Origin of the sequence: Flavobacterium xylosi (genome assembly GCF_042787345.1) — a bacterium.
In the GTDB taxonomy this organism is placed as follows: Bacteria; Bacteroidota; Bacteroidia; order Flavobacteriales; family Flavobacteriaceae; genus Flavobacterium; species Flavobacterium xylosi.
Genome location: NZ_JBHZPZ010000004.1, coordinates 1 through 230686, shown reverse-complemented (window position 1 = coordinate 230686; position 230686 = coordinate 1). Strand labels below are relative to the sequence as shown.

The 230686-nt window shown below is 34.7% G+C and carries 210 protein-coding genes, 2 tRNA genes, 5 pseudogenes and 1 riboswitch (1 of these 218 cut by a window edge); of the genes and pseudogenes, 114 read left to right on the top strand and 103 right to left on the bottom strand.

Going from position 1 to position 230686, the window contains the following annotated elements:
• The 4 genes from ACFX5E_RS05145 to ACFX5E_RS05130 all read right to left on the bottom strand — a co-directional run.
• On the bottom strand, window positions 1-651 hold the 5' end (the start) of the coding sequence (locus ACFX5E_RS05145) for a TonB-dependent receptor family protein (RefSeq protein WP_379854106.1). 1443 nt of this gene lie to the left of the window's left edge; 651 of the gene's 2094 nt are visible here — the first part of the coding sequence; the start codon lies at window positions 649-651; the stop codon falls past the left edge of the window.
• Window positions 652-1109: 458 nt separating this feature from the next.
• Window positions 1110-3212 (bottom strand): ferrous iron transport protein B, encoded by a 2103-nt coding sequence (feoB, locus tag ACFX5E_RS05140; protein ID WP_379854105.1) that lies wholly within the window; start codon window positions 3210-3212, stop codon window positions 1110-1112.
• On the bottom strand, window positions 3206-3451 hold the full coding sequence (locus tag ACFX5E_RS05135; protein ID WP_073211342.1) for a FeoA family protein: 246 nt from the start codon (window positions 3449-3451) through the stop codon (window positions 3206-3208). The genes feoB and ACFX5E_RS05135 overlap by 7 nt, the downstream gene beginning before the upstream one ends.
• Before the next feature lie 163 nt (window positions 3452-3614).
• On the bottom strand, window positions 3615-4280 hold the full coding sequence (locus ACFX5E_RS05130; protein ID WP_379854104.1) for an SCO family protein: 666 nt from the start codon (window positions 4278-4280) through the stop codon (window positions 3615-3617).
• A 138-nt stretch (window positions 4281-4418) separates the two neighbouring features.
• On the opposite strand from ACFX5E_RS05130, the gene ACFX5E_RS05125 reads away from it, so the two are divergent.
• Entirely contained in the window at window positions 4419-6470 is a 2052-nt protein-coding gene (locus ACFX5E_RS05125; RefSeq protein ID WP_379854103.1) for a M13 family metallopeptidase, read from the top strand.
• Window positions 6471-6670: 200 nt separating this feature from the next.
• Window positions 6671-8734: a M13 family metallopeptidase gene (locus ACFX5E_RS05120; RefSeq protein WP_379854102.1), complete on the top strand. Its 2064-nt coding sequence runs from the start codon at window positions 6671-6673 to the stop codon at window positions 8732-8734.
• Window positions 8735-8795: 61 nt separating this feature from the next.
• On the opposite strand, the gene ACFX5E_RS05115 is transcribed toward ACFX5E_RS05120, so the two are convergent.
• From ACFX5E_RS05115 to ACFX5E_RS05090, 6 genes are all read right to left on the bottom strand, one after another.
• Entirely contained in the window at window positions 8796-10742 is a 1947-nt protein-coding gene (locus tag ACFX5E_RS05115) for a S9 family peptidase (protein WP_379854101.1), read from the bottom strand.
• A 30-nt stretch (window positions 10743-10772) separates the two neighbouring features.
• Window positions 10773-11693, bottom strand: coding sequence for a DMT family transporter (locus ACFX5E_RS05110; RefSeq protein ID WP_379854100.1), 921 nt, complete (start codon window positions 11691-11693; stop codon window positions 10773-10775).
• A 1-nt stretch (window position 11694) separates the two neighbouring features.
• Complete coding sequence (locus ACFX5E_RS05105) at window positions 11695-12498, bottom strand: SDR family oxidoreductase (RefSeq protein WP_379854099.1); 804 nt, start codon at window positions 12496-12498, stop codon at window positions 11695-11697.
• A gap of 74 nt (window positions 12499-12572) precedes the next feature.
• Complete coding sequence (locus ACFX5E_RS05100) at window positions 12573-14975, bottom strand: M28 family peptidase (RefSeq protein ID WP_379854098.1); 2403 nt, start codon at window positions 14973-14975, stop codon at window positions 12573-12575.
• Window positions 14976-15007: 32 nt separating this feature from the next.
• The gene (locus tag ACFX5E_RS05095; RefSeq protein ID WP_379854097.1) at window positions 15008-15358 is read right to left on the bottom strand and encodes a hypothetical protein; all 351 of its coding nucleotides are present in this window, start codon (window positions 15356-15358) and stop codon (window positions 15008-15010) included.
• Window positions 15355-16884, bottom strand: coding sequence for a GNAT family N-acetyltransferase (locus ACFX5E_RS05090; protein ID WP_379854096.1), 1530 nt, complete (start codon window positions 16882-16884; stop codon window positions 15355-15357). The genes ACFX5E_RS05095 and ACFX5E_RS05090 overlap by 4 nt, the downstream gene beginning before the upstream one ends.
• A gap of 186 nt (window positions 16885-17070) precedes the next feature.
• Here ACFX5E_RS05090 and ACFX5E_RS05085 point away from each other — a divergent pair, with 186 nt between their 5' ends.
• Window positions 17071-17403 (top strand): single-stranded DNA-binding protein, encoded by a 333-nt coding sequence (locus tag ACFX5E_RS05085; RefSeq protein WP_379854095.1) that lies wholly within the window; start codon window positions 17071-17073, stop codon window positions 17401-17403.
• A 224-nt stretch (window positions 17404-17627) separates the two neighbouring features.
• Here ACFX5E_RS05085 and ACFX5E_RS05080 read toward each other — a convergent pair whose 3' ends face one another.
• From ACFX5E_RS05080 to ACFX5E_RS05040, 9 genes are all read right to left on the bottom strand, one after another.
• Window positions 17628-17798, bottom strand: coding sequence for a hypothetical protein (locus tag ACFX5E_RS05080; RefSeq protein WP_379854093.1), 171 nt, complete (start codon window positions 17796-17798; stop codon window positions 17628-17630).
• 54 nt (window positions 17799-17852) lie between these two features.
• Entirely contained in the window at window positions 17853-18368 is a 516-nt protein-coding gene (locus ACFX5E_RS05075) for a ferritin (RefSeq protein WP_379854092.1), read from the bottom strand.
• A 39-nt stretch (window positions 18369-18407) separates the two neighbouring features.
• Window positions 18408-19037, bottom strand: coding sequence for a CatA-like O-acetyltransferase (locus ACFX5E_RS05070; RefSeq protein ID WP_379854091.1), 630 nt, complete (start codon window positions 19035-19037; stop codon window positions 18408-18410).
• 183 nt (window positions 19038-19220) lie between these two features.
• The gene (locus ACFX5E_RS05065; protein WP_379854090.1) at window positions 19221-20504 is read right to left on the bottom strand and encodes an OmpA family protein; all 1284 of its coding nucleotides are present in this window, start codon (window positions 20502-20504) and stop codon (window positions 19221-19223) included.
• A 323-nt stretch (window positions 20505-20827) separates the two neighbouring features.
• A complete protein-coding gene (locus ACFX5E_RS05060) occupies window positions 20828-21514 on the bottom strand; it encodes an HAD family hydrolase (protein WP_379854089.1) in 687 nt (228 codons plus the stop codon).
• Window positions 21515-21551: 37 nt separating this feature from the next.
• On the bottom strand, window positions 21552-22448 hold the full coding sequence (locus ACFX5E_RS05055; RefSeq protein ID WP_379854088.1) for a DMT family transporter: 897 nt from the start codon (window positions 22446-22448) through the stop codon (window positions 21552-21554).
• A gap of 12 nt (window positions 22449-22460) precedes the next feature.
• A complete protein-coding gene (gene metG / locus ACFX5E_RS05050) occupies window positions 22461-24521 on the bottom strand; it encodes a methionine--tRNA ligase (RefSeq protein ID WP_379854087.1) in 2061 nt (686 codons plus the stop codon).
• 187 nt (window positions 24522-24708) lie between these two features.
• Window positions 24709-25197, bottom strand: coding sequence for a type II toxin-antitoxin system death-on-curing family toxin (locus ACFX5E_RS05045; protein ID WP_379854086.1), 489 nt, complete (start codon window positions 25195-25197; stop codon window positions 24709-24711).
• Between the two features lie 2 nt (window positions 25198-25199).
• Complete coding sequence (locus ACFX5E_RS05040; RefSeq protein WP_379854085.1) at window positions 25200-26285, bottom strand: DNA-binding protein; 1086 nt, start codon at window positions 26283-26285, stop codon at window positions 25200-25202.
• A gap of 154 nt (window positions 26286-26439) precedes the next feature.
• Between ACFX5E_RS05040 and ACFX5E_RS05035 the strand changes: the two genes are divergently transcribed.
• The 8 genes from ACFX5E_RS05035 to proC all read left to right on the top strand — a co-directional run bounded on the left by ACFX5E_RS05035 (window position 26440) and on the right by proC (window position 34201).
• A complete protein-coding gene (locus ACFX5E_RS05035) occupies window positions 26440-26610 on the top strand; it encodes a hypothetical protein (RefSeq protein ID WP_379854084.1) in 171 nt (56 codons plus the stop codon).
• A gap of 68 nt (window positions 26611-26678) precedes the next feature.
• A complete protein-coding gene (locus tag ACFX5E_RS05030) occupies window positions 26679-27218 on the top strand; it encodes a DMP19 family protein (RefSeq protein WP_379854083.1) in 540 nt (179 codons plus the stop codon).
• A 235-nt stretch (window positions 27219-27453) separates the two neighbouring features.
• On the top strand, window positions 27454-28725 hold the full coding sequence (serS, locus tag ACFX5E_RS05025; RefSeq protein ID WP_379854082.1) for a serine--tRNA ligase: 1272 nt from the start codon (window positions 27454-27456) through the stop codon (window positions 28723-28725).
• A 120-nt stretch (window positions 28726-28845) separates the two neighbouring features.
• Window positions 28846-30627: a tetratricopeptide repeat protein gene (locus ACFX5E_RS05020; RefSeq protein ID WP_379854081.1), complete on the top strand. Its 1782-nt coding sequence runs from the start codon at window positions 28846-28848 to the stop codon at window positions 30625-30627.
• 120 nt (window positions 30628-30747) lie between these two features.
• On the top strand, window positions 30748-31059 hold the full coding sequence (locus tag ACFX5E_RS05015; protein ID WP_379854080.1) for a DUF4286 family protein: 312 nt from the start codon (window positions 30748-30750) through the stop codon (window positions 31057-31059).
• Window positions 31060-31199: 140 nt separating this feature from the next.
• A complete protein-coding gene (gene rsmA, locus ACFX5E_RS05010; RefSeq protein WP_379854079.1) occupies window positions 31200-31979 on the top strand; it encodes a 16S rRNA (adenine(1518)-N(6)/adenine(1519)-N(6))-dimethyltransferase RsmA in 780 nt (259 codons plus the stop codon).
• Window positions 31969-33318: a magnesium transporter gene (gene mgtE / locus ACFX5E_RS05005; RefSeq protein ID WP_379854078.1), complete on the top strand. Its 1350-nt coding sequence runs from the start codon at window positions 31969-31971 to the stop codon at window positions 33316-33318. The genes rsmA and mgtE overlap by 11 nt, the downstream gene beginning before the upstream one ends.
• 106 nt (window positions 33319-33424) lie before the next feature.
• Window positions 33425-34201 (top strand): pyrroline-5-carboxylate reductase, encoded by a 777-nt coding sequence (proC, locus tag ACFX5E_RS05000; RefSeq protein WP_379854077.1) that lies wholly within the window; start codon window positions 33425-33427, stop codon window positions 34199-34201.
• A gap of 60 nt (window positions 34202-34261) precedes the next feature.
• Here proC and nhaA read toward each other — a convergent pair whose 3' ends face one another.
• Window positions 34262-35434, bottom strand: coding sequence for a Na+/H+ antiporter NhaA (gene nhaA, locus ACFX5E_RS04995; RefSeq protein ID WP_379854076.1), 1173 nt, complete (start codon window positions 35432-35434; stop codon window positions 34262-34264).
• Between the two features lie 123 nt (window positions 35435-35557).
• Between nhaA and ACFX5E_RS04990 the strand changes: the two are divergent.
• A pseudogene (locus ACFX5E_RS04990) lies at window positions 35558-36496 on the top strand (2-hydroxyacid dehydrogenase); the annotation flags it as partial.
• Window positions 36497-36956: 460 nt separating this feature from the next.
• The gene (locus ACFX5E_RS04985) at window positions 36957-37238 is read left to right on the top strand and encodes a TM2 domain-containing protein (RefSeq protein ID WP_379854075.1); all 282 of its coding nucleotides are present in this window, start codon (window positions 36957-36959) and stop codon (window positions 37236-37238) included.
• 68 nt (window positions 37239-37306) lie between these two features.
• On the opposite strand, the gene ACFX5E_RS04980 is transcribed toward ACFX5E_RS04985, so the two are convergent.
• Window positions 37307-39109, bottom strand: a complete 1803-nt coding sequence (locus tag ACFX5E_RS04980; RefSeq protein WP_379854073.1) for a GNAT family N-acyltransferase — start codon at window positions 39107-39109, stop codon at window positions 37307-37309.
• Between the two features lie 203 nt (window positions 39110-39312).
• On the opposite strand from ACFX5E_RS04980, the gene ACFX5E_RS04975 reads away from it, so the two are divergent.
• From ACFX5E_RS04975 to ACFX5E_RS04960, 4 genes are all read left to right on the top strand, one after another.
• Window positions 39313-40074, top strand: a complete 762-nt coding sequence (locus ACFX5E_RS04975) for an exodeoxyribonuclease III (protein ID WP_379854072.1) — start codon at window positions 39313-39315, stop codon at window positions 40072-40074.
• 94 nt (window positions 40075-40168) lie between these two features.
• A complete protein-coding gene (locus ACFX5E_RS04970; protein ID WP_379854071.1) occupies window positions 40169-41311 on the top strand; it encodes a hypothetical protein in 1143 nt (380 codons plus the stop codon).
• Complete coding sequence (locus ACFX5E_RS04965) at window positions 41308-42249, top strand: OmpA family protein (protein ID WP_379854070.1); 942 nt, start codon at window positions 41308-41310, stop codon at window positions 42247-42249. Before ACFX5E_RS04970 ends, ACFX5E_RS04965 begins: the two co-directional genes overlap by 4 nt.
• Window positions 42250-42542: 293 nt before the next feature.
• Complete coding sequence (locus ACFX5E_RS04960; RefSeq protein ID WP_379854069.1) at window positions 42543-43580, top strand: aldo/keto reductase; 1038 nt, start codon at window positions 42543-42545, stop codon at window positions 43578-43580.
• Between the two features lie 94 nt (window positions 43581-43674).
• Here ACFX5E_RS04960 and ACFX5E_RS04955 read toward each other — a convergent pair whose 3' ends face one another.
• The 9 genes and pseudogenes from ACFX5E_RS04955 to panC all read right to left on the bottom strand — a co-directional run bounded on the left by ACFX5E_RS04955 (window position 43675) and on the right by panC (window position 52874).
• Entirely contained in the window at window positions 43675-45642 is a 1968-nt protein-coding gene (locus ACFX5E_RS04955; RefSeq protein ID WP_379854067.1) for a transglycosylase domain-containing protein, read from the bottom strand.
• 230 nt (window positions 45643-45872) lie between these two features.
• Entirely contained in the window at window positions 45873-46283 is a 411-nt protein-coding gene (locus ACFX5E_RS04950; RefSeq protein ID WP_379854065.1) for a hypothetical protein, read from the bottom strand.
• Between the two features lie 331 nt (window positions 46284-46614).
• Window positions 46615-46761 carry a hypothetical protein gene (locus ACFX5E_RS04945; RefSeq protein WP_379854064.1) on the bottom strand — a complete coding sequence of 49 codons (147 nt, stop codon included), beginning with the start codon at window positions 46759-46761 and terminating at the stop codon, window positions 46615-46617.
• 360 nt (window positions 46762-47121) lie between these two features.
• A pseudogene (locus ACFX5E_RS04940) lies at window positions 47122-47280 on the bottom strand (DNA repair protein RadA); the annotation flags it as partial.
• 100 nt (window positions 47281-47380) lie between these two features.
• Window positions 47381-48592, bottom strand: coding sequence for a GAF domain-containing sensor histidine kinase (locus ACFX5E_RS04935; protein ID WP_379854063.1), 1212 nt, complete (start codon window positions 48590-48592; stop codon window positions 47381-47383).
• Between the two features lie 356 nt (window positions 48593-48948).
• On the bottom strand, window positions 48949-50310 hold the full coding sequence (gene radA, locus ACFX5E_RS04930; protein WP_379854062.1) for a DNA repair protein RadA: 1362 nt from the start codon (window positions 50308-50310) through the stop codon (window positions 48949-48951).
• Window positions 50310-51458, bottom strand: coding sequence for an alpha/beta hydrolase (locus ACFX5E_RS04925; RefSeq protein ID WP_379854061.1), 1149 nt, complete (start codon window positions 51456-51458; stop codon window positions 50310-50312). The genes radA and ACFX5E_RS04925 overlap by 1 nt, the downstream gene beginning before the upstream one ends.
• 203 nt (window positions 51459-51661) lie before the next feature.
• Window positions 51662-52012 (bottom strand): aspartate 1-decarboxylase, encoded by a 351-nt coding sequence (gene panD / locus ACFX5E_RS04920; RefSeq protein WP_379854060.1) that lies wholly within the window; start codon window positions 52010-52012, stop codon window positions 51662-51664.
• A gap of 13 nt (window positions 52013-52025) precedes the next feature.
• Window positions 52026-52874, bottom strand: coding sequence for a pantoate--beta-alanine ligase (gene panC, locus ACFX5E_RS04915; RefSeq protein WP_379854059.1), 849 nt, complete (start codon window positions 52872-52874; stop codon window positions 52026-52028).
• Between the two features lie 108 nt (window positions 52875-52982).
• Here panC and ACFX5E_RS04910 point away from each other — a divergent pair, with 108 nt between their 5' ends.
• The 7 genes from ACFX5E_RS04910 to ACFX5E_RS04880 all read left to right on the top strand — a co-directional run bounded on the left by ACFX5E_RS04910 (window position 52983) and on the right by ACFX5E_RS04880 (window position 64026).
• The gene (locus ACFX5E_RS04910) at window positions 52983-53789 is read left to right on the top strand and encodes a glycogen/starch synthase (RefSeq protein ID WP_379854058.1); all 807 of its coding nucleotides are present in this window, start codon (window positions 52983-52985) and stop codon (window positions 53787-53789) included.
• 48 nt (window positions 53790-53837) lie between these two features.
• Window positions 53838-55415 (top strand): DUF4270 domain-containing protein, encoded by a 1578-nt coding sequence (locus ACFX5E_RS04905; protein WP_379854057.1) that lies wholly within the window; start codon window positions 53838-53840, stop codon window positions 55413-55415.
• A 9-nt stretch (window positions 55416-55424) separates the two neighbouring features.
• The gene (gene glmS, locus ACFX5E_RS04900) at window positions 55425-57272 is read left to right on the top strand and encodes a glutamine--fructose-6-phosphate transaminase (isomerizing) (protein ID WP_379854056.1); all 1848 of its coding nucleotides are present in this window, start codon (window positions 55425-55427) and stop codon (window positions 57270-57272) included.
• 368 nt (window positions 57273-57640) lie between these two features.
• A complete protein-coding gene (locus tag ACFX5E_RS04895; RefSeq protein WP_379854055.1) occupies window positions 57641-60403 on the top strand; it encodes a TonB-dependent receptor domain-containing protein in 2763 nt (920 codons plus the stop codon).
• A 29-nt stretch (window positions 60404-60432) separates the two neighbouring features.
• Entirely contained in the window at window positions 60433-61911 is a 1479-nt protein-coding gene (locus ACFX5E_RS04890; protein WP_379854054.1) for an SGNH/GDSL hydrolase family protein, read from the top strand.
• Between the two features lie 251 nt (window positions 61912-62162).
• Window positions 62163-63674, top strand: coding sequence for a F0F1 ATP synthase subunit beta (gene atpD / locus ACFX5E_RS04885; protein ID WP_073204939.1), 1512 nt, complete (start codon window positions 62163-62165; stop codon window positions 63672-63674).
• A 70-nt stretch (window positions 63675-63744) separates the two neighbouring features.
• On the top strand, window positions 63745-64026 hold the full coding sequence (locus tag ACFX5E_RS04880; RefSeq protein WP_379854053.1) for a FoF1 ATP synthase subunit delta/epsilon: 282 nt from the start codon (window positions 63745-63747) through the stop codon (window positions 64024-64026).
• Window positions 64027-64190: 164 nt separating this feature from the next.
• On the opposite strand, the gene ACFX5E_RS04875 is transcribed toward ACFX5E_RS04880, so the two are convergent.
• Window positions 64191-64400 (bottom strand): helix-turn-helix domain-containing protein, encoded by a 210-nt coding sequence (locus ACFX5E_RS04875; protein WP_379854052.1) that lies wholly within the window; start codon window positions 64398-64400, stop codon window positions 64191-64193.
• A 3-nt stretch (window positions 64401-64403) separates the two neighbouring features.
• Window positions 64404-65237, bottom strand: a complete 834-nt coding sequence (locus tag ACFX5E_RS04870) for a DUF2975 domain-containing protein (RefSeq protein WP_379854051.1) — start codon at window positions 65235-65237, stop codon at window positions 64404-64406.
• Between the two features lie 229 nt (window positions 65238-65466).
• Between ACFX5E_RS04870 and ACFX5E_RS04865 the strand changes: the two genes are divergently transcribed.
• The 8 genes and pseudogenes from ACFX5E_RS04865 (at window position 65467) to ACFX5E_RS04830 (ending at window position 72243) form a co-directional block, all read left to right on the top strand.
• Window positions 65467-66600, top strand: coding sequence for an aminotransferase class I/II-fold pyridoxal phosphate-dependent enzyme (locus ACFX5E_RS04865; RefSeq protein ID WP_379854050.1), 1134 nt, complete (start codon window positions 65467-65469; stop codon window positions 66598-66600).
• A gap of 74 nt (window positions 66601-66674) precedes the next feature.
• Window positions 66675-66875, top strand: a complete 201-nt coding sequence (locus tag ACFX5E_RS04860; protein ID WP_379854049.1) for a hypothetical protein — start codon at window positions 66675-66677, stop codon at window positions 66873-66875.
• Window positions 66876-66921: 46 nt separating this feature from the next.
• Window positions 66922-67797: pseudogene (locus tag ACFX5E_RS04855) on the top strand (TraB/GumN family protein).
• A 7-nt stretch (window positions 67798-67804) separates the two neighbouring features.
• Window positions 67805-68308, top strand: coding sequence for an RNA polymerase sigma factor (locus tag ACFX5E_RS04850; RefSeq protein ID WP_379854048.1), 504 nt, complete (start codon window positions 67805-67807; stop codon window positions 68306-68308).
• The gene (locus ACFX5E_RS04845) at window positions 68298-68918 is read left to right on the top strand and encodes a hypothetical protein (protein WP_379854047.1); all 621 of its coding nucleotides are present in this window, start codon (window positions 68298-68300) and stop codon (window positions 68916-68918) included. The genes ACFX5E_RS04850 and ACFX5E_RS04845 overlap by 11 nt, the downstream gene beginning before the upstream one ends.
• A 55-nt stretch (window positions 68919-68973) precedes the next feature.
• Window positions 68974-69600: a dethiobiotin synthase gene (gene bioD / locus ACFX5E_RS04840; protein ID WP_379854046.1), complete on the top strand. Its 627-nt coding sequence runs from the start codon at window positions 68974-68976 to the stop codon at window positions 69598-69600.
• A gap of 78 nt (window positions 69601-69678) precedes the next feature.
• The gene (gene bioA, locus ACFX5E_RS04835) at window positions 69679-70950 is read left to right on the top strand and encodes an adenosylmethionine--8-amino-7-oxononanoate transaminase (RefSeq protein WP_379854045.1); all 1272 of its coding nucleotides are present in this window, start codon (window positions 69679-69681) and stop codon (window positions 70948-70950) included.
• A 138-nt stretch (window positions 70951-71088) separates the two neighbouring features.
• The gene (locus tag ACFX5E_RS04830) at window positions 71089-72243 is read left to right on the top strand and encodes a beta-ketoacyl synthase N-terminal-like domain-containing protein (RefSeq protein ID WP_379854044.1); all 1155 of its coding nucleotides are present in this window, start codon (window positions 71089-71091) and stop codon (window positions 72241-72243) included.
• 67 nt (window positions 72244-72310) lie between these two features.
• Here ACFX5E_RS04830 and ACFX5E_RS04825 read toward each other — a convergent pair whose 3' ends face one another.
• Both ACFX5E_RS04825 and ACFX5E_RS04820 read right to left on the bottom strand, forming a co-directional pair.
• Entirely contained in the window at window positions 72311-72799 is a 489-nt protein-coding gene (locus tag ACFX5E_RS04825) for a regulatory protein RecX (protein WP_379854043.1), read from the bottom strand.
• A gap of 482 nt (window positions 72800-73281) precedes the next feature.
• A complete protein-coding gene (locus tag ACFX5E_RS04820) occupies window positions 73282-73488 on the bottom strand; it encodes a hypothetical protein (RefSeq protein WP_379854042.1) in 207 nt (68 codons plus the stop codon).
• A gap of 1 nt (window position 73489) precedes the next feature.
• On the opposite strand from ACFX5E_RS04820, the gene ACFX5E_RS04815 reads away from it, so the two are divergent.
• The 5 genes from ACFX5E_RS04815 (at window position 73490) to ACFX5E_RS04795 (ending at window position 84948) form a co-directional block, all read left to right on the top strand.
• Entirely contained in the window at window positions 73490-75910 is a 2421-nt protein-coding gene (locus ACFX5E_RS04815) for a T9SS sorting signal type C domain-containing protein (RefSeq protein ID WP_379854041.1), read from the top strand.
• 156 nt (window positions 75911-76066) lie between these two features.
• Window positions 76067-76201 (top strand): hypothetical protein, encoded by a 135-nt coding sequence (locus ACFX5E_RS04810; RefSeq protein WP_379854040.1) that lies wholly within the window; start codon window positions 76067-76069, stop codon window positions 76199-76201.
• Window positions 76202-76207: 6 nt separating this feature from the next.
• Window positions 76208-76693: a T9SS sorting signal type C domain-containing protein gene (locus tag ACFX5E_RS04805; protein WP_379854039.1), complete on the top strand. Its 486-nt coding sequence runs from the start codon at window positions 76208-76210 to the stop codon at window positions 76691-76693.
• 225 nt (window positions 76694-76918) lie between these two features.
• Window positions 76919-80881, top strand: coding sequence for a T9SS sorting signal type C domain-containing protein (locus tag ACFX5E_RS04800; protein WP_379854038.1), 3963 nt, complete (start codon window positions 76919-76921; stop codon window positions 80879-80881).
• A gap of 599 nt (window positions 80882-81480) precedes the next feature.
• The gene (locus ACFX5E_RS04795; RefSeq protein ID WP_379854037.1) at window positions 81481-84948 is read left to right on the top strand and encodes a T9SS sorting signal type C domain-containing protein; all 3468 of its coding nucleotides are present in this window, start codon (window positions 81481-81483) and stop codon (window positions 84946-84948) included.
• A 99-nt stretch (window positions 84949-85047) separates the two neighbouring features.
• Here ACFX5E_RS04795 and ACFX5E_RS04790 read toward each other — a convergent pair whose 3' ends face one another.
• The 5 genes from ACFX5E_RS04790 to ACFX5E_RS04770 form a co-directional block, all read right to left on the bottom strand.
• Window positions 85048-85911: a cupin-like domain-containing protein gene (locus tag ACFX5E_RS04790; protein ID WP_379854035.1), complete on the bottom strand. Its 864-nt coding sequence runs from the start codon at window positions 85909-85911 to the stop codon at window positions 85048-85050.
• Window positions 85912-86007: 96 nt separating this feature from the next.
• Window positions 86008-87093, bottom strand: a complete 1086-nt coding sequence (gene bioB / locus ACFX5E_RS04785) for a biotin synthase BioB (RefSeq protein WP_379854034.1) — start codon at window positions 87091-87093, stop codon at window positions 86008-86010.
• 100 nt (window positions 87094-87193) lie between these two features.
• On the bottom strand, window positions 87194-87631 hold the full coding sequence (locus ACFX5E_RS04780; RefSeq protein ID WP_379854033.1) for a hypothetical protein: 438 nt from the start codon (window positions 87629-87631) through the stop codon (window positions 87194-87196).
• Between the two features lie 94 nt (window positions 87632-87725).
• The gene (locus ACFX5E_RS04775) at window positions 87726-88169 is read right to left on the bottom strand and encodes a hypothetical protein (protein WP_379854032.1); all 444 of its coding nucleotides are present in this window, start codon (window positions 88167-88169) and stop codon (window positions 87726-87728) included.
• A gap of 119 nt (window positions 88170-88288) precedes the next feature.
• A complete protein-coding gene (locus tag ACFX5E_RS04770) occupies window positions 88289-89218 on the bottom strand; it encodes a bifunctional riboflavin kinase/FAD synthetase (RefSeq protein ID WP_379854030.1) in 930 nt (309 codons plus the stop codon).
• Between the two features lie 216 nt (window positions 89219-89434).
• On the opposite strand from ACFX5E_RS04770, the gene ACFX5E_RS04765 reads away from it, so the two are divergent.
• Complete coding sequence (locus ACFX5E_RS04765) at window positions 89435-92167, top strand: zinc-dependent metalloprotease (RefSeq protein WP_379854028.1); 2733 nt, start codon at window positions 89435-89437, stop codon at window positions 92165-92167.
• A gap of 55 nt (window positions 92168-92222) precedes the next feature.
• On the opposite strand, the gene pth is transcribed toward ACFX5E_RS04765, so the two are convergent.
• The 3 genes from pth to ACFX5E_RS04750 form a co-directional block, all read right to left on the bottom strand.
• A complete protein-coding gene (pth, locus tag ACFX5E_RS04760; RefSeq protein ID WP_379854027.1) occupies window positions 92223-92897 on the bottom strand; it encodes an aminoacyl-tRNA hydrolase in 675 nt (224 codons plus the stop codon).
• A gap of 404 nt (window positions 92898-93301) precedes the next feature.
• Complete coding sequence (locus tag ACFX5E_RS04755) at window positions 93302-93913, bottom strand: 50S ribosomal protein L25/general stress protein Ctc (protein ID WP_073205004.1); 612 nt, start codon at window positions 93911-93913, stop codon at window positions 93302-93304.
• Between the two features lie 43 nt (window positions 93914-93956).
• Window positions 93957-94898, bottom strand: a complete 942-nt coding sequence (locus tag ACFX5E_RS04750) for a ribose-phosphate pyrophosphokinase (RefSeq protein WP_379854026.1) — start codon at window positions 94896-94898, stop codon at window positions 93957-93959.
• Between the two features lie 291 nt (window positions 94899-95189).
• Between ACFX5E_RS04750 and ACFX5E_RS04745 the strand changes: the two genes are divergently transcribed.
• Window positions 95190-95269, top strand: a tRNA-Leu gene (locus ACFX5E_RS04745).
• On the opposite strand, the gene ACFX5E_RS04740 is transcribed toward ACFX5E_RS04745, so the two are convergent.
• The 3 genes from ACFX5E_RS04740 to ACFX5E_RS04730 form a co-directional block, all read right to left on the bottom strand.
• Window positions 95223-96824: a recombinase family protein gene (locus tag ACFX5E_RS04740; protein ID WP_379854124.1), complete on the bottom strand. Its 1602-nt coding sequence runs from the start codon at window positions 96822-96824 to the stop codon at window positions 95223-95225. The two genes, ACFX5E_RS04745 and ACFX5E_RS04740, sit on opposite strands and share 47 nt — an antisense overlap.
• A 542-nt stretch (window positions 96825-97366) precedes the next feature.
• Window positions 97367-98044, bottom strand: coding sequence for a recombinase family protein (locus ACFX5E_RS04735; protein ID WP_379854025.1), 678 nt, complete (start codon window positions 98042-98044; stop codon window positions 97367-97369).
• A gap of 306 nt (window positions 98045-98350) precedes the next feature.
• The gene (locus ACFX5E_RS04730) at window positions 98351-98998 is read right to left on the bottom strand and encodes a hypothetical protein (RefSeq protein ID WP_379854024.1); all 648 of its coding nucleotides are present in this window, start codon (window positions 98996-98998) and stop codon (window positions 98351-98353) included.
• A 603-nt stretch (window positions 98999-99601) separates the two neighbouring features.
• Between ACFX5E_RS04730 and ACFX5E_RS04725 the strand changes: the two genes are divergently transcribed.
• Together ACFX5E_RS04725 and ACFX5E_RS04720 are read left to right on the top strand one after the other, a co-directional pair.
• The gene (locus ACFX5E_RS04725) at window positions 99602-100054 is read left to right on the top strand and encodes a hypothetical protein (protein WP_379854023.1); all 453 of its coding nucleotides are present in this window, start codon (window positions 99602-99604) and stop codon (window positions 100052-100054) included.
• Window positions 100044-100625, top strand: a complete 582-nt coding sequence (locus tag ACFX5E_RS04720; RefSeq protein ID WP_379854021.1) for a hypothetical protein — start codon at window positions 100044-100046, stop codon at window positions 100623-100625. Before ACFX5E_RS04725 ends, ACFX5E_RS04720 begins: the two co-directional genes overlap by 11 nt.
• Window positions 100626-101091: 466 nt before the next feature.
• Here ACFX5E_RS04720 and ACFX5E_RS04715 read toward each other — a convergent pair whose 3' ends face one another.
• From ACFX5E_RS04715 to ACFX5E_RS04695, 5 genes are all read right to left on the bottom strand, one after another.
• On the bottom strand, window positions 101092-101703 hold the full coding sequence (locus ACFX5E_RS04715) for a hypothetical protein (protein ID WP_379854020.1): 612 nt from the start codon (window positions 101701-101703) through the stop codon (window positions 101092-101094).
• Window positions 101704-101867: 164 nt separating this feature from the next.
• Window positions 101868-102191, bottom strand: a complete 324-nt coding sequence (locus tag ACFX5E_RS04710; protein WP_379854019.1) for a type II toxin-antitoxin system PemK/MazF family toxin — start codon at window positions 102189-102191, stop codon at window positions 101868-101870.
• Window positions 102191-102439 (bottom strand): AbrB/MazE/SpoVT family DNA-binding domain-containing protein, encoded by a 249-nt coding sequence (locus tag ACFX5E_RS04705; protein WP_379854018.1) that lies wholly within the window; start codon window positions 102437-102439, stop codon window positions 102191-102193. Before ACFX5E_RS04705 ends, ACFX5E_RS04710 begins: the two co-directional genes overlap by 1 nt.
• Before the next feature lie 237 nt (window positions 102440-102676).
• Complete coding sequence (locus ACFX5E_RS04700) at window positions 102677-103042, bottom strand: toxin-antitoxin system YwqK family antitoxin (RefSeq protein WP_379854017.1); 366 nt, start codon at window positions 103040-103042, stop codon at window positions 102677-102679.
• Window positions 103043-103219: 177 nt separating this feature from the next.
• Window positions 103220-104233, bottom strand: coding sequence for a TlpA family protein disulfide reductase (locus ACFX5E_RS04695; protein WP_379854015.1), 1014 nt, complete (start codon window positions 104231-104233; stop codon window positions 103220-103222).
• Window positions 104234-104394: 161 nt separating this feature from the next.
• Between ACFX5E_RS04695 and aspS the strand changes: the two genes are divergently transcribed.
• The 17 genes from aspS (at window position 104395) to ACFX5E_RS04610 (ending at window position 120860) form a co-directional block, all read left to right on the top strand.
• Window positions 104395-106146 (top strand): aspartate--tRNA ligase, encoded by a 1752-nt coding sequence (gene aspS / locus ACFX5E_RS04690; RefSeq protein WP_379854014.1) that lies wholly within the window; start codon window positions 104395-104397, stop codon window positions 106144-106146.
• 125 nt (window positions 106147-106271) lie between these two features.
• Window positions 106272-106466 (top strand): cold-shock protein, encoded by a 195-nt coding sequence (locus ACFX5E_RS04685; RefSeq protein WP_007137066.1) that lies wholly within the window; start codon window positions 106272-106274, stop codon window positions 106464-106466.
• 241 nt (window positions 106467-106707) lie between these two features.
• Window positions 106708-107073 carry an NADH-quinone oxidoreductase subunit A gene (locus tag ACFX5E_RS04680; RefSeq protein ID WP_379854013.1) on the top strand — a complete coding sequence of 122 codons (366 nt, stop codon included), beginning with the start codon at window positions 106708-106710 and terminating at the stop codon, window positions 107071-107073.
• A 119-nt stretch (window positions 107074-107192) separates the two neighbouring features.
• Window positions 107193-107741, top strand: coding sequence for an NADH-quinone oxidoreductase subunit B (locus ACFX5E_RS04675; protein WP_073205026.1), 549 nt, complete (start codon window positions 107193-107195; stop codon window positions 107739-107741).
• A gap of 3 nt (window positions 107742-107744) precedes the next feature.
• Entirely contained in the window at window positions 107745-108266 is a 522-nt protein-coding gene (locus ACFX5E_RS04670; protein WP_379854012.1) for an NADH-quinone oxidoreductase subunit C, read from the top strand.
• Window positions 108267-108299: 33 nt separating this feature from the next.
• On the top strand, window positions 108300-109538 hold the full coding sequence (locus ACFX5E_RS04665; protein ID WP_379854011.1) for an NADH-quinone oxidoreductase subunit D: 1239 nt from the start codon (window positions 108300-108302) through the stop codon (window positions 109536-109538).
• Between the two features lie 75 nt (window positions 109539-109613).
• On the top strand, window positions 109614-110144 hold the full coding sequence (locus ACFX5E_RS04660) for an NADH-quinone oxidoreductase subunit NuoE family protein (protein ID WP_379854010.1): 531 nt from the start codon (window positions 109614-109616) through the stop codon (window positions 110142-110144).
• Between the two features lies 1 nt (window position 110145).
• On the top strand, window positions 110146-111513 hold the full coding sequence (gene nuoF, locus ACFX5E_RS04655; RefSeq protein WP_379854009.1) for an NADH-quinone oxidoreductase subunit NuoF: 1368 nt from the start codon (window positions 110146-110148) through the stop codon (window positions 111511-111513).
• Window positions 111514-111531: 18 nt separating this feature from the next.
• A complete protein-coding gene (locus ACFX5E_RS04650; RefSeq protein ID WP_379854008.1) occupies window positions 111532-112581 on the top strand; it encodes an NADH-quinone oxidoreductase subunit G in 1050 nt (349 codons plus the stop codon).
• Window positions 112574-113626, top strand: coding sequence for an NADH-quinone oxidoreductase subunit NuoH (nuoH, locus tag ACFX5E_RS04645; RefSeq protein ID WP_379854007.1), 1053 nt, complete (start codon window positions 112574-112576; stop codon window positions 113624-113626). Before ACFX5E_RS04650 ends, nuoH begins: the two co-directional genes overlap by 8 nt.
• A gap of 115 nt (window positions 113627-113741) precedes the next feature.
• Window positions 113742-114287 carry a NuoI/complex I 23 kDa subunit family protein gene (locus tag ACFX5E_RS04640; RefSeq protein ID WP_379854006.1) on the top strand — a complete coding sequence of 182 codons (546 nt, stop codon included), beginning with the start codon at window positions 113742-113744 and terminating at the stop codon, window positions 114285-114287.
• Window positions 114287-114799, top strand: a complete 513-nt coding sequence (locus tag ACFX5E_RS04635; RefSeq protein WP_379854005.1) for an NADH-quinone oxidoreductase subunit J family protein — start codon at window positions 114287-114289, stop codon at window positions 114797-114799. Before ACFX5E_RS04640 ends, ACFX5E_RS04635 begins: the two co-directional genes overlap by 1 nt.
• Before the next feature lies 1 nt (window position 114800).
• Entirely contained in the window at window positions 114801-115121 is a 321-nt protein-coding gene (gene nuoK / locus ACFX5E_RS04630; protein WP_379854004.1) for an NADH-quinone oxidoreductase subunit NuoK, read from the top strand.
• 6 nt (window positions 115122-115127) lie between these two features.
• Entirely contained in the window at window positions 115128-117011 is a 1884-nt protein-coding gene (gene nuoL, locus ACFX5E_RS04625) for an NADH-quinone oxidoreductase subunit L (RefSeq protein ID WP_379854002.1), read from the top strand.
• A 106-nt stretch (window positions 117012-117117) separates the two neighbouring features.
• The gene (locus ACFX5E_RS04620; RefSeq protein ID WP_379854001.1) at window positions 117118-118560 is read left to right on the top strand and encodes a complex I subunit 4 family protein; all 1443 of its coding nucleotides are present in this window, start codon (window positions 117118-117120) and stop codon (window positions 118558-118560) included.
• 12 nt (window positions 118561-118572) lie between these two features.
• Window positions 118573-119943, top strand: a complete 1371-nt coding sequence (locus ACFX5E_RS04615) for an NADH-quinone oxidoreductase subunit N (RefSeq protein ID WP_379854000.1) — start codon at window positions 118573-118575, stop codon at window positions 119941-119943.
• Window positions 119944-120143: 200 nt separating this feature from the next.
• The gene (locus ACFX5E_RS04610) at window positions 120144-120860 is read left to right on the top strand and encodes a DsbA family oxidoreductase (protein WP_379853999.1); all 717 of its coding nucleotides are present in this window, start codon (window positions 120144-120146) and stop codon (window positions 120858-120860) included.
• 86 nt (window positions 120861-120946) lie between these two features.
• Here ACFX5E_RS04610 and ACFX5E_RS04605 read toward each other — a convergent pair whose 3' ends face one another.
• The gene (locus tag ACFX5E_RS04605) at window positions 120947-121657 is read right to left on the bottom strand and encodes a hypothetical protein (RefSeq protein WP_379853998.1); all 711 of its coding nucleotides are present in this window, start codon (window positions 121655-121657) and stop codon (window positions 120947-120949) included.
• Window positions 121658-122093: 436 nt separating this feature from the next.
• Between ACFX5E_RS04605 and ACFX5E_RS04600 the strand changes: the two genes are divergently transcribed.
• On the top strand, window positions 122094-122363 hold the full coding sequence (locus ACFX5E_RS04600) for a Y-family DNA polymerase (protein ID WP_379854123.1): 270 nt from the start codon (window positions 122094-122096) through the stop codon (window positions 122361-122363).
• Window positions 122364-122512: 149 nt separating this feature from the next.
• On the opposite strand, the gene ACFX5E_RS04595 is transcribed toward ACFX5E_RS04600, so the two are convergent.
• Window positions 122513-122589 (bottom strand) — tRNA-Ala (locus ACFX5E_RS04595).
• Window positions 122590-122716: 127 nt separating this feature from the next.
• Here ACFX5E_RS04595 and ACFX5E_RS04590 point away from each other — a divergent pair.
• The 5 genes from ACFX5E_RS04590 (at window position 122717) to ACFX5E_RS04570 (ending at window position 125904) form a co-directional block, all read left to right on the top strand.
• Window positions 122717-123484 carry an enoyl-CoA hydratase/isomerase family protein gene (locus ACFX5E_RS04590; protein ID WP_379853997.1) on the top strand — a complete coding sequence of 256 codons (768 nt, stop codon included), beginning with the start codon at window positions 122717-122719 and terminating at the stop codon, window positions 123482-123484.
• A 6-nt stretch (window positions 123485-123490) separates the two neighbouring features.
• On the top strand, window positions 123491-123664 hold the full coding sequence (locus ACFX5E_RS04585; protein WP_379853996.1) for a hypothetical protein: 174 nt from the start codon (window positions 123491-123493) through the stop codon (window positions 123662-123664).
• A gap of 34 nt (window positions 123665-123698) precedes the next feature.
• Window positions 123699-124163: a 6-pyruvoyl trahydropterin synthase family protein gene (locus ACFX5E_RS04580; protein ID WP_379853995.1), complete on the top strand. Its 465-nt coding sequence runs from the start codon at window positions 123699-123701 to the stop codon at window positions 124161-124163.
• A 3-nt stretch (window positions 124164-124166) separates the two neighbouring features.
• Window positions 124167-124919, top strand: a complete 753-nt coding sequence (locus ACFX5E_RS04575; RefSeq protein ID WP_379853994.1) for a UDP-2,3-diacylglucosamine diphosphatase — start codon at window positions 124167-124169, stop codon at window positions 124917-124919.
• A gap of 172 nt (window positions 124920-125091) precedes the next feature.
• The gene (locus ACFX5E_RS04570) at window positions 125092-125904 is read left to right on the top strand and encodes an alpha/beta fold hydrolase (protein WP_379853993.1); all 813 of its coding nucleotides are present in this window, start codon (window positions 125092-125094) and stop codon (window positions 125902-125904) included.
• A gap of 125 nt (window positions 125905-126029) precedes the next feature.
• On the opposite strand, the gene ACFX5E_RS04565 is transcribed toward ACFX5E_RS04570, so the two are convergent.
• From ACFX5E_RS04565 to ACFX5E_RS04530, 8 genes are all read right to left on the bottom strand, one after another.
• Window positions 126030-126386 carry a hypothetical protein gene (locus tag ACFX5E_RS04565; protein WP_379853992.1) on the bottom strand — a complete coding sequence of 119 codons (357 nt, stop codon included), beginning with the start codon at window positions 126384-126386 and terminating at the stop codon, window positions 126030-126032.
• 149 nt (window positions 126387-126535) lie between these two features.
• Window positions 126536-127807, bottom strand: coding sequence for an MFS transporter (locus ACFX5E_RS04560; RefSeq protein ID WP_379853991.1), 1272 nt, complete (start codon window positions 127805-127807; stop codon window positions 126536-126538).
• Window positions 127808-127821: 14 nt separating this feature from the next.
• Complete coding sequence (gene recJ / locus ACFX5E_RS04555; RefSeq protein ID WP_379853990.1) at window positions 127822-129510, bottom strand: single-stranded-DNA-specific exonuclease RecJ; 1689 nt, start codon at window positions 129508-129510, stop codon at window positions 127822-127824.
• Between the two features lie 111 nt (window positions 129511-129621).
• The gene (locus ACFX5E_RS04550) at window positions 129622-130812 is read right to left on the bottom strand and encodes an ATP-binding protein (protein ID WP_379853988.1); all 1191 of its coding nucleotides are present in this window, start codon (window positions 130810-130812) and stop codon (window positions 129622-129624) included.
• A 91-nt stretch (window positions 130813-130903) separates the two neighbouring features.
• On the bottom strand, window positions 130904-131248 hold the full coding sequence (locus tag ACFX5E_RS04545; protein ID WP_379853987.1) for a HopJ type III effector protein: 345 nt from the start codon (window positions 131246-131248) through the stop codon (window positions 130904-130906).
• Between the two features lie 15 nt (window positions 131249-131263).
• Window positions 131264-132316: a flavin monoamine oxidase family protein gene (locus ACFX5E_RS04540; protein ID WP_379853986.1), complete on the bottom strand. Its 1053-nt coding sequence runs from the start codon at window positions 132314-132316 to the stop codon at window positions 131264-131266.
• Window positions 132317-132318: 2 nt separating this feature from the next.
• The gene (gene rsmI, locus ACFX5E_RS04535; protein ID WP_379853985.1) at window positions 132319-133032 is read right to left on the bottom strand and encodes a 16S rRNA (cytidine(1402)-2'-O)-methyltransferase; all 714 of its coding nucleotides are present in this window, start codon (window positions 133030-133032) and stop codon (window positions 132319-132321) included.
• A 59-nt stretch (window positions 133033-133091) separates the two neighbouring features.
• Complete coding sequence (locus tag ACFX5E_RS04530; protein ID WP_379853984.1) at window positions 133092-134087, bottom strand: hypothetical protein; 996 nt, start codon at window positions 134085-134087, stop codon at window positions 133092-133094.
• A 245-nt stretch (window positions 134088-134332) separates the two neighbouring features.
• Here ACFX5E_RS04530 and ACFX5E_RS04525 point away from each other — a divergent pair, with 245 nt between their 5' ends.
• Window positions 134333-134923, top strand: coding sequence for a thymidine kinase (locus ACFX5E_RS04525; protein WP_379853983.1), 591 nt, complete (start codon window positions 134333-134335; stop codon window positions 134921-134923).
• 247 nt (window positions 134924-135170) lie between these two features.
• Here the strand turns inward: ACFX5E_RS04525 and rpoN are convergent, their stop codons facing one another.
• The 4 genes and pseudogenes from rpoN to ACFX5E_RS04505 all read right to left on the bottom strand — a co-directional run bounded on the left by rpoN (window position 135171) and on the right by ACFX5E_RS04505 (window position 141758).
• Window positions 135171-136637, bottom strand: a complete 1467-nt coding sequence (rpoN, locus tag ACFX5E_RS04520) for an RNA polymerase factor sigma-54 (RefSeq protein WP_379853982.1) — start codon at window positions 136635-136637, stop codon at window positions 135171-135173.
• A 90-nt stretch (window positions 136638-136727) separates the two neighbouring features.
• Window positions 136728-137123 (bottom strand): annotated as a pseudogene (locus tag ACFX5E_RS04515) (GxxExxY protein).
• Between the two features lie 382 nt (window positions 137124-137505).
• Window positions 137506-138942, bottom strand: coding sequence for an asparagine--tRNA ligase (gene asnS / locus ACFX5E_RS04510; RefSeq protein ID WP_379853981.1), 1437 nt, complete (start codon window positions 138940-138942; stop codon window positions 137506-137508).
• A 449-nt stretch (window positions 138943-139391) separates the two neighbouring features.
• The gene (locus ACFX5E_RS04505) at window positions 139392-141758 is read right to left on the bottom strand and encodes an efflux RND transporter permease subunit (RefSeq protein WP_379853980.1); all 2367 of its coding nucleotides are present in this window, start codon (window positions 141756-141758) and stop codon (window positions 139392-139394) included.
• 197 nt (window positions 141759-141955) lie between these two features.
• Here ACFX5E_RS04505 and ACFX5E_RS04500 point away from each other — a divergent pair, with 197 nt between their 5' ends.
• From ACFX5E_RS04500 to ACFX5E_RS04480, 5 genes are all read left to right on the top strand, one after another.
• Window positions 141956-144226 carry a cation:proton antiporter gene (locus ACFX5E_RS04500; protein WP_379853979.1) on the top strand — a complete coding sequence of 757 codons (2271 nt, stop codon included), beginning with the start codon at window positions 141956-141958 and terminating at the stop codon, window positions 144224-144226.
• A gap of 2 nt (window positions 144227-144228) precedes the next feature.
• Window positions 144229-144558 (top strand): DMT family transporter, encoded by a 330-nt coding sequence (locus tag ACFX5E_RS04495; protein ID WP_379853978.1) that lies wholly within the window; start codon window positions 144229-144231, stop codon window positions 144556-144558.
• A 46-nt stretch (window positions 144559-144604) separates the two neighbouring features.
• A complete protein-coding gene (locus tag ACFX5E_RS04490) occupies window positions 144605-145375 on the top strand; it encodes a sensor histidine kinase (RefSeq protein ID WP_379853977.1) in 771 nt (256 codons plus the stop codon).
• A complete protein-coding gene (locus ACFX5E_RS04485) occupies window positions 145338-146057 on the top strand; it encodes a LytR/AlgR family response regulator transcription factor (protein WP_379853976.1) in 720 nt (239 codons plus the stop codon). Before ACFX5E_RS04490 ends, ACFX5E_RS04485 begins: the two co-directional genes overlap by 38 nt.
• Before the next feature lie 124 nt (window positions 146058-146181).
• On the top strand, window positions 146182-148452 hold the full coding sequence (locus tag ACFX5E_RS04480; protein ID WP_379853975.1) for a cation:proton antiporter: 2271 nt from the start codon (window positions 146182-146184) through the stop codon (window positions 148450-148452).
• A 110-nt stretch (window positions 148453-148562) separates the two neighbouring features.
• Here ACFX5E_RS04480 and frr read toward each other — a convergent pair whose 3' ends face one another.
• The 3 genes from frr to ACFX5E_RS04465 all read right to left on the bottom strand — a co-directional run bounded on the left by frr (window position 148563) and on the right by ACFX5E_RS04465 (window position 150757).
• Window positions 148563-149126, bottom strand: coding sequence for a ribosome recycling factor (gene frr, locus ACFX5E_RS04475; RefSeq protein WP_103999065.1), 564 nt, complete (start codon window positions 149124-149126; stop codon window positions 148563-148565).
• Between the two features lie 75 nt (window positions 149127-149201).
• Entirely contained in the window at window positions 149202-149909 is a 708-nt protein-coding gene (gene pyrH / locus ACFX5E_RS04470; protein WP_379853974.1) for a UMP kinase, read from the bottom strand.
• Window positions 149910-149977: 68 nt separating this feature from the next.
• Entirely contained in the window at window positions 149978-150757 is a 780-nt protein-coding gene (locus ACFX5E_RS04465; protein ID WP_379853973.1) for a patatin-like phospholipase family protein, read from the bottom strand.
• 105 nt (window positions 150758-150862) lie between these two features.
• On the opposite strand from ACFX5E_RS04465, the gene ACFX5E_RS04460 reads away from it, so the two are divergent.
• Entirely contained in the window at window positions 150863-151462 is a 600-nt protein-coding gene (locus tag ACFX5E_RS04460; protein WP_379853972.1) for a thioredoxin family protein, read from the top strand.
• A gap of 414 nt (window positions 151463-151876) precedes the next feature.
• On the opposite strand, the gene ACFX5E_RS04455 is transcribed toward ACFX5E_RS04460, so the two are convergent.
• The 6 genes from ACFX5E_RS04455 to ACFX5E_RS04430 all read right to left on the bottom strand — a co-directional run bounded on the left by ACFX5E_RS04455 (window position 151877) and on the right by ACFX5E_RS04430 (window position 155122).
• A complete protein-coding gene (locus ACFX5E_RS04455; protein WP_379853971.1) occupies window positions 151877-152107 on the bottom strand; it encodes a hypothetical protein in 231 nt (76 codons plus the stop codon).
• A 150-nt stretch (window positions 152108-152257) separates the two neighbouring features.
• Entirely contained in the window at window positions 152258-152407 is a 150-nt protein-coding gene (locus tag ACFX5E_RS04450) for a hypothetical protein (protein ID WP_379853970.1), read from the bottom strand.
• A 4-nt stretch (window positions 152408-152411) separates the two neighbouring features.
• Window positions 152412-153113, bottom strand: coding sequence for a tRNA pseudouridine(55) synthase TruB (gene truB, locus ACFX5E_RS04445; RefSeq protein WP_379853969.1), 702 nt, complete (start codon window positions 153111-153113; stop codon window positions 152412-152414).
• A gap of 6 nt (window positions 153114-153119) precedes the next feature.
• Window positions 153120-153941 (bottom strand): undecaprenyl-diphosphate phosphatase, encoded by an 822-nt coding sequence (locus ACFX5E_RS04440; RefSeq protein ID WP_379853968.1) that lies wholly within the window; start codon window positions 153939-153941, stop codon window positions 153120-153122.
• A complete protein-coding gene (locus ACFX5E_RS04435; RefSeq protein ID WP_379853967.1) occupies window positions 153942-154184 on the bottom strand; it encodes a DUF3098 domain-containing protein in 243 nt (80 codons plus the stop codon).
• Window positions 154185-154246: 62 nt separating this feature from the next.
• Entirely contained in the window at window positions 154247-155122 is an 876-nt protein-coding gene (locus tag ACFX5E_RS04430; protein ID WP_379853966.1) for a cell division protein FtsX, read from the bottom strand.
• 225 nt (window positions 155123-155347) lie between these two features.
• On the opposite strand from ACFX5E_RS04430, the gene ACFX5E_RS04425 reads away from it, so the two are divergent.
• Both ACFX5E_RS04425 and ACFX5E_RS04420 read left to right on the top strand, forming a co-directional pair.
• On the top strand, window positions 155348-158491 hold the full coding sequence (locus ACFX5E_RS04425; protein ID WP_379853965.1) for a leucine--tRNA ligase: 3144 nt from the start codon (window positions 155348-155350) through the stop codon (window positions 158489-158491).
• 217 nt (window positions 158492-158708) lie between these two features.
• The gene (locus ACFX5E_RS04420) at window positions 158709-159398 is read left to right on the top strand and encodes a zinc metallopeptidase (RefSeq protein ID WP_379853964.1); all 690 of its coding nucleotides are present in this window, start codon (window positions 158709-158711) and stop codon (window positions 159396-159398) included.
• A gap of 185 nt (window positions 159399-159583) precedes the next feature.
• Here ACFX5E_RS04420 and ACFX5E_RS04415 read toward each other — a convergent pair whose 3' ends face one another.
• The 3 genes from ACFX5E_RS04415 to ACFX5E_RS04405 all read right to left on the bottom strand — a co-directional run bounded on the left by ACFX5E_RS04415 (window position 159584) and on the right by ACFX5E_RS04405 (window position 161653).
• A complete protein-coding gene (locus ACFX5E_RS04415) occupies window positions 159584-160054 on the bottom strand; it encodes an Lrp/AsnC family transcriptional regulator (RefSeq protein ID WP_073208966.1) in 471 nt (156 codons plus the stop codon).
• A gap of 163 nt (window positions 160055-160217) precedes the next feature.
• On the bottom strand, window positions 160218-160967 hold the full coding sequence (locus ACFX5E_RS04410) for a uroporphyrinogen-III synthase (protein ID WP_073208964.1): 750 nt from the start codon (window positions 160965-160967) through the stop codon (window positions 160218-160220).
• A 14-nt stretch (window positions 160968-160981) separates the two neighbouring features.
• A complete protein-coding gene (locus tag ACFX5E_RS04405) occupies window positions 160982-161653 on the bottom strand; it encodes a DUF4271 domain-containing protein (protein ID WP_379853963.1) in 672 nt (223 codons plus the stop codon).
• A 104-nt stretch (window positions 161654-161757) separates the two neighbouring features.
• Here ACFX5E_RS04405 and ACFX5E_RS04400 point away from each other — a divergent pair, with 104 nt between their 5' ends.
• Genes ACFX5E_RS04400 through ACFX5E_RS04390 form a run of 3 tightly spaced genes read left to right on the top strand, consistent with a single transcriptional unit; the run spans window position 161758 to window position 164268 of the window.
• Window positions 161758-162483, top strand: coding sequence for a polyprenol monophosphomannose synthase (locus ACFX5E_RS04400; RefSeq protein ID WP_379853962.1), 726 nt, complete (start codon window positions 161758-161760; stop codon window positions 162481-162483).
• 12 nt (window positions 162484-162495) lie between these two features.
• On the top strand, window positions 162496-163836 hold the full coding sequence (locus ACFX5E_RS04395) for a dihydroorotase (protein WP_379853961.1): 1341 nt from the start codon (window positions 162496-162498) through the stop codon (window positions 163834-163836).
• Window positions 163837-163845: 9 nt separating this feature from the next.
• Complete coding sequence (locus ACFX5E_RS04390) at window positions 163846-164268, top strand: DUF4296 domain-containing protein (RefSeq protein WP_379853960.1); 423 nt, start codon at window positions 163846-163848, stop codon at window positions 164266-164268.
• Window positions 164269-164283: 15 nt separating this feature from the next.
• Here ACFX5E_RS04390 and ACFX5E_RS04385 read toward each other — a convergent pair whose 3' ends face one another.
• On the bottom strand, window positions 164284-165285 hold the full coding sequence (locus ACFX5E_RS04385) for an NAD-dependent epimerase/dehydratase family protein (RefSeq protein ID WP_379853958.1): 1002 nt from the start codon (window positions 165283-165285) through the stop codon (window positions 164284-164286).
• Window positions 165286-165378: 93 nt separating this feature from the next.
• On the opposite strand from ACFX5E_RS04385, the gene tyrS reads away from it, so the two are divergent.
• The 3 genes from tyrS to ACFX5E_RS04370 are packed head-to-tail and all read left to right on the top strand — an operon-like array spanning window position 165379 to window position 167173.
• Complete coding sequence (gene tyrS, locus ACFX5E_RS04380) at window positions 165379-166677, top strand: tyrosine--tRNA ligase (protein ID WP_379853957.1); 1299 nt, start codon at window positions 165379-165381, stop codon at window positions 166675-166677.
• A gap of 35 nt (window positions 166678-166712) precedes the next feature.
• Window positions 166713-166919, top strand: coding sequence for a hypothetical protein (locus tag ACFX5E_RS04375; RefSeq protein WP_379853956.1), 207 nt, complete (start codon window positions 166713-166715; stop codon window positions 166917-166919).
• Complete coding sequence (locus ACFX5E_RS04370) at window positions 166919-167173, top strand: type II toxin-antitoxin system RelE family toxin (RefSeq protein ID WP_379853955.1); 255 nt, start codon at window positions 166919-166921, stop codon at window positions 167171-167173. The genes ACFX5E_RS04375 and ACFX5E_RS04370 overlap by 1 nt, the downstream gene beginning before the upstream one ends.
• Before the next feature lie 51 nt (window positions 167174-167224).
• Here the strand turns inward: ACFX5E_RS04370 and ACFX5E_RS04365 are convergent, their stop codons facing one another.
• From ACFX5E_RS04365 to ACFX5E_RS04350, 4 genes are all read right to left on the bottom strand, one after another.
• Window positions 167225-168205 (bottom strand): LuxE/PaaK family acyltransferase, encoded by a 981-nt coding sequence (locus ACFX5E_RS04365; RefSeq protein ID WP_379853954.1) that lies wholly within the window; start codon window positions 168203-168205, stop codon window positions 167225-167227.
• Between the two features lie 124 nt (window positions 168206-168329).
• Entirely contained in the window at window positions 168330-168668 is a 339-nt protein-coding gene (locus tag ACFX5E_RS04360) for a T9SS type A sorting domain-containing protein (protein WP_379853952.1), read from the bottom strand.
• Between the two features lie 129 nt (window positions 168669-168797).
• Window positions 168798-169970 (bottom strand): hypothetical protein, encoded by a 1173-nt coding sequence (locus tag ACFX5E_RS04355; RefSeq protein ID WP_379853951.1) that lies wholly within the window; start codon window positions 169968-169970, stop codon window positions 168798-168800.
• A 182-nt stretch (window positions 169971-170152) separates the two neighbouring features.
• Window positions 170153-172933 carry a TonB-dependent receptor gene (locus ACFX5E_RS04350; protein WP_379853950.1) on the bottom strand — a complete coding sequence of 927 codons (2781 nt, stop codon included), beginning with the start codon at window positions 172931-172933 and terminating at the stop codon, window positions 170153-170155.
• A 225-nt stretch (window positions 172934-173158) separates the two neighbouring features.
• On the opposite strand from ACFX5E_RS04350, the gene ACFX5E_RS04345 reads away from it, so the two are divergent.
• From ACFX5E_RS04345 to phoU, 9 genes are all read left to right on the top strand, one after another.
• Window positions 173159-173842 carry a response regulator transcription factor gene (locus ACFX5E_RS04345; protein WP_379853949.1) on the top strand — a complete coding sequence of 228 codons (684 nt, stop codon included), beginning with the start codon at window positions 173159-173161 and terminating at the stop codon, window positions 173840-173842.
• A gap of 71 nt (window positions 173843-173913) precedes the next feature.
• Complete coding sequence (locus tag ACFX5E_RS04340; protein WP_379853948.1) at window positions 173914-175038, top strand: sensor histidine kinase; 1125 nt, start codon at window positions 173914-173916, stop codon at window positions 175036-175038.
• A gap of 144 nt (window positions 175039-175182) precedes the next feature.
• A complete protein-coding gene (locus ACFX5E_RS04335; protein ID WP_379853947.1) occupies window positions 175183-176475 on the top strand; it encodes a porin in 1293 nt (430 codons plus the stop codon).
• A 36-nt stretch (window positions 176476-176511) separates the two neighbouring features.
• Window positions 176512-177345: a PstS family phosphate ABC transporter substrate-binding protein gene (locus ACFX5E_RS04330; protein WP_379853945.1), complete on the top strand. Its 834-nt coding sequence runs from the start codon at window positions 176512-176514 to the stop codon at window positions 177343-177345.
• 97 nt (window positions 177346-177442) lie between these two features.
• Entirely contained in the window at window positions 177443-178276 is an 834-nt protein-coding gene (locus tag ACFX5E_RS04325) for a phosphate ABC transporter substrate-binding protein (protein ID WP_379853944.1), read from the top strand.
• Between the two features lie 78 nt (window positions 178277-178354).
• The gene (gene pstC / locus ACFX5E_RS04320) at window positions 178355-179572 is read left to right on the top strand and encodes a phosphate ABC transporter permease subunit PstC (RefSeq protein ID WP_379853943.1); all 1218 of its coding nucleotides are present in this window, start codon (window positions 178355-178357) and stop codon (window positions 179570-179572) included.
• Between the two features lie 3 nt (window positions 179573-179575).
• Window positions 179576-180520, top strand: coding sequence for a phosphate ABC transporter permease PstA (gene pstA, locus ACFX5E_RS04315; protein ID WP_379853942.1), 945 nt, complete (start codon window positions 179576-179578; stop codon window positions 180518-180520).
• Between the two features lie 48 nt (window positions 180521-180568).
• Window positions 180569-181327 carry a phosphate ABC transporter ATP-binding protein PstB gene (pstB, locus tag ACFX5E_RS04310; RefSeq protein ID WP_379853941.1) on the top strand — a complete coding sequence of 253 codons (759 nt, stop codon included), beginning with the start codon at window positions 180569-180571 and terminating at the stop codon, window positions 181325-181327.
• A 113-nt stretch (window positions 181328-181440) separates the two neighbouring features.
• Window positions 181441-182118: a phosphate signaling complex protein PhoU gene (phoU, locus tag ACFX5E_RS04305; protein ID WP_379853940.1), complete on the top strand. Its 678-nt coding sequence runs from the start codon at window positions 181441-181443 to the stop codon at window positions 182116-182118.
• 122 nt (window positions 182119-182240) lie between these two features.
• Here phoU and ACFX5E_RS04300 read toward each other — a convergent pair whose 3' ends face one another.
• The 5 genes from ACFX5E_RS04300 to ACFX5E_RS04280 form a co-directional block, all read right to left on the bottom strand.
• Complete coding sequence (locus ACFX5E_RS04300) at window positions 182241-183311, bottom strand: glycosyltransferase (RefSeq protein ID WP_379853939.1); 1071 nt, start codon at window positions 183309-183311, stop codon at window positions 182241-182243.
• A 176-nt stretch (window positions 183312-183487) separates the two neighbouring features.
• Window positions 183488-184147 carry a hypothetical protein gene (locus ACFX5E_RS04295; RefSeq protein ID WP_379853938.1) on the bottom strand — a complete coding sequence of 220 codons (660 nt, stop codon included), beginning with the start codon at window positions 184145-184147 and terminating at the stop codon, window positions 183488-183490.
• An 83-nt stretch (window positions 184148-184230) separates the two neighbouring features.
• Window positions 184231-187671, bottom strand: coding sequence for a hypothetical protein (locus tag ACFX5E_RS04290; protein WP_379853937.1), 3441 nt, complete (start codon window positions 187669-187671; stop codon window positions 184231-184233).
• Between the two features lie 165 nt (window positions 187672-187836).
• The gene (locus ACFX5E_RS04285; protein WP_379853936.1) at window positions 187837-189090 is read right to left on the bottom strand and encodes an aspartate kinase; all 1254 of its coding nucleotides are present in this window, start codon (window positions 189088-189090) and stop codon (window positions 187837-187839) included.
• Window positions 189091-189118: 28 nt separating this feature from the next.
• Entirely contained in the window at window positions 189119-189625 is a 507-nt protein-coding gene (locus ACFX5E_RS04280; protein ID WP_379853935.1) for a GNAT family N-acetyltransferase, read from the bottom strand.
• A gap of 255 nt (window positions 189626-189880) precedes the next feature.
• Between ACFX5E_RS04280 and fbp the strand changes: the two genes are divergently transcribed.
• On the top strand, window positions 189881-190900 hold the full coding sequence (fbp, locus tag ACFX5E_RS04275) for a class 1 fructose-bisphosphatase (protein ID WP_379853934.1): 1020 nt from the start codon (window positions 189881-189883) through the stop codon (window positions 190898-190900).
• A gap of 48 nt (window positions 190901-190948) precedes the next feature.
• On the opposite strand, the gene ACFX5E_RS04270 is transcribed toward fbp, so the two are convergent.
• Window positions 190949-191377 (bottom strand): TerB family tellurite resistance protein, encoded by a 429-nt coding sequence (locus ACFX5E_RS04270; RefSeq protein WP_379853933.1) that lies wholly within the window; start codon window positions 191375-191377, stop codon window positions 190949-190951.
• Between the two features lie 178 nt (window positions 191378-191555).
• On the opposite strand from ACFX5E_RS04270, the gene ACFX5E_RS04265 reads away from it, so the two are divergent.
• The 3 genes from ACFX5E_RS04265 (at window position 191556) to ACFX5E_RS04255 (ending at window position 194406) form a co-directional block, all read left to right on the top strand.
• Window positions 191556-192149, top strand: a complete 594-nt coding sequence (locus tag ACFX5E_RS04265; protein ID WP_379853932.1) for a HupE/UreJ family protein — start codon at window positions 191556-191558, stop codon at window positions 192147-192149.
• A 4-nt stretch (window positions 192150-192153) separates the two neighbouring features.
• Window positions 192154-192585 carry a deoxycytidylate deaminase gene (locus ACFX5E_RS04260; protein ID WP_379853931.1) on the top strand — a complete coding sequence of 144 codons (432 nt, stop codon included), beginning with the start codon at window positions 192154-192156 and terminating at the stop codon, window positions 192583-192585.
• A gap of 243 nt (window positions 192586-192828) precedes the next feature.
• The gene (locus ACFX5E_RS04255; protein WP_379853930.1) at window positions 192829-194406 is read left to right on the top strand and encodes a S41 family peptidase; all 1578 of its coding nucleotides are present in this window, start codon (window positions 192829-192831) and stop codon (window positions 194404-194406) included.
• Between the two features lie 51 nt (window positions 194407-194457).
• On the opposite strand, the gene ACFX5E_RS04250 is transcribed toward ACFX5E_RS04255, so the two are convergent.
• The 4 genes from ACFX5E_RS04250 to ACFX5E_RS04235 form a co-directional block, all read right to left on the bottom strand.
• Window positions 194458-195207: a lysophospholipid acyltransferase family protein gene (locus ACFX5E_RS04250; RefSeq protein WP_379853928.1), complete on the bottom strand. Its 750-nt coding sequence runs from the start codon at window positions 195205-195207 to the stop codon at window positions 194458-194460.
• Window positions 195208-195268: 61 nt separating this feature from the next.
• Window positions 195269-195874 carry an FAD-dependent oxidoreductase gene (locus tag ACFX5E_RS04245; protein WP_379854122.1) on the bottom strand — a complete coding sequence of 202 codons (606 nt, stop codon included), beginning with the start codon at window positions 195872-195874 and terminating at the stop codon, window positions 195269-195271.
• A gap of 1 nt (window position 195875) precedes the next feature.
• Window positions 195876-196079: a hypothetical protein gene (locus tag ACFX5E_RS04240; RefSeq protein WP_103999027.1), complete on the bottom strand. Its 204-nt coding sequence runs from the start codon at window positions 196077-196079 to the stop codon at window positions 195876-195878.
• 119 nt (window positions 196080-196198) lie between these two features.
• Window positions 196199-196777, bottom strand: coding sequence for a MarC family protein (locus ACFX5E_RS04235; RefSeq protein ID WP_379854121.1), 579 nt, complete (start codon window positions 196775-196777; stop codon window positions 196199-196201).
• A 253-nt stretch (window positions 196778-197030) separates the two neighbouring features.
• On the opposite strand from ACFX5E_RS04235, the gene ACFX5E_RS04230 reads away from it, so the two are divergent.
• The 5 genes from ACFX5E_RS04230 (at window position 197031) to dgt (ending at window position 203754) form a co-directional block, all read left to right on the top strand.
• A complete protein-coding gene (locus ACFX5E_RS04230; RefSeq protein ID WP_379853927.1) occupies window positions 197031-197597 on the top strand; it encodes a DUF3109 family protein in 567 nt (188 codons plus the stop codon).
• Between the two features lie 262 nt (window positions 197598-197859).
• Window positions 197860-198837 (top strand): ribonucleotide-diphosphate reductase subunit beta, encoded by a 978-nt coding sequence (locus tag ACFX5E_RS04225; RefSeq protein ID WP_379853926.1) that lies wholly within the window; start codon window positions 197860-197862, stop codon window positions 198835-198837.
• A 276-nt stretch (window positions 198838-199113) separates the two neighbouring features.
• A complete protein-coding gene (locus ACFX5E_RS04220; protein ID WP_379853925.1) occupies window positions 199114-201522 on the top strand; it encodes a ribonucleoside-diphosphate reductase subunit alpha in 2409 nt (802 codons plus the stop codon).
• Between the two features lie 304 nt (window positions 201523-201826).
• Window positions 201827-202306, top strand: a complete 480-nt coding sequence (locus ACFX5E_RS04215) for an RDD family protein (protein WP_379853924.1) — start codon at window positions 201827-201829, stop codon at window positions 202304-202306.
• A gap of 104 nt (window positions 202307-202410) precedes the next feature.
• Window positions 202411-203754 carry a dGTP triphosphohydrolase gene (gene dgt, locus ACFX5E_RS04210; protein ID WP_379853923.1) on the top strand — a complete coding sequence of 448 codons (1344 nt, stop codon included), beginning with the start codon at window positions 202411-202413 and terminating at the stop codon, window positions 203752-203754.
• A gap of 324 nt (window positions 203755-204078) precedes the next feature.
• Here the strand turns inward: dgt and ACFX5E_RS04205 are convergent, their stop codons facing one another.
• Window positions 204079-205104, bottom strand: coding sequence for a LacI family DNA-binding transcriptional regulator (locus ACFX5E_RS04205; protein WP_379853922.1), 1026 nt, complete (start codon window positions 205102-205104; stop codon window positions 204079-204081).
• Window positions 205105-205447: 343 nt separating this feature from the next.
• Between ACFX5E_RS04205 and rplM the strand changes: the two genes are divergently transcribed.
• The 15 genes from rplM to ACFX5E_RS04130 all read left to right on the top strand — a co-directional run bounded on the left by rplM (window position 205448) and on the right by ACFX5E_RS04130 (window position 218738).
• Window positions 205448-205903, top strand: a complete 456-nt coding sequence (gene rplM, locus ACFX5E_RS04200) for a 50S ribosomal protein L13 (RefSeq protein ID WP_073204674.1) — start codon at window positions 205448-205450, stop codon at window positions 205901-205903.
• Entirely contained in the window at window positions 205903-206289 is a 387-nt protein-coding gene (gene rpsI / locus ACFX5E_RS04195) for a 30S ribosomal protein S9 (RefSeq protein ID WP_073204671.1), read from the top strand. Before rplM ends, rpsI begins: the two co-directional genes overlap by 1 nt.
• 175 nt (window positions 206290-206464) lie before the next feature.
• Window positions 206465-207271, top strand: coding sequence for a 30S ribosomal protein S2 (gene rpsB, locus ACFX5E_RS04190; RefSeq protein WP_379853921.1), 807 nt, complete (start codon window positions 206465-206467; stop codon window positions 207269-207271).
• 132 nt (window positions 207272-207403) lie between these two features.
• Window positions 207404-208228, top strand: coding sequence for a translation elongation factor Ts (gene tsf / locus ACFX5E_RS04185; RefSeq protein WP_379853920.1), 825 nt, complete (start codon window positions 207404-207406; stop codon window positions 208226-208228).
• A gap of 344 nt (window positions 208229-208572) precedes the next feature.
• Window positions 208573-209946 (top strand): S8 family peptidase, encoded by a 1374-nt coding sequence (locus tag ACFX5E_RS04180; protein ID WP_379853919.1) that lies wholly within the window; start codon window positions 208573-208575, stop codon window positions 209944-209946.
• Between the two features lie 335 nt (window positions 209947-210281).
• Window positions 210282-210935 carry a queuosine precursor transporter gene (locus ACFX5E_RS04175; RefSeq protein ID WP_379853918.1) on the top strand — a complete coding sequence of 218 codons (654 nt, stop codon included), beginning with the start codon at window positions 210282-210284 and terminating at the stop codon, window positions 210933-210935.
• Between the two features lie 3 nt (window positions 210936-210938).
• Window positions 210939-211499 (top strand): DNA-3-methyladenine glycosylase I, encoded by a 561-nt coding sequence (locus ACFX5E_RS04170; protein ID WP_379853917.1) that lies wholly within the window; start codon window positions 210939-210941, stop codon window positions 211497-211499.
• A 91-nt stretch (window positions 211500-211590) separates the two neighbouring features.
• A riboswitch (TPP riboswitch) is annotated at window positions 211591-211687 on the top strand.
• 63 nt (window positions 211688-211750) lie between these two features.
• Window positions 211751-211957, top strand: coding sequence for a sulfur carrier protein ThiS (gene thiS, locus ACFX5E_RS04165; protein ID WP_379853916.1), 207 nt, complete (start codon window positions 211751-211753; stop codon window positions 211955-211957).
• 186 nt (window positions 211958-212143) lie between these two features.
• Complete coding sequence (thiC, locus tag ACFX5E_RS04160; protein WP_379853915.1) at window positions 212144-213988, top strand: phosphomethylpyrimidine synthase ThiC; 1845 nt, start codon at window positions 212144-212146, stop codon at window positions 213986-213988.
• A 38-nt stretch (window positions 213989-214026) separates the two neighbouring features.
• Window positions 214027-214626 (top strand): thiamine phosphate synthase, encoded by a 600-nt coding sequence (locus ACFX5E_RS04155; RefSeq protein WP_379853914.1) that lies wholly within the window; start codon window positions 214027-214029, stop codon window positions 214624-214626.
• Window positions 214599-215354: a hydroxymethylpyrimidine/phosphomethylpyrimidine kinase gene (locus tag ACFX5E_RS04150; RefSeq protein ID WP_379853913.1), complete on the top strand. Its 756-nt coding sequence runs from the start codon at window positions 214599-214601 to the stop codon at window positions 215352-215354. The genes ACFX5E_RS04155 and ACFX5E_RS04150 overlap by 28 nt, the downstream gene beginning before the upstream one ends.
• On the top strand, window positions 215347-215979 hold the full coding sequence (locus ACFX5E_RS04145) for a thiamine phosphate synthase (RefSeq protein WP_379853912.1): 633 nt from the start codon (window positions 215347-215349) through the stop codon (window positions 215977-215979). Before ACFX5E_RS04150 ends, ACFX5E_RS04145 begins: the two co-directional genes overlap by 8 nt.
• Window positions 215966-216736, top strand: coding sequence for a thiazole synthase (locus ACFX5E_RS04140; protein ID WP_379853911.1), 771 nt, complete (start codon window positions 215966-215968; stop codon window positions 216734-216736). Before ACFX5E_RS04145 ends, ACFX5E_RS04140 begins: the two co-directional genes overlap by 14 nt.
• Before the next feature lie 94 nt (window positions 216737-216830).
• On the top strand, window positions 216831-217973 hold the full coding sequence (gene thiH / locus ACFX5E_RS04135; RefSeq protein WP_379853910.1) for a 2-iminoacetate synthase ThiH: 1143 nt from the start codon (window positions 216831-216833) through the stop codon (window positions 217971-217973).
• A gap of 54 nt (window positions 217974-218027) precedes the next feature.
• Complete coding sequence (locus ACFX5E_RS04130) at window positions 218028-218738, top strand: HesA/MoeB/ThiF family protein (RefSeq protein WP_379853909.1); 711 nt, start codon at window positions 218028-218030, stop codon at window positions 218736-218738.
• 3 nt (window positions 218739-218741) lie between these two features.
• On the opposite strand, the gene aat is transcribed toward ACFX5E_RS04130, so the two are convergent.
• From aat to ACFX5E_RS04115, 3 genes are all read right to left on the bottom strand, one after another.
• Window positions 218742-219380: a leucyl/phenylalanyl-tRNA--protein transferase gene (gene aat / locus ACFX5E_RS04125; RefSeq protein WP_379853908.1), complete on the bottom strand. Its 639-nt coding sequence runs from the start codon at window positions 219378-219380 to the stop codon at window positions 218742-218744.
• Between the two features lie 79 nt (window positions 219381-219459).
• Window positions 219460-219837: a DUF3127 domain-containing protein gene (locus tag ACFX5E_RS04120; protein WP_379853907.1), complete on the bottom strand. Its 378-nt coding sequence runs from the start codon at window positions 219835-219837 to the stop codon at window positions 219460-219462.
• A 23-nt stretch (window positions 219838-219860) separates the two neighbouring features.
• Window positions 219861-220742, bottom strand: coding sequence for a flavin reductase family protein (locus ACFX5E_RS04115; RefSeq protein WP_379853906.1), 882 nt, complete (start codon window positions 220740-220742; stop codon window positions 219861-219863).
• Window positions 220743-220929: 187 nt separating this feature from the next.
• On the opposite strand from ACFX5E_RS04115, the gene ACFX5E_RS04110 reads away from it, so the two are divergent.
• On the top strand, window positions 220930-222078 hold the full coding sequence (locus tag ACFX5E_RS04110; RefSeq protein ID WP_379853905.1) for a sensor histidine kinase: 1149 nt from the start codon (window positions 220930-220932) through the stop codon (window positions 222076-222078).
• A gap of 14 nt (window positions 222079-222092) precedes the next feature.
• On the opposite strand, the gene ACFX5E_RS04105 is transcribed toward ACFX5E_RS04110, so the two are convergent.
• From ACFX5E_RS04105 to greA, 3 genes are all read right to left on the bottom strand, one after another.
• The gene (locus ACFX5E_RS04105) at window positions 222093-223250 is read right to left on the bottom strand and encodes a transglutaminase domain-containing protein (RefSeq protein WP_379853904.1); all 1158 of its coding nucleotides are present in this window, start codon (window positions 223248-223250) and stop codon (window positions 222093-222095) included.
• A 95-nt stretch (window positions 223251-223345) separates the two neighbouring features.
• The gene (locus ACFX5E_RS04100; RefSeq protein WP_379853903.1) at window positions 223346-223735 is read right to left on the bottom strand and encodes an HIT family protein; all 390 of its coding nucleotides are present in this window, start codon (window positions 223733-223735) and stop codon (window positions 223346-223348) included.
• A 93-nt stretch (window positions 223736-223828) separates the two neighbouring features.
• A complete protein-coding gene (greA, locus tag ACFX5E_RS04095) occupies window positions 223829-224305 on the bottom strand; it encodes a transcription elongation factor GreA (RefSeq protein ID WP_379853902.1) in 477 nt (158 codons plus the stop codon).
• A gap of 163 nt (window positions 224306-224468) precedes the next feature.
• On the opposite strand from greA, the gene ACFX5E_RS04090 reads away from it, so the two are divergent.
• The gene (locus ACFX5E_RS04090) at window positions 224469-224888 is read left to right on the top strand and encodes a Rieske (2Fe-2S) protein (RefSeq protein WP_379853901.1); all 420 of its coding nucleotides are present in this window, start codon (window positions 224469-224471) and stop codon (window positions 224886-224888) included.
• Between the two features lie 53 nt (window positions 224889-224941).
• Here the strand turns inward: ACFX5E_RS04090 and ACFX5E_RS04085 are convergent, their stop codons facing one another.
• The 5 genes and pseudogenes from ACFX5E_RS04085 to ACFX5E_RS16245 form a co-directional block, all read right to left on the bottom strand.
• Window positions 224942-227206, bottom strand: coding sequence for a TonB-dependent receptor (locus ACFX5E_RS04085; protein ID WP_379853900.1), 2265 nt, complete (start codon window positions 227204-227206; stop codon window positions 224942-224944).
• A 242-nt stretch (window positions 227207-227448) separates the two neighbouring features.
• On the bottom strand, window positions 227449-227853 hold the full coding sequence (gene arfB / locus ACFX5E_RS04080; RefSeq protein WP_379853899.1) for an alternative ribosome rescue aminoacyl-tRNA hydrolase ArfB: 405 nt from the start codon (window positions 227851-227853) through the stop codon (window positions 227449-227451).
• A 2-nt stretch (window positions 227854-227855) separates the two neighbouring features.
• A complete protein-coding gene (locus tag ACFX5E_RS04075; RefSeq protein ID WP_379853898.1) occupies window positions 227856-229979 on the bottom strand; it encodes a DUF4301 family protein in 2124 nt (707 codons plus the stop codon).
• Entirely contained in the window at window positions 229934-230563 is a 630-nt protein-coding gene (gene pnuC / locus ACFX5E_RS04070) for a nicotinamide riboside transporter PnuC (RefSeq protein ID WP_379853897.1), read from the bottom strand. Before pnuC ends, ACFX5E_RS04075 begins: the two co-directional genes overlap by 46 nt.
• Before the next feature lie 14 nt (window positions 230564-230577).
• Window positions 230578-230686, bottom strand: a pseudogene (locus ACFX5E_RS16245) (IS30 family transposase); the annotation flags it as partial.

Sequence of the window (230686 nt, the reverse complement as noted above, 5' to 3'; positions counted from 1 at the left end):
AGCATCGGTCAACCCTCCAGATTGTTTCATTTGGTAATCCATATTGGTATACTCAGCAGAAATTTTAGTGTTTGGAGTAAAACGGTATTCTAAGAACGCATGGGTATTTCGTACGGTATATTCTCCGTTTTGTCTCCATCCATCAGCGCTTCTTGAATGGTTATATAAGTAATACGAAAAGTTTTTTAGGGTACCACCAATAGCGTTGTAAGAGCTCATTAAGCCATAACTACCGATGCTATTTTGGGTTTCAAAAGTAAATTTTTTCTTTGTTTCTCTTTTTAGAACATAATTTATCATTCCCCCAAATTGAGGTCCAAATTGTAGTGAAGCTCCTCCGCGTATCAATTCGATTGTTTCTACTGCCTCAAGTGGCGGGTTGTAGTACGCTTCTGGATACCCAAAAACATCCGATGAAATGTCATATCCGTTTTGTCTAGTGTTTAATTCCCAACTTCTGTTAGGACTTAAGCCTCTTACACCTACATTGATTTGTATACCCGATCCTTCGTTTTCCCAAATGTTTACACCAGGTACTCTAGAAAAAGTTTCTCTCGCATTATTAGTTGTAAAGTTTCCATTAATGTTAGAAAGTTTTAACACTTCATTTTTTTTCCCGGAATAAAGTACATTTTCTTTAACATCTGGCATACGCTCAGGACTTTGAATTTTTAGAGCTACCAAGACTGGTAGCAAATTTTTTATTGTGTCGTTTTGTTGACGCTCAATTTCTTGTGCGTAAAACGCTGTTATTAGTAAACACATACATAGTGAAAACGTGTATTTCATGTTCTTGATATTTATATTAGTTCTTTCGGGCAAATTTAGAACGTTAATCTTATTTAGACAAATTAAAAATAATAATTTTTCATTTTTAACATTTGTTCAATAAATCGTCCACGTTCTGGCAGAATTTCCAGGTTGAGTAAATTGATATAATCGTCAACTTAAAGATTATACGTATGTTGGAATTTGAATTTTGCTGGGAAATACGCAAAACTTATTAAAAAATTTGTGTGATTTCTATGTTTTGCGATACTGTTAATTTGGAAATTAAAATAATTTTTATTTAGGGTACATAAATTTTGGAAAAGGAAAACGGTAGTCTTTTATTTCAGGATTTGATAAGCAATCAAAGCTACAACATAAGCAAAGCCGCTCATAAAAATAAGTTGTCCTAAAGGCCATTTCCAGCTGTTGGTCTCTTTTTTGGTAATAGCAAGTGTACTGGCACATTGCATGGCAAAAGCATAGAATAACAATAAAGATATCCCTGAGGCAAAATTGAATATCTTTTCTCCAGTTTCCGGATTGATTTCAGCAGCCATTTTGTTTTTTATAGTGACTTCGTTTTCGCTACCACCTACGCTGTAGATTGTGGCTAATGTGCCAACAAATACCTCTCTGGCAGCAAATGAACTGATAACGGCAATTCCTATTTTCCAATCATAACCTAAAGGAGAAATAGCAGGTTCAATGGTTTTTCCCATTAAACCAATATAAGAATTTTCTAGTTTTTGTGACGCTACTGCATTTTCAAATTCTGTTTTTGATAACGCTTTGTCTTTCGTTTTTTCCAATACGATCTTTTCTGCTTTATTGAAATTTGCCCCCGGACCGTAGGAAGCTAAAAACCATAGGACGATTGAAATAGCCAAAATGATTTTACCCGCTCCAAAAACAAAAGCCTTGGTTTTCTCAATAACATTGATTCCAACGTTTTTGAAAAGCGGTAATTTATAGTTAGGCATTTCAACAACGAAATAGGTTTTGCCTTTTATTTTCAGAATTTTATTTAAAACATAAGCCGAGAAAATAGCCATTCCAAAACCTAGGAGATACAACAGCATCAAGGTCATTCCTTGCATATTCAAAATCCCAAAAATGCGAGTGTCAGGGATTACTAAGCCAATAATGATGGCATAAACCGGTAATCTTGCTGAGCAGGTTGTAAAAGGGGTTACTAAAATGGTAATCAGTCTTTCTTTCCAGTTTTCTATATTTCGAGTTGCCATAATTGCTGGAATTGCACAGGCTGTTCCGGAGATAAGCGGTACAACACTTTTACCGGACAATCCAAATTTCCGCATGATTTTATCCATCAGGAAAACGACTCTGCTCATATAGCCACTTTCTTCAAGTATGGAAATAAACATGAACAAGAAGGCAATCTGTGGGATAAATATCAAAATCCCACCAATGCCGGGAATGATTCCCTGTGAAATTAAATTGGTTAAAACTCCCGCAGGCAATTTTTCGGCAGCAAGAGTGCTTAACGAAGCAAAAGTGCTGTCGATAAAATCCATTGGGATTTTTGACCATTCAAAAATGGATTGAAAAATCACGAATAAGATTAAAAAGAAAATCACGTAACCCCAAACTTTATGCGTGAGCACACGATCCAGTTTGCTTCGGAAATCTTTAGCGACAGTTTCATCTATTTTCATTCCTACTTTCAGCACATCATTGATAAACTGATAGCGTTTTATGGTTTCTTTTTGTTGCAAACGTTTCAAATCAGAATGTGATTTAGTAAACGAACTTCGGATTTCATTACGATCTAAATTCAGGAAATTTACATCCTGTGTAATGACTAACCACAGTTTATATAACAATTGATTCGGGAATGTTTTGCGTAGTGTATTGAAATATTCAGCATCAATACTAGACGCATTCAAACAAGGTTCGGTGGAGATTGTTTTGTAAGTGACAATCAAATTTTTTAAGGCATCAATTCCAAAACCTTTTCGGGAACTGATCAGTGCAATCTTAGTTTTCAGGTGTTCTTCAAGGTAAGGAATGTCCAGTGTTATTCCTTTATACGCCATCCTATCGGCCATGTTTATGACCAGAATAGTTGGGATTTCTAAATCTTTTATTTGGGTGAAAAGCAATAAATTACGTTTCAAATTTTCTACATCGGTAACCACAAGAGCTACGTCTGGATATAATTTGTCGTTTTTATTCAGTAATAATTCGATAACTACATTCTCGTCAATGGAACTCGCATTCAAACTATATGTTCCTGGTAAATCCAGAATATTGGCTTTGACATTATTGGGTAATTTGCAAAATCCCATCTTTTTTTCAACGGTGATTCCGGGATAATTCCCCACTTGTTGGTTTAAACCCGTTAACTGATTAAAAACCGAAGTTTTCCCTACGTTAGGATTTCCAATTAAAGCGACATTAATGTTTCGATTGCTTACCATAGGTTGGTTTTGATTATTTCAACTTCGATTTCTCTGGCTGTTTCCACGCGAATAGCAACATGGGAACCATTATTGATATTCAAATATAGAGGATCTCCGAATGGAGCGATTTGAAGTAATTCCACCATGTTTCCAGGTAAACATCCCATTTCTAATAGCTTCAAGGGAACGGTGTCAATGTCAAAATCTTTGATAATGGCTTTTTCGCCTTTTTTGAGAGAATGTATCGTAGTTCGCAAATCTTATTTAGATTGAATTAAGATTGCAAAAGTACATATTATAATACCAAAACAAATGATAATTATCATTTTTGTACCTTTTTTAGGCAAATTAAAGATGCTATTTTGCGGCTGTTAATTAGATTGATAATGAAAAGGTTGGAATCCAAATTTATAATTGTTTTTATTCCGTGCATAAAAAACCAATATCTTCTATCAAACGTTTCATGTCTTCTTTTTTAGTTCCGTCGTAAAAACCGCGAACCCTTCTTTTGGTGTCAACCAAGACAAAATTTTCGGTATGAACCATGTCATACAATTGTTCTGGTTTTCCTAATTTAACCGCCAAATAGGATTTTCTGGCCATCGTATAAATGGCTTTTTTGTCGCCGGTGACCAAGTTCCATTTGCTGTCAACAACTCCATTTTTGATCGCATACGCTTTCAAAATAGGAACGCTGTCCGTTTCTGGAAAAACGGTGTGTGACAATAACATTACCTTAGGGTTATTAAGGATTGCTTTTTGAACTTCGGCTAAATTAGTGGTCATCTTTGGACAAATAGAACCGCAGGTGGTAAAGAAAAAATCAGCGACATATACTTTACCTTCATAATCCCTCTGGGTGATAGTTTTTCCGTTTTGGTTTACAAAAGAAAAATCAACGATAGTGTGGTACTTGCTTATATATTGAACGGTACTGTCTACCAATTCGGGGTTCACATCTGCAGGATTATATATTGGCAATGATTTGCTTGGTTTAAGCGCCACGTAAAATAAGTAAATCGTTATGATAGAGAAGACTAATAAAACACCAAGGAATTTTCGGTATTTATATAAAATAGATTTCATAAAAGTAATTTGCCACAAAAATACAAAAAGGAGTTGTTAATTGGGGGTATTTAACAAAATGTAGTTTTAGTCAGATATTTAACAAAATTTAAAAATTTTATTGATAAGTTTGTGTATATGTCTAAACCATTATATAAAATGAAAAAACAGTTTCTTTTTGTGATTCCGGCAATCTTTGGACTCACAGTTAGCCATGCACAAAGTGTCCCAGTAAACGTGCAACCGGGTATCAATATTTCTAATATGGATAAAAAAATCAGGTCAAATGATGATTTTTTCCGATTTGTAAATGGAGCTTGGTTGGACAAAACGGAAATTCCAAGTGATAGAACTTCGTGGGGAAGTTTCAACGAATTGCTTAAAAAAACGGATAAGGATGCATTGGATATATTGAAGGAAGCTTCAAAAAACCCGATGTACAAGTCGAATACGGATCAAGGGAAAGCGGTTAATCTTTTCAAGTCTGTTTTGGATACCGTAGCAAGAGATAAAAAAGGAATTGAACCATTAAAAAAGTATTTGGCCAAAATTGATGCGGTTAAAAACATTCAGGATTTACAAAAATTATTGGTTGAAATGGAACCGATTGGAGGAATAGGCTTTTTTGGAGTTGGAGTTGGTGCCGATGAAAAAAACAGTAATAAAAATTCCGTGAGTCTTGGGGTAGGCAGATTAGGTTTGCCGGACAAAGATTATTATTCTTCTGAGGATAAAGATTCTAAAGAAAAAAGAGATAAATACGTACTTCACGTTGAGAGAATGCTACAGTTAATTGGTGAAAGCCCTGCAAAAGCTAAGCAAAGTGCGATTAAAATTTTAGCTTTAGAAACAGCATTGTCTAACCCAAGATTGGATAGAGTAGAACGCAGAGATGACAGATTGCAATACAATCCGACGTCTATCGCTGATTTACAGAAAATGACGCCGGCAATCAACTGGCAAAATTATTTTGCAGGTATTGGTTTTACAAAATTAGATACGGTAAACGTCAACCAACCAAGATATATGAAAGCGCTGGAAACTGTTTTTAAAGAAAACAAAGTAGCGGACTGGAAAGAATATTTAAAATGGTCTTTGCTTAATAAATCAAGTGGTCAATTGTCTACTAAAATAGAAGTTGCTAACTTTGATTTTTATGGTAAAACGTTGACGGGCGCAATCAAACAAAGACCTCGTGAAGATCGAGCTTTGCAAACCGTTAATAACACCATTGGAGAGGCCTTGGGGAAATTATACGTTGAGAAAATGTTTCCTGCCGAAGCAAAAGCAAAAGCAGAGAAAATGATTAAAAATGTGGTTTTGGCGTACCAAAACCGAATCAACAATTTAACTTGGATGTCTGAGGCAACTAAAGTTAAAGCCGTTGAAAAATTAAATAAGATTACGATCAAAATTGGGTATCCAGACAAATGGAAAGACTATTCTGCTTTGAAAATTGCAAGTACACAAGAGGGAGGAAGTTTCTTTGAAAATGTGCAGAATCTTTCTCGTTGGAATTTTCAAGAATCGTTAGATAAACTTCAAAAACCGGTTGATAAAACAGAATGGGGGATGTCTCCGCAAACCGTAAATGCATATTACAATCCTTCATATAATGAGATTGTGTTTCCCGCAGCTATTTTACAACCGCCTTTTTACAATTATCAAGCGGATGAGGCTGTAAATTATGGTGGAATTGGAGCGGTAATCGGACACGAAATTTCTCATGGATTTGATGATAGTGGTGCGAGATACAATGCAGATGGAAATCTGGTGGACTGGTGGACAGCCGAAGATTTAAAACAATTCACTGCTCTTGGGACGGCATTGGCTGATCAATACAGCGCTTTGGAGCCATTGCCTGGAATTCATGTGGACGGTAAATTTACTTTGGGTGAAAACATAGGTGATTTGGGTGGAGTAAATGCTGCTTTTGATGGATTACAGATGTATTTAAAAGAAAATGGAAATCCGGGATTAATCGACGGTTTCACTCCTGAACAACGTTTCTTTATTTCGTGGACAACTGTTTGGCGCACAAAAATGCGTGATGAATCTTTAAAAAGCCAAGTAAAAACAGACCCGCATTCGCCGGGAATGTACCGTGCTTATGTGCCGATTCAAAATCTGGATGAATTTTATAAAGCTTTTGGAATTCAAAAAGGCGACGGAATGTATGTTGAACCAAGTAACCGCGTGAAAATTTGGTAATCGATATTAATTTAAAAAAGATCCCATTCACGCAACTGAATGGGATTTTTTTATACGAAAATAACAAAATATAGGAATAAAGTTAGAAAAATTTAAAAGTCAGAAATAATCTATATAATAAGCTCTAATTCCAGTTTAATTTAACAAAGTTTAAAAGTTTTATTGATAGCTTTGTAATAATAACTAATTAACTATAAAAAATGAAAAAAAATACGAATAAGCATTTACTTTTTGTAATTCCCGCAATTTTAGGTTTTACAATTAGTCAGGCTCAGAGTGCTTCGGTAACTAAAGAACCTGGAATTAATGTCAATTACATGGATAAAAGTGTAAAACCAAACAATGATTTCTTTCGCTATGTCAATGGAACTTGGTTGAATAATACGGAGATTCCAAGTGACAGGACCCGATGGGGAAGTTTTGATGAACTGCGTCAAAAGACCGATAATGATGCTTTAGCAATTTTAAAAGAGGCAGCAACAAACCCTGCTTATAAATCAAATACGGATCAAGGTAAAGCGATTAATTTATACAAATCGATATTAGATACAGTTGGAAGAAATAAATTAGGGATAAATCCTCTAAAACCGTATTTAAAAAAGATAAATGCAGTAAAAAACACTAAAGACTTAGAAGTATTACTAATCGAAATGGAACCTATCGGTGGCATTGGGTTTATGGGTGCCGGTGTTGGAACGGATGCAAAGAACAGTAATAGAAACGTGATTAATGTAGGTCCGGGAGGCGTTGGTTTGCCAGACAGAGATTACTACGTTTCTGAAGATGCTGATTCAAAAGAAAAGCGTGCAAAATATGTTTTACACGTTGCTAAAATGTTGCAATACCTTGGTGATAAACCAGCAGTGGCTAAAATGAATGCCGAAAAAATCTTGGCACTTGAAATCGCAATGTCTAAACCAAGACTTGATAGAGTGGAAAGAAGAGACCGTCGTAAGTCCTATAATCCAATGACTGTTACGGAACTTCAAAAGTTAACTCCGTCTATCAACTGGAATAATTATTTTGCAAAAATTGGTTTGGCCAAAGCAGATACTGTGATCGTTTCTCAACCGAAATATATGGTCGCTTTAGAAACTATTTTCAAAGAGAATAAAGTTGAAGATTGGAAAGCATATATGCGTTGGAGTTTGCTGAATAGAGCTTCTAGCCAATTATCGACAACTATCGAAAATGCGAATTGGGAGTTTTACGGTAAAACTTTGACGGGTGCGAAAAGCCAAAGACCACGTGACGAAAGAGCGCTTCAAACCATTAACGGAAGCGTGGGAGAAGCTTTAGGAAAATTATATGTAGAGAAAAAATTTCCGGCTGAAGCCAAAGTCAAAGCGGAGAAGATGATTAAGAACATATTTCGTGCTTTCGAAAACCGTATCAATAATTTATCTTGGATGTCAGCAGAAACCAAGGTTAGTGCGCTTGCCAAACTGAATAAATCCAGAATTAAAATTGGATATCCTGATAAATGGAAAGATTATTCAGCCTTGACAGTTAAAAGCCCTTCAGAAGGAGGTACTTACTTTGACAATGCGAAAAACATGGCAAAGTGGCGTTTTGATGAAAACATAGCCGAATTGAACAAGCCAGTTGATAAAGAAAAATGGGGAATGTCACCGCAAACGGTGAATGCGTATTACAATCCATCTAATAACGAAATTGTCTTTCCAGCCGCTATTTTGCAACCGCCTTTTTACAATTACCAAGCAGATGAAGCCGTAAATTATGGTGGAATTGGAGGCGTTATAGGTCATGAAATTTCACATGGGTTTGATGATTCCGGAGCGAGATACAATGCTGACGGAAATCTGGTAGACTGGTGGACAGCAGAGGATTTAAAACAATTCTCAGCTTTAACTGGCGCTCTTGCCGCTCAATATAGTGCTTTGGAACCTATCCCGGGAACCTTCGTAGATGGAAAATTTACTCTCGGAGAAAATATTGGAGATTTAGGTGGAGTAAACGCAGCTTATGATGGTTTGCAATTGTATCTGAAAGAAAATGGAAATCCAGGATTAATTGACGGATATACACCGGAGCAACGTTTCTTTATTTCTTGGTCTACAATCTGGAGATCTAAACAACGTGATGAAGCATTGAAAAACCAAGTGAAAACAGACCCACATTCACCGGGAATGTATCGTGCTTATGTTCCTTTGCAAAATGTAGATACGTTCTATCAGGCTTTCAATATTCAAGCTAATGACGGAATGTACATTGCTCCGGAAAAGCGTGTGAGAATTTGGTAAAAATCATTTATACTATTAAAAAGTCCCATTTGCCTTAGCAAATGGGACTTTTTTGTTCTAATTACTTTACTAAATATTCCTGCATAAATCGAATTACAGCCAAGCGTTGAAAATCGATATTGGGTTTCTTTTTAAATCCATGTCCTTCATCTTTTGCTTCAAGATACCAAACCGTGTTGCCCTGAGCTTTTAGTTTATCCCGCATCTGAGTTGCTTCGGTCACAGGAACTCTGGGGTCATTAGTTCCTTGAATAATAAACAATGGTTTTTTAATCTTATCAATATTGTTTAGAGGAGCCATTTTTTCAAAAAACGCAGCCATTTTTGCCTCTCTTTCGTCACCATATTCGACTCTTCTTAAATCTCTCCTGTATTCTTCGGTGTTTTTCAAAAAGGTATTGAAATTTGAAATACCTACAATATCAACGGAACATTTTATCTTATCCGCATAATGAAACGCTGTCGCTAAGGTCATATATCCGCCATAACTTCCTCCCATAATCATAACTCTGTCTTTATCTAATTCAGGTTGTTGCGCAATCCAATCCAATAAAGCGCCAATATCCTTTACAGAATCCTCTCTCAGAAAGCCGTTATCTTTAGCCAAAAAAGTTTTCCCAAAACCAGAAGAACCCCTTACGTTGGGAAACAGTAAAGAAACGCCCATTTCACTGGTGTAAAAATTATTAGAACCTAAGAATGAAGCTAAAGATTGTGCTTCAGGACCGCCATGAATCATAATTATGACTGGTCTTTTTCCTTTGAATTTTGGAGAAGCGGGATAGTAAAAACCAGAAATTTTCAAATCATCGAAACTTTTCCATTCAATGAATTTAGGAACTGACATGTCCGATTGTTGCATTTCACCAAGTTCACTTTCTGTCCAACGTTCTATTTTGCCCGTTTTTAAATTCAATTTATAAACATCAGCTGCAGATTGCGCAGTAGATTGTGTGAAGAAAATATTTTGATTGTCCTTTGTGAAACTAGCGCCGCCAATTAATCCTATAGGAAGATTTTTTACCTCTTTGTACACTTTAGTACTGGCATTCATCAGATACATTTTGTTTAATCCTGCTTCATTACTAACAAATACAATTATTTTTTTATCTTCGGATAAAGTATAATTCTCTATATTCCAAGGGATATTAGAGGTGTAATAAGTCACTTTTTTGCTGTCTAAATTCATTGTGGTCAGTCGCTGAAATTCGTTATCCTTATCGGTTATGAACCAAATCTCATTATTGATATTTGAAAAAACAGCGTCAGTTTGTGCTACACTTTTTATATTTCGATCTGTAACTTCGGTTAATTTACCGGTTTCAATATCTAATAACCAGATATACGATTCGTTTATAGAAATATATTCGCCAAGCAAAAGTTTTTTATTATCGGATGAAATATCCTGTATTCCCCATCCGCCGCCTTTTACCTGAAGAATTAATTTTTCAGACTTAGGATTATTAGGATCCATATAGTAAATATCTCTGTCTCCGCCATTTCTCTTGGTCGAGGAAAAATAGAATCCTTTTCCGTCTTTTCTCCAAGTTACTCCTCCATTTTGGGAACGTCCGCCGTCCGTTAAAAGCATAGATTGGAGCGTTTTTAAATCGAGTTTAAATAATTGACTAAATTCATTTCCTCCAATGTCTTTAGAATAAATTAAGTATTCCCCTTTTGTGGGTTCGTAAGTGGCACCGCTCACAGGTTCATCAAAAAAAGTAATTTGAGTTCTTGCTCCCATAGGTTGGGTTACCCGGTGTAATTGTGAAGTTGAACCAAAACGGGTATTAATAATAATATCATTTCTTGTGGGATGAATTTCGGACAAAGAAGCACTTCTTGATTCTGAATATTTTTTAACTTCATTGGCTAATTCTTTTGGTATTTCGGCAATATTTTCTGTGATCAAATTTTCATTTGGAACTACAATACCTTTCTTTTGTTGCCCGTGAACGGCAAATTGAGCAAGAACGGTTGTCATTAAAAAAATAATTTTCAGCTTCATAGTTTTTAATTTAATTAGGTTAATAGTATATCATTTGCCTTTTCTCAACGAATAATTCACCATATACAATCCAAATAAGGTAACTCCCCCACCAATAGCGATTGCAGCATTAAGTGTTTCTCCAAAAATTACGGCACCTAAAATTACGGCAATAATTGGATTTATGTATGCATAAACACTACTTATTTGTGCAGGCAAATGTTGCAGCGCATAAATAAAGGCAATGAAAGTAAGAACAGAGCCAAAAACAACTAAATAGGCAATTGACCACCAAGAAATGGCTGGAATAGAACTTAACGATACGGACGTGCCGGAGGCTCCTGTATAAGCAAAAAGCAAAATACTGGAGAGAAACATTTGTAATCCTAAACTAAAATATGGATTAAAACTAGCCGCTTTTTTCTTAGTATACAAGGATCCAAAAGCCCAGGTTAAAGTTGAAATTATCGAAATAAAAATTCCAAATCTAAAATCAGGAATCAGGAAATCGCTTAGATGATCGTAAAAAATTACACATACGCCGCCAAAACTTACGATTAAACCAATTATAGCTAACCTTGCCAGTCGTTCTCCTCTAAAAAAACTAATTATCACAATCCATAATGGAACAATAGCTCCAATGATTGCTCCTAAACCGCTGCTGATGTATTTCACGCCCCAAGTGCTTAATCCATTACTCAAAACAAAATTAAGGATGCTTAGAATTAGGATTGTATTCCATTGTTTTCCTTTTGGCCAAGGAGTTTTTTTGTATAAGAAAAACGAAATATATAAAAATCCTCCAATGAATTGTCTTATGGCAGCGAGTTGTAAAGCCGGCATGTGTTTCACTCCTTCTTTTGAAGCAATCCAAGTCGTGCCCCAAAAAAAACTGACCCAGCATAAAGCTAGTATGGGTAATCCAATGGAGTTAACTTTAGAAGAAACCGCATTTTTAATTTTAGTTTTCACGTTATAAATTTGGTTTAGTAAAAGTATAGTTTAAAATAGTCTGGATTTTATCACTCAAAATTGTTTTTCCGATAGAAGCATTTTCATGATTAAATTTTGGTAAAGACAAATTGAAATCGGCAGCTTTTTGGGTGTAATAATCGGAACGGGAAGGATGAGAAGGAGCGACTGCATTGAAAGTTTCATCCCAGCAGTCGTTTTCAATGATTTTTAGAATTATGCCAATGCAATCTTCCTGATGAATTAAATTTATAGGAGCATGCGGATTATCCAGATTCTCCCGGCCAGCCAGAAATTTCACGGGATGTCGGTCTTCGCCAATTAATCCTCCAAAACGAAGCACGGTAGTTTTAAAATCAGTGTTGCTTTGCAAAAGCTGTTCAGCTTCGACTAATTGTTTGCCGCTTTCCGTATCTGGATTCAGTGGAGATTCTTCGGTTATGATATGATTTTCTTCTCCATAAACAGAAGTGGAACTGACAAAAAGAACATTTTTAACAGACGATTTTTCAATAAATGGAATCAATACTTTTATTTTTTCAACAAAATTTTCTTTGTTGATTCCTCGCAGCTTTGGTGGAATATCGATAATTATTGTACTGCTTTCCTGCAAAAAAGTTTCAATAGCTACCGAAACACTTTTGCTGTCAAGCAAAATTAAATAAGGACGGATTTCTGCATTTTCCAATACTGAAATTTTTTCAGTGGATGTCGTCGATCCATTTACCGAAAATCCTTTTTGTATCAAGGCTTTCGCCAAAGGCAAACCCAACCATCCGCAACCTAGAATACTAATTTTTGTCATTTTATTTTTTGTAACCTATTTTGTTTACTTCTGCGCCGTTACTATGCGGACTTCTTTTATTGTTACAAATTTGATTAAATTTTTGGAACTTTAAGGCTATCCGTTGGTATTATTAGTGGTTCTTTTTTAATGTAATTTTTTGTAGGAATGACGATAGGTTTTTCAATCACAACTACTGCACTGGGTTTTATTTTTTCTTTGATTACCACCGCATCATTCAAAACAAATGCCGTTGGCATCATCCAGTCTTCTCTTTTTACGATATTGAATAATGGATTTTGTAATAAATCAAAAGAACTTTCCAATAATTCCATTTCCAATGGCGTTTTGGAATCAAAACTGAATTGCATTTCCAAAGGTAAATTATCCACCACGTAATAACTCAAAATCTTCTTTCCGTTTCGTTGATATTTTGACCCTTTTTGACCTAAAGTGCTTGCGCCATTTGCTTTAAAATTATGAATAACCATTTTTTCATTGGCAAAAATGTCATAGCGATTTACTTTTCGGTTGGGTGAAATCCGTATCTTCAAATACCTTTGACTGCCTACAATTCTATCTTGAAGAAGTTCAATAGTTGGTTTTTCAAGATTTTTTATTGGAGCTTCGGCCTGATAAGTAAACTTGGAATTGTATTTACTGAACAATGGCGTGTCTTCCATTGCTGTTGCTTCTTTCGGGTTTTCGCCTAAATAAACTTTGGTCCAGGTGTCAAGATTGGTATCGTAAGTCACCCAGTTTGCTTTTTTGGTATCGGCATTATAGATGTATAGTAAACTGTTAGATTTTGCTTTTCCAAATTCGTATCCAGATTCAGAATGTGCTTTCGCAAAAAAGCCAATGGCGAGTGCAAAAAACAATAAGGACCACATTCCTTTTTTGGCGAAAGCCCCAAAAACAGGTAACAGTAATGCAAAAGTTAAAACGGTAAGTATCGCACTTCCAAACAGCACTTTTAGTCCTAAACCTATTGGGAACATTTGTATAAAAGGCGCTATGATTAGTAAGGCTGGAATGCAGCAAATTAGATTTAATGTTTTATTGAATTTCTGGGTAATGATAAAAGTACCAAAAGAAAACAATCCAAAGTAAACCGGAATAATCAAAAATCCTGCTCCTTGTAAACCAAAAGCAAGACCTCCGTTGATGATAATCCATAAAAATAATGGAGCGACATAATGATTCATCGTCACTTTTTTGGCCGAGAAACGCTGGTAAAATGCGAAACTAATTGCTATTGCCAAAAGAACAAAAGCAGCAATGTAAGCGTGACCATTATAGGTAAATCCGTTGAGTAAATCATTGTATTGCGGATACACTTTTAGCAATGCTTTCCATCCGAAAAACGTGATTAATCCGGTGATGATTGCGGAACCCAAAAACGGAATAAATCCTCGGCTAATTTCGCGAAATGATAAAATGCGTTTGGCCTTTCCTAGAAATAATAGAAATATAAAGAACACCAAAGCGATAATTACCATAGGTAAAACCCAACCAAACGGATAACTTATGAAAGTATAAGGAATAGTGAAATAAACATAATCTTCTGTGGATTTTGTGGTGTTCAAATCAGCATTCGAAAAATAATTCAGCAACGGCATCAAGTACGTACCTTGATGTGCTAATGTATTTGAATTTAAATGTTTGATGTCATCCTGAGCGGTATGATAATTAAAATGATCATCAATAAACGCAAAATTATAACCCTGAATATTTCCTTGTTCTCTAAAAAAGGTCAAATCGGTATCGTTGGGTAACATTTTATAAATGCTATACATCAAGGAATTAGAAACCGGAAAAGTAGCTTTTGCGGAAGCGAATTCTTTCACCAGTCCGGCATTTCCTTTATTGGTTTCCATCAGCATATAACTGGGTCCGGAAGAACCGCGAGCTTCAAAATTTAAAACCAAACCTACGTTTTTTGCCCACGGATGTTGGGTTACAAAAAGTGCGGCACCATTTAAACCTAATTCCTCTGCATCCGAAAACAGAATTATAATATCATTTTTATGCTGTTTTTTAGTATACAAAAATGCGCGAACACTTTCCAAGATTGTTGCTACGCCTGATCCGGCATCACTTGCACCATGCGAGTAGGAATGGGGCGCGCTGTCATAATGCGATAGCAAAAGCAAGGCTTTGGAACTGGAAGTGCCTTTTATTCGGGCTAAGATGTTTTTAGACTTTACCAGGTTGCCCCAATCGCTTAGCATATATCCTTCCTGTACGGAAGTTTCTAATCCAAGCTTATTTAATTCTTTTACAAGATAATCAGCCACTACTTGATGATTCTCTGAACCTACATAATGGGGCTGTTTTGAAATAGCTTCCACTTGGGTCAAAGCTCTTTTGGTTGAAAAATCGGAAAGGGATTCTGTTTCGTTAGAAGTCCAATGCGGCATCATTGTAAAGTAAATTAATCCTAGAATCCCTAGAATAAATAAACTGGCAAAAATTGAGGAATAATCTTTTTTCATTATTGGTTAGATAGTTTTTGGGGGTTGTGGTATTAAATGTCTTTTTTAACTAACATATAAAAATCATTATCCAAGGGTAGGTAGCCTTGGTCATAAAGGAAATAGTAGGTATTTCCTGTTTTGGTGTGTAGATTATTGGTGAAAAATTCGAAATCAAAACCTTTGCTTAAGAGTTTTGTTCGAGTGGTTTTTGATTTTCCTTCAATATTGAGTTCGGATAGAATGCGGTAATTCTTGCGCAACTTATTGTTGATATTGCGCATAAAGTTCGTGCTGTCTTTGTTTATTTTATTATTGTAAGCATTACGACAACCGTCGCTGCAAAACTTTTTGTCTTCGCGGCCTACAATCTTTTCTCCACATTCTAAGCAGGTTTTATTCATGAATTGATTTTTCTAATTTCATACAAATCGGTTCGACGGTCTTTTAGGATTCGGGCGCTTCCATGTTCGTGCAGCTCTTTCAGCAAATTCAAATCTACATCCACAATCAAAGTCATTTCAGTATTAGGTGTTGTTTCTGCTTTTATTCCGGTGCTGGGAAAGGCAAAATCCGAAGGTGTAAAGACGGCGGATTGTGCATATTGAATATCCATATTGTTCACTTTCGGGAGATTTCCAACGCATCCGGCGATCGCGACATAACATTCGTTTTCTATGGCTCTGGCCTGCGCGCAGTGTTTTACTCTTATATAGCCACTTTGGTTATCTGTTAAAAAGGGTACAAATAAAATATTCATTCCTTCATCGGCCATTATTCTTGATTGTTCCGGGAATTCAACATCATAACAAATCATAATCCCTATTTTTCCGCAGTCGGTGTCAAAAGTTTTAATTTGGGAACCGCCTTTCATTCCCCAATGTAGAACTTCATTTGGAGTGATGTGGATCTTATAATACATTTCAGAAGTCCCATCTCTTTTACAAAGAAACCCGACATTGTACAAAGTGCCATTTTCTAAATAAGGCATGCTTCCTGAAATGATATTTATATTATAAGATATGGCAAGTTCCTGAAATTTTTTGCGAATGGGGTCTGCATATTTTGCAAGCTCTCTAATGGCATCAGGTTCTGATAAATGATTGTAATCTGCCATAAGTGGGGCAATAAATAATTCCGGAAAAAGAGCAAAATCACTTTTGTAACCGGATATGGCATCAATAAAAAATTCAGCCTGTTCGAATAATGCATCCAGATTTATCAACGGACGCATTTGCCATTGAATCAATCCAATTCGGATTATGCTTTTTTGAGTATTTATTAATTGGGGACTTTCGTCATAATAGATATTGTTCCATTCTAATAATACAGCAAATTCTTTGGAATCGCTGTCTCCTGGGAGATAATTTTTCATAATTCTCATCACGTGAAAATCATTGCTCAATTGAAACGAGAGCACAGGGTCATGCAATTCTTTTCGTTTTACCTTTTCGATATACTTTTTAGGAGTCAGTTCTTCAGCGTGTTTGTTGTAATTTGGAATCCTTCCTGCAAAAACGATAGCTTTTAAGTTTAACTTTTCACACAGTTCTTTTCGGGCATCATACAATCTTCGGCCAAGGCGCAAACCTCTATAATCCGGATGAATGAATACATCAATTCCATACAAGATTTCCCCTTTTGGATTGTGTGTCGAGAAAGTAAAATTTCCTGTTATTTTAGCGTAATCAGGATTTTTATCCACTAAAACTTCATCTACTATTAATGAAAAGGCGGCACCTACCACTTTTTTGTCTGCCAAAATTACCAGTTGGCCGTCAGGAAACATGGAAAGTATTTTCTCAATATCTTCCTCTTTCCAGTACGAGTCTTCTAGCTCCGGATAGGATTTTATCATTGACTTTTTTAACTCCTTGTAGTCTTCAATCTGTAAGTTCCGTAATTCTACTTTTTTTATTTTGGCTTGCATAAGAAGTTGATTTCCACCAAATATAAACAAAATATTCCATTTACAAACGTTTACAAACAGTTACAACCGAAAGTAAGTAGTTATCTACCGAATAAATTTTTGAACCTGTCGCATCTTTGCAATGTTGATTCGAAAGAACGTTTCAATAAATATCGTATATACACTAACATTTAAATTTTACACGCCATGAATGCATTAAGAAACAAAGTACAGTTAATTGGACACGTTGGGAATGATCCGGAAATCAAAACTTTTGACGGAGGAAAAAAAATAGCCAATTTTACAATAGCTACAAACGAAAGCTACAAAAACGACAAAGGAGAAAAAGTAGAAGAAACCCAATGGCACAAACTAGTTGCCTGGGGGAAAACGGCTGAAATCATAGAAAAATATGTTGCCAAAGGAAAAGAAATAGCCATCGAAGGTAAATTGACCCATAGAAGCTATGATGATAAAAATGGAGAAAAACGCTATATCACGGAGGTAGTAGTCAATGATGTGCTTCTTTTAGGGAAGTAATCCAGTGACCAGTCCCAGTTTTCGGTCTCAGTTTACAAATTATTATTTCGACACCAATTGGTTATTGCTCCAGAAACTTCGGGAGAAGTAGAAATCGTTACTCAGTTTGCTGTTATTGTGATATTGCAAACTGTGATTGGAAACTAAACAAAAAAACCATCGACAGACATCGGTGGTTTTTAAATTATGTATGACTGACGCTGAAAACTGCTACTGAAAACTTTTTATTCTTCTTTTTTAACCAAATCAAATCCAGGACACCTTTTGCAGCGTTTGTCTTCCCCTTTTTTATATTTTTCGCAACATTTTGACTTGAGTTTACCCTTAGTGCCGTCCTTTTCAGGATGCCCTTTTTTATCCTTTTTCTTGTCTTTGTTTTTCTTCTTTTTACTCAATTTTCAAAGCATTAAAATGAAGTTAGATTATTTTAGATTCTAAAAAAAGTTTGACTATTTGGAGGCTTTGGATGCGGAATTTAAAGTGAGTTGATGCATATCCCTGTCAAATAAATACAAACCACCTTTATCATCACCTATTAGGTTTATTTTGTCTAAAATAAGTTTAGCCTGAGCTTCTTCTTCAATTTGTTCCGCTACATACCATTGCAAAAAGTTGTGTGTGGCATAATCCTTTTCAGAAAAGGAAATGTGAACCAGTTCATTAATGGAATCAGAAACAAAAATTTCATGTTTATAAAGTTCTTCAAACATTTCCTTGAATGTTTCATAGCTAATTTTCGGAGCTGTTAGTTCACTTACTTTGGCATGGCCGCCACGTTCGTTTACATATTTCACCAATTTAAGCATGTGAAGCCGTTCTTCGTCAGATTGGACATACATAAATCTTGAAATCCCTTCCAGACCATGGGTTTCGGCCCATGATGCCATAGAAAGATACGTTTGGGAAGATTCAGCCTCGATTCGAACCTGAATGTTCAATGCTTGTTCAATGTTTTTTGATAACATGGCAGTAAGTTTTAAGTAAAGTTACAAAAAATACTTAGTTTACTGATTCATAATCTCTTGAAAATAATCTACATATTGCCCCAGATGCAAACCATCTATTAATCCGTGATGAACATGAACCGACATTGGCATGGTTCTTTTGCCATTTTCGGCAACCATCATTTTCCCAAAAGAAATTTTCGGGCAACTATCCGGAAAACTATAACTCCGAGCGTGTGAAAGTGAAGTAAAATTAAGCCAAGGAATTGCTGAAAAGTGAATTACATTATCCTCTTTGAAAGTTCTGGTAAAAAGACCGGTAGTGCTTTGAATGCGTTCAATTTCGGTCAAGGCACTTTTTTGAAAAACAGTAAAATTAGCATTATATTCAATCAAAGAAAAACCAAAAGTGCCGTTTTCCCGACCAATTGTCGCCGAGGCGTTGATTGTGTCATGAACAAAGATTTTATCCTCCGAAATCCTATAACGAAACGATTTATTTGTATTGACTGCAACTAATGTTTTGTGTAAATAATAAATAAAAAAGGAAGTATTCAGGGCTTTTGTAGCCTCATAAGCTTTGGTGCAATCTATTTCGACAGTTGCACCAAAAAAAGGTTCTTCCATTTGTTTAAAAAATAGAAAGTGTTCTTTTCTATTCCAATTTTCTATATCTAAAAGTGTTTTCAAGATGGTGTAACTTTATTTGTTCTCAAAAGTACAGCTATTCTTTTAATCCTTAAATTGATTTTTTAGGAACTTTAATTGTAAACCGTTATTCAAATGGATGTTTTGTATTTCTTAAAACGGAAGTTTTTACACATAAAAAAAGCCCTAAATTTTTTAGGGCTTTAATATTCTTAAGAAAGCACCTTATTTTACTCTGAAAGTAACTCTTCTAACTAGTCTTCTTGCAATATCTGAATCTTTATCAACGGATGTATCTTCACCAGCCGGGATAACATTTAATCTTGATGGATCAATTTTAGCTTTTACTAATGTGTTTTTTACACTGTTAGCTCTTGCATCAGATAACTTGTTATTGTATGCAGATTTTCCAATTTCATCTGCATGACCAATGATATCAACTGTAGCTGATGGATTGTTCTTTAAATAGGTTAAGATGAAATCAATTCCTCCAGTAGAAACATTGGTTGGAGCAGATTTGCCGAAATCAAAATAAGTAGCAATATAACCATTGTTGATTAAATTTTTAATGGATTCGTTGCTGGTTTTAAGAGAAGAAGTTGTAGGGTCGCCATATTTTTTAACCATATAACTTTCCAACTCATCCGGAATTCCATTGTTGTTATTGTCAATAGATCTTCCTTTAGTATCAACCATAACACCACCAATTGAATTTGGTTCAACGTCTAAATAATCAACAACACCGTCTCTATCTGTATCATTTGATAAAGTTTCAAGATCAGCGATCCTTCTTTCTAATTCTTTTAATTTGTCTTCAGTTTCTTTATTACCATTAATCCAATCCCAGTCAGCATGTTTTGCATTTTTACCTAAGTAAACTGTTATACCTACAGTACCATTAAAAAGGACACCGCTGAAACCACTAATCTTTGTAGAACTAGCACCATCAAAAGCAAGATCTTGTTTTGCATTAAGGATAGTTGTGAAATCTCCTGTTAAAGCAATTCTGTCAGATAATTTGATCTGACCAGTTAAACCAGCCATGAAGTTACCCATTCTGTCTTTTTTATAAGAAGGGTATTTTCTTTCCAAAAAGGACAAACCTACACCTGCATGACCTAATAAACCAATAGATTTTGTCCAAGTTTCAAAACTCATTATTCTTCCTAAGTTAGCAACACCTTGTAAGTCTACTCTATAGTACTTAGTGTCAAAACTTTTTGAAACGGCTTCATTAGTGAAACTATTGTAACCAAAATCAGCTTTCAAACCGAATTTGTTGTTAAGCATGTAACGAACTCCTAAGTCAACAACATATGGACTTATTAGTGAAGTTGAATAACCTGAGGTTTCAGATCCTTGGTATTTGTTAAAACCACCGGCTAATTCTACGGACCATTTGTTGAAATTAGTTTCAACTAGAGTGTCTGTACTTTTTAAAGTTTCCGTTTGAGCACTCATCGTGGTCATAACAGAAGCAAATACTAACGAAAGTACGATTTTTTTCATAATTGTTTCAATTTTAATTTATGCAAAAATACATCACAATATTACATAAAAAAACTAAACAGTTAATTATATAAAGTTTATAAATAATTCTAAAAAAACTGAAAAAAGATTTTGTTAAAAATGCCTGTTAATCAATAATTTACATACAAAGTGTAAAAGAAAATTTTTTTAAAATCAAATAAAGAGTGTTTTGTGTGTATTATTTATCATGTTAATTAAGCAATTATATAAAAATTCATGTTTAAAACTGCCGAAAATCGATAGTTAGTTACTGATTTTAATCGGCAATTCTTAAATTACAATAGCGTTCCCAAATGACCGTATTATTCTAATTTTTTCAAAACTTCTGTTATTTTTTCGAAAGCACTGAAGTTGTCATGTTCCACTTTATGGTCAATTTTTTCGTGTGCCCAAGTCGTATGAAACGGAATATGAACAGCATGTCCGCCAATGGCCAAAACCGGCAATATATCTGATTTTAATGAATTTCCAATCATAAAAAATTCCGAAGGTTGAATTTCCAATCTTTTGATCAAATCAGAATAATCAATTTCCTGTTTGTCTGACATCACCTCTATATGATGAAAATAATTACCCAAACCTGAATTGTGCAATTTCCGGCGTTGATCCAATAAATCGCCTTTTGTGGCAACCACCAATTTATATTTTCCGTGTAAAGCGTCTAAAGTTTCTTGCACGCCATCCAATAAAACAATCGGTTTTTCGAGTAATTCTTTTCCGTACTGAATGATTTTTTCGATGATTTCAATCGGAATGGTATTGTTTGAAATATTCATGGCCGCTTCAATCATCGAAAGAATATAGCCTTTGATTCCGTAGCCGTATAGTTTCAGATTGTCAATTTCGACCTTGAATAACTCTTTAGAAATCCCTTGATGCGACAAATAATCTTCCATTAAACCACAGAATTTCTTCTCGGTTTCATCAAAATACGTTTCGTTGATCCATAAGGTATCATCGGCGTCGAAAGCAATTACTTTTAGGTCCATTTTTATTTTATTTTGATAACAAATTGAGGTTTTTATTTTAATTTTTTACTATTTTGGAAAAGACTTTCTTCATTGAAATTGTTTTCGAATAAAAGGTAATTCGGATTCCCAAAAGTAAAATAATTCCTCCGATAATCATTTGCAGTGTGATTATTTCATCTAAAAACAACCAAGCTAAAATAGCAGTCAAAACGGCTTGACCGAGCAAACTCAAAGAAACTCTTGTGGCGCGCATATGTTGTGTGGCATAACTGAGCGATAACCATGCTAAAAGTTGGCAAACTATTGCCTGGATCAACAAGACCAGCCAACCAGCATCAGAAAATCCGGAAAAAGGCTCTCCTAGCATTAAACAGAGAATCCCTAAATAGATACTTGAAGAGGTTACGCTTATGGTCATAAACGAAAGCACATCCACTTCAGAAAGTACTTTTTTACTGATTAATAAGTAAATAGCATATAAAATACCCGATAATACGGCTAACAGGAAAGCGGTGTCAAAATTCAGTTCGATGAAAAACTGGAAACCAACCAGCATAATCATTCCGAATAATGAGACTAGAGTTCCAATCCAAAAATTGGTGGCGGGTTTTGTTTTTAAAAATAAAAACGAACCAATGCCCACCCAAAGCGGCGATAAATTAGTAAGCAGTGAAGCCTGAGTAGCGCTGGATTCTTGGATAGCAATATTCCAAACGGCAACATCTGAGGCAAATAAAATTCCGCAGATTATAGCAGGAATTAATACATTGAATGTTGGAAGCTTGAATTTTTTTGTAATAATAACATAAGGCAATAGCAAAGTCGCTGCAATTGCCATTCTATAAAAAGCCGAAATTAGTCCGGGAGTTAACCGAAGTTTTATTAATATTGGAAAAATCGAAATGCAGAGTATCCCAACAATTAAAGCTAATTGCGGCTTTTTCATTTTCATTTTGTAATTTTATTAATTGATCGTCTCTCCATTAGCAACGCCATCCGTATCCGGGTTTACAAAAACCAGTTTTCCTTCGGCATTGGTAGTCATCAAAATCATTCCTTGACTTTCCACGCCACGAAGGTTTCTTGGAGCCAAATTCACTAGAACAGTAACTCTTTTCCCTACGATATCTTCTGGTTTGAAGCTTTCTGCAATTCCTGAAACGATGGTGCGAACGTCAATTCCGGTATCTACTTTCAAAATCAAAAGTTTATTCGCTTTCGGCATTTTTTCCGCTTCCAAAATCGTTCCTACACGAATATCCATTTTGGCAAAATCCTCAAATTGAATTGCTTCTTTCTCTGGTTCTGCTTTTTTGTTTTCGGCAGTATTAGCAGTTTTGGTCGCTTCTAGTTTGTCTATTTGTTTTTGGATTTCTTCGTCTTCAATTTTTGTAAAAAGCAATTCAGCTTCACCAATCTGTTGTCCAGCCGGAATCAAATCTGAAGTTTCCGAAATCGTGCTCCAGTTCAACGGACTTTCTATTTTTAGAATTCTTGATAATTTTTTAGCGGTAAATGGTAGGAACGGTTCGCATAGTGAACTCAATGCGGCAGCAATTTGCAACGCCACATACATTTGGGTTTGTACACGACCTAGATCGGTTTTTACCATTTTCCAAGGCTCTTCGTCGGCAAGATATTTATTTCCCAATCGGGCAACATTCATCAATTCACTCAAAGCTTCACGGAATCTGTAACGTTCAATCGAACTCGAAATCACTGCCGGGTATGCTTTCAATTCGTTCAAAGTAGCTTCGTCCACTCCCGAAAATGTGTTCGGACTTGGAACGATTCCTTCGTAATATTTATTGGTCAAAACCACAACACGATTAATGAAATTTCCAAAAATCGCCACCAATTCATTATTGTTTCTCGCCTGAAAATCTTTCCAGGTAAAATCATTATCCTTGGTTTCAGGAGCGTTTGATGTCAAAGCATAACGCAAAACATCTTGTTGATTCGGAAATTCTTCCAAGTATTCGTGCAGCCAAACCGCCCAGTTTTTGGACGTAGATAATTTGTTTCCTTCCAAGTTCAAGAACTCATTTGCAGGCACATTATCCGGCAAAATATAACTTCCCTCGGCTTTCAACATGGCGGGGAAAATGATGCAATGGAAAACGATATTGTCTTTCCCAATAAAGTGAACCAGTTTTGTTTCCGGATCTTTCCAGTACGGTTCCCAATCTTTTCCTTCGCGCAACGCCCATTCTTTAGTAGAAGAAATATAGCCAATCGGCGCATCAAACCACACGTATAATTTTTTCCCTTCGGCACCATCAACAGGAACGTCAATTCCCCAATCCAAGTCACGAGTTACCGCGCGAGGCTCTAAACCACCGTCAATCCAAGATTTTACTTGTCCGTAAACATTCGGTTTCCAGTCATTTTTATGTCCAACGAGAATCCATTCTTTCAAGAAATCTTCGTAACGGTCCAAAGGCAAAAACCAGTGTTTCGTTGATTTCATGATTGGAGTTTCTCCGGTAATTGTCGATTTTGGATTAATCAAATCAGTAGCATTCAGTGTAGAACCACATTTTTCGCATTGGTCACCGTAAGCTTCTTCGTTGCCGCATTTTGGGCAAGTTCCCACCACAAAACGATCTGCAAGGAATTGATCTGCTTTTGCATCATACAATTGCTCGGTCACTTCTTCAATAAAATCACCTTGTTCGTACAGTTTTCTAAAAAATTCCGAAGCCGTATCATGGTGAATTTTAGCCGAAGTTCTGGAATAATTATCAAACGAAATTCCAAAATCCGAGAACGATTTACGAATAATTCCATCATATTTATCGATTACTTCCTGTGGCGTGATGCCTTCTTTTTTGGCTTTCATCGAAATTGCCACACCATGCTCGTCACTTCCGCAAACAAACAAAACGTCTCTTCCCTGCAATCTTAAATATCTGGAATATATGTCCGAAGGCATGTAAACACCCGCCAAATGGCCAATGTGAATCGGTCCGTTCGTATACGGCAATGCCGCTGTAATCGTATATCTTTTTGGATTCTGTATCATAAATTTATTTTTAGATTCTGAAATTAATTCAGAACGAGCTGCAAAAATAAGCAATAGAATTTTTATTTGAAGCTATTTCCCGTCTCGTTTTAAAGTCGAGATTGCAATCTTATTGTTTTTAAAGGAAAAAACAATAAGGATTTCCACTTTTATCGGGGCTAGGGGATATGGGCTTTTTACAACCTTTTTAGAAAATATCCTTGTAAAAATCGATGCCTAAATTTATTTTTTCGGCATCATCTCGTACCAGACTAAGAGCATTTATGATTTTTAATTTCAACTCTTCACTGTAATCAACTTCGTTAATTATTGCTGTTATTATTTCCTGTAGGAGGCCTTTTTCTATTAAATTATCAGCAACTGTTACAGCGATGTTTTCCATTTCAATGATAAATTTGTTGGTAAATACATCTAAACCATTTACTTCTAAAAAGAAAGCTCCTATTGCAATTGAAGTACGTTTGTTACCATCATTAAAAGCGTGAAATTTATTAAAGGAGAAAATCAAATGACTAAGTTTTTCTTCATATGTTCGATAGTAGTCATCGTTTTGAATATGATGAAGAGGGCTATCGATATTTCCAAAATTTTTAATTCCAGGATGCCCGCCAGAAATTTCGATTATTTTGTCATGAATCTTTATTGCGTATTGTGAAGAAAAATAAATTAATTTCATTTTTAACGTTCTTTTAGTCTTTTAAATACTTCCTTGTTTTCTTCTAATCTTTTTTCAAGCTCCATACTTTTATTGCCTAAAAACTTATCAAAATCTTCTGTACTGACTTCGTTTATATAGTCTTTTAATTTTTCATGTAAAGCATCTCTAAAAACCAAATCACGACTAGCCATTAAGCTTCTTGCTTTTTCTTGTAAAGGGTTGACAAATGCCTCCATTATTTGTTCAAATTCAGAAAAAATCAGGTGTGTTTCAGATAAAGAGAGCTTTTTGTTTAAAGTTTGAGATTTGTTTTTTAAATAGTTAGCAAATCCATTTTCATAAGCTGAAACTAAATCTAGAACTTCTGAATACATTGTGCCTCTGACACTTTCTTTTGAATTTAGGTTTAGTATCTTTCTATACTCTTTGGCGTTTTCCTTAAAAATACTTTTGTAAATTTTGTCTGTAAGTTGGCTATATTTAAATTTATTTTCAACAATATAAAAATCCAGTGAATTCGTAAATTCTTTACGGTAATTATGTTCTCTGATCGCACTAGGTAAAAACTCTTCTTCTCTTTGGTTTATGTATTTTGTTTTCCCTCCTAATTTTTTATTTAAAACATCAATTACAATGTCTAATATTGAACTTCTTAATTTTTGAGCTTTATCCGAACCAGTTAGAAGCATTCCAATATTTAAAAAAGTTTTGTATGTGAATATCGATAATTGGGGTGATTTTGATAAACTATCTAGTTCACTTTCATTTAATTGAAGGATGTTCACGACATGGATGTCGTGAACATCCTTTTTGTCTTTGGCATTTTTCACAAAATTAAATACTTGTTCTTTGTAAGCTTTGAGTTTAGAGCCTGTATATAATTCGTAACCGCTAATTTCTAATTCTGTTTTATTATTCTCCAAGATTCGATCAATAGTCCGTATATCTACATCAAAATATTGAGCAATTTGTTGTTTAGTAAAGCGATATTTACCATCAAACTTAATTCCGTAAAAACCCAGTTCTTCGTATATACCTTGGATAGCAATATTATTATTTAATATGTTTTTTCTATCGAGACTTGAATTAGTTAAATCTTTACTCATTGTTTTTTGTGTTTACTCACAAAGATACTTTGTTTTATTAGATTCTTCTACCAGAAGTTAATGTGAAATGCATTAATTAGTTCATTCTATGAAAGCTGCATTTTTAATGTGGCTTTTTTTATATTTGTAAACGAAATTAACGAGCAAACAAAGCATGCCAAAAGGACCCGAGAAAAACACGAAAAATAAGGCGTTGCATACCAAATTGCTCAATCGAAAAAAGGCTAAGCTTCAAGAAGAAAAAAAAGAAAAAGCGTTGCGTTTGAAAGCTTTGGTTACCAAAATGAATCAGAAAAAGAATAGTAACGAATCTGATAGCATATAAATCGCATTGTATTTCATTTCTGTTTTTATTTACCCGAAATTTGCAACACATATTCAAACATAAAACAAATGGAATTCGGCAGAATAATTATTTCAGAAACAGCAATGAACAGTGAAAATCTCCAAGATGTCATTCACTCCAATATTTCGGTAATCAACTTAATGCGCGAGGAAGGCGTGAACGATGATTTGATTCACGAAGATGCCATAATGAGTTATTATTTAGATTATTATACATCACAATATACCGAAGGAAATTTTGCTCAATTTGTATATAATTCTGGTTGGGATAAAGAACTAAACGAATTGATTGAAGAAGGTTTGGCTTTGATTGGTGCTGAAAAGCATTTGGAATTGTTCCAACAACAATCCAAAAAAGTAAAATTAATGAGCAGTGTAAAGTTGAATAAATTCTTGAAAGGGAAATTAGAAGGCGTAAATCCTATCCGAGATTTGCTCAACAACGACACTTTTTTCGAAATTGAAGAGAACCTCGTTACTTTGAATGCTACTTTTTTAAAAACTCACCCAGATTTTATAGTCCTTTCTGTAGATGACATGTTTGCAACCTTAGAAGAATTTGTGGGTCATGAGATTAAGAGAGCCTAAACTAAGTTAAAAGTCGTAAGTCAAAAGCCTTAAAGTTGTTTTCTATTCTACTCCATTGGCTTTTCTACATGATATCATATTTAAATTAAGGGTGACTAAATAAGGTTATTTCCTAGAGCTTGACTTTGTGACTTTATGACTTTGGACTTTGGACTAATTTTTTCTCCCATTTCTATCAAACATTTCCTTAAATTTGCTTCCATTATTATATAAGTTAGCGTTTAAAAAATCAACTATGTTACAAATTGCATTTATTAGAGAGAATCAAGAAAAAGTAATCAAGGCTTTAGCAAAGAGAAACATCGATGCTAAAAGTGTTGTTGAAGAAGTGGTACAACTGGATGAAAAACGTCGCGCTACACAAGTTGAGCTAGACGGAATTTTATCCGAATCTAATAAATTATCCAAAGATATTGGCGAATTGATGAAAGCTGGAGAGAAATCGAAAGCTGCAATTCTAAAAGAAAAAACCGTTTTAAACAAAGAGAAAAGCAAAGCTTTAGCGGAAACTGCTGATGCACTTGCCGCTGAACTTTTAGAGAAATTGTATACATTACCCAATCTTCCTGCTGACATCGTTCCTGTTGGAAAAACGCCAGAGGAAAACCTGAATGTTTTTGAAGAAGGGGATATTCCAGTCTTGCACGAAGGAGCGCAACCGCATTGGGAATTGGTAAAAAAATACGACATCATTGATTTTGAACTTGGGGTAAAAATCACTGGAGCAGGATTCCCGGTGTATAAAGGAAAAGGAGCGAAGTTACAACGTGCTTTGATTAATTATTTCTTGGATAAAAATACCGCTGCCGGTTACAATGAAGTTCAGGTTCCGCATATGGTGAACGAAGCATCGGCTTATGGAACGGGACAATTACCAGACAAAGAAGGGCAAATGTACCATGATAAAACGGATGATTTATACTTGATTCCAACGGCTGAAGTTCCGGTGACGAATTTATTTAGAGATGTAATCTTAAACGAAAATGAATTACCTGTTTTAACTACGGCTTATACGCCATGTTTCCGTCGTGAGGCAGGTTCTTATGGCGCGCATGTTCGTGGATTGAACCGTTTGCATCAGTTTGACAAGGTAGAAATCGTTCGTGTAGAACATCCGGATAAATCATACGAAGCTTTGGACGGAATGGTAGAACACGTTAAAAATATATTGCAGGAATTAAAATTACCATACAGAATATTGCGTCTTTGTGGCGGCGATATGGGATTCACAGCAGCGTTGACGTATGATTTCGAAGTGTTTTCTACCGCGCAGGATCGCTGGTTAGAAATCAGTTCGGTTTCTAATTTTGAGACTTTTCAATCGAATCGTTTGAAATTGCGTTTCAAAGATAAAGACGGAAAAAACCAATTGGCACACACTTTAAATGGAAGTTCATTGGCTTTGCCAAGAGTTTTGGCCGGAATTTTAGAAAATTACCAAACTCCTGAAGGAATCGTAATACCAGAAGTGTTACGTCCGTATTGCGGATTTGATATTATAAACTAAAAATTTTAACATATAAGTCATATAAGTTTTTGCAAAATTATAAAATGAAGGTGATGCATGTCTTATATGACTTATATGTTTAAAAAAATTGATGTTTGAAAAAACAAATTACATCTAACAATGAAAAAACTCTTTCTACATATTACTTTGTTTTTTTCATTAGTCTGTTTTGCTCAAAACGAACAATTAGCGCAATATTATTATGACAAAGGCGATTTTGAAAAAGCCAAAATCAGTTATGAGGAGTTATTGGAAAACATACCTCAAAACACACAATATTTTCTAAGAACAATCGATTGTTACCAGCAGTTAAAGCAGTTCGATTTTGCAGAGAAAGCAATACAAACTCGACTAAATAAATACAATCAAGGCAATCTTCTTGTTGAATTAGGTTATAATTTTCAGTTGCAAAAAAACGATGCAAAAGCCAAAAATTTCTACGATCAGGCCTTAGACCGAATCAAGAAAAACCCAAATGAAGTTTATGGCATTACTAATTCTTTTGAGAAAAAAGTATTGTTAGATTACGCCTTAAAATCCTACCAAACCGCTACGGAATTAGAAGCTAATTTCAATTTCAACTATCAAATAGCACTGCTTTACGGGCAATTGGGTAATGCCGAAATGATGATTTCGACCTTCCTGAATGAAGCCTACGCGAATCCTCAAAATTCGATAATGATTCAAAATCAATTGGCTCGTTTTATGGTCGACGAGGGAGATTCCAGTTTTAATGAAACCTTGCGCAAGGCATTAATTATAAGAACTCAAAAAAATCAGGACATTTTTTGGAATCGTTATTTGAGTTGGTATTATGTGCAGCAAAAAGAATTTGAAAAAGCATTTATACAAGAAAAAGCTATTTATAAACGCGATCCGGAATCACTTTCTAATATTGTGAATTTAGGTCAGCTTGCCATTGAGGAAGACAATCAGGAAGCGGCAAAGGAGATTCTTGGTTTTGTTTTGGAAAATACTAAAGATTTAGAGTTGTTGGTTCAGGCCAATTCCTATTTAATGAAAATGAAAATAGGGAAGGCTACCGAAAAAGATTTTGCTGCCATCAACACAGAATTGCAGGGTTTACTGAAACAATATGAAATAAGTCCTTTTACCTTATCTTTGCAGCTGATTCAGGCGCATTTCGTTGCTTTTAATTTGAAAAAACCGGAGGAAGGGAAATCAATAGTTAAGAAAGCATTGGAGTTGCAGTTGAATGATTATGATGCGGCTCAGGCCAAAATGGAATTAGCAGATATTTTGCTTTATGAAGAAAAATTCAATCAAGCGTTGATTTATTATTCCCAAATTGAATTGGATTTAAAAAATGATGTCATCGCGCATGAAGCCAGTTTAAAATCAGCTAAAACGAGTTATTTCAAGACTGATTTTGTCTGGGCATTGAAGCAATTCAAGGAACTGAAATCGGCCAATACACAACTGATTGCGAACGATGCTTTGGAATATTTTCTTTTGATTAATGATAATACCGTTGCTGATTCTACACAAACAGCGTTGAAACAATTTGCAAAAGGAGATTATCTTTTATATCAAAACAGGAATCAGGAGGCGGAAGCTCAATTTCAGATGATATTAAAAAACTACAAAGGGCAGGAAATAGAGGCGGTAACGTTATTGCGATTAGGAACAATTTACGAAAAACTAAGTGATTTTACTTTGGCTTTAAGCCAATATCAAAATATTATAGACCAGCATAGTGACGGAATTTATGTAGACGAAGCTTTGTTTTTTTCGGCAGAAATTTATAACAAACAATTAAAATTGCCCGAAAAGGCAAAACCATTATACGAGAAAATAATTTTCAATCATCAGGACAGTATTTATTTTGTAGATGCCAGAAAGACATTCAGGCAACTGCGAGGCGATATAATAGCCCCCTAGCCCCCAAAGAGGGTGTTTTAAAAACATCAATCGTGAGTTGGTATTTATAATAAATAAATTTAATATTTTAACCCTACTTACCCCTAGTAGGATTCCCCCTTCGGGGGTTAGGGGGCTGATATGATAATATACAACGTAACCACAAACATACATGAAAGCGTTCACGATCAATGGATGATTTGGATGCAGCACAAACACATTCCTGAAATTCTGGCTACAGGGAAATTCTCATCGGCAAGAATGGTGCGGGTTTTAATTGAAGAAGAAATGGGTGGAGTAACCTATTCGGTTCAATACACGACAGACAGTAAAGAAACCCTGGAGAAATATTATCAGGAAGACGCACCTGGTTTTCGTGAAGAAGGAGCGAAGTTATTTGGAGACAAAATGCTCGCTTTTAGAACGGAACTGGAGTTGATTGCAGATTATTAAAGTCATTACGAGGAAAGAAGCATTCATATGGGGGTTGTCGTTTTGAACCACAATCTTGAAGTCGCAATTTGCGACCTCCAATTTTTAAAAAATATATAAAACACTTTGCGCCTTTGTGCCTTCGTGGCAAAACAAAAAACATGGAAAAAGTAAAAGCAAAAAAACACCTCGGACAACATTTCTTGAAAGACGAAAGTATCGCAAAAGACATTGCTGATACGTTGAACTTAGAAGGATATGATGATGTGTTAGAAATAGGACCAGGAATGGGTGTTTTGACTAAATATTTATTGGACAAACCAATCAATACCTATGTTATAGAAATCGATACGGAATCAGTTACGTATTTAGATGAAAATTACCCAAAATTAAAAGATAAAATCATTTCTAAAGATTTCCTGAGATACAACATCAACGAAGTTTTTGAAGGAAAGCAGTTCGCAATCATTGGGAATTTCCCATATAATATTTCGACACAAATTGTTTTTAAAACATTAGAATATCGCCACCAAATTCCAGAATTTGCCGGGATGTTCCAAAAAGAAGTGGCACAGCGCATCTGTGAAAAAAAGGGAACAAAAGCCTATGGAATTCTGTCGGTTTTAGTTCAGGCATTTTATGATGCCGAATATTTATTTACTGTAGACGAAAATGTTTTTATTCCGCCACCGAAAGTAAAATCAGGAGTTTTGCGTTTGCGCAGAAAAGAAGATTATAGTTTGCCTTGCGGCGAAAAATTATTTTTCACAGTGGTAAAAACTGGTTTTCAACAACGCAGAAAGACTTTGCGCAACAGTTTAAAAACCTTAAATTTGTCAGATAAATTGAGAGAAGACCCTGTTTTTGACCTTCGACCAGAACAACTAAGTGTAGAACAGTTCATAGAACTTACCCAAAAAATAGAAGCCGATGGAGTTTAAAATCAGCAAAGAACTTATTCAGGAATTAGAGCAACTTATTCAAAACAAAAACGACCAGCAACTGGAAGTTTTATTGAATGATATGCACCATGCGGATATTGCCGAAATTCTTGACGAGCTCGATTTTGATGAAGCAACTTATATTTTTAAAGTATTAGACAGTGATAAAACAGCAGAAATACTTCTTGAATTAGAAGATGATTTGCGTGAGAATATTTTAGGCAGACTTTCGGCAAAAGAAATTGCTGAAGAGCTGGATGAATTAGAAACGAATGATGCCGCTGATATTATTGCGGAGCTTTCCAAAGATTTAAAAGCAGAGGTGATATCTGAGCTTCAGGATGTTGAACATGCGAAGGATATTGTTGATTTACTTCGTTATAAAGAAGATACTGCCGGTGGAATCATGCACAAGGAAATGGTTAAGGTCAATGAAAATTGGAATGTCCTTACTTGTGTAAAAGAAATGCGTATTCAGGCCGAAAATATCTCCAGAGTACATTCTATTTATGTGGTTGATGACGAAAATAGATTAAAAGGACGTTTGTCGCTCAAAGATTTATTGACCACTTCAACAAAAACTCCTATTAATGATATTTATATTCGAAAGCTAAACTCGGTAAACGTAGATACTGAAGATATAGAGGTGGCTCGAATCATGCAGAAATACGATTTAGAAGCGATCCCGGTTATTGACGAATTGGGACGTCTTGTAGGCCGAATCACCATTGATGATATTATCGATGTAATTAAGGATGAAGCCGATAAAGATTACCAATTAGCGGCAGGTATTACCCAGGATGTTGAAACGAATGACAGTATTTATGAGCACACCAAAGCGCGTTTGCCTTGGCTGTTGATGGGGATGCTCATTGAACTTATAGCTTCTTATGTGATTAAAGGCAATGAAGCCACTTCTCAAAAATTTTACACACTTATTATTTTTATGCCTTTGCTATCGGCAACAGCAGGAAATATTGGGGTTCAGGCATCAGCAATCATTGTTCAAGGTTTGGCAAATGGTACGCTGAAAGAATTTAGTCGTAGTTATTTTAGTAAGGAAATAGCCGTTGCCATGATATCTGGGACTATAATCGCAATGCTGGTCTTAGGGTATCATACGTTTATGTATGGGCAATTTCAAGTGGGAATGGCAATATCAATATCGATTGTAGTGGTCATTTTATTTGCAGCAATTTTAGGAACTCTAGTGCCTCTTTTTCTGCATAAAAACAACATTGATCCCGCTATTGCAACAGGACCGTTTATTACAACAACAAACGATGTATTTGGAATTATGATTTACTTCGGAATTGCAAATTTGATTTTAGGATTTTAATAATAACTATACAACCAACCAAAAAACTGAAAATTACAATTAACACTTTTTCTATCGGCTCCCTCTCCTTTAGAGCGGGTCGGGGAGAGGAAAAACCACAACCAGCATGAAAATTCACATAATAGGCGGAGGAAACTTAGGGGTCGCTATTGCAAAAGGATTGTCAAAATTTTCGCAAGGAAATCAAATCACGATAACCAGAAGAAATACAAGTAGTATTCTTTATTTAGAGGAACTGGGCGTAACTGTTTCTGCAGATAATAAACATGTAATTCAATATGCAGATATTATCATTCTTACAATAAAACCGTATCAGGTAGATACTGTTTTGGCAGAAATCCTCCCGGTAATTTCCAATAAAGTAATCGCTTCGGCGGTCAGTGGATTGTCTATTGAAAATTTACAAAATAAGATAGGTGCTGGAAATAGTGCTATACGAATCATGCCTAATATCGCTTCGCAATTTGGTGCATCGGCAACCTGTATTGCTTTCCATGAAAAAGACAAAGAGAAAGCACAAAACGTGGTCGCTCTTTTCCAGGATTTAGGAACAGCTCCAATAATTGACGAAAAATTGATGGACGCAGCTACGGTTCTTGCGGCCAGCGGAACAGCTTTCGCCTTGCGTTATATCCGTGCTTCGATGCAAGCTGGAATCGAAATAGGATTTGACTGGCAAACTGCACTGGCTATTTCAGCACAAACCGTAAAAGGAGCTGCCGAAATGATCATGGAAGAACAAATACACCCGGAACAGTTAATTGACCGTGTAACCACACCACAAGGCTGCACCATTGCGGGATTAAACGAAATGGAAATGCACGGATTCAGTTCCTCATTGATAAGAGGAATCAAAACGTCTTTGAAACAAATCAAGGGATAGTTTTTCAATATTAAACTATAAAAAAGCGCGTTTGATTGTAAAAAATCAAACGCGCTTTTCTTATATGATTTCGATCTTCTTTATCTTTTTGACAGGTTTCTTTAAAGTGTATTTCAACCAAAGAAAACCAGCTGTTCCTGCGATAAAAGAAGCAATCAGAATCGCAATTTTAGAATAGGTAATTACTTCTTCACCGTCATTTTTAAACGCAAGCAGTGTTATAAATATAGACATGGTGAAGCCAATTCCGCCTAGCATTCCTGCGCCAATAAGAGTTTTCCATTTTAAGTCTTTGGGCAAAACACAAATGCCCAGCGTAACGCCTAAAAACGAGAAAAGCCAAATTCCAAGCGGTTTTCCTATCACAAGTCCCAATATGATTCCTATTGTGTTAGGATGATTAAGTTCTTCATGCCAGTTAGAATTTATCGCGATACAGGTATTGGCTACAGCAAATAATGGCAGAATAAAAAACGCGACTGGTTTGTGTAAAAAATGCTGAATTTTATATGATGATGTTTTTTTGCTTCCATCTCCAAACGGAATTACAAAAGCCAATAAAACCCCCGTTATAGTAGCATGCACTCCTGAATTAAGCATGAAATACCACATGGCAACACCTCCAATTAAGTATGGCAATAAACTGTGAACCTTCATGCGATTCAGAATAAACAAACCCCCAAGAATCCCTAAGGCTATAAATAAATTCACAAAAGCAATTGTTGAGGTGTAGAATATAGCTATGACAATTATGGCGCCTAAATCGTCAATTACGGCAAGGGCAGTCAAGAATATTTTTAATGATGTAGGAACTCGATTCCCTAATAAAGATAAAATACCAATTGCAAAAGCAATGTCAGTAGCCATAGGAATTCCGGCTCCGTTTTGGGTCAAGGTTCCAAAATTTAACGCTAAAAAGATTCCGGCAGGTACAAGCATTCCTCCTAAAGCACCAAAAATAGGTAACGCAGCATTCTTGATACTGGATAATTCACCTTTGTAAATTTCGCGTTCCAGTTCTAAACCGATTAATAGAAAAAAGATAGTCATCAGTCCGTCATTGATCCAGTGTGTGATAGAATGGTGACCCAATTGAGTTTCCCAAAATGCAATATATTGGGTTTGAATGGGTGAATTGGCAATACAAAGCGAGAGAATAGTTACAAAAAGTAACAATAGTCCCCCTGCTTTTTCGCTTTCAAAAAAGGCCTTGAATGTTTTTGTTAATCTCATTTTTTGAGTTTTATTCCTATTGAATTCAGCAGACGTGTCTCCAGAATAGAAAGAATGCTAATTTACACATTTGGGAGCTATTTTTTTGTTAATTTGGGGTATTAAAACTTAGAAACATTTTTTATGGATATCAAAATCCTTCATATCGATAGCAATCATCCTTTACTTTGGGATCAATTGCAAAATGCCGGTTTTATAAATCACAGCGATTTTACTTCCTCAAAAGAAGAAATCGGGGCCAAAATTCAAGAGTATCAGGGAATTGTAATTCGAAGCCGATTCAAGATAGACAAAGCATTCTTGGACAAAGCCACTAATTTGCAATTCATAGCACGAGTAGGAGCAGGATTAGAAAGTATTGATTGTGAATATGCAGAATCTAAAAACATTACTCTTATTGGAGCTCCGGAAGGAAACAGGAATGCAGTTGCCGAACATACTTTGGGAATGATATTATCTCTTTTTAATAAACTAAATGAAGCCGACAGAGAGATACGATCCGGACATTGGATCAGGGAAAGTAACCGTGGTAATGAATTGGATGGAAAGACGGTGGGGATTATCGGTTACGGAAATATGGGGAAATCATTTGCAAAAAAACTCCGTGGTTTTGATGTCGAAGTGTTGTGTTATGACATCCAGAAAAATGTGGGAGACGCCAATGCGAATCAGGTTTCATTTGCAGAATTCCAGCAAAAAGTTGATGTGGTGAGTCTTCATATTCCGTGGACTACCGAAACCGATAAAATGGTGGATGCTGATTTTATAAATGGGTTTGCCAAACCTTTTTGGATGATAAATACCTCTCGTGGCAAAAATATTGTCACTGCTGATTTGGTTGCTGCGATGGAATCCAGTAAAATTCTCGGAGCTGGTTTAGATGTTTTGGAATACGAGAAATTGTCTTTTGAAACCCTTTTTCACGATAAAAATACACCTGAGGCTTTCCAATATTTGTTGAAAGCCAAGAATGTGATTCTTAGCCCTCACATTGCCGGATGGACATTCGAAAGTCATGAGCGACTGGCGCAAGTAATTGTAGATAAGATTAAAGCAAAGTATTTTGGTCAAGCCAAAATTGCAGAACCGGAGAAAAGAGTTACCGGAATTGGTGGTTTCTTTTTTAAATCAAAAAATCCAAAGGAACTAGTCGCTTGGTACGGAAAACATCTGGGCTTAAAAACCGATGATTATGGTTCTACTTTTTGGTGGAAGGACAAAGAGGGGAATGATTGTTCTACACAATGGTCGCCGTTTGCAGATGATACTACTTATTTTGCGCCAAGCGAAAAACAATTCATGCAAAACTTCAGAGTAGATAATTTAGAAATTTTATTACAAAAATTATCGGATGAAGGTGTAACAATTGTGGGTGATATGGAGACTTATGAGTACGGAAAATTTGGCTGGGTTCTGGATAACGAAGGAAATAAGATAGAACTTTGGGAACCAATCGACAAAGCATTTCAATAATTTTTTAATAGTAACTAACTTAAATTTAACCTTATAAATCAACCAATTTATGGAAAACTCAAAAATTGAAGAATGGAATAATCCGCGACCAGTTCGACAAGATAATAAAAAACTGCCTGCTGGAATTTTGGCTATACTTTTAGGCCCTTTTGCAATACATAAATTTCTTTTGGGATATACTACGGAAGGAATTATTTGGTTAGTGATTAGTCTTTTTACCTGTGGAACGGTCACGTACATATTAGGGATTATCGAAGGTATTATTTATTTAACAAAATCAGATGAAGAGTTTTATCAGACCTATCAAGTAGGTAAAAAAGCTTGGTTCTAAAACATAAAAAATCCCGTCTCGTCTTTTTAGGACGAGACGGGATTTTTTTATAAACAGGCATTTTGTATTCAATCTTCTTTTTCGCTTAGTTTTTTTTCCAGTTCTGCCTGAAATTCTTCCATTACAGGTTTCATGGTGCTTTCCGGGATATCAGCAATCCGGATGTACATTAGTCCGTCAACCGCATTGTTAAACAGCGGATCGACATTAAAAGCAACCACTTTTGCATTTTGTTTGATGTATTTTTTAATCAAAACCGGTAAACGCAAATTTCCTGGCTCCAATTCGTCAATAATTTTATCAAACTTATTTAAATCGGATTCCGCTTCGTCAAATATGAAATCCTTATCAGCATCTTTTAGTTTTACCTTATATGCTTTCTTTGGGTGGATGTATTGCGCAATATACGGGTCGTAATAATTCGATTTCATGAATTCAATCATCAGTGATTTTGAAAAATCAGAAAACTGATTACTGATACTTACGCCACCAAGTAAATATTTATGTTCTGGGTAACGCAGTGTAGTATGCATAATTCCTTTCCAAAGTAAGAAAAGAGGCATTGGTTTTTGTTGGTATTCTTTGATGATAAAAGCTCTACCCATTTCGATCGATTTGTGCATCATGTCATGTAATTCGGGTTCAAATCGAAAAAGGTCATTCAAATAGAAACCATTTATCCCGTATTTTGGATAAATTTCAGAACCGAGCCCCATTCGATACGCACCAGCAATTTTATTGGCATCACTATCCCATAAAAAAAGATGGTGGTAATATTGGTCGTGTTTGTCTAAATCAATGGATTCGTTTGTTCCTTCACCCACTTCTCTGAATGTAATTTCTCGAAGGCGGCCTATTTCGTGAAGAATATTGGGTATCTTTTTTGCTTCTGCAAGAAAGACTTCGTAATTTTTGCTTTGTAAAAGTCGGCAATCAGTACTTCGTAACGCATCTACTTCCTTTATCATTTTGTCCTGACTAGCAGCAGTAACAATTTTCTTCGGACTTTTAGGGAGTTTTAAAGTTGGTGTTGGCAAAAAAGGACTTTCTTTTTCAAAAGGATTCGCCAGCATGTACGTTTTCTTCCTCAAAAATTCTGAATATTCCTCAAGCGTTGAGAACTCATTTTGTTCACTTACGGAAATAGGTTTGCCAATACGCACTTTTATCACACGGTGTTTTTGGCTAAACACTTCCGAAGGTAGTTTTGCAGTTCTAAGAGTGCTGCTTATTTTAGACAGAAGATAAAATAATCGGCTATTTTTTGCGTGAAAATAAATAGGTACAACTGGAACTTGGGCTTTCCTAATTACTTTGATAGCACCTTCTTCCCAAGGTTTGTCAACCATTAATTTACCGTCTTTATAAGTAGAAACTTCCCCGGCAGGAAACATTCCCAAGGGCTTTCCGTCGCTTAAATGACGTAACGTTTCTTTTATTCCTACCACACTTGATTTAGCATCCTTATGGTTTTCAAAAGGATTAACCGGCATGATGTATTTCTTAAGTGGTTCAATTCGATGCAAAAGAAAATTGGCGATAATTTTGAAATTAGGTTCTCTTTCAAGCATTAACTTCAATAATAAAACACCGTCAATTCCTCCCAAAGGATGATTTGAAATCGTGATATAAGCCCCGTCTTTCGGTAAACGTTTTAAATCCTCTTCCGGGATTTCGAATTTTATTTGTAAATCATCTAATATTCCATTCAGGAAATCAACATCAGTTAAATGTTTATTTCTGTCGTATACTTTGTTTAAGGTAGAAATTTTTAGCACCTTCATAAGCATCCAGCCTGAAAAAGTTCCCAGAACTCCGTACTTATCTGCATTTATCGCTTTTGCGACTTCTTTGGTGGTTACTAAACCCATGTATCTTTAATTTTTTTTGAGCAAGAAACAAAGATAGCAAAAAACTCCATTTTCTCCCTTTTTATGAGTCAAACTTATCCTTTTTTGTTACATTTGAAACCCACATACAAACAATATAATTTTTTCCGAGAAAATAAAAAAGTGGGTTCCTGACAACCGCAGGCAAAAAATACTTTTTCGGAAGAAATTCAAAAAATACTGTAATGAGAATTATTTCATACAACGTCAACGGAATTAGAGCCGCCATTTCAAAAGGATTTATTGACTGGTTGCAACACGCAAATCCGGATATTATTTGTCTTCAGGAAATTAAAGCAACCGAAGAGCAAATTCCGGTAGATGATATTACAAAAGCGGGTTATCCGTATCAGTATTATTATTCAGCAACCAAAAAAGGCTACAGCGGAGTGGCCATTCTTTCTAAAATCAAACCCAATAATGTAGTTCATGGAACCGGAATTCACCATATGGACTTCGAAGGAAGAAATCTTCGTGCTGATTTTGATTACTTTTCTGTGATGAGTTTGTACCTGCCTTCGGGGACAAATATCGAGCGATTGGACCATAAATTTACGTTTATGGATGATTTTCAGAACTATATCAACGATCTCAAAAAAGAAACGCCAAATCTCATTATCTGCGGGGATTATAATATTTGCCACGAAGCAATTGATATCCATGACCCTATTCGGAACAAAAATGTTTCGGGATTTTTACCCCAAGAAAGAGCCTGGCTTGATGGATTCATGAAGTCCGGATTTGTGGATAGCTTCCGCCATTTCAACAGTGAACCGCACCAATATTCATGGTGGAGTTACCGCGCCGGAGCCAGAGGAAACAATAAGGGTTGGCGCATCGATTACAATTTAGTGAGCGACACCCTAAAACATAAACTCAAAAGAGCCGTTATTCTTCCAGACGCAGTGCATTCAGATCATTGCCCTGTTTTAGTGGAAATAGAATAGAAAAAGAATTTTTTCCAGCACTATGGATCCATAACCTGAGGCATTTTTATTCCCATTCAAATTTAACAATAACCATTATATCTCTTAAACCAGAATGAAAAAATTATTATTTATTTTATTTACATTACAATTTTGGTTACAATCTTATGCTCAAGTTAAATTTGAAAAAGCCTATTTTATTGACAATAATAATGTCAGAACCGAATGTTTTATAAAAAATAAAGATTCGTATTATAGTCCGAAATCATTTGAATACAAACTTAATGAAGAAGAATCTACAATTAGTATTGGAGAAATAAAAAACATAAAGGAATTTGGATTCGATAATAGTATTAAATTTGAGAGATATCTTTTAAATGTAGATATGTCAAGCAGTATCGTAGATAAATTAAGTGATAAAAGCGAACCGGAGTGGGAAGAAAAAACAATCTTTATTAAAGTATTAATTGAAGGCGATGCTACTTTGTACGAATATGTTGAGCCAAATCTTAAAAGATATTTTTATAAAGTAATGAATTCCCCTATTAGGCAACTCGTTTATAAAAAATATTTTGTTAAAAATTCTGACCATTCCGAATTAGCTGTAAATAAACAATATCAAAGCCAATTATGGTCTGGTTTAAATTGTGAAAATGTAACAATGGCCGAAATTCTTAAAATGGAATACAAAAGGAAAGAGTTGCTGAATTATTTTGTTAAATATAACAAATCTAAAAACAATGCTGCTGTAAATTACGGACAGAAAATGACTAAAGGGAGCTTTAATTTGAAACTAAAGGGGGGAGTAAACGTGTCGCCTAATGAAAATTATGTTTATGGGGGGGATCGAAAGGTTGAATATTTTGGAGATAAATTATTTCCTAATTATGGTGCAGAATTTGAGTATTGTCTCCCTTTTAACAGAAACAAATGGTCTATTTATATGGATGTAAACTATCAAAACTATAAATACGAGACTGTTTTTATAGATCAATACTCGACGGTGTTCGAAAAAACATATAAAACAACCAATTCTATTAATAAGGTTGTACCTAATATGGGTTTTAGATACTCTATGTACTTGAATGATAATTCCAAAATTTTTATTAATATAGGTTTAATTCGCACATATGGTCTTGGATACAGCTATAATCATAAATATAATGTTGAATTTCGAAGAAGTGGAGGTGGTTTTACAGAGTATTCTTTAGTTTTAGGATATACATTATTTAATAACAAAAAACAAAAAACAAAATGATTAAAAGAGTTTCCGTCGGATTGTTGCTATTGGCACTTTCAAGTTCATGCGTGTCCAAGAAAATATACAATGATTTAGAAAGCAAGTTTACTGATTTAAAAAAGGAGAACAGAACTTTAGAAGATGAAAATACCGATTTGTTAAAAGATAAAAACCAATTAGAGCTAGACCGCGATGCTTTAAAAACAGATTTGAGTAAATCTAAATCTGAGCTCAGTAAATTGAAAGCGGATTACGCAGCAGCTCAAAATAAATTTAAAGTCCTGCAGGATTCCTACGCAGCTTTAGAAAAAAACAGCGGTGATGCTTTACAAAGCAACATGAAGAAAAATCGTGATTTGCTGGAGCAATTAGATGAAAAAGGTAAAGCATTAGCATTAGAACAAGAGCGTTTAAACAAAAGCGCACAACGTTTAGATGAGTTGGAATCTTTGATTGCCGCCAAAGAAGCCAGTATGAAAAAACTAAAAGAAACCTTATCAAAAGCCTTGAACAGTTTTGAAGGAAAAGGGTTGACAGTAGAACAAAAAAACGGGAAAGTATATGTTTCTATGGAGAACAAACTACTTTTCAATTCGGGAAGTTGGGCGGTAGGTTCCGAAGGGAAAAAAGCAGTAATTGAAGTTGGTAAAGTTTTGGGTGATAACCCGGATATATCAGTACTTATTGAAGGTCATACGGATGATGATTCTTTTGCGGCTTCAGGACCAATTGCGGACAACTGGGATTTATCCACCAAAAGAGCCACGGCAATTGTAGCCATTTTGAGCGAAAACAAGAAAATCAACAAACAAAATCTTACGGCTGCAGGAAGAGGAGAATTTTCACCTTTAGCAAGTAATTCAACTGCCGAAGGAAAAGCAAAAAATCGTAGAATCGAAATTATTCTTACACCAAGATTAGATGAAATTTCTAAGATGTTGAATGAGATAAATTAAGGTTAAAATACCCAGTAATTATAAGTTTCACCATTAAGAAATTAAGAAAATTAAGCATTGATAAATCTTGATTCTTAATGAAACTTAATTTCTTAAAGGTTTGAAAAGAACCTTTTTTTAACCGCTAATTCGCTAATTTTATCTTTCAATTGAGGGGTTTTTAATTCGCGAATTAGCGGTTATATTTTTTTCTAACATGCTGTAAACTTTTCTCAATTTTCTGTTAACAGTAAGTCTAAACAACAAACTAATTTTATCTTTGTTTTCGAAAATAAAATACAATTTCCTTAAAAATGAAATACACTACTTTACCCAATACTGATATAAAAGTCAGCAAAATTTGCCTTGGAACCATGACTTTTGGTCAACAAAACACGGAAACTGATGGTCACGCCCAAATGGATTATGCCTTAGAAAACGGAGTCAATTTCTTTGATACCGCTGAGATGTATTCGATTCCATCGCGTCAGGAAACCTATGGAAGTACAGAGAAAATTCTTGGAACCTGGTTCAAAAAAACTGGAAAGAGAGAAGAAATAGTTTTGGCATCCAAAATTGCCGGACCCAATCCAAATTTTGGTTACATGAGAGAGAAATTAGATTTCTCACCAGCCAGTATCAAGTTTGCATTGGATCAAAGTTTGCAACGCTTACAAACGGATTATATTGATGTGTACCAATTGCATTGGCCGGAACGCAAAACCAATTATTTTGGTCAACGCGGTTTCAAAGTGCAAGACGATGCTTGGGAAGATAATATTCACAGTGTGTTAGAAACGTTGGATGGTTTTGTCAAAGAAGTGAAAATTAAATATATCGGACTTTCTAATGAAAATCCTTGGGGAATCATGCGTTTTCTGGAAGAAAGCAAGTACAACAATCTACCAAGAATAAAAACGATTCAAAATCCATATTCTTTATTAAACCGACTTTTTGAAAACGGTTCAGCCGAAATTTGCCTGAGAGAAAATGTAGGTTTATTGGCGTATTCGCCTATGGCTTTTGGAGTTTTGTCCGGTAAATTCCTAACAGGAGAGGATCATCCAAACGCCAGAATCAAGTTATTTCCGCAGTATTCCAGATACAACAGCGCTCAATGTACCGAAGCCATCAGATTGTATCAGGAAATCGCCAAGAAAAATGGATTAACCTTGACTGAATTGTCTTTGGCATTCATCAACCAACAGCCGTTTTTAACCAGCACAATTATTGGCGCTACCACATTGGAACAATTAAAAGAAAATATCGATACTATTCAAGTGTCACTTTCGGATGAAATCTTAAAAGCAATTGATGAAGTTCAGGCTATAATTCCTGATCCGGCTCCCTAAATTAAGAAACCATTTTTTTGCCATTCCGACGAAGGAGCAATCCCATTGCGTGAGATTCCTCCTTCGTCGGAATGACAATTTCTAGTTACAATTATTAAAGATCAAATTCCTCATCAACGGATAATGAATCGATTTTAATTTGAGTCGTATCTCGGGTTTTTATTCTTAGAAAAGACCTTGCAGGCCCAGAGATGATGATGCGTTGTGATTTATAAATAGTATCTTCAGGACTTAACAATCCTCTCCTGAACATGATATTGGTTAGGAAAGATTCTTGTCTTGTGGCAAAATTTTTTAGCATTCCTTGATCATTAAACTGATAAATGAATTTCTTTGGACTTGGAATAATTCGGGCAAGATACAAGCATTCATTCAAATTTAATTCGGATGGACTTTTCTGGAAATAAAACCGACTTGCTTCTCCAATTCCATATACATTTGGTCCCCATTCAATAATATTAAAATACACTTCCAGCATGCGTTCCTTGCTTGCAATTCTGTTATTTTCAAGGATAAAAACCAGCAAGATTTCTTCGAGTTTGCGGGAGACTGTTTTTTCACGGGTAAGAAAAACATTTTTTACCAATTGCATGCTAATGGTACTGGCGCCTCTGGAGAATTTTTTGGTTTTAATATTTTTTATGATGGATTGCTTGAATGCTTCATTGATAAAACCGTGGTGCGAAAAGAAAGAAGGATCTTCCGTAGTCAGAACACATTTTCTTAAGTAAGGGGATATTTGGTTTAAAGGCGTATAATTTGCATTGGCAGAGCCAACCAAAATTGGGCGTTGTAAGACGTTTTTTATAAGTGCCCGATATATAAATTCTCCATTTAGTTTGTTGAGATTGGCTTCGCCATATTTTGTAATTTTTAGATTTTCCTTCTTTATATTGCTGTCAAAAACCAGTTGATCGGGTTTGTTTTTATTGAAAGAAAAATTTAAGTTATAATCAAAATTTCCTTCCGCTTCCATTCCCTGAAAATGCGTAAACAAACCATCAGGTAGCGAAGTGATAAAGTCCTGCGCTTTCATCTTTGGGATCTTCACTTTGAGTCTGTAAATGGTATCCTTTTCAGTTTCATAAGCCAGATAAGGATGAAGCTTTATTTTATTGAACTGAACCGTTGAAGAACTGTCTATTGAAACGAAATCAGAACCCAACAAGAACCTGAAGTCAAAACGCGCATTTTTAATGACTACATCTTTACTGGCAATTTTAGAATGATTTATTTTTAAATTTTTAATAGAAGTGAAGCCGTCAATATGCAATTCATCACCATCCTTATCTATATTTATAATATTCAGTCGAATGGAGTCAAAACTCGATTTCAGGTTAAAACGCTCGTCAAAATAAGGAACTTTGATAGCGCCGGTATCTATATTAAAAAAACGAATGTCGGCTTTTTTATTTCTTGGATCGGCAAATCCTTTTATTTTCCAACGCTGGGTAAAAGTATTGGTTTGAACTTTAATTGAAGTTTCCAGTTGCTTGTTGACTAATCGCAGTTGCTGGAAATTTATGGTTGCTTTTCTTCCGTTGTCGTCTAACCGAAACGAAAGATTGTCTAAAACCATATCGGTTGGAACTAAATTCAGTGCTTTCGAGATAATTCTGTAGACAAATTGGGCATAATCTCTTTTTTCGTTGCTTATTTCCGTTTGCTTGTCTTTTTTTATAAAAGCATCAAAATTTCTTATTTTTCCCTTCTTGACTAACTGTATATATCCATTCTTGATTTCTAAAGTTCCAAGTTGCACATCACCAACTAACAAATGCAAGAAACTGATGCTTGTTTTCATTTTCTGTATTTTAAAAAGAGTGTCGGCATTTTTGGGAACCAATACTACATCGGAAAGATTTACACCGGAGATTCCATCAAAAGAGGCTTTTTTTACCGAAAAAGTACTGTTGTAATCGATTTCCATTGTATTAGAAACCTTGGCAATGGTTTGCTTTAAAACGGCATCACGGAATAGATAAAAAGCAATAATCAGAGCTACAAATAATACACAAAGTATTTTTGTGGCTAGAATTATTTTTTGTTTTCCGGTTTTCATAAACAGTTTGTCAATTAATAGAAATCGCTATGTAGTTTTATCAGTAAAGAAAAGAAAAAAACTACTATAGGGGTGTTTTTCTCTTATTATTTAGCACTTTTTTGTGTCTTTCAATTTTTAAAAACATAAAAAAGCTACAACATTTTTAATGCTGTAGCTTCCTGTATTATTTCTTAGTTAAATCCGTACAAATAGAGAGTTGTTTTGAACTATTCAATTTGTATGTAGGTTTATGAATTATAAAATTTCTTAACCTTAGCCACAACCTCATTTAAGGTCATTTTGTCTGCTGTTTCAACTGCTTTTAGTTTATTGGCAAATAACTTTTCGTCCTGAATTTTTTGTTCCAGTCTGATCTTTGTTTCGGCCGGACCAAAGACAAAGAGCTCATCAGCTCCTTTGACATAAGACAGTACTTCTTTTACGAAGAAATCAATTTGTTCTTTTTTTCGGTTTTCAAATTTTGACTCGCTGTTGCCATGATGTCCTCCGGAAAAGGTGCCTTTGTTCCCTTCCTTATCGTGGTAAACACTGTTTTCAACATCAGAGTCTATTTCAGAAATTTTTTCGTCTTTACCACCTTCAAGAGTGACAATTATCGCCTTTGAGGTGTCTATCCAGATTCCAGTTTGTCTTTTCATGTTTTTGATTTTTTAAATTAAAGTAGATTGTTTTAAAACAGCTTATTTTTGATTAAAAATTTATTGAATTTTACGAAAAAAGTATAGCATTTAGTTCACTTATTAAAACGTGTTCTGATTTGTTTTTTCCTAAAAAGGAAGCTGCAATTGCTTTGTCGGTTTGTTAGAATTAATGCGTTAACGGCGGGTGTAAATAAATTTTGATGTTCTTTTTCTGAAAATTTAAAAATCAGAATGGACAAGAGCAAAATCCCATTTATTAGCCACTAGCCAATCAAAAAAAATTTCAATTTCATAGGCTGTGTCGTCTCCAAATTCATTGAGCATATTTTCAAGTGGAAGCCATTCGTTGCTTTACAATTTCCTTAAGTTGCGCAATCTCTTCTCCACGGACGCTTTTATCTATGGCCGCAATAGTATAAAACACTTTTCCCAAGAGTCCATAAAGATGCGTTGTCGTTTGGTGTGATGGTTTCATTTTTAAATCTTTAGATAAAAAAAGAGTATATAAATTTACAACAAAATAGTGAATCTTATTGTTGAATTATTTGTTTTTTTCATCAGAAGTAAAATGCGTTTGAATTAAGGTAATTAATGGAAGATCAGTCGTAAAATTAAATTGAAAAGAGTAAAAGAAGATGCTTATTTGTGAATTTTAGGACTAGTCAATAAAGGAGTAGAATTGTTACGGTTAACCTTTCTATTTTATTCTAGTAATGCGAGTAAATAATCTACTTCAAGTTTTTGTGCTGCATAGTTTAATTTAAGTTCTGAATCTTCGCTCATTTTATTGTAAGATTCTAACGTTTTTTTTTTTTTGGATGTTTGAAAACAAATTTCACCCAAACAATTCACTGGCCACATCTTCAATTTTGGTTACCAATCGGAATTTGATTCCGGTATTTTTCAACGCAATTTTATTGTATTTGGATACAAAAATGGTCGAGAAACCTAATTTTTCGGCTTCCTGAATGCGCTGGTCCACGCGGTTTACGGGTTACAAATCCTCGCTAACCGTTGCGTTGACATATCTGAGCGGTTGGGTTTCAGGAGAATATCCCCTTCATTATTCGGAACTAATAATATAGGTATGCTATTTATAATTTGTTTTGTTTTATTGTAAAGTAGACTGTAGTTCCTTTATTTAATTCTGATGTTGCCCAGATTTCTCCATTAAGTTTTTCAACTATCTTTTTGCAGGAGGCTAGACCTAAGCCGCTTCCGTCAAATTCTTCTTGATTATGTAGACGTTTGAATGGCTCGAAAATAGTTTCGAGATATTCGGTTTTGATGCCTATTCCATTATCTTGTACCGAAAAAGTCCAAAACGATTTTGATTTTTCCAATTTAACATTCAAGTGGGTACGTATTCCTTTCTTTTGATATTTTAATGCATTACTCATTATATTTTTTAATAGTACGGTCAACGCCGTGCGAGAACTTTTTATAAGCGGCATTGCAGCTATGTTAATTTCGGGTTTCTCGCCATCGTTATTTTCAGTTAGTTCTTCAAAAATAGATGTAATCAATAAGTTAACATCGATGGACTCATACTCTTTGGTAATAAAACCTCCTTTTGCATAATCCAGTAAATCATTTATCAAAAGGTTCATTCTCCTAGTGGTGTTGTTAATTAATTTAAAGTATGTTTGGTCGGTATCGTCCCATAAATCCTCGTGTTTCACCTTCATAATTTTTAGCGCTGCTTGAACAGAACCCAGCGGTTGCTTCAAATCATGTGCTGCCATTGCCGCAAAAGCTTCCATGTTTGAAGAGTATTCCTGTAATTTTTGCTGATAAGAGACCAAGAGTTTATTTTTCTTTCTAAGATCTAATAAAAACATTACCTGGTTTGATAAACTTTGCAGTGCTTCAGATTGTGCTTCAGACAATTTACCGGGCTTATGGTCTATAACGCACAATGAACCTAAAGCAAAACCTTCTGTAGTAACGAGAGGAATACCATAATAAAAAACGATATTAGGGTCGCCCGTTACTAACGGATTCGATGCAAATATAGGATTATCTCGTGCGTCTGTAACTTCGAAATGTGCCTGAGGACTCGCAATTGCGTGCGCACAAAAAGAATATTCCAGTGGTGCGGGTGGACCAGACGTAAGTCCCAAACTAGATTTAAAATACTGACGTTCCTGATCAATAAAATTGATTATGGAAATTGGAGTATTACAAATTGAGGAAGCTATTTTTGTTATATCATCAAAAATTTTTTCCGGAAGAGTGTCCATAATGTCGAACTCCATCAGCGCTTTTACGCGCTCTATTTCATAATCGTTTTTTAATGTCTTCATATTTTTATGTATTACTTTGTCTATTACTAATTTCAGTATGATTATTTTTCTTTAGTTTAGTGCTCCCTTATTTAGGAACAATATTTATTCCTTACATTTTTCTAGTAACAGTGTAATTTGCCTTTAATTTTTTTTTCTCTAAATCATTTATCACCAATACCAGCGAATAATAAGGATTAAATTTTTAAAAAGTAAAATAAAAAAAGATACTTATTAAGGATAGCGCGGATTTGCAATCCGTACGCTCAACATATAGGGAACAAATCCAATACTACAGCTTATACTTTATCCACCAAGCAAACGTAATTTCTGGCAATACTAAAGGTATAAAAAGGACTTTAGATTTATAACAAATTTTACCCAAACAACTCACTCGCCACATCTTCAATTTTGGCTACCAATCGAATTTTAATTCCTATATTTTTCAACGCAATTTTATTGTATTTGGATACAAAAATGGTCGAAAATCCTAATTTTTCTGCTTCCTGAATGCGTTGGTCTACGCGGTTTACAGGACGTATTTCACCCGAAAGGCCAACTTCGCCAGCAAAACAAAAATCTTTATTTACCGGAATATCTTCATTCGATGATAAAATGGCGGCAACAACTGCTAAATCTATCGCCGGATCATCTACTGAAATTCCTCCCGTTATGTTTAGGAAAACGTCTTTGGCTCCCAAGCGAAAACCCGCTCTTTTTTCTAAAACGGCCAAAATCATATTGAGTCGTTTTGCATTATAGCCCGTTGTGCTGCGTTGCGGTGTGCCATAAACGGCGGTGCTTACCAGTGCTTGGATTTCAATCATCAAAGGACGCATGCCTTCTAAAGTGGAAGCAATTGCAGTTCCGGATAATTCCTCGTCTTTATGCGAGATCAGAATTTCCGAAGGATTCGAAACTTCGCGCAATCCGCTTCCTAACATTTCATAAATGCCAATTTCAGCAGTGGAACCAAAACGGTTTTTCAACGAACGTAAAATGCGGTACACGTGGTTTCTGTCGCCTTCAAATTGTAGAACGGTGTCTACCATGTGTTCCAGGATTTTTGGTCCGGCAATATTTCCGTCTTTGGTGATATGACCAATAAGAATCACCGGAATATTGGTTTCTTTGGCGAATTTTATCAATTCGGCAGTGGTTTCCCGGATTTGCGAAATACTTCCGGGTGTCGATTCAATATAATCCGTATGAAGAGTTTGAATGGAATCGATAATCACGATTTCGGGCTGAATGGCTTCAATTTGTTTGAAGATGTTTTGGGTTTTGGTTTCCGTAAGAATATAACAATTGTCTCCACTGGGAGTAATTCTTTCGGCACGCATTTTTATTTGTTTCTGACTTTCTTCTCCTGAAACATACAAGGTTTTATACGGTAATTTTAGAGAGATTTGAAGTAAAAGCGTGCTTTTTCCAATGCCGGGTTCGCCACCCAAAAGGATTAGTGAGCCAGGAACGATTCCGCCGCCTAGAACACGATTCAATTCCCCATCCGTAGTGTCCATTCGGATTTCCTGTGCAGAATCAATTTCGTTTATTCGTAATGGTTTCGACGCTTTATTACTAGAAACAGACTCGTTTTTCCAAGCGACTTTTTCTTGTTTCTGAATGATTTCTTCGGCTATAGTATTCCATTCTTTGCAAGAATTGCATTGTCCTTGCCATTTAGAATATTGAGCTCCACAGTTCTGACAAAAAAAAGTAGTTTTTACTTTTGACATTATTTTTTTGGTGTTAGACTTTGCATGTCATCAAATTTTTGAAACATCATGTCTTTGGTTAAATCTCCAATTCCGTCTAATTGAGAGGCTTTTTGATAATGTTTTGCCGCTTTTTTCGCGTCGCCTGTTTTCTCATACATCAACCCCAATTCATAGTCGCTCAACATCGATTTTGGATAGTTTTTTCGGGCAATTACAGCTAAGTTTTCTAATTCGGGATACGCTTTGTTTTTTAAAATAGCGGCTTCAATTGCTTTGAAATCATTTATTCGAATAGGGATATTTAACCCCAATTTTTTAGATAAAAGATCATATTTGGCAGTCAGGTAATCTACATGTCCAGATGGAAGTTTGGCAATTTTATCGGTGTATTCCGTTGATGAAATTGGTTTGTAGGATTCAAAAATCTGATATAATGCATTAGGGATTGAGTACAACACTAAGGAGTAATGGGAAGCGTCCTTGAAGTAGTCAAATTTATAATTGAGTAAAGGGTTGGTCACCAGTTTTATGCTTTCATCCAGCTTTTTTATTGGCTCTTGCAATTTTTTTACGTCGCCATCAGCTGCAGATTGGTAATAAAAAACGGGTTGTTTGAGGTTAGTAAGTTTTTCGGGAATGCGATTTTCCATTTCCGGAGCAAGTTCTGGACTTAACGAAATGTAGGCGTTAAATAGTGGTGCGTCTTTGTAAAGGAAAAAGTTTAAATAACCAGCCGTGGTACCATGTCCGGCGATAATTCGAAAAGGTGCCACGCGGTATTTTTTTTCTAAATAAGGCAGTAGTTCTCCTCCAATAAATGTAAAAAACTGAGCGCCTGTTCCAGATGGTGTGCCTTCAACTTCACCATAATTACTGTCGTCTGATCTTTCATCGTTTTTGTTTTGATTGATGCCAACGATTATGGTTTCCGGTAAATCATCCCAATAAGCGCCATAATTCAATGCGCCATAAAAAGGATCGAAAAGGTAATCTCCATCAAGTAAAATCAGAATTGGATATTTTTTATTTGGATTCTTGTCATAGGATGCGGGTAATCCAATTGTGATTTCTCGGTTTTCAGCTAGTTTTTGAGATTCGAAAGGTTGTATGCTTTTTTGGGAAAATACTGAAATTGAAAAGAATAACAAGAGTAGAATCTGTTTCATAATTTTAGCTGTTTTAGAAATTAAATTAATTCTAAATGGAGTACCAATATAATACTTTATTTACTTTTATTAAAAACAGGGCCAACAAAAACACCTATTATAAAATTTAAGCTAAAAAGGCTAGATTTTATAAAGAAATTTGTTGAAATTCTTTTGAAAAAATTTGTAATGGGATTCTTAATCTGGAATTTTTTTCTTGAAAATCACGTCAAAGAATTGTCGTTTTCATTAGGGAAAACAATCCATGGTTTGAAGGTTTTTGCTTCTTCAAATTCTAATGTGGCATACGAAATGATGATTATAATGTCATCCTTTTGTACTTTTCTCGCAGCAGGTCCATTGAGAGTTATTACCCCAGAATTTTTTTCGCCTTTGATGGCATAAGTGTCAAAACGTTCTCCATTGTTGATGTTTACAATAGACACTTTTTCTCCTTCGATTATATTAGAAGCTTCTAATAAAGTTTCATCAATGGTAATGCTTCCGATATAATTTAAATCAGCTCCGGTTACTTTTACTCGATGAATTTTTGATTTTACGACTTGAATTTGCATGCTACAAAAGTAATTAATTTAATGAAATAGTGTCAATCAAACGAATATTATTGACAACGACGGCTATAAAAGCGCGGTATTTTTTATTTTTATTTTTTCTCAAGCAGGGAAGTAGTGCAGCCTCATCTGCAATTACGAAATACTCTAAAGTAAACATCGGATTTTTTTCGAATGATTTTTGTACCCATTCACTTACCCAAGCGGCACTTTTACTACTGAATTTTTCTTTTGCAATATTTAATGTCTTAAAGATAATGGCGGCTTCTTCTCTTTCTTGGGCGGATAATCGCTCGTTTCTGGAGCTCATGGCCAAATTATTGGGTTCTCTATAAATGGGACAACCAACAACATTGACTTTTAAGTTATTTTTTACGACCATTTTTTTTACAATTTGCAATTGTTGAAAATCTTTTTCGCCAAAATAAGCTTTGTTAGGTTCGACAATTTCAAAAAGACGTTTTACTATGGTGCCAACGCCATTAAAATGACCCGGTCTGAATTTTCCTTCCATTTGATTTTCCAATCCATCAAAATCAAAAGGTTGAGAAACAGGTTGTCCGTCATAGATATCTTCAACAGTTGGAGCATATAAAATAATTTCCGGACTTAAAGCTGTAAGTTTTTTTACATCTTCTTCTAATGTCCTAGGATATTTTGCTAAATCTTCCGGATTGTTAAATTGGGTTGGATTTACAAAAATACTGACAACGGTATTTTCATTTTCCGACAGTGATTTTTGCATTAATGCCAGATGACCCTGATGCAGAGCGCCCATAGTTGGTACAAACCCAATAGAGGAATGAGTAGTTTTAATAGATTTCAAAAAGTCTATCAAAGCTGCTTTTCCATAGAATATATGCATGATGGTATTGTTAAAATTAAATGCAAACTTACTATTTTAGTTAATAACTGCATAAATTTTTGTAATTTTGCGTGGTTTTTATTACCAATAAACTAAGTAAATTACAATATGAAAGATAAGAGGATATTATATGTATCATCTGAAGTGGTGCCTTACCTTGCTGAAAATGAGGTTTCTTTAATGTCTTATGACGTTCCTAAAATGGTCAATGATCAAGGAGGACAGATAAGAATTTTCATGCCGAGATATGGAAATATTAATGAAAGAAGACACCAATTACACGAAGTGATTAGACTTTCAGGGATGAATTTGGTAGTCAATGACTTGGATATGCCTTTGATTATTAAAGTGGCTTCCATACCAAAAGAAAGAATTCAAGTTTATTTTATCGATAATGACGAATATTTTAAGCGTAAAGCAACCTTTACCGATGAAGAAGGGGTTATGTATCCAGATAATGACGAAAGAGCTATTTTCTTTGCAAAAGGAGTTGTTGAAACGGTTAAGAAACTGAATTGGGTTCCTGATATTATTCATGTTCACGGATGGATGGCTGCTATGTTGCCTATTTATTTAAAACATTATTATAAAAATGAAGCCTTATTTTCTGAAACAAAAATTGTTACTTCTGTTTACAGTCAGTCTTTTGAAGGGGTTTTGGATGTTGAAATGATTAATAAAGTGAAATTTGACGGTGTCCCTGATGAAGCAATTGTTGATTTAGAGACGCCTGATTACGAACACATTATGAAAGCAACTATAATGCATTCCGATGCTGTGATTATTGCGTCAGAAAACCTGTCTCCAAGTTTAACAAAATTTATAGAATCTTCAGGGAAACCTTTTTTACCTTTCGCCCCGAAAGATAAATTCGCGGAAGCGTATACTAATTTCTATAAAAACGAGGTTCTTTAAATTCAACTTTTATTAATAAATATGTACAATACTTCTTTTTTTAAGAAAATGCTAGTTTTAGCAAGCATTATCCTTTTGTATTCGTGTGATAAAGATTACAATGCAATTGGTGGAGATTTAATTGGTGACAACCATTTTGATTTTAGCACCTATACTTCAAATGTAATAGCCTACAATCAAAAAGTAGGTCCTGTACAATCCAATGATTTGGCAGTAAATGGGTTGGGAATATATACTAATCCTGCTTTCGGGACAACAACTGCCAATTTTGCCACACAAGTGTCTTTAAGCTCTTTATCGCCTGAAATTGGAATGAATCCAGTTATAGATAGTGTGTATTTAGATGTTCCTTATTTTGTTGATGCTTCAAAAACAAAACCTAATGCTAACGGAGGTAGTATTTATGAGTTGGATTCAATTTATGGGGCTATTGACGCAAAAATTAAACTAAGTGTTTATGAGTCGGGGTATTTCATGAGGGATTTAGATCCCGCAGGTGGATTTCAGTCAGCCCAAAGATATTATACGAATCAAAATGCTGATTTTGATGGAAAAAAAATTGGAAATCGATTGAATGATGGTGCTAATACTGCACAAAATGATGCTTTTTTCTTTGACCCTGCCCAACATGTAGAAATTACTACCGATGCAACAGGTAAAATCACCAAAACCTATGTAGCGCCAAGAATGCGATTGAAATTGAATAAAAGTTTTTTTGACTCTAAAATTATTCATGCACCAGCCGGTAAATTGGCTACTGCGGATGTCTTTAAAGAGTATTTCAGAGGTTTGTATTTCAAGGTGGAGAAATCAGGAAGTAACGCAGGAAATCTAGCTTTGCTAAATTTTAAGTTAGGGAAAATTATTATAAAATACAAAGAAGATTTGTCTACAACAGTTGGTACTGTTGTAACTGTTACCAGAGTAGATAAATCGATAGATCTTAATATGACAGGGAATTCAGTGAGTTTGTTGGAACAAACTAATACAAATGCAGTATATTCCAATGCTACAGCCAGCCCTAATACCGTTGATGGAGATGAAAATTTATTCGTAAAAGGGGGTGAAGGTTCAATGGCGATTCTTGGTCTTTTTAGTACTCCGGGAGAGCTTACAACTTTAAGATCAAACGGTTGGCTAATTAATGAGGCGAATCTGATTTTTCATATTGATTCTGATAAAATGAAGGATGTTGCTGGTGTTAAAGTTTTTGAACCCAATAGAGTTTATTTGTACGACTTGACTAATAATAGACCTGTTGTTGATTATTTTAATGATGCCACGACGGGTACAAATCCCAAAAACGGAAAATTGCTTTATGGAGGTTCGATAAATAAAGAAACTTCTGCAAATGGAAGAGGGTTAACCTATAAAATCAGGATTACAAATCAGATCAGAAATTTGATAAAAAATACTGATTCAACAAATGTCAAGTTAGGTCTTGTAGTTACGGAAGATATAAACACTGTTACTTCAAACTATTTGAAAACACCTAATTCTTTTACTTCCCAAGTGCCGAAAGCTAATGTGATGAATCCGTTAGGAACTATTCTTTACGGAGGGAAATCTACGGTTCCATTGGACAAAAGATTAAAACTTGAAATTTTTTATACAAAACCTAATTAAGTAGAAATTATGTGTGGAATTGTTGGATATATCGGTTATAGAGAGGCTTACCCTATAATTATAAAAGGACTGAAAAGACTGGAATATAGAGGTTATGATAGTGCCGGTGTGATGCTTTATGATGGTGAGAACTTAAAAATTTCTAAAACTAAAGGTAAAGTTGTAGATTTAGAAGAGAGAGCTTCTAAAGAAATTTCTATCAATGGAACTATAGGAATGGGGCATACGCGTTGGGCTACACATGGTGTTCCAAACGATGTTAATTCTCATCCTCATCTTTCGAATTCAGGGAATTTGGCAATAATCCATAATGGAATTATTGAAAACTATGCTCCGTTGAAGGTAGAATTATTGAAAAGAGGATACGTTTTTCATTCTGATACAGATACCGAAGTATTGGTAAATCTTATTGAAGAAGTACAAAAAAAAGAAAACCTTAAATTAGGGAAAGCGGTACAGATTGCATTGAATCAAGTTGTAGGTGCTTATGCTATTGCAGTTTTCGATAAAAATAATCCAGACGAAATTGTGGCTGCCCGTTTAGGGAGTCCATTGGCGATTGGAGTTGGAGAAGGAGAATATTTTATAGCATCCGATGCTTCACCATTTATAGAATATACCTCGAATGCCATCTACTTAGAAGATGGTGAAATGGCAATTATTAGATTGCACAAAGCTATGAAGGTGAGAAAAATTAAAGATGATTCTTTAGTTGATCCTTATATTCAAGAACTTCAAATGAATTTGGAGCAAATTGAAAAAGGGGGTTACGATCACTTTATGCTTAAAGAGATTTATGAACAACCAAGTGTAATAAAAGATACGTATCGCGGAAGACTTCATGCGAATGAAGGAATTATAAAAATGTCAGGTGTCGAAGACAATTTAGAAAAATTCTTAAATGCTGACCGAATTATAATCGTGGCTTGTGGTACATCTTGGCATGCTGGTTTAGTAGCGGAATATATATTTGAGGAATTTGCTCGAATTCCGGTAGAAGTGGAATATGCTTCTGAATTTAGATATAGAAATCCAATTATAAACAGTAAAGACGTTGTTATAGCCATTTCGCAATCTGGTGAAACAGCCGATACTATGGCAGCTATAAAATTAGCCAAGGAAAACGGTGCGTTTGTTTTTGGAGTTTGTAACGTTGTTGGTTCTTCTATTTCAAGAGAAACTCATGCAGGTGCTTATACTCATGCTGGACCAGAAATTGGTGTTGCATCGACGAAAGCATTTACTACTCAAATTACGGTGCTAACAATGATAGCGCTGCGTTTGGCTAAAGCGAAAGGGACTTTGTCAAATACTGATTTCCATAGGTATTTACAAGAATTGGAAATCATTCCCGAGAAAGTTAAAGAAGCTTTAGAAACAAATGAAAGAGCTAAAGAAATTGCTGCTACATTTAAGGATGCTCCTAATTGTTTGTATTTAGGAAGAGGGTATAATTTCCCAGTAGCATTGGAAGGTGCTTTGAAGCTTAAGGAGATATCTTATATTCATGCAGAAGGTTATCCGGCTGCAGAAATGAAACATGGTCCTATTGCTTTGATAGATGAGCATATGCCAGTTGTCGTAATTGCTCCAAAACAGGGTCATTATGATAAAATTGTCAGTAATATTCAAGAAATAAAATCCAGAAGTGGAAGAATAATTGCAATTGTAACCAAAGGAGATACGCAAGTTCGTGAATTAGCGGATTATGTGATTGAAATTCCGGAAACCTCAGATGCCTTGTCTCCGTTGATAACTACGATACCGTTACAGCTTTTGTCGTATCATATTGCAGTTATGCGAGAGTGTAATGTAGATCAACCTCGTAATCTTGCTAAGTCTGTTACTGTAGAATAGTAAAAGAAAAGATTTTTATATATATAAACCTCGAAAGATGTCTCTTTCGAGGTTTTTTGTTTTTTAAACCTTTCTTCTGGAAATTGATAGTATAAATAGGATATGCGATCATTTTTATTTTATTTTATTAACTTTTATTAAATAGCTAAAATTTTATTAAATTTCTAAGATTAATGCATTTATTATATGCATGCATAGTGTAATTATAGTATTTATACTTAATTTTTAACAAAAAACAAAAAATAAAAAATAAAGAATAACTCTAATTGAGGTAAAAGCACTGATAATTATGAAATTTTTAACGCCCTTTTTTATTAATATTAAAAATATTTGTACTTTGGCAACATAAATCAAAAAATATTAACCAAATGAGAATGTATTTACTTTTTTTGTCATTGTTTTTTTGTAGCCTTACTTTTGCTCAAAATTCAATTTCAGGCATTGTTACAGATAGTAACAATCAACCTATTCCTGGAGCCAACATTAAAATTGTTGGAGAAAAAGCCGGTGCGATTACCGACTTCGATGGTTCATTTACTTTGCAATCATCAAATAAACCACCTTATGTGATCAATGTTTCCAGTGTGGGGTATGTAGCACAAAAAGTAACAGTTTCATCGAATACTCAAAAAGTAACAATTAGACTTGTTGACGAAGAAACAAAATTGAATGAGATTGTCGTTTCTGCTTCAAGAACGCCGGAAAGGGTATTAGAATCGCCAGTTACAATTGAAAGAATGGGAATCGTTGAAATTAAGAAAACAGCTTCTCCTTCTTTTTATGATGGATTAGAAAACATGAAAGAAGTACAAATGAATACTTCAAGTATGTCTTTCAAATCGATTAATACGCGTGGATTCGCAACAGTTGCAAATACTCGTTTTATGCAATTAGTTGATGGGATGGATAACTCCTCGCCGTTGTTGAACTTTGTGCTTGGAAATTTAATTGGGGTGTCTGAAATAGATGTTCAAAGTGTTGAATTATTACCAGGAGCTTCTTCAGCGTTATATGGAGCAAATGCTTTCAATGGAATTTTGTTTATGACTAGTAAGAGTCCGTTTACTAGCCAAGGTATAAGAGCTTACGCAAAATTTGGGCAAACTAGTCAAAAGGCTGCAGGTACAAATGATTATGTTGATTATGGAGTTCGTATGGCAAAAGCATTCAATAAGTATTTTGCAGGTAAGGCTAACTTTGCTTACATGAGAGGAACAGAATGGCATGCTGTAAATTATGATGATAAAACGGTAGCAGGTCGAGATAGAACTCATTACGGGTATGACGGTATCAATGTGTATGGCGATGAAGTTGCAACAGTAATTCCTGCACCTACTTTACCTAGTGATAGAGTTTCAAGAACAGGATACAACGAGACTGACTTAACAGATAACAAGGTTTCTAATACAAAAATAGATTTCTCTTTGCATTTACGTCCACTTGGAGACGAAAGATTAGAGGTAATTTGGCAAAGTAAATTTGGTTTTGGAAACACTGTGTACCAAGGAGCCAACCGTTATTATTTGAACAACTTTTTTATGCAGCAACATAAAATTGAATTTAAAGGGAAAAATTTCTTTTTGAGAGGATATACAACTACTGAGGATGGTGGTCAATCTTATGACATGTTATTTACAGGGATCAATATAAATCGTAAATGGAAGTCAGATCAACAATGGTTTAGAGAATACGGAACGACATTTGCTCAATCAACATTAGGTGGTATGTTGCCAGCAGATGCGCACAGAGCGGCTAGAGCAAGAGCAGATCAAGGAAGATTCTTACCAGGAACTCCGGAGTTTAAAAATGCTTTTAACCAAGTTACAAACGAAGCAAGTGTGCTAACAGGTTCTAAATTAGTTGACAATTCGAGAATTTATCATTCAGATGTAAATTATAATTTTAAAGATTTGATTAAATTTGCTGAAATTCAAGTTGGAGGTTCCTACAGACAATATGAGTTAAATTCATTTGGTCGTATTTATACAGATGCTAATGGGCCTATCAAATACGATGAATACGGTGCATACACGCAAGTGATGAAAAAAATGATGGACGATCGTTTAAAATTCACAGGATCTATTCGTTATGATAAAGCGCAAAATTTTGATGGGAATATTTCTCCAAGGGTTTCGCTTGTTTATTCAGGCGGTCAAAATAAGAACCATAATTTTAGAGGCTCTTTCCAAACTGGTTTTAGAAACCCAACTACGCAAGATCAGTACATAGGTTTCAATGTTGGTAGTGCTATACTTTTGGGTTCAGCACCAGATAACTTAACTCGATTTGTAGAAACTTTACCAGTAAATGGAGCAGTAGGTCAGGGGTTTAACAACGGTAATACTACTGTCACTATTGATGGTACAAGAGCTTATGGAAATTCTTACCTAGCTTCTTCGGTTATTGCTTTCGCAGCTGCTGGAAACCCTGCATTATTAAGAAAAACAAATGCTGGTCTTGTTAAACCTGAAGAAGTTAAGGCCATTGAACTAGGGTACAGATCTTTTATTAATAGAACTTCGATTGATGTTAATGGATATTACAACATCTACAATAATTTTATTGGAAATCTTAACGTGATTACTCCTTTATACGGTCAAGCTTTAGATGGTGGTGGATTAACTAATGTTGAAGGTCAAAAAGCATTACAGGCTTTGCAAAGTGGTAATACAAGAACTTTTCAATTGTATACAAACACACCACTTGAAATTGAATCTATCGGTTTTGGTATTGGTTTGTCAAGAAAAGTTTATAAAGAATTTGAAGTAGGAGCTAATTACAATTATGCTGAATTCAGTTTTGATCAATCTAAAGATCCTAGTTTTGAAGCTGGATTCAATACGCCAAAACACCGTATCAAAGCGTCATTTGGTAATGAAAAATTATTGCCAAATTTTGGATTTAACATTAGCGGAAGATGGAATAGTGAATACTTATGGCAATCTTCTTTTGCAGATGGAACAATTGAGGCGGCAACAGTTATAGATGCGCAATTAAATTATAATTTCCCTTCTTTGAAATCAACTTTAAAAATAGGTGCTTCAAATATCGGAGGTAGAGAATATGGTCAAGTATTAGGAGCGGGTCTAATTGGTCAACAATATTTTGCATCTTGGACAATTAATCCGTAACACTTTATTAAAACTAAAATCAAAGAACAATGATAAAAAATTTCAAATGGCTTCTATTTGCTTCATTAGCATTTGTAGCATGTAATAATGATGATGAAGTAACGGTAGATACTACTTCTTCTGATGGGAAACCTTTAACTGTTGGGTCTGCAGTTGTAACAAAATATATAGCATTAGGAGATTCGTATGCTGCGGGTTTCAGTGATAATGCATTATTTATTGAAGGGCAAAAAGGTTCTTATGTTAATATTATAGCACAACAATTTGCATTAGCAGGTGGCGGTGAGTTTAAGACGCCTTTTATGGCTGATAATATTGGTGGATTGTTGTTAGGCGGTAACGTGATACTGGGACAGCGCTTGTTTTTCAATGGTGCTGCACCTACTCCAGTTACAGGTAGACCATCAACAGAAGCTACTACAAAACTAACAGGTCCTTTTAGTAATCTCGGTGTGCCAGGTGCAAAAAGTTATCATTTAGTGGCTCCAGGATACGGGAATGTAGCTGGTATTGCCACCGGTGTCGCAAATCCTTACTTCGCTCGATTTGCTACATCAGCTTCAACAACGGTTGTGGCAGATGCTGTGGCTCAAGACCCTACCTTTTTCTCTTTATGGATAGGTGGTAATGATGTTTTAGGTTATGCTACGTCTGGAGGTTCAGGTAGAAATCAAACAGGAAATATGAATCCCGCTACTTATGCAAGCAATGATATTACCGATCCCGCTGTGTTTGCTGGTGCTTATAATGGCATTGTTAACGCAATGACAGCAAAGGGAGCGAAAGGAATTGTTGCTAATTTGCCTTACGTAACTGCATTACCATTTTTTACAACAGTACCTTATAACCCTGTACCATTGTCTGCTGCTGCTGCAACGCAGTTGAGTGCGGGATATGCTATTTATAATGCTGGTTTGCGAACCATGGTGACTAATAATCTATTAACAGATGCAGAAGCGAACAGAAGAACAATTAAATTTGCCGCTGGAGCCAATGCCGTAGTAATTGTTGATAGTTATTTAACTGATAGAACAGCATTTGGAATTCCTTCGTTAAGACAGGCTACTGCCGAAGATTTAATGGTTTTAACATCTAGAACGTTTATCGGTACTACCGTAAATAATAATCCTGCCGCTGTAAATGGAGTATCAGTGCCTTTAGCAGATCAATGGGTGCTTTCAAAAGACGAAGTGTTAGAAGTTAAAACGGCTACTGATGCTTACAATGCCACAATTAAATCGGTTGCAGATGCGAAAGGATTGGCATTTGTAGAATTAAAGGGGGTTACGGATCAGTTAGCAAACGGAGGTATAATCTACAATAACTACAAAGTTACTTCTGCGTTTGTAACTGGTGGAATGTTTTCTTTAGATGGAGTGCATCCAAGTCCAAGGGGGTATGCTATCATAGCTAATTTGTTTACTGGTGCTATTAATGCAAAGTTTGGAGCTAATTTCAAAAACAAAGATGTAAGCTTGTATCGAATACTGTACCCAGCTACTTTATAAGATTTAAAAGTAAATAATAACTAATAACCATCTGTTTATGCAGGTGGTTATTTTTTTGAGGATATTGTTGTTATTGGATTGTTTTAAAGCTTTTCTTCAGTAGGAAGTAAAAATATCCTTTTTTTATAAAAAAATTATTGATTTTATATTTTAAAAAATTATCTTTGCACACTGAAAAAAGTGTCTAATCGATAAGTTTCGATTGGTTCTGTTTCGTAAACCTAAATAGCTATTTAATAAATACATAAGTAATGTCAAAAGTAATAGGAAAAGTTGCCCAGATCATTGGCCCAGTAGTTGACGTTGTTTTCAACGGTAAGGATGTTGAACTTCCAAAAATTTATGATTCATTAGAAATCACAAAAAAAGACGGTACTTTATTAGTACTTGAAGTGCAATCTCACATTGGTGAAAATACAGTTCGTACCATTTCGATGGACTCAACAGATGGTTTGAGTAGAGGTTATGAAGTAGTTGGAACAGGAAATCCTATCCAAATGCCAATCGGTGCCGATGTTTACGGACGTTTGTTCAACGTAATTGGAGATGCCATTGATGGTTTAGGAAACTTGCCAAAAACAGGTGAAAACGGAATGTCTATTCACCGTCAAGCACCAAAATTCGAAGATTTATCTACTTCTTCTGAAGTTTTATTCACAGGTATTAAAGTAATTGATTTAATTGAGCCTTACTCAAAAGGGGGTAAAATTGGATTGTTCGGTGGTGCAGGTGTTGGTAAAACAGTATTGATTCAAGAGTTGATCAATAATATCGCAAAAGGTCACGGTGGACTTTCCGTATTCGCAGGAGTAGGAGAAAGAACACGTGAAGGGAATGACTTACTTCGTGAGATGTTAGAGTCAGGAATTATAAAATACGGGGATGAATTCATGCACTCTATGGAAAATGGAGGATGGGATTTATCTAAAGTGGATATGCCAGGAATGAGAGAGTCTAAAGCTACTTTCGTTTTCGGTCAAATGAATGAGCCACCGGGAGCTCGTGCTCGTGTAGCACTTTCTGGATTGTCTATCGCTGAATATTTCCGTGATGGAGCAGGAACTGATCAAGGAAAAGACGTTTTGTTTTTCGTTGACAATATCTTCCGTTTTACACAAGCAGGTTCTGAGGTTTCGGCACTATTAGGTCGTATGCCATCTGCAGTAGGGTACCAACCAACATTGGCTACTGAAATGGGTGCAATGCAAGAACGTATTACATCAACAAACAAAGGTTCTATTACATCTGTACAAGCGGTTTACGTTCCTGCGGATGATTTAACGGATCCGGCACCGGCTACAACTTTTGCTCACCTTGATGCTACTACGGTATTGTCTCGTAAAATTGCTGAGTTAGGTATTTATCCTGCGGTGGATCCATTGGATTCAACTTCAAGAATTCTTACTCCTCAAATCTTAGGTGATGAGCATTATGACTGTGCACAAAGAGTGAAAGAAATTTTACAAAAATACAAACAATTACAAGATATCATTGCGATCCTTGGTATGGAAGAATTATCAGAAGAGGATAAATTAGCCGTTTCAAGAGCGCGTCGTGTTCAACGTTTCTTATCTCAACCTTTCCACGTTGCGGAGCAATTTACAGGATTAAAGGGGGTGTTAGTTGATATCAAAGATACTATCAAAGGATTTAATATGATTATTGACGGTGAATTAGATCACTTGCCAGAATCGGCATTCAACCTTAAAGGTACTATCGAAGAAGCTATCGAAGCAGGAGAAAAAATGTTAGCGGAAGCATAAAATTAGTATTCAGTGTTCAGTCTCAGTATTCCGTACTGTGACTGTATACTGAGACTGTAAACTAAAAACCATGATTTTAGAAATAGTATCACCAGAAGCAAAATTATTTTCGGGAGATGTAACCTCGGTTACCTTACCAGGAATTGACGGAAGTTTTCAGATTTTAAATAACCACGCGCCAATTGTTTCTATTTTAGAAAAAGGTGTAGTGAAAATTACTGCTTCAAGCTTCCATTTTAACAAAGATGTAGTGAGTAAGTTTACTAAAATAGATGATCAAAATTACACGCTTGCTATTGTTTCAGGAACAATCGAAATGAAAGACAACAAGGTTATTGTTTTAGTCGACTAAGACAATTTAAAATATAAATAGAGCCTAACGTAACTGTTAGGCTTTTTTTTGGAGCTATTCCAGCTGTTCACTTTATCTTTTGCAAAGCTTCCTGCCTTCAAAAGGCTGGAAGCTTTGCAAAAGGATGCCGTTTCCATCTGGGCTAAAAAGTTGGGAACTAGAAACTATTCCTCTTTTACAAATTCCATAATATCTCCAGGTTGACATTCCAGAATGTCACAAATCAGTTCTAAAGTCGAAAACCGAATCGCTTTTGCTTTTCCAGTTTTCAAAATAGAAAGATTGGCAGTGGTTATTCCCATTCGATCTGCCAATTCATTGGAACGCATTTTTCGTTTGGCAAGCATCACGTCAAGGTTTACAATGATTGACATAAGTTATATTGTTAATTCGTTTTCATTTTGAAGATTGTACCCATAGCCTAATAGTTTAGCTAAAACTACTAAACATAATCCTAGAAAAAGAGTTTCTAAGTTATATTCGACTTCAATTTGCAAATTCATAAATCTAAAATCTGAATTATCAATTGATGGGATGTAATGATGATAATCAATTCTCGATAAATATTGCATAGAAATTATGCTAACAATCATTTTTACAGCTTGAAATAGTATTAATGAAAAACCTATATTTTGAATTCTTCGATTCAATTGTTTGTCAAAAACAAAGTTCTTATTTAATTGTTTAAACAAATGCATACATTGATAAGCGATGAATAATAGTAATGCTAATGCTAAATAACTTTTTAACATTAAAATTGATTTAAAAAAGACATCTTTAGGGTTGATTACAATATTAATCTCCGAGTCTTGATCCTGAATTTTTACATTATCAATTTCCTTGCTAACGTCGTTAAATCCATCTTTATAAATAGCAAAATTATTTATTTGAAAAGTTTTATCGAGTCGATTATCTTTTTTTATTTTATTGAAATCCTTATTATATTTTTTATAATCAGTTTTTGAGATAACTCCAGCACTACTTGAAAAGTTACTTTTATAAATAATTAAAGTATCTGGGATGTTTAATTGTATCCTAGCTTTAATCGGATACCCCTTTGAATTATGTGCTGAGGTTGTAAAATTTCCTATTTCCCCGTTTAGGGTAAAGAATTCAAAAAAGATAGCTGATAATATGAAAAGTTGGGTAAAGCGATAACCCAATCGTGATATAATGTAGATTACTCTTACTAATTTGTTGTCTTTTCTCATAACTTTAGTATTTTAATTTGATGTAAATATATTAAAATTATTGATAAACAATAATAAAACATACAAAAACAATAATTATTTTTAAATTTTTGTAAATAAATTTTACCCAAATTTTATTTCTTTGCCAATAATTATGCGGATTATAACAATTAAAAATCCGTTTTTTATCTGTGTTTTTGCTTTAGCAAATCCGTTTCATCTGCGTCCATTTTTTTCTAACTTTGTCTTTATGAACTTTCCTAAAAATCTCACTGCCAAACTTGAAATCCGCATGCAAAACAATGCGCTTCGGAAATTATCTTTACCTAATAATTTAATTGATTTTTCTTCTAATGATTACTTGGGATTGTCTCAGTCAGAAAATATTTTTGATGAAACACACCAATTTATTTTAGACAGAAATTATAAAAAAAACGGAGCAACCGGTTCCCGATTGTTATCCGGGAACCATAAACTGTATCAAGAAACAGAAGACTTTATCGCTAAGTTCCATCAATCAGAAACGGCATTGATTTTCAATTCGGGTTATGATGCCAATGTTGGATTCTTTAGTTCGGTTCCACTAAAAGGGGATTTGATTTTATACGATGAATTATGTCATGCTTCCATTAGGGACGGGATTCAATTGTCGAATGCCAAAGCCTATAAATTCAATCATAATGATTTTGAGGATTTGGAAAAGTTGATTTTAAGGAATCCAAATACCATTATTTATATCGTCACTGAATCTGTTTTTTCGATGGATGGTGATTGTCCAAATCTAGAAGAATTGGTTTCGGTTTCAACTAAACACAATTGTTATCTTGTTGTTGATGAAGCGCATGCTTTGGGAGTTTTTGGTTCAGCAGGAGAAGGATTCGTTCAAATGCGGGGATTGCAAGATCACGTTTTTGCCCGCATTATGACTTTCGGGAAAGGATTGGGATGTCATGGAGCCGCGATTTTAGGTTCGGTTGAATTGAGGGATTATTTAGTAAATTTTGCCCGAAGTTTTATTTACACCACAGGGCTTTCGCCACATTCTGTTGCCACGATTCTGGTTGCGTACCAGCATTTAAAAAAGGATTCGGCTCCAATTTTAAAATTAAGAGAAAACATTGTTTTTTTTAATCAACAGAAAAATCTGTTAAGTTTAAGACCACTCTTTGTGCGAAGCAAATCAGCGATACAATCTGCCATTATTCCAGGAAATGAAAAAGTAAAAACGATCGCCAACCAACTGCAAGAAAAAGGATTTGATGTAAAAGCGATACTTTCGCCAACCGTTCCAGAAGGACAGGAACGCTTGCGTTTTTGTTTACACAGTTATAATTCGCCAGAAGAAATTTCGGCTGTGATGCATTGTATTTTAACACTTCTTTAAAAAAGTTTAATTTTTTTTGTAACGTTTTGCTTATTTAATTACTTACGAATGGTAATCAAATAAACAAAACCATTATGAAAACAGAAACCACAAAAAAATTTAGCGAGAGAAATTATTTTGGACCAATCATGATTTTTATCAGTTCAATAGGAGTAGGCTACGCTTTAGTAAACCAATATGTTTATGAAAAGCCAAAATCTGAAATGTTATTGATGATGTCTTGCTTCTTTTTGGCGGGAGTATTTTCGGTCTTAAGAACAAAATATAGTAAATAATCCTAACGAGTTTAAATCATCTAAATCAATCAAAAATCAAATTATCATGAAAAAAATATTCAAATCAATTGCAATAGTAGCAGTATTATTAATTTCCAGCGGAGTTTTTGCGCAAGCAAAAAAAGCTACATCAATAAATTCAAATGCTAAATCTCTTTTATGGGAAATTTCAGGAAACGGTTTGTCGAAATCTTCGTATTTATATGGCACGATTCACATGATTTGTGGGAATGATTATTTTCTATCTGATAAAACCAAGAAAGCTTTCGCTACTTCTGATAATTTAGTCTTAGAGGTTAATTTATCAGACCCAAATGAAATGGGTGCTGCCCAACAACTGGCATACGGGAAAGAACCATTAAGTAAAACATTGAGCCCAGAACAATTGAATTACCTTGATGCTTTATTACAAAAACGAACAGGAATGACAGTCAAACAAGTTGACAAGTTTAGTTTAATGACAGTAATGAGTTTAATTATGATGAAATCTTTTGGGTGTGTTGATATTAAAAGTTATGAAATGGAATTTATTGCAATGGCTAAAGATTCTGATAAAAGTGTTACTGGATTTGAAACGCTTCAAGCACAAATGGATTTCTTAAGCAAAGCTTATTATGATACGGAGATGATTACAATGTTATAGGAATCAAATGACGATACTACAAAAAAGTTAGTTCAAAATTATATTCAGGAAAACCTTCTGGAATTATATAAAGACATTACGGCTCCTAAAGTGATGAATGAAAAAGCAAAAAAATGGTTATTAGAAGTGAGAAATAAAAACTGGGCGGTAAAAATACCAGATATGATGAAAGATAAAAGCACTTTTTTTGCAGTAGGAGCCGCTCATTTATTGGGAGAACAAGGAGTGATATATTTATTGAGAAAAAAAGGGTATATCGTTAAACCTATTCTGAACTAATACCATTTTGAAAGAGAAAGAACCAGAATTTTTAAACCGGATTGAAAAACACAAAGGAATTTTATATAAAGTTTCTAAAATGTATATGGACAATCACGATGATCAACAGGATTTGTTTCAGGAGATTGTCTGCCAACTTTGGAAATCGTATGATTCGTTTAGAAACGAAAGCCAGTTTTCGACTTGGATGTATCGGGTGGCTATCAATACAGCAATTGTTTTCTTAAAGAAAGAGAAGCGAAAAGTAGATAAATACGAAATAGCTTCGGATAACATAAAAGAAGAAGATGACGATTCGCACATTAAAGAAAACCAGTTAGAACATTTTTATCGTGCGGTAAATAAATTAGATAAAATAGAAAAAGCACTCGTTTTTTACCACTTGGAAGGCTATTCGCATAAAGAAATTGGAGATAATTTAGGTATTTCTGAAGGCAATGCCAGAGTAAAACTGAACAGAACAAAAAACAAATTGAAAGAAATAATTGAAAAACAAGGATATGGATTTTAACGATATACAATCAGCATGGAATAATGACACAGGCAGTGACATTAAAGTTCCAACCAATTTAGAGAAACTAAAATCGGCGAATATGCCTGTTGACATGATCAGAAAGAACTTAAGGAATGAATTTTTTATTCAATTACCTGCAATGATTCTTTTGGGTTTCTTGCCACAATTGCTTCATTTGTTACCCAAATATGATACTATTTTTTATTTATTTTACGGAATTGCGGTGGCTACTTCAATTTATTATTTTATTAAATTATACTTGTTTTATAGACGAATAGGTAACACTACCTTGGATACTAAGGATAATTTATATAAAACCTATTTTGATATACAATTAAATATGGAGTTGTATAAATCGTTTACTTATTCCTTAATTCCATTTGCTTTAGCAGGTGGATGTTTATTTGTAATTTCTAAATCCCCGTCAATTTTAGAACGCTATCTTATTAGTGAATCAAGTAGTAATTTTCCTTTTACAATATTGATATTAATATTTATTTTTTTAATGCTCTTGATCGGGTTGATGACTGAAGTTTGGGTTAACTATTATTACGGAAAATACGCCAAGCAAATCAAGAAAGTTATAGACGAATTAAAAGAAGAATAATAAATGACCCATCTTACCGATGGGTTTTTTACTTTTGTGTCCAAATCTAATTACTATGAAAATATTTGTAACCGGAATAGGAACCGATGTCGGTAAGACCATTGCTTCGGCAATTATAACGGAATCGCTAGAAGCCGATTATTGGAAACCCATACAAGCGGGTGATTTAGAAAACTCCGACAGTCACAAAATCAAATCTTTTTTGTCTAATAAAAAGACGGTAATTCATCCCAATAGTTATGCTTTGAATACGCCTGCGAGTCCACATTTCGCTGCAGAACTGGACCGAATCACTATTGATTTAATGAAAATTATCGAACCGAAAACAGAAAATAATTTGGTTGTTGAAGGTGCGGGCGGTGTTTTTGTTCCATTAAATTCAAGTGATTGTGTAATTGATTTGATTCAGCCCGATTATAAAGTAATTGTGGTTTCCCGGCATTATTTAGGGAGCATCAATCATACTTTACTTACCATTGAAGCCTTGAAAAATCGGAAAATTACTGTTGCTGGAATTATTTTTTCTGGTGACGAAAATAAGGCTACAGAAGAAATAATTTTGAGTAAAACTGGCATAAAATGCATTGGAAGAATAGAACAAGAACCCTATTTTGACCAAAATGTAATCAAAGAGTATGCAGACCGATTTAGAGAAAATCTATTGGAACTTGATTATTTGTAATTCCAAAATGGGATTGCTTCGTTCCTCGAAATGACAAAATCTGAAACCAAAAATCGTTAATCATCAATCTACAATTAAATGAATTTAGCTGATAGAGACGGCCAATATCTTTGGCATCCATATACACAACACAAAACAGCAGCACTTCCCATTGCCATTAAAAAAGGCAAAGGCGCTTTGCTCTGGGACGAGAATGATAAAGAATACATTGATGCCATCGCTTCCTGGTGGGTGAATCCTTACGGACATTCGAATACATTTATCGCGGATGCTATTTACAAACAACTCACGACATTAGAACACGTGCTTTTTGGTGGATTTACACACGAACCCGCTATTTTGGTTGGCGAGAAGTTGATGGAAATTCTACCCAAAAACCAACAAAAAATATTCTTTTCGGATAATGGTTCTACGGCAGTTGAAATTGCGATTAAAGTTGCGATGCAATATTTTTTCAATAAAGGAGAAAAGAGAACTACGATAATTGCTTTCGAAAATGCTTTTCACGGTGACACTTTTGGCGCTATGGCAGCAAGCGGAATCTCGTTTTTTGTCGAAGCATTTAAGGATTCTTTAATTAAAGTCATACGTATTCCGGTTCCGGTTAAAGGAATGGAGCAAGAAAGTTATGAAGCGTTACATTCGGTTATAAAAAACAACAATTGTGCGGGTTTTATTTTTGAGCCATTGGTTCAGGGAGCTGCAGGAATGGTGATTTATGAACCGGAAGCTTTAGATAAATTGATGCGAATTTGTCAGGAAAATAAAGTGCTGACGATTGCTGATGAAGTGATGACCGGTTTTGGAAAAACAGGGAAAACTTTTGCGACCGATTATTTGGTGGAAAAACCAGATATGATGTGTCTGTCAAAAGCATTGACCGGCGGAACCATTCCTATGGCAATTACGACTTTTACGCAAGATTTATTCGATGCTTTTTATGATGACGATATTAATAAGGCGCTGTTTCATGGGCATACATTTACGGCAAATCCTACAGGTTGTGCAGCTGCTTTGGCCAGTTTAGAATTGCTGCAGACGAACGAAATGCAGGCGAATTTAATTCGGGTAAATCAAAATCATCTGGACTTTCAGGAACACATAAAAAACCATCCGAAAGTAACCACAACACGAGTACTCGGAGTCATTTTTGCTTTAGAAATAGAAACTGAAAGCGCGGCAAGTTATTATGGAACCTTGCGCAACAAACTCTATGATTTTTTTATCGAAAATGGAATAATTCTTCGTCCGGTTGGTAATATTGTATACATTTTGCCTCCCTATATTATCACTGATGAGCAATTACAAAAAGTGTATCAGGTGGTCGAGAAAGCGTTAGAAATAGTTTAGTCCACTGATAAGACAGATCAAACGGATTTTCATTGGTTAAAAGACTAAAAATCCGTTTTTATCAGTAGCATCTGTGCTATCCGTATGCCAATTTTACGAAAAACTTTGCGACCTTTGCGGTAAAACAATTACAGTATTTTGTCCAAAACAATCTCCATAACAGCAATCGCTTCCATTTCACCTTTAGGGAATACGGCAGAAGTGATTTGGAAAAATTATCTTAGTGATGCCCATTTTTTCACCGAGCAAGATTTAGACCGTAAAAAAACGCTCGTTGCAGTGCTCGATGCGGATTCAAAACAAATTGTTGAAGACTTAAAACAATCCGATAATAAGTATAGATCCTTAGACAAGTCGGTTTTGTATGCTATGGCAGCTTCGCGTAAAGCGATAGAAAAAGCGGGTTGGACTCCAAATGATGTTTTCGGGATTAATATTGGTTCTTCTCGTGGTGCCACTGATTTATTCGAAAAACACCATCAGGAATATTTAAAAACGGGAAAAGCGCATACATTAGCTTCTCCTACAACAACTTTGGGGAATATCTCCTCTTGGGTTGCTCATGATTTGCAAAGTTCCGGACCTGAAATTTCGCATTCCATTACTTGTTCGACCGCTTTACATGCTTTACTGAACGGCTTGGCTTGGCTTAGAGCCGGTATGGCTGATAAATTTTTGGTGGGTGGGAGTGAGGCTCCGTTAACGGATTTTACCATTGCTCAAATGCGAGCCCTGAAAATTTATTCCAATAGTGAAGAAGATTATCCTAATCGCGCTCTCGATTTAGAAAAGAAACAAAGTACAATGATTCTTGGCGAAGGTGCTGGAGTTTGTTGTCTCGAAATTGGGAAAAAAGAAAATGCCTTGGCTTATATTGAAGGGATTGGGTATGCTACAGAAATTTTGGAACACAATATTTCTATTTCTGCGGAAGCGACTTGTTTCCAAAAATCAATGAAGATGGCTTTGCAAGATATAGACCTTTCTGAAGTAGATGCAATCGTTATGCACGCTCCTGGAACTATAAAAGGCGATTTAACTGAATATCGAGCAATAGAGAAAGTATTTGGTTCAACTCTTCCTTTATTGACTACCAATAAATGGAAAATTGGACACACGTTTGGCGCTTCGGGAATACTCAGTTTGGAATTGGCTGTTATGATGATGCAACACAATAGGTTCATCGGAGTCCCTTTTGCAGAAGCGCAATTACAGATAAAACCCATTAGAAAAGTATTGATTAATGCCGTTGGTTTTGGTGGGAATGCGGTGAGTGTATTGTTGAGTTTGTAATCGGCTACCATGGCAGCATTCGAATTGCGAAAGATTTTACAAAATCATACGGATTGAAAATTTTAAGCTAATCCGTGTCATCTGTGTTCCAATTCTCCAGCTCTTTTACTTTTTCAAAAACTAAATTGCTTTCAAATCCTTTGCGTAACATATAATCACAGAATTTTTTTCTTTTTTTCATCGAATTGGTTTCTCGTATAGATTGCCAGTGTCTTTCTGCTAATGTGTGAAAAGTTGTTTCATATTCGGCAGGAGATATTTCCTTTAGTGCAATATTGATAAGAGTTTGTGTTATTTTTTTTGACTTTAACTCGTTTACAATTCTAATTTTTCCCCAATGTTTGATGCGGTGCTTTCCTCTGGCAAAACTGCACGCAAAACGTTCTTCATTAAGAAAATTATCATTGATAAGATGTACGATAATGGTGTCAATTTCTTCGGGTTCCATTTTCATGCTTCGCAATTTTTGCACTACTTCTTCATGACAGCGTTCTTGATAGGCACAAAAATGCTCAATCTTAGGTATAGCTCCTTTTATGGAATAGACTTCTTTCATTGTCGGTTTTTAAAGTTTGAAATTTAAGAATTTATAATTTGTTAAAGAAGGATATTAGTATTGAAAACGGTTGCAATTATCTGACGTAGCTTTTTAGTGGCCAATCTCAAAATTATTTTTTTATTGAAAAAAAATATTTCCAAATCACTTAAAATCAGTAATATAACAGATATAAGTGCAAGTTGACGATTTTACAGTGTGGAAGAAATGTTTTTTATTTTACTTAGAGTAACATAAATAAATGATTTCCCCCAAATCTATACTATTATGAAAATAAAATTACTACCCACACTTTTATTGGTGCTAACGCAAACTTTTGCTTTTTCGCAAACCACTGGATACTAACGATCTAAAAAATATGGGCTATGGAATGATGTCTCTAGTTGGCAGTATTACGACGGATCTTCGTGGATTACACCTTCAGCAAATTCCCCCCAAGGATATCCGGGTCAATATGCTGTAACGGCAGGAACTGTTTTGATTCAGTCGGGAAATACCATATCTGTTAATAAGCCAACATCGGAAAGTGTAGCGATAAATACCCAGCTCATGGGAACTGTTACAATTTCAGGAACATTAGCTTTGAATGGAAATATTAATTCAACAATTGATTTTATATTAAAAACACTAGATATTATTTGAACTCCAACTATTGGCTTAATTTCAATGAATGGTAAAATTAACCTCATTGTGCCTGTAGAGAACGCTGTTCTTCAAGTATCTGGTTTGGGGATTAACGGAGGTATTTGCAGTAACATTCAGTCTTTTTATGTGGGTTTAAATTCTTCTCTTACGGACTCAGATTGTGAAGGTACTTTAAAATTTTCCTATGTTTCAAGAGATGGCGGTACACCTAATTCGAAACCGTCTTCAAACACTCCCGTTTGTGAAGGGAATTCTGTTAATTTATTTGGTGCTTATTCAGGGATTGGTTCAGATAAAACGATTGTTTATTCCTGGTCAATTGTTGATCCAAATAATAGTACAGTTATTCGAACAGGGCAAAACCAAGCCATTGCAATACCATTAGTCGGAATCTATAAAGCGACACTTAAATGTACGGTTCAATATGATAATAATACTTCCTTGTCTAATTCTGAGACTATTACTATTGTTGTCAACCCAACACCCCAGCATCCTATAATTGGAGTCACCAAACCAATTGATTGTAACTCATCAGGAAGTGTGGTTCTTAGTAGTTTGCCTACAGGAAATTGGATAATTAATCCGGGCGCAATAACAGGATCAGGAACAAGTACTACAGTTACGGGTTTAACGGTTGGTTATTATTCCCTTACCGTTACAAATCAATTCGGGTGTACTTCTTCTGCAACAATAGGAAGTATTGTTATTACGGATCAATCCTCTTCCACCTGGAAGAAGGTTGGTAATGTTAGTTCTTGGTCCAATGGAATTCCTACGATCACCACTAACGTAATTCTAGCAGGGAATTATGATACTACTTCAAATGATAATATAACGGCTTGTAGCTTAACTGTTAATAGCGGATTTGCACTTACTATTGCCGATGGTAAATTTGTAACTATCCAAAATAATTTAACCGTTAATAATGGATCAAATTTAAAGATAACAAATCAAGGATCTCTAGTAGTGATAAGTGATTTAGGGACGGTTACAAATAACGGAACAATAAAAGTAAATAAAACCACAACTCCTTTTGAAAAGTTTGATTATACCTACTGGTCAAGTCCTCTTACAACTACACCCATTTCTAATACTCCAGGTACCACATTTTCAAACTGGCGCTCTGATCGTGCCTATTATTTTAATCCGGCAAATTTTTTGGACTCAGAGGATGATGGTTTTGATGATAATCAGGATGATTGGGTGGGAGCTACAAATATGGATGTTCCAGGGAAAGGTTATATTATCATGGGGCCAACTTGGCTAAGCTCTTATCCCGCCGTAGAATCTGTAGTTTTTAATGCTAATGTATCTACTAACAAATTAAATACGGGAATTATAAATACTCCAGTTTCATTAACTCCGGGTACATTTACCGACGATGATTGGAATTTGATTGGCAATCCTTATCCTTGTGCTATTGATGCGGTTAAATTTATAAATGCAAACATTACAAACATTGATGCTACTTTATATTTTTGGACTCATAAAGCCAATCTAGGCGGAGAGTTAAACCTTGGTCCAGATGCATTTAATTTTTCACAATCTGATTATGCCATGTTCAACCTAACCGGTGGGACAGCAACTTCAAAAACAGTTTCTACAACGGGAAGCGCTAATACATCCGTAAATTCGATACCTCTCGGGAATATCGCTTCTTGTCAAGGTTTTTTTGTAGAGGCTCAAAATAACAATGTTAATTTAATTTTTAACAATTCTATGCGGGTTGGTTCAGCAACAATAGGGGCAAACACGCAATTTTTCAAATCGATGCCTGTCAAAGAGAAAGCTAAAGATCGTTTTTGGTTAAATTTAGAAAATAAGGATGGGATGTTCAGTCAACAACTCGTTGGTTACTTTGAGAATTCTACAAATGGCTTTGATAATGGGTATGACGGGTTATTAAATGACGGGGGGAATTATATTAATTTCTATTCTTTAATAGATGATAGCGCCTATAAAATTCAAGGAAGGGAATCTTTTAATGATAATGATCAAGTGCACTTGGGATATTTTACCGCTGTGGCGGGTAATTTTAATATTAATATTGACTCAAGGGAAGGCGTGTTTAGTACCAATGATAATGAAGTCTTTATTGAAGATAAAACCTTAGAGATTATTCATAATCTGAAAGAATCTCCGTATAGTTTTAGTACCGAATCAGGAACTTTTGATGACCGTTTTGTATTGCGCTATACTGATAAAACACTGGGAGCTAAAAGTTTTAAAAAAATCGAAAACACAGTTTTGGTTTCCAATTTAAACAAGCAAATCAGCATAACTTCAAAAATTGAAATGATTGATAAAGTGGAGGTTTATGATTTATTAGGAAGATCAATATATCAAAAAATGAATATAGATGCAAAGGAATTTATTATTCAAAACCTAGTGTCAAGTCGCCAGGCTTTACTGATTAAAATTGTATTGCATGATGGACAAATTGTTACAAATAAAATTATCTATTAAGTTTTATAAAAAAATAGGAATTGACAATCTGATTGGAATAGCCTTGATAAGTAATAATTGAACGATAAATATTTTAATAATTTTCAAAATTCCAAAAACGTATGATTAAGAAACAACTTTTCTTGCTTTTTTTACTTTTGTTTCAATTTGGAATCTTTGCTCGCATATCTAGTTTATGTCACTGGGGCCGCAAACAATTATGATGGTAAATATGATGGAGAAACTTTTGAAGGAAACGAGTTTGTGGATTTTTACAGCATTAATAAAGACAAAAAATTAGTTATTCAATGAAGATCTTTGCCATTTGAAGAAGCAGTTGAGGTCTCTTTAGGTTTTAAGACCACTATTGTCGGAAGTTTTGCAATTGCGATTAATCAAAAAGATGGCTTTTTTAGCACCCAAAATATATTTATTGAAGACAAGTTGTTGAATGTCATTCATGATTTAAATGAATCATCCTATAATTTCACTACCCAAGCAGGAACTTTCAATGACCGTTTTGTGTTGCGTTATACTGGTAAAAATCTGGTAACTAAAAGTTTTAAAAAACCCGAAAACACAGTTTTGGTTTCTAATGTAAATAAACAAATAACCATAAATTCTTCAGTTGAAATGATCGATAAAGTTCAGGTTTACGATTTGCTAGGAAGAGCAATATATCAAAAAATGAATATAAACAACAATGAATTCAGTATTCAAAATTTAATAAGAAATCACCAGACTTTGCTAGTTAAAGTCCTATTGCGTGACGGACAAATTGTTGCTAGTAAAATTATGCACTAATTAAGACCTTTATGATAGTTTTTGTGAGATTACGATAGATAAAACAATAAGCTTGTCTAAATTTTTATTGTCATAGTGTATTGTAAAACAGTAGTTTAACGGATATTTTTGTGTGTTGTCGATTTTGTTGTGTTTTTTGATATTGTTTTTTTTATTTTAACTTTTAATGTAGGTTTTTTCTTTTTTAAAATAGAAAAGATGAAATTTGTTGTTAAACAAAAAAATATGACGAAAAAAACATTCTTATCCAAATTTAATATTTTAATATTTTTGTTGTTGGCTTTTTCTGTAAAAACTATTGGACAAACTTCTACATCGGGAGGTGCTTATATTTGGTCCACAGCAACATCATGGACACCAAATGGAGTTCCGGCCAGTACCACTAACGTATCAGTTAATAATCCGCTCACACTTGATCAAAATTTAGCGATAAGCACTGGGAATTATACTTTTAATCAAGATGTGACCGACCAGCCTGGGGGATCTGTTTATAATCTTACAAATTTAAATGCTGCTGGAAGTTTAACTATTGCTTCTGGTACAACAACTATTGGAGGGGTTACTAATATTGGAGGGAATGCAACCTTTAGATTGACTGTAAAAAGCGGGGCTACTTTAATATTAGGCACACCTGAATCAACATCCAATAATTTTATAATTGGAAATAGCGTAGCTATTAATATTGAATCAGGAGGTTCAATAATTGTTTATGGAAATATAGTAAATAGCAATAGTACTGGAAGCTTTGCTGTAAATGGCTTATTGCAAGTGTATGGAAATTATATCACTGATAATGGAAACATTGATATTTCAGGAACCACTGGTCAGTTTTACACTACTGGAGGTATGGATACTCAAGGAAATTCCTCTGAAATCTATGGGTCTAGTAATAATTGCACCTCTAATTGTTCAGGGACATCATTGGACTGTGGAACAGGAGGAAATTCTTACACAGCAGCAATAACACCACAGAATCAAACCGTGTGTTCTGGTGGTGTTATAGCAGAAATGACATTTACAACAAATGTTCCTTCTGCCACATATCAATGGGAATATAGTTTGACGGCAGGAGGAACTTATAGCCCTGTTTCTGGTGCAACTTCATTGAAGTATACTCCTGTGGGCTTAACTGTCACAACATGGTACAGAGTAAAATATACAGCAAACACTAGTGGTTGTGGAACTAAATATTCTGCTCCAGTTCCTGTTTATGTTTCAGCATCTACGTATACTCAATCGACTGCAGGACAGACCATATGTGTTGGGGGTTTTGGGCCAATCTCTGTCTCTGCTTTTGGAACTGGTTTGACGTATCAGTGGTATGGCAATAATACTGCTTCTAATTCTGGAGGAAGTTTGATTTCAGGAGCGACATCAAATGTATATACACCTTCAAGTGCTATTGGGGGGATAAAATATTATTATTGTATAATAAATAGTTCTTGTGTGGTGCCTTTTACAACCGCTGTTTCTGGGGGTTTTACTGTAAATTTGAATAGTGCGGGATTGGCTTCATCATCTCCTACACCTTGTCTGAATACATTAATGACAAGTATTACGCATACAACTACAGGCGCAACAGGAATTGGAACTGCAGCAGGCCTGCCGGGGGGAGTTACTGCTTCCTGGGTTTCCAATATAATTACAATAACTGGTACCCCAACGACATCAGGTATATTTAATTATAGTATTCCATTAAGTGGTGGTTGCGGTAGTGTAAGTGCCACAGGGACTATAACTGTAAATGCTTTGCCTAATAATACATTAAGTTCTGGTTTTACTGGAGGTTCGTTTTGTATAGGTAGTCAAGCCACAATTACTTTTGATGCCGATGACGCCAATGGAGTGCCACCATATACTTTGTCATATACAGATGGAACAACAACTTACAGTCAAATTATAAATAGCAATGCTGCTACAGCTTTTAATGTATCTGCTGCAGTTTCAACTGGATATACTTTAAAATCAATTACCAATTTTAATGGTTGTGTAAATTTGTCTCCAGCCAATACATCTGCCAATGTTACTTTTAGACCAAACCCATCGGCAACCATTAGTGGTACTACGACGGTATGTCTTGGTGTTATAAGTCCAAATATTACTTTTGTAAATCGACAGGCAGCAGGAATAACAGTGACTTATACTATTAATGGAGGTGCAAATCAAACTGTAAGTGTTGTTGCAAGTGGTAGTGCAAATGTTCCCGTACCTACAACTATGGCTGGTTCTTTTGTGTATGCTTTGGTGAGTGTTGTTTATTCGACTAATCCATCATGTGCACAAACACTTATAGGTAGTGCTACGGTAGTTATAAATTCATTGCCAAGCCCACCAACAGTTACAATAACTCAACCAACGTGTACAGTAGCAACGGGTAGCATATCCATAACAGCTGTTTCAGGAGAAACTTACAGTTTTGATGGAGGTGCCTATTCTGGAACACTTGTATATAGTAGTTTTGCACAAGGTTCATCCCACACGGTTTCTTCAAGAAATGCCTCAGGTTGTATATCAACTTCTGTGGGTGTCACGGTAATGTCTTTAATTACTAATACTTATTCAGGAACTTGGTCTGCTGGATCGGCTCCTCCGGCCACAAGCGGAACACAGAATATTGTTTTTAATGCAGATTTTACTACTACCATTGATTTGTCGGGTTGTTCTTGTCAGGTAAATTCAGGAGCAGTTGTCATCAAATCAGGACATACTTTGTCTTTAACTAATGAACTTACAGTTTCGGGAGGATCATTAACCTTCGAAAATAATGCAAGTTTAATTCAAACTAATACCGGATCAGCAATTAATACCGGAGCAATAATTTACAAAAGAAATTCGACTCCCATTATTAATGATGATTATACATATTGGTCATCTCCAACAAGCGGAAGCCAGACTTTATTGAATTTCTCTCCGTATACGCAGGGAGATAAGTACTTTATTTTTAATAATGATTGGATAAACGTAAGTGCCTCAAGTACATTTTCACCTGGAATTGGCTATTCCATCCGCGCTCCCGAAGGAATAAGTGCCAGTGTTGCCGCGATCGTGCCTTTCCAATTTACGGGAGTCCCTAACAATGGTACAGTAGTGGTTCCCGTGACCGAGCAGCTTGATGCATATGGGCTGCAAGCTGGAATTCGTTTAGTAGGAAATCCATATTCATCTGCAATAGATGCCGATGCTTTTATCGATGCAAATATAACCGGTTCCGGGACAATTAATAAAACAATAACCGGGACATTATATTTCTGGACACACAATCATACCTTAAGTGGCAATGATTATTTGGCTACAGATTACGCAACGTATACTAAATTTGGAGGAACTGGAACAGCTGCTGCAATTCCGGGAACGGGTAATAACAGCGTTCCGGTAAAATATATAGCTGCAGGCCAAGGATTTTTTGTTGAAGTAGATGCTACAGGAAATGTTACTTTTAATAATGCGATGCGAGTTGCTGCCAATAATACTAATTTTTATAAAACAGCGACTATAAAAGCTTCTTCAGTAAAGTCTCATCGAGTTTGGCTTAATTTAACCAATAGTTCAAAGAATTTTAGTCAGGCCTTAATGGGCTATTCGTCCATGGCTACAAACGAATATGACCCGGGGGTTGATGGGCTGTCTTTTGGCGGAAATCAACATTCGATTTATAGTTTGATTGGAGAACGTATGTTGGCTATTCAGGCAAAAGCGCTGCCCTTTGATATGGATACTATTCCTATCGGTTATACTGTAAATGTTGCCGGTAAAACATCGATCAGCATTGATCATGTTGATGGAATGTTTGATAAAGAACAAAAAGTATATCTAGAGGATTTAACCCTTGGTGTAATTCATGATCTTAAAACAGCTCCTTATACTTTTAGTTCAGAAGCAGGTACTTTTAATGATCGTTTTGTATTTCGATTTAAAAATAGTGATAAAACTTTAGAAATTGGTGATTTTGAGACATTAAACTTTTCAGTTTTGGTTTCTAATACAAACAAACAGATAAAGATCAATTCTTCGGAGAAAGTACTAAACAAAATTCAGGTTTATGATTTATTAGGAAGATTAATTTATCAAAAAATGAATGTTAACGACACGGAATTTCTTATTTCTAATTTGGTATCGAATCAACAACCTTTATTGGTTAAAATTATTTTGCAAAATGGACAAACAGTCAGCAAGAAAATTATTTATTAGACGAATATTTAATAGTACTTTACATAAATACCCTTTCTATTTCATAATAGAGAGGGTATTTTTTTATTTCAGATCCACAACGCTCCGTATCGCGATGTACAAAAGAGCTATAAAATTCGGGAAATAATAATTCTGATAAATTAGAAAACATTTTTCCTGTTTCAAATAAATTCTACTTGTTAAGAAAAAGAGAGAGCCATCTGGTTTATTGTTTATTGAAAATTTTTTTCAAAATGGGTTGTGATACAAACAAGCTATTAATTTCAAATTTGGGATCCGATCATTAAATATTGTTATTTAATTTTTTTAGGGAATTGTTAAGTGCCAAGAACAGTCGTTTAATAAGAAAAACATCAGAATTGTGAAACTTTGTAAATGAGGTATATTTTATTAATTATTGCATTTCAACAGATTTAAATGCTTTTAAACGGTTAAGTTTTGTTTTAATACTTTTTTTTTATCATTTCGTTTAATTTTATTGAAGTAAAACTCCACAAAACACAAAATTAGATACCAATTTAACCAAGAATATGATCAATAGAATAACGCCCCAATTTTTTTTATTTTTGAGTAATTTTATAGTGTATTCCCAATCTAAAATGCGTTTAATTTCTACTATTAAGAAATATTACCAAGACGATAATCAAATTTTAACTACTTTTTCCTTTTTGGAAAATATCTTCAGCGTAAATGCAAGGAAGATTTTATTTACTTCGATATTATTTTTTGCTATTTCATTTGCAAATGCTGCCACAGTTACAAGTAATGCCGTTACTGGAAATTGGAGTGCGACTTCATCGTGGGTTGGAGGGAAAGTGCCAGCTTTAACTGATGATGTAATCATTGTTTCAGGTGCGGTAATTTCACTTACTGCAAACATCAATCAGACGGGAGTTGTTACCGTAAATGCGGGGGGTACCTTGTCGGATGGCGGTTTTTCCTTTGGAATAAATAACAACTTAAATCCAGGGATGACTGTTAATGGAACCTTTAATGTGAGGCTAAAGGATGGCTTAAATAAAAATGGAGGGGGTAATAATCCAACGGTAGCTGTCAATAGCGGGGGATTGATATGGTTAAGCACTACCTCAGCTTCAGTAGGAGTAAGTCTTTGGGATTTTAAATCGGGCAGTATTGTAAAATTAGATGCTTTAGGTGCGCAAACTCTGGATAATTCATTTGTAGGGGCTGGTATTGATTTCTTAATTTTAGCTGGGTCTGGTGTTAAATCATTAGGAGAAGCAACAACTGTGAGTCAGAATTTATCTATGCAAGGTAGCGCAACTCTCAACCTTAATGGTAAAATTTTAACCTATGGTACTGGGTCCGTTTTAGAATATAGTGGTTGGACTGGAACTACTGGTTCCGAATGGCCTGCAACTTTTTCAACAGCAACAGGTGGTATTCAGGTTATTAATAATAGTACCGTAACTTTAAACGAAAACAAAACTTTAACTTCAATTCCTTTAACTATAAAAGGAGGTTCAACTTTGGCAAATGGTCTTTTCACTCTGACTGCTCCTACTAGTTTAACTCTTGAATGTGGCGCAACAGGTTCTACCTTAACTGGAACAGGTTTGTTAACTTTGGGAGGAAATGTTACTGTAAATAAAATTATAGGTACCGGAGCAGGCGCAACTATTAGCTGCCCTGTTGCTTTAGGTTCAACACGAACTTTTACAGTGGCCGATGAAACAACTTCGGTGAATGATTTAACTCTTAGCGGTGTAGTGAGTAATGCATTTGGTATAACGAAGAATGGCTTAGGAACTTTGGAACTATCAGGAACTAATACCTACCCTGGTGTAACCACTGTCACAGCTGGTGTAATCAATGTGAAAAATAATAGCGGTTTAGGAACAACTGCGGGTGCTACAACTATTGCTGCTGGAGCAGCCATTCAAGTAGACGGTAGCGGACTAATTATTTCAGAACCGATAAATACACTTATAGGAACGGGTGTAAGTTCTGGAGGTGCGTTACGTAATTTGGCTAACAGCAATACTTGGTCAGGAGCTATAACACTGGGTAGTGGTGGAGCACGAATTAATTCCGATCTTGGAACACTTACAATAACAGGTGGTGTTACAGGTGCTACTCTACCAATGACGATTGGTGGTTCAGGAAATACGACCTTTAGTACTGCTGCAATTGCCACAACCACAGGAACAGTTACTAAAGACGGAAGCGGATCGCTGACTATGAGTTTTTCCAATACATATACCGGTAATTTAACAGTTAATGCAGGAAGCGTAACGCCAACGGTTGGGCAAACTTTTGGTAGCGATGTGGTTTTAGCAGGAGGGACGTTTACAGGAGGAAGCCTTACCCACAATGTGGCAGGAAACTGGACCAATAACGGCACTTTTACCGCCGGAACCAGTACTATTAACTTTAACAGCACTGCTGCAGGGAAGACAATCTCAGGGACACTTAGTGGAGCAGCAGGAAAATTTAATAATTTAAGTTTTAACGGAGTTAATGGGGGTTGGTCTGTTAGCGGTAATTTAGATATAGCCAATGCATTAACTGTAACGAATGGCGCTGTAAGTATGAATGGTGTTTTGGCAGTTGGTATTAACGCACCTATAGCTATACCAGCCGGGGGAGGAACGGGAACGCTGACTCTTGAAAATAATGCCAGTTTAGTACAAACCAATTATACTGGAGCTAATACTATTAACATAATTGTAAAAAGGAATTCAACTCCGATTATTAATGATGATTATACGTATTGGTCATCCCCAACTACCGGATCTCAAACATTATTAAATTTTTCACCAAATACTCAAGCAGATAAATTCTTTATTTTTAATAATGATTGGGTAAATGTAAATGCTTTAAATACATTCTTTACTCCAGGCATTGGTTATGCTATTCGTTCCCCTGAAGGCATAAGCAGTAGCGTTGCAGCACCTTTTTCCTTTCGGTTTACAGGAGTTCCTAATAATGGTCCAGTATCCTTTTTTGTCACTGCGATAACAGATACATCTGGGCAACCAGCAGGGCTTCGGTTAATAGGAAACCCATATCCATCTGCATTAAATGCCGATGCTTTTATTGATGCAAATATTACAGGTACTGGTACTCTTGGCAAAACAATTACAGGAACATTGTATTTCTGGACACACAATAATACTTTGTCAGGGAACAATTACTCAGGTAATGATTATGCAACCTATACTAAAGCAGGTGGCGTTGGCACACCGGCAGCGAGCGTTGGAACAGGGAATAGTAGTGTGCCAACAAAAAATATCGCTTCCGGCCAGGGGTTTTTTGTTGAAGTTGATGCATCAGGATCCATCTTTTTTGATAATACGATGAGAGGTGTAACCAACACAAATACTAATTTCTATAAAGCTGCGTCAGCCTCAAAAAAACAGAATGATTCCGAGCTAAAAGATAGAATCTGGCTTAATTTAACCAATACTTCAGCAGGAAGTCAGGCATTGGTGGGTTATATGGCTAGTGCTACTAATGGTTATGACCCGGGATATGATGGTATGGTTTATGATGATGCGTCTCCTTTTGCTTTATACAGTATATTGGGAAATGATAAACTAGCCATTCAGGCAAAAACGGATTTTGTTGATACAGATGTCGTTCCCTTTGGTTATGCCATAAATACCGTTGGAAAAGCAACTATTTCTATAGACCATGTTGACGGCTTATTTCTCGATAATCAAATGGTGTATTTGGAAGACAAATTACTTAATGTTATCCATGATATTAGAACGGCACCTTATAATTTTAGTTCAGCGGCAGGGACTTTCAATGAACGTTTTGTATTGCGTTATACGAGCAAAACGCTGGGAACAGAGGCTTTTGATTTGAATGAAAATACGGTTATAATTGCTAAAGATAAAAATGAATTGAAAATAAAATCAGCACTGGAAACTATAAAACGAGTGACCGTTTTTGATTTGCTTGGAAGAAAAGTATTCGATAATGATGCAATAAATAATAATGAATTCCGCACTTCAAATATTGCTTTGAGTAAACAAGCGGGACTAGTAAAAGTAACGTTAACAGATGGCAAAGTAATTTCTAAAAAAGTTATTTTCTAGAATTATTTTACAATTTTATTAAATATTAAAAATCCCATTCTGTGTTTACAGAATGGGATTTTTTAGTGTTTAATGCTGTTTCTAAGATTAAAATAATACTTAAATCAAATTTTTATTAGTGTCATGAATTGCCTTTTCATTTTTGTAATCGATCCATTTCTGGCCTTTTCTTTTTTTCATGAAATTATCGATGTGTCGCATGATAAATATATTGTAAGCCGCTTTCGATAATTTAATTATGCTTCTGGGAAAAGCCCTTAAACTCATAGAAAATCCTGGAGTTTGGTATTTCATATAATGCCAATAACCTTCGGGCATGTAGATCATTTCTCCGTGCTTTAATTCGGTAAAATAACCCTTGGCTTGCTTCAAAGCAGGAAATTTATCAAAATCAGGATTGTCAAAATCAATATCTTCTCTTGAAATTAAGGAGAAAGGGATTTTGTATAGGTATGGTGTTTGGTCTGGCGCAAATAAAACACATCGTTTTTTTCCATGGAAATGAAAATGTAGAATATTGGAATAATCAATGTCATAGTGCATAAAAACTTTTGAATTTTCACCTCCAAAAAATAACATAGGAAGTTGTTTGACAAGTCTTAATCCAAGATTTGGCCAATGGAAGTCCTTTTTTAATAAAGGTACTTCTTGCATGAGATTATATAAAAAAATTCTAAAGTTTGTAGGTTTTGAATTAAGAAGATCGATATAAGCAGCCATTTTCATTTTTGCATGAGCCTCGTTAAATCCATCTTTGTAGGAAACAGGACGATCATCATACAATGGAACGATTTTATCGCCAGCAATTTCTTTGATATAGTTTAAATTCCATTTTTCATAAGCCGGCCAATCAGTTGTTAGCTGCTCGACCACAACAGGTTTTTGCTTTTTTACAAAATTGGTATAAAAATCTTCTTTTGAAATGGTTTTTAGACGTTCAATTTCAGTCAGTTGTAATAGCATAATAAAATATTTAAATTAAAAAAAAACTCCTAGTGTAAACTAGGAGCAAAATTAATAAAGCTTTATGCTAATGTAAACGCTGTTGTAAGTTTTACATTAACTTTCCTTTTTTGATGCTTCTAAATTTCTTTCTATTGTATGTCCCGGTCTTGACCATTTTGGTCTTTCACCTAATGGTGTAAATTGGGAATCAGCCGCTTCTACAGTTTGAGGTTGAGAAACCTTTGTAAATGCTTTTTGTGGATTTAAACCCAACATTTCAAACATTTTCATGTCTTCATTTACGTCTGGATTAGGAGTCGTCAGTAATTTATCACCTGCAAAGATTGAGTTTGCACCTGCAAAGAAACACATGGCTTGACCTTCACGGCTCATATTCATTCTACCGGCTGATAAACGTACTTGCGTTTCCGGCATAATAATTCTGGTGGTGGCTACCATTCGTATCATTTCCCATATTTCTACCGGTTTTTCTTCTTCCATTGGGGTTCCTTCAACAGGAACTAGCGCATTAATTGGCACTGATTCTGGCTGAGGATTTAAGGTAGATAATGCCACTAGCATTCCGGCTCTGTCTTGAATACTTTCTCCCATACCAATGATTCCGCCACTACAAACGGTAACATTCGTTTTACGAACATTCTCTATAGTTTGCAAACGGTCTTCAAATCCGCGGGTTGAGATTACTTCTTTATAATATTCTTCGGAGGTGTCTAAGTTGTGGTTGTAAGCGTATAACCCTGCTTCTGCCAAACGATGCGCTTGGTTTTCAGTAATCATTCCAAGTGTACAGCACACTTCCATATCCAGTTTATTGATGGTACGAACCATTTCAAGTACCTGGTCAAATTCAGGACCATCTTTTACGTTTCTCCAGGCCGCTCCCATGCACACACGTGATGAGCCGCTTGATTTTGCTCGCAAAGCTTGTGCTTTTACTTGACTTACAGACATTAAGTCATTGCCTTCAATATCAGTATGGTATCGTGCTGCTTGTGGGCAATAGCCACAATCTTCAGGACATCCACCTGTTTTGATGGACAATAAAGTGGATACTTGAACTACGTTAGGATCGTGGTGTTCTCTATGTGTAGAGGCTGCCTCAAAAAGCAAATCCATCATAGGTTTATTATATATTGCGATAATTTCGTCTTTCGTCCAGTTGTGTTTTGTAATGCTCATCGATACAGTTTTTTGATACGCCAAAAGTAATCAAATTGTTCTAAAGAAGCAATCTAATAGTTTTTAAAAAGCCATGTAGAAACAATTTCAAACTAAATAGTTAATCGGTTGAAAGCCGGTTGTTCCAGTATAACATTAATAGCATGGTAACAATTACGGATGATGCCATTCCTTCAAATAGCAGGCAAATGGAGTAGGTGGTTACTGATGGGTTTCCTCCAAATAAAAAGGTTTTTGATAGGGATTGGACGTAAGCATCACCCCCTTTTGTGTAACTGTATATTATTAAACCTATGATGCTTAAAAGTACGCCAATAAGCGAAGTTACCATTGCTGATACAGCATTAGGAACAAATTCTTTTTTACCTTCAGAAATATTCATTTCTATAGTTCTGTTAACACCATAAAAAATAAAGATTACGTTCAATAAACGCAAATAGAATAAATTAGCAAGGCCAGAAACATTCATTAGCAAAAAAAAGATTGCAATTCCGATAAAAATAATACTTCCGTTTAATACTTCTTTTGGTAGTTTCATAAGTTGTTAGTTTTTTTAATAATAGATTATTTCGAAATAAATATTTTATTTCTTTTTTAAACAAACAAAAAGATAAACAGTTATAGAATTAAATTTAATGCTTGTCTGATTTATAGCGGGTTTCCCAGATTAGCAGCAGAATAAAGGTAACGATTACGGCAGATACGATTCCTTCAAAAAGTAAAGAAATAGAATACGTCATTACGGATGGGTTTCCACCAAATAAAAATGTTTTCGACAATGATTCTACATAGGCATCACCGCCTCTTGCGTAGCTGTATGTAATAAGCCCTAGGATGCTTAAAAATATTCCCGTTAGAGAGGTGAGAAGCGCTGCAACCGCATTAGAAACTAAGCCGAGTTTACCTTCAATAAAATTGGTTTTTAAAGTTCTATTGGTTCCGTAAAAAACAAATAAAACATTAAATAAACGTAAATAAATCAGATCGGCAAGGCCTAAAACCTCCATTAATAAAAAGTAAATACCGATTCCGATGAAGATAATTAATCCATTTGAAATTTCTTTTGGCAGTTTCATACGACTAGTTTTTAAACAATTAAAAAAAATATCTCTACGATAAATAATACATTACTTACCAAATTTACAGAAAATATGGCAATATTTTATAAAATAGTATAAAAGAATTTTTACGAAAACTAAAGTTTATTTATATAAGCGTTTGCAGTTGATGCATCTTTTTTAAGTTGTTCTTTTAATAGGGTAATGGATTCAAATTTTTGCTCTGAACGAATTCGATGCAATATAGAAACGGCAATTTTTTGATCGTATAGATCTTCATTGAAGTCAAAATAATGAATTTCTATAGTTTGCTTTTCTCCACCAACTGTAGGGTTAAATCCAATATTCATCATGCCAAATGCGGTTTTTTTATTGATAATACTTTTCACAATATAAACGCCGTTTTTTGGAATAAGCTTGTAATCCTCTTCGATTTTTAAGTTGGCGGTGGGAAACCCTAATGTTCTTCCTAATTGTTTTCCTTTGACAATAAGTCCTGTCAAAAAGTAATCGTATCCTAAATAATCATTGGCCAAAGCCATATCTCCCTCTAACAATGCCTTTCTGATTTTGGTTGAACTCACAGAAATATCATTTATTTCCTGAACAGATATTTGCTCTACTTCAAAATCATATTGTTCTCCAAAAGCAATTAAATCATCGATATCTGCCGTGCGATTTCTACCAAAACGGTGATCGTGACCTATGATTATTTTTTGAATGTGAAATCGATCAACCAAAATAGTAGTGACAAATTCCTCTGCAGTCAGTCTGGAAAATTTTTCGTCAAAAGGATGAATAACAAGGTTTTCAATCCCAATATCCTGTAATAAATCTATTTTTTCATCTATAGTATTGAGTAATTTTATATTGGATTGTTCCTGTAAAACCATTCTGGGATGAGGAAAAAAAGTGAGAACTAAACTTTCATAATTGTCATTTTTAGCCTTCTGTAATATTTTCTCCAGGATTTTTCTATGCCCAATATGAACTCCATCAAAGGTGCCCAAGGTTAAGATTGTTTTTTTTGTGGAACTAAAATCGTTTATAGAATTAAAAATCTTCAAAGCAAGTGTTTTATAATGATGCAAATTTATACTATCTATATTAAATGTTAACCGTTTGAGGAATTGATTTTCGGCAGATTCTTGATTATAAATTACATTTTTTTAAAATAATAATAAACTAATGGATTAAATTCAATATTTCTTTCAAAATAATACAGAATGAATCCCTACATTAACATAAATGCTTTAATTTTGGGGATTATTTAATTTCCAATCATGAAAAAAATTGTACAATATCTTTTAGTTGCATTTGTTGTTCATTCAACTTTGAATGCTCAAAATAATTCTGCTTGGACAAGAATTAATCAGGACAATAAGACTCTTTCGGATAGAAATAATGCAAAACCTAATGCAGATAATCAGCTGTTTTTTAAATTTGACGAGGTGGTTTTGAAGCAGTCTTTGCTTTCCTTGGAAGATAAAACTAGTAAAACTAGTAAAGTTGAAATTCTAATTCCAAATAAAAATGGAAAATTAGAACGATTTTCGGTTTGGGAATCCTCGAATTTCGCGCCGGAATTACAAGCCCAATACCCGGATATTAAGTCTTATGCAGGGATTGGTGTTACAGATAAAAAAGCGTCTGTAAATTTTAGTTTGTCGCCAACGGGAATTCAAACCATGATTTTAAGAGCTGATGAAGGTTCTGAATTTATAGAGCCTTATTCTAAAGACAATAGTGTTTATGTGCTTTTTGATTCAAAAAACAGGGATAGAGGGAATTTACCTTTTAGCTGTAAAACCGAAGATTTGGCTATAAATAAGCAATTATTGAAGACAACAAACAAAATAGCAGCTAATAACAGAGTTTTCAAAACACTAAGGTTAGCTTTATCATGTACTGGCGAATATGCTACTTATCATGGCGGAACCATTCCTTTAGCTTTAGCGGCCATGAATGCCACTATGACTAGAGTTAACGGGATTTTCAATAAAGACCTAGCCGTAAAGTTACACATCATAGGCAATGATAATCTTATAATATATACAGATGCCTCTACGGATCCTTATTCTGCTGCTGCAACTGGATTAAAGCCACTCGCGGGTTGTAGTAGCACTACTGGTGATTGTCCGGGGACTTGGAATAATGAATTGCAAACGACACTGACGAACGTGATTGGGGAAGCAAATTATGATATTGGTCATTTATTTGGCGCTTCAGGTGGGGGAGGAAATGCAGGATGTATCGGATGTGTTTGTGATGCGGGAAGAAATACTGAGTCAACTCCGGTTTATAATATAGGAAAAGGAAGTGCTTTTACATCACCAAGTGACGGTATACCACAAGGAGATACTTTTGATATAGATTTCGTAGCGCATGAAATGGGGCATCAGTTGGGTGCAAATCATACCTTCTCATATGACATTGAACAGACAGGTGTAAGTGTAGAGCCTGGAAGCGGTTCTACCATAATGGGTTATGCGGGAATTACTGGTAGTTATGATGTCCAAGCTAATTCGGATGATTATTTTGCCTTTGCAAGCATTAAACAAATACAAGATAATCTATCTACAAAAACTTGTCCTGTCAGTACGGTGGTAAGCAACAGTCCGCCAATAATTAGCGCTGGTTTAGATTATACAATACCTACCAGTACCGCTTTTAAATTGACAGGTACTGGTTCTGATATCAATTTCGATACTGTTTCCTATTGCTGGGAGCAAAATGATACGGCTATAGCACAAAGTGGCGCAGATAGTTTTGCAGTTCCTACAAAGACAGATGGACCTCTTTTTAGATCAATTTACCCTAGTAGCTCAAAGGTTAGATATATGCCTGCTTATAGTTCAGTATTATCTAATCGATTGACCTCAGCATGGGAATCGGTATCTTCGATTGGCAGAGCACTTCATTTTACTTTAACAGGCAGAGATAACGCTGCGCAAGGTGCTGCCCAAACCAATACGGATGAAATGGTAGTGAATGTAAGCGGAACGGTTGGTCCATTTGCTGTAACATCACAAAATATAGATGATTTAAGTTGGGCTAAGGGATCGTCACAAACGATAACATGGAGTGTGAATGGTTCAAATGCTTTAGCTGGATCAACAAATGTAAATATCAAACTTTCTATCGATGGTGGTTTGACATTTTCTACACTTTTAATTGGGAATACTCCCAATGATGGGTTAGAAACCATTACTGTTCCTAATGTTGCTGCTACAAATTGTAGAATTTTGATTGAGCCAACAGCAAATATATACTATGCTGTAAACAGCAAAGCTTTTGCAATAGGATATTCTGTTACTTCTTCTTGTACTACTTATGCTTTTGCAACTCCTTTTAATATACCTGATAATTCAACTATTTCTAAAACTATAAATATTCCAGCTTCAACAGAAACAATTGTCGATGTGAATTTTGCGGTTAGTTTTTCCCATAAATATTTAGGAGATGTACAGCTAGAAGTGGTCAGTCCGACGGGTACTATTGTAAAGTTGTTCGAAAGAAGTTGTGGGGCAGCTGATAGTAGTTTGATATTGAATTACGATGATGCTGGGGGAGCACTTGTTTGTGGGACAATCACTGCTCAAACCGTAGCTCCATTTGATCCTTTATCTGTTTTTAATGGGCAAAATAAACAAGGTTTTTGGACATTTAGAGCCAGCGATGCTGACACTAATGATATAGGAAAAGTAGATTCGGCGTCTATTACTATTTGTGCACAATCGTTTACACTTGCGGCGCCTGAATTTGAAATTAATGATTTTGTTTTGTATCCAAATCCAAACAAAGGAAATTTTAACGTTCAGTTTACAAGTGCATCATCAAATGGAGTGAAGGTATTAGTTCAAGATTTATTAGGAAGAAAACTATTTGAAAATGAATTTAAAAACGATACCAATTTCAATGAAAATATTCAATTAAAAAATGCCCAGCCGGGGATTTATTTATTGACCGTTATTGACGGAAATAGGAAAGATGTCAGAAAAATTGTGATTAAATAGTCAATATATAAGCTACTAAAAAAAGGGAAACGTTTTAATAGCGTTTCCCTTTTTTTTATTTTCCGTTGAATGCGGTCATGGTGTTTTCTAATCCGGCAGTCCCAAAGGATTTTATAATCTCGGAAGCCAATTCCAGCCTCTCCGGAAGTGCTGTTTTTTCAACATCGTCCCAGTCGCCAAGCACATAATCAACTTGTTTTCCTTTTTTGAATTCATCGCTGATACCAAAACGGAATCTTGCATAGTTCTGCGTATTCAGGACAAGATTGATGTTTTTTAATCCGTTGTGTCCGCCGTCGCTTCCTTTTTGTCGGATGCGAATGGTTCCAAAGGAAAGATTCAAATCATCTGTAATGACCAGAATGTTTTCCAAAGGAATATTTTGCTTGTCCATCCAGTATTGAACGGCTTTTCCGCTCAAATTCATGTAGGTGTTGGGTTTCAAAAGCAGAAAAGTTCTTCCTTTGAATTTGTATTCGGCCAGTGCGCCCAGTTTTACGGTTTCGAAAGAAACGCCTTCTTTTCGGGCCAGGAAATCCACTATTTTAAAACCTATGTTGTGACGAGTGTTTACATATTCGGCGCCAATGTTTCCAAGTCCAACTATTAAAAATTTATTACTCACGCTTTCTATATTGTTTTTTTGGTGTTCGTGAACCTCCGGTTTCATACAGCCTGTATTGTCTTCTGTTTTTGGTGATGAGAATAAATTCGAAATCCATTTTATCATGCTGCAAAAGTAAACTAATGGCAATTATTAGAACAAAACAGTTTAACTTTTTTTGAGTTTTTAAACCATATAAGGGATTTAAGTTCATTTAAGGAAGGAAAGTGTAGGATTGCTCAATAATAGATTTAGAAAATCGTTATGGAGAACAAAATAGTTGTGGATAGCCCTGATGGAAGTGGCATCCTTTTTATCCTGAACTTGTTTCAGGATCCTGAAATAAGTTCAGGATAAAAAAGATAGAACGGACAGCAGGAGGATTCATGCTTAAAATGGAGAGATTTGTGCTCCTAATTATTTAAAATAGGACAATGAGATTACTTCGTTCCTAGCAATGACAAAAAGTAACGCGCATAAAAAAAGCACCAGTTTTACAACTGATGCTTTTTTGAATGATTGAAAAAATATTATTTTTTCTTTCCTTTTGCAGGAGCTTTCGCTGCTTTTGCTGCTTCTTGAGCTGCTTTCATAGCTGCACGAGAGATTCTTACTTGAGCAACAACAGTGTTGTCAGGGTGGATTAATTTGTAGTTTTCGTTAACTAATTTAGTAACGTACAATTTGTTCCCCATTTCAAGTGGAGTAATGTCAGCTTCAATAAAATCTGGAAGATTTTTTGGTAAAGCTTTTACTTTAAGTTTACGAGTGTTCAAACGTAAAACACCACCAGCTAAAACACCTTTAGATGTTCCAACTACTTTTACAGGAACTTCCATAGTGATTTCTTTGTCATCAAATAATTGAAAGAAGTCAATATGTAAAATCTTGTCAGACACCGGGTGAACCTGGATGTCTTGTAAAATAGCGTTAAATGATTTTCCTTTTCCAAGATCGATCTCAACTGTGTGAGCGTTTGGAGTGTAAACCAAGTTTTTGAAAGCCATAACTTCTGCTGAGAAATGAACTGCCTGATTTCCTCCGTATAATACGCAAGGAACCAATCCAGCATTACGTAGGGCTTTAGTCGCAACTTTACCCACGCTTTCTCTTTCTGATCCTTTAATTGTAATCGATTTCATTGTAAAAAAAATATAGTTATTAAATAATATTACTTGTTTGGGGTTACATTATGAACTTTCCACTTATGGAATTGTTATGATGTACCATGTGCATAACTTCAGCAAAAAGTGGCGCACAACTCAACACTCTTATTTTTTTTGATTCTTTCTTTAATGGAATAGAGTCGGTAACTATTAATTCTAATAATTTAGAATTTTCTATTTTTTCGTAAGCATCACCAGATAAAATTGCGTGAGTACATATCGCTCTTACGCTCAATGCTCCCTTTTCCATCATTAAATCAGCGGCTTTCGCCAAAGTGCCTCCGGTATCAATCATGTCATCTACTAAGATTACATTTTTACCTTTTACTTCACCAATCAATTCCATGGTGTCAATAATATTGGCTTCTTTTCTTTGTTTGTAACATATAACTACGTCAGATTCTAAAAATTTAGAATAAGCGTAAGCTCTTTTAGAACCACCCATGTCTGGAGAAGCAATTGTTAAATTGTCTAATCCTAAACTCTTTACATAGGGCAAAAATATTGTCGATGCAAAAAGGTGATCTACTGGTTTTTCAAAGAATCCTTGAATTTGATCTGCATGCAAATCCATGGTCATTACTCTTGTTGCTCCAGCACTTTCTAATAATTTAGCCACTAATTTAGCTCCTATCGGTACTCTTGGCTTGTCTTTTCTGTCTTGTCTTGCCCATCCAAAGTAAGGTATTACTGCGGTGATGTGTCTTGCCGAAGCGCGCTTTGCAGCATCAATCATCAGTAATAATTCCATTAGATTATCTGCCGTTGGAAAAGTCGAACAAACGATAAAAACACGTAATCCTCTGATAGATTCTTCGTAGGAAGGTTGAAATTCACCGTCGCTGTATTTTGACATGGTGATTTTCCCTAAAGGGATTCCGTATTGCTCTGCTATTTTCTCAGCAAGATATACACTTTGTGAACAAGCAAAAATTTTAGCTTCTGGTTCTAGGTGTGACATTTAATTTGTTGTTTTTATTCCGCTGCGCTTCATTCAATTCGGCTTTGTTGTGCGTGTAAAGCCGTATGTTTGTATTTGCCTCGGGTGTAGTTAGTTGTGTGTTCCGTTTTTAGCGAGGTGCAAATTTATAAAATTTATTCAACTCTGAAAGGAAAAAATTAAGTATTTTTAGTTGAATTTTTAATATTATTTTTTACATTTGCAGCGTGTTAAAGGAATTGATGGTTGATTTAAACACAATCACATCTTTTATTGCGTTGAAGTAACTGTCGTTATTTCATGTCTAGCTAAGCCCGGATGGCGGAATTGGTAGACGCGCTGGTCTCAAACACCTGTGGGAAACCGTGCCGGTTCGACTCCGGCTCCGGGTACTTTAACGGTCAAACTGTAATTTTTTACAGTTTGACCTTTTTTTATGCCTTCTAAACCCTTGCTACTTCTAGTCAAAACGTTGATTACTTCATTTACATTAGTGGTTCGACAACCATCATTTCCGAAAATTAGTTTTCCTGTAAATAATGAACCAGCTAAGATTCTTTTACCCTCATAATCACTTTCCATGAACAAAATATCTAAATTTGCTAGTAACTCTATACCAGCATCTACATATTGTTTTATAGAGTCATTGCTTGTGTTGAGGCTTTCGATTTCATCATTAACGGTCATTAACTCTTTATTGATTCGGCTTGTCATATTGTTAAATGTCTCTGGTGTTACTTCGTGGTCCAATAACATATTCTCGGCATTCTCTAATCGTGATTTTAGATTCCTTTGGCGTTCTAACATGGTTTTAAGCTGATTACTTTTATTACCGTTGATTTGGGATTCTGAATCTTTTAATACTTCTGCAAATAGCTCTTTTACATTTTCGTTAATTTGTAAATCAATTAACAAATCGGATATTTTTATGTGCGTTTCTTCTGCTGATACTCTAGTTTTACACTTATTTCTGCAATGATAGTAAGCATATTTTTTACTCCTTCCTTTAGATGAACTTCCAGTTATTTGATTACCACAAAGTTCACATGTTAGAAAATCACGTAATGGAAATTCTAAATTAGTGTGACTTGGTTTTAATCCGTGCCATCTCTTACCGCTAAATATTTCTTGCACCTTCTTGAAGGTAGCCATATCAATTAATGGTTCGTGCACTGCATTAACAATCTTAGCTGATTCTTTTTTATATTCTGGGACAACTATTTTGCCAGCATATACTAAATTTTTAAGCATTTCGGTAAAAGCACTTTTTCCTAAAATCATGCCATCATTATAAAGTCTTTTTCTAGTAGTTTCAATTGATTCAATATCCATAGCAACTTCTCTAAAAGCTCTTATAACAAAGTGAGCATTATTATTAGGGATTAGTATGGACCTTTTGCCTTTGTTAACTCCTCTCTGGGTTTTATGTCCATCTCTATGGCTATCGTATCCAAACGGAGCTCTGCTTGCATAATACCCTTGTGTTTTAGCTTCGTAGGTGCCGTCTTTTGTTCGGCTGGCTATTTTTCTTCGTTCCGCTTCACCAATAGACAAGTAAAAACTTAATAGAATTATTTTGTCTGGATTTTCTGGTTCCAGCCATTGTTCAGCTGCATTAACCTCAACACCCATATTTTCAAATTGTGAAATTATGTTGAACGCTTCATGTACATTTCTGGAAAATCGGTCCCACTTTGCAAACAAAACTTTATCTACGGTTCTTTTATTGCTTTTGACAAATGATTGAAGATTACTCCATTCTGGGCGTTTAAAGTTTTTTGCCGAATGGTCTTCTCTGTAAATTGCTAAAATATTATAGCCTCTTAGCTGGCAAAATCTTTTCAATGATTCCTCTTGATAGTCTAAGCTAAACCCTTTTGCTTGCTCGTCCGTGCTAACCCGTAGGTACAATATAACGTTGTCTGATTTTGTATTTATTTTATCCATTATTTTTAAATTTATTTTTTGGTATTGTTTATTTTTTTGTGGCATACTTCTGCCACCTTGTATAGTACATTGCGGATTAGTTCTATTTCTTCATCCTTGTATTGTATCTTATTTTTGTTTAATCTTTTTTTGCATTCGGTAATACTTAACACTTTGTTTTCTCAGTCGTCTTTTCCCTATTTTTTATTTTGACGGTAGGAGTAGAATAGTTATTTTTTGGTCACAGCTGGTCACCTCCAAATCATTCTCATAATTTGATTTGGATATATGGTATGTTTAAAGTTTCAGTTCAAAAATGAAATGAAATACATACTCTGGGCATAAACATGCCAATGTAAATTTTGTGTTTGCTGAAACCACTTTTAGGAAAACAAAGTGGGGAAGTAAGTGTTATCGTCTTAACAGTTTAACTGCCCTCATGCGAGTTATGAGTAAGTTTTCAAAAAGAGCTGGTTTAAGAACCAGTTTTAGCCTTCAATCCAACTTATACAAATATACTAAGATGATTGTTAAGTTTCAAGTTAATACAGTGCTGTTTTGTACTAAGCTGATTCTAATAGTGTTCTACTATATAATTGGTGAACTGTTGATGCCATGAACTGATTACCGTATCTCGTTTTGAAGTTCAGTTGATTGAGGTATTCCGCAATTTGTCGATAACTCATTCCTTTTTCTTTGCAACTAAGAATGACGGACTGTGCTTGCCTGTTCCTGTCATTGTTAACGGCATTTTCCTTAATCTTTTTAAGTCCTTGGGCTCTAGCATCATCATTAAGATTCTTAGGGTTGCCAAGCACTATTCCTTTTTTCTTGAGTTCTGCCAGAGCCTGTTTAGTTCGGGTGCTGATTAACTTTGCCTCTTGTTCAGCCAAGGCACTAAAAATATGAACTGTAAAGTTATTGGCAGAAGGCATATCCACCGCTAAGAATTGAATTCCAGCATCCATTAGAGAGCTAACAAAATTTACGTTTCTAGCCAATCTGTCCAGCTTTGCGATTACCAAAATAGCACCTTCATTTTTTGCCATTTTAATCGCTTTATGGATTTCGATGCGTCCCCTTTTATTGGTCCCAGTTTCAACTTCAGTAAACTGTTCAATAATTATTCCTTCTTGTGAATCAACATATTTTAATACTGAACTTCGTTGAGCGGACAATCCTAAGCCACTAATTCCTTGCTCCTTTTTGCTCACCCTGTAATATGCTACAAACTTTTTCATACATCTGATTTTAAGGTGTAATAAATCTTAATCGTCCGTTCGTGATTTATTACACCACAAAGATTCCAGGCTTTTTTGGAATATCCTAGAAAAATCCTGGTTTTCCTGGTTTGCAAGTATTTATAATTTTTTAAGCATAAAAAAACGAGGGTTTTTAGACCTCGTATTTTTTTTTTTAAACTATTTTGATTCTTTAGGATATTTTATTCTCCAATGAACCCTTTATGTGTAATGACAACCCTTTTTCTCTTAAAACATTAAAATTACTTAGTAATAATTGGAATTGTCGCTTAGTTACTTTTATCTTCACCCTAAACAAGTATTAGCCTTTAAATTATTTCCTAAAATATCCCAATCCTCTGTCATGGTCCCTTCTTTAGTCATGTAAAACACACCCGCTTTGTATGGGTCATAAATATCTATGTCTACACGGTCATAACTAAAATAGTGTTGTACTTCGGCAATAATTTCTTGATGGAGTTTTTTATTTGCTATATCTAGAACCAAATGATTGTGGTAGCCTGTTCTATTGGTAAATGGCTCGCTGGTGAAAAACAATCGTAAAGCGGTAGCGTGACCGTATTTGTTCTCTAAGTGTTCGTATAAGCCGTGCATTTGCTTAAAACAACTCTTTTTGTTTCTCTCCGCTTTATACGCTACCGTGATAAAGAATGACCAATCCAATTGCCATATTCTGAACTGCAAACTCCCTTTGTCGATTAGACAGCAGTCAATCAAATTTTTCATGGATTGATTCTCTTGTCTCAAGAGCTTATTTTCGTCAAACATTATTTCATTATCAAAATACCTAGCATGGTCGATGGGGAAAACTCTCTTTCCACTTTTCATTTTTGTTTCTGCAAATAAATCTTCATTTACTTTGTAAAATCGATATATTTTACTTTTACTTCTTTTAGTGGTGAATATAAATTCTTTTATGTTTTCATACTTCATTTTTATTAATTTGTTAATATATTGTTATTGTTCAGATACAGGAATCCTATACAAGGGGATTAATCAAGTATCATTTACAATAAATACTAACGAATTTCTAAAAGTGTAGCTTTTTGGGACTTTTTTTATCTTTTTTTTTTAAAGATGTATTTTATTGGTGTCCCAAAGTGACACAGCTAGAAATATTTACAAAACTAATCTGAAAGTTTGCTTACAGTATCATATGTTCTGAGAGGTTGAGGTCACATACATGTGCTGAGGGTGGTAATTTAAAAGAAAACATTACTGTTGCGAAGTAATTATGGACCGAAAGTGGGGTGAGGGTGACTGTTTCCATGTTTAAGCTTTTATTTAGTTTCTTATGACGTGCGAAACAGGAACGTTAAAGGAACATTAACTGCACAATAAACGCTGTGTAAAGTTATATTTCGGAAAAATTAATTGTCTTTGTTAATAAGATTATACATATATTTGTTTTTAACAAAATCAGTCGTTAACTATACATAGCCACCCAAATTAAGGCAAGTTAGAAATGATTTTATTCATAAGTTGGGGGGCAATCTACCAATCCAAGGAGAATTTAACAAGCTATTTTAACAAACTATGAAAACTATTTTCCTGATTATAACATTACTATTTTCTATTTCAAATTATTCTCAATTTGGCGTAACAAAAGATATAAACATAGCTAAAAATGAAATAAAGAAAATATTGAAAAATAATAATTTTAACCTTATTAAAGAAAAAAAAGAATTTAGAAGCGAAACAAATTCTGTATATCTTTTATTTTACAAAGAAGAATTTCATGTAAACTTGAACTACAATGCATATCAAAATTGTTTCTTAATTCAATTCATTATTGATTCTAAAAACAAAGAAAAATTATATGAAAAATTATTAACAACATTTAATTTTTCAAAATGGGAATATAAATCTAATGATAATAGTTGGGTTAGAAAATTGAATACTTATGAATATAAAAATATATCTATAGAAACAAAGGAATATAAAAATCCTAAAGAAATCAACTATTCAATAACTTTCGATGAAAAATAATGATATACTAAATGAAAATCAAATCAAATCAAAATTAATTTTTTCAACTATTTTCATAACATCATTTGAATTATTATCAAATCTAATTATAACGAATCTAAAAGGGCATATTTGTTATGATTGCATCATATTAAAATCCGATAACTCTTTTGATTTTAAAGATTGTGAGATATACTTAAATACGATTAAAAACATTAAACATAAAGAATTAAAAAATAGCAAAAACGAATTCTATTCTTGTTGTAAATGGTATTTAAAAGAAGAAATAATAGATTTAAATGAATTTAATAAAATACAAGAAATTAGAAAATATAGGAATAAACTTTCTCACGATTTTACAAACATTTTACTTAATAATGAAATTGAAATCAATGAAGAATTAATAATTGAATTAAAAATAATACTTCAAAAAATTGGAGAATTTTGGTTTAAAATCGAATTGGATATTACAAATATCGATTCTATTAATAGTAAAATCGAGCCAAATATAATTTCGGTTAAGTTAGTTGAATATTTAGAAGGTATTTTACAAAGCGAAAAAACTTCCACAAGAGATAGTTTAAAGCAATGATTTTTATTTCAAAATGCTTTTTGAGTTCTAAACTTATTTTATGCAATTTCTCCAAATTGACTTTAGATTTTTTAAGATTACCCGCTCGGGAACCTTGTTTGTTATTCAAAAGTCAGTTTTTGATATTATATAGTTCGTCACTAATCGTGGACAATATTGGTGTTCTAATAAGGTCTGTCTCTGGTTAACAGTATATAAGCATGCGAAAGTTTCTTTAAATCTTGGATAAAAAGATTCGACAATTCAATCGTAAAGGGTACAAAAACCGCTTCGAAAGAAGCGGTTTTTTTGGTTTTATACCACAATGAATTTTGATGTAGTTTGTTTTGTTTGCTCTGGTCTGTGGGCACGGAATGGAATTATACGCTATCAAACTAAAGATGTATCTGTGCAATCGGGTTTCGTTTCGCCTCTGTGCAATTTATTGAGAATTTTCTCGAAGATTGGAAATTATCTAAAAATTAAACTAGCTTCTAGCATCAGTTACAATACTTCTAATAATTTGATCAAGTTGGTTGGAGCTTTCTAATATCATGTCGCAAATGTTACTTGTATTACTGTCCAATAATGTTTTGTCTAAAATACTAGTAAGGCCAATTATATTACTCAATGGGGCACGAACAAGATGTGATTGTTGAAAAATAATGTTTTTTATGGTATTACTATTTTTTTCATTCTTTTCATTTGCCTTTTGCAATTGTAATTCTTCCCCAACAAATTTTGTTATATTATATCCTAAACAGAATATTCCAGCAGGTTTTTTTTTATCATCAAACATTGCTTTATATTCCCATTGAGTATAAACATAGCCACCCTTTCCGTCGTGTTTTCTAATTGTCGCCGGAAATAATTTAGTCGGATTCTCAAAACATTTGGTAGAAACTTCGATACAAGTATTTATATCGTCAGTGTGCATTGTAATATGGTACGGTTTTCCAACTAAGTTGCTATCTATATATGAAAATTCTCTAGCATAATGTTCATTTATATATGAATATTTACCATCCATATCAGTGCTTATAGTATAAAATAAGGTGGAATTATTAAATAATCTTTTAGTTTCTTCAACGTTTTTCATGTTACTTAGTTAAGATTAGCTAAATATAATGTAAAATTCTTATAATTTGAGTGTCTGGAATAATTTTTTTTATTTGCGCCGCTGTAAATTATTGAAAAATGTAGCTATGAAAAATCATCGACTTTGAGGTTTGCTGTAAAAAGTAAGTATGTTGAAATAATTTGTCACTCATTAAAAAACTCAAACAATAAATTATTTATAGCAGTTCGCAACGTTTTTGCAATGGTGCCGTCGGTTTTCACGATGTGGCTTTTGTCAATACTTTTGATGTGGTCAAAACACAATTCGCCTTCAATGTTTTTGTGATTTGTAAGTATTCTAAATGGATATCCTTTGGGTTTTGAGGTAAACGGGACTATAACAATAGTGTTCATATAGGTATTCACACTGTTGGGCGAAACTACTAAACAAGGCCTTATTTTTGATATTTCACTTCCTTTGGTGGGGTTCAAATCGACCAATACAACATCCCACTTTTTATAAATCATCAATGCCATCTGTGATGGGTTATATCAAAATCGTTGAGATCGTCTTCAGGTTCTATCTTCATTTTAGCGAGAATGCTTCCCCATTCGCTTCGTGGTGGCGTGGTCGTTAGTGGTTTAATAATCAAAGTATTGTCGGCTAGCTCTAAGACAACTTCTTTGGTTCCCAATGCATTTAGGAAGTCTTTAGGAATCCTAATCCCATTAGAATTGCCTATTTTTATAATTTGTGTTTGGCGGACTTTTATCATACAGCAAATGTAATTACTTTTGTGATTACTTTTTGATTTTTTATAACTAATTTGTCTGTCTATAATTGCAAGTGAAGTATTTTTTTCGATTTCGAAAAAGTCACTTTACAAATGAACCATTAAGAAATTAAGTTTAAAAGGCTTAATTTCTTAATGGTTCTGATTTTTTTGCGGATTGTATTTATAGATGCTAATTATTAGGACCTATATTTTGTAGGTTTCTGTGATAGAGTTTTTCTAATCAACGTTCACAAGAGCTTCTCGTTTCCAGTTTTTGACGGCAGCTATTCTGTTATTAGAATAGTCAACTTCATTTAAATTTGTAAACGCATTGTCATTGTTTTGAGTCCAAAAAAACCATTTTCCGGTTTTAACTCCTTTTCTATATTCACCAGACGAAATTTTGTTTCCCGTCTGATCGTAAGAAACCCAAGCTCCTTCTAATTTCCCGTTTTCAAAAAAACCTTCTTGTTGCACTTGACCGTTTTCAAAAAAGTAAGTTGCTTTAAGTTTTTTTCCAAAAGGTTCCAATACTGGTTTTACTTCTTGTGCAAAAGTCATCCCTGAGAATAATATTGCTACTAAAATTATGCAATTTTTCATATCGTTAGTTTTTAATGTGTTATAGATTTGTTATTCAAAATTAAATAATATTTTACATTTAAAACACATTTACATAACAATTTAATAACATTGGACAAAAACTTAACATTGGAAAATTAAAAAACATAAAAAAAGCCAGTGTTTACGCACTGACTTTGTTATTTGGGAAATTATTGATTAATTCAAAAATGCATCCAATTGAACCTGTAATTCCGCTGAAGAAGGTCTTGCAGCATCAGCATTTACGATTTTGCCTGTAGGATCTATTAAAATAAATCGTGGAATACTGTTTATTCCGTACTCTTTGATGAATTGAGAATTCCAATTATTATCTGCAAAAAGCTGTACGCCGCCCAATTCTTTTTCTTTGATTAAAGCTTTCCATTTGTCCAAATCTTTTTGTGCATCGACGGAGATACTTACAAATGAAATATTTTTGCCATGGTATTTTTCTTCAATTTTTTTCAAAAAAGGAATTTCAGCACGACAAGGACCACACCAAGTTGCCCAAACATCAATATAAACATACTTCCCTTTAAAATCCTCTAATTTTGTTTTTCCTCCGGCGTAATTATCATAATTAAAAGAAGGAGACATCGTATTCGCCAATTTGCTTTTAGCTAAATTAGCTTCGTAATTCATTTTATAGCACGTTACTGCACCATTATAATTTTCATCGATAGTTTTCTTTTGAAGGTCAATAAAAACAGGATCTAACTTCGTGTTTTCCAAACGTTTTAAATCGTCTGCTTTTTTCTTTTCCAATCCTTTCAAAAAATCAACTTCATTTGCGGCAAGCAATTTTCCCATATCGGTTTGTTCTTCATATAAGGAATTCTTAGCTAAAAAATTATTTTCCAAAGCCCCTTTTCCTTTGTAAGTTATAGACTCGTCAAACATTTTGGTGTCCATTTTTAAGGCCAAATCAAATCCGTTTTTTAAATACACTATTGTAAATTCATTGCCGTCAGATAAACCATATCTTCCTGGAACAACATTCATAGTGTCTTTAAAAGTACCTTCACTGCTGATCTGAATTTTTTTAATCAATTTATTTTTACCGTCCGTAATGTATATTGCATCGCCGTTTTTATTGGCTATTTCGCCTTGAAAAGTCATATACTTGTTTTTTTGAGCCATACCACTCAAAGTGCTGATTAATGCAAGTGCAGTAAAAAATAATTTCTTCATAATTAATTGGGTTTTTAATTTATAGCGTCCCAAATCTAAAGAAATCACTTATAAAAATTTTAAACATTAACATAATTTTTCATTTTAAATTCCATCTACGTGTATAGTTTTCTGAATTAATTTGATTTTTGTGTTTACTTTTGCAGTCTAAAATTTAAATCATGTACAGAAGTCATAATTGTGGTGAACTAAACGCCTCACATATTAATACAGAAGTTACGCTTGCCGGTTGGGTTCAAAAATCACGTGATAAAGGATTTATGAATTGGGTAGACTTACGTGACCGATATGGAATTACACAATTGATATTTGACGAAGGCCGTTCTGAAAAATCAGTTTTCGAATTGGCAAAAACCTTAGGTCGTGAATTTGTAATTCAGGTAAAAGGAACTGTTATTGAGCGTGAGGCCAAAAATAAAAACATGACTACGGGTGACATTGAAATTTTAGTTACCGAACTAAATATTCTGAATGCTTCTTTAACGCCTCCTTTTACTATTGAAGATGAAACGGATGGTGGCGAAGATATCCGAATGAAATACCGCTACTTGGATATTCGTAGAAATCCAGTAAAGAATAACTTGATGTTTCGTCACAAAGTAGCCATGGAAGTTAGAAAATATCTTTCTGATTTGGATTTTTGTGAAGTGGAAACGCCTTATTTAATTAAATCTACGCCTGAAGGAGCCAGAGATTTTGTTGTTCCTTCCCGCATGAATGAAGGACAGTTTTATGCTTTGCCACAATCGCCACAAACTTTCAAACAATTATTGATGGTGGGAGGAATGGATAAATATTTCCAAATTGTGAAATGTTTCCGTGATGAAGATTTACGTGCAGACAGACAACCAGAGTTTACACAAATAGATTGCGAAATGGCTTTCGTGGAACAAGAAGATATATTGAATATTTTTGAAGGTTTGACAAGACATTTACTGAAAGAAATAAAAGGCGTCGAAGTAGAGAAGTTCCCAAGAATGACCTACGAACATGCTATGAAAACATACGGAAATGACAAACCGGACATTCGTTTCGGAATGGAATTCGGAGAGTTGAATGAAGTGGCGAAAAGCAAGGATTTTCCAGTTTTTAATGCAGCGGAATTAGTGGTGGGAATTGCAGTTCCTGGAGCTGGAAGTTATACTCGTAAAGAAATTGACGCATTAATTGATTGGGTTAAGCGTCCTCAAGTAGGTGCGTCAGGAATGGTGTACGTGAAATGTAACGATGACGGAACTTATAAATCATCCGTTGATAAATTCTATGATCAATCTGATTTAAGCAATTGGGCAAAAACAACCGGAGCACAATCTGGCGATATGATTTTTGTTCTTTCGGGACCGGCTGACAAAACCCGTTCTCAGTTAAGTGCTTTGCGTATGGAAGTTGCAACACGATTAGGTTTGAGAAAACCAACTGAATTTGCTCCGCTTTGGGTTGTTGATTTTCCGTTATTGGAATTTGACGAAGAGAGTGGGCGTTACCATGCAATGCACCATCCTTTTACTTCTCCAAAGCCGGAAGACATGCATTTACTAGAAACTAATCCTGGGAAAGTTCGCGCTAATGCCTACGATATGGTTTTGAATGGAAATGAAATTGGCGGTGGTTCAATTCGTATTCACGATAAAGCGACACAACAATTAATGTTCAAATATTTAGGTTTTACAGAAGAGGAAGCTAAGGCGCAGTTTGGATTCTTAATGGATGCATTCCAGTTTGGTGCTCCGCCACATGGTGGACTTGCTTTTGGATTGGATAGATTGGTAGCCATTCTTGGTGGACAAGAAACAATTCGTGATTTTATTGCTTTCCCAAAAAACAATTCGGGAAGAGACGTAATGATTGATGCGCCATCAATAATTGATGAATCACAATTAAAAGAGTTGCATATTAAATTAGACGTAGTGTAGTTTATCGTTTTTATTTGTTAGAAAACGTTGAATATCAATATTTTTGCAAAAAAAAACATAATATTATCTTTCGTATTATATTAAAGATTACATTTGCTTCATTATAAATTATTATTACAATTACAATGCGTACAGGTACAGTTAAATTTTTCAATGAGTCTAAAGGTTACGGATTCATTACAGACGAAGAAACAGGAAAAGACATTTTTGTTCATGCATCAGGAATCAACGCGGAAGAATTACGCGAAGGTGACAGAGTTAGCTATGAAGAAGAAGAAGGAAGAAAAGGAAAAGTTGCTGCGAAAGTAGCAGTTATCTAAGCAGAAAAATTCATTTTTTTGTTAAGAATGTTTAAAACGTTTCGATTTATTTCGAAACGTTTTTTTTTTAGTTAGATCGAAAATTCTTGTTAAAAAATCAAAATGAATTTCCCTTATTTGGAATCAATAAAAATTAGTTGGTAATCGTATTTTCCTTTAAACTAAAAATTGTTTTAAACTTGTGTTTTAAATACTTGAAACCTATCTTTGTGGCTTATTCTCATTCATAAATACACGTAATATGCAATCCGATCAATTAAATTATATTCCAATTTTAATGCAGTTCATTTTGGCTGTAGGATTTGTAGTTGGTACCATAGTGGTTTCTGGAAAATTAGGTCCTAAAAGAAGGTCTGAAGTCAAGGGTAAAAACTTCGAATGCGGTATTGAATCTGTAGGTAACGCAAGAATTCCGTTTTCAGTAAAATATTTTCTAGTTGCTATATTATTTGTTTTGTTTGATGTTGAGGTAATTTTTCTTTACCCATGGGCAATCAATTTCAAGGAATTGGGAATGGAAGGAATGGTTAAAATGGTGATTTTTATGTTATTGCTTTTGGTAGGTTTTTTCTACATTATCAAAAAGAAAGCTTTAGAGTGGGAATAAAAATTAGATGCAAATTAGAAATTATGAATTTTAAAAATTTCAATTTCTAAAGTATTTAAAAGAATGGGTTTAAATTTTAAATTATAAACCCAGGGTTCATAATTAATAATTTTACAAAGATGAGTGATTCAAATATAAAAATGGTTGAGCCGCCAGAAGGTGTTGTTGGAGAAGGTTTCTTCGCTACAAAACTGAATGATGTTGTGGGAATGGCTCGTGCTAATTCATTATGGCCATTGCCTTTTGCGACATCTTGTTGTGGAATTGAGTTTATGGCAACAATGGCTTCGCATTACGATTTGGCACGATTTGGTTCTGAGCGTGTGAGTTTTTCTCCTCGTCAAGCAGATATGCTAATGGTAATGGGAACAATTTCAAAAAAAATGGCGCCAATTTTACGACAGGTTTACGAGCAAATGTCTGAACCTCGTTGGGTTATTGCTGTTGGAGCTTGTGCTTGTTCCGGTGGGATTTTTGATACCTATTCCGTTTTACAAGGAATTGATAAAGTAATTCCCGTAGATGTTTATGTTCCGGGTTGTCCTCCTAGACCAGAGCAAATAGTTGATGGTGTGATGAAATTGCAAGAATTAGTAAGAAATGAATCTGTAAGAAGAAGAAGTTCTCCTGAATACCAAGAATTATTAGCTTCTTATAATATCAAATAAATAATGGCTTTAGAAACGATACAAATTCAAGATAAATTAACGGAAACATTTGGAGAGAATGTTTCTCATTACAATCAAGAAAAAGATATATTTTCATTTGAGGTAACGGCTGATAATATCACTGCAGTAATCCTTTTTTTGAAAAATGATCCGGAATTACGTTTTCATTTTTTAACTGATTTATGTGGGATTCACTATCCTGATAATGAAGTTAATAGGCAATTTGCGGTAGTGTATCATTTGCACAACTGGTATGAAAACAAACGTATTAAAATCAAGGCGTTTATTGATGGCGAAAACCCTCAAATTAGAACCATATCTAATATTTTCTTAAGTTCGAATTGGATGGAAAGAGAAACATTTGATTTCTACGGTATAGATTTTATTGGACATCCACAATTGAAACGTATTTTGAATATGGATGAAATGATTTCCTTTCCAATGCGAAAAGAATTTCCAATGGAAGACAGCGGAAGAACGGATAAAGATGACCGTTTCTTTGGAAGAACGACAGACAATTATTAAAAACACACTATTATAATTTTTCACATTAAATAAATGTCAGAACTATTATTACCACCAGAGCATAGATATGCTAAAAGAATCAAAGAGCAGCTAAACGAAGACGGAAGCGAGCTTTCGATTCTTAATTTAGGGCCTACACACCCGGCAACTCACGGTATTTTTCAAAATATCCTGTTGATGGATGGGGAAAGAATTCTGGAAGCGGAACCAACGATTGGTTACATTCACAGGGCTTTCGAGAAAATCGCTGAAAACCGTCCGTTTTACCAAATCACACCTCTTACTGATAGAATGAACTATTGTTCATCACCTATAAATAATATGGGTTGGTGGATGACATTAGAAAAACTGTTAGATATTGAAGTTCCTAAAAGAGCACAATATTTAAGAGTTATTGTAATGGAATTGGCGAGAATCACGGATCATATTATCTGTAATTCGATCCTTGGTGTGGATACCGGAGCCTATACCGGATTTTTATATGTGTTCCAATTTAGAGAAAAAGTTTACGAAATCTACGAAGAAATTTGTGGAGCGCGTTTGACTACTAATATGGGAAGAATTGGTGGTTTCGAAAGAGACTGGTCTCCAGAAGCTTTTAGAAAATTAGATATTTTTTTAGCTGATTTTCCTGCTGCCTGGAAAGAATTTGAAAACTTATTCGAAAGAAATAGAATTTTTATTGACAGAACTGTAAATGTAGGAGCTATAACAGCTGAACAAGCTATGGCTTACGGTTTTACAGGTCCAAATTTACGTGCCGCAGGAGTCGATTATGATGTTCGTGTAGCGCAACCATATTCTTCTTACGAAGATTTTGATTTTATAATTCCTGTTGGAAAATCAGGCGATACTTACGACCGTTTTTGTGTTCGTAATGCCGAAGTTTGGGAGAGTTTGAGTATCATTCGCCAAGCATTAGAAAAAATGCCGGAAGGAAATGACTTTCATGCTGATGTTCCGGATTATTACCTTCCTCCAAAAGAAGATGTTTACCATAATATGGAATCGTTGATTTACCATTTCAAAATTGTAATGGGAGAAGTTCCTGTTCCAGTTGCTGAAATCTATCATCCTGTTGAGGGTGGAAACGGAGAATTAGGTTTCTATTTGGTAACTGACGGAAGTCGCACTCCTTATAGGTTGCATTTCCGCAGACCTTGTTTTATTTATTATCAAGCGTATCCGGAAATGATTAAAGGTTCATTGCTATCGGATGCAATTGTTATTTTGTCAAGTTTAAATGTTATTGCTGGAGAATTAGACGCATAAAGATTATTGATTAACGATTTCAGATTTTAAAATAAAACTTTGTGACTTTGCGCCTTCGCGGCAAAAAAAATAAAAATGGAAAGAACGTATCACAAACAAGAAATAAATATTACCGAAGCATTGATGAATCGCATCAATGAATTGATAGGTCATTATCCTGAAGATAAAAGAAAATCGGCATTATTGCCTGTTTTACATGAAGTTCAAGATGCACACGAGAATTGGTTGAGTATTGAATTAATGGACAAAGTAGCCGAAATCCTTTTGATTAAACCAATTGAAGTTTACGAAGTAGTTTCGTTTTATACGATGTACAACCAAAGGCCAGTTGGAAAATACATGTTCGAATTTTGTCAAACTTCGCCTTGTTGTTTGAACGGGGTGGAAGATTTAATGGATTATACCTGTGAAAAATTAGGTGTAAAAGTGGGTGAGCCTACTCCAGACGGTCTTTTTGAAGTGAGAGGAGTTGAATGTTTAGGTGCTTGTGGTTACGCTCCAATGATGCAATTAGGCGATTTTTACAAAGAACATTTGACGGCAGCAAAAATCGACCAGTTAATTGAAGATTGCAAAAACGATACAATAATATTACACGATAAATAATATGTCACAAAAAATATTATTAGACAAAATAAATATTCCAGGAATTAAAACTTACGAAGTATACCGTCAAAACGATGGTTATGCTTCAGTAGAGAAAGCCATAAAAACCTTAACACCGGACGAAGTGGTCGAAGAAGTGAAAACTTCAGGATTGCGTGGTCGTGGTGGAGCAGGTTTCCCAGCCGGAATGAAATGGAGTTTTATTGATAAAAAATCAGGAAAACCAAGACATTTAGTTTGCAACGCCGATGAATCAGAGCCGGGAACTTTCAAAGATCGCTATTTGATGGAATTCATTCCTCATTTATTGATTGAAGGAATGATTACTTCCAGTTACGCTTTGGGTGCAAACCTTTCTTATATCTACATCCGTGGAGAATACATGTGGGTTTATAAAATATTAGAAAGAGCCATTAACGAAGCAAAAGCTGCCGGATTTTTGGGTAAAAATATATTGGGTTCAGGCTATGATTTAGAACTTTATGTTCATTGTGGTGCCGGAGCTTACATTTGTGGTGAAGAAACTGCATTGATCGAGTCATTGGAAGGAAAAAGAGGAAATCCTCGTATCAAGCCACCATTTCCAGCTATTTCAGGACTTTGGGCAAATCCTACTGTTGTAAATAACGTGGAAACTATTGCCGCAGTGCCTTGGATTATCAATAATACAGGTGCGGAATATGCTAAAATTGGTATTGGTCGTTCTACTGGAACCAAATTAATTTCGGCTTCGGGACATATTAAAAATCCGGGTGTTTACGAAATTGAATTGGGTTTAAGTGTTTACGAATTCATGAATTCTGATGAATATTTGGGCGGAATGAGTTCTGACAGGCCTTTGAAAGCTTTTGTACCGGGAGGAAGTTCTGTTCCCGTTTTACCTGCACATTTAATTTACAAAACAGCAAACGGTGAAGATCGTTTGATGTCATACGAATCGTTAAGTGACGGTGGATTTGCAACAGGATCTATGTTAGGATCAGGTGGATTTATCGTTTATAATGATACGTCGTGCATCGTTCGTAATACTTGGAATTTCTCTCGTTTTTACCACCATGAAAGCTGTGGACAATGTTCACCTTGTCGTGAAGGTACGGGCTGGATGGAAAAAGTATTGCACCGAATAGAAAACGGTCACGGTCGGGAAGAAGATATCGATTTGTTGTTGAGCATTCAAAGTAAAATTGAAGGAAATACAATTTGTCCTTTAGGTGACGCGGCAGCTTGGCCAGTAGCAGCGGCTATTCGTCACTTTAGAGATGAGTTTGAATACCATATTCGTTTCCCGGAAAAAATAAAGAATAGAGACCATTTTGTTGAAGAGCCTTTTGAAAAGGTAAAGAATTTAGTTTCTAAAGTAATCGTATAAAGTCAAGAATTTCAGAAAATGAAAGTAACAATAGACGGACAGTCAATAGAAGTAGAACCAGGAACAACAATCCTACAAGCAGCACGTATGATAGGTGGAGAAGTAGTTCCCCCTGCGATGTGCTATTATTCTAAACTAAAGGGAAGCGGTGGAAAATGCCGTTGCTGTTTAGTGGAAGTTGCAAAAGGAAGTGAAGCCGACCCAAGACCAATGCCTAAATTAATGGCTTCTTGTGTGACCGGTTGTATGGACGGAATGGAAGTGAATAGCAAATCTTCTGAGAGAGTAACCGAAGCCAGAAAATCAGTGACGGAATTTTTATTAATCAATCACCCGTTAGATTGTCCGGTTTGTGACCAGGCAGGTGAGTGTGATTTACAAAATTTAAGTTTTGAACATGGAAAATCACAAACTCGTTTTATAGAAGAAAAAAGAACATTTGAGCCTGAAAATATTGGTGATAATATTCAATTACACATGAATCGTTGTATCCTTTGCTACCGTTGCGTTATGGTTGCAGATCAATTGACTGACGATCGTGTTCATGGTGTAATGGATAGAGGAGATCATTCTAATATATCGACTTGTATTTCTAAAGCAATCGACAATGAGTTTTCTGGAAATATGATTGATGTATGTCCGGTAGGAGCATTGACAGACAAAACGTTTAGATTTAAATCTAGAGTTTGGTTTAGCAAGCCTTATAATGCACACAGAAATTGCCCTACTTGTTCTGGAAAAACTACAGTTTGGATGTTTGGTGATGAAATTCAACGTGTTACGGGAAGAAAAGATGAGTACCATGAAGTAGATGAATTTATTTGTAATGGATGTCGTTTTGATCACAAAGAAATTTCAGATTGGACAATTGAAGGACCGAGAGCATTCGAAAAAGATTCGGTTATCAATCAAAATAAATACAACAGAAAATTAGAGAAAGTTGAAATCGCTACCGAAGAGCATATTCTTCTGGGTAGAGAGGAAGACCGTAAGAAAATAAGCATGGCCGAAATTCCATTGACCGAAGAAGATATTATAAATCAAAAAACTTTGGGCAATAATGGATAGTACTATTATCATAGAAAAAAGTGTCATTATTGTTGCAGTTTTTGCTTTGACAATGTTGATGGCAATGTATTCAACTTGGGCAGAACGAAAAGTTGCCGCTTGGCTTCAAGACCGTGTTGGACCAAACAGAGCGGGTCCTTTTGGATTGTTTCAACCGCTTGCCGATGGTTTGAAATTATTCTCGAAAGAAGAATTTGAACCCAATACACCAAACAGATTTTTGTTTTTTGTAGGTCCGGCAATTGCTATGAGTACGGCTTTAATGACGAGTGCCGTAATTCCTTGGGGAGATAGACTGCATTTATTTGGTAGAGATATTTTATTACAGGCTACGGATTTAAACATTGGATTGTTATACTTTTTTGGAGTTGTTTCAGTAGGTGTTTACGGAATCATGATTGGTGGTTGGGCATCGAATAATAAGTTCTCTTTGATGGGTGCGGTTCGTGCTGCTTCGCAAATGGTATCTTATGAAGTTGCAATGGGACTTTCGATGATTGCTTTGTTGATGATGACCGGAACGTTGAGTTTAAGAGAGATTTCAGCACAACAAGCAGGAATGAACTGGAATGTGTTTTACCAACCGTTATCTTTTATTATATTTTTAATTTGTGCTTTTGCAGAAACGAACAGAACTCCTTTTGACTTAGCGGAATGTGAAAGTGAATTAATTGGAGGATACCACACGGAATATTCATCAATGAAAATGGGATTTTATTTATTTGCTGAGTATGCAAATATGTTTATTTCCTCGACGATTTTAGCGGTTTTATTCTTTGGAGGATATAATTATCCAGGAATGAGTTGGGTTGTTGAAAATTGGGGTGTAAATATTGCCAATGTTTTAGGATTTGGTGCTTTGTTTATCAAATTATGTGGATTCATATTTTTCTATATGTGGGTTCGTTGGACTATTCCAAGATTCAGATACGATCAATTGATGCATTTGGGTTGGAGAATATTAATTCCATTGTCAATCATTAATATCATAATCACCGGAATTGTAATTTTGCGAGCAGATATCGCTGCTTATTTAGGATTTTAATTAGTACCGAAAAAGCCCTAGCCCTGATAGCAGTGGAAATCCTTTATTTGTTTTTCTTTAAAAACAATAAAGATTGAAACGAATAGCAGGATTAAGCTTCAAATAAAAATAAAAAATGTCAATAGAAAGTATATCCTTATCGGGAAGAAAAAAGCAAGTCTCTAACAAGGAGATGACTTTTTGGGAAAGAATGTATCTTGTTGCGATTGTCAAAGGTTTGATAATTACGATTCAGCATTTATTCACTAGAAAAGTTACGATTCAATATCCGGAGCAGGTGCGTGAAATGAGTCCGGTTTACCGCGGTCAGCACCAGTTGAAACGCGATGAACAAGGTCGTGAAAACTGTACAGCCTGTGGTTTGTGTGCGTTATCTTGTCCTGCTGAGGCAATTACGATGACAGCGGAAGAACGCAGAGAAGATGAAAAGCATTTGTATAGAGAAGAGAAATATGCATCGATATATGAAATCAATATGTTGCGTTGTATTTTCTGTGGTTTGTGTGAAGAAGCTTGTCCGAAAGATGCTATTTATCTGACTACATCAAAAGTATTAGTTCCTTCAAGTTATGAAAGAGAAGATTTTATCTTCGGAAAAGATAAATTGGTCATGCCTTTAGATATCGCAATGCAAAATGCTCAACTTAAAAACGCTAACTAATGTCTACAGTACTTATTCTATTTTGTGTATTATCAGCTATAACTTTGTCAACTGCATTTCTGACAATTTTCAGTAAAAATCCAATACACAGTGCTATTTATTTAGTGATTTGTTTTTTCTCGATTGCAGGTCATTATTTGTTGTTGAACGCGCAATTCCTGGCAATAGTTCACATTATTGTTTATTCTGGAGCGATTATGATTTTGTTTTTATTCACCATCATGCTGATGAATTTAAATGAACAACGAGAGGTTTACAGACCCAGAATTACAAGACTTGGGGCAATAGTTTCTTTCTGTCTGATCTGTTTGGTTTTAATAACCATTTTCATAAACTCAAAACCTATTGTTGGAGAATACACTTCGACTGGTGAAGATTACCAATCTATTAAAGTTTTGGGTAAAATACTCCTAAATGAATATATGGTTCCTTTTGAATTTGCTTCTGTATTACTTTTGGTTGCTATGATTGGTACTGTTTTATTGTCTAAAAAAGAAAAATTAGAAAAGTAATATGAATAATATTTTAAACCAAATTGGTATTGAAAACTTTATATTCCTGAGCGTAATACTTTTTTGTATTGGCGTTTTTGGGGTATTGTACAGACGAAATGCCATTATCGTATTTATGTCAATTGAAATAATGCTGAATGCAGTGAATCTTTTGTTCGTCGCATTTTCTACTTATCATCAAGATGCGCAAGGACAGGTTTTTGTGTTTTTCTCGATGGCTGTTGCCGCTGCAGAAGTTGCGGTAGGATTGGCAATCCTGGTTTCTATATTTAGAAATTTAGGATCAATTACTATTGATAATTTAAAAAACTTAAAAGGATAGATGGAAATGAATACCAATATAGCTTTAGTTTTAGTTCTAGCTCCTTTTTTAGGATTTTTAATCAATGTTTTCTTTGGCAAAAACATGGGGAAATCTCTTGCAGGAATAATAGGAACACTTTCAGTAGTTGTTTCTTTTATTGCGACTGGTTATTTTTTCGGTCGAATTTCAGCACAACCGGAAGGAATCCATATTTCGCTTTTTGACTGGATTCAAATCAGCAATTTTCAAGTAGATTTCGGATTTCAATTAGACCAGTTGTCAATTTTATGGCTGCTTTTCGTAACCGGAATTGGATCTCTGATTCATTTGTATTCTATCAGTTACATGCATGATGATGAAAACATGCATAAATTCTTCGCCTATTTGAATCTGTTTATATTCTTCATGATCACCTTAGTAATGGGAAGTAACTTATTAGTAATGTTCATCGGTTGGGAAGGTGTTGGTCTTTGTTCGTATCTTTTAATTGGATTTTGGTATAAAAACCAAGAGTACAATGATGCGGCAAAGAAAGCATTCATCATGAACCGTATTGGAGATTTAGGGTTATTAATCGGAATCTTTATTTTAGGGCATTTATTTTCTACCTTAGATTATGCTACTTTAAAAACGGCTATCGCCGGTGCAACTGATCTTAATATGTATTGGCTTTCTGCTGCTGCTTTCGCTTTATTCATTGGAGCATGTGGTAAATCAGCACAAATTCCATTGTATACTTGGTTGCCTGATGCAATGGCTGGACCAACACCGGTTTCTGCATTGATTCACGCGGCTACGATGGTTACCGCTGGTATTTTTATGATTACAAGATTAAATTTCTTGTTTGATTTGGTTCCAAGCGTTCAATCTATAATCGCAGTTGTTGGAGCAATTACTGCCTTGGTAGCCGCAACAATTGGATTGGTTCAAAATGACATCAAAAAAGTATTAGCTTATTCTACTGTTTCGCAATTGGGGTTAATGTTCCTTGCTTTAGGTTTAGGCGCTTACGAAGTTGCCGTTTTCCATGTAATCACACATGCTTTCTTCAAAGCTTGTTTGTTCTTGGGTTCGGGTTCTGTAATTCACGCTTTGCACGGAGAACAAGATATGCGTAAAATGGGCGGTTTGAAAAAAGCAATGCCAATTACTTTCGCAACCATGTTAATCGCTTCATTAGCAATTTCAGGAGTTCCATTATTCTCCGGTTTTTTCTCGAAAGATGAAATCTTGTTAGTGGCTTTCCATCATAATATTCCGTTATGGGTTTTGGCTTCGGTTGCTTCTATCATGACTGCTTTCTATATGTTTAGATTAATGTTTTTAACTTTCTTCCAAGAGTTCAGAGGAACAGCGGAACAAAAACATCATTTACATGAAAGTCCTTCATTAATCACATTTCCTTTAATCGTTTTAGCGATATTGGCAACAATAGGAGGTTTGATTAGTTTACCGGGCAACAGTTGGTTGAATGAATATTTGACTCCAATTTTACCAAAATTAGCTACTGCAGAACACCATTTAGGAACTACCGAGTACATGCTGATGGCAATTGCAGTTGTGGGCGGATTGGTAGGAATAGGTATTGCTTACGCCAAATACATCAAACAAAATACAGTTCCCACAGAAGATGCTGAAATCACAGGCTTTTCAAAAGTACTTTACAACAAATATTATGTAGATGAAATCTATGATGCTATTTTTGTTAAACCGATTAATGTTTTGTCGCTTTTCTTTAGAGATACTATTGAAACGGCTTTATCATCTTTGGTTTTTGGTCTCGGAAAAGTAACCAATGAAATAAGTTTTCAAGGAAAGAAAATACAAAATGGAAGTATCGGGCTTTATCTACTTGTTTTCGTATTGGGGCTTTGTGCCATTGTTTCTTATTTATTTTTAGCTCAATAATCTTGTACTATGAAATAGACTTTTCACGCCAAATTTCAATTATTAAATAAATTTCATTTTAAAAGTCTATTACATTTGACCTTTAAAAAATAATAAAAAATTACAAATGAATGTATCTCTAATATTAATTATACTTTTGGTTGGTGCGTTTGCAACTTTTCTTGCAGGCGATAAACTAGCTTCAAAAGTGGCACTGTTCTTTGGTTTGGCTGCTGCAGGCTCTACTATTGTATTATTAAATCACTATAATTTAGGTGAAAATATCAGTTTTATCAACCGGTGGATCACGCAACCTAATATTTCTTTTGCTTTAAAAGCGGATGGACTTTCACTGGCGATGCTTTTATTGACTACCGCATTGACTCCAATTATTATTTTCTCTTCTTTTGGGAATGACTATAAAAATTCAAAATCATTTTATGCGTTAATCTTGTTTATGTCATTTGCAATGGCAGGAACATTCTTGGCATCAGACGGTTTGTTATATTACATTTTCTGGGAATTGTCCTTGATTCCTATTTACTTCATCGCTTTAATTTGGGGTAACGGAGATGCAGAAGAACGCAAAAAAGCGGTAGTTAAATTCTTTATCTACACGCTTGCAGGATCATTGTTTATGTTGGTGGCTTTTGTTTATTTATATCAAAAAGCGGGAAGCTTTTTATTGGAAGACTTATACAAATTGAACTTAACTGCAACCGAACAGTTGTGGATATTCTTAGCTTTCTTCTTGGCTTATGCCATCAAGATTCCATTAATTCCTTTCCATACTTGGCAGGCTAATGTTTACCAAAAAGCACCAACTGTTGGAACTATGCTTTTATCAGGAATCATGCTAAAAATGGGATTGTATAGTGTTATTCGTTGGCAGTTGCCGTTGGCTCCGCTTGCCGCTAAAGAATATATGTTTATATTCATAGGTTTAGGAATTGCAGGTGTTATATATGGTTCGGTCGTTGCTTTGAGACAAAAGGATTTAAAGAAATTGTTAGCGTATTCCTCTTTGGCACACGTTGGTTTAATTGCTGCTGGAACATACACATTAACATTAGATGGATTTCGTGGAGCTGTTTTGCAGATGATTGCTCACGGTTTTGTAGTTGTTGGATTGTTCTTTATTGCTGAGATTATTTTCAGAAGGTATGAAACAAGATCAATTGCTGAAATGGGTGGTATTCGTGCACAGACACCAAAATTCACTTCGATGTTTTTAATTTTAGTTTTAGCATCGGTTGCATTACCGACTACTTTTAACTTTGTTGGAGAATTCACCGTTTTATACAGCTTATCTCAAATTAATATTTGGTTTGCCATTTTAGGAGGAACTACCATAATTTTGGGAGCTTATTATATGTTGAGAATGTTTCAACATGCTATGTTAGGCGAAACCAATACAAAAATATTTGCAGATGTAACTTTCAATGAAGGAGCAACTTTGGTGATAATAATTGCCGTTTTATTCTTTTTTGGAATGTATCCAAAACCAATTATAGATTTGATCACACCAAGTCTTGAAGAAATTTTAACTCAAATTAATAGAATTAACTAGTCAAATAAAACAATGAATACATTAATAGCTATAATAGGATTAGGTGTTTTATGCCTTTTATTTGAAATTTTTAATTTAAGAAAAGCCATTGTGCCTATAACAATCATTGGATTGCTAGGTGTGCTGGGTCTAACTATGTCTGAATTTAATTCGACAGAAAGTTACTATAACAATATGATTGTTGTAAGTAAATTTTCAACTACATTCTCTTGTTTGTTTATCGTACTAACGATTTTCTTGGTGGCTTTAAGTCATAATTTTTACGAAAATCACCAATCAAAAATATCAGATTTTATTGCTATAAAAGTATTCTTATTGGCAGGAGCTGTTGCGATGGTATCTTTTGGAAACTTAGCGATGTTCTTTTTAGGAATCGAAGTATTATCTATATCACTTTACATTCTTGCGGCAAGCGAGCGTATGAATTTAAAAAGTAATGAAGCGGGAATGAAGTATTTCCTTATGGGGTCTTTTGCTTCAGGAATTATTTTGTTTGGTATCTGTTTAATTTATGGAGCGATGGGAAGTTTTGATGTTTCAGAAATCAGTGAATTATCGCAATCGGCTGAACTGCCAATTTGGTTTCCTATCGGAATTGTATTATTGACAATAGGAATGTTATTCAAAGTTGCCGCTGTTCCTTTTCATTTTTGGGCACCGGACGTTTACGAAGGTTCTCCTGCATTGACTACAGCATTGATGAGTACTTTAGCAAAAGTTGTTGCGATGGCTACATTATACAAATTATTATCGGTTATGAATGCTGATGTTTCTGAGTCATTCAAAATGGTTGTAGTTGTGATTTCTATGGCTTCGATGACGGTTGGAAATATTATGGCGTTAAGACAAACGAATGTCAAGCGTATGCTTGCTTTTTCAGGGGTTTCTCATGCGGGATTTATGTTGATGACTTTATTGAGTCTATCTACTTCTGCAGGCAGCCTTTTGTATTATGCTTCAGCCTATTCTTTGTCTGGTATCGCTGCTTTTAGTGTGATTTTATATGTTTGTAAGAACAGAAATAACGAAGATATTACGAATTTCCATGGTTTAGGAAAAACGAATCCATTGTTAGCAGCTATTCTTACTGCAGCTTTACTGTCTATGGCTGGTATTCCAATTTTCGCTGGTTTCTTTGCTAAGTTGGTGTTGTTCAATCAGACAATTCAAGCCGGTTATTTAGTATTAGTGATTGTAGCAGTTGTCAATTCTATTATAAGTGTTGGATACTACTTCAAATTGATTTTGGCGATGTACACCAAAGAACCAAACGAAGAAAGAAAAGGAAAACCATTCTTAATTTATGCGGTAGCAGTTGTTACTATTGTTTTGAATTTAGTTTTAGGTTTGTTTCCATCTTTGGTGTTGGATTTATTGGCGTAAATAAAATTTTTAAAAATATACAGGAAACCATCAAGAGTAATTTTGATGGTTTTTTTGGTTCTAAAAGTGTTTACTGGATTCAAATAAATATTTACTATTCGAGTATATATAATAAAATACTAAAACTCAAAAAGCTGCAAAGTGAAATGATTAGTTTTGCATTTATCAAATCAATTTGAATTTCAATTAAAAGAATTAAAATGGGAAATACGTTAAAAGTACAAATCTGGTCGGATATTATGTGTCCGTTTTGTTATATAGGAAAAAGAAGAATTGAAGAAGCTTTACAGAAATTCGAACATAAAGATGCTGTCGAAATTGAATGGAAAAGCTACCAACTGGATGCCAGTTTTATCGCCTCTCCTGAGGATAATATGTTAGAACATTTGGCAGAAAAATATAGAAAGGACAATGATTGGGCTCAAAATATGCTCGATAGTATGACCGAAAATGCAAAAGCAGCAGGGCTGGATTTTCATTTTGAAAAAGCGATTCTTGCTAATTCTTTTAATGCACATCGATTGTTGCATTTGGCTAAAAAGTATAACCTGGCGAATGATTTAGAAGAACTTTTGTTCAAAGCCTATTTAACCGAAGGAAAGAATATTAATGATCTTGATACTTTAAGCAAACTGGGGATTGAAGTAGGACTGGAAGCGGATGAGATTGCTGAGGTATTGAATTCAGATACTTTTGGTGCTGAAGTGAAAAAGGATCAAGAAGAAGCAAATGCTATCGGTGTTCAGGGAGTTCCGTTTTTTGTTTTGGATAATAAATATGGAATTTCCGGAGCGCAGCCTGCAACTGCATTTTTAGAAACGTTGGAAAAAGCTTGGCAAGAAGGTAAATTTGAGTCGAAAGTGACATTGGTCAATACAACAACCGAAAATAGTTGTGACATCAATGGTTGTGACTAGTTACAATATAAAGGTCTTGTCTTTAATACAAAAAACCCGCTGATACTAATATCAACGGGTTTTTCTAACAAACCATTTAAACCTAACTAACGTCTTTTATCAATTCGGATATCTACACTTCCTAAAGCTTTATTGTCTTCTTTTTGTGCTTTTGTCCCACCGTTTTTAAAATAGTATTGATTTTGATCGTTTGAATTTTGATTATTTCCATGATCATCATCGCAGTCTTCGTTATCATTGTTATTTTGGTTACCACCATAATTAGGTTCGTAATTGCCAACATTATTTTCATAAGCGCGACGTCCTTTTACACTTCCAACCATATCAATAATCTGACCACGACGGTTGTAAATAATTTGCAATCCACCTACTTGTTCCAATGCATAACGGTTGTAAGTCATGTATACAGAACCAACTCGTTTAATCCTATCATTCGCATCATAGTTGATCATCACATTTCCAATACGTCTAACTCTTCCGAAATTATCGTGTTCCACTTTTACACCATAATTCCCGTTTCTAAAATTTGAGGGAGCGCCATGCGTTCTATTTACAGCGCTCGTCCTTGTAGCTTTATAATACATGTCACCACCGGTTGCTGGACGTGTATTGAAATCAAATTGTCCGTCAGGAAACACGAAGAACTCAACTCCTCTTTCTGTGAACACAATTGGTTCCGCATTTCTAAAATCAACAGGTAATCTTCTCTCCTGAGAAAAATTGTTTTTCTCTGTTGCATTCGCTACACCACCTCCAAATAAGAGGATACTAGCTACTAAAAAGGTAATTTTTTTCATAATAAATGGTATTTGTGTTTTGCCTACTCTTGAGCTTTTCGGCTTTCGCTTTTTTACTTATTTGTTTAGGTATATTCAAGTAGCGTGCCAAAGTTTTGAATCACGGTTTCGTGCTTTTAGACTATAAATCAATTTATTATATTTAAATAGTTTAAAATCAATTAATTGATATTTTAAAAAATTTAATTAAAATTTTTTCAGGAGCGAATATTAAGATTTTTTTAATGAAATTCCTGCTGTGTTCTATGTTTCTTTTTTGGGTTTGAGACCAAATAAAAAAAAATTGCCTAATATCGAAGATTGTTTTTCCATAAAACTACTTATCAACAATCCCTAAAATTAACTTTATTATTTACCCACATAAAGAGATATTGAGTAATTTTTTACTAGAGATGCTTTAGTCGATTGTAATAATTTTTACACTTCCTGTGAACGTATTTTTCAACCGAAATTCAGCGGAAAACCAGTTGCGATATTATCTAACAACGATGGTTGTGTAATCTCCAGAAGCAATGAAGTCAAAGTGGCTGGGATTCCAATGGACGCACCGGCGTTTCAAATCAAGGAAATGGTAAAAGAAATGAATGTACAATTAAATTTTTCTCGCAAATTATCATATGGACTTTCTATTTGTTTGATACTTTTTGAACACTTTTTATTTTCACATCCAGTGACAATGACTAACTATATAGATAAAGTTGCTTAGTGAGAGAAGTTAATATACTGGGATTTAGTTACTCCGACAATTTAGTATGGAGCTTCATTTTTTTACACTTCCAATATCAAAAGTTCACTAAAAAGGTAAATTTAGATAAAACAAAAAAAGCCTCACATTGCTGTAAGGCTTGGTATTACTGGTGGAGAATACCGGATTCGAACCGGTCACCTCTTGCCTGCCAGGCAAGCACTCTAGCCAAATGAGCTAATCCCCCAAACTATATCGCAAATATAACATATAAATAGAGTAAAAAACAAATTTCAAAATTACAAATCGATTCTATTCGAAAAAAAAGCAAAAGCATCCTCTATTATTTTTAACTTTACATAAAAATAGCTGCTATGATAACACAAAATTCAACGGGTTCACTAATTACAACAATAGAAAACAAAATCGCTACTATCGAATTTGGTCATCCTGCCAGCAATTCCTTTCCACGGGAATTATTGGATAGGGTAACAAATGCACTCAATAGTTTGAGTGATAATCCGGATGTTTCCGTTATTGTATTGCGAAGTGAAGGTGTCGGTGCTTTTTGTGCGGGTGCTTCATTTGATGAACTCTTGGCGGTTTCGAATCTGGAAGAAGGAACAAAATTCTTTTTAGGATTTGCCCAATTAATCAATGCTATGCGAAACTGTAAGAAATTAATTGTAGGTCGCGTTCACGGAAAAGCAGTAGGTGGGGGTGTAGGAATTGCTTCGGCTTGTGATTATGTATTTGCTACAAATAATGCGGCTATAAAATTATCTGAATTGGCGATTGGTATCGGTCCGTTTGTTATAGAACCTTCTGTTTCAAGAAAAATTGGAAAAACGGCATTGGCCGAAATGACTTTGGCAGCGCACGAATGGAAATCGGCTGATTGGGCGAAAGAGAAAGGATTGTATGCCGATACTTTTGAAAATACGGATAATCTTGATGCTGCATTAGAAAATTTCTGTTCCAAATTAGCCGGTTATAATCCGGAAGCTTTGATCGAGATGAAAAAAGTCCTTTGGGAAGGAACTGATCATTGGGAAACGTTATTGTTAGAACGTGCCGCAATCACTGGTAAATTAGTGCTTTCAGAATATTCGAAAAAAGCATTAACTCAATTTAAAAAATAAATTAAGATGACAATTATAGCGCTTGCACAACAGGTAAATATTGCAGAAAAATTAAAAAACGCGACCGATAGCAGTTATCAGACGGGCGTAATTATTGGGTCTTTTGTGCCCTTTGTGATTTTAATCGGATTGGCGTATTGGATGTATTCCAGTGCAAAAAAAAGAGACAAAAACGGTTAATTATTCACTAAATTTGCAATCAAAATAAAATCCGATGAGCAATATCAGAATTACAAAACAATTTAGTTTCGAAACCGGCCATGCCTTATACGGCTATGATGGGAAATGTAAAAATGTTCACGGGCACAGTTATAAATTGTCAGTAACCGTAATTGGAACTCCAATCACGGATAGAAGTAATGTTAAGTTTGGAATGGTAATCGATTTTACAGATTTGAAAAAAATCGTAAAAGAGGAAATTGTGGACCAATTTGATCACGCAACGGTTTTTAATGAAACTACCCCTCATATAGAATTAGCAAACGAATTGATAAAGCGTGGGCATCACGTTATTTTAGTGGATTATCAGCCAACAAGTGAAAATATGGTAGTTGATTTTTCACAAAGAATATTAAAAAGATTGCCAGAAGGAATAGCCCTTTTTTCCTTAAAATTGCAAGAAACAGAATCTTCTTTTGCAGAATGGTATGCAAGTGATAATTTCAAATCCATACTTTAATTCATGCAATTACCGAACAACAAAAAAATATATTTCGCCTCCGATCAACATTTTGGATCACCAACTCCTGAATTAAGTTTTCCCAGAGAACAAAAATTTGTAGCTTGGCTCGATGAGGTTAAAAAAGATGCAGAAGCTATTTTTTTATTAGGCGATTTATTTGATTTTTGGTTCGAATACAAAACAGTGGTCCCAAAAGGATTTGTACGGGTTCTGGGCAAACTCGCCGAAATCCGAGATAGCGGTATTCCTATTTACTTCTTCGTGGGAAATCACGATTTATGGATGGAGGATTATTTTCAGAAAGAATTGAATATCCCGGTCTATCACGATAATCAAGAATATACTTTTGGAAATAAAACCTTTTTAGTGGGTCATGGCGACGGAAAAGGTCCTGGCGACATGGGTTACAAACGAATGAAAAAAGTATTTACTAATCCATTCTCTAAATGGCTTTTTAGATGGCTTCATCCGGATATCGGAGTAGGATTGGCACAATATCTTTCCGTAAAAAACAAATTAATTTCCGGTGATGAAGATGTGACCTTTCTTGGCGAAGACAAAGAATGGTTGATTCTTTATTCCAAAAGAAAATTAGAAACTAAACACTACAATTACCTCATTTTTGGCCATCGTCATTTGCCTATGAAAGTAACGGTAGGTGAAAATTCCGAATATGTAAATCTTGGCGACTGGATTACGTATTTTACTTATGGTGTTTTTGATGGAGATACTTTTGAGATTAAAGAGTATTAATAAATTTCGATATTTTTTTGACATTCTGTTTTTGATTGGATAAAAAACCCACTAATAAGCCGTTAGTGGCTTATTAGTGTTTCCTTTTTGTATATATTTGATAAATTTCAAAGCAATGTAGCAGAGCTATAAATAAGTTATGTCCCAGCTAAAAAAACGAAATGTATACAATATGAGATTTAAAATATTACTTTTTACATTGGTTTTCTCTTTGAATGGAAATGCCCAAATAAAATATGGCTCAAATAATGGAAAATATTTGACAATTAAAGGAACGAAAATTTATTATGAAGAGTACGGAGTAGGAACTCCTCTATTATTAATACACGGAGGATTTGGAAGTATTATCGACTTTGAAAATGTTATTCCAATTCTTTCAAAAAAATATAAAGTTATTCTCTCTGATGCGCCGGGACTCGGTCGCTCCGAATATTCAGACACTCCGTTAAGTTATAAATTATTGGCAGAGTACAACTCGGAGATCATTGATAAATTAAAACTAGACAGTCTTTATGTCATTGGATGGAGTGATGGTGCAATTACTGGTTTGATTCTCGCAAAAAACAGACCTGATAAAGTGAAAAAGTTAATAATTTCAGGAGCGAATTATAAAATTGAGGGGTTTAAAAATATAGAAGAGGCTAAAAACTGGACAGATACAAATTGGATTGAAAAAAATTGGCCACATTGGATAAAATATTATCAAAAACTATCATCAAAAGATTGGAAAAGATATGTTACAGAGGCTAGACAAATGTGGTTTCAAGAACAATATTTCCCGAAAACTGATTTGGAATCAATAAAAATGCCAACTTTAGTGGTTTATGGTGACAATGATATGTATACTTTAGAACACGGTATTGAGATTCATAAGGCTATAAAAAACAGTCAATTTTGTGTAATTCCAAATTGTTCGCACGAAGTGTTTGGAGACAAACCTGAAATAATTAGCCAAATATCAATTGATTTTTTAAAAGGAGAATAATAGCCATATAGCTAGATTGTCGATTCGATAGGACGAAATCTTTTCCGTGCCCATAATGAGTAGTATCTACAACTATGGTGAAGGAAAAAGTTCTCGCTCAGGTTTACAAACAGTCAAAAAAAACCCTAATTCCTTCCCACTCCATACAAATAATCGTGTAAATTTATTTTAAACAAAGTCCCTTCGACCAAGTCTTTTACGGCATCTAATTCTTCCATGGAAACGGCTAAATCAATTTGGGAACAAGGTGTTTTTAGCAAGAATTTGGAGCATTTATTTTTCAGTTCACAATCGTCGCAATATTTGTTTTGCATGTAACTATCGTCAATACAATTCTTAAAAAGATGAAGTTCTTGTTTGGTAAAATAAAAACCCGTTTCTCTAAAAACCAATTGTACTTTATCTAGCACTATTTCATTCTCTTGTTTCCAGTAGAAAGAAGTTCCTGAATCATTGTAATATATTTGTTTTATTTCTTTCATTCGAAATTTATTTGAAACAAATATAATGATTATTTAGATTTGTTCTAAATAAAAAATATAAAAAAGTCACAAAAAAAGACGGTAAGTAATCCTGAGATTATTTTACCGACTGGTTGTATAAAGTATTATTTTAGAAAAAAATCGATTTTTTACTCGCCTTTTTCATGCTCCTCAATATCCTTTTGCAAGTCTAGTTTTCTAAAGCCGGGCGAGAATATTCCTGTTCCAAGAACAATTAAAAGTGTCATGCTTCCGCCAAAGACCACTGAAGTTACCGTTCCCATTAGCTTTGCCGTCAATCCACTTTCAAAAGCACCCAGTTCATTAGAAGAACCCACAAATATTGAATTCACTGCCGAAACTCGGCCTCGCATATGATCTGGTGTTTTTAATTGCAAAATAGTTTGACGAATTACCACTGAAATTCCATCGACAACGCCACTAAAGAAAAGTGCTAGTACAGACAACCAGAAAATAGTGGAAAGTCCAAAGACAATAATGCAAACTCCAAAGGCAAAAATAGCTGACAAAAGCTTCATTCCTGCGTTTTTATTCATTGGTACGTAAGCTGAAACAATAAGTATTAGAAATGAACCAACAGCCGGAGCAGCTCTCAACACGCCAAAACCTTCGGGGCCAACTTTTAAAATATCCTGGGCAAAAATAGGTAACAACGCAACGGCTCCACCAAAAAGAACCGCAACCATATCCAGTGATAATGCACCTAAAATGGTTTTGTTTTCGAAAACAAACTTCACGCCTTCTTTCAAACTATCCATTATAGGTTCACCAATTTTTGGATTCAAAATAGGCTTAGTAGAGATTTGAGATAAAGCGATTAATGAAAATACAGAACATGCAAAAACGGAACACATCGACCAATGAACGCCAATCAAAGTAATAGAAAATCCGGCTACTGCAGGTCCTAAAACAGATCCTATTTGCCAGACTGAACTGCTCCATGTCGCGGCGTTTGGGTATACTTTTTTAGGAACAATCAGGGATAAAAGCGAAAATATGGTTGGACCAAGAAAGGAGCGTACAATTCCCCCCAGAAAAACCATAAAATAGATGCCGTACAAAATTGCTTTTGTAGAATATCCGCTCACAATTGTAGGCCATGTTAACAAAAACAATCCAAAACTGATTACTGAAAATCCTAAAATGCAATTGAAAAGAAGACCTTTTTTTTCCTTTTGATCTACAATATGTCCGGCAAATAAAGCCATGGTGATAGCAGGAATTACTTCCATTAATCCAATGATTCCTAGCGAAAGCGGATTTTTGGTCAAACTATACACTTGCCATTCAATAACAATAAACTGCATAGACCAGGCAAAAACCATAGCAAAGCGCAATAATAAAAAGGTGTTGAATTCTTTATAACGCAAAGCTGCGTAGGGATCATGTGTCTTCTTCATGTCAGTAACCTAAATTATTTAATATCTCTCAATCGTAATTGTAAACTCACTTTTCCGTTCCATTCATTTTCATCAATGCAATACACGGCATCGAATGTTTTTTGGTAGGTAGTCAAATCGAATTTATCACCTAAGCCAAAGCCAATGGCAGCAATCCCTTCAGAGTTATTTTGTTTTACAAAAAGTCTTAAATGTTCCTCTTCTTGACCCATCGGTTTTCCGTAACCGGTATCTTTTACGTTTTTGGTGAAGAAAACGGGTGTCATATTTTGCGGTCCAAAAGGCTCAAATTGTTTTAGAATCCGTGTCAATTTTGGAGTGATATCAGCAAAGTTAAGTTCAGCATCCACCGAAATTTCTGGAGTCAGCATATCAGGATGAATGGTTCTTTCTACCTCTTTTTCGAAAGCGTCTTTGAATAGTAGGTAGTTTTCTTTTTTTAAAGTCATTCCGGCGGCATACATGTGACCACCAAATTGTTCCAAATGTTCAGAACAGGCTTCGAGCGCGTTGTACACATCAAAACCTTTTACAGAACGTGCTGACGCAGCATATTTATCACCACTTTTGGTAAAAACTAAAGTTGGTCTATAATAGGTTTCAATCAATCGGGAGGCAACGATTCCAATCACGCCTTTGTGCCAATCCTCTTGAAAAACCACAGAAGTAAATCGTTCTTTTTCTTGATTTTCTACTATTTGCAGCAACGCTTCTTTAGTAATTAATTTATCTAAATCCTTTCGCTCTGAATTATACGCTTCAATTTCGGAAGCAAATTGTTGGGCTTGCTCAAAATCAAATTCGGTCAATAACTCCACTGCATGATTCCCATGCTTGATTCGTCCCGCAGCATTGATTCTTGGGGCAATTATAAAAACAACATCAGTTATATCTAAGGTTTGTTTTTTTACTTGATGGATTAACGCTTTGATTCCTGGTCTTGGTTCGGAGTTGATGACTTGTAAACCAAAATAAGCCAAAACCCTGTTTTCACCCGTCATGGGAACGATGTCGGCGGCAATCGCGGCAGCCACTAAATCTAAATAGGGAATTAAATCATGAATTGTTTGATTTCTGTTTTGGCCTAAAGCCTGAATCAATTTGAAACCAATTCCGCAACCGCATAATTCATCGTAAGGATAATTGCAATCGTCTCGTTTTGGGTCAAGAACCGCAACTGCTTCGGGTAAATTTTTGCCTGGTCTGTGGTGATCACAAATGATAAAATCGATGTTTCTTGCTTTGGCGTAAGCCACATGATCAATGGATTTTATACCACAATCTAAAGCAATAATAAGGGAAAATCCATTATCATCAGCAAAGTCAATTCCTTTAAAAGAAATCCCGTACCCTTCATCATAACGATCCGGAATATAAGTCGCAACATTTGGATAATAGGTTCTTAAATACGAAGAAACTAAAGAAACCGCGGTTGTCCCATCAACATCATAATCCCCAAAAACAAGTATATTTTCATCGTTTTCAATCGCTTTTTCAATCCGTTCCACTGCCTTGTCCATATCTTTCATCAAATACGGATTGTGCAAATGGTCTAATGTAGGTCTGAAAAAAGCCTTAGCATCTTCGAATGTTTCAATACCGCGCTGTACTAATAATGTTGCCACAAAATCTTCTACATTCAAAGCTTTTGCCAAATGTTTCACGGTATCTTCGGAAGGTTTTGATTTGAGAGTCCAACGCATATAATTTTTGGATTAGGGATTGTAATAAAAGAGTTTTTTAATGAATCAAATAGGAACTGCTTTTTCTTTAGAGTATAAAGGTTAAATCTTTTTGCAAATGATTTTGAATAATTAATATAAAAAACCAAAGAGCCAAATAGGAATGATATTCCCAATTCCAACTTCGATATTGTCCTTGGCAATATAACTGTTTTTTACATTGTGAATTTGTACTTGGGTTTTGTTTTTCCCTCCTATTTCAAAAGTATATTTTTCATTAATCAAAAAATCGCCTTGATCTGCCAAGTGTATTGTAGCTAAATTTTTGAATTGATTTACAAAAAAAGTCTCTCTCAAATTACCCACATTTGTATTGTTTTTTGCTATAGCATACATCAAATTGGTATTGTTTAAGAACAGTTTCTCGGGTTTTGTCAATACGCCAATTCCTTTGGCAGGGCGATACAATTCGTTTACTAAGCCCGCTCTTTCCAATTGTTTTATAGCTTGAATCAACACAGCTCTAGAGGCCCCTATTCGCTCACTCAATTTAGTAATATTTGGCGTAAAAGGCGCACTGGTTGCTATAGTAAATAAAAGCTTTTTGAGTTTTATAATCAAATCATAACTAATGTGATCCACTGCATTAATGTCTACTTCAATTATTAAATTAATGGTATTAATTAATTTTTGATGGTATAGTTTACTGTTTTCCTTGTAGTAAGGATATGCTCCAAACTCGAGGTATTTTAAAAATAGCGGAATTGGCTTTATGTGTTGCAAAAGTGAATTAGTAATTTCAGTATGATTTTCTAATATATCTTGTAAGGTATACGATTTCAAAACGAGACCAGTTTCGAAAACAATAAATTCTCTAAAAGACATTTCTTTCAAATTATAACTCACGGCCCGTCTGCTCAAATCTGATTCGGATTTATATATTTCCAACATCGATGATGAGGTGAATATCACTTTCAATTCGGGAACATCATCATAAATTAGCTTTAACTCTCTCGACCAGTTTGGGTATTTATGAACTTCGTCCAGCAGCAGATGATTTCCTCCCATTTTAGAAAAATCTTTAGCTAAATCTATTAGGGTATTTTCAATGAAAAATAAATGGTCCAAGCTCACAAACAAACTCGTTTTTAGGTTCAGATGTTGCTTTGCGTATTGTAACAACAAAGTAGTCTTGCCGGAACCTCTTGCTCCTTTTATGGCGATTAGCTGGTTGTTCCAGTCAATTTCTTCAATCAAATACCGCTGAAAATCTAAAGAGGTTCGATTAATTTTCTGTTGAAACTCTAAGAATAGATTTTCCATTTTTGTTTATTTTAGATAACAAATATACTTAAAAATGTAATATATAAATAACGATTTTACAATATTTTGTTATGTATAAATAACAATTTTATTATTTTAAAGCTAAAGCACTCCCGTAAAAAGCAATTCCTTCCCAGCCTGTTTTCAGGAAATTACGAATGTTTTGGTGATCTGTTCCGTTTGGATTTTTTAAAACATCTTCGTAATAATACACTCCAAAACAAGCCAGCGTAGCTGCTTCTGATAGGTTTTGAATTTCAGCAAAAGAAAATAACTTGCAAGATCCTGAATTTTCGCCAGCTGCATTGTGTTGCAAGCCATTCTCAAATGCCGTTGGAGTAAAATCGTAGTTTTCTTCAATTATTGCAATGGTTTCTGTAAAAGCAATAGATTCTGGTGTATGTTTTAATTTTTCTAAAAAATCGGCTATGGTCATAATAGGTATTTATTGTTAGAATTGAGAAGCAATAGTTTTTGCAGCAAAAATAGCTCCGTCCATATAACCTGGATTTTGAGTGGCTGTTTCTGCTCCGGAAACATATAATTTTCCGTTTTGTAATGGGTTTTTATATAAGGAATGGCCGTTGTTTTGATGTGCCAGTACTAGCTGTTCGTACGGTTGAAATGTTAGGGGTTCTTCTTTCCAAACATTTTCATAATAGGCAACGTACCCTGAAGCTTTTGCCCCAAAAAAAGTAGCCAGTTGTGCTATTACTTTTTCTTTGCGTTCTTCACGAGAAAGGACAGAAGTGCCACCGTTTAGAAACCCTTTCAAGGCAAAACCAGAATTATCGGCAGTACTGTGATCGTACATTTCCTGAATGATACTGGCTTGGCTGAATAATGTTCCAGAGTAGTTTTTTTGTTTCCAAAAAGAAGTTTTGTATTCTACTGCGAATTTTATGGATTCGCCCATCCAAGTATGAGTTTTTTTGGCTAGTTGTGTGAAATTTTCGGGTAAATTGGGTTCAAATACCACCGAGTTTACCAATAAATTAGGCGGGATAGTGCTAATCACTTTATCGGCTGAATAGCTGTTTCCAAATGTATCGATGACGATCAACTGGTTGTTTACCTCTTTTATTGTTGTTATTTTGGTGCCTGTTTTAATATTTTGCATCCCAATTTCAGAAGCTAATTTCTCAATTAGAGTTGCTGTTCCTCCTAGGATACGAAAAGAAGGTTCTTCGGAATCTGCGATTTCAAATTTTTGCGGAGGTACAAAGGACATGGTTTCAAATAATGAAATGCCTTGTGTATATTGTCTAAAATAAGGAATTTGCAAGGTATTCAGTACTTCCAAAAGTCGGCGGTGTTGGTTTCCAAACCAAGTTGCTCCCATCTCCATCGTGACACCTGTTGCGCCTTTTATTGTTTTTATGCGGCCTCCAATTCGGGTATTGGCTTCCAAAATTAGGACTTCAATCCCTTTTTTTTGAAGTAAAAAAGCAGTGTACAGTCCACAAAGTCCAGCTCCAATTAGAATAACTCTTTCCTTTTTCATGCTTATTCTTCAGGTGAGAATTTAGATTTTTTAGGTTCTTTTGTTATTGATTTTCCGCCTACAACCACAACAATTTCTCCTCTTGGGGCTATTTTTTCAAAATGGGTCAATACTTCTCGTACCGTTCCTCGGACATTTTCTTCATGTAATTTTGATAATTCTCTGCAAACACAAATTGGTCTGTCTTCTCCAAAATAAGTGATAAATTCTGCTAAAGTTTTTAGTAATTTATGTGGAGAAACATATAAAATCATCGTACGCGTTTCTTCGGCTAAAGCCAAATAACGGGTTTGTTTCCCTTTTTTGTCAGGTAAAAAACCTTCGAAAATAAATTTATCATTGGGTAAGCCGCTGTTTACTAAGGCGGGTACAAAAGCCGTTGCACCTGGCAAACATTCCACTTCAACTCCATTTTCGACACAAGCGCGGGTCAATAAAAATCCGGGATCTGAGATTGCAGGCGTTCCTGCATCGGAAATTAAGGCAATATTTTCTCCGGCTTTTAAACGGGAAATCAAATTCTCCACAGTTTTGTGCTCATTGTGCATATGATGGCTGTACATGTGCGTGCCAATTTCGAAATGCTTTAGTAATTTACCGCTTGTCCGAGTATCTTCGGCAAGAATCAAATCGACTTCCTTAAGAATTCGAATGGCTCGAAAAGTCATGTCTTCGAGATTGCCAATTGGCGTGGGAACTATATATAATTTTGACATAAAATGTAACCGATGTTGTACTATTACTTAATAACAGTGCTAATTTTGTTTGAAGTTTTTTAAAGGAATTTTTTCTCAATAATATCCATAAAACGTTCCTCGTAATCCTGTTTCCCTTCCCAGTTGTTGTAATCTGGTTTTACCATATCCATAATAAAATCTCTGGTTTCGTAGAAGGTGTCAAACGTAATTAATTGATTTAAAACACGGTTGTAATCCTCACTGTTATTGCCAAAAAGATGCTTTGTAAATGCAATGCGATCGTTTAAATCAATATTGATGCCCTTTGCTAACTTTTCGTTTAACGAAACTACTTTTGGCTCAACATTTTCTTGGGTTTGTTCCAGAATACTAGCTGCTGTTTTCTCTTCAGGATCAGTTTCTTTGGGAGTTTCAATGACTATTGTAGTGGGTATGTTTTCAATTTGCTGCACTTTCACAAACTGGGTGTCATGATAGTTTCCACCTAATAAATCTTCGAAAGAAATTTGTACGGCCTCATTTTTCTTTGGCGCTTCAAGTTGAATTTCTTCTTTCTTTGGTTCCTCAGTTTCAGTGTCTTCTTCCGGTTCTAAATTGAAAGCGGGAATGAATGGAGCAGTTTCGGTTGCTGTTTCCTCTGTTAGAGTCTCTCCGTCTGTAACGAATTCCTCAATTTCTTCCTCTTCGTCTATCGGAGTTTCAATAACTTCTTCTTCTGAAATTACTTCATCAATAACTATATTTGTTGCAGGTTGCAATATACCGGTCGTTTCTGTGTTTTGTTCCAAAGGAGTTTCAACCGCAACTTCTTCCTTTACTTCATCGATTATTTTGCTTGGCTCTGGTTGTATCAATTCCTCTTTGGCGAAAGCCTGTTCTATTTGTTTTTCAACTTCAAAAGTGCCAATAGTTGGTTTTACATCACCAAAATGTTCTTCTACAAATCGCAAGACAGAAAGTTTTTCGTATAATTTCTGTGTTTCCAAATATAATTGATTGATATCAGATTTATTTTTTAGCTGTAATATTCTGTGTGCAATGCTGATTAAATCGGCTTCCAATTTTTTTTTCATGACTTTGAAATTATAGTGTTTTTGGCGGGTGTTTTTCAATAAATTTCTTCCTGAGTTTTTTTAGCCTAAGAAAGAAGTAACCTTTACTTACAATATTATTATTTTGCAAATAAGTGTTAGTGAATCTTCGATTTGATAAAAATGTTATACTTTTGAAACGACGTAAAAGTATAAAATTTTCAACTCGATTTTATCTGTTACAAAGTAATAAAAACTATTCATTTTTTAAGTCAGAAAAATACAAAATGTTTCTCGAAAATACAGTAAATCATAAAGAACAATTTGGTTGGATCGAAGTCATTTGTGGCTCCATGTTTTCGGGTAAAACCGAGGAACTTATCCGTCGTTTGAAAAGAGCGCAGTTTGCCAAGCAAAAGGTAGAAATTTTCAAACCGGAAATTGATACGCGCTATCACGACAATATGGTGGTTTCCCATGATGCCAACGAAATTCGTTCCACGCCTGTTCCTGCTGCCGCAAATATCGCTATTTTGGCTCAAGGTTGTGATGTCGTAGGAATTGACGAAGCGCAGTTTTTTGATGATGAAATTGTCAAAATTTGTAATGATTTGGCCAACCAAGGAATCCGTGTAATTGTTGCCGGATTGGATATGGATTTTAAAGGAAATCCTTTTGGTCCAATGCCTGCATTAATGGCCACAGCCGAATATGTTACTAAAGTGCATGCCGTATGCACCCGCACTGGAAATCTTGCGAATTATAGTTTCCGTAAAACCGACAATGATAAACTCGTTATGTTAGGCGAAATCGAAGAATACGAACCATTGAGCCGTGCCGCGTATTATCATGCGATGCGGAAAGATCAGGAGAAATAAAATCCTCTCCTCTCCCGGCGCTTCGGGACTCTCCAAAGGAGAGGGAGCCGGAACTGGATTAAAATATAAAAGTATTGAAAATATAAAACCCTTTAAGAGTTCGAAACTCTGAAAGGGTTCTTCATTTTATAGAAATACTATTTATTTGGATTGCTTTAAAGAAAACCTTCACAATAATGTATAAATCCAGAATGATTTATCAACATTAAATCTCAAATCGTTAATCAGCAATCTCAAATCAACAATCTTACATCTTCTTTCTCATCCTAGCAACAGGAATATCGAGTTGTTCTCTGTATTTTGCAATTGTTCTTCTTGCTATTGGATAGCCTTTTTCTTTTAGGATTTCAGCCAGTTGATCGTCTGGAAGTGGTTTTTTCTTGTCTTCCTCTTCGATAGTATTCTGAAGAATTTTTTTGATTTCCAGCGTCGAAACATCTTCACCTTGATCATTTTTCATCGCTTCCGAGAAGAATTCTTTAATCAATTTCGTGCCATAAGGTGTTTCCACATATTTGCTGTTGGCTACACGTGAAATCGTCGAGATATCAAGACCTACCATATCGGCAATGTCTTTTAGAATCATCGGTTTTAATTTGGTTTCATCGCCTTCAAGGAAATATTCTTCCTGATAATGCATAATGGCATTCATGGTTACGTAAAGCGTTTCCTGACGTTGGCGAATCGCATCGATAAACCATTTCGCCGAATCCAGTTTTTGTTTGATAAACTGCACCGCATCTTTTTGCTGAGTTGATTTATCTTTCGAACTCTTATAGGTCTGCATCATTTCCTGATAATCTTTGGAAACGTGCAGTGAAGGTGCATTTCGTCCGTTTAAGGTCAGTTCTAGTTCACCGTCCACAATTCTGATGGCAAAATCAGGAACCACATTTTCGGTAACTTTGTTGTTTCCGGTAAAAGATCCGCCTGGTTTTGGATTCAGTTTTTCTATTTCGTGAATGGCTTTTTTAAGCTGTTCGTTTGAAACATTGTATTTTTGAATTAATTTATCGTAATGTTTTTTGGTAAACGCATCAAATTGATTTTCGATAATATCAGTGGCTAGTTCCACATATTCTGTTGGTGTTTTGTGTTTCAATTGCAACAACAAACATTCCTGCAAATCACGTGCACCCACGCCTGATGGTTCCAGTTCATGAATGACTTGTAACATTCTTTCTACCGTTTTCTCATCGGTGTAAATACCTTGAGTAAATGCCATGTCATCCACCATATCAGGTACGCTGCGACGGATATAACCCATATCGTCAATACTTCCTACCAAAAATTCAGCAATTTCACGCTCTTCATCATTCAGAATAAAAGTATTCAACTGATTGATTAAATCCTGGTGAAAACTTACCGGAGCGGCAAAAGGCGTTTCGCGCTCATCGTCATCATCACTGTAATTATTGGCTTGGGTTTTATAATCGGGTGTTTCGTCGTTACTTAAATATTCGTCTATATTAATGTCTTCGGCATCAATTCGTTCTGATTCCGCATCATCATAATCATCATAATCTTCGTTTTCGAACTCGTCCTTTTCATAATCTTCCTCTTCTTTACCTGCCTCAAGAGCCGGATTTTCGTTCATTTCTTCCAATAAACGTTGTTCAAAAGCTTGCGTAGGCAATTGAATTAACTTCATCAACTGAATTTGTTGAGGAGATAATTTCTGGGATAATTTTAAATTTAAGAATTGCTTTAGCATAATAAGGCACTAATTTATTTGTTATTTGCCACTAAGACGCAAAGGCGCAAAGTTTTTTGTTTTATTTAGGCCACTAAGGCTCAAAATCTCTTAATAATTCTTTTTTGTATTGATGAATCTTTTGATGCCACTTTTTATTAATGGAACATTAAAATTGATCAAAAATCCTAAATCTTTATTTAGCAATTTTAGATGGCTTATGATTTGAGCGTCCCAAACAGGATTTACCAGTTCTACTGCTTTGACTTCGATAATAATAGAATCTTCAACTAATAAATCCAGTCGTAAACCTTCACTAAATTCAATTCCATCGTAAATAATAGGAATGTCGATTTGTCTTTTTACATCAAGACCAGCTTAGCTGATTTCATGCGCCAAACAAACTTCATAAACTCTTTCCAATAAACCAGGTCCAAGTTCTTTATGAACTTTAAAAGCCGAATTAACAACTATTCTAGCAATGGCTTCAGTTCTTTCTGTAATCATATTTTATTTTTTTTACCACTAACTTTTTTTTCTTGCCACGAAGGCGCTAAGTCGCAAAGCCTTTATCTAAAATAGTTTTATCACAAAAACAGAGATAAAACAATAGTTTTTTTGCAATTTCTTTGAGTCTTAATGTCTTCACGTAAAACCTCTTTTCAGTTTAACAAAAGTTTTTAATTTTTATTCTTCACATTAAAAAACGTAGTGTCTTAGTGCCTTTGCGGCAAAACCTTTTTTTTAGTTTTATGTTTTTTTAATTTTCATTCATCACATTAAAAAACGTAGTGTCTTAGTGTCTTTGCGGCAAAACCTCTTTCCAACTTTACAAAAAAAAACGTAGTGTCTTAGCGCCTTTGCGGCAAAAAGACTTCGTAGTAAAAATCTAAAATTCCGCATTCATTGGCGTTCTTGGAAAAGGAATTACGTCACGAATGTTTGTCATTCCTGTTACAAATAATACCAATCTTTCGAATCCAAGTCCAAAACCGGAGTGAACCGCTGAACCGAATCTTCGGGTATCAAGATACCACCATAATTCTTCTTCATCAATTCCTAAGGCTTTCATTTTTTCAACCAAAACATCAAAACGTTCCTCTCTTTGAGAACCACCCACGATTTCTCCAATTCCAGGGAAAAGGATATCCATCGCACGAACTGTTTTTCCGTCTTCGTTCAAACGCATATAAAATGCTTTGATATTTGCCGGGTAGTCAAACAAGATTACCGGACATTTAAAGTGTTTTTCTACCAAATAACGCTCGTGTTCTGATTGTAAATCAGCACCCCATTCGTTGATGATATAGTTGAATTTTTTCTTTTTATTTGGCGTACAATCTCTTAAAATATCAATTGCTTCCGTATACGAAACACGTTTGAAATTATTTTCCAAAACAAAGTTTAATTTTTCCAAAAGCGGCATTTCGCTTCTTTCAGCAACTGGTTTCGATTTTTCTTCATCCAATAATCTTGTTTCCAGGAATTTCAAATCTTCCGGACATTTGTCCATCGTGTATTTGATTACATACTGAATAAAATCTTCAGCCAAATCCATGTTGTCATTCAAATCATTGAACGCCACTTCTGGCTCAATCATCCAAAATTCCGCAAGGTGACGCGAAGTATTCGAGTTTTCGGCTCTAAATGTTGGTCCAAAAGTATAAATCTGACCCAAAGCCATTGCAAAAGTTTCTCCTTCTAGTTGTCCCGAAACCGTTAGATTCGTTTCTTTTCCGAAGAAATCTTCCTTGTAATTCACTTTTCCTTCTTCGGTTCTTGGCGTTCCGTCAAATGGCAAAGCGGTAACTTTAAACATTTCACCGGCACCTTCAGCATCAGATCCTGTGATGATTGGCGTATTTACATACACAAAACCTTTCTCTTGAAAATAGCTGTGAACGGCATACGACAATACCGAACGTACTCTCATTATGGCTCCAAACATATTCGTACGAACTCTTAAATGCGCATTTTCACGCAAAAAATCTAAGCTCGGTTTGTTTTTTGGCTGTATGGGGAACTTCTCTGCATCTGAATCTCCAAGGATTTCCAGTTTTGCCACTTGAATTTCAAATTTCTGTCCGGCACCTTTACTTTCCACCAACGTTCCTGTTACAGATATTGCTGCCCCAGTCGTAATTCTCTTCAAGGTTTCGTCTGGCGTGTTCTCAAAATCGACAACACATTGTATATTATCAATGGTCGAACCATCGTTTAAGGCAATAAATTGATTGTTTCTAAAAGTTCTCACCCATCCTTTTGCATTTACTTCATGAAGCGTCGTGGTACTGTTCAGTAAGTCTTTAACTTTTGTATGTCTCATTTTAATTATATAATTGATATTGAAAATTGTCTTGTGTCCGAATTGCAAATATAAATCATTTGTTTGTAATTGTCATTGCCAGAAATAGGGTAATCAGGAGCTATTTCCCGCTATTCGCTATATCTTTTACTTTTTAAAGGAAAAAAGTAAAAGGATTTCTCCCGAAGCTTCGGGACTATCGGGGCTAGGCGAATGGAAATATTTAGAATTTTTGGATTTATTTTTAGGATCGTCTGTCATTTCGACGAAGGAGAAATCTAATAATCTTGAGCCGGTTTGTATAGGATTCTTACTTTGTCGAAATGATAAGTTAGTTTGCATAGTTTTGAATAAATAGGTTGTTTTTACGGCAATTCCCTAGCCCTGATAGTAATGGAAATCCTTTTTTCTCGTTTTTTGGAACGAGAAAAAAGATTGCAATGAATAGCGGGAATAGCTCCTAAAAAAACTTAATTAAGTTCTTCAATAAGATCTTCTTTTTTGGCTCTTTTCTTCTCAAATGTCAATACTAACGCCGGTAAAACCAATAAATTAGCAAACATGGCAAACAATAAAGTACAGGAAATCAAACCGCCAAGGGCGATCGTTCCGCTAAAACTAGATAATGTAAAAATCGCAAATCCAAAAATCAATACAATCGAAGTATAAAACGTACTGATTCCCGTTTCTCGTAAGGCACTGAATACTGATTTTTTGACCTTTCCTTTGTTTTGAAGTAAGTCCAAACGGTATTTTGCCATAAACTGTATCGCATTATCCACCGAAATTCCAAACGCTATGCTGAAAACCAAAATCGTCGATGGTTTCAACGGAATACCAAAGTAACCCATCAATCCAGAGGTGATGCAAAGCGGCAAAATATTGGTGATCACGGATGCCAATACCATTTTTCCGGATCTAAATAAGTACGTCATTAATCCCGCAATCAATAAAATAGCGAAAATAAGTGACTCGATAAGATTGTCTATTAGGTAAGAAGTTCCTTTTTGAAAAACCAGCGCTTTTCCGGTAAGCGTCACTTCATAACGGTCTTTTGGAAAAATTTTATCAATTTTTTGATGGAGTTTACCTTCTACTCTTGCCATTTCTTCCGTTCCAATGTCTTTCATGAAAGTGGTGATTCTGGCATATTGTCCCGTAGAATCCACATAGCTTTTCATCAAATTCTCTTTGGTATTTTTGGTGGCATTTTTGGCATACGAAAGGATGAATGCTTGCTCTTGAGATGTGGGTAATTCGTAATATTCCGGATTGCCGTTGTAATAGGCCTGCTTAGAATATTTAACCAGATTCACAATAGAAATCGGTTTTGACAATTCTGGAATTTCCGAAATGGTCTTTTGCAATTCATCCATTTTTTTCATCGTGGACAATTTCATAACCCCTTTTTTGCGCTTGGTGTTAATCATAATCTCCAGTGGCATTACGCCGTTGAATTCTTTTTCGAAAAAGACAATATCTTTAAAGAAAGAAGCACTTTTTGGCATTTCGCCAATCAAACTTCCCGAAACTTTCATTTGTGAAACTCCAATTACGCTAAATACCAATAGTAAAGCATAAATGATATAGATGGTTTTTCGTTTGTATTTTACGACATTCTCCACCCAATCCAATAAAGTTGAAATATAGATTTTACTTAAATGATACAAGTGTTTTTCCTCTGGTAAAGGCATGAAACTGTAAACAATTGGAACCACAACTAGGGTCAGCAGATATACCGAGATGACATTTATGGACGTTACTAATCCAAATTCGAAAAGTAAATCGTTACCCGTAATCATAAAAGTGGCAAAACCTGCCGCAGTCGTTAAGTTCGTCATCAGTGTAGAAACACCAATTTTTGAAATAACTCGTTGTAAAGCTTTGGCCTGATTGTGGTGGATTCTTATTTCTTGCTGGTATTTATTTATCAGGAAAATGCAGTTTGTAATGCCAATGACAATAATCAATGGAGGAATAATAGCCGTTAAAATGGTGATTTTATAATGGAATAATCCCAATGTTCCAAAAGACCACATTACTCCAAAAAGTAAAATACAAATGGATATAAATGTTGCTCGAAATGAGCGGAAGAATAAAAAGAAAATTAATGAAGTAATGAACAGAGCCGAGCCAATAAACAGCCCGATTTCGCCTTTCATATTCTCAGCATTTATGGTTCTGATGTAAGGCATACCCGAAACACGAAGATCTATTCCAGTAGTTTTCTCAAATTTCTCGATTTTTGGAACTAGGTTTTCAATAATGAAGGTTTTTCGAGCTGCAGTATTGACAATCTTCTTGTTTAGATAAATTGCGGAACGAATGCTTCCCGATTGTTTATTGAACAATAATCCTTCGTAAAAAGGCAAATTATTGAAAAGTTCGTTTTTTATTTTCTGTAAATAAGCCGGATTTACGCTCTGTTTTTGATCAATAAGAGGAACTAATTCAAATTTTTCTTCAGTTTCGTTTTTCTCTAATTTTTTTAAATCATTCAAAGAAACAACTAACTCCACTTCTTTGGAGTTTTTCAAGCCAGTCATCAATTCGTTCCAAGCAGCAAAAGCTTTTGGAGTAAAAAATTCTTTGTCTTTGAAGCCAATAACAATCAGATTTCCTTCTTCGCCAAATTTGCTTAAAAAGTCTTCGTACTGTTGATTTACAATATGTTTTTTAGGAAGTAAATTGGCTTCAGTATACGTCATGCCCAGGTTTTTCCATTGCAGTGCCAGAAAAACGGTTATGGCAAGTATAACTCCAAGTATAACTATTCTGTTTTTAAGCACAATTCGGGCGATTGATTCCCAAAATCCTACTGTTTTTTTCTTTTTCATATATGAATTAAAATGGGTGCAAATGTAATCAAACTGACATGAATTATAATGATTAAAAGATGTTTTTGGAGATATAGGGAGCAAAAAAACGAGTATTTTTTTATTTTACAATTGCATAATATTGTGCGATATAAATTATACATTTGATTTTCTCACCTTTGCTTTATAAAGAAGAGGTTATCTATTTAAATATATCTATGAAAAATTATAAAAATCTATTATTTTATGTTGGTGTAACCGGAGGTTTCACTGCTTTAATCTATTGGATTATTAAAAAAGGAAAGCGTTTAGAAGGAAGTAAAAAAATAGCGGTTTCAGGAATTGAGAATGGTTCCTGGAATGATTTTATAGCTTCTATGCAGCATAATTTTCAAGATCCATTAGCGATTTTGTTAGCACAGATCATAACGATAATCCTCGTAGCCCGTTTTTTTGGATGGGTTTTTAAAAAAATCGGACAGCCCTCTGTTATTGGTGAAATTATTGCGGGAATTGTTCTTGGGCCCTCCTTGTTGGGGATGTATTTTCCTGAATTTTCAGCTGCTTTATTTCCTGTAGAATCGTTAGGGAATTTAAAATTTTTGAGTCAAATAGGGTTGATACTTTTTATGTTTGTAATTGGGATGGAACTCGATTTGAAAGTATTGAAAAATAAGGCTAATGAAGCTGTTGTTATAAGCCACGCGAGTATTGTTATTCCGTTTGCATTGGGAATTGGGCTGGCTTATTTTGTTTACAATAGATTTGCTCCCGAAGGCGTTAAATTTTTAGCTTTCAGTTTGTTTATGGGAATCGCCATGAGTATAACCGCTTTTCCTGTCTTGGCAAGAATAGTTCAGGAAAGAGGGATTCATAAAACCAGATTAGGCGCTATTGTAATTACTTGTGCCGCTGCCGATGATATTACTGCCTGGTGTATTCTTGCTGTTGTAATTGCGATTGTAAAAGCGGGAACTTTCGTTAGTTCGTTATATATTATTATGCTGGCAGTACTTTATGTTATTGCCATGCTTTTTATCGTGAAACCTTTTTTGAAGAGAATAGGGGATTTATACGGTTCTAAAGAAAGTATTATAAAACCGGTAGTGGCTATCTTTTTTCTGGTACTTATACTTTCGTCTTACGCCACTGAAGTTATTGGTATTCATGCACTTTTTGGCGCTTTTATGGCGGGTGCCATTATGCCGGATGTTCCTAAATTCCGAACTATATTTATAGAAAAAGTCGAAGATGTTTCTGTGATACTTTTACTGCCGTTGTTTTTTGTATTTACAGGTTTAAAAACAGAAATTGGTCTTATTAATGATCCTTATTTATGGAAAGTTACCGGTTTTATTATTCTGGTAGCGGTAGTTGGAAAATTCTTGGGAAGTGCTTTGGCAGCCAAATTTGTAGGCCAGAACTGGCGGGATAGTTTGACCATTGGTGCTTTGATGAATACCAGAGGATTAATGGAACTTATTGTGTTAAACATAGGATTGGAACTGAAAGTTTTAACACCCGAAGTTTTCACAATGATGGTTATCATGGCCTTAGTCACCACTTTTATGACGGGCCCGGCTTTGGACTTGATTAACTATGTTTTTAAAACTAAGGATGTAAATGATTTAGAAGTAATGCTGAATCACAACAAGTACAGAATCTTACTTTCGTTTGGAAACAACGAGAAAGGGAGATCGCTTTTGAGATTGGCACATAGTTTAATAAAAAAGCAAAAAGATTCGTCAAGTATTACTGCCATGCATTTATCGTTGAGTGATGAAATGCATCAATTTAATATGGAAGACAAAGAAAAAAACAGTTTCTATCCCGTTGTAGAAGAATCACAATTATTGAATCAGGACATCACGACTATTTTTAAAGTGACCATGGACATCGAAACGGAAATTGCTGACATTGCCAATCAAGGAGACTATGATTTATTGCTGGTAGGTTTAGGAAAATCAATTTTTGAAGGAACCATTCTTGGTAAAGTAATTGGTTTTACTACAAGAATTATCAATCCGGATCGATTGATTGATAAGTTTACCGGAAAAGAAGGACTTTTTGAAAATTCCCCATTTGATGAAAGAACAAGACAGATCATCGCCAAAACTAAAATGCCTTTGGGGATTTTAATTGACAAAGAATTGCAAAATGTAAACCAGGTTTTTATTCCAATTTTTAGTCCGGAAGATTCATTCCTGATCGATTATGTGCAAAAATTAATCTATAACAACGATTCTAAAATTATGATTTTGGATGTAAAAGGACTCGTCAATACCAATTTTGTTATGGAGAGTGCCATAAATTCTTTAAAACAAAAATACCCTAACAATATAGGTTTAATACAGGATGGGAGTGTCAAAAAAGAATTTTTAGACAAACAGAATTTAATGCTAATTAGTCTCGAAAGTTGGAAAGCCCTGGTAGATTCCAGAAGTGATTGGTTGCGTGACGTTCCATCCGTTTTAATTATAAAACATTAAAAATGAACTGGATTTTATTGATTATTGGCGGACTTTTTGAAGTGGGTTTTGCAACTTGTTTAGGAAAAGCCAAAGAAAGCAACGGAATGACTGCGACCTTATGGTTGGGTGGATTCTTATTGTGTTTGGCTGTTAGTATGGTATTGCTTTACAAAGCCACGCAAACTCTGCCCATAGGAACTGCTTATGCGGTTTGGACCGGAATAGGAGCGGTGGGAACAGTTTTGGTAGGGATTTTTGTTTTTAAAGAACCGGCTGATTTTTGGCGCATATTTTTCATCACCACTTTAATCAGTTCTATTATTGGACTGAAATTCGTTTCGAGTCATTAAACACGGAAAATGATTTTTACTTTCTAAAGTATTTTAAACATAAAACATGAATCAAATTCAAGATAATAGTAGTGTGATTTATATGTTTCTGGCAATTATTCTAATACTGATAATTGCACTTTGCTATGTTATTTATCGATTAATCCAATCAGGAAAAGCAAAAGAAAATGTAGAGGAAAAGTTTAGTTTACTGGAAATGAAAGTGAATAATTTACAGTTGGAGACATTAGAATCCAAGTTGAATCCCCATCTTTTTAAAAATATTCTCAATTCAATACAGTCTCACGCGTACCAAACATATTTTGCGTTGGATAAATTGGCGAATGTGCTGGATTATATTTTATATGAAAGTCAAAAAAAGTTTGTTTCTCCAAAAGAAGAAATTGAGTTTGCACTGAATCTTATAGAAATCAATAAAATTAAAGTCAGTCCGCTTTTTGAATTGAAAGTGAAAACCAAAATCAATGAAGGCGAAATTCTTTATGAACAACAGCTTTTAGCACCTTTAATTTCGATAGATTTAATTGAAAATGCTTTTAAACATGCTGATTTGCAAAGTGCTGACGCCTTTATTTCGGTGTTGTTTGAATTCAAAGACAATTGTTTCTTTTTGACAGTTTCGAATAAAATTTCAGATAAAAAGATATTGAAAAAAGAACGAAGCGGCATTGGAGCCACCACATTGGAACAACGATTGAAAATTATATACAAAAATCAGTTCAAACTGGATAAATTTGTCGAAAATGACATTTATATTGCGCACCTAAAAATCAATCTTCTTGAATACAAAACTCAAATGCTTGCTGCTGGACGATGAATTGCCGGGATTGGCGTACCTGAAAATGCTTTGCGAGCAAATTCCAGAATTGGAAATCGTAAAAGCATTCGACAATCCGGAAAAATTATTAGCTGAAATTCCAAAACTCGATTTTGATTTATGTATCTCAGATATCGAAATGCCAGGAATTGATGGTTTGACTCTTGCGAGTTTACTACAGAATAAATTAGTCATTTTTACCACTGCCTACAAAAACTACGCTGCTGAAGCATTTGATATTGATGCTGTTGATTACATTACAAAACCGGTGACCAAAGAGCGTTTGCAAAAAGCAGTTACAAAGGCTGTGGAACGATTCAATAAACCTGCGATCACTAAAAAATTCATTAATTTGAATACGGATAAAGGGAAGGCTTTGTTGTATTTTCATCAGATTCAATACATTAAAACTGCATTGACTGACAGTAGGGATAAGGAAGTGTTTCTCGTTGATGGAAGTTCCCTGATTTTAAAAAACATTAATTTTGATTCCCTTTTAAGTCAGCTTCCTGAGGTTGATTTTTGTAGAGTGAATAAAAAGGAAATTATCTGCATGACAGCAGTCAAATTTTTCAACCACAATGAAATTACGCTGATTCATCAGGAACAAAACGGAAAATTTATTGCACTAATTTTGAGCGAAACCTATCGTTCTGATTTTTTAATAAAAGTCAAAATCTAACTTATTACAAAGTTTTCCACTCTTGTTACATTCGGCGGAAATTACCTTGTGTTTCCCTTTATTTCTCAAAAATCACTTCCCATATTTGCATCGTAAAGCATTGATAATTTAAAAAGCAGGTTGTATGAGAAGTTTTAAAAATTCGTTTTTTTATTTGATAATCATAGGTGGATTTTCTGCATTGATGTATTGGATTGTCCTGAAAGGGAAAACCCTTGAAATAGGACAAAATATTGTTCATCACCAAATAGAAAACGGACATTGGAATGATTTTTTAACGTCAATGAACCATAATTTGCAACATCCGCTAGCCATTCTGCTGGCGCAAATTGTTACTATTATTTTAGTCGCTCGATTTTTTGGATGGGTTTGCAGAAAAATTGGGCAGCCAACTGTAATAGGGGAGATGATTGCGGGGATAGTTTTAGGACCTTCTTTAATCGGGATGTATTTTCCTGAATTTTCGGCAATGTTGTTTCCAAAAGATTCGTTAGGTAACCTGCAGTTTTTGAGCCAAATTGGATTAATCCTTTTCATGTTTGTTATTGGGATGGAATTGGATTTAAAAGTGCTTAAAAATAAAGCGCACGATGCTGTTGTTATTAGTCACGCCAGCATTATTATTCCGTTTACTTTAGGGTTAGGATTGGCTTATTTTATATACCATTCTTTTGCGCCTCCAGGCGTTGAATTCCTTTCTTTTGGATTGTTCCTGGGAATTGCCATGAGTATTACGGCTTTTCCAGTTTTGGCTGGGATTATTAGGGAACGTGGAATTCATAAAACGAAATTAGGGGCAATTGTAATTACCTGCGCCGCTGCCGATGATATTACCGCATGGTGCATTCTGGCAGCAGTAATTGCCATTGTAAAAGCAGGCTCCTTTATGAGTTCTTTGTATGTTATTGCGCTAGCGATACTATATGTAATTGTTATGCTAAAAGTAGTTAGGCCTTTCCTAAAAAGAGTGGGTGATTTGAATTCCACAAGAGAAAGTTTGAGCAAGCCAGTTGTGGCTATTTTCTTTTTGACCTTATTATTGTCTTCTTATGCATCGGAGTTGATAGGGATTCACGCTTTGTTCGGAGCATTTTTGGCTGGAGCAATCATGCCTCAAAATAATAAGTTCCGTACTATTTTTATCGAAAAAGTAGAAGATGTTTCCGTTGTAATCTTACTTCCTTTATTCTTTGTTTTTACGGGTTTAAGAACCCAAATAGGATTGATTGATGATCCTCATTTGTGGAAAATTACCGGCTTAATTATTTTAGTTGCGGTCGTAGGTAAGTTTTTTGGTAGTGCGCTTGCGGCAAAGTTCGTAGGGCATAGCTGGAAAGACAGTTTGTCTATTGGTACCTTGATGAATACAAGAGGCTTGATGGAATTGGTGGTGCTAAATATTGGATACGATTTAGGGGTTTTATCTACCGAAATTTTCACCATGATGGTTATTATGGCATTGGCAACCACCTTCATGACCGGTCCGGCTTTGGATTTAATTAATTATATTTTTAAAACCAAAAGCAGCATAGTACCTGAAGAAATCAGCAATAAAAGTAAATACAAAGTGCTGATTTCTTTTGCCACACCCGAAAAAGGAAAAACATTGTTGAAAGTGGCCAATAGTTTAGTCAAAAAACAAGGCGGGAATACGGTTGTTACCGCAATGCATTTATCGTTAAGTTCAGAGTTGCATTCCTTTGATGTGAAAGATTATGAACGGGAAATGTTTTTACCGGTTATTTCTGAGTCGGAAAATTTAAATCAAAAAATAACCACTCTTTTCAAAGCGTCAAATGATATTGATTCGGATATTACTGATACGGCTAATCATGGCGAATACGATTTGTTATTAGTAGGCTTGGGGCAATCTATTTTTGAAGGAACTTTACTGGGTAAAGTACTTGGTTTTACGACAAGAATTATTAATCCGGATCGTTTGATTGATAAATTTACTGGAAAAGAAGGGTTGTTTGAAAATTCGCCCTTTGATGAAAGAACGAGGCAAATTATTGCTAAAAGCAAAATGTCAGTTGGAATTCTTGTCGATAAAGAATTAGACGAAATCAATCAGGTTTTTATGCCTATTTTTAGCGAGGAAGATGCCTTTTTGATTGAATTTGCGCAAAAACTGATTCACAATAATGGTTCGCAAATTACTGTTTTGGATGCGGTGGGTCACATTAGAAACAACCGAAAAATTCAGGAAGGGATTCGTTCCATAGAACAAATAGCGCCGAATCATATTATGATGATGCAGGAAAGAACAATTAAAAAAGAGTTTTTAGAGGATCAGGATTTGATGGTTATCAGTTTAGAAAGCTGGAAAAAACTGCTTGATTCTCACAGTATTTGGCTTAATAATACACCATCGGTGTTAATTATTAAACCATAAACCATCTTAAACTAAAACAGAGAGACCTGTATTTTATGAAAAAAGATAAGAAATGAAAAATCCGTCTTATAAAATAACGAGACGGATTTTTTTATGGATTTATACGGAACTTAAATCTTCATGATTTCAGATTCTTTGTGAACAAGAAGTTCATCTATTTTTTTGATGTAACTATTGGTTAAGTTTTGAACTTCTTCCTCGGCACTTTTACAAATGTCTTCGGATGTTCCTTCTTTTTCCAATTTTTTAATCTCGGTATTGGCATCTTTACGAGCGTTTCTTATACCCACTTTAGCATCTTCGGATTCCACTTTAGCTTGTTTTGCAAGATCGCGTCTTCTTTCCTCTGTTAATGCAGGAACGCTTATGATAATCACGTCACCGTTATTCATTGGATTAAAACCAATATTGGCAATCATAATCGCTTTCTCAATAGGATGCAACATGTTTTTTTCAAAAGGCTGTAACGTAATCGTTCTGGCATCAGGTACACTAATTTTTGATACTTGAGAAAGTGGTGTCGCCGATCCGTAATAATCAACAAAAACACTTCCTAGCATGGCTGGAGATGCTTTTCCTGCACGAATATTCAAAAATTCTTTTTCTAAATGCGCAATAGAACCTATCATTGATTCTTTGGTACTATCTAATATAAATTCAATTTCTTCAGTCATAAATTTTAGTTTTCAGTTTTCCGTTTCAGTTTCCAGTTCTAGCCGCAGCTCGCGACTGTAAACTGTGATTGAACACTATATGTTTACTACAGTTCCTATGTTTTCTCCTTCGCAGATTTTCAATAGATTCCCTATTTTATTCATGTCAAAAACTACAATTGGGAGTTTGTTTTCCTGGCTTAATGTGAATGCAGTGGTATCCATAACATTCAATCCTTTTTTCAGGACATCATCAAATGAGATGAAATCAAATTTTACAGCCGTTGCGTTTTTTTCCGGGTCACAATCGTAAACACCGTCAACTCGTGTTCCTTTTAGAATTACATCAGCATCGATTTCTACACCGCGTAAAACAGCTGCAGTATCCGTAGTGAAATAAGGGTTTCCTGTTCCTGCTCCAAAAATTACAATTCTGCCTTTTTCAAGATGACGAACAGCTCTTCTTTTAATGTAAGGTTCCGCTATTGATTCCATTTTCAGGGCAGTTTGCAAACGGGTTTTCATCCCTTTATCTTCTAATGCGCCTTGCAAAGCCATTCCATTGATAACAGTAGCAAGCATTCCCATGTAATCACCTTGAACTCTGTCCATTCCTGCACTCGCTCCGGCAACTCCTCTGAAAATATTTCCACCACCTATTACAATAGCTATTTCTACTCCTTTTTCATGAATTTGCTTAATTTCATCAGCATATTCCGCTAGTCTTTTTGGGTCAATTCCGTATTGCAAGTCGCCCATTAAAGCTTCGCCACTTAGTTTTAGAAGAATTCTGTTGTATTTCATTTTTGTGTTGCGTTGATTGGTGCAAATATAGACATATTCTGTTTTTTAAAAAAAGTGTTGCATAAATTTTATAAATTTAGTTTTTCGTAGGATTTTTTTGCGGCTTCGTAGCCAATGTTGAAAATAGCATCCATTTTGATTTTATTAGTTTCAAAAGTACTGTACAGACACAAATCCTTTGGTTCTATCACCCAGTCACAAATGTTAAATTTATGCTGGTTTGAATTTGCTGAGAGAATATCAAACGCTCTGGTCGTCACTGCTTTTATTGAACTCAAATCTTTGGCTTCTATTTTTTGAATTGGACTCACATAAACCCCAATTACGGTTTCACATTGACCTTGTAATATATCAGTTGGGAAATGGTTTAGTATGCCGCCATCACTAAAGATTTTTCCATGAATTTCATAAGGGGACAGAATCCCTGGAAATGCCGATGACGCTAGAATGGCATCGATTATTTTTGTTTCCGGACCAAAAACTTTTAATTTTCCTCGGATCATATCTGTAGCTGTAATCTGAAGCGGGATTTTTAGATCACCCAACACTGCATCTTTGAAAATAGAATAAAAATAACTTCGGAAGGATTCCGAATCAATTAAACCCGCTTTTTTGAAGGTTAAGTGTTTCCAGTGAAAAAGATAAATAGACTTAAAGAATTCGAGAATTTCTGCGGGTGTTTTACCCCAGGCATGCATTGCGCCAACAATCGATCCGGCACTTGTACCGGCTATTCTGGAGGGATGAATTTCTTTTTCTTCCAAAAATTTAATGACTCCAGCATGAGCAATTCCTTTTGATCCTCCACCAGAAAGCACTAACCCTATCGATTTTGTTTTTAAATCCATCTTTACAATTTGTTATAAAATTACTCTTTTTGTCCAATTGAAGGTGATATATGTCATATTTAAACCCCATTTTTATGGTAACTTTGTTTAAACAAATCAAAAATCATGAAAGTTCCAATAGCTAAAGCGTTATTTAACAGCCATTCCTATCCACAATATAGAAAACTAGTTTCAGATTTATTAGTGGAAGGTAAATCAACCGGTAATGAGCAATCTGAAAATCTGACACTTTATAGCACATTAAATGAAACCCGAATGAATCGTTTGGAGAAAACGATGAAAATACCTAATGAAAATAGTCTTAAATTAAAGTCTCTAAAAGGAGAATACATTTGGTTAGTTATTTCCGAAGGTTGGTGTGGTGATGCTGCTCAAATATTGCCCATTATTCATAAAATGGCCGAAGAATCTGGAAAAATAGAATTAAAAATCGTTTTGAGAGATGAGAATGAAGATTTGATGAATCTATTTTTAACTAAAAAAGCCAAAGCGATTCCAATTGTAGTTATAATTGAAAAAGCAACCGGAGATCTTCTAGGGAGCTGGGGACCAAGGCCCAAAGATGCAGCCGACTTAATCACAAATTATAAAAAAGAATTTGGTACCATTGATGAAACTGCAAAAACAGATTTGCAATTATGGTATTTGCACAATAAAGGATTGAGCACTCAGCAAGAACTGATTAATTTGATGGAGAATCTGTAAGATATTTAAGGTCTGTTTACGATTAGTCTCTCTTTAACAAATAATTGATTTTTTTGTATGAAAAAAAATTGTAAATTAGTGATGTAAAACCAAGTCTGCTATTTGATCTACTTTTTTTGGTGTTTAGATTTATTGTTTCACAATTTAAATAACATCATTATGAAAAAGCTATTTGAAAAGGTTTATGATTATTTGTCCAATTTACTATTTGGAGATGAAAATAGATCTCATTATTAAATTAATTTGGCGAAGCCAAGTAAAAAAAAGAGTATGGAGTAAAAATACTTTAAATTTAGAAAAAACACATAATAAATTCAATTTTGTATTTATCATGTGTTTTTGCTTTTTATATTAGAATTGAGGATGTAAAAAGGGTTTAAATTCTAGTCTTTTAATATCCAAAAAGATCTAGATTTAAAAAGTAATTAAAGAAATTCCTAAACTTATATTTCCAGAATCTCTTTGATTGTTTATAAGGAATGAATAATGGTTTAATTCAATAAAAAGCATTACATCATCAGCGTTTTGTATTCCCAAGCTTATTTTTTTATAATCGTCCATTAAATTTCCTCGACCCAGAGCAAGTGCTTTCCCTAAACCAAGTTGCAGTGTAATTCTGGTGTCGTCGCCTACGATTGGGCTCAATCTAAAATTAGCAAAAACAGGAACAACAACCAGTTTTTCAGTCCATTCCCAGTTAATTCCGGAATGAATTCCTAGTCCAATCCATTTTTTGTAATGGATTCCATATCCAAACTTAGACGCAATACCATCTGGAAGGAACCAAGTTCCTTTTTACTGCGTATAAGGATTTTCTTCGTCTCTGTCGGGATTTCCTTTGATAGAAATGGTAACGTCAAATTGCGAGTAAGTGAATTTTTTTTCTTGTGAAAAAGCAGAAAATGTAGATAATAGCAAACCGGTTAAGATTCCTAAAAATCTCAAAACACTAGATATTTAGTCCTAAACTATCTTCGAAAGCGATAACATCTATTCCGTCTTTTACATCATAATCACCAATTTTTGTTCGACGTAAGACGGTTAAGTGCGAGCCTGAATGCATAGCTTTTCCAAAATCAAAAGCCAGAGAGCGAATGTAAGTTCCTTTGCTGCAAACCACTCTAAAATCGACTTCAGGAAGTGCGATTCTTGTAATTTCAAATTCGTGAATCGTAGTCTTTCTTGTCGCGATTTCAATGGTTTCTCCTGCTCTGGCATGTTCGTATAAGCGAACGCCATCTTTTTTGATTGCGGAATAAATTGGTGGTTTTTGGTCTATTTCGCCCAAAAATTGTTTCACGGTTTCGTGTACTAAAGCCTCGTCAATATGTTCCGTTGGGAAAGTTTGATCAATTTCGGTTTCTAAATCATACGAAGGCGTGGTCGCCCCAATGTGAAAAGTTCCGTTATATTCTTTGGCTTGACCTTGAAGTTCGGTAATTCTTTTGGTAAATTTTCCGGTACAAACTAATAACAATCCGGTAGCCAAAGGATCTAAAGTTCCGGCGTGACCAATCTTAAATTTTTTTGGAAGATTCAGTTTGGTTATCAAAGCCCATTTCAATTTGTTCACCGCCTGAAAAGAAGTCCAGTTCAAGGGTTTGTCAATGAGTAAAATTTGTCCGTTTTGGTAGTCTTCGGCTGTCTTCAAAGTGAATTATTTAAAGTATGAAAAGTAAATCAATAAGAAGACACCTACGATTATTCGGTACCAACCCCAAGGTTTGAAACCGTATTTTTTGATGATTTCTATGAAGAATTTAATCGCTATGATGGCAACGATAAAAGCAACTACGTTTCCTATTAAGAATAATTGTATATTTTCGTTTGAATTTAAAATCAATTCGTAGCCTTTCATCTGTGAAGACTCGTAGGTTTTTAAGAATACAGAGTAACAAGTAACTGCCATCATGGTTGGAACCGCTAAAAAGAAAGAGAATTCCGCTGCTGCATGACGCGTCAATCCTTGTTGCATTCCTCCAATTATCGAAGCAGCAGAACGACTTGTTCCTGGCATCATTGCTAAACATTGCCAAAAACCAATGATTACGGCTTTTTTTACAGTGATGTCCTCTTCTTGAATAACGGTTGGACTCTGAAAACGACTGTCGATAAACAGTAAAATTACTCCACCTAAAATTAATACAATTGCAATAGGAATGGGATCTCCAAGAATGGCTTCAATTTTATCATCGAATAATTTTCCTAAAACCAAAGCTGGAATCACGGCATAAATCAGTTTGATGTAAAAGTTGATCCCGACGCTTCGGGAGCTGAAATCGAAAAAGTTCTTCCAATATAACGCGACTACCGCCAAAATAGCTCCAAATTGAATAGAAACCTGAAATAGTTTGACAAAATCATCCTGTTGAATTCCAAAATAAGAACTTAGAAAAACCATGTGAGCGGTCGAGGAAATAGGAAGATATTCTGTTAATCCTTCGATAACAGCAATTAAAAATGCTTGTAAAGTATTCATTTATACTTTTTTTGGATTTTTAAGAATAGCAAAAACGGTGATTCCAAAACCAATTAAAACAGTTGTTGGAGCCAAACGAATTCTTCTAAAATCAAAAATCGCTTCACTAAATACTTTTGGATCATCGCTTCCACCACCTGACATGAGTATAAATCCCAGTACTATTACTCCAATCCCAATCAATAGAATTTTATAATTTACTTTCTCAAAAAGGAATTCGTGGTTTTGTTCGTTATTTTTCATTTTTTATATTCTATTGTTTTCTGCATTTTTTTACTGAACACTGAGACTAAGACTGAAGACTACTAGTAAAGGTCGTCTGTTCTCAAATTCAAGAAACGTTGTGTCGCAAAATAAGTACTTAACCAAGTAATTAAAATACCAACTCCCAAAACACTTAATAACACTAATCCAATAAGTAGTTTGTCATCCAGAATACCAAGATTTGGGAAATTTGTTTGAACATAAATCAAAACAGCAATCAGTGCAATGATGGCCAAACCAGCACCCAGAAGGCCTAGTTTTAAGCTTCGCATTACAAATGGTTTTCTGATGAATGATTTTGTTGCACCTACCATTTGCATGGTTTTGATGATAAAACGGTGAGAATGGATGGATAAACGCAATGAACTGTTAATTAATAAAACAGCTATAAAAGTTAGGAAAACACTAACGATTAGAATCCACATACTGACTTTTTTGATATTGTCATTGACTAAATTCACTAATTGTTTGTCATAAACGATATCCGAAACCATAGCGTTCTTGCGTAAACTGCTTTCGATTTTTGTGATACTGTCTTTCACTACATAATCTGCTTTTAGATGAATGTCAAAAGAATTTTGCAGTGGATTTTCACCCAAAAATTCCAAGAAGTCTTCACCAATAATATCAGTATGTTGCTTTGCAGCAGTTTCTTTAGTTACATAAACGTATGATTTTGCAAAACGAGCAGTTTTTAATTCCCCATCAAAAGCTTTGATAATGCTGTCATTCGCTTCGTTTTTGAAAAATACCGTCATGGCAATTTTTTCTTTAAAATCATCGGCTAGTTTTTTAGAATTTATAATAAAAAAGCCTAACATTCCCAATAGAAATAAGACTAAGAAAATACTTAACACTACTGAAAAATAAGAAGAAATTAACCTGCGTTTTTGAAATTTATCAAAGGAAGAACTCATAGTTTATTGAAATTATTGGGTAAAAATAATAAAGAATTTCTTTATTTAAAGTTAATAACGCTCAAAGTTTTAACTTTCGTACAATAAACGTAAATTTGGCACCTGAAATTAGTCATTGTGAATTGGTCTTTTTAAGCTTTGTCACTTTGCAACTTTACAACTTTTTAAAATATGACTTGAGTAAGCGAAAGCATGACTCCATTAAAATAAAAATAAAAAACAGGAATGAAATACAATCCGAACGAAATAGAGGCCAAATGGCAGAAATATTGGTTAGATCATGCAACGTTTAAAGCCGAAAACAACTCGACAAAACCTAAATATTACGTACTTGACATGTTTCCCTACCCATCTGGAGCGGGATTGCACGTAGGACATCCGCTGGGATATATTGCCTCTGATGTGTATTCCAGATACAAAAGACATCAAGGGTTTAATGTGTTGCACCCAATGGGCTACGACAGTTTTGGATTGCCTGCGGAGCAATATGCGATACAAACGGGTCAGCGTCCAGAAGATACGACTTCGGTAAATATTGATGGAGGAACGGATAAAGAAGGAAATAAAATTGCGGGATACAGAAAACAATTGGATAAAATTGGATTCTCTTTTGATTGGAGCCGAGAAGTCCGCACTTCGAATCCCGATTATTACAAGCATACACAATGGATTTTCATTCAATTGTTCAATTCTTGGTACAATAAAAACGGCGATAAAGCCGAAGATATTTCGACTTTGGTTTCCATTTTTTCAACAGAAGGGAATGTAAATGTCAATGCGGTTTGCGATGAAAATATTGAAGCTTTTTCTGCCAATGAATGGAAGGCTTTCGCAAAAGAACAGCAGGAGAGAATTTTGTTGCAATACAGATTGACTTATTTAGCCGAGACTGAGGTGAACTGGTGTCCTGGATTAGGAACGGTTTTGGCAAATGACGAAATCGTAAATGGTGTTTCAGAACGTGGCGGTTTTACGGTGGTGCGCAAGAAAATGACACAATGGAGCATGCGAATTTCGGCTTATGCAGAACGTTTGTTGCAAGGTTTGAACGATATTGATTGGAGCGAAAGTATTAAAGAAAGTCAACGAAACTGGATTGGAAAATCCGTTGGAGCAATGGTGACATTCCCCCTCCTGACCTCCCCCGAAGGGGGAGGAACCAAAGCCGATAACTTTGGAGATAGTAAAGAAGATAATAATGGGAATCTATTAAATGAAGTTCTTATTGACACGGTTAGCATCTCGTCTCCCTCCCCTTCGGGGAGGGTTGGGGTGGGGATATTCACCACCAGACCTGATACTATTTTTGGAGTTACGTTTATGACTTTGGCGCCAGAACATGAATTGGTTTCACAAATTACAACTGCAGAACATAAAGCAGCAGTTGAAGCCTATATAGAAAAAACGTCAAAACGTTCCGAAAGAGAACGTATGGCTGATGTAAAAACCATTTCGGGAGTTTTCACAGGAGCGTTTGCGGAACATCCGTTTACGAAAGAACCAATTCCGGTTTGGATTGGCGATTATGTTTTGGCGGGTTACGGAACAGGTGCAGTTATGGCAGTTCCTTGCGGCGATGAAAGAGATTATGCTTTTGCGAATTTCTTCAAAGGTCAACAAGGTATGAAGGAAATCAAGAACATTTTTGATAAAGATATATCTGAAGCTGCTTTTGGAGCCAAAGAAGGTTTTCAATTGGTAGATTCTGATTTTCTAAATGGATTAGATTATAAAAAAGGAACTCAAAAAGTAATTGAGGAATTAGAAAAATTAAATCAAGGAAAAGGAAAAACGAATTACCGTTTGCGTGATGCTGTTTTCTCTCGCCAGCGTTATTGGGGAGAGCCGTTTCCGGTATATTATGTGAATGACTTGCCGCAAATGATTGATGCGAAATATTTGCCAATCATCTTGCCGGAAGTAGAAAAATATTTGCCAACCGAAGAAGGTTTGCCGCCTTTAGGAAACGCATTGGTTTGGGCTTGGAATACAGAAACGAATGAAGTTGTGAATACGGATTTAGTCGACAACAAAACAATATTTCCTTTAGAATTGAACACAATGCCAGGTTGGGCAGGAAGTTCATGGTATTGGATGCGTTATATGGATGCTCACAACGAGAATGAATTTGCAAGCAAAGACGCATTGGCGTATTGGGAAAGCGTAGATTTATACATTGGCGGAAGCGAACACGCAACCGGACATTTATTGTATTCTCGTTTTTGGAACAAATTCCTAAAAGACAAAGGTTTTGCACCAACCGAAGAACCGTTCAAAAAACTGATTAATCAGGGAATGATTTTGGGGATGAGTGCGTTTGTATATAGGTTGGGATTTGTTTTTCCTTATAAAAACGAAAAGGATTTAATTGAAGATACGCCTACTGCATCAGAATACTTCAACACAGTATTTGTTTCTAAAACGATGAGCTTGCCGGAGATTTCGAAAAGTTTGTTGAATTTAATCGATACTCACGAAGAATTTTCAAATCTAAAAGAAGAACTTAAATCTGGTAAGTTTGAAGATGTTCCAGAGTTGTTTTTCCAATCAATTCATACTGACGTTTCATTTGTAAACTCTTCAGATGAATTAGATATTGAGAAATTCAAAAATTGGAGAGAAGATTATAGAGGGGCAATATTTATCACGGATGAAAACAACAAATTTGTAGTCACTCGCGAGGTTGAAAAAATGTCGAAATCCAAATACAATGTAGTAACACCGGATGATATTTGTAACGAATACGGAGCCGATACGTTGCGTTTGTATGAAATGTTCTTAGGGCCATTAGAACAAGCGAAACCTTGGAACACGGCAGGAATTTCTGGAGTTTTTGGGTTCTTGAAAAAACTATGTCGTTTGTATTTTGATGATAATGGTTTGATTGTTACCAATGACGAACCAACGAAAGACAACTTAAAATCATTACACAAAACGATCAAAAAAGTGGCGGAAGATATTGAAGGTTTCTCTTTCAATACTTCGGTTTCTCAGTTTATGATTTGCGTGAATGAATTGTCCGCTCAAAACTGCCATTCTCGTGCAATCTTGCAACCATTAGCGATTCTGATTTCACCATATGCACCGCACATCGCTGAGGAATTATGGTCGTTATTAGGGAATTCTGGTTCGATTGCAACGGTTGATTTTCCAATATTTGACGCACAGCATTTGGTTGAAAGCAGCAAGGAATATCCAGTTTCTTTCAACGGGAAAATGCGTTTCACGATGGTTTTGCCTTTGGATTTAACCAAGGAACAAATCGAGGAAATTGTAATGAAAGATGAAAGAACCATCAAACAATTAGAAGGAAGAACACCGAACAAGGTGATTATTGTGCCGGGGAAAATCATCAATATGGTGGGATAATTAATATTGGTAACGTTGTAGAGACGCACTGCAGTGCGTCTCTACAAAAACATGATATAATCCAAATTCTATTTAATAGAATTTGGATTTTTTTGTTTCAATTGTAAAATCAGGGGTATTCACGTTATGTTTTATAAATGCCAAATTGACATTGTAAAAAATTGGTGCTAAATTTGATGTGTAATTTGTAGATTTATATTAAAAAAAAAATAAAGATATGGGAATGAGTTATATAGTGCTGGCTGGAGTAATTATGCTTTTTAGCTGGTTGGTGAGTTCAAGACTGAAAAGTAAATTTGAACATTATTCTAAATTGCATTTGCAAAACGGAATGAGCGGAGCTGAAATCGCCGAAAAAATGTTAGCTGATAATGGCATTCGCGATGTGAGAGTAATCTCGGTTGCGGGACAATTAACAGACCATTACAATCCATTGGATAAAACGGTGAATTTAAGTGAGGCAGTTTATAATCAAAGAAATGCTGCGGCCGCGGCTGTTGCAGCACACGAATGCGGTCACGCGGTACAACATGCCGTGGGATATCAGTGGTTGACAATGCGTTCTAAGTTGGTTCCGGTGGTAAATGTTGCATCGACTTATATGCAGTGGATTTTACTGGCGGGTATCTTGATGATTAAAACCTTTCCTCAGTTATTGTTGATTGGAATCGTGATTTTTGCCGCAACCACTTTGTTTTCAATAATTACTTTGCCTGTTGAATACGATGCCAGCCATCGTGCATTAGCTTGGTTAGAAAATAAAAAGATGTTAACGCAACAAGAACAGGCTGGGGCCAAGGATTCTCTGAAATGGGCGGCAAGAACTTACGTGGTGGCTGCTTTAGGTTCTATAGCAACTTTGTTATACTATATTTCAATTTATATGGGAGGAAGCCGAAGAGAATAAAACTCACTTTAATAAATATGAAATCCGTCTTGTTTTGAACTAGACGGATTTTTTTTGCCTCTATTTTGTCATTTCGACGAAGGAGAAATCCATTATGTTATACGGATTGTGTGATTTCTCCTTCGTCGAAATGACAAAGTTAATGGAATCGTAAGGGATAAAAGTGGTGAAAGCTAAACCAAAAACTACAATTGTATCTGTCTGTCAATTTGTTGGTCTAATGAAATAAAGGTTTCCGTTCTGGAAACGCCTTCAATAGCCTGGATTTTTGTGTTGAGCAGTTGCATTAAATGTTCATTGTCCCGACAAATAATTTTTATAAGAATAGACCAGTTTCCCGTAGTGTAATGACATTCCAAAACTTCTGGAATTTTTTTTAAATCTCTAACGGCTTCTGGATTTCTTGCCGCTTTGTCCAAGTAAATACCAACAAAGGCCATTGTGTTGTATCCCAGAATTTTATTGTTTACCGTAAACTTTGAACCTGAAATGACTCCTGATTGTTCCAGCTTTCGCAAACGTTGATGAATCGCAGCTCCTGAAATTCCTATTTTATTAGCGATTTGAAGGATTGGCATTCGAGCATCTTCCATCAGGAAACGTAAAATTTCTTTATCGATACCGTCTATTTCTACAACTAAGGAATTGATTTTCATAAATTGCTATTTGAAACTAAAATACAAAATCTAGTTTTAATTTAAAATCAAATTTAAGTAAAAAATGAATAATAGGAACGAATAACAATATTTTTGTGATTGTTGCATAAAAAAACCATCCGTTTTGGCGGATGGTTTTCGTGATTTAGAAATAAATTTAAATCTATTTTGTTTTGTTTGCTTCAATAATATATTTTTCCAAAGCCATTGTCATCGAAGGAGTTGCAGGTGTTGGAGCAAGTATGTCTACTCTTAAACCGTGATCCAACGCTTCTTTTTGGGTTGTGCTTCCAAAAACGGCAATTCGAGTGTTGTTTTGTTCGAAATCTGGAAAATTCATGAACAATGATTTTATTCCGGTTGGGCTAAAGAAAGCCAAAACATCATAATATACATCGGCTAAATCAGATAAATCACTCATTACAGTTTTGTAAAAAACGGCTGGAGTCCAGTCCACTTTCAATGCATTCAGTGTTATTGGTGCATCGGCATTTAATTGATCTGAAGCTGGCAATAAGAATTTTTCGTCTTTGTATTTTTTTATCAATGGAGACAAATCGGCAAAATCTTTAGGTCCCACATAGATTTTACGTTTTCGATACACGACATATTTTTGCAGATAAAACGCAATGGCTTCAGACTGACAAAAGTACTTTAATCCTTCAGGAACTTTGTAACGCATTTCATCAGCAACTCTAAAGAAGTGATCGACAGCATTTTTACTCGTCAAAATAATAGCAGTATATTGATTGAGATCAATTTTTTGTAATCTAATCTCTTTTGCATTTACTCCTTCTACGTGAATAAAAGGTCTGAAATCAATTTTTACTTTATGCCTTTGTTGAAGCTCAAAGTATGGGGAATTTTCCACTTTAGGTTCGGGTTGTGACACCAAAATTGTTTTCACTTTCATATTTAAAACGGTTTCTAAGCACTCCCTTTTGTAAACCAATAATACATAAAATAATAGGGAGCTATTTCAAGAGTGCAAAGATATAAAATAAAATAAAACAACTTACCTAATATTAAATTTTGATAGTTTTTTATTGAAATCAAATAGCTTATTATGCTTGCAGCTAGCACTATAGCTATGAATAGTAAAACTATATTTTTTGATAAGGAGTCGTAATAGAACAAAATAATATTGATTGGGAGTATAAATAACCCAATATAAGTTCTATAAGTAACCTTCTGGAGGTTAAATTGTTCAACAAATTCTTCAATATCAAATGCAGTAGCAATTATTTTTTCGATTAAATATTTCGATAAAATGAAGAAAATTAGAAAGGTAGTTATTTGAATATATAGAATCCAATCTGTTTTTAAAGCTTTACCAAAAGAACTTAGCGCAAGCTGAATGAAAAAAGCAAACGAGATTACCTGTACAAAAAACAAGGAGATGGTAAAACCGCTTTTAAGGTTGCTACTGTCTCTGTAAACTTTAATGTATTTATCTGAAAAAATCAAATTTGCAAAATCACCAAAACGATTTTCAGAAATGGATTTAGTGAATGCAATAATTCCAAATGACAGCACAAATAAAAGTGTTGCCCAGTCATTATTCTCTATTGTTCTCAGTTGAAGTACATGTTCCGTCATAGCGAGGCAAAATTACTAATTTTTATATCATTCTTTTTATTATAATTTTATTATGAATCAAATCGTATAAAAAGTTTACTTTTGCGGTGAAATTACTCTAAAACATGAACGATTCCATTGTTATAATCCCCACCTATAACGAGATTGAAAATATAGAAAGCATTATTAGATCGGTGCTTTCCCAACACAAACCTTTTCATGTTCTTATTATTGATGATAACTCCCCGGATCATACCGCTGATAAAGTGGTTCAACTTCAGTCGGAATATTCTGGCAGGTTATTTTTAGAAAAAAGAACCAAAAAATCAGGTTTAGGAACCGCTTACGTGCATGGTTTTAAATGGGCTTTGGAGCGTAAATATGAGTATATTTTTGAAATGGATGCGGATTTTTCGCACAATCCGAATGACTTAGAAAAATTATACGATGCCTGTCATTTAGGCGATGCTGATTTGGCAATAGGCTCTCGGTATGTCACTGGAGTGAATGTTGTAAACTGGCCTTTAAGCCGGGTGTTAATGTCTTATTTTGCATCAGTTTATGTGAAATTGATAACCGGAATGAAAATTCACGATGCCACGGCCGGATTCGTTTGTTACAAAAGAAATGTTTTGGAGCAAATCAATTTAAATAAAATAAAATTTGTTGGCTATGCCTTTCAGATTGAAATGAAATACAGGACTTACTGTAAAAAATTTAGAATTGTTGAAGTACCCATCATTTTTACGGATAGAACCAAAGGACAGTCCAAAATGAGTAATTCTATTATTGTTGAAGCAGTTTTTGGAGTTATTTCGCTTAGATTGAAAAAATTAATTAACACATTATAAGAAAAAGATACGATGAACAGGGTTTTAATTAAGAATGCCAAAATAGTAAATGAAGGAGTGATTTTTGAGGGCGATGTATTAATTGAAAATGACTTAATTGTTGAAATTTCAGAAAGTATAAGTGCCAAATCTTCCCAATGTGTCATTATTGATGCCGAAGGGAATTATTTGATGCCGGGTGCTATTGATGATCAGGTACATTTTAGAGAACCAGGACTTACGTATAAAGGTGATATAGAATCAGAATCTAAAGCGGCAGTTGCAGGTGGAATTACTTCTTATATTGAACAGCCCAATACGGTTCCAAACGCAGTAACACAAGAAATTTTAGAAGAAAAATATCAGATCGCGGCAGAGAAATCCTATGCGAATTATTCTTTTATGATGGGCGCAACAAATGATAATCTGGATGAAGTTCTAAAAACAAATCCAAAGAATGTTGCGGGAATAAAAATATTTTTGGGATCATCAACAGGTAATATGTTGGTTGATAACGAATCGACTTTAGAAAAAATATTCTCAAGTACACCTATGCTTATCGCTGTACATTGTGAGGACGAAGCCACAATCCAAAACAATTTAGCGAAATATAAAGAAGAATTTGGAGAGGATGTTCCTGTAACTGCTCATCATTTAATTCGCAGTGAAGAAGCTTGTTATATTTCTTCTTCAAAAGCAGTGGCTCTGGCTAAAAAAACCGGTGCGCGTTTGCATGTATTTCATCTTTCTACTGCGAAAGAGATGGATTTGTTTACCAATAAAATTCCATTGGAGGACAAAAAGATTACTGCAGAAGTTTGTATCCATCATTTATGGTTTACCAATGATGATTATGCGACCAAAGGGAATTTGATAAAATGGAATCCTGCAGTAAAAACAGCCAATGACCGAAAAGTATTATGGGAAGCTTTACTGGATGACAGAATTGATGTGATTGCAACGGATCACGCACCACATACCTTGGAAGAAAAGAAACTACCGTATTTGAAAGCTCCTTCTGGTGGGCCATTAGTGCAACATGCCGTTGTGGCTATGTTTGAAGCGCATCATCAAGGGAAAATCAGTGTTGAAAAAATTGTGGAAAAAATGTGCCATAATCCGGCGAAGATTTTCAAAATTGAAAAGCGTGGTTTCATAAGAGAAGGCTATTATGCGGATTTAGTTATCGTAAATTTAGGTTTGCCATGGAGTGTAAAGAAGGAAAATATTATTGCTAAATGTGGTTGGTCACCTTTTGAAGGATATACCTTTAAATCCAGAATTACACATACTTTTGTAAACGGACAATTGGTTTATAACTCTTTTAAAGTAAAAGAGATTCGTGCAGGAAAACGATTATTGTTTGATAGATAAAAAATAAAAATGAAGAAAATAATTATACTTTTAGCGATTGTAATTGTATTTATAAGCTGTAAGGATGAGGTAATTAAAGAGCCAAATCGCCTTATAGAAAAAGAGACAATGGTCAATATTATGTATGATTTGTCGGTTTTAGATGGTATCAAATATCAAAATCCTGCTTCGTTAGACTCTTTTAAAATAAATCCCAAAAAATATATTTATAAAAAATATAAAATTGACAGTCTTCAATTTGCGCAAAGCAATATTTATTATGCTTCTAATTATGAAGAATATTCAGGGATTATTGATGAGATAAACAATCGATTGACTAAAAAAAAATCAGAAGTAACGGCCTTGATTAAGGCTGAAGCAAAGAAAAAGAAACCCTTAAAAAACCCAATTCTGCCAAAAAAGAAAGCGATAGATTCCTTGAAAACTAAGTAAATAAAAAAGCTTTAATTACAAATTTGCAATGGCTTTTATATATTGATGGATGTCTGAAAAATGGGTATTCAACGTGCTTTTAATTTTTTCATTCGAATACTTATTTTTAGAATAAGATGCCTTTGCAGTAGCTTTAGTCAACTTCCTTTCTTGCTGAAAAACAACGGATACTATCCAATCTATTCTCCAACAAATCTCCACAAATAAAGGTTTTGCGTGAATGTTGGGCCTTTTTACTGCTAAGGAATCGGCGATGGTATTTAACAAGTTCTGAAAAACAATATTTTCGGCAATGAGTGTAAACCGCTCGTTATGGATTTCACTTTTCATCAATTGGGTTGCGATACGAACTACGTCGGTAACAGCAACAAATCCAGATTTTCCTAAAGTGTAAAATGACAATCCTTTTTTTACTTTCGTAAAAAGCACTCCGCTTCCTTGATTTTGAAAACCGGGACCCAGAATTACACCAGGATTTAAAATGATCACTTTTAACCCTTCCTGTTGACCACGCCAAATCTCCATTTCGGCTCCATATTTAGAAATAGCATAGTCGCTATGCGGTTTTTCGGGATTCCATTCGGTTTCTTCTGTAGTGAAATTTTCGTGCGGTGCTAAATCGCCAAGGGCCGCAATAGAACTTACAAAACAGAGTTTCTGTATCGAATTGGCAATACAAAAATTGACGATATTTGCGGTTCCTTCAATATTAGTTTTTCGAATTAAATTTTCATCTTTTGGATCGAAAGATATCAAAGCGGCACAATGATATACGTAATCGATTCCAATAAAAGCCTTTTCTAACGCAGGAATGTCAGTGATGTCAGCCTGAATCCATTCGATAAAATCAAATAGCTCCGGCTTCTTGTATAAACTAAAAAGGTTTTTAGTCTTTTCTATACTTTTTGCAGTGCGATAAATGGCACGGACATTTTCAGCCCCAATACTTCGGGATTCCATTAAATGAAACAATAAATGTGCGCCTACTAAACCGGTTCCTCCTGTGACTAAAATCATTTTGTAAAGATAATTAGATTGTTCGATTTTTAGACAGATAGATTTTCAAATTATGCAATTAAAGCTATCTTTGTGAAAATTGATTTTTATAAAATGAAAAATATTATTTCCGAATTACAATGGCGCGGCTTAGTTCACGACATCATGCCTGGAACTGAAGAGCAACTTCTAAAAGAAATGACAACTACTTATATAGGATTTGATCCAACATCGGATTCCTTACATATTGGAAGTTTAGTGCCTATAATTCTTTTGGTTCATTTGAAAAATTTTGGACATAAACCTATTGCATTGGTTGGTGGAGCTACGGGAATGATTGGGGATCCATCCGGAAAATCGGATGAGAGAAACCTCTTGGATGAAGCGACTTTGAATCATAATGTAGAGGGAATAAAAAGTATTTTATCTCGTTTTTTAGATTTTAATTCGAAGGAAGTTAATTCGCCAGTTCTGGTAAATAATTACGATTGGATGAAGAATTTGTCATTCATTAATTTCGCTCGTGACGTGGGTAAAAGAATCACCGTGAATTATATGATGGCCAAAGATTCTGTAAAGAAAAGATTGTCCGGTGAAGGCGAAGGAATGTCCTTTACCGAGTTTACGTACCAATTAATTCAGGGTTACGATTTTTACCATTTGCATAAAGAATACAATTGTTTGTTGCAAATGGGAGGTTCTGATCAATGGGGAAATATTACAACCGGAACGGAATTAGTGAGACGAATGAATGTAGGTGAAGAGGCTAAAGCATTCGCCATGACTTGCCCTTTAATAACAAAAGCAGACGGTTCTAAATTCGGGAAATCCGAAGGAGGAAATGTTTGGTTGACGGCTGATAAAACTTCGGTTTATAAATTTTACCAGTTTTGGTTGAATACTACTGATGTTGATGCAGAGAAATACATTAAGATTTTTACTTTTTTAGACAAAGAGACAATAGATAACTTAATTGAAGAACATAAAACGGCTCCGCATTTAAGAGTTTTACAACGAAGATTGGCCGAAGAACTTACGGTTTTTGTTCATTCAAAAGAAGATTTAGAAAAAGCAATTAAAGCTTCGGCTATTTTGTTTGGAAATGCCACTGCCGATGATTTGAAACAATTAGACGAAGCGACATTCTTAGAAGTTTTTGAAGGTGTTCCTCAGGCTGAAATTGCCAGAAATGAGATTGAAGCAGGAATTGATATCGTTACTGTTTTAAATGAAAAAACAGGATTTTTCAAATCGAATGGGGAAGCAAGACGCGCTTTGATAGCTAATTCTATTTCGGTAAATAAAGAAAAAGTTGCCGAAGATTTTGTGCTTTCGACCAAAGATTTAATCAACAACCAGTTTGTGCTGTTGCAAAGCGGTAAGAAAAATTATTTTGTGGTTAGAGTGGTTTAATATTTGTATAACTTTACTTTAAATAATGAAAAGCTATGGAAACTCAATTTTTGACCGACGAAAAAGGAAATAGAACCGCTGTTGTGTTGCCTATAAAGAAATATAACAAATTGATTGAAAAATTGGAAGATTTGGAAGATGTGCGTCTTTATGATGAAGCCAAAAAAGAGGATGATGGTTATCGTATTTCTATTGACGAAGCTTTTAAAATTATTGCAGAAAAGCGCAAATTAGCGAAGTAATGACTTATGCTATTGAATTTAGAAATAAAGTTTTGAAAGTTTTAATCAAAATTAATGAGCCTTACTATTCTGCAATTAAAAAGCAAATCTATGATTTAGCGGACAATCCACGACCGCAAGGATATAGAAAATTGAAGGGTAGAAAAGGATATAGAATTCATGTTGGAGATTACAGAATTATCTATGAAATTTTCGATGATATTTTGCTAATTGATGTTGTCGACTTAGGCCACAGAAAAGTGATTTATGAATAAGGGCTATTCGTTTAATCGTTGATTTGGTAACCCGAATAATCGAATCAACTTTTATAAAACCATCAAATTACAACCGCGAATATCAGAATTGTCAAATCGTCCCAATACCTCGAAAGAGTTGTTGGGATTTTTTTTGCCTAAATCCTGTGTGGCAATAAAAGAGCAGGAATTAATGTTAGCCAGATCAATTACGTTGATTCCGCCCGTTTTTCCATCTTGAATGTAGGTCAAAGCGTCTTCGGTGTCGCGAATGAGGATTTGCATCCAGGAAGGGCATTCAAATACGCCGTCACCAAGGGAATAGGCTTGCGAAAGTAATTCGGTCATTCCGTATTCTGAATGTATGGCCGAAACGCCAAATCCTTTACACAATTGCTCGTGAAGTTCTTCCCGAATCATTTCTTTGCGTTTGCCTTTCATTCCGCCGGTTTCCATGATTATGATGTTTTGCAGTTGAAACTGATGCTTTTTAACTAAGTCCAATAACGCATAAGTAACACCTATCAAAATGACATTTTGACCGGCTTGGTCTAAAGCAATTAGTTTGGCTATGAGTTCATCATGGTTGTGCAGGTAAAAACCACTGTCCGGATGATTTGACAATTGAATTAAATCTTCGACCATGTAAATCAAGGACGAACCTTCTCTTTCTAGATATGAAGGCAACAAAGCCAAGACAGCATAATCTTCGATGTTGCCGTAATATTGAGAAAATCCTTTGCGGTAACTTTCTTCGTAGATGGAAGTGTCCGTTACTAAATGCGTACTGGTAATCATTCCGGTTGTTCCGCTACTTGTAAATGTAGCCTGAATTGGATTTGTATTCGAAACCACCGAATGACTCTTGAAAAACTGAATGGGCAAAAACGGGATCTGCTGCAATGATTTTACTTTATAGGGATCTGTTTTCAAAAAGTTACAAAATTCCTGATATACTAAGTTATTTTCATATTGAAAACGAAACCTTTGTAAGGCTGTTTTTTCAAATTGCTTTTGAGTCGAAATGGCAAATATATCGGTAGCTGGAATCAAGATTATTTTTTTACAAAAGTAATTAAAAAATTTGTTAGGTTACTATAAACACAGAGTCTGCCAAATGTTTTTCCATAAAAAAGCTCCAACATTAATTGGAGCTTTAATTTTTTTGTTTAAAGGATTATCTTACGATTAATTTTCTTGTAGCTGTTGCGTCATCTTCATTTATTTTTATGATATAAACCCCGGGAGAAAGATTGGAAATGTTTAATTCTCTGGAGCTTAGCATTGTTTGAAGTACTTTTTTTCCTAAGATATCAAAAATAATTACTTCTTTGTCCGAATCATTTTTTGATGTAATGTAGACTTTGCCATTACTCACAGGATTTGGGTACAAACTTAAACCTTCAATTGAGGTAGTTTCTTGGGTCCTTGGCTGTTGTTTATTTTCCTGAGCGGAGAGGCTCAATGAAAAGGAAAAAGCCAATAAAGTAATAATATATAAGTAGTTTTTTTTCATTAGTTCTGATTGTTATTAGTAAAGATATAAAAAATATTTCAAATACTATACCAAAAAAGCCTATCCAAATAATTGAATAGGCTTTTTATATAAAAGTCCATAATCGGACCTATAATGGGTAATGGAATTCTATTTTTTTAATAAATCCAATCCGTCAATAATTGACCATGATCCAGAAGTAAGTGCAGCACCAGTTGCAGTTGTGCTTAGCGTGTAATTTCCAACTGGAAATGCAACGGTGAAAGCTGTTCCTACTCCGGCAGATAAAGAAGTACCATCATTAATTTTTACATTTGATAATTTTATCTTTCCACCTGTAACCTGATTGGTATTTGTAGTTGCATCTTGAATTCTAACAGCAGTTGAACCTGCAGTTGTGTATCCAGAAATTAAAACATTAGAATATTCGCCATTTCCTTCTTTCTTGAATTGAATAGCATCATATTCAGCAGCTGAAGATCCTCCTTCTGTAACAGTTCCAGCAGCTCTTGTTAAAGTAATATTGGTAACCTTTGGTCCAAATGCATTATTTACTGATTTAGCTTCAATCTCCATGCCATAATTCCCTGTTCCTAATTGGTAAGCATACCAATTTGTGCTTTCTTGACCTCTCCAACCGTCTTGCCAGTCAAAAGAGTCATCAAAATTACCATAAGATATAAGATTTTTACCACTTACTGTACCTCCATAAAATTCAAATCCATCGTCAGCACCTTTGTAAGCAACTAAGTTTTCTAAAACAGTTCCAGACCCTACTGAGTAAAATGAAAACCCATTTAATTCACTAGTGTTATCAGTAAGTTTTTTTCCAGCATATTCTACTCGTACGTATTTCAATGAACCTCCGTTGTGTGTCGCGTTTACACCACCGTATGGCAAGTTGTTTCCATCTTCAGATGTAGCAGTAGTAACACCATTAGCACCTACTATAGGAGCATCTCCAAACATAATAATTCCACCCCATGAACCAGGAGTTTTAGAAGCTTCTGTAAATACAATTGGTAATGCAGCAGTACCATTTAAGAAAAGTTTTCCTCCGTTTTCTACTAATAAAGCATCGGCTGTTCCATCAGCAATACTTGCTGTAATCGTCGAACCTGCGTCTATGGTTAAAGACCCACCACTTTTAATTTTCACTGTACCTTGTATTGTATAATTTCCTAGTGGATACGTTTTCGCTGTTGTTATATCTCCGGAAATAGTTCCTGTAGGCATTGGTTGCGTTGTAATTTCCTCGTTATCAGAAGAACAACTTCCTAAAAATAAAGCTACTATTGATAAGCTTAATACTAATTTTTTCATTTTGTTACTTTTTGTTTGTTGTGAGTATTTTTGACAAATTTACTAGCATAATGTGTAATGGAGGTTAAGTTAATATTATAATACCATTGCTAAAATTTGAACTTAAAGTAAATTTTATGTAAAGGATGTTGGGTTATTGTGACTAAAAAAACAAGGCTGTCATTATTGACAGCCTTGTTTTTTTAAAAAGTATATGATAAGTTAAGCGATAACCCTCGTCCTCTTTTAAAACTTTCTAGCAGTAGGGAGCTTTCATTTATAATAAATTTATTCTCTTTGCCCAGCTCCATTTTATACAAAGGATTTAAAAGGTTGTCAACGGCAAATTTAAGATCAATATTTTTGCTAATTTTACTAGACCAAACAAAATCTAATTTATGGAATGGTTTTTCGTATATGTTATCCATACCTGCTGAACCTACGGCAAAAATTCTTGGGCCATATACGCCGTACACTAATGAAATGGAGTTTTTCATAATTTCATTAAATTCAAAATCATATTTCAAATCTGAATTGATGATCCATTCTGAAGCTCCTTGTAATTTTCTACTTGAGTTGTTCTCTAATGAACTACCTCCAAAATTTACTTTTACATCGGTTTTCATTAATGAAGTGTTCATTCCAAAAGAGAAATCTGACAATACTGGAGATAAACGTTCTAACTGCAATAGCAATTCAATTTCTGCGCCATATAAAAAAGCTTCTTTAGAATTTTGATAGGTCATCAATTGTCCACTGCCGCCTGCTCCAGCAATAAAAACTCTTTCAATAGGATTTTGGATTTGTTTTGCAAATAACCCTGCCGCAATGATTTCGTTGTTTTTTGGAAACAATTCATACTTCATATCGAAGTTGAAATTATCGCTATTTTTTAAATTTGGATTGCCTAATATCGATTTTCCATCTGGACTCACATATTGAATAGGTAATAATTCCATTGTTACAGGTCTGGTAATTGTTTTAGAACCATTAAAACGCAAATTACTGCTTTCTGTTAAAGCATATTTTGCATTAATCGAAGGTAATACATCTAATTTTTGGTCTTTAATCTTTTGATATGGTCCATTGATAATTTGACCAATACTTCTGTAATTAATTAGTCGGTCTGAATTTTCGACTCTAATTCCTCCATTGATTTCAAATTTGTCACCAATGTTATATAATAAGTTAACATAGCCTGCATTAACTAATTGATTCAATTTCACTTTATAATCAGCATTTGATTCTTCGCGAACAGCTATAATTCCATTATTGATATCATCAACAATAAATTGATCAATAGTGTTAAAAGGTGCTGTATAATTTTTGTTAACAGAACGTAATCCTGAGAAAATACGGTAAGTAGATCTTAAGTCATTTTCGAAAACATTATATCCTACAGTTATGCGATTGGATTTTCCGTTTTCTCTCTCATTAAACTTAAAATTATACTCTAATAAACCGGAGAAATAGTAATTCCCTTTGATGTCTAAATATTGTCTGTTCAAATGATTTCCGCCATAAGAAGTATTAATTTCAGTTTCTGAAATTTTTTCGCCAATAATAAATTTACGATCCGGTTGCTCATAAGCAGTTTTTACAAAAGAGCCACCTACTTTAAGCGAATGTTTTTCATCCGAAGTTAGTTTTACATTTCCTAAAAGTTGGGTATTCAAATAATCAGATTGATCGAATTGGTTTGTTCTGATTAAAATGTTAGGATTAGTTGATTGATTGTTTGTATATCCTAATTGATCCTGAATCTTGCTGTCAGTGGAACGCAGGTAAAAGGAGTTTAATCCGATGTCAAAACGTTTAGCTTTATAATTTATTCCAATTAAAGCAGAAGCTGTCGTTTGGTAGCTATAGCTTTCTTTTTTCAAGTTGTTATCGTAATCTCCAGCTCCTAAAATAAAAGTACGGTCTACACCCTTACGGATTATGTATTTATTATCTGCATTCAACGAAAGTGTATAATTTAACTTGGCATCATTGTTTAAGGTAAATTTTTCGGCATGTATAAAACCAATACTGGTATTTAATGGGCTCGAAGTTTTATCTACATTCCAAGTATTGTTTTTGTAAGCTTCATTGTATCCCGTAGGAGTTAATTTTTTTCCGGTTGGAACATTTCCAAATTCATTACTCAACTGACGGTCTTGACCATTCAGTCCCAAAAAGCCTTTACCGTTGTTTGCATCACTATGAATTAAAAAATCAGAACCGTTATTTGCAGTTGTAAAACCAGTACCAATGTTAATTTTAGTAATGCTTTTTGATTGTACAGTTTCAATGTTTACAGTAGCTCCGGCAAAATCTCCAGAAATATTTGGATTAAAAGTTTTGTAAACATTTAAAACTCCTACGATATCTGTTGGGAAAAGATCCAGTGGAATTATTTTGGTGAACGGACTATTTGAAGGCGCTTGTAGGTCATTTATCAGGAGGTTGTTGTATCTATCCTCAAGTCCCCTTACAAATAAACCTCTAGATTCTACTTTAGATATTCCAGTAATTTTTGTTAAACCTTCTTCAACATCACTAACTCCTTTGCGAGCCATTTCTTGGGCACCAATACTTTGTTTGAAGACAACTGCGTTTTTTTGGTCTAATAAAAGAGCCGTTTCCTTCTCTCTGCTTGCCGTATTTTTGATGACAACATCTTCCAGTTTGTAACTTCCGGAACCTAATGCTTGATTTATCGTTACGGTTTCATTTGCTGTAACTGTTACAGGAACTTCAACTGATTCATAACCAACAAAGCTAAACTGGACAGTATAGTCTCCGGGTAGAACCGCTATGGTGTATTTGCCATCAATATCAGTATTAGTTCCTATGTTTGTTCCTTTAATAAGTACGTTTGCAAATGGCAATGATTGGTTGTTTGAATCTTTATCTGTTAAGATTCCAGAAACCGTACCTTTATTCTGTGAAAAAGAAATAGCTGTTATTAATAATGCTATAAACAATATTCTAAATTTCATTTTGTGTGTGTTTAATTTTTCTGCAAAGTAATGGCTGCTTTGTAAAGTAAAAGTTACTTGACTATTATCATTTAGTTTCTTGAATATTATTAAATCGTTAACATATTAAATTACGGTTAATGTGATTTTTATCCGATTCTTTTATTGTTATATTTACAATCGGAATTGAAAACACGGAGTATTATCAGTTGTGAATTCCATCAGATTAACATAATTTTTCTATTTATGAAAAAAAGAAACACGAAGATTCTATTAGTAGATGATGAACCGGATATCTTAGAAATTGTAGGGTATAATTTGGCTCAGGAAGGATATCAAATTGTTACAGCGGCAAACGGAAGAGAAGCTGTCGCAAAAGCCAAAAAGGAATTGCCGGACCTAATTATCATGGATGTAATGATGCCGGAGATGGATGGGATGGAAGCTTGCGAGAATATTAGAAAAATTCCTGAACTCAACAATGTAATTATTACATTCCTTACGGCAAGGAGTGAAGACTATTCTCAAGTAGCAGGTTTTGACGCCGGTGCCGATGATTATATTACAAAGCCTATTAAGCCAAAATTGTTGGTAAGTAAAGTAAAAGCATTGTTGCGACGTTTGAAAGAACAGGATCAAAATAGCGAAACCCTTAACGTAGGTGGAATCGAAATCAATCGCGAAGAATATAAAATAGTAAAGGATAATATCGAAATAGCTTTGCCTAGAAAAGAATTTGAATTGTTTTACTTGTTGGCTTCAAAACCAGGAAAAGTATTTAAGCGTGACGAAATACTGGACAAAGTTTGGGGGAATGAAGTTGTTGTTGGCGGAAGGACGATTGACGTCCATATTAGAAAATTACGCGAAAAAATTGGAGAAGATTTTTTCAAAACTATTAAAGGTGTCGGGTATAAATTTGAAGTGTAATTAGACATGCTTTTTTATAAGAATTACAAATTGAAAAATTCAAATCGCTACTAAAGCGAGGCGTGAAATCGATGAAAATAAATTTTAAAAAAACCTATAAGTTTGCCATAAAGTCTGCGTTGTTCATTAGCCTTTTTGCTTCTGGATTTGCCGTGATAATGGTGTCATTATTCTTTAGCACGAAAGGTAATGATTTACTGAGGTTTGGGTTCGTTTGTCTTGCCGTCATTTATTTATTTTCCTTTGTGGTTTTGCAATATCGTGTTGAACGGTTCATTTACAGGCGTGTAAAAAAAATATACGATGATGTATCCTTACTGGAATCCAGTTCATTTATAAATCAACCCATCACTACCGATATGGAAACCTTAACGCGAGAAGTTAAGAAGTTTGCCACCGATAAAAAATTGGAAATAGAAATGTTACAGGTTCGGGAAGAATACCGAAGAGAATTTCTGGGTAATGTTTCCCATGAACTTAAAACGCCTTTATTCACCGTACAAGGTTATTTGTCGACACTTATTGATGGAGCGATGGATGATAAAGCAGTTCGCAAAAAATATTTGAAACGAGCCGAAAAAGGAGTGGAGCGATTAATCTATATTGTCGAAGATTTAGATATGATCACAAAATTAGAATCGGGTGATTTGAATCTGGAATTTTCTGAATTTGATATTGTAGAATTGATACAAAACGTTTTCGATTTATTGGAAATGAAAGCGGATAAAAAGAAAATCATATTAGCTTTTGAAAATTATCACATACAACCCACTCTTGTCTATGGAGATAAAGATAAGATTCAGCAGGTTGTGGAGAATTTAATTGTAAACTCCATAAAATACGGAAAAGATGGCGGTCTTACAGAAGTTGCTATCGTCAACTTGACAAAGAAAAAGGTCTTGGTCCGAATAACAGACAATGGAGAAGGAATTGAAAAACAAAATATTTCAAGACTCTTCGAACGTTTTTACCGGGTAAATAAAAGTGGATCGCGATCGGAAGGCGGTTCAGGATTAGGATTAGCGATTGTGAAACATATTATTGAAGCGCATAAAGAAAAAATATACGTGGAAAGTGAGTTTGGAATTGGTTCTGAATTCTCTTTTACAATTGAGAAGGCCGGATTAAAGAAACCAGAATTGGATCTCGAGCAAATATATAGTAAAAGTCTTAAAATCAACAAGTTAAAAAATTAAAAAATTTGAAAATTAGGATAAACAAATCTTACAAATAAGAATTAGAAACCTTTACGAAACGATAATTTATCAACAATATAATAATTTGTTAACATTGGCTTAACATACCGGAAGGACCTTTGCAAAAAATTAAATCATATAAAGATGAAAAAGATTTTATGTGCAGGCTTGTTTATTCTGTCATGTATTGCCAATGCACAAGAGGTAAAGAAAGATGAAATCACGAAAGAAGTGGTTCGTGTTTTAGACTCGATGAATAAGGTAAAGGTAGAGGAAGAAAAGACGAAGGGTAAGAAAGAACATTGGTACGATAATATAGGAATCAGAGGTTACGTTCAGGTAAGATACAACGGATTATTTTCTTCTAATGATAAAGTTTCATGCGATCAATGTGACAAATCTTGGGGGACAACTTCAACAGCTGTTGATGCAAAATCCAATAATGGTCTTTTTATAAGACGAGCACGTATTATTTTTTCAGGACAAATTCATCCTAATGTATATTTCTATATTCAACCGGATTTCGCTAGTTCTCCGACATCTGGTGTGAATAATTTTGCCCAAATTAGAGATGCGTATTTTGATTTGTCATTTGATGCCAAGAAAGAGTTTCGTGTAAGAATTGGCCAAAGTAAAGTGCCTTTTGGATTTGAAAACTTGCAATCCAGTCAAAACCGTCTAACATTAGATCGTAATGATGCCTTAAATAGTGCAGTGGTAAACGAAAGAGATTTAGGAGTGTTTTTTTACTGGGCTCCAAGTAAAATCAGAGATCGTTTTGCGATGCTGGTAAAAGATGGATACAAAGGTTCTGGTGATTATGGTGTATTTGCGCTTGGGGTTTATAATGGTCAAACAGCCAACCGGTCTGAAGCGAATAGAAACTTACATGTAGTGACAAGAATAAGTTATCCTTTTGAGGTTGGTGGTCAAATTATAGAGCCGGGTTTACAGGCCTATACTGGAAAATGGGCATTTACTAATGAACTTTCTACTGGAGTGACTACGCCAGATAAACTATATACAATTGACCAAAGAGTTGCAGCTTCTTTTATTCTTTATCCTAAACCATTTGGAGTTCAGGCGGAATATAATATTGGTAAAGGACCACGCTATGATAAAATGACTAATACGGTAGAATCTTCTGATTTAGATGGAGGTTATGTAACTTTAAATTATAAATGGGATTTACCTAAACATCAATATATTTATCCTTTTGCTAAATTCCAATATTATGATGGTGGAAAGAAATTTGAGAAAGACGCCAGAAGCTATGTGGTAAGAGATTACGAATTGGGTATAGAATGGCAGCCTTTTAAAGCATTTGAGTTGGTAGCAGAATGGGTAATTGCGGATAGAACTTTTGAAGATAGCGCGTTACCGAATAACAGACAAAGAGGGAATTTATTGAGATTACAAGCGCAGTTCAACTTTTAATAAAAAAAATAAAAATATAGTATTTAAATTAAAAAAATGAAAACAACAAAATTAAAAATTGCAGCAATCTTATTAGTTATAATGGCTATTGGATATTCGTTTACTGCTTTAAGTAAAATAACAATTAAAGGTTCGGACACGATGGTGATTTTGTCCCAACAATGGGCTGAAGCATATATGAAAAAACATCCAGGAACAACAATTCAAGTAACTGGTGGTGGATCAGGAGTGGGTCTTGCAGCATTAATCAATGGTTCTACTGATGTCGCAAATTCAAGTCGTCCTATAAAACCGTCTGAATTAGCAAAAATTAAGGAAAAATATAAAAAAAATGCTATTGAAATTCCATGTGCAAAAGACGGTTTATCTGTTTTTCTTAATAAAGGGAACACGGTTTCGGAGCTTACAATACAACAGTTAGGAGATATTTTCTCTGGAAAGATTACAAACTGGAAACAAGTAGGTGGTGCGGATGCCAAAATACAATTGTATGGAAGAGAAAGTAGTTCAGGTACTTTTGAATTTTTCAAAGAGCATGTAGTAAAAACAGATTTTTCGCCTACTACTCAAACCTTACCTGGAACCGCAGCTATTGTCAATGCAGTAAAAAAAGACAAATATAGTATTGGTTATGGTGGAGCTGCTTATGCCGAAGGTGTGAAAGATTGTAAAGTGAAGAAAGACGCTAAAAGCAAAGGGTATTTGCCAACAGCTGCAACCATAAAAAATAAAACGTATCCAATTTCAAGATACTTGTATATGTATTTGAAATCTAAGCCAACAGGTGAAACTAAAGCTTTTATAGATTGGATCTTAAGTTCTGAAGGTCAAAAAATGATTGTAACAGTAGGATATTTTCCTGTAAAATAAGCATATTTTTAGTATCCCTTACTGGTTTGCCGGTAAGGGATACTTTTGTATTTAAAGAAGAATGTAGTTTAGTAGTCACCCTATTAATTTTATTATTATGAAAACAAGTAAATTTACAATAGCAGCAATCTTATTAGTTGTAATGGCAATAGGATGTACATCTAACGAATCGAAAAAGATAACCGTAAAAGGTTCAGATACCATGGTGATTTTATCCCAGAAATGGGCTGAGGCATTTATGAAAAAAAATCCAAAAACGACAATTCAGGTGACTGGAGGGGGTTCTGGTGTTGGTATTGCAGCACTAATCAATGGTTCAACGGATATTGCAAATGCAAGTCGTCCTATGAAACCATCTGAAATAGATCAATTAAAAGAAAAATATCAATCAAGTGGGTTGGAAATTGCTTGCGCCAAAGATGGTTTGTCCGTTTTTTTAAATAAAGAAAACCCAGTTGCGGAACTTACAATAGACCAATTAAGCGGTATTTTTTCTGGAAAAATAACGAATTGGAAAGAAGTAGGTGGAAACGATGAAAAAATTCAATTGTACGGTAGAGAAAGTAGTTCAGGTACTTTTGAATTTTTTAAAGAGCATGTAGTAAAAACTGATTTTTCTCCTGCCTGTCAAACTTTGCCGGGGACAGCTGCGATTGTAAATGCAGTTAAAAAAGATAAATATAGTATTGGTTATGGTGGTGCCGCTTATGCTGAAGGCGTAAAAGATTGCAAAATTAAAGTAGACGCTAAAAGTGAAGGGATTTTGCCAACAGCTGCAACTATTAAAGATAAAACCTACCCGATTTCAAGATACTTATACATGTATTTGAAATCACAACCAACTGGAGAAACTAAAGCTTTTATAGATTGGATATTAAGTCCAGAAGGGCAAAAAATAATTGAAGAAGTTGGGTATTATCCTTTAAAATAATACAGCTTTTAGTCTCACTCATCATTTTTCATGTGAGAGATTTTCAATACATAACTTATGAATTCTTAAATAAAATAAATGAATTCCGAATTTCCTAACAAGCAGAACTTCACTAAAGAAAGTCTAAAAAAACAATTTAGACTTTCTGAATTTCTAGCAGAAAAAATAATCTCATCGATTGCTTTTTTATCGATAGCTATAATTGTTCTTATTTTTGTATTTGTTTTTAAAGAAACACTGCCAATTTTTAATTTTGGTTCAACCGAAAAAGCAAAAACGGAAATGGAAGCTACTCCTAATTCAGATTCTAAACCAGAATCTTATGGAGCGGAACCAACAGAAGATTTAAAACCGGAAACATACGGTTCAGAGCCTGTCACTAATGAAGACTTGAAACCGGAGACTTATGGTTCAGAGCCTGTCACTAATGAGGATTTAAAACCCGAAACATATGGCGATGTAATAGCAGAACCAATCATTACAGACTCTTCAGATGAAATGAAAGAAGTAGTAGGAAGTAATAATGAAGGTGCTGATAAAACATGGAATACTTTTTTAACTACAGAATGGGTGCCAGTTTCTGAAAACCCAAGATTTGGTTTGTTAGCTTTGTTGATAGGAACTTTAAAAGTGACCATAATCGCTATGCTTATCGCTGGGCCTATTGCAATATTAGCGGCAATCTATACCTCTTGTTTTGCGTCAAAAAGAACCAAAGAGATTATCAAGCCTATCATTGAAATGCTGGCTGCGTTCCCGTCAGTAGTTATTGGTTTTTTTGCATTAATGGTTTTGGCTACCTTCTTTCAAGATATATTTGGATATGAATCAAGATTAAATGCTTTTATTGGTGGAGTTGCTATGGCTCTGGCTGCAATTCCTATCATTTATACCATTTCAGAAGATGCGCTTTCAGCAGTGCCAAAAACATATACGGAAGCAAGTTTAGCGCTGGGAGCAAGTAAGTGGCAAACTGCTTTTTTTGTCATTTTGCCTGCAGCTACACCAGGAATTTTTGCCGCTTTACTTTTAGGAATTGGTCGGGTTTTTGGAGAAACGATGATTGTTCTTATGGCAACTGGAAATGCAGCACTATTGTCAGCAAATCCTTTTGAGAGTGTACGTACTTTTGCAGCAACAATTGGTTCAGAAATGGCAGAGACAGTTTTTGGAGAAACCCATTACAGTGTCTTATTTTTCATAGGATCATTGCTTTTCATCTTTTCATTTGCATTAAATGCCGTTGCAGAATTTTATGTAAAAGGTAAATTAATCAAAAAATTTCAAGGTAAATAAATCATGAATACAGCTATTAACGAAACAGAAAACCGGTTTTTTTTAAACAAAAAAAAGGGTGTAGATGTAAAAGGAAAATTTATTATTGGGATTACTCAAGTTGCAGTTCTTTTGATTATAACCGTTCTTTTTATTATTTTAGGTATTATTATTTATGAAGGGCGTGGAAAATTTTCATGGGAATTTATCAGTTCATTTCCAACAAATGGAATGACCGAAGGAGGAATATTTCCTGCTTTAATTGGTACTTTTATATTGGTTATTGTCATGTCAATCGCAGCGGTTCCTTTTGGAACTATTACCGCTATTTATTTAACGGAATACGCTAAAGAAAATTCAAAAATTGCAGCTGCAGTTCGATTCTCTATTCGAACATTAGCCGTTGTGCCTTCGATTATTTTTGGTTTATTTGGACTTGGATTTTTTATTCAATTTGTTGGTGGAGGAATAGATAAAACTTTTAATGCAGGACAATTGCATTGGGGGCAACCCAATATTCTTTGGGCAAGTCTTACGATGGCATTATTGACACTTCCTGTAATTATTGTTTCTGTTGAAGAAGCACTAAAAACAATTCCTCGGGAGTTGCGTGAGGCTAGTTTAGCTTTGGGGGCAACAAAATGGCAAACCATTAAAAACGTTGTGCTTCCGGGATCCATTTCGGGAATCATGACCGGGACCATTCTGGCGGTGAGTAGAGGTGCCGGTGAAGTAGCGCCTATTTTATTTACCGGAGCGGCTTATTATTTAGCTACTTTGCCGGAGTCTTTGAGTGATCAGTTTATGAATTTGGGGTACCATATTTATATCATGTCAACTCAATCTTCCGATGTTGAAAAAACAATGCCTATTCAGTTTGCTACAACTTTAGTATTGTTAATCCTTACCTTATCATTAAACTTAGTAGCCGTAATTATTAGATCCAGAATTAGAAGAAGAGCAAAATAATTTGAAATCTGACTAATAAATTATACTTTAGATATAACATAAATACACATGAAAGATATAAAAATACAGGTTAATGATTTATCATTATACTATGGCGAAAAAAAAGCATTAAAGGAAATTTCGATGCTGATTCCTGCTAATAAAGTAACCGCTTTAATTGGCCCTTCCGGTTGTGGTAAATCGACTTTTTTAAGATGTATCAATAGAATGAACGATCTTATTCCTGATGTGAAAATTACAGGAAATATGCTTGTGGAAGGCGTTGATATTTATAATAAGGATGTTGATGTTGTCAATATTAGAAAAAAAATAGGAATGGTTTTTCAAAAATCAAATCCATTTCCAAAATCTATTTATGAGAACATCGCTTACGGTCCAAAAATCAATGGGATAAAAGACAAAGCACAGTTAAACGAAATCGTAGAAACTTCATTGCGACAAGCAGCGATCTGGGATGAGGTAAAAGACAGACTGGACGATTCAGCAATGGGACTTTCTGGTGGACAGCAACAACGTTTGTGTATTGCAAGAACATTGGCGGTAAGCCCGGATATTATTCTGATGGATGAACCTGCAAGTGCGTTGGATCCTATATCTACATCAAAAATAGAGGAATTAGTTCATGAATTAAAAGAGCAGTACACTATAATTATTGTTACACACAACATGCAACAAGCGGCAAGAACAAGTGATTATACCGCATTCTTTTATCTGGGAGAGTTGATAGAAATGGGTAAAACTAATGCTATATTTACAAAACCTGAGCAAAAACAAACCGAAGATTACATTACAGGTAGATTTGGATAAAAAATAATTTAAAAATTGTAAAATTGAAAGATTTAAAGGCCTAAAAGGCCTTAGTTGGAAATTTCTAAATCTTTAAATTCTTTAATCTTTTAATACTTAAATTGAGAAAAAACATGGCGTCACACTTTGAAATAGAATTAGAAAAACTTAAAAATATAATCGAAAAGATTGGTGTTTTAGCGGAAAATCAAGTAGGAGAATCTGTAAAAGCATTACTTTCAGAACCTGTATCAGAAGGGAAAGAAGTAAGAAAAACAGAAAATAAAATTGACAAACTTGATGTAAAAATCGATGAAATTTGTCAAAGCATTTTTGCTTTACAACAGCCTGTTGCTTCTGATTTACGCTTTATTATGTCGGCGATGCAAATTAGTAACGAGATAGAACGCATAGGAGATTTGGCGATTAGCATTATAAAAAAATCCAAAAATATTAAAGACAAACACGACCTGATCGTTAAGTTTAACATTGCAGATCTTGCCAGACAAGTAGAGATTGTTACCATAAAAACCAATGAATGTTTCCTGACTCGTAGTGAAAACTGTATTGGAGAGATCTTTATTTTAAACAATACTATAAAAAATGAGTGTGATGATGCGATTCACAATATCATCAATGAAATGAAGGTTAATTCAAAAGCGGTTGTTTCAGGGACAAATCTTGTTATTGTATTAAAACATTTAGAGCGTATTTCTGAGCATTGTACTAATATTGCTGAATACGTTTATTTTATGATTAATGCCAAAATTATCAAACACGAAAAATTTGGTGATAAGAAATCCGATAGTTAGTCGTTTCAGCCTAACGATGTTTAATAGAAAAAACACACTAAATATACCTTCGAAGAAGTAGTATTAGTGTGTTTTTTTATTCAGTACAAAATGGAGTAAACACCGAGTGATGTTAAACGCCATTATTTCTCTTCGAAAATCTGAAATAATGATTTCCAATCCAATTCTGTTTCCATTTGCGGAAGCCCTTTATAATGTTCGATTTCAAGTAAATTTTCTATTTTAAAATCATCTTGTTCCGCATAAGGAACAAATCCTTCTTCTTGTAGTTTTTTTGCTAAATATTCCTGTTCATATTGCCCCGGAGTAGGAATAAAAAAAGCTTTTTTACCCAGTTTTGCCAAGTCCATAATTGTGGTATATCCAGATCTGCATAATACCAGATCACTTTCGTTAAAAATTTGTTCGAGTTGACGTGTATTCATGAAATTGAAATACGTAACATTTTCTATTTCCTCATTTTTCTGAACTTTTTCAACAATGCCTTTTATAAAAATAATTTTTCCTTGATATCGTAAAATTTCTTTTTTTAACTTTTCTTCCAGCAGTCCTCTTTGCGGTTCGGGTCCGGAAAGAATGATCATTAAATCATATTTTTTTTTCGTTTCTTTTTTGTGCAAACGGCTTAAAGGACCAATGTATTTAAGATTTAGATTGTTTCTCTCTAGATGGCCTAACTTGCCTGTCAAATTTGATGTTTCTTCTAAGTCTGGAACCCAGCATGTAGTATATTTTTTTATAATATATTGATGTAATTTGCTTGTTAACCAAGTGGTATTTCCTGTCATCACATTCAACTGATGCGTAATAAACACAGAAGGTATTTTTTTGCTAAAAACTCCTAGTCGGTTATCCGATATAATACCATCAATATCATATTTCTTAATCCATTCTTTGACTAATTTTTTCTCTTTCCAAATTGCTTCCATCATTTTCGGGCAATTTTTAAATAATTTCCATTTAAAATTTTTGCCGTTTTTGGCATATTCTATTTGGTAAGACGGTAATTCGAGGAATCGTAAATAAGGGAATTCTTTTCGCAAAATTTCAAGTGCAATACCATCAGAAGCAATTATGGGAATATAGTTATTATCCTGTAAAGCCTTTATAATTGGAATACATCGTGTAGCATGTCCCAAGCCCCAATTTAATGGAGCAATCAAAATAGTCTTGCTGTATGAATTCAAATCCATTGGTAGATGTATCTGTTTGTTTTATTGGGAAAGATACATAAACTAGCGGATTATTTATATTTGTAAATCATTACCAAACTATTAAGTTATCTATTTATTTTGGTTCTTTTTAGGTTCTAAATAAAAAGAGACTGCCATTTTTTTGACAGTCTCTTTTTTTGGTTTTTGAGGTAAATTTATTCCTGGATATAGGTTTTGTTACCGTTTGAATTGATGTAGTATTTTCCTCCTCGTGGACCCGTATACACTTTTTTGCCGTTATATTCTCCGGTAACTCTATCTGGTACTTTCGGAGCTTTTTCATTAGTTTCTTTAAGTTTTGCTGCAGGTTTTTTAGTTTTGGCAGTGGTAGTTTCTTTTTTAATTTTCTCCGCCTTCTTTTGCGTTTTAATAGCTTTTTCATTGACCTCTGCAGCTTTTGCTTTTGAATCGCTTTTTGCTTTCGCTGCTTTGTCTTTACTTTCTGTAGCCATAGTTTTCACGTTGCTTTTTGCTTTAGCAACCTTTTGCTTCTCTTCTTTTGCATTTGCTTTTACGTCACTTTTCGCTTCAGCAACTTTCTTTTTGGCCTCTTTAGCTTGACTTTCTGCTGTGGCAGTTTTGTCTTTTGCTTCCGCTTTATCTTTAGCTTTCAAGTCGCTTTTTGCTTTCGCAATTTTCTCTTTTGCTTCTTTAGCTTTACTTTCTGCTTTTGCAGTTTTAGCTTTCGCTTCCGCTTTGTCTTTCGCTGCTTGCTCTATTTTGGCTTTAGCTTTTTTCTTTTCAGCGGCAGTTTCTTGTCCGTAAAAGTTTCCGGATAAAATAATTACAAAAAATAACAACAATAATTTTTTCATGACGTTAGTTTTTAAAGTTAGAATTATGGAGTCTAATTATTAATAAATTTAGTAATTTTATTCTGAATAATTAAGTTAAGTATCTAAAAGTAAGCTCTTAACTGGATACTTCCAGTGTGAATAGTTTGACTGGATTCGCTTTTTCGGCCTTGGTAGTTTAAATTTATGTCTAAGAATTGTGTCAAGTTTTTCTGAAGAAGAAATCTCCAAGTCAAGTTTTGGCCGGTTTGAAGTCCTTCCAACATTTGAAAACCTACGGACGAAAACTCATTTCCAATAAATTTATTTTGATAAAAAGATATTTCGCCATTCATGGTAAATTTTTTATCGCTGGCATAAGAAAAGGAAGTTCCTAAGCGATTTTGTAATAATGTTTCTAAATTTCCAATTTGGTTTTCCTTGTTTTGCAATTCATAAAATAAATCGCAACTGGTGTTTTTAGAAAATAAATAGCTGATTTTTGGAGCTAACTGATATCCATTTACTTCATAATTTTTTTCAAGAAAATTTTCTGATGCAATTGAGCTTTGAATTGTTTTTCCAAAAAAATTGAACAACCAACTTTTCTTGTATAAATGAGTATATTGAAGCTGATGCGAGCTGTTTTTGGCTTCTTGAGAACCTATCGATAATAAATTTTTTGTTTGATTTTGCAGATAAGAATAGGTGATGGAATGATTTTGTTTACCACGATTGTAAAACAAACTATTTCTAAAACTGGAATTTAATCCTAAGACATTTTCATCCGAAGAACTAAAAGGATTTAATTCGAAATTATCGCCTTCGCTTTTTGTTTTTCGGTCGATTATAAATGCCGTTTGGTTATAAAAATAGGATAGCAGTTTTTTTAATCCAAGTTCGTTTTGCCATTGATTTGGGTTTAGTGTAACCGATTGCGAAAACTTATTTTGATGTGTTTTTATATAAATTCGATTGGGCAGGAAAATTCTAATATATTTAGCCTGATCTATAAATGGTGCGATTTCAAACTCTTGTAATTCCTGAATTCCATTGGCATTATAATCATTCCAAGTATACACTCCCTGACCTGCAGGAACTTCCAGATAAGTAAATTCCTGTTGAGGAATACTTCCTGATATGGTTTCGTAAACGGTTGTGGTTTGAATTAATTGATTAAAAAAACGATCGGTGTATATCATTCTGGAGTTCAAGGAAGACTCTCTTTTTTTAGTGGAATCTACAAAATCCAATTTTCTGTAATTTATATAAATTGACAAATCACTTTTGTTAGTTTGAATCAATTTAGACTTCAAAAAATAAGTGTGTGAGCTATTTACTCTTTGCAAAACACTCCCGATGTTTCGGGACTGCAAACTGTCATTTTTTCGGTTTAAATAGCCCAACTCTACGAAAACTTTAGTGCTGTCTCCACGACCTGCGAAAAAGCCATATTCTGTAAATCTTTGGCTTAAAGCCGAAAATTGATTGGTAGTTTTATCTTTTTCTTGATTGTCCTCCAATCGCAAACTGCTTCCAATCCAGTTTTTATTATAATGATACCGAGTTTGGGCTTGATTTCTAAGGAATTTGGATGAAGATACCAAGGCGTCACTTTTCATAAAACTTCCTTGGTTTTGTACTGTCCAATTTTTCAAACGTAGTAAACCGTTTAGAATGTGTCTGCTCCCAGAAAAACTTTTAGAAAAATCCAGTTTTTCAAATTGATAGGTCAGCAATCCTCTATTTTGAGAATTCTCTTTTTCATTCAAAATAAAATTTAAGCCTGAAACCAAAAAACTTTGATTGCCAATTGCGGTAGTTCCCAGATTCCAATCTCTGTCAAATTCAATAGTATAAAGTCGTTCAACTGACCTGAAATCTTTCTGTACAAATTGATAATTGGCAAAAGCATCAATGTTCCATTTTTTTGAAAACAAGCGTTGTTTTGCATTTATTTTTCCTGCAAGACCTTTATTATTGCTGTCATCTATGGCAGAGAACAAATTCTTGTCATTGTTACTAACTCCTATTTCAAAATCAACGGCTGTTTTTTCTGTGGGTTTGTATTTTCCTATGAAGGTGGCGACTTGGATTTTCGTAGGTGCTACTAATTGAATTACGGGTTCATAATTTCCTTGCGGAAAGTCGTTTGGCTCAATGTATTCGTAAATCCTACCATTAACCCCCGAATTTGTCAAAATATAATTTCCTTTATTTGCTCCAACAAAACTAAAGCTAACGTTGAATAATTCGTCTTGAGGATTATTTGAATATTCGAAGATTTCTTTAGTATTGACAATGGTTTTTTTATAGAGCACTTTGTTTTCTGAATAGTTGTCTGGATAAGCAGAAGGCGCAACCATCAGATCCGTATTGTCTCCTGAATTTACTAATATTTGTGCCTGTTCCTTAGAGAGATTTTGTTGTAAAGGTTGGTTTTTCAAATCATTTTCTGAATATAAAGAACTGCCAAAACTCCATTTTTCATTTTCATGAGTGGCTCCGACGTAAGTAATAAATCGAGTGTAATTTCTATCCGAATATTGGTATTCTATCGCAATTCGCATTTCGGAAGTAATAGTAAAAAGGGGCGTAAATACGATTTCTCCCGCATTGTAATCAATGGTGTAATCATTATTTTCTCCTCGTTTCAACAAAATTCCATTTACATAAACCCGCTCTGAACCGGAGATAACAAGAACATATAATTCACCATTTTGTCCTTTTAGTTTATATGGCCCCTGATTGCCTTCTTGTCCTGTAAAATTACTTTTGGCATATTGCCCTTTGACAAGTGCCGCCGATGCAAAAACATTGGTTTTACTGTCTTCCGTTCCAAAGTCGAAACTGGTTGCCAGCCCTTGTACTTTTTTATTAAAATTCAGGAATTGTGTTTTTTTATTTTCAAGAAAAATATCTCCGGCTCTGATATTCCATTTGTCGCTGAATATCTCCATGAAGACATTGTCGAATTGATCTAGTTTTTGGGAATAACCTCCATTTTGTAGAGGGATGTTGCTGTCTTGCAAGGAGGCTCTAAGGCTGACTTTTTCGGATAGTTTTCCGGTGATTTGTAAATCTAAATTTGAATTTAAAACAGTATTCTGATTGTTGCCGATAGTTACTCCACGGGTGATACTTCCAGAAGTATTTAATCCGTCAAAAGGAATATTTTTTTTCTCCGCTTCCGGCTCAATTTTATATAATTTTCCTGAAGCGGCTTCGTTACTTACCACTCGACTTGGATCGTAAATGCGGTATTCCCTAGTCAGAATTTCAGGTAGTTTGAGATAATTAATCGTTAAGGAATCAGAAGGAGTTAGATAATTTTCGTTAAGAAATAAGGTGGCTTTTTGAAAGTTTATCTTATAAAATGAAGTGTCAATCGATTTGCCATTGGCGTCAAGCAATTCAAAAAAATTAGAATTGATACCTTCACTTTCAAGATGGATTGTATCGCGAGAAGCAAGTAATTTTTTGGTTTTGTATAATGAATTGGTTTCCTGGGCCTGCAGTCCAGAAAAACAACCGATGGCCAGCCAGAAAAGTAATTTTTTCAACATAAATACAATAACTCGAAAGCATCAAAAGTAGTATTTATAATTGTGAAATCGGCGGTTGTGATTTTTTTGATTATTGAGAGTCAGAAAGTGATTTTTAGAACGGTATATAAATGAAAAATGGAAGCCGTAGTGGGACTTCCATTTTTCTGGTAAGAAATATATAACTTATTCTTTGGTAATTACTTGCATAGTATCCCGACTCACTTGTTTTAACAAAACTATTTTATCTTTTTCAACGGTTTGTGCCGCATTATCATTGAAATGTCTAATCGTGTATAAAGTAACATTCTCGTCAAAATCGACTTTAAATTTTTTAGACAAAATCGCATTTAAGGCTTTGAAATTGCCAAATTTATCTTCCACACAAACTGAAAAACTAATGGCAGAATTCTGAATTAAGTTTACCTTGATTTTGAATTGGTGAAACAAAGCAAAAATTTCGCTGATATTTTCTTCCATAATGAAAGAGAAATCTATCGAGGAAAGCGAAATCAAAAGTTGGTTTCTTTTGACAATAAAACAAGGTAAATAAGGCTCTAAATCAGCACCTTTGGCAACCCGAGTTCCCGGCAACAATGGGTTTGTAAACGACTTTACAAACAAAGGAATTTCCTTTTTTTGTAAAGGCTGCAAAGTTTTTGGGTGAATAACGGTAGCACCGTAAAACGCTAATTCGATAGCTTCACGATACGAGATTTGATTAAGTAAACTCGCGTTTTCAAAATATCTTGGGTCAGCATTCATAACTCCCGGAACGTCTTTCCAGATCGTTACACTTTCTGCATTTAAACAATACGCAAAAATAGCTGCGGTGTAATCAGAACCTTCACGGCCTAAAGTGGTGGTAAAATTATTTGCGTCAGAACCCAAGAATCCTTGAGTTATGTTCAAAATTTTTCTTTTTACATTTTTGGAAATATTTTTTTGTGTCAATTCCCAATCTACTTCCGCATCTCTATAATTGGCATCAGTTTTTATAAAATTACGCACATCCAGCCATTGTGTTTTTATTCCCATAAAACTCATGAAATGGCTTAAAATAGTGGTCGATATTAACTCACCGTAACTTACAATTTGGTCGTAAACAAAATTATAATTTGGAGATTTATTATGAGCCAAAAAATATTCTAAATCAGAAAATTGGATATTTACAGCATTGAAAACTTCGTTTTTTTCGTCTTCAAACAAATCCATTAAGATTTGATTGTGGTATTTTTTTACTTCTTGAACCGAAGAATTTAATTCGGCCGATTTTTCGAAATAATTTTTAATGACCACTTCCAGCGCATTTGTAGTTTTCCCCATAGCAGAGACCACCAAAAGTACGTCTTCATAACCTACTTTTTGTAAAACGTCATAAACATTTTTTATTCCTTCGGCATCTTTAACAGAAGCGCCACCAAATTTGAATACTTTCATATTTTTTTAAACAAAAATTTTTCTAATTTTATTTCAACCTATTATCTACGAAATAGTTGATTCCGTCTTCATCCATCTGTGCCAAATACCAATTTTTCAGCACTTTTGCTCCTGATTTTTCATAAAAGTCGATTGCCGGTGTATTCCAGTCCAAAACATGCCAGTCAATTCTTCGAACATTATCTCTTTTGCCCTGTTTAATAATTTCTGAATACAAAGCATAGCCTAATCCTGTGCCTCTCATCTTATCTTTTACCACTAAATCTTCCAGATGAATTATTTTTCCTTTCCAGGTAGAATAACGATAATAATATAAAGCAATACCAACTATTTGCTTCGCCTGTTCGCTATCGCTCGGGTCGGCTTCAACTTCGGCTACAAAAACATGAAATAAAGGAGTGGTACCAAAACCATCGCGAACTAAATCATCGACAGTTACAAGAACTGCATCTGGTTCTTTTTCGAAGTCTGCTAATTCTTGAATAAGGCCTAAAACGGCCGACATGTCTTCTGGTTTTCCTTTTCTAATGTTCATAGTGGAATGTATTTATTTTTTTGGAATATGGAATTTGCATAATTTCATAGGAGTTAGCATTAACCACCTACATTGCTCATTTCATAAATTTTTATTTTTAATGTTTTCAATTGATCAAAATAAAGCTTTTTAGATTAAAATTCGGCAATTTTTAAAGCAAATATACAATAGTGATAAACTAAGTAAATATTATTCAAATCATTTTCACAAAAAAACCGATATTTGTGACTTCAAAATAACTACAACGATTTCGTAATGGAAGAACGCAACAAAACACTAGGTGAGTTTATCATCGAAAACCAAAATGCTTTTCAATATTCTTCAGGTGAATTATCCCGAATTATCAATTCAATCCGTCTGGCTGCTAAAGTGGTCAACTATAAAGTCAATAAAGCAGGACTGGTTGATATAATTGGTGCTGCCGGGGAACAAAATATTCAAGGGGAAGACCAGCAGAAACTGGACGTATATGCCAATGAAGTTTTTATCCAAACTTTGATAAATAGAGAAATTGTGTGTGGCATCGCTTCAGAAGAAAATGACGACTTCATCACTGTAGAAGGAAGCGACAAAAGCCACAACAATAAGTATGTAGTTTTAATGGATCCTCTTGATGGCTCATCAAATATTGATGTAAATGTATCGGTAGGAACAATATTTTCTGTTTATAGAAGGGTAACTCCAATAGGTACGCCGGTGACAATTGAAGATTTTTTACAACCAGGAATTAATCAGGTTGCTGCTGGATATGTAATTTATGGAACGTCAACAATGTTGGTTTATACCACTGGACATGGGGTAAATGGGTTTACGTTAAATCCGGCAATTGGGACATTTTATTTGTCTCATCCGAATATGCAATTTTCCAAAGATGGGAATATTTATTCTATCAATGAAGGGAATTATGTTCATTTTCCACAAGGTGTAAAAGATTATATTAAATATTGTCAGCTGGAAGAAGGCGAAAGACCTTATACTTCGCGTTACATAGGGAGTTTAGTTTCTGATATCCATAGAAATATGATAAAAGGCGGAATATATATTTATCCTACAAGTTCTAAAGCTCCAAATGGGAAATTACGTTTGTTGTACGAATGTAATCCAATGGCTTTTATCGTAGAACAAGCGGGTGGAAAAGCTTCGGATGGTTTTGGAAGTATAATGGAAATAATGCCAACGGAATTGCATGAACGGGTTCCTTTTTTCTGCGGAAGCTATAATATGGTAGAAAAAGCAGAGGAATTTATGCAAAAAGCAAAATTAAGCAAGTACTAAAATAAGAAGTATAAAAAAAGCTTCCGCCAATGGTGGAAGCTTTTTTGTTTATGAATGTTTCAACATTTCGGTGACAAAAGTGTCTAAATCTACTTTTTCGTCTACCAATATCATCGCTTTCTCAATGATGTAGTCTGCATTTTCAGGAGGAAAGCCTAACGCTAATCCAATTTTTCTCAACAAAAGATCTTGCTTATCTCCTAGGTGGTGATCTACATGGACCATTCGTGCTAAATCGAACAAACGCTCTAGTCTTTGCTCATGCAAATAAGGAGGGTTGATAGGATATTTTAATGGGTTTTCTAAAATTTCTGCATATTCTGCCGGAGAAATTTCTAGTCTTAAAGCTAGTTTGTCCAAAAACGCTTTTTCTTCTGGAGCAAATTTTCCATCGGCAAGTGCCACACGAACAATAGCTGAAAAGTGACCTTTATTTCTTTGTTTAAATTCGCTATCAAATAAATCTGAAAATGACATAATTATAATTTTTTATCTTACAAAGATAAATCTATTTTTAAATTTATTGATTTTAATTTTCTTATTAATTTTCTTTTATGGAATTTAACTTTTTAAGGGATGATTTATTTCTTCAAATCCATCATTTTCAAAATTAATCGTAAGTTTACAGCCCCAATCTCAACCAAATTATTTACCTATGTCAGAATTTTGGATTTATTTTCAAATAGGATTAAAGCATGTTTTGGATATTCATGCTTACGATCATGTTTTGTTTTTAATAGCTTTAGCCGTTCCTTTCTCTTTCAAGGATTGGAAACAAATAGTGTTATTGGTGTCAATGTTTACAATAGGGCACACTTTGGCTTTGTTATTATCCATATTTGGAATAATTGCCATTAAAGTAAATGTGGTAGAGTTATTAATTCCCATAACCATTTTAATAACGGCTTTGTTTAATCTTTTTACTGCTGGGAAATCAAGTAAAAAAGAGAGTATAAATCTGGTATTTTTCATCACGCTTTTCTTTGGGATAATTCATGGTTTGGGTTTTTCAAATTATTTCAAATCAATTCTGGGCGGATCTCCCAGTTCGAAATTAATACCTTTAGGAGAATTTGCATTGGGAATTGAAGCAGCTCAAATTGTAGTCGTTTTTGTAGTTTTGATTCTATCTTATATTGTACAAACTGTTTTCCGATTTTCTAAAAGAGATTGGACTTTGGTGATGTCCGCATTTATAATAGGAGTGGTTCTGCCAATGATAGTAGATAGTAAAATTTGGATTAGATAAAAAAATGGAATCAATAAAATTAAATAAATACGACAAAGCTTATCTTAGAATTGCAACAGAATGGGGACTTTTATCCTATTGCAAAAGAAAACAAGTGGGCGCAATCATTGTAAGAGACCGTATGATAATATCTGACGGATACAATGGAACTCCGTCTGGTTTTGAAAATTGTTGTGAAGACGAGGAAGGTTTAACACGCTGGGATGTTTTGCATGCTGAAGCAAATGCTATTCTGAAAGTGGCCAGATCCACTCAATCATGTGAAGGAGCTACCTTGTATATTACGCTTTCGCCTTGTAAAGAATGCAGTAAATTAATTCATCAATCAGGGATAAAAAGAGTGGTGTATCATAATGGATATCGTGATGATTCCGGAATTCAGTTTTTGATTAAAGCTGGAATAGAAGTAGAGCATATTCCAATATTAGAAGAATAACAAAGTTGTATAAACGGCATATGGATTGACTAGATAAGCAATAGAAATGCACATTAGAGTCATTGTCCAGATAGTTTAGACGATTTTAATTACCCAATGTGATTTATATTTTATTTTTTGTTGTTAATAATTAGATAATTAATGAAATTGACTGTGTTCTATTGTTTAATTTTATGGTTTTTAAAGGCCTAATTTGATATAATATAAGTGCGCATGATACCATTAATTGACAATCTAGCTTAAATGAAAATCGATAATAAATACCTGCCTATAATTATTGGTGTGACTCTTGCTTTAGGAGTTGTCCTGGGCGATGCATTAAATTTCCGTAACCAAAATCAGTTTTTTGCAAATAACAATTCTAAAAATAAGTTGAATAAACTTATTGATTTTATTGATAACGAATATGTTGATAATGTAAACACAGATTCAATTGTAAATCTGACGGTTGACAATATTCTGGCAAAACTGGACCCTCATTCCGTATATATTCCACCAAGTGAGCAAGCGGAAGTTATTGAAAGCATGAAAGGCGATTTTGTAGGTATTGGCGTAAATTTTTATATGTACAATGATTCCGTGGCTATAATAAAACCCGTTGAGAATGGCCCTTCGGCAAAAGCGGGAATAAAAGCGGGAGATCGGATTTTGTATGTTGATAAAACAAAATTATACGGACGAAAATTGCCTAATGACAGTTTGTTTGCTAAATTAAAAGGAACTGTAGGTTCCGAAATAGAACTTACGGTTTACAGGAAATCAGAGCATAAAAAAATCAAATTAAAAGTAAAGCGAGATGTTATTCCTTTAAAAAGTGTTGATGTATCGATGCTGTTGAAGAATAATACCGGTTATATAAAAATAAATCGATTTGCCGAAACTACTTATGGTGAATTCAATGCCGGTCTTTTAAATTTGAAACGGCTAGGTGCAAAATCATTGATTATAGATGTTCGTGACAATGGCGGAGGTTATATGGAAGAAGCAATCGCTATTGCCGATGAATTACTGAAAGACAAACAATTGATTGTTTTTACGAAAAATAAAAAAGGCAATACAGAGAAAACATTTGCAACAGAAAGAGGAAGTTTTGAAAGTGGAAATGTATTTGTGCTAATCAATGAAAATAGTGCGTCTGCCAGTGAAATCTTAGCAGGAGCCATTCAGGATAATGACAGAGGAACAATTGTTGGTAGACGTTCCTTTGGAAAAGGATTGGTACAACGCGAAATGGATTTTGATGATGGTTCCGCAGTTCGATTGACAATTGCAAGATATTACACACCAACGGGTCGCTCGATTCAAAAACCGTACTCAAAAGGCAATGAAGCCTATTTTAAAGAATCGGATGGGCGATTTGAAAATGGAGAATTGTACAATAAAGACAGTATAAAAGTTTCTGACACTTTGAAGTTTAAAACTAAAAAAGGTAAAATTGTATACGGCGGCGGCGGAATCGTTCCTGATGTTTTTGTGCCGCTTGAAGTGGAACATGGCAGTGAGAGTACGGCTTATTTGTTACAGTCAGGCATTGTTGGTCATTTTGTTTTCGAACAATTAGATGAAAATAGAAACGCTTTTAAAGGGTTGAGTTTTCAGCAATTCATATCTAAAATGAATGCGACCGATTTGTATTTTAATTCTTTTCAGAAGTATATTTTCCAAAACGGATTAGATTTAAAATTTGGCAAAAGCAAGTCCTTGGTAAAACGATATCTTACTGCTGAGTTTGCGAGACAATTATATGGAGAAAAATATTATTATGAAATTGTATTGAAAGAAGATGCAATGATTAAAGCAGTTTTTAAAAATGAAAAGTAAATAAATTCGCAATTGCTTTTTAGGAATGTCATTTTAATCTTAAAGTAACAACTAATTTTCACTGTCCCAATCTTTTCTATAGCGCAGTAGTTCTTTATCTATAATGCTTTTAGACGTGTTCAATAAATAAGTGGCATCTTCAGAATGAATTGCCGGAAAAAAAGTGATTTTGATTTCAGTAGTCCATTTTCCAAAACATTTTAAAAAATGAGGAATAAAAGTGTCGTTGCCAATAAACGCATCTGTTTTTTCTTTGTAATCAATGGCTATAGGAATAACTGCAGCTTTAATTTTTGTTGCCATCACAAATGAACCATAATTGAAATCTACAGTGGTTGGCAAATCATCTGTTGTGCCTTCTGGAAAATTAATGATAGAATATCCTTTTGCAAGAGCCTCTCGAATTTTTTCGGCTGTTTCTTGTCTGCTTATTGAGCATTTTCTGTTTACAAATAACACCCCTGATATTTTGCAGATGTAACCAATAAGTGGCCACGATTCCACTTCTTTTTTTCCTACAGGAAAAGCATGTATATGATTAACAATGACGATTGGGTCAAAGTAAGAGCGATGATTAGCTACAATTAATCCTTGTACTTTCGGTCTTTCTCCATAAACGATGGTGCGTATGCCTAAAATATAATTAGACACTCTTATCAAAAAATCGCGTAATTCAAGCGCTTTCTTGGAGTTGGTTTCTTCACTCCTAAAGAAACGCAGGAAATAGAAAATCAAGGAGAAAAAGGAAACAAATACTATAAAAATGATAAGTCTTGCCAGGCCTAATAAATGTGATAACATATAAACATTTTAATAAAAATGTAAATCTACTGTTATTTTTAGTTATCCAAGCCGAAATCTACTATCTGATGCTATCGTGAGAATGAGTTTGCACGCCTCCATTCCATAAAGTAAGAATATCGGTAGCGACCGCAGCGCCGCTTCCGGCAGCAATGGCTAGCTGGCTTCTCCAACCTGCTAAAGTTCCTATAACATAAATTCCTTCTGCAACTTTATGGTCGTTGTTTCTTAGCTGAATTCTTTGTTTTTCGGGAAGTGATTTTTGGTGCGGTTCTATATATTCCATCAGACCTTCAATCGCAAATGTATTTGCCGAACCAATACCTATAACAACAGTCTTTGTTTTATAAGTGTTCTTGTTTGTAGTAACTATAAATTCCGGAAACGCTCCCTCGATTTTCAGCACTTTTTCATTTGGAATTTGTGCGACATGAGGATAGGTTTCGGAAAGATGTTGAATACTTTCTGTCAATAAATGAGATCCTAATTTACCTGAAGCGATTCCATATGCATTATTGAAAAGTGCTTCTTGAAGCGAGGATGTTTTTTGGTGGGTGAAAATGCCAATCTTTTTATCAATGGCAAAAGGTTTGTTTTTGGCTGAACCTAAAACAAGCACACATGACATTCCGGATACGCCACCGCCTACAATTAAAATGTCAAACATGTTAGAATTTGCCATTCATTTTTTCTTCAATTTTTTTAGACATTCTAAAAATCAAAAGAATTAAAACGGCACATAATGAAGCTGCAACACCTATAATTGCATATAGACTATTGCCCTGAAATGGATGGCTAAAATCAAGTAAAGTAACATTAAATATGATTAAAGCTAGGGCTAAAAACACGAGTATGTTAGTGAAGATTTTCATGATATTTTTTTGTTTTTTTAATTAAAAATTTAAGATTTTTTATTTAAAAAATTATTTTAATAAAAATCAAATATTTTTATGCATTGTTGCGTTATGGGGTAAATTTATGAAAATTTATTTTACACAAACAAACCTTTAACATTCGCGGCGAATAATTTAACAGCGATGGCCAGTAGAACCACTCCAAAAGTCTTTCTAATCACTCCAAGTCCGTTCTCTCCCAACAGTTTTTCGATTCTTGCGGATGACTTCAAAACAATGTATACGAGTATGATATTTAGAATAATGGCAATAACAATATTAATAGTTTGAAATTCCGCTTTCAAGGATAATAAAGTGGTCATCGTCCCGGCTCCGGCAACAAGTGGGAACGCTATTGGTACTATTGATGCTGAGCTGGCGGCTTCATCGCGATACAATCGTATTCCCAATATCATTTCTAATGCTAAGAAAAACAAAACAAAAGATCCTGCAACGGCGAATGAATTAACATCAATTCCAATTAAATTTAAAAATTCTTCACCTATAAAAAGGAAAACAATCATGATAGCTCCTGAAGCTAATGTTGCTTTTTCTGATTCGATATGTCCGAATTTAGCTCTTAAATCAATGATAATGGGGATAGTGCCAATAATGTCAATTACTGCAAAAAGGACCATACTCACGGTTACAATCTCTCTAATATCGAATCCTATCATGTCTTTTTTTGGTCGTAAAGTTAAACTTTTTAGCATATTATCAGTTAAAAAACAAGGGTATTCCGATATTTTTAAGCTTTTTTTAAACTAATATAAAATATTTTCCGCTACTATTTTCTGTGTAATGTCCAATTTGGATCTGATTTTATCGTTGGAAGATTCGGCTTTATAGAAGGTTAAAGTTGGGTTTTAACTAAAAAATTACCATATACTTTGACTACCTTTGCAGTCATAATCACAGTACCCCAAAATAATGTTTCAATTAGGAAAAACCATTGTCTCAGAAGACATACTCGGAAAAGATTTTGTTTGCAATTTGTCAGCTTGTAAAGGAGCCTGTTGTGTAGATGGTGATGCCGGAGCTCCGTTGAGTCTTGAAGAAACAAAAATTTTGGAAGAAATCTATCCTAAGATTAAACCGTTTTTACGTAAAGAGGGAATTGCCGCAATTGAAGCGCAGGGAACTTGGGTAAATGGTACCGATGGTGATCTTGAAACGCCATTGATTGATAATAAAGATTGTGCTTATGTTATTTTTGATGGTAAAACGGCCCTTTGCGGTATCGAACAAGCCTATAATCAAGGAATAATTGACTGGAAAAAACCTGTTTCCTGTCATCTCTACCCAATTCGTGTCAAAGACTTTACCGAGTTTGCCGCTGTCAATTATGACAAGTGGGATATTTGTGACCCGGCCTGCTCTTTAGGTCAGGAACTCGAGGTGCCGGTGTATAAATTTGTCAAAGAAGCTTTGATTAGAAAATTTGGAGAAGACTGGTATGCAGAGCTTGAAAAAGTAGCACTGGACATGAAAAAATAATTTCAAAATAATTAAAAAAGTCCTTGTTTTTTATTTTTATAATCCTATATTTTACGGTACTTTACGCGCTTTTTTATTTTTCAAGGAACTGATATTCAGTTTATTGAAAAAGGCTCGAAAAATATTCCGTTTTATCTCATTTGTTAAAAACTAAAGCCGATTGTGGATAAGTTTGGCTTTTATAAGTCGCAATATTTTACAATCTTTGTAATCCACAGAAAGCACAGAATTTCGTTAAAATCTCAAAAAACACACACTTATAATGGCGCAAGTTGAACCAATTTTACAAGAAAATAAAAATCGTTTCGTAATTTTTCCTATCAAACACCATGATATTTGGGAATGGTATAAAAAAATGGAAGCCAGTTTCTGGACTGCTGAAGAAATAGATTTGTCTCAGGATTTGAATGACTGGAATAACAAGCTTTCTGATGACGAGCGTTATTTTGTAAAACACATTCTTGCTTTTTTTGCTGCTTCTGACGGAATTGTAAACGAGAATCTGGCTGAAAATTTTGTGAACGAAGTGCAGTATGCGGAAGCAAAATTCTTTTACGGTTTTCAGATCATGATGGAAAATATTCACAGCGAAACGTATTCGTTACTGATTGACACTTACGTAAAAGATGAAGCTGAAAAGGATGAATTATTCAACGCTTTAGAAGTTTTTCCTGCGATTAAGAAAAAAGCAGACTGGGCTTTGAAATGGATTGAGTCTGATTCATTTGCCGAAAGACTGATTGCTTTTGCAGCAGTGGAAGGAATCTTCTTTTCGGGAGCATTTTGTTCTATTTATTGGTTGAAAAAACGTGGATTAATGCCAGGATTGACCTTTTCTAACGAATTGATTTCTAGAGACGAAGGCGTTCATTGTGATTTTGCGGTGCATTTACACAACCATCACTTGGTGAATAAAGTGCCAAAAGAAAGAATAAGAAGCATTATTGTAGACGCTTTAAATATAGAAAGAGAGTTTATCACCGAATCACTTCCGGTGAGTTTGATTGGGATGAATGCGGTTTTGATGACACAATATTTAGAATTTGTGGCAGATAGATTGTTGGTTGAATTAGGTTGCGACAGAGAATACAACACTTCTAATCCTTTTGATTTTATGGACATGATTTCGCTTCAAGGGAAAACAAATTTCTTTGAAAAGAAAGTAGCCGAATATCAAAAAGCCGGGGTTATGAATACCGACGGTGACGCTCAAAAAATATCTTTTGATGCAGATTTTTAATTTTTTTTAATTTTTCTTGAATCATTATCATTTCTTTTTTGTGAATGGTTTGAATTATACTGAATTTCTTCCTACTACTGTTGCACTAGCCCAGATAGTAGCGGAAATCCTTTCTAATCCTGAACTTGTTTCAGGATCCTGAAACAAGTTCAGGACTAGAAAGATTGCAACGGATAGCTGGAAATGGCTCCAAATAAAGATGCTGAAACAAGTTCAGCATATTACAAATAACGAAAAACGGCGAAGGGATTTTCTGTTTTAAAAACAAACAAAAGTATGTACGTAGTAAAAAGAGACGGCCACAAAGAGCCAGTAATGTTCGACAAAATCACGGATAGAATTAAAAAACTATGCTATGGTTTGAATGATTTGGTAGATGCTGTGAAAGTGGCAATGCGAGTAATTGAAGGACTTTATGATGGAGTTTCTACGTCAGAATTAGATAATTTAGCAGCCGAAACTGCGGCATCGATGACCATCGCGCATCCTGATTATGCACAATTGGCAGCGAGAATCGCAATTTCGAATTTGCATTCCAATACAAAAAAATCATTTTCGGAAACAATGAACGATATGTTTCATTATGTAAACCCGAGAAATGGACAAGATGCGCCTTTATTGTCTGAAGAAGTGCATCAGGTGATTATGAAAAATGCTGAATTTTTGGATTCACATGTGATATATAACAGAGATTTCAACTACGATTATTTTGGTTTTAAAACGCTGGAACGTTCTTATTTGCTAAAAATAAATGGTAAAATCGTGGAACGTCCGCAACATATGTTGATGCGTGTTTCGGTTGGAATCCATTTAGATGATTTGGAATCAGTGATAGAGACTTACGACTTAATGTCGAAAAAATTCTTTACACACGCAACTCCAACTTTATTCAACGCGGGTACGCCAAAACCTCAAATGTCTTCTTGTTTCCTTTTGGCGATGCAAGACGATAGTATTGACGGGATTTACGACACGTTGAAACAAACGGCAAAAATCTCGCAATCAGCAGGTGGGATTGGGCTTTCTATTCACAATGTTCGTGCGACAGGTTCTTATATTCGTGGTACAAACGGAACGTCAAACGGAATTGTTCCTATGTTGAGAGTTTTCAATGATACTGCAAGATATGTAGATCAAGGTGGTGGAAAACGTAAAGGAAGTTTTGCGATTTACATCGAAACTTGGCATGCGGATATTTTTGAATTCCTGGACTTGAAAAAAAATACCGGAAAAGAGGAAATGCGTGCCAGAGATTTATTCTTCGCGATGTGGACTTCGGATTTGTTCATGAAACGCGTGCAAGAAGACAGTTATTGGACTTTGATGTGTCCTAATGAATGTCCGGGATTGTATGATGTTTATGGCGAAGAATTTGAAGCGATGTACATTGATTACGAGCAACGCGGAAAAGGTCGAAAAACCATCAAAGCGCATGAATTGTGGGAGAAAATTCTGGAATCGCAAATTGAAACGGGAACACCTTATATGTTGTATAAAGATGCAGCTAATAGAAAATCAAACCAGAAAAATCTAGGTACGATTCGTTCATCGAATTTGTGTACGGAGATTATGGAATATACTTCCAAAGATGAAATTGCAGTTTGTAACCTGGCTTCTCTTTCCTTGCCAATGTTTGTTGCCAATGGAAAATTTGATCATGAATTATTATATACGGTTACAAAACGGGTGACGAGAAACTTGAATAAAGTGATCGACAGGAATTATTATCCGGTAATAGAAGGAGAAAATTCTAATAAACGCCACAGACCAATTGGTCTTGGAGTGCAAGGATTAGCTGATGCTTTCATTTTGTTGCGTTTGCCTTTTACCAGTGACGAAGCTAAAAAGCTGAATCAGGAAATTTTTGAAACCTTATATTTTGCTGCTGTAACTGCATCGATGGAAATGGCAAAAGAAGAAGGGCCTTATTCTAGTTTTGAAGGTTCGCCAATATCTCAAGGAGAATTTCAATATAACCTTTGGGGATTGAAAGATGAGGAATTATCAGGACGTTGGGACTGGGGTTCATTGAGAAAAGAAGTGATGGAACACGGTGTGAGAAACTCCTTATTAGTTGCGCCAATGCCAACCGCATCGACGTCGCAAATTTTGGGTAACAACGAAGCATTCGAACCATATACTTCTAATATTTACACAAGACGAGTACTTTCGGGAGAATTTATTGTCGTGAACAAGCATTTATTACACGATTTAGTGGAACGTGGTTTGTGGAACGAGACATTGAAACAGGAATTAATGCGAAATAACGGTTCTGTTCAAGACCTTAATATTCCGCAGGATTTGAAAGAATTGTACAAAACGGTTTGGGAAATGTCAATGAAAGACATTATCGATATGTCACGTCAACGTGGTTATTTTGTGGATCAATCGCAATCATTGAACTTGTTTATGCAAAATGCGAATTATTCTAAATTGACATCGATGCATTTCTACGCTTGGCAATCCGGATTGAAAACTGGAATGTATTATTTAAGAACAAAAGCTGCGGTGGATGCGATTAAATTTACATTGAACAACGATAAGAAAGCGGAGCCAATTGAATTAATTGAGCAACCAGTATCAGTTGAATCTGTTGCGGTGGAAATGTCTGCCGAAGAATACAGAACCATGATTGAGCTGGCTAAAAATGCTGGTCCGGACGAATGTGAAATGTGTGGGTCTTAAGGATTTTAGAATAATGATTAACGATTTTTGATTTTTGGTCGAAAATCCGTGATAAATAAATCTATTGTCATTTAGACGAAGGAGAAATCTGAAGCAGTTATTGTAATGATAACTGCTTTTTTTTGGAACTAATTCCCGCTTTCCGTTACAATCTTTTTATTTTTAAAGTAAAAATAAAAAGGATTTTCACTTTAATCGGGACTAAAAGATCAAGAAGTTACTTCTTAAATTTGTAAATAATTCACTATATTTGAGAAGATTGTTGGTCTTAAAGCCTTTTTTATAATAATCAAAAACATTAAATATGGAAAATAGAAAATTCACAATTACAGATGATTTATTAGCTTCCAAAGGGGAACGTTTTCTGAATTTCATTATAGATTTACTGATTATTTACATCATCGCGGTATGTATAGTAGCCACCATAAATATAATTGGAAATGTAACGAACAGTTATGGGGCATCGAACTGGGTTAAATCATTGAGTTTGATTGAGAATTTATTTTTTGGACTTATTATCTTGTTTTTTTACTATGCATTTACGGAGATGTATTTCTCCAGAACATTCGCCAAGTATTTTACCAAAACTATGGTGGTAAGAGTCGATGGCTCAAAACCAAATACTAAAAATTTTATGATACGAACCGTATCCCGATTAAACCCTATTGATCCTTTTTCATTTCTGGGTAAAACCGAAAGAGGATTGCATGATACATTATCCGCAACTTATGTGGTGAAAAAGCACAAGTTTGTTGCGAAAAAGAAACTATTTTCAGTGGAATAAGGAAATAAGAAAAGATAAAAAAGCGGTCATTTTAGACCGCTTTTTTGCTTTTAAACACAACCTTTTCTTTATATTAGCCCATTCTAATTACCAAAAACAAAAGGATGAACTGGGAACAACTTTTATCACTAAAACGTCAGGGAGACAAAGGCAAAAGATTGCGTATAGAACAAGATGACACCCGCTTGGGTTTTGAGGTTGATTATGATCGTATTATCTTCTCGGCGGCTTTTAGAAGTTTACAGGACAAAACGCAGGTTATTCCGTTATCAAAGACTGATTTTGTGCACACCAGATTGACGCACAGTTTGGAAGTTTCGGTTGTAGGCCGTTCTTTAGGCCGATTGGTAGGAAAAAAAATCATCGAAAAATATCCGCATCTAAAAGAAGTTCATGGCTATCACATGAATGATTTTGGGGCTATTGTTGCTGCCGCATCTTTGGCGCATGATATTGGGAATCCGCCTTTTGGACACTCCGGAGAAAAAGCGATTGGCGAATATTTTTCCATTGGAAACGGACAAAAATACAAAGATCAGCTTTCGCCAAAAGAATGGCAGGATTTAATTGATTTTGAAGGAAATGCTAATGGGTTTTCTGTTCTTACGGCTAGTCGTCCAGGGATTGAAGGTGGACTGCGAATTTCCTATGCAACTTTGGGCGCTTTTATGAAATATCCCAAAGAAAGTCTGCCAAAAAAACCAACCAAAAATATTGCCGATAAGAAGTATGGTTTCTTTCAAACGGATAAAACTTTTTTTCAAGATGTAGCTTCTGATATGGGAATGATTCCAAATAAATCAGGGAGCGACATTGGTTTTGAAAGACATCCTTTGGCTTATTTAGTTGAGGCAGCAGATGATATTTGTTATACCATTATTGATTTTGAAGACGGAATTAACTTAGGTCTGGTTTCCGAAGATTTTGCTTTGGAATATTTGATAAAATTAGTAAAAGACAGTATAGATACCTCTAAATATAAGACTTTAGAAACCAAAGAAGATCGCATAAGTTATTTACGTGCCTTGGCCATTGGGAGTTTAATCAATGATGCTGTAAAAGTTTTTATCGAAAATGAAGCACTAATTCTGGAGGGCAAATTCCCTTTTGCCATTATGGACAAAAGCAAGTATAAGGCACAAATGGATGATATTATCAAGATAAGTGTTAATAATATTTATCAAAGCAGGGAAGTAATCGAGAAAGAAATCGTGGGTTATCAGATTATTCAAACCTTGTTGGATAAATTCATTACCGCATTCAACAATAAATTCAATGGGAATGCCTCTAATTATGATGCTTTAATTTTAAAGATGTTGCCGGAAAAACATCATTTGGAAAAAGATAACCTGTACAGTCGCTTGCTGCATATTTGCCATTTTATTTCCTTGCTTACCGATGGTAATGCTTTGTTGTTTTATAGAACAATAACTGCCGTTAAAAGTTAAATTTCGAACGATTTAACGGTTGATTTTTAAATCGAATAAAAATAATTAAGTTTGTCGCAATAACTAACCATAATTGAATTCAACCAAATTTATGAAAAAAATCACCCTGTTGATTTTATTTTAAAACTATTGATTTAAGCCGTCTTCAAAAAGAAGTTTATATTTTGAAAGTTAATGGTGATGATCTTGTTTTTAGTGAAAAAATTATTTTGAATTAAATTTGAGTTAATTGAGTTTAGTAAGTATTTGAAGAGATGAAAAACCAAATTCAGATTTAATGAAAAAATCCATCAGACTTTTTTGACTGATGGATTTTTTTATGTTTTATAATTTCCGTGTTGATTCTCGTTCTTTTAATTTAGTTTTAATGACAACGGTTTCGTACGGGATGTTCTCTTCGGTTGATTCCAGCCTTTTGATCAGCAATTTTGCGGCCACCTCGCCTATTTCGATACCGTGCTGACTTACCGTTGTTAGGCTTGGTGACAGTCTTCTTGAAGCAAGAATTCCATCAGCAAAGCCTATAATCGATAGCTCTTCTGGAATTTTATATCCTTTTTTAATACCAAATTTCAATGCCGCCACAGAGTCACTTTCTTCTAACGCAAAAATTCCATCAATTGTATTGTTGTCAAAATTCTTCTCAATTTTCTCGTTTAAATCCTCTTCAGAATCTGTTCTCAGGATTAAATTCGGATTAAAGATAATGTTATTATTCTCCAATGCCTTTAGATAGCCTTCAGCTCTGAGCTTGCCAACACTTAGATTATCTATAGAAGAAAATAATGCAATATTCTTGCATCCTAAATCTATTAAACGTTGTGTAGAATTTAAAGCAGAATCAAAATCATCAACAATGACTTTATCACAATCTACTCCTTCGGCAGTTCTGTCAAACATTACTATGGGAGTGCCGTCATTAATAATTTCTTTGAAATGATTGTATTCATGAAGTTTTTGAGCTTCTTCAGAAACCGATAAAATAAATCCATCTATAGTCCCATTGCTTAGCATTTCAAGTGTATGGGCTTCTTTTTCTAAAGATTCGTTGGAGATACACATTATGACATTATATCCTTTTTCGTCAGCCACTTTTTCTATACCACTAAATACTTTGGCAAAAAAAGAATTTAGAATGTTAGGTATAATTACTCCAATCGTTTTTGTTTTTCTGTTTTTAAGATTCAGACCAATAATGTTTGGTTTGTAATTTTTGAGTTTTGCGTATTCTTTAATTTTAATTTTTGTCAACTCACTAATCTCCGGGCTGTCATTAAGGGCTTTTGAAACCGTAGAAACAGATACATTAAGTTCTTTTGCAATTTGTTTTAATGTTGCTTTGGCTTTCATAAGGAGAAATTTATTGTAATTTATAATGTAAAAAATAATACAAGATAGAAATAATTATAATATTAACTATATAAATAACAAAAATAGCCATTAAAATATAAAATTTACCTTTGAAAAATGATTAATGTATAATATAATTATAAAAAATGATATCGGTTTAGTTTAATAAGTCAACTATCTATTAATTCTAAATTCAATCTTCGAGGAATATTTTAAATATACATTTGATTATCAGAGTCAAAACAAGATAAAAATAATCATTTAAGGTATTTGGATTTAAAATAATTAATTGTACTTTTGCAACCCCTTTATAGGGGATGGAATGTTTAATTAAAAATATATTATGGACGCATTAAGCTACAAGACACAATCAGCAAGCAAAGCCACCGTTACAAAAGAGTGGATTGTTGTAGATGCTGATGGTCACAACTTAGGTCGTCTTGCTTCAAAAGTCGCTATGATTTTGAGAGGTAAGTACAAGCCAAGTTACACACCACACGTGGACTGCGGAGATAACGTAATCGTTATCAACTCAGAAAAAATCAACCTTACAGGTAACAAAATGGACGAGAAGACTTACATTCGTCACACAGGTTATCCAGGAGGTCAAAGAACTTTAACTGCTAAAGTATTGCAAGCAAAAAATCCTGCATTATTAGTAGAGAAAGCTATTAAAGGGATGTTACCTAAAAATAAATTAGGAGCTGAACTTTTTAGAAATTTAAATGTTGTTGTAGGATCAGAGCACAAACAAGGCGCTCAAAAACCTAAAACAGTTAACCTTAACGATCTTAAGTAATGGGAGTAATTCACAAAATCGGTAGAAGAAAAACCGCTGTTGCACGTGTATACGTTTCGGAAGGAACGGGAGTAATCGTTGTAAACAAAAAACCATTCGAAACTTATTTCCCTACTGCAACTTTACAGTACAAAGTATTACAACCTATGTCTATGACAGAAAATGTAAGCAACTTTGACGTAAAAGTGAACGTTTACGGAGGTGGTTCAACTGGTCAAGCAGAAGCTGTAAGAATGGCATTAGCACGTGTTATGTGTGAAGTAAATGCTGAAAACAGAGCTATCTTGAAACCAGAAGGTTTATTGACAAGAGATCCAAGAATGGTTGAACGTAAGAAATTCGGTCAGAAGAAAGCTCGTAAGAGATTCCAATTCTCTAAACGTTAATATTACCTGTCTTGTTCAAATAGGACAAGACATCGTTCATTTATTATTGAATTTAAAAAACAAAGTTGTTGTTGCTCTCCTATTGAGGTAGGAAATAGTTTAGCATCTAAATGTATATAGCCGGGAAACCGCCATTTATGCATTGCTAATCAACAGAACGTAAACTAGAACAAAAATGGCAAACAAAGTAGAAGTTAAAGACTTACTAGAAGCAGGTGTTCACTTCGGACACATGACTAGAAAATGGGATCCAAACATGGCTCCTTACATCTATATGGAGCGTAATGGTATTCACATTATCAATCTATATAAAACTGCAGCAAAAATTGAAGAAGCTAATGAAGCTTTGAAAAAAATCGCTGCATCAGGTAGAAAAATATTATTCGTTGCTACCAAAAAACAAGCAAAAGACATCGTTGCTGAAAAAGCAAAAGCTGCAAACATGCCTTATATCACTGAAAGATGGCCTGGTGGAATGCTAACTAACTTCGTAACTATCCGTAAAGCTGTTAAAAAAATGGCTACTATTGATAAAATGAAGAAAGACGGTACATTCATGACCCTTTCTAAAAAAGAACGTTTACAGGTTGATCGTCTTCGTGCAAAATTAGAGAAAAATTTAGGTTCAATCGCTGACATGTCTAGACTACCAGCTGCATTGTTCGTAGTTGATATCAAAGCGGAACACATCGCAATAAAAGAAGCTCAAAAATTAAACATTCCAGTTTTCGCAATGGTGGATACCAATTCTGACCCAAGAGAGGTTGAATTCGTAATCCCATCTAACGATGATGCTTCTAAATCAATTGATAAAATTTTATCTTTAGTAACAGCTGCAATTGTTGAAGGACTTTCTGATAGAGGTTCTGACAAAGAAGGTGATGCTCCAGTTGAAGCAACTACAGAAGTAGTAGCTCCTGCTGAAGTAGCTGAGGTTGCTCCTGCTGTTGAAGCAGCTGCTCCTACTGCAACTGAAGAATAAATAAACATTTAATTCCAAGTTTTAATTCCTCTCCATAAAAAATTAGAAACCTAAAGTTGATAATTTAATAAAATTGGAAACTGGATTTGAAACTTGGAATTTTTTACTTTTAACCTTAAAAAAATATACAATATGGCAACAATTACTGCTGCAGACGTAAATAAATTAAGAACAATCACTGGTGCAGGAATGATGGACTGCAAAAAAGCTTTGGTTGAAGCAGACGGAGATTTTGATTTAGCTATCGAAAACTTACGTAAAAAAGGACAAAAAGTAGCTGCAAACCGTTCAGATAGAGAATCTACTGAAGGTGCTGCAATTGCTGTTGTTAATGCTGACAAAACTGCTGGTGTAGTTATCACATTAAACTGTGAGACTGACTTCGTAGGTATGAATGAAAACTTTGTAAAAATGGCTACTGAAATGGCTAATTCAGCATTGAACTTCAATACTAAAGAAGAATTTTTAGCGAGTGATTTCAACGGAATGACTGTTGCTGATAAATTAATAGAGCAAACTGGAGTTATCGGTGAAAAACTAGAAATTAGAACTTTCGAGAAATTAGAAGGTGCTTTTATCGGGTCTTACATCCACTCTGGAAACAAAATCGCTACTTTAGTTGCTTTATCTGCAAAATTAGATGGTGCTGATGAAGTTGCAAGAAACATCGCTATGCAAGCTGCAGCTATGTCTCCTATCGCTTTAGACGAAACTGGTGTTGATGCTGAAACTATCGCTAAAGAAATCGAAATTGCTAAAGATATCCTACGTCAAGAAGGAAAACCAGAAGCAATGTTAGACAATATCGCTAAAGGTAAATTGGCTCGTTTCTTTAAAGACAATACTTTAGTAAACCAAGATTATATCAAAGACAACAAAATGAGCGTTGCTGCTTATGCGAAATCTTTAGACAAAGATCTTATCGTTACCGGTTTCAAAAGAGCGGCGCTAGGATAAATTGATTTTTTGATTTCAGATTATAATATTTGATTTCAGATTTATATATAACCCATTTCAAAGAGATTTGAAATGGGTTTTTTTTATCGGATTCATTCATTAAAAAAGAACTCTTAAACATATTAGATTATAAAAAACTGAACTTCATGCAGTGTACATTAGTCACTAACAATTTAAATTAAATAGCTTATAAATACAAAACGAAAATTCCTACCTCAAAACACGGATCATAAAAATGCAACATAAAAAGACCATCACCTAAAATTATTTATATTTTTACCAAAAAAGTTATAGTTACCCTATTTTTTTAATACATTTAACGTTTAAAACCAAAACTCAAATTTATGAAGAAATTATTTATTGCCTCCCTAGTCTTGTTCGCATTTTCCTCTTGTACTGATGAAAATTTAAATCAAACAGAAATAGTACAAAACAAGGTACAACCAAGTTATGTTCCGAACCAACTACTTATTAAATTCAAACCTACAGAAACTGGAGGTAAAACATCAGCAAACATTTTATCTCTAATTGGAGGATCTACAGTAGAAGTTATTAACACTAATTCTATGAAAACTTCCAATGCTAAAACAAACACCACAAGTGGAAAACTTTTATTGGTAAATTCAAAGTTAGGCACAATGGAAGCTATTGAGCTTATTAAAGATTTACAAGGAGTAGAGTATGCAGAGCCAAACTGGATATACAATCATTTTGCAGTTTCAAATGACACTTATTATACTAGTGGTTCACTTTGGGGAATGTTTGGATCTACAACTTCTCCATCGAATCAGTTTGGTTCAAATGCAGCAGTTGCTTGGGCAAACAATAAGTTAGGATCCGCAACTGTATATATTGGAATTATTGATGAAGGCTATATGTATAACCACGAAGATCTTGCAGCAAATGCTGGTAAAAATCCTGGTGAAGTGGCTGCAAATGGTGTAGATGATGACGGGAATGGCCTTGTTGATGATGTGTATGGCTGGGATTTTGCAGGAAACGACAATACTGTTTTTGACGGAGTTGACGATGATCACGGAACGCATGTTGCTGGAACTATTGGAGCTGTAGGTGGCAATGGAAAAGGAGTTGCTGGAGTTGTATGGAACGTTAAAATGCTAAATGCTAAATTTTTAGGCGGAACAGGTGGAACATTGGCAAATGCAATAAAAGCAGTTGACTATTTCACTAATTTAAAAACAAGACAAGGCTTAAACATTGTAGCTACTAATAACTCTTGGGGAGGAGGAGGATTCTCGCAAGCCCTTCAGGATGCAATTGAAAGAGCTAATTCTGCTGGAATACTGTTTATTGCTGCAGCAGGAAATAGTGGAACTAACAACGATGCTACACCAAGTTACCCAGCAAGTTACCCTAATGCAAACGTTATTGCAGTTGCATCGATTACAAGTACCGGAGCCTTGTCCAGTTTTTCTCAATATGGTGCTACATCTGTTGATATTGGTGCTCCTGGTTCAGGAATTTGGTCTACAGTTCCTACAAGATCTAAGGGCCAGAATATTTCTAGCTACGCTAGCTATAATGGAACTTCTATGGCAACTCCACATGTTTCTGGAGCAGCTGCTTTATACGCATCATTAAATCCTGGAGCAACCGCAGCGCAAATTAAAGGGGCACTTTTGAATAGCGCTACACCTACTGCATCACTTTCAGGAAAATGTGCAACAGGCGGCCGATTAAATGTAAGTGGATTCTAATATAGTACACTAAAATAAAACAAAAAGAGTACACTAGTTGTACTCTTTTTTTTGTGACCAAGATTTTGCATTGCCTTAAAATCTAAATTGTCTAAAATAGTATAAATACAAATCGTAAACTGTGTCTCGTTTGATGACTATTGCAGTAAATTATGATTATGTTAAAATCTAAAAAAATAAGAATAGATATGTGGATAAAATCTTAAAATAAAATTATGTTGTGCTTGAATACTAATAGTTGTTTTACAATATTTTGATATTAAAAAAAAATGAAAAAAAATTTCAAAATTAAAATTTCAAATTAAATTCCTAATTTTGAAATCAAACCAATAGCTATGTTTAAAACCAAAAAAGAACTTGTCTTCGTTATTCTAGCCGGAATCTTCATAACCAATGCCGTTACTGCTGAATTAATCGGAGGGAAACTGATACAAATAGGTCCATTTGTAATGAGTATCGGAATTTTACCCTGGCCCATTGTTTTCCTGACTACCGATTTAATCAATGAATATTTTGGAGAAAAGGGAGTGAAAAAACTGTCTTTAATCACTGCCGGTTTAATTGCTTATACATTTATCCTCTTATTTTTAGCCATAAACATTCCTGCAGCAAAAGGGATAAGCCCAGTAAACGACGATCAGTTCTTTATGGTTTTTGGGCAAAGCATGTGGATCATCGTTGGAAGCATTATCGCCTTTTTAGTTTCTCAATTGATTGATGTAACTATTTTTTGGTTTTTTAAAAACCGTACAGGAAATAATAAAATATGGCTCAGAGCAACGGGTTCCACTATAATTTCTCAATTATTCGATTCTTTTATTGTCCTTGGAATTGCTTTTTGGCTACCCGGAAAAATTAACTTTGATACTTTTATCAGTTCTGCATTGACAGGTTACACATTCAAACTAGGAATAGCTATTTTATTGACCCCGCTAATTTATTTGGGACACTACATTATAAAAAAATATTTATCAGAAGAAATAGAATAGATCATGGAAGAAAAAACAAGATGCAAATGGTGTGTGGGTATTGATATTTACGAAAGATACCATGATGAGGAATGGGGAGTTCCAGTTTATGACGACCAAAAATTATTTGAATTACTGATTCTCGAAACTTTCCAAGCTGGACTAAGTTGGATTACAATCCTAAAAAAGAGAAAAAACTTCCAATTAGCTTTTGATGATTTTGACTATAAAAAAGTTGCCCTTTACAGCGAAGATAAAATCCAGGAATTGCTGCAAGACGCAGGGATTATTCGCAATCAGTTAAAAATTCGTGCAACAGTTTCAAATGCAATTGCCTTTATGAAAGTGCAAGAAGAATTTGGCAGTTTTTCAAAATACATTTGGAAATTTATAGATGGACAACCCATTCAAAATAACCGGCAATCTTTAAAAGAAGTTCCTTCTACCACACCAATTTCGGATGAAATAAGCAAAGATTTGAAAAAACGTGGGTTTAAATTTGTTGGTTCAACCGTAATTTATGCACACATGCAAGCAACCGGAATGGTTGATGATCATGTAGCAGATTGTTGGAAAAAACAGTGATTTTTTAAAAATCAATAACAAAACAAGTTTAAAAAGTTTCTTTTTTTTTCAAAATTTAAGAATTACATCTAGAAAAATATCCTACATTTGTTTCACACTTTAGGGGTGTCTACAACATTGTAGGCTGAGAATTACCCTCTGAACCTGATCTAGCTCATACTAGCGTAGGGAAAAGTAAGATGACTTCCTTGTACATTTATGTACTCCTGTAGCCATTCCTAAAGTATAACCTTATACTAAATTCAAAAGGAATGGAACTCAAAATCAACAATCAAACAAAACAATTTGCAACTGACAGTCTTACTGTTCAGGCACTTCTTGACTTGGAAATTCCCATCAAACAAAATGGAATTGCCGTAGCCATCAACAATACTGTGATTCCAAAATCTGACTGGAATTGCCATCCTATACAAGAAACCGACGACATTCTCATCATCTCTGCAACTCAAGGAGGATAGTTTGGCTGCTCGGGCGGGCTATCCATTTCAAGTCCGCAGTTGCAATCCTATAAAACATAGTCTTAGTCAAAGCTTCCTAAAGGTCGCTTCACTAATCCTTGTTTTATGAGGCTTTCCACTTTACGGGCTTTCCATTACTATCCCTAGCAGAAGACAAACACTCATCAAAACATAAACTACTAAACAATGAATAACGAAGAAAAAATCTCAAGAACTCCTTTCCCAAACTCTACAAAAATTTACGTAGACGGAACCATTCATCCCATAAAAGTAGCCATGCGAGAAATTGCATTATCAGACACTAAAATGTCAAACGGCAGAATAGAAAAAAACCCGCCAGTAACAGTTTATGATACTTCTGGTCCATTCACCGATCCAAATATTGAAATAGACATTCGAAAAGGATTGCCACGCATCCGTCAACAATGGATTTTGGACCGTAATGACGTAGAAGAATTAACTGAAATCTCTTCTGAATATGGAAAAAAGCGTTTGAATGACGAAAAACTAGACGAATTGCGTTTTGAATATTTACACAAACCCATGCGTGCCAAAAAAGGAGCCAATGTATCCCAATTGTATTATGCAAAACAGGGAATCATTACACCAGAAATGGAATACATCGCTATTCGTGAAAACCAACGCTTGGAGCTAATAAACGAACAAACCAAGGCCATGCAACACCAACACGAAGGAAATAGTTGGGGCGCGAACACTCCCTCCCTTTCGGGGAGGGCCGGGGTGGGGAAAATCACACCGGAATTTGTACGTAGCGAAGTTGCCAGAGGTCGTGCTATTATTCCAAATAACATTAACCACCCAGAAAGCGAACCCATGATTGTAGGTCGTAACTTCTTGGTAAAAATTAATGCTAACATCGGGAACAGCGCCGTAACCTCAACTATCGAAGAAGAAGTAGAGAAAGCAGTTTGGGGTTGCCGCTGGGGAGCTGACACGATAATGGATTTATCAACGGGTAAAAATATCCACGAAACCAGAGAATGGATTATCCGAAATTCTCCAGTACCTATTGGAACGGTACCAATTTACCAAGCTCTAGAAAAAGTAAATGGCGTGGCCGAGGATCTCACTTGGGAAATCTATCGCGATACGTTGATAGAACAAGCCGAACAAGGTGTTTCTTATTTCACTATTCATGCCGGCGTTTTATTACGTTACATCCATTTAACAGCCAACCGCGTTACCGGAATTGTTTCCCGTGGAGGCTCTATCATGGCAAAATGGTGTTTGTATCACCACAAAGAAAACTTTCTTTATACTCATTTCGAAGAGATTTGCGAAATCATGAAACAATATGATGTAGCCTTTTCATTAGGAGACGGTTTGCGCCCAGGTTCTATTGCCGATGCAAATGATGCGGCTCAGTTTGCCGAATTAGAAACACTTGGGGAACTGACAAAAATAGCTTGGAAACATGACGTTCAGGTATTTATTGAAGGTCCTGGTCACGTACCAATGCACATGATTAAGGAAAACATGGACAAACAATTAGAACATTGTGATGAAGCGCCATTTTACACTTTAGGACCATTAACAACTGATATCGCTCCGGGTTATGACCATATCACTTCTGCGATTGGAGCTGCAATGATTGGCTGGTATGGCTGTGCAATGTTGTGTTATGTTACGCCAAAAGAACACCTCGGTTTACCCAACAAAAAGGATGTCAAGGACGGTGTCATCACTTATAAAATCTCCGCACATGCAGCAGATTTGGCTAAAGGTCATCCAGGATCACAATACCGTGACAATGCATTGAGCAAAGCGCGTTTTGAATTCCGTTGGGAAGACCAATTCAACTTGTCATTAGATCCAGATACAGCTCGTGAATTTCATGATGAAACCTTGCCGGCTGATGGTGCCAAAGTAGCACATTTTTGCTCTATGTGTGGACCAAAATTTTGCTCCATGAAGATCTCACAAGAAATTCGTGATGTTGCCGAAGCTGAAAAAGGAATGGCAGCCAAATCAGAGGAGTTTATTGAACAAGGGAAAGAAATTTACATATAAGAAATTAGAAGGTCTAGAAAAGAGATTAGAACAAAGTCATGATCGTAATCACAAATCCCATTACTATAATTAATGAAATCGAAACCATTCATTCTCTTTTTGAGAATGGACTGGAGTTGCTTCATGTTCGAAAACCAGAATTTACTAAACTCGAAATGGAAGTTTTTGTTTCTGCAATTAAACAAGAGTTTAGAAACCAACTTTCATTGCACAGTCATCATCAATTGGCAGAAGCATTTGGAATTAATCGCATTCATTTTACAGAAAAAAAACGAAATGAAACATCGGAAAAATGTTTGAAGGAATGGAAAGAACGAGGATTTAAACTCTCTACTTCCATTCACAGTATGACTGACTTTGAAAAATTATCCGATGTTTTTGATTATGCATTTTTTGGGCCGGTTTTCGAAAGTATTTCTAAACCAAAGTACGTTTCGGATATTGATTTTGAAAAAGAATTAAAAAAAAGAAATAACAACAAAATTACATTAATTGCTCTTGGAGGAATTACATCTGAGAGAATCAAAACTGCATTGGAATATGGTTTTGATGATGTGGTGCTTTTAGGCACCATTTGGAACAGCAACAACCCAGTAGAAAATTACAAACTATGTCAGCAAATCGACCTTTCGTATTAACAATTGCAGGCTTTGATCCTTCTGGAGGCGCAGGAATTTTGGCTGATGCGAAAACATTCGAGCAACATCATGTGTATGGATTTGCTGTGAATACCGGTAACACCATTCAAACTGAAAATGAGTTCTTCGAAATGCAATGGACTGACTTAGAATTTGTTTTGAAATCATTGGAAAAATTGTTCAGCAACTATACTATTAAAGCCGTCAAAATTGGAATTATTCCTTCATTGGATTATTTAAGAGAAATTGTTTTGGTTGTGAAAAAACTTTCACCAAATACCAAGATTGTTTGGGATACGGTTTTGAAGTCCAGTAGCGAATTCAATTTTACAACCATCGAAAATCAAGCTATTTTGATTGAGATATTAAAAGAAATAGATTTAATAACACCTAATTACAATGAAATTTTTCAATTGTATTCGCAAGAAATTAAGGCAGAAACAATTGCAGAAAACCTTTCGGAAAATTGCGCGGTTTTACTAAAAGGCGGGCATAATCCGTACGAAATTGGTATCGATTATTTATATACTGGAAATGAGATTTTCAAGCTTGCGCCAAATAAAACTTTAGTTTACGAAAAACATGGCTCCGGATGTGTATTATCATCCGCTATTACAGCCAATTTAGCCTTGGAACAAGACCTAAAAACAGCATGCAGCAATGCCAAAAAATATATAGAAACCTATTTACAATCTAACCAAACCAAATTAGGATACCATTATGCATAACCAATTACAATATATTTCGCAAGGAAACACAGTCGAAGAACAAGTATATAACATCCACAAAGCATTGGATAATGGTTGCGATTGGATACAAATGAGATTCAAAAAAAATTATTCAGATGATGCTTTTACTTTGGCGGAAGCCGTAAAAATGCTATGTAAAGAATATTTAGCCACTTTTATCATCAATGACAACGTTTATTTAGCCAAGCAACTAGAAGCGGATGGAGTTCATTTAGGGTTGAGTGACATGAGCGTTGAAGAAGCAAGACTCATTTTAGGTAAAACAAAAATCATTGGAGGCACCGCAAATACTTTTGAAGACGTGCTTCAAAGAACAACTGAAAATTGTGATTATATTGGTTTGGGACCGTTCCAATTTACAAACACCAAACAAAATCTAAGTCCAATTCTAGGATTGGAAGGATATCGTTCTATTATCGGTCAAATGCAGGCGAAAAATATCCAAATCCCCATTTATGCCATTGGAGGAATCACCCTTGAAAACGTAGAAAGTCTAATGGAAACTGGAATTCACGGTATAGCCGTTTCCGGCTTGATTACACAAACTGAAAATGCATCGCAACTTATCAATCAACTTAACGACAAATTATATGTTACTATTTAAAATAGGAGACAAAACCTTTGAATCTCGCTTGTTTTTAGGCACAGGAAAATTTGGTTCGAATCAACAAATGGAGGAAGCCATTTTAGCATCCGGGAGCGAGTTAGTAACTGTCGCACTAAAACGTATCGATTTAGAAACCGAAACAGATGCTATTTTAGCACATCTGAAACACCCGAAAATTAATTTATTACCTAATACATCTGGCGCAAGAAATGCTAAAGAAGCCATTTTTGCAGCACAATTAGCCCGTGAGGCATTAGAAACCAATTGGCTAAAACTCGAAATTCATCCTGATCCAAAATATTTAATGCCTGATGCAATCGAAACTTTGAAAGCTACGGAAGCGTTAGCCAAATTAGGTTTTATCGTTTTGCCTTACATTCATGCGGATCCGGTTTTATGCAAGCGGTTGGAAGATGCCGGAACTTCAGCGGTAATGCCTTTAGGTTCTCCAATTGGAAGTAACAAAGGATTGAAAACCATCGATTTTTTGGAAATAATTATCGAACAGAGCAAAGTTCCCGTGATTATAGATGCCGGAATTGGCGCACCATCTGATGCCGCAAAAGCAATGGAACTTGGAGCTGATGCAGTTTTAGTAAACACTGCAATAGCTGTGGCAGGAAATCCTATATTGATGGCAGAAGCATTTAAAGAAGCCGTTATTGCAGGTCGAAAAGCCTACGAAGCACAATTAGCACAAAAAGTAAATCGAGCGGTGGCTTCAAGTCCATTGACAGCATTTTTGTATGAGTAATCCTCTCCCCTCCCGAAGCTTCGGAACTCTCCAAAGGAGAGGGAGCCAAAACCGAATAATAAAAATGACGCTTACTAAATAACCAACTTAAACAATGAAAACATTTAAATCGGTTTTTGACAACTACGATTGGGACACCATCAAAACCAAAATATACAGCACTACTTCATTAGCGGTCGAATATGCGTTAGCCAAAAACAAACGCACTCTCGATGATTTTATGGCATTAATTTCACCTGCTGCCCAACCCTATTTAGAGCAAATGGCGCAACAGGCGCATGAATTAACAAAAAAAAGATTCGGCAAAACGATTCAGATGTATGCTCCTTTTTATTTAAGTAACGAATGCCAAAACATTTGTACGTATTGTGGGTTTAGTTTAGACAACAAAATAAAACGAAAAACACTTACCGAAAGTGAAATTACCCTAGAAATTGAGGTCTTAAAAAAAGCGGGATTTGATCATGTTTTGTTGGTTACTGGCGAAGCCAATCACACTGTAAACATTCATTATTTTCTAAAGGCAATTGCTCAAATAAAAAACGATTTCTCAACTATTTCAGCCGAGGTACAACCCTTGTCAACAGAAGAATACGAGCAATTGCATGAGGCTGGTATTTATTCAGTTTTAGTATATCAGGAAACGTATCATCGTGATGTGTACAAACAGTACCATACCAAAGGGAAGAAATCCAATTTTGATTTTCGTTTAGAAACACCGGATAGGATAGGAACTGCAGGTATTCATAAAATAGGATTGGGTGTTTTATTAGGATTAGAAGATTGGCGCACGGACAGTTTTTTCAATGCCTTGCATTTAGACTATTTAGAAAAAACCTATTGGCAAACTAAATATGCTGTTTCATTCCCCAGATTACGACCGGCGGAAGGAGTGATTAAGCCAAACTTTATCATGGACGATGCTGATTTAACCCAACTCATTTGTGCCTACCGTCTGTGGAATGAAGATTTAGAAATCTCCCTGTCAACCCGTGAGAATGAAAAATTTCGCGATAATATCATTCCTATTGGCATTACAAGTATGAGTGCTGGTTCTAAAACTAACCCTGGCGGTTATGCAGTTGATCCACAATCCTTGGAACAATTTGAGATTAGTGATGAACGTTCTGCTGCCGAAATTGCGAAAATTATTTCCAGCAAAGGATACGAGCCCGTTTGGAAAGATTGGGATAAAAATTTTAGTCAAAGGTCGAATGCCGAAAGTCAAAGGATTTAAAATGATTTTAGCTTTCAACTTTATGATATTTCAACTTTAAAACTAAATAAAAAAATGAGTATTATCCAGGATTTTTTACGCTACAACCGACAAATGATGTTACCAGAAATAGGTGATTTGGGGCAGGGGAAACTCAAGAAAGCTAAAATTTTAGTGATTGGTGCTGGCGGATTAGGGTGTCCTATTTTGCAATATATAGCAACAGCTGGAATTGGAACCATAGGAATCGTAGATTTTGATACAATAGAATTACACAACTTGCACCGTCAAATTTTATATACTGAGGAGCATCTTGGTCAATCAAAAGCAATTACAGCCAAATTAGTTTTAGAGACTTTAAATCCATTGATTCGTGTACTTGCTTTTGAAGAAAAATTAACGGTAGAAAACTCCAAAGAAATCATTATAGATTTTGATGTAGTTGTTGATGGTAGTGATAACTTCGAAACCCGCTATCTGGTAAATGATACTTGTGTACAATTAGGTAAATCATTAATTTATGGCAGCATTTTAAAATTTGAAGGACAAATGGCGGTTTTCAATCATAATGGAAATAAAAATCTTCGTGACTTATTCCCTGAACCACCAAATCCAAAAGATGTTCTCAATTGCAATTTAAATGGCGTATTAGGCACACTTCCGGGAATTATTGGCACTATGATGGCCCAGGAGACCTTAAAACTAATTATGGATTTACCAACGTTGAAAAATGAATTGGTTCTTTTTAATACACTGGATTGGAATTTTAAGAAGCTGGAATTTTAAGTGTTATTTACTTTTTAATATTTCCATAAAAGCAGCTCTGTCAATTTCCCTACAGCCCAAACTTTCAAGATGCGGATTATAAACTTGGCAATCCAGCAGTTGGTAGTTGGTTGCCTTTAATTGGTTAACCAAAGCTATAAAAGCCACTTTTGAAGCATTCGAAACCAAAGAAAACATACTTTCTCCGCAAAAAACATGTCCCAAATCAATCCCGTATAAACCGCCCACCAATTTCTCATTTTGCCAAACCTCGACAGATTTTGCAATTCCTAATTCATGTAGTTTACGATAGGCTTCAATCATATCATTAGTAATCCAAGTCCCGTTTTGACCGTCTCGTTTTATGTTTTGGCAGTGCGAAATTACTTCCCTGAAATTCTGATTGAAAGTGACCGTAAAAATATTTCTATTGAGAATGTTACGCATACTTTTAGAAACTATCAATTCATCCAAAAACAAAACCATTCTGGGATTAGGCGACCACCACATAATTGGTTCCCCTTCTTCAAACCACGGGAAAATGCCGCTTTTATAGGCAAGTTGCAATCGTTCCGAAGATAAATCACCTCCAATCGCCAAAATCCCATCGCGGTTGGCTTGGGAAACAGGAGGGAAGAATAAGGCTGGAGACAAATAATACATACTACATACAACTATAAAACCCGACAGTTAAATAAATAGCTATCGGGTTTGTTTTATAAAATCAATTAAGATCAAATGATTAAAATGGTAAATCGTCTGCTTCTTCTTCGTTTAAATTTGTAGCTGGGGCAAATGCTTCAGCAGCTGGCATTGGAGGCGTTTGTTGAGAAACTCCTTCAGCAGCTAATCTTTCTACTCTCCAGCCTTGTATTGCATTAAAATATTTAGTCACACCTTGTGGATCAACCCATTCGCGCCCTCTTAAATTGATTGAAACTTTTACCGCTTCGCCCACTTTAAAACTATTCAATAAATCACATTTGTCTTGAACAAATTCCACTAAAATATGTTGTGGATATTGTTCTTCAGTCGTTACAACTAGTTCTCTCTTTAAGAAACTTCCATTTCCTACATTTTTAGCTTCTCCAAGCATTTTAATTTTTCCTGTAACTTCCATCTTCGTTATTTTTTGTTGTTATTTTAATTATTTTTTTTAGCTAAAAGCACTTTCCAAGCGGATAAAACATCTTTTTCATTCAAGTATTTTTTAGCTTCTATATGGACTTTTTCCTGATCATCTGAGCTTAAAACTCCTTTTACAGCAAAATTCTGTTTTACAAATATACTAACTTCTTCTAAAGTAGGCAAGGCCTCAATATTACCCAACATACCTAAATCATTTCCATCAAAAATAACACTTTCTTTTATGAAATCAGGAATTGCATCAACTCCGATTCCAAGTGTTGTTAGTGGTTTTGGTACTTCAAATAGTCCCTGATTTGAACGGGAATACCAGTTTCCGCCTAATCTTGAAACTAGATCTATTTTATATTGGTCAATCGCTCCATTTTCGTCTAAAATACGTTCGTCAATATGAATTCTAAGTACTTCACAAAGAATTAAATTACCGGCTCCGCCTTCAGTTCCCAGAGGGATAATCTGAGTAACTTTGCATTCAAATTGCACCGGTGATTCTTTTACTCTAAAAGGTTTCACCACTTCAGAAGGAATTGTTGTAAAACCTGACTTTAGAAACTCATTTACGCCCTCCGCATATTCCGTACTTGCAAGAGATGTTTGTTGCACCATGTCATAATTCACTACATTTATCACCACTTCTCGTGTAGATTCAGCATTAATTAAAGTATGTTTTATCGAATTGTCCCGCACGCGTCTGGCAGGAGAGAAAATAAGAATTGGCGGATTGGCACTAAATACATTGAAGAAACTAAAAGGAGATAAGTTAGGTTTGCCTTCTGTGTCAACCGTACTGGCAAATGCTATCGGTCTTGGTCCCACGGAACTTTGCAAGTAGCCCTGTAACTTTGCGGTTTCAATGCTTTTTGGATCAATAGTAATCATGCTTTTGTTGTTTGGGATGGATTAGGTTTACTAATATGCAAAAGTAAGTAAACGGTTTAAATTTATAAAGGGCGAATGCCGATTTAAGATTAAATAAATGTTTTGTTTTTACTAAAAAGGTTATGAATATGAAAACTAAAATAATAGTGCGACTATTTCGTTATATTTATACCTCAAATTTTAACTTATGCAATTTTCTGATAAAAAAAATACAACCCGGTGGGTCATCATTTTTGCTTCATTCTTGATTGTTTCCTTAATTCTGTGGAATACGTATACCTTTTTCCAAATCTTCAAAAATGAAGAGCGCCTAAAAATGAACCTTTGGGCAAATGCACAAAAGACACTCATAAATGCGGATGAAAATACTGATGTAGAACTTCCTCTTCAAATATTCAGCAACAATACTTCGATTCCTATTATTCTCACCGAGAATGATAGTATCATAAATACCGTCAATATAGAGGAAGAGATAGTAAAAGATAAAATTAAAGCCAGAGCTTTTTTATCTGATCTACGAAATGAAAACGAACCCATTGTAATCGAATACGTGCCAAGAAAGTTTCAAAAACTATATTATGGAAACTCAGCCTTACTGAACAAACTTAAATATTATCCAATTGCCTTGTTGTTAATCATAGTGTTGTTTGGCGGATTGGTTTATAATTTTTACAGAAGTAACAAAATGGCCACTCAAAACAAGCTTTGGGCCGGAATGGCAAAAGAAACTGCCCATCAAATAGGAACTCCACTTTCTTCCTTAATTGGTTGGGTCGAACTATTGAAATCTGAAAATGTAGAGGAGAGTACCACATTCGAAATAGAAAAAGATATTGAACGGTTACAAATGATTACGGATCGTTTTTCAAAAATAGGCTCAGAACCAAAATTAGAAACCAAAGATATTATAGAGGAAACACAGCAATCCTATGATTATTTGCAATCTCGATTTTCAAAACAAATTGAATTTTATTTTAAAGCACCAGAAGCGCCAATCTATGTATTGCTCAATCCCACGTTGCACAGTTGGACTATCGAAAATTTGGTGAAAAATGCAATTGATGCCATGAAAGGGAGAGGTAAACTATCTTTAGAAATAGAACAAGAAGGAAGTCATGTAAAAATAAACGTTACAGATACAGGAGGTGGGATTCAAAAAAAACAATTCAAAACTATTTTTGAACCGGGATTTACCACCAAAAAAAGAGGCTGGGGCTTGGGACTTTCGTTAACCAGAAGAATTGTGGAAGAATATCATAAAGGAACCATAAAAGTTCTAAATTCAGAATTAGGAAAAGGGACCACTATGCAGGTGAGTTTTAAAAAAGCATCTTGATTTAGGTTGAAAAATCAATACCAGGTTGTTTTAGTAAACATTCCTCTTCTGTCCATATTGCTTTTGTTTAAATAATTTTGCACGAAAATAAAATGCTCTTCAGTTTGTGCCAAAGCATTATTAACTGATTTCTTTAGAGAAGCTAAACTGGATGAATTTTCATTTCCAACATAACCCACATTATAAAGTGCATTTTGGCATTTGACTAATTTTTGTTTTGGCGTTTCAATCATACTTATAATTTCGTTATCCGGCAGAGTGGGGCTGAACTGTTTATTGCGGTAATTAATAAAATCATTTAGCAAGTTAACAGCCTGATTGCAATCATTAGCAATCCTATTTAATTTTTCGACATTTGTTTTTTGGTGTAAATAGCTTATGTTTTTATCTTTGTTTTTCAGACGTTCTAAAATCAATTTATTTTCTACTCCATTCTTTTCTATCCTTTCAGCCGAGTCGTATAATTTATCGATTTCTGATAATGATTCGTATTTAGCAATTTCACTTTCAAAATCGAAGTATTTCTTTGATTTATTAATTTGAGTTTTGCCCTCATAAAATTCTTGGTTTGTGATTGGATAATTTAGAAATTGCCATAAATAATCAAACGGAATGTGTGATGCGATAGATTGTGAAGGGCTAACCTTGAAATAAGAATTGTCTATTTTTTTTGAAAACCTACCATTATTTACAAATCCGGAACCCCAAGTTGGGTCAAACAAATACCATCGGTTGTTTATTTTTGCAGCACACCAAGCATGCGAAATAGTATCAATTGCCCCATTTTGTTTCGTATATCCACTAACAATCACTGCTTTTATACCGACTTTATTTGCTAAATCATTAAAGATTTCGGTGTAATCACTGCAAACTCCCTTTCTGGTTTTGAGAATGTTTTTTATTTTATTTTCAGAAGATTCTCTGCTGTTTGAAGTAGGCCTATTATCCATATCATAACTTATATTGGAGGCTGTCCAATAGAAAATTGCTCGGATTTTGTCGTTATCGGTTTTAAAATGTGAATTTATATAATTGGCAATTCCCTTAGTTGAATAACTGGAGTTATTTGGAATTTTAGAAATTTGGTTGTCAATTAAAGTATATTCTGTTTGACTCTGACCAAAACTGAAAACGGATAAAAATAAACAAAGCAGTAAATAAATATTTTTCATCTTGCAGGTAGGCTCATAAATTAGAAAGGGAATAAGTTTTCACCTATTCTCTTTCTAAACGAAAACCGTACCAATTTATTTTATTTGTAAAAACATTATAAATTGCTTCTAATTTGTGTTGCCAATGCTTCAAATTCTTCTTTTGAAAGCGACACCTTATTCTGAAAACGCATTTCATCCATTTCATTCAAAGGAATAAGATGAACGTGAGCATGAGGAACTTCAAGTCCTATAACCGCCATTCCTATTCTTTTACAAGGAACTGCTTTTTCCAGTGCAATTGCGATTTTTTTAGAAAACTGCATCAGTCCTATATATAAATCATCTTCGATATCAAAAATCTTATCAATTTCCAGTTTTGGAATACAAAGCGTATGTCCTTTGGCATTTGGATTTACATCCAAAAAGGCTAAAAAGTTATCGTCTTCAGCAATTTTATAACAAGGAATTTCTCCTTTTATAATTTTTGTAAATATGGAGCTCATGAGTAATACTTTTAAATAATAGAAATTCGATGAAAGATGCTAACCCGTTTACAGAAGGTACTGAATACTGCTGCTGACCACTGAAAACTAACTTTAGTCGCGTGAAATTTCTAAAATCTCAAATTGCAAAACTCCGTTTGGAACTGTGATTTCTGCATATTCACCTACTGATTTACCCAATAAACCTTTACCAATTGGTGAGGTCACAGAAATTTTTCCTGTTTTCAAATCGGCTTCGCTTTCGGCAACTAGCGTATAAGTCATTTCCATTCCGTTGGTTTGGTTTTTGATTTTTACGTTAGATAAAACCAATACTTTCGAAAGATCTAAATGAGACTCGTCAATTAATCTGGCGTTAGAATGTACTTCTTCCATTTTAGCAATACGCATCTCAAGCATTCCTTGCGCTTCTTTAGCTGCATCATACTCTGCATTTTCAGACAAGTCACCTTTGTCTCTTGCTTCAGCTATATCGGCAGATGCTTTTGGACGCATTACACTTTTTAAATAATCTAATTCTTCTCGTAATTTTTTTAATCCTTCTGCCGTGTAATAAGATACTGTACTCATAACTTCATCGTTTATATAAATAGAAAAAATCCCATCAGGACGGGATTTCTTTCCACAAAGATATTATTAATTTTTTTAGCCTATAAATATATGTTAATCATATATAATTCAAAGTTAAATAAATTAAATTTGTTTCGCTAATTCTTTTACAATATTTTAAAAAATGAAAAAATATATCCTATTGTTAATGCTTTCATCCTTCTTGTTTTCCTGCAGTGATAATGGTTTTAATAATAAAAACCCTTATATACCTAATTATACTTTTACCATAGATATCAATATGAATTTGCCCGCCTATTCTAGTTTGCAATATCCCAGCAATGCAATCTATTATTCTGGAGTTGGAGCCAAAGGAATTTATGTATTCAATACCGGAAGTGGCTATAATGCTTTTGATGCTGCCTGTCCCAATCAAGCTTTGAGCTCTTGTTCTACCATGACTCTAAAAGGAATAAATACAGTTTGCGCTTGTGACAGCAAAGAATACAGTTTGTTTACTGGTCAAGCACAAGGAGGTGCGCAATATCCTTTGAAACAATATCGTGTAGAAGTCAATGGGAATGTACTCCGGGTTTATAATTAAACGGTTTAAATAAAAAACTCCGAAAGATTTTGAATTCTTTCGGAGTTTAAAATCTAAAACTTCAACGTTAAACCAGCCAAGAAGTTGATTCCTGCTTGCGGATAATAGTACGGATAAACATCCCACATATATCCATTTGAAACATATTTCTTGTCAAGAATGTTATTGACCAAGCCTGTAATTACAATTGATTTGAAAACTGAATTCGGTTTAATTTTTTCAGTATTTGTAGCTTTTTGCCCAAGGTCTTCAAGAATCGCTTGATTGGCATTTTGTTTTTTTGGATGAGATTTCGTGAAAGCGATTTCATAAGCGATATTTAAATCATTCACAAAATAGTTAGCCAGTTTTGCAGCCGGTAATTCGATGTTATTCATGTATTGCTCGCCTACAAATTTTTGTAACCATGAAATCTGAAGGTTCTCTAACGGTTTGTAAACAATAATATTCCCCACTATAACTGATGGTGAATAAGAAATATCAGTAGTTCCGTAATTCTCGCCTTCCACAGCTAAATCAATATTTTTATTACTGCTTAAAGTAAAATTTGGACGAATAATAAATTGTTTTGACAAAGCAATTGTAGCATCAACCTCTAATCCTAAACGGTAGCTTTTTTCGCTGTTAGAACGAATCGGACTTCCTACATCATCTAGTTTTCCGGTTAATATCAATTGGTCTTTATAAGCCATATAATACACATTTGAATTGAATTGTACTTTGTCAGCAGTATAGCGCCAACCCATTTCAAAGTCATTCAACTTTTCTGGTTTCGCACCTTGCCTGCCGGAAGGCAGGTTTCCGCCTTCATAATCCGTTCTGTTGGGTTCCCGATTGGCTCTTGCATACGAAAAGTACAACTTGTTGTTCGCATTGATATCGTAATTCAATCCTGCTTTTGGATTGAAGAAATTAAAGTTGTCGTTTACTGAACCCGTTTCGTAACTATTGGCTTTATAATGCACGTTTCTAAGTTGCAAATCTCCAAATAAGCTAATTTTTCCTGTGATTTGATAATTTGCTTTTGCAAAAACATTTCCATCATTTTTAGTGGCAAAATCATCATAATAATGATCTCCCAACTCACTTTGTGAAGCATATCTTGCCCAAATTACTTTCCCAAAATGGTCTCCTTCATATTTGTTATAACCACCACCAAAAATGACCTCCAGTTTTTCAGTTGTATAATTTGCTGAAAATGTTGTTCCATAGAAATCATTATCCAACCATTTTTGACGAATTAAATCGGTTGTGTTTATTGTTGCGCCGTTAATAACTATCGGAGTTAATCCATAGCTCGAAAAATCAGCATCTTCTTTATAATTTTCATAATACCCTTTTCCTTTAGTATAATGAAAAGCTAAGTTAGTGCTCCAATTATTGGAAATTTTTTCGTTCCAATGCAATTGGTAATGGTCTTGCTGGTAATTATCGGTTTCATTATCATAAAATCGGGTTTTGCCAAATTCGTCTGTAAAAATGCCGGATGAATTAAACGTTCTGTCACTGTTTAAAGTTGCTTCGTCAATTCCGTTCCAAGATTGGTAGGTTTTTTCTTTTCCTCCAAAAGTCAGCGCTTTAATCAAAGTAGTTTTCCCTACATAAGTTCCTTGCAGGAAATACGATTTTAAGTCAGAAGCTCCTCGGTCAACATAACCATCCGATTTCAAAGCAGATAAACGTCCCGCTAATTCAAAATGGTCATTCATTAATCCCGTACTGAACTTTACAGTATGTTTTTGGGTATTAAAACTTCCAAATGAATTAGAAATTTCTCCAGATGCTTTATCAGCATAGGAATCTGTCAACATATTTAAACTCGCACCAAAAGCACCAGCTCCATTTGTAGAAGTTCCTACTCCGCGTTGCAGTTGCAAACTTTCCACCGAAGAAGCGAAATCTGGCATATTCACCCAATAGGTTCCATGACTTTCGGAATCATTATAAGGAATTCCGTTAATGGTAACATTTACTCTTGTCGCATCGCTACCACGAACACGTATGCCAGTATATCCAACACCGTTTCCAGCATCAGAAGTTGTAACAACGGAAGGCAAATAATTCATTAGAATAGGGATGTCTTGTCCTAAGTTTCGGAACTTGATTTCTTTTTTGTCCAAATTGCTAAAACTTACCGGCGTTTTTGTGGTTACACGAACTGCCGAAACCAGGACTTCGTCGAGTTGGTTGACTTTAGTGGTGTCTTTAACTTGTGAAAAGGAATGAAGTGATAATAGAGAAAAGATAATAGACAGCAATAATCTCGAACTTTGTGCCTTTGTGCCTTTGCGGCCAATAAAATAAAATAAAATATTCATTCGTAAAAAGATTACGAATAAAAGGGGGAATTATTCTTTTGTTAAATTAAAATGATTGTTTCCTATGACAAATCGATAGTGTGCACGCTATTTTTTTGTCATTTTTTCCCTTAACAGCATTACCTGTTCAGGTTCGTTGGGTATAATCTCAGCTCGTTATTTAGAGCACCCCTTTGAGACGGTGCAAAAGTAGTTTTTTTTGTTTAAAGTTTAAAGTTTTAGAAAATAAAAGTAAAAACGACCTAATCTAGATTCGGTTTTTTTCTGTTTTTCTTGACCTCAGACACATTTTTTTTATCCTTTATTCGTTTTCTGATAACTGACTTTGGAATTTTAGTAGGTTTGCGTTCTTTGGGAACAAGTAATCCGTTTTTTATGATTTCCAAAAACCGTTTGATTACAATTTCTTTGTTTTTAAGCTGACTTCGATCTTCATCACAGTTCAAAATCAAAACTAAATCCGTTGTTAGCCTCGATGACAATTTAGTTTCCAGCCGCAGTTTTTCCTCTTCGGTCAATGCCTGCGAGTTTTTCAAATCAAAAGTCAAAACCACTTTAGAGGAAACCTTATTTACATTTTGTCCGCCAGCACCGCTGCTGCGAACGGCTTTGAAACTTAATTCTGATATGATTTTTTCTTTTTCCAATTTTATTGAGGTTGGTGCGCTGATTTTAGTAAATCATTGACACTTTTTACCGGATTGAATGTGATTAATGGAACTTGAACAAAAATGGTAATCCAGTTTGCCATGGCGCCATTCCATAATCCAGGTAGTTCATAGGATTTAATGGCTCTTCCAAATGTTGTTTTCTGCACTATAAAACCACTGTTATGATCTACAAATTGGCTTAAATCAAATTTCTCGTTTTTGTAATTTTTAATTCCACAAACTAAGTCGACAGGATTAAAATGTGTTGAAGCATTAAGAATATTCTTTTGATTTTCATTCGACAAATCCACTTGAGAGCTTTCCACAATTTGCAGCGAAATAACTCCTTTGTCATCTTTTACCCAGAAAGGCCCGCCTCCGGCTTCACCTTCATTTTTTACCATTCCACAAACTCTTATGGGTCTGTTTAAAAGGGCTTTAATCCCTGTAATTTTATTTTCAAAACTAAGTTTGTAAAAATCGTCCGGAATTCTGATGTTCAATTTTTCTTCCAACCAAAGCATAATTTCATCAACATATTCTTGTTGAATTTCTTCAGCATCAAGTGCATGCAAATACTTAAATATGGTTATTTGCAATTCCATCAAAATTCCGGCTAACGCTTTTTTATATCGTGCCGTTTTTTCAATATTGTTTTGAATTACGTTATCAATATTTTTGATAAATACAATATCAGCATTCAATTGATTTAAATTTTCTATCAAAGTACCATGACCTCCGGGTCTAAAGAATAATCGTTCGTTTTCATCCCTAAAAGGATTGTTTTCCAAATCTACTGCGATGGTGTCTGTGTTCTTGTTCTGATACGAATAGCTTACATTTATTGTTTTTTCTGATTTTCTTTCTGCTTCACTTTTAAGGGCATTAATTATAGTTTCAAATTGGCCCAAATGTGACTCTGACATTGTGAAATGCATATTTGAACTATTGTCAGAACTTGCATAATATATGCATTCGTGTAAATGCTCTTCAACAGGGGTTACAATTCGCTTTTGATATTTATGAAAAGGTAGCGCTCCTTTTGGTTTGTTGGCAAAATCAAAATAATCAGAAGCCAATAATAATTTTATAAAATAATAGTTTTTATAATCCCTATGTAGAGAATCAAAGTCAGGAAATTCCTCGTTTAATTTTTGATATATTACTCCAAAAAAAGGAAATTTTTCCATGCCGACTATAAAAATTGACAATTCGGTATCTTTTTTTCTGTTTATGTAGGCATTGATACTTTCATTTTCAAAATCAAAATCATTCAAAAAAGTGCTTAAAAACTTAAACATTCTACTTGCCGCTCCTGATGCGGGAACGAATTTTTCCAGTTTTAAATTCGATTTGTTTTCATCAAAAAAAATTACTTTTTCTTGGAAATCATTTTCAGATAATTTTAAAATACCATTAAATAAAGTTGCCGGCCCTACTAGATTAATCTTTGCTATTCCATTTCTAAAAAAACTTAATTGTTGTTTGATGTTTTTCAATGGAATTTCATTTTCATAAATTTGCACAAAATCAGCAGAAGAAAATCCCATTTTTCTGGCTTCTGTCAAATCATCAATTATAGAAATAGCTTTATTTAATCGTAAATCCTTATCTCCAGAAAGGGTAATGAATGGTTTTTTATTATCAATTAAGGATTTTTTGAAAACTGCAAACACTGATTCTCTGCCTTCTGCTTTATCTCTTAAATCATCTTTTTCCCAAGGGACATCAATATCCGTCAGGAAAAATAAATCGTATTCATGTTCGCGAGCCGCCTGATCTAATAATGGATCGCAATAGTCATAATACACTTCTGAAAAAACTTTAGTTACCAATAAATTGGTGTCACAAAAAAGATATTTATTAGCAATTAAAGCGCTTTTATTTTCTAATTTGGTTTGGCCATATGCAATAGGAAGCATGTCGTCAATATCACAAATTTGCTGATTTGTATCCCATTTTTCCTGAAGATATTCTCGTGCGTACTCAGGAACCCATTCTGTTATATAATATTCAGCGAGTTGTTTTGCTAATGTGGTTTTGCCCGTACTTTCTGGACCAAATAAAGCAATTTTAATTATTTTTGTAGCTCTGTTTGAGAGCTGTCTGAGATTTTCTTCCATTCTAAATAGCCAAAAATGGCAACTATTGTAAATACTACGTATTGAAAACTTGTAAAAGTAAATCCTTTTGAAAAATATAATGGAATGGAAATTACATCTCCAATAATCCAAAATATCCAATTCTCGACTTTTCTTTTGGCCATGAGCCACATTCCTACAAAGAAAATCCCTGTGATAAAAGTGTCTACATAAGCATACCAAGTGGTAAATTTTCCGAAATAATGATATACCGAAACCACAAAAGCGACCGTAAATATAAAAAGAATTATCGCAATTCGTTTTTCAGAACTCGAAATTTTTGAAATTGGGAATTCTTCCGTATCTCCTTTTTTCCGAGTCCAATGGTACCAGCCATAAATACTCATCACAAAATAATAGCCGTTGATCATCATATCGCCCCATAAAGTCCATTTCCAAAGCAAATACACAAATATTGAGGTACTTACTAATCCGGTTGGAAAAACCAAAATATTATCTTTTTTGGCGTACCAAACGCTCAATAATCCAAAAATTACTGCTACAATTTCCAAAACAATGTCGAATGTGGGATAATCTCTGTATTGAGAAAAAAAGTATTCTATCATTAGTCAAGCAGGATTCAAGTTATAAATGCAACTTTTTGATTAAACATATAATTAGGTGTTTCAAAATTAAATCTTTTTCTTGGTCTATTGTTTAATTTCTCTTGTATTTCTATAATTTTCTCA

Bases quoted from the DNA above. Each gene is read 5' to 3' on its own strand.
- feoB (WP_379854105.1), bottom strand. From the start codon at position 3,212: ATGGTAAGCAATCGAAACATTAATGTCGCTTTAATTGGAAATCCTAAC.
- ACFX5E_RS05130 (WP_379854104.1), bottom strand. From the start codon at position 4,280: ATGAAATCTATTTTATATAAATACCGAAAATTCCTTGGTGTTTTATTA.
- ACFX5E_RS05125 (WP_379854103.1), top strand. From the start codon at position 4,419: ATGAAAAAACAGTTTCTTTTTGTGATTCCGGCAATCTTTGGACTCACA.
- ACFX5E_RS05120 (WP_379854102.1), top strand. From the start codon at position 6,671: ATGAAAAAAAATACGAATAAGCATTTACTTTTTGTAATTCCCGCAATT.
- ACFX5E_RS05115 (WP_379854101.1), bottom strand. From the start codon at position 10,742: ATGAAGCTGAAAATTATTTTTTTAATGACAACCGTTCTTGCTCAATTT.
- ACFX5E_RS05105 (WP_379854099.1), bottom strand. From the start codon at position 12,498: ATGACAAAAATTAGTATTCTAGGTTGCGGATGGTTGGGTTTGCCTTTG.
- ACFX5E_RS05100 (WP_379854098.1), bottom strand. From the start codon at position 14,975: ATGAAAAAAGATTATTCCTCAATTTTTGCCAGTTTATTTATTCTAGGG.
- ACFX5E_RS05095 (WP_379854097.1), bottom strand. From the start codon at position 15,358: ATGAATAAAACCTGCTTAGAATGTGGAGAAAAGATTGTAGGCCGCGAA.
- ACFX5E_RS05090 (WP_379854096.1), bottom strand. From the start codon at position 16,884: ATGCAAGCCAAAATAAAAAAAGTAGAATTACGGAACTTACAGATTGAA.
- ACFX5E_RS05085 (WP_379854095.1), top strand. From the start codon at position 17,071: ATGAATGCATTAAGAAACAAAGTACAGTTAATTGGACACGTTGGGAAT.
- ACFX5E_RS05075 (WP_379854092.1), bottom strand. From the start codon at position 18,368: ATGTTATCAAAAAACATTGAACAAGCATTGAACATTCAGGTTCGAATC.
- ACFX5E_RS05065 (WP_379854090.1), bottom strand. From the start codon at position 20,504: ATGAAAAAAATCGTACTTTCGTTAGTATTTGCTTCTGTTATGACCACG.
- ACFX5E_RS05060 (WP_379854089.1), bottom strand. From the start codon at position 21,514: ATGGACCTAAAAGTAATTGCTTTCGACGCCGATGATACCTTATGGATC.
- ACFX5E_RS05055 (WP_379854088.1), bottom strand. From the start codon at position 22,448: ATGAAAATGAAAAAGCCGCAATTAGCTTTAATTGTTGGGATACTCTGC.
- metG (WP_379854087.1), bottom strand. From the start codon at position 24,521: ATGATACAGAATCCAAAAAGATATACGATTACAGCGGCATTGCCGTAT.
- ACFX5E_RS05045 (WP_379854086.1), bottom strand. From the start codon at position 25,197: ATGAAATTAATTTATTTTTCTTCACAATACGCAATAAAGATTCATGAC.
- ACFX5E_RS05040 (WP_379854085.1), bottom strand. From the start codon at position 26,285: ATGAGTAAAGATTTAACTAATTCAAGTCTCGATAGAAAAAACATATTA.
- ACFX5E_RS05035 (WP_379854084.1), top strand. From the start codon at position 26,440: ATGCCAAAAGGACCCGAGAAAAACACGAAAAATAAGGCGTTGCATACC.
- ACFX5E_RS05030 (WP_379854083.1), top strand. From the start codon at position 26,679: ATGGAATTCGGCAGAATAATTATTTCAGAAACAGCAATGAACAGTGAA.
- serS (WP_379854082.1), top strand. From the start codon at position 27,454: ATGTTACAAATTGCATTTATTAGAGAGAATCAAGAAAAAGTAATCAAG.
- ACFX5E_RS05020 (WP_379854081.1), top strand. From the start codon at position 28,846: ATGAAAAAACTCTTTCTACATATTACTTTGTTTTTTTCATTAGTCTGT.
- ACFX5E_RS05015 (WP_379854080.1), top strand. From the start codon at position 30,748: ATGATAATATACAACGTAACCACAAACATACATGAAAGCGTTCACGAT.
- rsmA (WP_379854079.1), top strand. From the start codon at position 31,200: ATGGAAAAAGTAAAAGCAAAAAAACACCTCGGACAACATTTCTTGAAA.
- mgtE (WP_379854078.1), top strand. From the start codon at position 31,969: ATGGAGTTTAAAATCAGCAAAGAACTTATTCAGGAATTAGAGCAACTT.
- proC (WP_379854077.1), top strand. From the start codon at position 33,425: ATGAAAATTCACATAATAGGCGGAGGAAACTTAGGGGTCGCTATTGCA.
- nhaA (WP_379854076.1), bottom strand. From the start codon at position 35,434: ATGAGATTAACAAAAACATTCAAGGCCTTTTTTGAAAGCGAAAAAGCA.
- ACFX5E_RS04985 (WP_379854075.1), top strand. From the start codon at position 36,957: ATGGAAAACTCAAAAATTGAAGAATGGAATAATCCGCGACCAGTTCGA.
- ACFX5E_RS04980 (WP_379854073.1), bottom strand. From the start codon at position 39,109: ATGGGTTTAGTAACCACCAAAGAAGTCGCAAAAGCGATAAATGCAGAT.
- ACFX5E_RS04975 (WP_379854072.1), top strand. From the start codon at position 39,313: ATGAGAATTATTTCATACAACGTCAACGGAATTAGAGCCGCCATTTCA.
- ACFX5E_RS04970 (WP_379854071.1), top strand. From the start codon at position 40,169: ATGAAAAAATTATTATTTATTTTATTTACATTACAATTTTGGTTACAA.
- ACFX5E_RS04965 (WP_379854070.1), top strand. From the start codon at position 41,308: ATGATTAAAAGAGTTTCCGTCGGATTGTTGCTATTGGCACTTTCAAGT.
- ACFX5E_RS04960 (WP_379854069.1), top strand. From the start codon at position 42,543: ATGAAATACACTACTTTACCCAATACTGATATAAAAGTCAGCAAAATT.
- ACFX5E_RS04955 (WP_379854067.1), bottom strand. From the start codon at position 45,642: ATGAAAACCGGAAAACAAAAAATAATTCTAGCCACAAAAATACTTTGT.
- ACFX5E_RS04950 (WP_379854065.1), bottom strand. From the start codon at position 46,283: ATGAAAAGACAAACTGGAATCTGGATAGACACCTCAAAGGCGATAATT.
- ACFX5E_RS04945 (WP_379854064.1), bottom strand. From the start codon at position 46,761: ATGAAACCATCACACCAAACGACAACGCATCTTTATGGACTCTTGGGA.
- ACFX5E_RS04935 (WP_379854063.1), bottom strand. From the start codon at position 48,592: ATGAAGACATTAAAAAACGATTATGAAATAGAGCGCGTAAAAGCGCTG.
- radA (WP_379854062.1), bottom strand. From the start codon at position 50,310: ATGTCAAAAGTAAAAACTACTTTTTTTTGTCAGAACTGTGGAGCTCAA.
- ACFX5E_RS04925 (WP_379854061.1), bottom strand. From the start codon at position 51,458: ATGAAACAGATTCTACTCTTGTTATTCTTTTCAATTTCAGTATTTTCC.
- panD (WP_379854060.1), bottom strand. From the start codon at position 52,012: ATGCAAATTCAAGTCGTAAAATCAAAAATTCATCGAGTAAAAGTAACC.
- panC (WP_379854059.1), bottom strand. From the start codon at position 52,874: ATGCATATATTCTATGGAAAAGCAGCTTTGATAGACTTTTTGAAATCT.
- ACFX5E_RS04910 (WP_379854058.1), top strand. From the start codon at position 52,983: ATGAAAGATAAGAGGATATTATATGTATCATCTGAAGTGGTGCCTTAC.
- ACFX5E_RS04905 (WP_379854057.1), top strand. From the start codon at position 53,838: ATGCTAGTTTTAGCAAGCATTATCCTTTTGTATTCGTGTGATAAAGAT.
- glmS (WP_379854056.1), top strand. From the start codon at position 55,425: ATGTGTGGAATTGTTGGATATATCGGTTATAGAGAGGCTTACCCTATA.
- ACFX5E_RS04895 (WP_379854055.1), top strand. From the start codon at position 57,641: ATGAGAATGTATTTACTTTTTTTGTCATTGTTTTTTTGTAGCCTTACT.
- ACFX5E_RS04890 (WP_379854054.1), top strand. From the start codon at position 60,433: ATGATAAAAAATTTCAAATGGCTTCTATTTGCTTCATTAGCATTTGTA.
- atpD (WP_073204939.1), top strand. From the start codon at position 62,163: ATGTCAAAAGTAATAGGAAAAGTTGCCCAGATCATTGGCCCAGTAGTT.
- ACFX5E_RS04880 (WP_379854053.1), top strand. From the start codon at position 63,745: ATGATTTTAGAAATAGTATCACCAGAAGCAAAATTATTTTCGGGAGAT.
- ACFX5E_RS04875 (WP_379854052.1), bottom strand. From the start codon at position 64,400: ATGTCAATCATTGTAAACCTTGACGTGATGCTTGCCAAACGAAAAATG.
- ACFX5E_RS04870 (WP_379854051.1), bottom strand. From the start codon at position 65,237: ATGAGAAAAGACAACAAATTAGTAAGAGTAATCTACATTATATCACGA.
- ACFX5E_RS04865 (WP_379854050.1), top strand. From the start codon at position 65,467: ATGAACTTTCCTAAAAATCTCACTGCCAAACTTGAAATCCGCATGCAA.
- ACFX5E_RS04860 (WP_379854049.1), top strand. From the start codon at position 66,675: ATGAAAACAGAAACCACAAAAAAATTTAGCGAGAGAAATTATTTTGGA.
- ACFX5E_RS04845 (WP_379854047.1), top strand. From the start codon at position 68,298: ATGGATTTTAACGATATACAATCAGCATGGAATAATGACACAGGCAGT.
- bioD (WP_379854046.1), top strand. From the start codon at position 68,974: ATGAAAATATTTGTAACCGGAATAGGAACCGATGTCGGTAAGACCATT.
- bioA (WP_379854045.1), top strand. From the start codon at position 69,679: ATGAATTTAGCTGATAGAGACGGCCAATATCTTTGGCATCCATATACA.
- ACFX5E_RS04825 (WP_379854043.1), bottom strand. From the start codon at position 72,799: ATGAAAGAAGTCTATTCCATAAAAGGAGCTATACCTAAGATTGAGCAT.
- ACFX5E_RS04820 (WP_379854042.1), bottom strand. From the start codon at position 73,488: ATGAGGTTAATTTTACCATTCATTGAAATTAAGCCAATAGTTGGAGTT.
- ACFX5E_RS04800 (WP_379854038.1), top strand. From the start codon at position 76,919: ATGACGAAAAAAACATTCTTATCCAAATTTAATATTTTAATATTTTTG.
- ACFX5E_RS04795 (WP_379854037.1), top strand. From the start codon at position 81,481: ATGCGTTTAATTTCTACTATTAAGAAATATTACCAAGACGATAATCAA.
- ACFX5E_RS04790 (WP_379854035.1), bottom strand. From the start codon at position 85,911: ATGCTATTACAACTGACTGAAATTGAACGTCTAAAAACCATTTCAAAA.
- bioB (WP_379854034.1), bottom strand. From the start codon at position 87,093: ATGAGCATTACAAAACACAACTGGACGAAAGACGAAATTATCGCAATA.
- ACFX5E_RS04780 (WP_379854033.1), bottom strand. From the start codon at position 87,631: ATGAAACTACCAAAAGAAGTATTAAACGGAAGTATTATTTTTATCGGA.
- ACFX5E_RS04775 (WP_379854032.1), bottom strand. From the start codon at position 88,169: ATGAAACTGCCAAAAGAAATTTCAAATGGATTAATTATCTTCATCGGA.
- ACFX5E_RS04765 (WP_379854028.1), top strand. From the start codon at position 89,435: ATGAAAAAAATTGTACAATATCTTTTAGTTGCATTTGTTGTTCATTCA.
- pth (WP_379854027.1), bottom strand. From the start codon at position 92,897: ATGATAAAATGGATTTCGAATTTATTCTCATCACCAAAAACAGAAGAC.
- ACFX5E_RS04755 (WP_073205004.1), bottom strand. From the start codon at position 93,913: ATGAAATCGATTACAATTAAAGGATCAGAAAGAGAAAGCGTGGGTAAA.
- ACFX5E_RS04750 (WP_379854026.1), bottom strand. From the start codon at position 94,898: ATGTCACACCTAGAACCAGAAGCTAAAATTTTTGCTTGTTCACAAAGT.
- ACFX5E_RS04740 (WP_379854124.1), bottom strand. From the start codon at position 96,824: ATGGATAAAATAAATACAAAATCAGACAACGTTATATTGTACCTACGG.
- ACFX5E_RS04735 (WP_379854025.1), bottom strand. From the start codon at position 98,044: ATGAAAAAGTTTGTAGCATATTACAGGGTGAGCAAAAAGGAGCAAGGA.
- ACFX5E_RS04730 (WP_379854024.1), bottom strand. From the start codon at position 98,998: ATGAAGTATGAAAACATAAAAGAATTTATATTCACCACTAAAAGAAGT.
- ACFX5E_RS04725 (WP_379854023.1), top strand. From the start codon at position 99,602: ATGAAAACTATTTTCCTGATTATAACATTACTATTTTCTATTTCAAAT.
- ACFX5E_RS04720 (WP_379854021.1), top strand. From the start codon at position 100,044: ATGAAAAATAATGATATACTAAATGAAAATCAAATCAAATCAAAATTA.
- ACFX5E_RS04715 (WP_379854020.1), bottom strand. From the start codon at position 101,703: ATGAAAAACGTTGAAGAAACTAAAAGATTATTTAATAATTCCACCTTA.
- ACFX5E_RS04710 (WP_379854019.1), bottom strand. From the start codon at position 102,191: ATGATTTATAAAAAGTGGGATGTTGTATTGGTCGATTTGAACCCCACC.
- ACFX5E_RS04705 (WP_379854018.1), bottom strand. From the start codon at position 102,439: ATGATAAAAGTCCGCCAAACACAAATTATAAAAATAGGCAATTCTAAT.
- ACFX5E_RS04700 (WP_379854017.1), bottom strand. From the start codon at position 103,042: ATGAAAAATTGCATAATTTTAGTAGCAATATTATTCTCAGGGATGACT.
- ACFX5E_RS04695 (WP_379854015.1), bottom strand. From the start codon at position 104,233: ATGAAGAAATTATTTTTTACTGCACTTGCATTAATCAGCACTTTGAGT.
- aspS (WP_379854014.1), top strand. From the start codon at position 104,395: ATGTACAGAAGTCATAATTGTGGTGAACTAAACGCCTCACATATTAAT.
- ACFX5E_RS04685 (WP_007137066.1), top strand. From the start codon at position 106,272: ATGCGTACAGGTACAGTTAAATTTTTCAATGAGTCTAAAGGTTACGGA.
- ACFX5E_RS04680 (WP_379854013.1), top strand. From the start codon at position 106,708: ATGCAATCCGATCAATTAAATTATATTCCAATTTTAATGCAGTTCATT.
- ACFX5E_RS04675 (WP_073205026.1), top strand. From the start codon at position 107,193: ATGAGTGATTCAAATATAAAAATGGTTGAGCCGCCAGAAGGTGTTGTT.
- ACFX5E_RS04670 (WP_379854012.1), top strand. From the start codon at position 107,745: ATGGCTTTAGAAACGATACAAATTCAAGATAAATTAACGGAAACATTT.
- ACFX5E_RS04665 (WP_379854011.1), top strand. From the start codon at position 108,300: ATGTCAGAACTATTATTACCACCAGAGCATAGATATGCTAAAAGAATC.
- ACFX5E_RS04660 (WP_379854010.1), top strand. From the start codon at position 109,614: ATGGAAAGAACGTATCACAAACAAGAAATAAATATTACCGAAGCATTG.
- nuoF (WP_379854009.1), top strand. From the start codon at position 110,146: ATGTCACAAAAAATATTATTAGACAAAATAAATATTCCAGGAATTAAA.
- ACFX5E_RS04650 (WP_379854008.1), top strand. From the start codon at position 111,532: ATGAAAGTAACAATAGACGGACAGTCAATAGAAGTAGAACCAGGAACA.
- nuoH (WP_379854007.1), top strand. From the start codon at position 112,574: ATGGATAGTACTATTATCATAGAAAAAAGTGTCATTATTGTTGCAGTT.
- ACFX5E_RS04640 (WP_379854006.1), top strand. From the start codon at position 113,742: ATGTCAATAGAAAGTATATCCTTATCGGGAAGAAAAAAGCAAGTCTCT.
- ACFX5E_RS04635 (WP_379854005.1), top strand. From the start codon at position 114,287: ATGTCTACAGTACTTATTCTATTTTGTGTATTATCAGCTATAACTTTG.
- nuoK (WP_379854004.1), top strand. From the start codon at position 114,801: ATGAATAATATTTTAAACCAAATTGGTATTGAAAACTTTATATTCCTG.
- nuoL (WP_379854002.1), top strand. From the start codon at position 115,128: ATGAATACCAATATAGCTTTAGTTTTAGTTCTAGCTCCTTTTTTAGGA.
- ACFX5E_RS04620 (WP_379854001.1), top strand. From the start codon at position 117,118: ATGAATGTATCTCTAATATTAATTATACTTTTGGTTGGTGCGTTTGCA.
- ACFX5E_RS04615 (WP_379854000.1), top strand. From the start codon at position 118,573: ATGAATACATTAATAGCTATAATAGGATTAGGTGTTTTATGCCTTTTA.
- ACFX5E_RS04610 (WP_379853999.1), top strand. From the start codon at position 120,144: ATGGGAAATACGTTAAAAGTACAAATCTGGTCGGATATTATGTGTCCG.
- ACFX5E_RS04605 (WP_379853998.1), bottom strand. From the start codon at position 121,657: ATGAAAAAAATTACCTTTTTAGTAGCTAGTATCCTCTTATTTGGAGGT.
- ACFX5E_RS04590 (WP_379853997.1), top strand. From the start codon at position 122,717: ATGATAACACAAAATTCAACGGGTTCACTAATTACAACAATAGAAAAC.
- ACFX5E_RS04585 (WP_379853996.1), top strand. From the start codon at position 123,491: ATGACAATTATAGCGCTTGCACAACAGGTAAATATTGCAGAAAAATTA.
- ACFX5E_RS04580 (WP_379853995.1), top strand. From the start codon at position 123,699: ATGAGCAATATCAGAATTACAAAACAATTTAGTTTCGAAACCGGCCAT.
- ACFX5E_RS04575 (WP_379853994.1), top strand. From the start codon at position 124,167: ATGCAATTACCGAACAACAAAAAAATATATTTCGCCTCCGATCAACAT.
- ACFX5E_RS04570 (WP_379853993.1), top strand. From the start codon at position 125,092: ATGAGATTTAAAATATTACTTTTTACATTGGTTTTCTCTTTGAATGGA.
- ACFX5E_RS04565 (WP_379853992.1), bottom strand. From the start codon at position 126,386: ATGAAAGAAATAAAACAAATATATTACAATGATTCAGGAACTTCTTTC.
- ACFX5E_RS04560 (WP_379853991.1), bottom strand. From the start codon at position 127,807: ATGAAGAAGACACATGATCCCTACGCAGCTTTGCGTTATAAAGAATTC.
- recJ (WP_379853990.1), bottom strand. From the start codon at position 129,510: ATGCGTTGGACTCTCAAATCAAAACCTTCCGAAGATACCGTGAAACAT.
- ACFX5E_RS04550 (WP_379853988.1), bottom strand. From the start codon at position 130,812: ATGGAAAATCTATTCTTAGAGTTTCAACAGAAAATTAATCGAACCTCT.
- ACFX5E_RS04545 (WP_379853987.1), bottom strand. From the start codon at position 131,248: ATGACCATAGCCGATTTTTTAGAAAAATTAAAACATACACCAGAATCT.
- ACFX5E_RS04540 (WP_379853986.1), bottom strand. From the start codon at position 132,316: ATGAAAAAGGAAAGAGTTATTCTAATTGGAGCTGGACTTTGTGGACTG.
- rsmI (WP_379853985.1), bottom strand. From the start codon at position 133,032: ATGTCAAAATTATATATAGTTCCCACGCCAATTGGCAATCTCGAAGAC.
- ACFX5E_RS04530 (WP_379853984.1), bottom strand. From the start codon at position 134,087: ATGAAAAAAAAATTGGAAGCCGATTTAATCAGCATTGCACACAGAATA.
- ACFX5E_RS04525 (WP_379853983.1), top strand. From the start codon at position 134,333: ATGTTTCTCGAAAATACAGTAAATCATAAAGAACAATTTGGTTGGATC.
- rpoN (WP_379853982.1), bottom strand. From the start codon at position 136,637: ATGCTAAAGCAATTCTTAAATTTAAAATTATCCCAGAAATTATCTCCT.
- asnS (WP_379853981.1), bottom strand. From the start codon at position 138,942: ATGAGACATACAAAAGTTAAAGACTTACTGAACAGTACCACGACGCTT.
- ACFX5E_RS04505 (WP_379853980.1), bottom strand. From the start codon at position 141,758: ATGAAAAAGAAAAAAACAGTAGGATTTTGGGAATCAATCGCCCGAATT.
- ACFX5E_RS04500 (WP_379853979.1), top strand. From the start codon at position 141,956: ATGAAAAATTATAAAAATCTATTATTTTATGTTGGTGTAACCGGAGGT.
- ACFX5E_RS04495 (WP_379853978.1), top strand. From the start codon at position 144,229: ATGAACTGGATTTTATTGATTATTGGCGGACTTTTTGAAGTGGGTTTT.
- ACFX5E_RS04490 (WP_379853977.1), top strand. From the start codon at position 144,605: ATGAATCAAATTCAAGATAATAGTAGTGTGATTTATATGTTTCTGGCA.
- ACFX5E_RS04480 (WP_379853975.1), top strand. From the start codon at position 146,182: ATGAGAAGTTTTAAAAATTCGTTTTTTTATTTGATAATCATAGGTGGA.
- frr (WP_103999065.1), bottom strand. From the start codon at position 149,126: ATGACTGAAGAAATTGAATTTATATTAGATAGTACCAAAGAATCAATG.
- pyrH (WP_379853974.1), bottom strand. From the start codon at position 149,909: ATGAAATACAACAGAATTCTTCTAAAACTAAGTGGCGAAGCTTTAATG.
- ACFX5E_RS04465 (WP_379853973.1), bottom strand. From the start codon at position 150,757: ATGGATTTAAAAACAAAATCGATAGGGTTAGTGCTTTCTGGTGGAGGA.
- ACFX5E_RS04460 (WP_379853972.1), top strand. From the start codon at position 150,863: ATGAAAGTTCCAATAGCTAAAGCGTTATTTAACAGCCATTCCTATCCA.
- ACFX5E_RS04440 (WP_379853968.1), bottom strand. From the start codon at position 153,941: ATGAATACTTTACAAGCATTTTTAATTGCTGTTATCGAAGGATTAACA.
- ACFX5E_RS04435 (WP_379853967.1), bottom strand. From the start codon at position 154,184: ATGAAAAATAACGAACAAAACCACGAATTCCTTTTTGAGAAAGTAAAT.
- ACFX5E_RS04430 (WP_379853966.1), bottom strand. From the start codon at position 155,122: ATGAGTTCTTCCTTTGATAAATTTCAAAAACGCAGGTTAATTTCTTCT.
- ACFX5E_RS04425 (WP_379853965.1), top strand. From the start codon at position 155,348: ATGAAATACAATCCGAACGAAATAGAGGCCAAATGGCAGAAATATTGG.
- ACFX5E_RS04420 (WP_379853964.1), top strand. From the start codon at position 158,709: ATGGGAATGAGTTATATAGTGCTGGCTGGAGTAATTATGCTTTTTAGC.
- ACFX5E_RS04415 (WP_073208966.1), bottom strand. From the start codon at position 160,054: ATGAAAATCAATTCCTTAGTTGTAGAAATAGACGGTATCGATAAAGAA.
- ACFX5E_RS04410 (WP_073208964.1), bottom strand. From the start codon at position 160,967: ATGAAAGTGAAAACAATTTTGGTGTCACAACCCGAACCTAAAGTGGAA.
- ACFX5E_RS04405 (WP_379853963.1), bottom strand. From the start codon at position 161,653: ATGACGGAACATGTACTTCAACTGAGAACAATAGAGAATAATGACTGG.
- ACFX5E_RS04400 (WP_379853962.1), top strand. From the start codon at position 161,758: ATGAACGATTCCATTGTTATAATCCCCACCTATAACGAGATTGAAAAT.
- ACFX5E_RS04395 (WP_379853961.1), top strand. From the start codon at position 162,496: ATGAACAGGGTTTTAATTAAGAATGCCAAAATAGTAAATGAAGGAGTG.
- ACFX5E_RS04390 (WP_379853960.1), top strand. From the start codon at position 163,846: ATGAAGAAAATAATTATACTTTTAGCGATTGTAATTGTATTTATAAGC.
- ACFX5E_RS04385 (WP_379853958.1), bottom strand. From the start codon at position 165,285: ATGATTTTAGTCACAGGAGGAACCGGTTTAGTAGGCGCACATTTATTG.
- tyrS (WP_379853957.1), top strand. From the start codon at position 165,379: ATGAAAAATATTATTTCCGAATTACAATGGCGCGGCTTAGTTCACGAC.
- ACFX5E_RS04375 (WP_379853956.1), top strand. From the start codon at position 166,713: ATGGAAACTCAATTTTTGACCGACGAAAAAGGAAATAGAACCGCTGTT.
- ACFX5E_RS04370 (WP_379853955.1), top strand. From the start codon at position 166,919: ATGACTTATGCTATTGAATTTAGAAATAAAGTTTTGAAAGTTTTAATC.
- ACFX5E_RS04360 (WP_379853952.1), bottom strand. From the start codon at position 168,668: ATGAAAAAAAACTACTTATATATTATTACTTTATTGGCTTTTTCCTTT.
- ACFX5E_RS04355 (WP_379853951.1), bottom strand. From the start codon at position 169,970: ATGAAAAAATTAGTATTAAGCTTATCAATAGTAGCTTTATTTTTAGGA.
- ACFX5E_RS04350 (WP_379853950.1), bottom strand. From the start codon at position 172,933: ATGAAATTTAGAATATTGTTTATAGCATTATTAATAACAGCTATTTCT.
- ACFX5E_RS04345 (WP_379853949.1), top strand. From the start codon at position 173,159: ATGAAAAAAAGAAACACGAAGATTCTATTAGTAGATGATGAACCGGAT.
- ACFX5E_RS04340 (WP_379853948.1), top strand. From the start codon at position 173,914: ATGAAAATAAATTTTAAAAAAACCTATAAGTTTGCCATAAAGTCTGCG.
- ACFX5E_RS04335 (WP_379853947.1), top strand. From the start codon at position 175,183: ATGAAAAAGATTTTATGTGCAGGCTTGTTTATTCTGTCATGTATTGCC.
- ACFX5E_RS04330 (WP_379853945.1), top strand. From the start codon at position 176,512: ATGAAAACAACAAAATTAAAAATTGCAGCAATCTTATTAGTTATAATG.
- ACFX5E_RS04325 (WP_379853944.1), top strand. From the start codon at position 177,443: ATGAAAACAAGTAAATTTACAATAGCAGCAATCTTATTAGTTGTAATG.
- pstC (WP_379853943.1), top strand. From the start codon at position 178,355: ATGAATTCCGAATTTCCTAACAAGCAGAACTTCACTAAAGAAAGTCTA.
- pstA (WP_379853942.1), top strand. From the start codon at position 179,576: ATGAATACAGCTATTAACGAAACAGAAAACCGGTTTTTTTTAAACAAA.
- pstB (WP_379853941.1), top strand. From the start codon at position 180,569: ATGAAAGATATAAAAATACAGGTTAATGATTTATCATTATACTATGGC.
- phoU (WP_379853940.1), top strand. From the start codon at position 181,441: ATGGCGTCACACTTTGAAATAGAATTAGAAAAACTTAAAAATATAATC.
- ACFX5E_RS04300 (WP_379853939.1), bottom strand. From the start codon at position 183,311: ATGGATTTGAATTCATACAGCAAGACTATTTTGATTGCTCCATTAAAT.
- ACFX5E_RS04295 (WP_379853938.1), bottom strand. From the start codon at position 184,147: ATGAAAAAATTATTGTTGTTATTTTTTGTAATTATTTTATCCGGAAAC.
- ACFX5E_RS04290 (WP_379853937.1), bottom strand. From the start codon at position 187,671: ATGTTGAAAAAATTACTTTTCTGGCTGGCCATCGGTTGTTTTTCTGGA.
- ACFX5E_RS04285 (WP_379853936.1), bottom strand. From the start codon at position 189,090: ATGAAAGTATTCAAATTTGGTGGCGCTTCTGTTAAAGATGCCGAAGGA.
- ACFX5E_RS04280 (WP_379853935.1), bottom strand. From the start codon at position 189,625: ATGAACATTAGAAAAGGAAAACCAGAAGACATGTCGGCCGTTTTAGGC.
- fbp (WP_379853934.1), top strand. From the start codon at position 189,881: ATGGAAGAACGCAACAAAACACTAGGTGAGTTTATCATCGAAAACCAA.
- ACFX5E_RS04270 (WP_379853933.1), bottom strand. From the start codon at position 191,377: ATGTCATTTTCAGATTTATTTGATAGCGAATTTAAACAAAGAAATAAA.
- ACFX5E_RS04265 (WP_379853932.1), top strand. From the start codon at position 191,556: ATGTCAGAATTTTGGATTTATTTTCAAATAGGATTAAAGCATGTTTTG.
- ACFX5E_RS04260 (WP_379853931.1), top strand. From the start codon at position 192,154: ATGGAATCAATAAAATTAAATAAATACGACAAAGCTTATCTTAGAATT.
- ACFX5E_RS04255 (WP_379853930.1), top strand. From the start codon at position 192,829: ATGAAAATCGATAATAAATACCTGCCTATAATTATTGGTGTGACTCTT.
- ACFX5E_RS04250 (WP_379853928.1), bottom strand. From the start codon at position 195,207: ATGTTATCACATTTATTAGGCCTGGCAAGACTTATCATTTTTATAGTA.
- ACFX5E_RS04245 (WP_379854122.1), bottom strand. From the start codon at position 195,874: ATGTTTGACATTTTAATTGTAGGCGGTGGCGTATCCGGAATGTCATGT.
- ACFX5E_RS04240 (WP_103999027.1), bottom strand. From the start codon at position 196,079: ATGAAAATCTTCACTAACATACTCGTGTTTTTAGCCCTAGCTTTAATC.
- ACFX5E_RS04235 (WP_379854121.1), bottom strand. From the start codon at position 196,777: ATGATAGGATTCGATATTAGAGAGATTGTAACCGTGAGTATGGTCCTT.
- ACFX5E_RS04230 (WP_379853927.1), top strand. From the start codon at position 197,031: ATGTTTCAATTAGGAAAAACCATTGTCTCAGAAGACATACTCGGAAAA.
- ACFX5E_RS04225 (WP_379853926.1), top strand. From the start codon at position 197,860: ATGGCGCAAGTTGAACCAATTTTACAAGAAAATAAAAATCGTTTCGTA.
- ACFX5E_RS04220 (WP_379853925.1), top strand. From the start codon at position 199,114: ATGTACGTAGTAAAAAGAGACGGCCACAAAGAGCCAGTAATGTTCGAC.
- ACFX5E_RS04215 (WP_379853924.1), top strand. From the start codon at position 201,827: ATGGAAAATAGAAAATTCACAATTACAGATGATTTATTAGCTTCCAAA.
- dgt (WP_379853923.1), top strand. From the start codon at position 202,411: ATGAACTGGGAACAACTTTTATCACTAAAACGTCAGGGAGACAAAGGC.
- ACFX5E_RS04205 (WP_379853922.1), bottom strand. From the start codon at position 205,104: ATGAAAGCCAAAGCAACATTAAAACAAATTGCAAAAGAACTTAATGTA.
- rplM (WP_073204674.1), top strand. From the start codon at position 205,448: ATGGACGCATTAAGCTACAAGACACAATCAGCAAGCAAAGCCACCGTT.
- rpsI (WP_073204671.1), top strand. From the start codon at position 205,903: ATGGGAGTAATTCACAAAATCGGTAGAAGAAAAACCGCTGTTGCACGT.
- rpsB (WP_379853921.1), top strand. From the start codon at position 206,465: ATGGCAAACAAAGTAGAAGTTAAAGACTTACTAGAAGCAGGTGTTCAC.
- tsf (WP_379853920.1), top strand. From the start codon at position 207,404: ATGGCAACAATTACTGCTGCAGACGTAAATAAATTAAGAACAATCACT.
- ACFX5E_RS04180 (WP_379853919.1), top strand. From the start codon at position 208,573: ATGAAGAAATTATTTATTGCCTCCCTAGTCTTGTTCGCATTTTCCTCT.
- ACFX5E_RS04175 (WP_379853918.1), top strand. From the start codon at position 210,282: ATGTTTAAAACCAAAAAAGAACTTGTCTTCGTTATTCTAGCCGGAATC.
- ACFX5E_RS04170 (WP_379853917.1), top strand. From the start codon at position 210,939: ATGGAAGAAAAAACAAGATGCAAATGGTGTGTGGGTATTGATATTTAC.
- thiS (WP_379853916.1), top strand. From the start codon at position 211,751: ATGGAACTCAAAATCAACAATCAAACAAAACAATTTGCAACTGACAGT.
- thiC (WP_379853915.1), top strand. From the start codon at position 212,144: ATGAATAACGAAGAAAAAATCTCAAGAACTCCTTTCCCAAACTCTACA.
- ACFX5E_RS04155 (WP_379853914.1), top strand. From the start codon at position 214,027: ATGATCGTAATCACAAATCCCATTACTATAATTAATGAAATCGAAACC.
- ACFX5E_RS04150 (WP_379853913.1), top strand. From the start codon at position 214,599: ATGTCAGCAAATCGACCTTTCGTATTAACAATTGCAGGCTTTGATCCT.
- ACFX5E_RS04145 (WP_379853912.1), top strand. From the start codon at position 215,347: ATGCATAACCAATTACAATATATTTCGCAAGGAAACACAGTCGAAGAA.
- ACFX5E_RS04140 (WP_379853911.1), top strand. From the start codon at position 215,966: ATGTTACTATTTAAAATAGGAGACAAAACCTTTGAATCTCGCTTGTTT.
- thiH (WP_379853910.1), top strand. From the start codon at position 216,831: ATGAAAACATTTAAATCGGTTTTTGACAACTACGATTGGGACACCATC.
- ACFX5E_RS04130 (WP_379853909.1), top strand. From the start codon at position 218,028: ATGAGTATTATCCAGGATTTTTTACGCTACAACCGACAAATGATGTTA.
- aat (WP_379853908.1), bottom strand. From the start codon at position 219,380: ATGTATTATTTGTCTCCAGCCTTATTCTTCCCTCCTGTTTCCCAAGCC.
- ACFX5E_RS04120 (WP_379853907.1), bottom strand. From the start codon at position 219,837: ATGGAAGTTACAGGAAAAATTAAAATGCTTGGAGAAGCTAAAAATGTA.
- ACFX5E_RS04115 (WP_379853906.1), bottom strand. From the start codon at position 220,742: ATGATTACTATTGATCCAAAAAGCATTGAAACCGCAAAGTTACAGGGC.
- ACFX5E_RS04110 (WP_379853905.1), top strand. From the start codon at position 220,930: ATGCAATTTTCTGATAAAAAAAATACAACCCGGTGGGTCATCATTTTT.
- ACFX5E_RS04105 (WP_379853904.1), bottom strand. From the start codon at position 223,250: ATGAAAAATATTTATTTACTGCTTTGTTTATTTTTATCCGTTTTCAGT.
- ACFX5E_RS04100 (WP_379853903.1), bottom strand. From the start codon at position 223,735: ATGAGCTCCATATTTACAAAAATTATAAAAGGAGAAATTCCTTGTTAT.
- greA (WP_379853902.1), bottom strand. From the start codon at position 224,305: ATGAGTACAGTATCTTATTACACGGCAGAAGGATTAAAAAAATTACGA.
- ACFX5E_RS04090 (WP_379853901.1), top strand. From the start codon at position 224,469: ATGAAAAAATATATCCTATTGTTAATGCTTTCATCCTTCTTGTTTTCC.
- ACFX5E_RS04085 (WP_379853900.1), bottom strand. From the start codon at position 227,206: ATGAATATTTTATTTTATTTTATTGGCCGCAAAGGCACAAAGGCACAA.
- ACFX5E_RS04075 (WP_379853898.1), bottom strand. From the start codon at position 229,979: ATGGAAGAAAATCTCAGACAGCTCTCAAACAGAGCTACAAAAATAATT.
- pnuC (WP_379853897.1), bottom strand. From the start codon at position 230,563: ATGATAGAATACTTTTTTTCTCAATACAGAGATTATCCCACATTCGAC.